The sequence below is a fragment of the Promicromonospora thailandica genome (assembly GCF_024171955.1).
In the GTDB taxonomy this organism is placed as follows: Bacteria; Actinomycetota; Actinomycetes; order Actinomycetales; family Cellulomonadaceae; genus Promicromonospora; species Promicromonospora thailandica.
Genome location: NZ_JAMTCS010000007.1, coordinates 1 through 230686, shown reverse-complemented (window position 1 = coordinate 230686; position 230686 = coordinate 1). Strand labels below are relative to the sequence as shown.

Below are 230686 nucleotides of genomic sequence, written 5' to 3'. Positions count from 1 at the left end.
TCGAGGTCGGCGGACGCGTAGGACCGGAAGTCCAGCAGGGAGAGGTGGGAGACGTACATCAACAGGTGATGGTACGTGTCCCTGTGGCTAGTCCGCCTTCTTCACCGCGTGCCCGCCGAACTGCTGGCGCAGCGCGGCGACCGCCTTCATCGCGGGCGACTGCTCCTGGCGCGACGCGAACCGGGCGAACAGCGCGGCGGAGATCACCGGGAGCGGGACCGCCAGGTCGATGCCCTCGTCGACGGTCCAGCGCCCCTCGCCGGAGTCGTCGACCCAGTCGTCCAGGAGAGCGAGCTTCGGGTCCTCCTCGAGCGCCTTGACCATGAGGTCGAGCAGCCACGACCGCACGACGGTGCCTCGGCTCCATGCCCGCACCGTGCCGTGCACGTCGTCGATCAGGTCCGACTTGGCCGCGAGCAGCTCGTAACCCTCGGCGTAGGCCTGCATGAGGCCGTACTCGATGCCGTTGTGCACCATCTTCGCGTAGTGGCCCGCGCCGACGCCGCCGGCGTGCACGAACCCCTCCTCGCGGGGCCCTTCGGGGCGCAGGGCGTCGAACACCGGCATGACGCTCTCGACGTCGGCCGCTGAGCCGCCGACCATGAGGCCGTAGCCGTTCTCAAGGCCCCACACGCCACCGCTCACACCGACGTCGAGGTAACCGATGCCCTTTGCCGCGAGCTCGGCCGCACGCTCCTGGTCCTCCACGTAGTGCGAGTTCCCGCCCTCGATCACGATGTCGCCCTCGCCGAGGATGTCGCCCAGCTGGTCGAGCACGCTGCGCGTCGCCTCACCCGCGGGAACCATCACCCAGACGACGCGCTTCTCCGCGGGGAGCGCCGCGGCAAGGTCGGCCAGGGTCGGGACGTCCGACACCTCGGGCCGCGGGTCGAAGCCCGTGACCTCGATACCGCCCTTGCGCAGGCGGGACCGCATGTTGTTGCCCATCTTCCCCAGGCCGACCAGGCCGATGTGGGTGACCATGTGCGTTTGCTCCTCAAGGGTCGATCGGACGACATCGCTTGTGGCGGCCGTCCTTGGTGCAGGCTGATAATCCCGTGCAACCCGGGGCTGAGCCCCGGCATTCCAGGGCTCGCAGCCGGTCGAACGAGGGCCGTCAGCCGGTGAAGCGGATGGGGACCAGCAGGTAGCGGTAGGACGAGTCGTCCTCGCCGTCCAGGCTGCCCTGACCGGTGAACTCGACCGGCTTGTTGGGGTGGGTGAAGGAGAGCCGCACGAAGTCGGTGCCCAGGGCACCGAGCCCGTCCAGCAGGAACTGCGGGTTGAAGGCCACGGCGATGTCCTCGCCGACCAGGACCGCCTCCAGCGCCTCCGAGGCCTGCGCGTCGTCCCCGTGCCCGGCGTCGAGGACTACCTGGCCCTCGCTGAACGAGAGCCGGATGGGGGTGTTGCGCTCGGCGACCAGGCTGACGCGCTTCGCGGCCTCGATGAGCGGCGCAGTGGCGACGACGGCATGGATCGGGGTGCTGTCCGGGAACAGCCGGCGCACCGCCGGGTAGTCACCCTCGACGAGCTGCGACGTGGTCTGGCGGCCGCCGGCCTCGAATCCGACCAGGTCCAGGCCTTGGCCTGTGGACAGGCCGACGTTCACGAGACCGCCGCCCGAGCCGAGCGACTTGGCGACATCGTTGAGAGTGCGGGCCCGGACCAGCGCGGCCGCGGAGAACCCCGGAGTGGCGGGGGTCCAGGTGAGCTCACGCAGCGCAAGGCGGTAGCGGTCCGTGGACAGGAGCGTGATGCGCTCGCCCTCGATCTCCACCCGGACGCCGGTGAGCAACGGCAGGGTGTCGTCACGGCTCGCGGCAACGGTCACCTGGGCGACGGCGTGGGTGAACGCGTCGCCGGAGACGGTGCCGCTCACCTCAGGCAGCCCGGGAAGTGCGGGGTACTCGTCCACAGGCATGGTGAGGAGCGTGAACCGGCTCGCGCCACAGGTGACGACGACCTTGCTGCCCTCGAGCGCGACGTCCACAGGCTTGTTGGGCAGCGCCCGGGAGATCTCGGCCAGCAGGCGGCCCGAGACGAGCACCGTGCCGGGCTCGGCTACCTCAGCGGGGATCTCGGACCGCGCCGAGGTCTCGTAGTCGAAGCTCGCGAGGTTGATCACGCCCTGTGCGTCCGCCTCGATGCGGACGCCCGCGAGGACAGGAGCCGGTGGCCGTGTGGGGAGCGTGCGAGCGGTCCATGTCACGGCATCAGCGAGGACGTCGCGCTCGACCCTGAACTTCATGCCGTTGCATCTCCTCTTGTTCCTGGGCTGTCGAAGGAAACCCTACGCGAGTTGAGGACCTGGTGGCACTCGAGAGGAGGTGGCTGTGGATGGACTTCTCCGGGGCTCTCGTACTAATGTTCGAAGGGGTGGAACGAGCGCTCGCTCGGCCTGATGAAGGCGTGCGGATTCCCTCTGAGAGATATCTGTCGTAGTCGTAGTAGGTGTTGTGGAAACTGGGGATATCCGGTCTTGTCGCAGGTCAGAGCCCATTTTCTCCTGTGGAGGAGCTGTGGGTGCAACTGTGCAAGAACTAGTGGCCCCTGTGGAGAGCGAATTTCTACCCACAGGCTGTCCACCGATCAGGGGGTCTCTGCCCACAGAAATCGAGCCTTCGTCCACACCCGTCCACAGGTCTGTCCCCAGGTGTGAATCGGTGGTTGGCGTCTTGGCACCAGTTTCTGCACAGGCACTGTCCACATGCCTGGGGACAGGGTGGGGAGAACTGCGTGGATCCGCGGTTCAGGGTGTGGAAAGTCCTGTGGAGGTGCGTATACGCAACACCCCTGCGCACGAGCGAGGCTGTGCACAGGGGTGGGGATTCGCCAGAAAACCGGGGTTCTGCCCGATCAGTCAGGGCGGAAGAGCGGGGCGGAGGTCAGCCGCGCTGCTGCTGCTTGATCCGGCTCGTGAGCTCGGTGACCTGGTTGTAGGTCGAGCGCCGCTCCGCCATCTGGCCCGCGATCTTCTTGTTCGCGTGCATGACGGTGGTGTGGTCGCGACCGCCGAACTGCTGACCGATCTTGGGGAGCGACAGGTCGGTGAGCTCCCGGCAGAGGTACATGGCGATCTGGCGCGCGGTGACCAGCACCCGCGACCGTGACGAGCCGCACAGGTCGTCTATGGTCAGCCCGAAGTACGCGGCGGTCTGCGCGATGACGACGGCCGGTGTGATCTCGGCGGTGTCGTCGTCATCGGTGATGAGGTCCTTGAGCACTATCTCGGCCAGCGCCAGGTCTACCTGCTGCCGGTTGAGGTTCGCGAACGCGGTGACGCGGATGAGCGCGCCCTCCAGCTCGCGGATGTTCGTCGAGATCCGCGAACCGATGTAGGAGAGGACGTCGGCCGGGACGTCGAGGTGCTCGCTCGCCGCCTTCTTGCGCATGATGGCGATGCGGGTCTCGAGGTCGGGCGGCTGGACGTCGGTGATGAGGCCCCACTCGAAGCGGGACCGCAGCCGGTCCTCGAACCCGTTGAGCTGCTTGGGCGGGACGTCCGACGTGATGACGACCTGCTTGTTGGCGTTGTGCAGTGCGTTGAAGGTGTGGAAGAACTCCTCCATCGTCTGTTCCTTGCCCTGCAGGAACTGGATGTCGTCGATGAGGAGCACGTCCACGTCGCGGTAGCGGCGCTGGAACGCGCCGGCCTTGCCTTCACCGATGCTGTTGATGAAGTCGTTGGTGAACTCCTCGGAGTTCACGTACCGCACCCGGATGTGTGGATAGAGGTTGTGGACGTAGTGCCCGATGGCGTGCAGCAGGTGGGTCTTGCCCAGCCCCGAGTCGCCGTAGATGAAGAGCGGGTTGTACGCCTTGGCCGGCGCCTCGGCGACCGCGACGGCGGCCGCGTGCGCGAAGCGGTTGGACGAGCCGATGACGAACGTCTCGAAGATGTACTTCGGGTTCAGCCGGGTGGGCTCGGCGGAAGGCTTGGGTGCCGGCAGCGGCGCGATGGGCATCTGCGCCTGCTCGGGCTCGGGTGGCTCCTGCTCGAGGGACAGCGTGGCAGGACCGGAGATCTGCGACGGGCCGGCCAACGTGCTGCTGCTGAGCTCAGGGTCTACCGTGATGCCGAAACGGACGTCGCGGCCGAGCACGGAGGACATGGCGGAGACCAGGTCGTCGCGTACCGCCGTCTCGAGATAGGTGCGGGTCTGCTCGTGCGGCACCGCGATGAAGACCATGTCGTCCAGGACGGCCATCGGCTTGGCGAGACGGATGAAGGCGAGCTGCCGGGGGCTCATGTCGGGCCGGGCCTCGAGCGCCGTCAGGGTCTGTGCCCAGACGTCGCCGATGTTCTCGTCCGGGTTGGCCACTGGCTTTCCTTCGTCTCGTGCGTGGGTGGAGCGCGCGCTGGGGGTGTCTTGGAGTCTGCCATGATGAGGCACCGTCCACACAGTTGTCCACAGGTTGTGGATTGCGCGGATCACCCCGGAAACAGTGGTACACAGGCAGGTCGCCCGGGGCCGTCGGTCGACCTTCTGGAGCGCGCGGTGTGGCGCGCGCGACACGCATGATCCCGCCGTTCTGGTTTGACCCGGAGGGGCTCTGCGGCGTAACGTCAGACAGCCGTTCCAGGTACTTCTGCGCGCCCATGCAGGGATGCGGGCCACGTTCAACGACGTCGGCCGCGACCAGTGGGCCGGGCCCCGGGTCGGCGAGGCCGATCGTCATGCCGAGCGGCCACCTTTCACTGCATCGTCGAGGACAGACGGTGTGCCTCCCCCGACGTTCTTGGAGTACCTCGTGAGCAAGCGGACCTTCCAGCCGAACAACCGGCGTCGCGCCAAGACCCACGGCTTCCGGCTGCGTATGCGCACCCGTGCCGGTCGCGCCATCCTCGCGGCCCGCCGTCGCAAGGGTCGCGCCGAGCTCTCTGCCTGAGCCATGTTGCCTGCGGCGCACCGTCTGCGCCGTTCCGTCGACTTCGAGCGGACGGTGCGCCGCGGCACGCGTGCAGGTCGATCGACCGTGGTGGTTCACCTCCTGGTACCGGACGAGAACGTCCCGGATGCAGGCGCGGGAACTCCACAGGTCGGTTTTGTCGTTTCCAAGGCTGTGGGTAACTCCGTGCAGCGCAACCTCGTGAAGCGCCGGCTCCGTGCCGCCGCCGCGGGGCACCTCTCCGTGCTGCCGTCGGCGGCTCGCGCCGTCGTCCGGGCACTTCCGCCGTCGGCGGGCGCCACGTACGCGGACCTGGACCGCGACCTCGACTCGTGCCTGCGGCGTGCCGTGGCACGTGCGACGGGAGACGGGAAGAGATGACCACCATCCCCGCGCCCGAGGGTGAGGCACCGCCGCGCGAGCCCTCCCTGATCGGTCGGCTCCCGGTGACCCTCCTGGTGGGGATGGTCCGGTTCTACCAGGCGTTCATCAGCCCGATGAGCCCCCCGAGCTGTAAGTACTACCCGTCCTGCTCGCAGTACGCCCTGATCGCGCTCCGGCGCCACGGCGCGCTGCGCGGGCTGGGTCTCGCGCTGTGGCGCCTGCTGCGGTGCAACCCGTGGAGTCTCGGCGGCGTCGACGACGTGCCGCCCGCGCGCGGCGCGCACACCCACGCCGAGGGCTGACCTGCCCCGGCGCCGGCCGCCGGCACGACACCCGCACCCGCAGACTTCGCGTCACCGACTCTGGAGCTTCTTGACCGATGGACTTCTTCGCATTCCTCTGGCCGATCGAATGGGTGGTCGCCTGGATCATCTACGGATCGCACTGGCTGTTCACCAACCTGGGCATGGCCTCGGGCCCCGGAACCGCCTGGGTCCTGTCGATCGTCGCCCTGGTGATCGTGATCCGGATCGCCCTGATCCCGCTCTTCTTCAAGCAGATCAAGGCCTCGCGCGGGATGCAGATGATCCAGCCCGAGCTGCAGGCCATCCAGAAGAAGTACAAGGGCAAGACCGATCCGGCCTCCCGCGAGAACATGACACGGGAGACCATGGAGCTCTACCGGAAGCACGGCACGAACCCGTTCGCGTCCTGCATGCCGATCCTGCTCCAGTCGCCGATCTTCTTCGCGCTGTTCCGTGTGCTGAACAGCCTCAAGCAGATCTCCGAGGGCACCGCTGACCCGATCGGCCCCATCACCCGCGATGTCGCGGGTGACATCGAGTCGTCCACCCTGTTCGGTGCGCAGCTCAGCGACGTCTTCCTGCAGACCGACTCGATGGTCTCCCGCATCGTGGTCATCGCGCTGATCGTCGCGATGAGCGTCACGACCTTCACCACGCAGCGGCAGCTCACCATGAAGAACATGCCGCCGTCGGCCCTGGAGGGTCCGATGGCGCAGACGCAGAAGCTGATGCTCTACATGCTGCCGATCGTCTTCGCGATCTCCGGCGTCAACTTCCCGGTGGGCGTGCTGATCTACTGGACCGTGACCAACATCTGGTCCATGGGCCAGCAGTACTACACGATCAAGCGGATGCCGACGCCGGGCTCCCTCGCCGAGAAGCAGCTGAAGGAGCGCCAGGCCGCCAAGGCCGCGAAGCGCGCCGCCAAGCGAGGCGAGATCATCGAGGACGCGACCCCTGTGGTCGAGCAGCCGAAGGCCGGCCAGCGCGTGCAGCCGAAGCGGAAGAACCGGCAGAAGGGTGGGGCCGCGCCGACGCGGCCTGCGATCGCGCAGTCTGCGCCGCAGGACGCACCCGAGACCGCACCGGAGGCCGGGTCGGGTACTTCGGTGGCGAGCAAGCCGGGGGCGAAGCCGAAGTCCTCCGGCACGACGCCCGGCAAGCAGCCTGGCTCCAAGCCCAAGCCGTCCGGTACGACGTCGGGCTCGACCCCGACGTCGTCGGGCAAGAGCAAGCAGAAGAAGTAGAGGAGGACGCGATGAACGCGAGCACAGGTACGGCAGCGCCGGATCCCGCGGCCCCCGTGGCTGACTCGGAGGACCGGATCAAGCGCCTCGAGGAGGAGGGCGAGATCGCGGCCGACTACCTCGAGGAGTTCCTCGACATCGCCGACCTCGACGGCGACATCGACCTCGACATCAAGCACGACCGCGCCGCGGTCGAGGTAGTGGCCGACGACGCCGAATCGCTCGCTCAGCTGATCGGCCGCGACGGCGAGGTGCTCGACGCGATGCAGGAGCTGACCCGCCTCGCCGTGCAGACCCGCACGGGGGAGCGCAGCAGGCTGATGCTCGACATCGGCGGCTTCCGAGCCGCACGCCGGGTCGAGCTGACGCGGCTCGCGACCGAGGCCGTCGAGCGGGTGCGGGCGTCGGGTGACGAGGTCGAGCTCGAGCCGCTGAACGCGTTCGAGCGCAAGGTCGTGCACGACGCCGTGGCGGCCGCGGGGCTGGTCAGCGACTCGCGGGGGGTGGAGCCCGAGAGGTACGTCGTGGTGCAGCCGGCGCCCGCGGCGGTGGCCGCGGACTGATTTCATCGGCCACGGCCTGGGGCCGGTGCACGTCCGAGGACGTGTGCCGGCCCTTCGTACGCATGGCTTTTCTACCGACAGCGAGTGGAGGACCCGACGTGAGCGGATCGGACGTGGCGGGGCAGGGGGAGTTCGGCGCCGAGGCCGAGGTGTTCGACAGCGAGACCCTGGGCAGCAGCGAAGCGGTCCGAAATTTCTTCGGCGCCGCCTACGACGGTGTGACGCGTTACGCGGAACTGCTCCGGGACCAGGGCGAGCTCCGTGGGCTGATCGGACCGCGTGAGGTTCCGCGCATCTGGGAGCGGCACATCCTGAACTCGGCGGCGGTGGCGCAGTATCTACCAGCGACGGGAGCCGTGGCGGACATCGGCTCAGGTGCGGGGCTGCCGGGGATCGTGATCGCGGTCATGAGGCCCGACCTCGAGGTACTTCTCGTCGAGCCGATGGAGCGGCGCACGACGTGGCTGTCCGAGGTCGCAGGAGAGCTGGGGCTCACCAACGTGCAGGTGAAGCGGGGCAGGGCGGAGGAGTATCATGACGCGTTCGAGGTCGACGCCGTCACGTCGCGCGCTGTCGCTCCGCTGTCGAAGCTGGCCCGGATGAGCCTTCCCCTGGTACGTGTGGGTGGTGAGCTGGTCATCCTCAAGGGCCGGAACGTGGCGCAGGAGATCGAGCCGGCTCGAAAGGTGCTCAGGAAGTACGGCGCGGCCGAGCCCGAGATCCTTGAGGGGCTGACCGTCGAGGGCGTGGAGTCGACGACGATCCTGCGCGCGCGTCGGTCGAAGTAGTGCTGAGGATGTTTCACGTGGAACGGAGCGGTCACCGAGGGGGTAATCGCCCCGCTCGACGCCCTTCAGGGCCGAGCGACGCTCGTCAGCAGCCGCCGCAGTTGTAGTAGAGGATGTCCCAGTGGTTGCCCTCGTCGGTGTACAGGTTGCCGGAGCCGGAGCGGTACTGGTGGCCCCAGCCGGAGATGTAGCCGACGTACGTGAACGTGCTGGTGATGTAGCTGTCGACGCAGGCGGAGTGTCGGATATCGAGCTTGTAGCCGTTCCAGTGACTGTAGGTGCCGCTGGAGTGGCCGGTCTCGGTGCCGCCCGTGATCGTGATGGCGCATCCGGTCGCTGACCTCAACGTTCGGATGCCGTCGATGGTGGTCTGGCGAACCTGGTCGAACGAGGTGCAGGTCGCGACGTTGCGGTCGCTGCACCCGCCGCTCGACGTCCACGAGATGCTAGCGGCACTGAGCTGACTGGCAGCCTGGGCGTGGGTGAGGAACGTGGCAGCGGTCGCGGGCGGCGCGACGGCGAGGACGAGAATTCCTGTCAGTGCTGCGATGAGGGATGTCGCTCGGGTAGCAAGTCTGGGCAAGGTGCCTCCTCCGTGGACCGGTTGGCCTGACCCCTTGAGGCTAGGAGGCGCCCTGGCGCTCGAGGGCATACCAGATGCGACATACCGTGCCGAGGCCATGGTCGTTTCACGTGAAACGAGACCCCGAGTCGAAGCAGGCCGATGGCGTGGCCCGAGATCTGCTTCACGTGAAACCGATTCGGCCGTGAGGCAAACCGCCTCGTCGGATCGGTGTCGTGTCGCGTCCCGCGACTCCAGGGAGACGTGGTGCAGACTCGGCCCAACTTGATCGCTGCAGGGTCGGCGTTTCGGCACCCCGGAGAAGGTCCGCGACCGTAGCGTTGCTCGCGTGTGCTTCTTCAGACGAAAGTCCAAGCGAAAGGCGGCGGCCGCAGCCGCGGCGGTGCCGGCTGCCCCGGTAACTGTGCCCGACTCGTCCGCTTCGGGCCCGCCCGCCTCCGCAGGTGAGGCAACGAACGAGACCGAGGCAACGTCGGCAGCGCCTGTGGCTCTGCCCCAGGACGGCGTCGCCGGACCGTCGGCAACGGAACTAGGCACCTCGGCGCGCACTGACGACGGCGCAAGGGCAGCCGTCGAGATCGGGTCGACCGGGGACCCCGGGCCTGCGGCTGGAGGGCCAGCCCATGAGGGAGGGACGAGGGCGGCCGCGGACGCTCCGGCCATCGACGGCGCACGGGGACAACGTGAGGCGAAGGAGGGCGGCCTCGACCTCCCCGCCGTCCGTTCCGGCGGAGCCACCAGCGTCTCGACCCTGGAGGTGCCGGTCGAGACCGAGAGCGGGAGCGTCGAGGACTTGGCCGAGGACGGCGCGGCGGAGAACGAGCACAACGGCGCGCAGGGGAACGGCGCCCAGCACAACGGTGTGACGGACTCGGGCGCCGCCGCTCCCGTCAGCGACGCAGCTGCCGGCGACACCGATGCTGCTCAGGATACGAGCGAGCCGGCTTCGGACCAGGAACCCGACCACGGGCCGCGCACGAGCTCGAACGGCGCCGCCCAGTCGGTGCCGTCATCGGTGGACATGGCGCCACCCCGGCCGGAGCCCGCGCCGGGCGTGCCGAGGGACGAGGTGTGGGGTCAGGATGGTGCAGACACGAGGAGCGCAGCGGTGTTGAGTCAGTTGATCGAGTCCGTGACGATGCCCGCCGCAGAGGAGCCCGACAGCGCGGGCGAAGATGCCTCGACGAGCAGTGCACCGCTTCTCCCTGGCGACGGCACCGGTGCAGGGTTGCCCGGGGACGAGCCAGGAGGCTCTGCCGCAGAGGACCGTGCCGAGGCCGACGAGGTCGAGCCTGAGGCGGGTCCGGCCGCTGAGCTCTCTGGCGGTGCCTCGGCTCAGCTCGCACAGGAGCACGATCCCGATCTGATGGACGAGCTGCCGACAGATCGGCCCGTGCCAGCGGACGCGATCAAGCGAGCCAGCGAGGCACTCGACGCGGCCGTCAATGCGGCGCCGGCTGTGATCGGGCACGCAGTCGTCGACGACGACGAGGAGGTGGCGTACGTGGATGCGGAATTCACACATTCCGACCGAGAAACCGCGTCGGAGGCCGAGCCAGATGCGGTGGCCAGCGATTACAGTGGCGGCGTGACGGATCCGATTCCTGTGCAGAGCCTCTCCGCTCCCGGCGTTTCACGTGAAACGTCCGGGGCAGCGGAGACGGCCCACGGCACGCAGCAGCCCACAGGCGGCCCGCACGGTAGCGATGACGAGCGTCGTTCAGCCCTCATCGCCACCGTCCCTGCCGTTGACGACACGACTCCTGTCGCCGCCGAGCTCGCCATGGACGCTCGTCGACGCATCGAACTTCAGGGGCGCCGCTTCCCGCGCCCGCCGAAGACTCGCATCATCACGGTGGCGAACCAGAAGGGCGGCGTCGGCAAGACGACCACCACGGTGAACATCGCCGCCGGCCTGGCTCAGTCCGGACTCAATGTCCTGGTGATCGACAACGACCCCCAGGGGAACGCGTCCACCGCGCTCGGTATCGAGCACCGGGCGGGGACGCCGTCGGTCTACGAGATCCTCGTCGAAGGGGAGTCCCTCGCGAGCACGGTCCAAGAGTGCCCTGACATCCCGAACCTGTGGGGCGTGCCGGCGACCATCGATCTCTCGGGTTCCGAGATCGAGCTCGTCTCGCTCGTTTCACGTGAAACACGGCTCCGCAAGGCGATCGACAAGTATCTCGCTGACCGCCTGGCGGCGGGCGAGGAGCGGATCGACTATGTGCTCATCGACTGCCCGCCCAGCCTGGGCCTGCTCACGGTGAACGCGTTCGTGGCCGGCCGGGAGGTCTTCATCCCGATCCAGTGCGAGTACTACGCACTCGAGGGCCTCAGCCAGCTGCTCAAGACGATCGACCTGATCCGTTCCCACCTGAATCCGGAACTGCGGGTCTCGTCGATCCTGCTCACCATGTACGACGGACGCACGAACCTGGCGCAGCAGGTGGCGGGGGAGGTGCGGTCACACTTCCCGGCGGAGACGTTCAAGACGACGATCCCGCGATCGGTCCGCATCTCCGAGGCCCCGAGCTACGGGCAGACCGTGATGACCTACGATGCGACGTCGACCGGTGCGCTGGCATACCTTCAGGCGTCCCGCGAGCTCGCTGAGCGCGGCCAGGGGGGTTCGAGCCCTCGCCGTGCGATGAAGCCGGAAGCGGTGGGTGCGCAGGACTGATGGTCCGCGATGACGAACGGCTCGTGCAGCGCGCCGTGCCGATGGAGACACAACCTGTCCGTGCTCGACGCCGGACCGGAACCGACGAGGAGACACGATGAGTGCGAAGCGACGCGGGCTCGGGCGGGGCCTGGGCGCCCTGATCCCCACCGGTCCTGAGCTGGACGAACGGGCGCCCGGCGCAGGACTTGGCGAGTCCGACGACGCGAGCAGCGGGCCGGGGGGCACGGTCGCGACCGTCGTGGCGGAGCGCCCGTCCGCGCCCGACGTGACGGTCGAGCCTGAGGCCGGCGTACCGCCCGTCGAGGCGACGCCGACCGAGGCACCGCAGGAGCGCAAGCCGGCCAAGAGCTCGGGCCCGCGGCCCAGCACGGTGAAGTGGGACTCCGCGATCGCGAGCGGCCGCTTGTCGGTCGCGAACGAGGCTGCCGAGGGTGGCAGCGCGTCGGCTCTCGACAACACCTTCTTCGGCCGGGAGCAGAGCGAGCCCGGTGTCGTTTCACGTGAAACGGCGGACCTGGTTCCTGTCCCGGGGGCTCGGTTCGCCGAGCTACCGGTCACCGCCATCCGACCCAACACGTGGCAGCCACGGACGGTCTTCGACGAGGGTGACCTCGACGAGCTGGTTGACTCCATCAAGGAGATCGGCGTGCTCCAGCCGATCGTCGTCCGCCCGGTCAAGGATGCTCCGGGCGAGTACGAGCTGATCATGGGCGAGCGTCGCTGGCGTGCGACGCAGGCCGCCGAGCTGGACACGATCCCCGCGATCGTCCGCGACACCGAGGACGGTGACATGCTCCGGGACGCACTCCTGGAGAACCTGCACCGCTCCGACCTGAACCCGCTCGAAGAGGCCGCCGCCTACCGGCAGCTGCTCGACGACTTCGGCTGTACCCACGAGGAGCTCGCCACCCGCATCGCCCGCAGCCGCCCGCAGATCTCGAACACCCTGCGGCTGCTGCGCCTGCCGCCACTCGTGCAGCGCAGGGTCGCGGCGGGCGTGCTGTCGGCCGGCCACGCTCGCGCGCTGCTCGGTCTCAGCGACGGCGCCGAGATCGAGCGGCTCGCGCAGCGCATCGTCTCGGAGGGACTCTCGGTGCGTGCGACCGAGGAGATCGTGATGCTCACCGAGTCCGAGGGTGGCGCCGGCAAGACGCGGAAGGCGCCTCGGGCCGGGACGCGGAGCGAGGCGGTGGACGAGCTCGCGACGCGGCTCTCCGACCGCTTCGAGACGCGGGTGAAGGTCGCGCTCGGCAAGACGAAGGGCCGCATGACCGTCGAGTTCGCCTCGGTGGAGGACCTCAACCGGATTCTGCAGGTCATGGCGCCGGAAGAACGCGGTCTGCTGAAGCCGCCGTCGGAGGACTGAGGCGGCGCACGGACAGGAAAAGGGCCGGCACCCCGTCAGGGTGCCGGCCCTTTTCGCACGACGAACGGGCTACCGCGCCGGGAGCAGCGCTCTGTCGACGATCGATCGGTAGAGCTCCGCGAGGTCGCGCCCGCTGGCAGTGGCGGCCTGCGGCAGCAACGACATCTCGGTCATGCCGGGTGCCACGTTCACCTCGAGGACGTGTGCGGTACCGGAGCCGTCGAGGATCAGGTCGGTGCGTGACAGGTGTCGCAGCCGAAGAGCACGGTGCGCACGCACGGCGACGTCGGCGACGTGCGTCGCCTGCTCCCGGGTGAGGCGAGCAGGGGCGAAGAACTCCGTCTCGCCGGCGACGTACCGGGCGGCGTAGTCGTACCCGTCCTCGGCCACGATCTCGACCGCGGGCAGCGCCTCGGCGCCGTCCGGGCCGTCGATCACGCTGACGGCGAGCTCGACCCCGTCGATCGCGCGCTCGATGAGCGCGGTCTCCCCGTAGGCGAAGCACTCGACCATGGCGCGCGGCAGGTCCTCGGCCCGGGACACGATGCTCACGCCGAGTGCGGATCCGCCCTCCGTCGGCTTGACCACCAGCGGCAGCCCGACGTGTCGCACGATCGTGTCGAGCACCGGCTGCGCCCCGAGATCCCGGAAGAGGCTCTGGGGGAGCGTCACGTAGTCCGGGGTGGCAAGCCCGGCCTCGAGCAGCGCGGCCTTGGCGATGGGCTTGTTCCAGACGACCCGGCTGGCACGGGGACCCGTGCCGACGTACGGCACGCGCGCCATCTCGAGCACGTCCCGCACCGAGCCGTCCTCGCCCGAGGCGCCGTGCAGCAGCGGCCAGACGACGTCCGGTCGCGTGTCGCGCAGGAAAGGCAGCAGGTCCGCGTCGACGTCGTGCACCACGACATCGAGCCCGGTGGAGCGCAGCGACTCGGCGACCCGGCGGCCCGAGCGGATCGACACGTCGCGCTCGTGCGACAGGCCGCCGGCGAGGACGACGACCAGGGGACTGCGGTCGGCGTCGTCGGGCGCGGCAGGGGCGGGGGCGGACGACGCCGACGCGTCGGCGGCTGAGGCGGGACTGGTCATCGAGGGCTCACTCGGTCGGGACGGATCATCGGTTCGGCAGCCATCGTGTCAGACGCGCACGTCACCCTGGTGACCTGCACGTCTGACGCGAGGAGAGTCAGGCCAGGTCGGGTGCGGGGCCTTCGACGTCCTCGGCGTCGGGGTCCGGCTGGGCGGACGTGCCGAAGATCTGCACCAGCTCGGACTCGGCGTTCACGACACCGGCCAGGCGGCGCACGCCCTCGCGGATGCGCTCCGGCGTCGGGAAGCAGAACGAGAGGCGCATGTGGTCGGAACCGCTGCCGTCGTAGTAGAAGGCCGTGCCGGGCACGTAGGCGACGCGCGCCGTGACGGCGCGCGGCAGCATCGCCCGCGCGTCGAGGCCCTCGGGGAGGCGCACCCACACGAAGAATCCACCGCGCGGCACGTTCCACGACGCGGTCGGGAGGTACTCGCCGAGCGCGCCGACCAGCGCGTCGCGACGGTCGCGGTACATCTCCCGGTAGTCCTTGATCTGGGCCTTCCAGTCGCAGGTCTCGAGGTATGTCGCGACCGCGAGCTGCGACGCGTTCGACGGCGACAGCACGGCGGACTCGCTCGCCAGCACGAGCTTGTCGCGCACGGCGTGCGGCGCGATCACGAAGCCCACCCGGTATCCGGGGGCGAAGGTCTTCGAGAACGACCCCAGGTACAGCACCCCGTCGGTGTCGTAGGAACGCAGCGCCGGCAGCGGCTCGTCGTCGAACCCGAGCAGACCGTACGGGTTGTCCTCCACGACGAGAACGCCGTGGCGGCGGCAGATCTCGAGGATCTGAGGCCTCCGGGCGGCGGACAGCGTGACCCCGGCCGGGTTCTGGAAGTTCGGCACGGTGTACAGGAACTTCACGCGCCGGCCCTCGGTCGCGAGCCGGGCGAGCGCGGCGTCGAGCTCCTCGGGCACGAGACCGTCGGCGTCGAGGGGCACCTGGACGACGTCGGCCTGGTAGGAACGGAAGACGCCGAGCGCGCCGACGTACGACGGCGCCTCGGTGACGACCACGTCGCCCGGGTCCACGAAGATGCGTGTGACCAGGTCGAGGGCCGACTGCGAGCCGGTGGTGACGACGACGTCGTCCGGGTGGGCCGAGACCCCTTCGAGGGCGACCACCTGCGTGATGTGCTCGCGCAGCGACTCCTCGCCCTGCCCGGACCCGTACTGCAGCGCCGTGGTGCCCTTGGTGGCGATGAGTCGCTGCATCGTGTCGGCGATGACGTCGAGCGGAAGGCCCTCGAGGTACGGCATGCCGCCCGCGAGCGAGACCACCTCAGGGCGGTTCGCCACCGCGAAGAGCGCCCGGATCTCCGACGCGCGCATGCCGTGCGCTCGCGCCGCGTACGAACCGAACCACGGGTCGAGGCGGTTACCGGCAGTCTCGGGAAGCTCGTTCACGCCCGCCAGTCTCGCACGCGGCCGGGTCCAGGCACAGGGCCGTTCGTGGCGAAACGGTGAGGTTACGGGGGGCGCGGAGCAGCCACGACGCAGAGGAGCGCGCGCCCGGTCCAGGGACCGGGCACGCGCTCCAGGTGCGGCGGCGGGCGGTCAGCCCGCGAGGACCTCGTCGATCTCCTGGGTCAGCGCACGCTTCGGCCGCGCCCCGATGATCGACTTCACGACCTCGCCGCCCTTGTAGACGTTGAGCGTCGGGATCGACACGATGCCGTAGTCCATGGCGGTCTGACGGTTCTCGTCGGTGTCGATCTTCACGATCTTGATCTTGCCCTCGTACTCCTCGGACAGCTCCTCGAGGATCGGTGCCACCATGCGACACGGACCACACCAGGTGGCCCAGAAGTCGACGAAGACAGGAATGTCGGAGTCGAGGACCTCGGTCTTGAAGGTGTCGTCGGTGACCTTGATGGTGCTCATCCGTAATCTCCTTGATCAGTCGTTCAGCGAGTCCAGGTACGCCTGGGCGTCGAGCGCCGCGGCGCAGCCGGACCCGGCCGCCGTGATCGCCTGGCGGTAGGTGTGATCCACGGCGTCGCCGCAGGCGAGGACGCCGGGGAGGTTGGTGCGCGTGCTGCGCCCCTCGACGAGGATGTAGCCGTTCTCGTCGAGGTCGACCTGGCCCTTGACCAGGTCGGTGCGGGGCTCGTGGCCGATCGCGACGAACAGGCCGGTCGCGTCCAGCTCGCGGATCTCACCGGTCACGGTGTCGCGCAGGCTCACGCCCGCGACCTTGTCCTCACCGTTGATACCCGCGACCTCGCTGTTCCAGGCGAACTCGATCTTCGGGTCCGCGACGGCGCGCTCCGCCATGATCTTCGAGGCGCGCAGGTCGTCGCGGCGGTGCACGACGGTGACCTTGGAGGCGAACCGCGTGAGGAACGTGGCCTCCTCCATCGCGGAGTCGCCGCCGCCGACCACGGCGATCTCCTGGTCGCGGAAGAAGAAGCCGTCGCACGTGGCGCACCACGACACGCCGCGGCCCGAGAGTCGCTTCTCGTCCGCCAGGCCCAGCTCGCGGTAGGCGGAGCCGGTCGACAGGATCACCGCGCGGGCGCGGTAGGTCTCGCCGCCACCGGTCACGATCGTCTTGATGTCACCGGTCAGCTCGACCTGCTCGGCGTCGTCCCACACCACCTGGGCACCGAACTTCTCCGCCTGCTCGCGCATGGCCTCCATGAGGTCGGGACCCTGGATGCCGGCGGGGAACCCGGGAAAGTTCTCCACCTCGGTGGTGTTCATCAGGGCGCCGCCCGCGGTGACCGAACCGGCGATGACCACGGGCGCGAAGCCGGCACGCGCCGCGTAGATCGCTGCGGTGTATCCCGCGGGGCCGGACCCCACGATGACGACGTCGAGCACGGGCGTCTCGGTCCCGGCTGCCGGTGCGGTGGTCTGTTCGGTCAAGGTTGTCTCCTCGAGTTCCATGGGCACACGCATCAACACGCGGGCGTGTCCCAGTGTTCCAGCCGACGTCGTCCTCGGCGCGGTCGTGGACGTGAGTCGTGCCACACGATATCGACGAATTTCGATGGATAGAAGGGGCCACTCCGTGGTGAGACGGAGAACGGCCCCGGACAGTCTCTCCCGGTGGGGAGATGTCTGCCCGGGGCCGCACCGTGCGCGCCGGTACGCTGCCGGCGACGCCGGACGTCAGCTCAGCACGACCTCGTTGAGCTCCAGCCGGAAGCCGTCGGAGACCTGCGGCAGCTCGGTGATCCAGATGGTGAACGAGTCGCTCACGACCGGTTCGGTGAGCTCGAAGGTCGTGGTGTTCGCGAAAGCACCCTCCGCGACCACCTCGCCGCCCTCGCCGCCACGGAGGATCTGCACCTTGCCACCGGGGGTGTTGGTCAGCAGCTCGATCTTGGTGACCGAGGCGGGCTCGCGCAGCTTGAGCTCCATGCCCAGGTACTTCTTGAAGTTGCCGAACTCGGGGCGTGCATAGGTGGTCGTGTAGTAGAACGACTGCGGATCGGCGTCGTAGGCCCGCTCGACCGCCTCGGGGTGGTCGATGGTCTGGCCCTCCCACTCCAGCTCGCCCAGCAGGGCCGCCGAGTCGATCACCGGACGGGCCTCGGTCTCCGGGGGAGCGGAGGGTTCGGCACTGTTCTCACCCTCCTGCGTGGCCCCGCCGCCTGCCGACGCGGAGACGGAAGGGGACGGGGAGGCATCCGCGATGACGTCGGACGGCGGGATGAGCACCGCGTTGATCGCCCAGATGAGGCCGGCCACGACCGCCACGCCCACGAGGCCGAGCACGATCGGCGTGGGGTTCACGCCGCCGCGCCTGGGTGCGGGCTGGGTCGCGAAACCGCCGTCCGGCTGCTCCTGGTAGCCACCACCGTCCGGGGGGTAACCGCCGGGCGCGAACTGGGGCGGATACTGCTGCGGCGCGCCGGGCGCGTACTGGGCCTGGTCGTACCCCGGCTGTCCTACGGCGACCGGCTGGCCGAACTGGTCGAACGCCTGCGTCGCGCCGTCCGGCGGAGGCGGCGGCACCGGTGCGTGCTGCTGGCCGTAGGCCTGCGGCTCGTAGGTGTAGTCGCTCTGCGGCTCGGGGTAGCCGGCGGGCACGGCACCCGCCCCCGCGGCCAGCGTCTCGTCGGAGCGTGCGATCCGGCCGGACACCGGGCGTCGTACGGGCGGGGCACCCTCACCGCTGAAAGCGTCGGCGATGGACTGGCGTCGCGGACCCTCCGGCTCAGGCTGAACGAATCCAGGCAGCGATGCCACTACGGAAACCTCTCCCCACGGCGCGAGGGCCGTGGTCACGTCGTCGGGGTTCATCGGGCCGCCGGAGCCGCCGGACGCGTCGAACGTCCGGGACACCAGGGCGTCGATGTCGGCGTCCACGTGGGGGACCAGCGTGGACAGGGGCGCCACGGCGCCGGAAGCGTCGAGCTGCGCGGGCAGCGGGATCAGGGTGTCCTTCGCGATCCAGTCGGCCTCGAGGTCGGGGCCGGGCCAGCGAGCCGTCATCGCGTAGTAGAGGAGGGCGACCAGACCTTGTGCGTCGAGCTGCGCGGGCCGGCCGTTGAGCGTGTCACCGGAGGCGAGGCCGCCGTCGAGGCCCAGGCCCGTGACCTTGACCTGGTGGCCGTCGACACGGACCGCCTCGGGCCGCAGCGCGGTGTGATGGACCCCGCGCGCGTGCGCCACGGCGAGCGCGGAGGCCGCCTCGCCCACGATGGCGCGCGCCTGCTGCTCGTCCACCAGCCCGCTCGAGACGATCTCCGTCAGCGTGGTGCCGGTGTGGGGTTCGGTCACCACGTACCGGCGGTCCTGGGCGTCCGCACCGGCGTCGAGCACCCGGACCAGGCGGGGGTCGGTGACGAGCGCGGCCCGCCGCGCGGAGTCGAGGGCGTCGCCCGCGTAGGGCCCGGTCACGAGCGTCACCCGCACCTCGCGGTCCAGGATCAGGTCACGAGCCTCCCAGGCGGTGGTCGCGGCGAGGTCGGTCGAGACCTGCTGGTCGAGCCTGTACCTCTCGACCAGCACGGTGCCTGGTTCGACGGTGCTCACGCGGACCTCCTCGCTCGCTCGGGGGACACTAACAGGTGCGCGACCTCGGCGATCACGCACCGTCGCCATGCTACGCGGAACCGCTGACGGCCCGCGGAAATGTCGCCCGAATGCAACGAAAGCGCAGATCAGCGATCTGCGCTTCCGTGTGCTCCCGGTCGCCGGTCAGCGCCGGAAGCGCGCCAGCACCGGGGCGAGCAGCCCGTCCAGCTCCTTGACCCGCAGCAGCCGGAGCAGCACCACGTAGACGACCACCATCACCAGGCCGCCGAGCGCGCTCACCCAGAGGCCGCTGAGCATCGTGAGCACCCAGCCCCGGCCGAACGAGAGCACGTCGAACCCGCCCACGAGCTGGTAGACGCCCCAGCCGGCCGCGCCGGACACGACGGCGGCCAGCAGCGCCTTCGCGTGCAGGGTCAGGATGCGGCCGCCGTCGAGGCGCCCGTTCAACTTCGTCTTGAGCCCGCGGGTGCGCAGCAGCACGGTGACCCAGTTCGCCAGCGCGTAGCTCGCACCGGCCGCGATCACCCATGTCTCGATCGGCAGCCAGATCTGCGCGGCGACCAGCCCGAGCACGAGCATCGACGTGGACGGCACCGTGATCCAGAAGACCGAGCGGCCGTCCTCGTAGGCGTAGTAGACCCACTTCATGAGGGCCATACCGCCGAGCGGCACCAGACCGAACGACAACGCGACCAGCACGGGGGCGATGAGCGCGGTGCCCTCGCGTCCCGCCGTCGGCACGATGAAGGCCGTGGCGGGAGCCGCCAGGACGGTGAACACGGCCGTGGCGAACACGGTGAAGACGCCGATGGTGCGCAGCCCCAGCGAGAGGTCGCTGCGCACGCGGTCGGTGTCGCCGTCCTGCGCGGCCTTGCTGATACCGGTGAACAGCGCGGTCGCGATGGACACCGTGACGAGCGAGTGGGGGAGCAGGTAGATCAGGAGCGCCTGCGTGTACGAGCCGTTGCCCGCGACGGCCTGGGCGTCCGTGCTGGCCGCACCGGCCGCGGACGCCACCCGGGTCAGGTAGAGGATGCCGGCCTGCTCCAGCACCACGGCGGCGAGCGACCAGACCGCCACCGAGCCCGCGGAGCGCAGCCCGATGCCGCGCAGGCCGAGCCGCAGGTGCCAGCGGAAGCCGGACCGCAGCAGGGGCACGAGCAGCACAAGGGCCTGCGCCACGATGCCGAGCGTCGCCGTGCCGGCCAGCAGCACAGTGCGGGGCGTGGTCCAGGAGTCCAGGTCGTTGATGCCGAGGTCCGGCGCGCCGCCGAACACGAGCAGGAACACGCCGAAACCGATGACCGACACCACGTTGTTGGCCACGGGCGCCCACATGAACGGGCCGAACTGCTCGCGGGCGTTGAGCACCTGGCCGAGCAGCGTGTACAGGCCGTAGAACAAGAGCTGGGGGATGCACCAGTAGGCGAACACGGTGCCAAGCGCCAGCTCCTCCGCGCTGAGGCCGTCGGTGTAGATCATGACCACCCACGCGGACGCGGCGGTGAGCAGCGACGTGATCACGAGGATGCCCAGTGCCGACACCGTGAGCAGCTTGTCGATGCGCTCCTGCGCGTTGTGCGCGCGGAACGCCTTGACGATCTGCGGCACCAGCACGGCGTTGAGCGCACCGCCCGCGAGGATCGCGAACAGCACGTTCGGCAGCTTGTTGGCCACGTCGAACGTGATGGCGACGCTGCCCACCGAACCGATCGCGGCGACCAGCATCATGTTCCGCACCAGGCCGCCCAGGCGGGACGCCGCGGTGCCGGCCGCCATGACGATCGAGTTGCGGCCCAGCCCGCGGGACGGCGGTGCCGCGGCAGGCGTGCCCGCGCCGGGATCGGGTTCCGACGCGGGGTCGGCTGCTGCGGTCACGGTGTTCTCCTGGGTCAAGCGACTACTCCCGTGGTCTGGGCCCTGCCCGGTGGCTGTGCCGACGTGTGCGGCGGCCGAAACACTACTCCCCGCCGAGGCACGCGACGGCCCGTCACGGGGCGCCGGTGGTGGCCGGCGTGCTCTCCTGCGCCTCGACGCCGGAGACGATGGCCTCCTCGACGTCCTCGCGGGTGGCCCGGTTGGGTGAGCGGCCGCGCCGCACGGTGCGCCAGATGCCGGCCAGGAACAGCAGGCCGACCAGGCCCGCCGCGATCCAGGTGCCGACCTCCTCCCAGCCCGCGCGGACGCGCACCTGGAACGTCGAGTCGTCGTTGATCTTCGCGCCCTTGGGTGTCAGCACCTGCGCCGTCACCTCGACGTCGCCCGAGCCGATGGCGCGCACCGGCACCTGGACGTCCAGCTCCTGGCCGGCCGGGACCGTCTCCGTGGTGCGCTCGTCGACCGTGAGCCGCGGGTGGTCCGGGCGCAGCACCACGGTGACCGTCGCGTCGACGTCGAGCGTGTTGCGCACGCGGACGGGGATGTTGCCGACGTCGGTGATGAAGTTGATCTCCCGGCGCGGCACCACCGTGACAGAGCTCCGCGTGATCTCGTTCGTCTCCTGCAGCACCTGCTGCACCACCTGCTCGCGCAGGCCCGGGTCGGTGCGCTGCACGACCGACAGCGGGGCGGCCAGACGCCGCACGCCCGGTCGCCAGATGACCGGGTGCTCCTCGCCCGCCACGGCCGAGAACGTCACGATCGCGTCCCGTGCGTGCTCGAGCGCCTTCACGTCGGCCGCGGGCAGCTCCGCCTTCGCGCGCGCCTGCTTCGGCAGGGCGGTCCGCGGCACGTCCGGCGCGTCCTGGAGGAACAGCGTGTCCAGCGTGGTGGTGGAGACCCAGTCCGCGGCCTCGAGCGTCTCGAGGATCGTCGTCGCGGCGCTCGCGTCGGGCGTCCAGCTCCGGGGGGCGACGATCGACAGCGACGGCGGGTCGAACGGCGCCTGGCTCACGACGGCGGCCGTCTCGGCGAGCAGCCGCTGCGCCCCCTCGACGGCGGTGGACGCCGTCGTCACCGAGGTGGCGCCGGCCGTCTCCTGGGCGGACGCCGCGGACTCCGCGGCCGACAGGTCGGTGGCGGCCAGGAAGGCCTGCGTGAGGGCCTCGTCGGTGACGACCGCGTGCGCGGGGCCCGACGGCGTCCGGACCTCCGCCCGGCCGGTCACCGTGCCCTCGCCCTCGTGGGCGAGCCCGCCGGAACCGACCACCACGTCCGGACGCCCGGCGGCCACCGCGAGGTTGAGCGTCTCGATGTCGGGGACCACACCCTCGGCCGGCAAGGCCAGATCGGTGTGCCACGTGGCCGGGACCTCCCAGACGCCGGCGCGCGGCCCGCGGAGGAAGCTGCGCGGTCCGGTGGACAGCACGCCGGCGTGCGCCAGCGCGGCGATGTCCGGGTCGTGGTCCGGGAGCGTGAAGGTCGCCGTCTTGCCGGCGGCCGCCAGCATCCGCGAGTACCACCCGCGCAGCTCAGGGTCCTCCGACGCCTCTGCCATGCCCATCAGGTTGGGGTCGACGGCGAGCGACACCGCACTCTTCTCCGCGACCTCCAGGACGCCGTCGAGCCGCTGGCCGGACGCCGTCTGCTGGGCCAGCTCGAGCTCGGCTGCGTCGGGGTCCGCGGGGTCGGTCGCCGGACTGGTCACGGCGGCGAGCACGCTGAGCTTGAGCGGCACCCGCTCGGCGCCGTCGGCGTCGTACATGAGGAAGGAACGGGCGATGCCCAGCCGGCCCGTGGCGTCGCCGACGGCGACCGCGAGCCGTCGGGCGCCGAAGCCCTGCGGGGCGTCGATGCCCGGGTCGTACGTGAAGGTGACCGTGGTGGAGTCGCCCGGCTCCAGCCGCGGGACCGGCCGTACGGTCTCCCTGTTGCCGTACACCTGGTCCTGCGGCCCGGCATCGGCCCAGGCGGCGATCTGCGCGCGGGACGTGAGCGCGAGGTGGTCGACCGTGAGCCGGGCCTGGGCACCGTCGAGGACGCGCGTGGTGGTGTTCGTGACCTCGGCGCGGACCGTCACGGTGTCGCCCGGCACGGCGATGGGGTGGGAGATGCCGGTGACGGACACGCCCACCCCGCCGTCGGCTGCTGTCCGGGTCTGGGCGGTGGACGGAAGGTCCGGGCCGGCCGCGGAGGCCGGCAGGATCGCGGACCCGACGAACGCCACGACCGCCAGGAGCGCGGCGCTGACGATGCCGGCACGGCGGGCCGCCCGGCGGTGGGCGGGACTGCTGGGGAAGTCGGGGTGCTGCGTCATGGCAGGTCGGGGCGCTCCGTGGGGAAGGTGTCGGCGCGCAGCGCGTCCCGGAGCTGCCTCGAGGACTCGAGGAGGCCCCGGGCGGCCGCGGCCAGCCGCTGCTCGTTCGGGTACGACAGGCGCTCGGCGAGCTCGTCGATCCTGACCCAGAGGGCGTCCTCGGCTTCGCCGTCCGGATCGTCCTCCACGGTCAGGCGACCGCCCTCCGCGCGCAAGAGGTAATGGTGCACCACCTTGTGCACCCGCCGGTCCTCGCCGGTGAACCAGTAGTCGATGACGCCCAGCTCGGCCTGGATGGAGCCGCGGATGCCGGTCTCCTCGTGGATCTCGCGGATCGCCGCCTCCTGCGGCGTCTCGCGACCCTCGAGGTGCCCCTTCGGCAGGCACCACTCCAGGCGGCCCGTGCGGTTGCGGCGCAGCAGGACGGCCGCGCTGAACTCTCCGTCGCTGCCGGGCTCGGCCCGCAGCACGAGTCCGCCGGCCGAGGTCTCGTCCACGATGGGCAGGTGAGCCGGGGCGGTGGCCGCGGCCCGCCGGGCAGGATTCACCCGCAGCGGCGCCCCGCCGGGCGGCGTGGGCACCTCCGGACGACCGCCGGGACGGCCGCTCGCCGGAACAGGGGTGGACATGCCCCAACACTACCGACTGAGCACCGTTGCTCTGGTCAGGAGACCTTCGTTTCGCGCGGTGAGTGGCGTGGCCCCGGGTCTGGGAGAATCTTGGGCTGTGTCTACCCCTGAGCAGGACCTGTTGCGGCGCGCGCTGGGCGTGCTGACCGAGATGGCGCCCGCCGCGCTCGAGCTGGGCGAGCAGTTCCGCACCGCGGGCCACGAGCTCTCGCTCGTGGGCGGCCCGGTCCGGGACGCCTTCCTCGGCCGCGCCAGCAACGACCTCGACTTCGCCACGTCGGCGACGCCGGACCAGACGCAGCGGCTCCTCGCGCGCTGGGGCGACGCCCACTGGGACATCGGCAAGGAGTTCGGCACGATCGGGGCGCGCCGGGGCGACGTCGTCGTCGAGGTGACGACGTACCGGACGGACAGGTACGACCCCGCGTCCCGCAAGCCGCTCGTGGAGTTCGGCGACACGCTCGACGGCGACCTGTCCCGTCGCGACTTCACCGTGAACGCGATGGCGGTGCGTCTGCCGGACCTGACGTTCGTGGACCCGTTCGACGGGCTGAGCGACCTCGCGGCCGGCGTGCTGCGCACACCGATCGCCCCCGAGCGGTCGTTCGACGACGACCCGCTGCGCATGATGCGGGCCGCGCGGTTCGCCGCGCAGCTCTCGTTTCACGTGGAACCGGGAACGCTCGCCGCGCTCGTCGCGATGGCGGACCGCATCGAGATCGTGTCGGCCGAGCGGGTCCAGGCGGAGCTCACCAAGCTGCTCCTGAGCGACAACCCGCGGGCCGGGCTGGAGGTGCTCGTGGACACCGGTCTCGCGGAGCAGGTGCTGCCCGAGCTGCCCGCCCTGCAGCTCGAGATCGACGAGCACCACCGGCACAAGGACGTCTACCAGCACTCGCTGACCGTGCTGGAGCAGGCCATCGCGCAGGAGACGGGACCCGACGGCGCGGTGCCGGCGCCGGACCTGGTGCTGCGCCTCGCGTCGCTGCTGCACGACATCGGCAAGCCGGCCACCCGCCGCTTCGAGGACGGCGGGGGAGTGAGCTTCCACCACCACGAGGTGGTCGGGGCCAAGCTCGCCGCCAAGCGCCTGCGCGCGCTCAAGTACGAGAAGCAGGTGGTCAAGGACGTCGCGCGGCTCGTCGAGCTGCACCTGCGCTTCCACGGGTACGGCGACGGCGCGTGGACGGACTCGGCCGTGCGGCGGTACGTGACCGACGCCGGCCCCCTGCTCGAGCGCCTGCACCGGCTGACGCGCGCCGACTCGACCACCCGCAACAAGCGCAAGGCCAAGCGCCTGTCCGACGCGTACACCGACCTCGAGAACCGCATCGCCGCGCTGCGCGAGCAGGAGGAGATCGACGCGATCCGGCCCGACCTCGACGGGACGCAGATCATGGCGATCCTCGGGATCGGTCCGTCGCGCGAGGTGGGGGCCGCCTACAAGCACCTGCTGGGTCTGCGGATGGAACGCGGCCCGCTGGGCGAGGAGGCCGCGACCGAGGAGCTGCGGACGTGGTGGGCGGAGCGGCAGGGCTGAGCCATCAGCTCAGACGCTCAGACGTGAGTCGGGTCGAACAGAGCGCTCACCGACTCACCGCTGTGGATGCGCCGCACCGCCTCGGCGAACGCCGGGGCGACGCTGATCACCGTCAGCTTGTCGTGCGAGAGCAGCCCGGCCGTCGGCACCGTGTCGGTGGTGACGATCTCGACCACGTCGGGGTCGGCGGCGATCCGGTGCACGGCGTCGTTCGCGAAGATCCCGTGCGTGCACGCGATCCGCACGCTGCGTGCGCCGTGCTCGCGCAGCAGGTCGAGGACGGCGATGATCGTCGACCCGTTGGCGATCTCGTCGTCCAGAACGATGATGTCGCGGCCGGTGACGTCGCCGATGAGTGACGTGATCTCGACGCGGTCGCCGTCGAAGCGCTCCTTCGCGGCCGCCGCGACGGGCACGCCGAGCATCTTGGCGAACGCCGAGGCGCTCTTCGCGTTGCCGAGGTCGGGGGAGACCACCGTCGCCTTCGACAGGTCGCCGGGCAGGAAGTAGGCCGCGAGCTCGCGCAGCGCGTTGAGCTGGTCGGTCGGCACCCGGAAGAACGCGTGCACCTGCGGCGCGTGCAACGTCATGGTGAGGATGCGGTCGACGCCGGCCGTCTGGAGCAGGTCCGCGACCAGGCGGCCGCCGAGCGAGATGCGCGGCGCGTCCTTCTTGTCCGACCGGGCGTACGCGAAGTGCGGCATGACGGCGGTGATGCGTGCCGCCGAGGCGCCCTTGGCCGCGTCGATCATGAGCAGGAGCTCCATCAGGCTCTCCTGCGCGGGCCGCACCACCGACTGCACCAGGTAGACGTCGCGCTCGCGGCAGTTCTCCAGGAGCTGGACCTGCAGGCAGTCGTTCGCGAACCGCTGGATCGTGATCGGGCTCAACGGGACGTCGAGATCAGCGCACATCGCACGAGCGAAGCGCTGACCTCCGGTACCCGCGAAGACCCGGACCTCGGCCATGGCGCGATTCTACGGAACGCCGGGGCGGCCCGCCTAGGCTGGAGGCGGCATCATGTGGGCCATGACCGTCACCGACTGGCAGACCTGGGCCCCCTTCGCCGACGCGCTGCGCCGGTCGGCGCCGCCCGGAACCCGGACGAGCGAGTTCGTCGGCACCGTGGGCGGGGGCGCGTGGCAGGGCACGTACCTGGACGACGGCGACGCCGCCGCGCGACGCGAGCACCACCGCGCGCTGGCGCTCGAGGCCGCCCGGTCCGGCGGGCCCGGGCCGCGGGCCGAGCTCGAGGACGCGCTGCGGACCGTCGCGGCAGGGCTGCCCGACACGGAGCAGCTCGTCCGCGTGACGGCGACCGCGGACGGCGCGGGCGACGCCGTCGAGCTGATCACCCTCCCGTCCGCCGTCGTGTCCGGTCCGGTCTCGCCGGTGCTGGAGGTGGTGCTGGAGCCGGGCGCGCTCCCGGCGCAGCACCGGGCGACGCTCGCGCCGCGCGCCGACGCCGAGCCCGCACCGTCGTCGGACCCGGAGGCCGTGGCGCGCGTGGTGCGCGAGCGGATGCCGGACGCGGTGGGCGCCACGCCCGACGAGATCGAGGCGGCCCGGGCGCTGCTGCCCGGCGGCGCGAGACTGCCCGACGAGGTGCGCGCCCTCTACTCCGTCGCCGCCTCGGGCGCGCTGAAGCTCGGGGACGACGACCGCTTCGCCGGCTTCGAGATCGTCCCGCTGAGCGGGAGCTCGCTGCGCGAGTCGTTCCTGCCGGCCGCCCGGTTCGGCACCTGGTCGGCGGACGCCGACGTCGTCGCGCCCGAGGACCCGGACGCACGGGTCCAGCAGGCCGTCGGTTCGCCGCTGTGGTTCCCGGTCGGGACCGACGGCGCCGGGAACGTCTACGCCGTGGACCTGGCGCCGGGACCCGCCGGGCACCTGGGGCAGGTCGTCTTCCTCGACCACGAGGAGCGGGCCGGTGCGCGGTACCGGGCGGACAGCCTGGCGGCGCTGCTCGTCGAACGGGTTCCGGCGGGGGCCCCCGCTCGCGCGGCGGAGGCCTCGAGCGCCGCGGACATTGCCGGCCCCACCGGAGACGCGGTCGAGTTCCTCGCCCTCGACCCTGCGGACTGGACGGCGCGTCTCGAGGCCGGCACCGTCCCGGAATCGCTCAAGGCCGCAGGCCTCGTGCCCGACCGGGAGCGTCCGCCGGCGCTGACCGAGGCGATCCGCGCGGCGAACGGGCTGCTGGCGCTCCGCGGCCTGCCGACCATCGAGGTCACCCGCCTGACCCGCCCGGCGGGCGAGGGCCGGCGCGGCGCGCGGCGCAGAGGCATGCTGGCCCGCCTCCTGGGCCGCTAACCGGCGCCCGCCGCTAGCCGGCGCCGTGGAACGACTTCGGTCCCCTGCCCCGAGATCGGTCGTCCGAAGGACCGATCTCGCGACAAGGGACCGAAGTCAGCGGGGCGCGCTGCCCGCGTGCGCCACCAGGTCAGTGGCCGCCGTGGAAGTCACCGTCCGTCTCCGGGCGGCGGATGAGCATCGCCAGGCCGATGGTCAGCGCCATCACGCCCGCCCCGACGCCGAAGGCCAGGCCGGCTCCGCTCGTCATGGCGTCCGCGGCGGACACGCCCGTCTCGACCAGGGCGTCCGAGCGGAGCGTCATGATCGCGATGAACAGTGCGGTGCCCGCCGCGCCGGCGACCTGCTGCACCGTGTTGATCGTGGCCGACCCGTGCGAGTACTGGTGCGGCTTGAGCACGCCGAGCGCCGAGCTGAACAGCGGCGTGAAGACCGCCGAGAGGCCCAGGCTCAGCAGGACGTGCGCACCCAGTACGTAGAACACCGAGGTGCCCGGGTGGAGGAACGCGAGCATGCCGATGCCGACGGTGACCAGCACGGTGCCGGGCACCAGGAGCGGGCGCGGCCCGACCCGGTCGTACCAGCGGCCGACGACCGGGCCCAGCAGACCCATCGCGAGCCCGCCCGGCAGCACGGTCAGCCCGGACTGGAGCGGCGTGAAGCCCATGGCGTCCTGCAGCACCAGCGGCAGCACGATCAGGGTGCCGAACATGGCCAGCATCGAGACGGTCATGATGCCGATGGCCACGCGGAAGTTGCGCTCGAGGAAGGTCCGCAGGTCGAGCAGCGCGGAGTTGGTGCGCTGCCGGGCGATCTGCCGCCAGATGAACAGGCCGAGGAACACCAGCCCCGCGCCCAGCGGCACGAACGGGTTCACGGCGGAGGCACCGGCGTGCGCGCCCTCGCCCAGACCCGAGAGGCCCCACACGAGCCCGCCGAAGGCGACGACCGTGAGCAGCAGCGACAGCGGGTCGAGGTGGTGCGCGTCCTTGTCGGAGACGTCGCGGATCCACAGCACGCCCGCGACCAGCGCGAGCACCGAGATCGGCAGCACGACGCCGAAGACCCCGCGCCAGCCGAGCGGCTCCAGGACGGCGCCCGACAGGGTGGGTCCGAGCGCCGGCGCCGCGGCGATGACCAGGCCCACGTTGCCCATGACCCGGCCGCGCATGTGGGCCGGGACGATCGTCATGATCGTCGTCATGAGCAGCGGCATCATGATCGCCGTGCCGGTGGCCTGCACCACGCGGCCGGTCACGAGGACGCCGAAGCCCGGGGCGATCATGGCGAGCGCCGTGCCCGCGGTGAACAGGGACATCGCCAGCAGGTAGGCACCGCGTGTGCCGAGCCGGTTGATGAGGAACCCCGTGGCGGGGATGACCACGGCCATGGTGAGCATGAAGGCGGTGGTGAGCCACTGCCCGGTGGTCGGGGTGATGCCGAGCTCGTCCATGATGGGCGGCAGGGCCACCGACATGGTGGTCTCGTTGAGGATGACCGTGAACGCGCTCGCCATGAGCAGCGCGATGGCCCGGAAGGCTCCGGGCGGCAGCTTGCCGGCGCGGGGGCGCTCGGCGACCTGCTCCTGCGGAGCGTCGTCGGGGGTGCCCGCGGCCGGGACGGTCGGTGGGTCGCTCAGGTGGTCGGACGTGTCTATGGTGTCGGTGCTCATGGGGTGAATGCCCTCTCGGTACGGTGCGCGCGGGCCGAGATCGAGAGCGACGTTGCACGCGACCTACGTCTGAACGACGCCTGACCATCGTGCGATATTCCCGAGGACGACCGCGAACTGTTTTCTTCGACGTCCGAGGGACGCGGAAATCATCGGTCGCGGTCGGTCAGCGCCCTGCGGCGTCCGCAGGGCCGGCCGGCTCCTCGGCGTCGTCCGGGGCCACCGACTCGGTGACCGGTGCGGCCACGCCGAGCGTCACGCCCTGCTGGGCCATGAACGGTTCCGGGTCCACGGCCTGCCCGTTCATCCGCACCTCGTAGTGCAGGTGGCAGCCCGACGACGTGCCTGCGCCCGCCGGGTCGATGCGGGAGTCACCGCCCATCGAGGCGATCTGCTGCCCGGCCTGCACCACGTCGCCGACCCGGACCAGGTTGGTGCCCGTGAGCAGGTGCCCGTAGGTCGAGTCGAGACCCAGGCCGTGCTCGATGCGGATCGTGTTGCCGGTGCCCCAGCCCGTGGCGCCGGAGATCACGACCCGCCCGGCCGCGGCCGCGAACACCTGGGTGCCGCACGACGCGGCGATGTCCTGGCCCAGGTGGTAGGTCGACGCCCCGGCGATCCCGGTGTTCCGGGGCCCGAACCCGGACGCCTTGGTGCCGACGGCGGGGTTCGCCCAGCCGCCCGCGCTCACGGCGGCCTGGCTGATCGAGCCGGTCATGCACGGTGCCCCGGCCGCGGCGCCCTGGATGGACCGGGACAGCGCCTCGAGGTCCTGCTCGTCGGCGCCGCTGACGAGCTGCATCACCCGCAGCGCCTGGTCCCAGTACTTCTGGTAGTGGTACGGGTCGGCGTTGCGCTGTGCCTTGTGGGCGGCGATGGTCGGTTCCAGCGTCTCCCAGCCCGTGACCGCGAGCAGCCGGTCGTAGAACCGGCCGGACGACTGCACCGGGTCGAGCCGCTCCTCGACCGTGCCGTACCACTTCTGCTCCTGGAACATGCCGATCGACGACGTGAGCGTGCCGTCCGGGTTGCGCACACCGAACCGGTCGTCGCCGTAGGAGAGGTTCCGCAGGCCCGACTCGCCCAGCGCCGTCATGACGGCGATCGCCTGGGCCCGGCCCGGCACGCCACGCTCCTGGCCCACCTGCAGGATCACCGAGGCGTTCCCCAGCTGCTCCGCGGTGAATCCGCCGGCGGACGTGGCCTGGCCCCCGGCCGGCACGACCGACGCCGACATGCTGCAGTCGTTGCCGGAACGGCTCTCGCTCACGGCACCACCCACGAGCACGACCATCGCGACCACCGCCGCCGGCACCGCCAGCACGGCCGCCATCAGCACGGCGAGCACGATCACGGCCCGTCGTGTCGTGGTGTCCCGCCCGGGCCGACCGTCGCGCCGACCACGCCGGGACCCGGCCGCCGTCCGCGCGGCACGCGCCGCCAGCCCCACGGCATCCCGCGTGCTCACGACCCCTCCGGGGGCCTGATCTGCTCGGCGAGCCACGGCGCCGCGCCGTCGGCCCGCGTCAGGAGCACCGTGTACGGGCCGATGTCCGTGGGTACCGCGACCTCAGCCAGCAGCGTCGACGTCTCGTCCGTGACCTCCGGGTCGCCCGTCACCTGCGTGACGGGCACGAGCCGCGGGTCGACGTCCTGGTAGACCGGTCGCGCCTGGGGCGTGAGCAGCGGCTCCAGACCGTCCCACCAGGCGTCCGCGTCCTGGTCGGTGGCCGCGAACGCCGTCATCGTCGCCCGCGCGGCGTCGAGGGCCGCCGTCCGCACCGTGTCGTCCCACGTGGCCTCGACCGGCGTGCTCGGGGCCGTCTCGTCGAACTCCGGCTCGGCCGTGACCTCGACCGCCGGGTCGCCCGCCGCGGGCTCGCCGTCCACCGGCTCGTCCACCGGCCCGGTGACCTGCCCACCCGCGGCGGGCGTGTCGTCCGCCGACGCGTCCGGGCCGCCGAACTCGTCCTGGCCACCCGGCGCGGCCACACCGGCGTCGGGCGCGGAGGGGTCGACCGGACCGCCCTCGCGCGGCCAGCCGATCCAGGTCCCGATCGCGAGCACGACCACGGTGAGCACGACGACGACTGCACGTCTCATGAGCGGCCCAGCCCCCGCATCTGCCGGCGGCCCGGGTTGTGCACGATCGCCGACGGCTGCGGACCGGTCTGCGGCGCGCCACCGGGCTGCCGGGCCGCGTTCAGCGAGGCGGCCAGGCGGGCCGCGCTCTGCGACCGCTCACCCCGCTGCCCGAGGCCACGCACCGCGGCGAGCACCTGCTTGGCCTGACCGGTCCTGCGCACCACCGACAACGCCCGTGACGCACCGACGGCCGCGGCCGACGTACCGCCGCTCGCCACCATCGCGCCCGCCTGGAGCGCCACCGACGTGCCGGCGCGGCCCGCGCTGCCCAACCGGTCGGTGAGGCGCTCACCGGCCGTGGGCGGCAGGTGCGGCGCCGGCTCGTTCGACGGCTTCTCGCCCACGTTCGCGCCCTCGACCGGCTGGTCGGCCCCGCCGGCGGCACGACCGCCGCCGGGCCCGTCCTGCACCGAGCGGGCGGCGGCGGTCCACGCGTTGCCCGGCGCAGCAGCGCCGTCCCGCCCGGTGCCCCCGTCGACCGGGATGGGCTGGGTCGCGTTGTCGTTGCCGGCGCTCGCGGCCTGGCCGGCCGCCGCACCGGCGACCCCGCCCGCGACCGCGCCGCCCGCGACCGACCCGCCGGGCGGTGTCCCGTCCATGGCGGCGGGTCCCGAGTCGACCCGGTCGGTGTCGACGACGCTCTCGTGCGGCTTGACCGGAGCCGGGCCGAGGCCCACGCCGGCCCACTCCTTGGCCTTGGTGTACCGCTCGCGCCACTTCGCCGAGCCGTCCCACGGCATCGCGGCGGGCTCGCCCACCTGCGACGGGACGCCCGCGGCGGCGAGCTTGTCGGCCAGGCCGCGCAGGCCCGCCCGCACGCTCGCGCCCATGAGCACGTAGAACACGGCGCCCGCGATGACCAGCGTGTTGAAGAGGTACAGCCGCACGAGGAACGGCAGGCCGCTCGTGGCGTCGTAGAAGCCGAGCAGCATCTTCATCCACGCGACCAGGAACATCGTCGCCATCGCGACGAGGATGCACCCGAAGCCCACGCTCGCGAACGTGCGGAACAGCTGCGCCCGCGTACCGCTCGAGATGACGCCGACCGGGAGCTGCCACAGCAGCTTGATCGCCGACCACCCCAGCAGCAGGACGGCGAAGATGGTGCCGCCGACAATCACCACGGACAGCAGCAGGAACACGAACCCCGTGGTGAGCAGGCTGAGCGTGGAGACGACGGTGCCGGCGTCGACCGTCGAGGCCGCCTCCTGGTAGGCGTCGTCGCAGCCGCCGATCGCGTCGACCGCGTTCTCGCGGCCCACGGACTCCGTGTAGGTGTCCTCGCAGCCCGTGCCGTCGATGACGGAGCCGTAGTTGATGATCTGGTGGGGTGCGCGCAGCAGGGTGTTCACGAGCTGGCCCTTGAGGCCGTCGCGGATCACCGTGGAGTCGCGCTGGAACGACGCGCCCTCGGTCGCGAATCCGGTGGCGATGTCCATGCCGGCGTTGCGTGACTGCATGATCACGCCCTGGTCGCCGCCGATGGTCGCCATCGGGTTGGCGAGGAAGGTGGTGGCGAGGGCCGCGATCACGCAGCCGATGAGCAGCTCCATGAAACCGCCCGCGTACCGGCCCTTGAGCAGCCAGAACCCCACGACGAACGCCAGGATGATGAGCATCAGGTTGAGCAGGCCGATCTGCGCGATCATGCCCTGGATGATGATGCTCAGACCGGCCAGGGGAGCCAGGATGTAGCCCAGCCAGTCCATGCCGAGCACCCAGTCGAGCACCCAGATCTGGACCGCGACCATGTCCCGGTACCAGACCCAGAACATGCCGGCGAGGGTGGAGAAGATCTCCGAGTCGACGTTCAGCGGGTTCCACGGCGAGCCCGTGTCCCACTGGAGCATGAACCGGTCCACGGCCACGCCGTGCGTGTCCTCCAGGTTCAGCCCGCCCTGCGGATCGGCGGCCTGGAGGGGCGTCAGCCCGATCATGCCCCGATCACCGCGCCCGTGGAGCTCGTCGGCGTCGTCTTGACGGTGACCGCACGCTTCTCGACGAGCGGCGCCATGACCTTGGCCCGGCCGTACCGGGCCTGGAAGTCCCGGATCAGGCACTCGCCGCGTCGCTCCTCGGGCACACCGGACGCGTCGAGCACCGGCGCCGTGCCCTCGGTGACCAGCTTGACCAGGCCCTCGTCGACCGGTGCGTCGACGGGCAGGCCGTGCAGCCAGCGCAGGCCGCGGCGCGCCAGGTTGGCGTCGCGGTGGCGCAGCAGCACCCGGAACGGGATGAGACCGCGCACCACCTCGTTGCCGAAGTCCTCCTCGGCGTCGTGGCTGCCGAGCAGGAGTGCGGCCTTGTGCTTGCGGCCGTCCCGGATGAACGTGCCGATCTCCTCGGCAGCCTCGGGCGACGACATCGTCTTCGACGCCTCGTCGGCGGCAAAGATGTCGAGCCGGGAGCGGTCCGCGAAGCAGCGGTACCGGGCGAGCGCGGCGATGAGCGCGAACGTGGCCCGGCCGAACACCTTCTCGGCCTTGAGCTCGGCGAACAGGTGCCCGTGCTCCATGTCGGCCTTGGAGGGCAGCTGCATCTTGTGCGTGTGCAGCACGATCGCCGGCGAGGTCAGGTCGAGCGGCGGCAGCGAGTCGTCGAACAGCGCCCGGCCGAAGTCGAGCTCGGAGAAGATCCGCATCTCGTCGGCCAGCATCCGGGCGCCCGGGTACTCGCAGTCCTGCTCGAGGTGGCGCGCGAGGGAGCCGAGCGACGTGATCTCGTGCCGCCACATGTACTCCGTCTGGAGCACCTTGGACAGCAGCACGTTCTGCTCCGACTTGGTCTGCACGGAGAGCAGCACGGTGAGGAAGGCGCGGGCCACGCGCGGGGCCTGCGCCGGGGGCAGGATCCGCAGCGGGTCGATCGACACCCGGGCGTCCTCGGAGATCTCGACCACCTGCGATCCCGGGATCTCGGACACGGCGATACCCCACTCACCCATCTCGGTGTGGTCCACCGCCATGAGCGTGGCGCCCATGTCGACGTTGTCCATCGCCACGGTCTTCATGCTGACCGACTTGCCGGAGCCGAGCTCGCCCACGAACCCCATGGCGAGCGCGACGTCGAGCTTGTCGGTGGCTCCCGCGAGGTTCACGAACACGGGGTTGGGCCGGGCCGCCCCGTTCGAGATCTCCAGCGCGAACAGCGAGCCCGACGTGTCGCCCAGCTCGGTGGTCGCGAACGGCACCGCCGCGGAGAACGCCCGTGCCGTCGTGATCTGCGAGTACTCGCGCACGGCACGCGGGGTCGGCATGCCGGGCAGCGTGGCCTCGAAGAGCGTCGGCTGGATCGTGGGGTCGGTGCGCAGCGCGAACTGCATCGCGGCGAAGTACTTGGTCAGGTCGCGGGCGTCGTCCAGCGCCTGCTCCGGGGTGTGGCCCGAGACCGTGAACATCGTGGTGGCGTCGACCTCCACCTCGAGCTCGTCGGCGTCCATGACCGCCTGGTACTCGCCCAGCGCCCGCGCCGTGGTGTCCAGGGACGAGCCGGCGCGCTCCTCCTCTGAGCGCTGGTCGAACTGGTCGTTCAGGGTGCGCACGGCCCGGCGGTTGCGGTTGGTCACCTCGTCGCGGGAGCGCACGGTCATGCGGATCGCCCAGTCGCAGGGCACACCCGACTCGTCGACGCGGCCGATCCACTCGCAGCCCGGGTACACGATGCCGCCCGACGGCGTGTCGCTCACCACGAGCGTCGTCTGGTACGACGCGAGCTCGGGGTTCGCCGGGTCGAGCACCTTCACGTACGGCCGCTTCAGGATCTGCAGCGGGCCCAGCTTCTTCTCCGAGTCGGTCTGCCCGGCGGGGTCCACCAGGGAGGACGGCAGCACCGACGGGCCGGACAGGTGCATCTCGGCGTCGAGCGACCCGTCCACCGGCACGGCGGTGTCGATGCCCAGGCCGCGCTGCATCGCGTGGCCGAACATCCAGGCCATCTCCGCCACGGTCGCCGGCCGCGGGTCGAACGCGCTCGGCATCTCCTTGCGCAGTGCCTCCGCCTGTGCGGCCCGCTCGCCCACGGCGTGCCGGCCCGGCACCGAGCGCGGCATCATCAGCGTGTCCTGCAGCGAGGTCCAGCTCGCGCGCAGCGGCTCCAGGAACGCCTTGGCGCCCGGGTTGGCCAGCGGCGCCGCGATCCAGTGCACGCGCCGGCCGATCGGGATCTGCTCCAGGAAGTCGAGGGTGGCCTCGCACTCCGCGGCCCACGCCTCGCGCTCCGCCAGGTCGACACCCTCGATCATGGCCAGCACCACGGACGCCGGGTCGGTGGCCGCCGTGAGGCCGAGGTGCAGCGACTCGCCGCGCAGCGCGCGGTAGAGCGCGGTGTGGTGCCGCCGGGCGGCGTGCTTCTTGTCGTCCGGCTGGAACGCGTACGGCACGGGGGACACGCGCCAGACCGCCCACACGGTCCCGGTGCGGGTCCACATGAGGCCGTCGGTCAGGGCCGAGATGTGGCTCAGCATGAGGGCTCAGTCCTCTCGCGGGGTCGGCTGGTCGGTGCGGTCGTCGTGCGCGGTGTCCCCGGCGCGGCCGGCGAGGAGCTCGCCCACGCCGGTGAGCTCGGTCCGGCGGCGTTCCGCCGCGGCAGCGGCGGCTGCCGCGGCCCAGTCGGCGGGTGACCGCTGTCCGGGACGCGGGGCGGGTCGGGCCGTCGGCTGCGGGTCGGTTCGGGGGTCGAGCCGCCGGCCCTCGACGGTGGCGTCGGCCGGACCGCGCGCGGTCAGCTCGGGCAGGAGCTCGGTGGGTACGGGAGCGAGAGGGGCCGCGACGGGTGCCGGGGCGGGGCGGACGACGGGCTCGGCGTACCGCGCGGGAGCCGCCCCGGACGTCGGGACGACGACCATGACCCGGTGGGTCATCAGCCGCGGCTTCGGGAGAGCGACCTGCCCACCCACGAGGCGGCCCGGGCTGGAGGTCAGGTTCATGGCGTCCATGACGAACGCGACGGGGTTGCGGCCGGAGCTCGGCAGCTTGCCGGTGGCCCAGACGGTGCCCACCACCAGCCCCACCGCGACCACGATGTTCATGAAACCGCCCAGCCGGGCCCACAGCGGTGCGGTCTGCCACAGGGTGAACGCCACCACGGCGCCCGCCCCCACCTGGGTGATGGTGTACGGCCCACCCCAGATGCGCCCGCCGCTGGGCAGCTTCCCCACCAGCATGGGGATGCGACGGGCCTTCGTGTAGAACTTCGCGGTCTCGGTCACCGGACACCCTCCTCACCACGTGCCGGGCACGCGAACGCGCCCGGCCGAACCCTGTGCCTTGCCCCCAGCGCCATGCCCATGTGTCTGACTGCGTGCTCGTCCGTGCGCCCCCTGGGTCAGAGGACCGTCTGCGTGTTCACGATCGCCGGGGCGGAGTCGAACTCGTCGCGCGCCAGCTCCGAGGTGACGTTGATGCCACCGTTCACGAGCCAGAGGACGATGCCGCCGACGATCGCGGACATGAGGATCGCCGCGATCGACATCTTGGTCTTCACGGCGGTGATGACGACCATGAGGATGACGACCACGAAGGTCACCGACTCGATGGCGCTCTTCACCTCCTCGGACTTGACGGTGATGAGGTCGAGGAAGCCGTCGGCCATAACGATCTCGTTGATCATGGTGCTCTCCTTCGCTTCGTTACTCCCCGGCGGTGCCGGAGCCGTTCGTGCCGGATGGTGTCGTGTCGATACGGACGGCCGGCTCGACGCCGGCAACCTCCCAGCGCCCGTCGCGGGCGACGAGCGTGAGGACGTACTGGGAGGTGGTCTTCTGGCCGTCGAGCCGGGTGAGCTCGACGGTGGTCAGGGCGTGCGTGCCCTCGTTGTCGGCAGGGTCCTCGGCGACCTCGTGCGAACCCTTGATGCCGGTCACGGCCACGGCCGCGTACGGGGCGGGGGTGATCGCCGAGACGGCCGTGCCGGGGCGCAGGTAGCGCGTGATCTCGCCGTCGCCCGCGACCATGGCCGCGAGGAACCCGGCCACGGACTGGCCGGCGGCCGACGTCGGCGAGATGGTCTCGGAGTAGTCCAGGTCCGGCGGCTCGGCGGCCGCGGGCCCCGGGACGGGGGAGGGGAGGGCCAGGGCGGCCACGGCCAGGTCCGGGCCGGAGTACCGGGTCTCGGTGCTCTGGACCAGCACGGGCACCTGGAAGTAGCGGCGCACCCAGACGAGCGGCACCTCCGCCTGCTCGCCCTGGGCCTGATCCGCGGGCGGCGGTGTCGAGCCGGGTGCGGGCTCCGCGACGTCGACCCCGACCGTCACCGACCAGACGTCGTCCTCGGCGGCCTCGCTCTGCGCGACCGACGAGTCGCGGATGGTCAGGCCCTCCTGGGGGAGAGTGCCGACCGGTGCGCTGGTCAGGGAGGCGAGCAGCTGCTGGTCGTCCTTGTCGGCCCGCAGCCAGGTCTCCACGAGCTCGACGGCACGCTCGTTCGCGGCCGCCTGAGCGGCGGTGTCGGCGGGTCCGGCGCTCGCCGCGACGGGCGCCGGCTCGGGGCGCAGCAGGGTCCACGCGAGGGCGGCGGGCCCGGCCAGCAGGGCGAGGGCGAGCAGCGCGCCCCAGGCCTTGGTCACCAGCGCGGGGCCGTTGGACCACTCCACGACCTGAGGGGGAGCGTCGCCGTGGTCCGCCCCGCCGGCCGACGACGAGGGGGGCGTCGCGGGCCGGCCGGATCCGGCGGTGCGGGCCCCGCCCACGCCGGAGGTGCCGTCCGCCGGGGCGGGCAGCTCTGCCGGTGCGGCGGCCTTCTTGCCGCGCCGACGGACGAGGAGCGAGCTCATCGGGTCCGCACCTCGTTCTGCAGGTCCGCCTGGATGCGTGCCCGGGCCTCGCGCGCGCTGCGCACACGGGGGCTCTCGAGCGCCTCGGTGAGGCGGGTCGTCGTGTCCTCGTCGCCGAGCGGGTCCGCGGTGAGGGTCGCGATGATGTCGGCCACCACGGGGGCCAGCTCACCGCGGGCGGCGTGCACCTCCGCGGTGTCCCGCAGGAGGGACCACGTGTGGTCGAAGTCCGGATCAGGGTCCGCACTGCGGACGCCCGCGCTGCCGAGGTCGGTGCTGCCGAGTCCGGCGCCGGGCGCCTGGTCGAGCTCTTCCTTGCTCATCTCGCCTCTCCCGTTTCTCCGTCTCTTGCGTCTGCCGATCACAAATGGCAGGTGACGAGTTCGTGTGACATCGGTGATGGCCGGGTTTTCAAGCACTGTGACGCAGGTCACATACATGCAAAGTCAGCGGGCAACAGTGGCGGGCAACACCCCGGGGATGGACTCGGGGCTGAACGGAGGGGGGAACCGCCATGCCTGCACGCATGCCCGCACCGGCGTCCGGGACGCTGATGCGAGAGCTCGACCACGACTGGGCCGACCTGGTCCGCACGCGGTCGTTCGCCACGGAGATCGAGCGGCTCGTCGCGCGGTTCCCGCAGCTGGCGGGCCTGCGCAGCGGCGACACCGTGCGGCTCGCCCCCGCAGACGCCGACGAGGTGCTCTATGCCCTCATCGTCGAGCACGCGCGCGGCAGCTTCGCGGCGGGGCGGGCGGTGCTGCAGTGCATGCTGCCGGCGGTGCGCGCCATCGTCCGCCGGTCACGCCGGCACTACCCGGACGTGCAGGACCTCGAGCAGGAGGCCGCCGCCGCCATGTGGGACGCGATCACCCACTACGACCTCGAGCGCAGCAGCCGGGTGGCGATGCGGCTGCAGGGGCACACGCTGACGCGCGTCGTCGGCGACCGTGCGCCGCACGCGCAGGGCGGCCGGGTGAGCCGCGGGCCGCGCGTCGCGGAGATCCCCACCGACACGACCACGCTGACCGTCCTGGAGCAGCCGACCCCACCCGAGCCGCGGCCCGATGCCGTCTACTCGCTCGCGAGCTTCTCGCTCGGTACCACGGGCGAGGTGCTCGACGTCATCGCGTGGGGTCTCGACCAGGGCGCACTGACGCCGGAGGAGTCCGCGCTCCTGGCGCGGCTGTACGCGCCGGACCCCGATCTCCCCGAGTACGCCGAGCTGGGCTCGGGTCGCGGGAACTATCAGCGGCGGGTGGCCCAGGAGCTGGGCCTCTCGCACGCAGCCTTGCGCCAGCGGGCGAGTCGCGCAGTGCGACGGCTGGCGGAAGCCGTTCAGTCCGGTGGTCTGTCTGGGGGACAGCCGGGCGAACGGGACGGTGAGGGACGAGGGCGGCCGACGGGCTGAGCACTGGGGGGTGCGTGACGCCCTGAAGCCGACCGAAGTCCGACTCATCGCGAGAGGGCCCCACCGCCAGCGGGGCCCTCTCGTTCTGTACGGGCCGGTCCGCAGGGCGAACGCCGAGGTCAGACGAGTGATTTGTCCGTGAGGCCCGCCGTGCGGGAGGCTTTTCTCACGGCCTGACCTGCGAAGTCAACACCACAGCTGTGGTATCGGCTCGTCAGCGGAAGATCGTTGGAGAGTCACTCAATATTCAAGCCATCTCCACAACTTTGAAGTCTCCTTGACCTGGCGTACGAACCTGACGCTGATTAGCGTTCAACCTGCCGGGTCGGCCTGCGTGGTCGAGGATTACCTGCGGTGTCACATGCGTGGCGCCCGCAGGAGACCCTCGGTCGGCACGGGCAGGAGCACGGTGGAGACAGGCGCACGCAAGGGAACCGCGACGGGACCCGCACCGGGGTCACCCGACGCGGACTCCGCCGACGGGTTCGGAGGAGACGGCACGGTGAGCAGTGGCACGAAGGTCGCGAACCAGGACCAGCAGGCGCGGTCCGCGACGAGACCCCAGCGACCCGCACCCCCCGGGCCGCTCAAGCCCACGCGTGCCCGCCGCCGCCCCGCCCTGATCGCGCTCGGCCTCGCCCTCGTCGCCCTCAGCGTGCTCGCCGCCGTGTACCTGGTCAGCACGCTGGGCCAGACCTACGAGGCGCTCGCGGTCACGAACGACGTCTCCCGCGGCTCCGTGATCACGCCCTCCGACCTGGGCGTCGTCGAGCTGCCCATCACGCCGTCCTCGCTCGAACCGGTCCGCGCCGACCAGATGGACGAGTACGTGGGCAAGGTCGCGACGGCCGACCTCAAGAAGGGTCAGCTCCTGACCAGGTCGGGTACCGCCGACGAGCTCGAGCCACCGGCCGGCCAGTCGGTCGTCGGCATCGCTCTCACGCCGAGCCAGATGCCGCTGCAGGCCCTGCGCGCCGGGGACTCCGTCCGCATCGTCGAGACGCCGGCCGCCGGCGGCGAACCTCCCGCCCAGGCGCCGTTCACCATCGCGGCCACGGTGGTCTCGCCACCCACGGACACGGCCGTCGGCGACCAGAAGGTGGTCGACGTGCGCGTCGCGTCGTCGAACGCCGCGGCGCTCGCGGCCCGTGCCGCGACGGGTCGCGTCGCCCTCGTGCTCGACTCCACCGGGCAGGGCTGAGTCATGGCTCTCGTCGCCCTCGCCAACGCGAAGGGCTCCCCCGGGACGACCACGGCCGCCCTCGTGCTCGCGCTCCAGTGGCCCCGGCCCGTGCTGCTCGTGGAGGCGGACCTCGCCGGGGCGTCGATCCTGGCCGGGTACTTCCGCGGCCAGCTGCCCCACGACCGGGGCCTGCAGCAGCTCGCCATCGCGCACTCGCACGGAGACCTCGAGTCCGCCTTCTGGGAGCAGACCCTGCCCCTGGTGCGTGACGACGCCGACAAGAAGCTGCTGCCCGGGATCGTCAGCCCGCACACCGCTCCGGCGGTCGCGAACCTCTGGGGCCCGCTCGCCAACCAGCTCGTCGCGCTCGAGCGCGGCGGCATCGACGTGCTGGTCGACCTCGGCCGGCTCGGCACGGGCGGCGTCGTCCGGGAGGACCGTGAGCCGATCGTGCGGCTCGCGGACCAGGTGCTCGTCACCACCGGCTCGCGGCTGCCCGACATCGCGGTCACCCGGGAGCTCGTCAAGTCCCGTACCTCGGTGATCGACGCCGCCGCGCGCGACCTCACCAACCTCGCCGTCCTGACCATCGGGCCGGGCCGCCCGTACGACGCCAACGAGATCGCCCGCACGCTCGGGCTCGGCACCGTCGGCTCGCTGGCCTGGGACCCCGTCAACGCGGAGGTGCTGTCGGTGGGCTCGCCGGCCGGCCGCCGGTACCCGGCGTCGCCGCTGGTGCGGTCCGCCGGTCCCGTGATCTCGCGGATCCAGGACCGCATCGAGAAGCGGCGGGCCCGCTTCTCGACCGGCCCGCGCGACGGCGTGGGCCCACGCACCGGGTCCACCGCGGTGCAGGCCGGTCCCTGGCGGGGCAACGGGGGGCGGGACGCATGAGCACACCGGAGTTCCCTGACCTGTCCTCGCTGCCGATCTTCCACGACCCCGAGCAGCCGCCCGTCCTGCCCCGGCGCACGCCGGGCACCGGCGGTGGTGCGGGGCCGGACCGGCGCCCGGCGGCGCCGCAGAACACCTGGACCGCGACGACGGAGCAGGCCGCTGTCCCGCGCCAGGCTCCTCCCGGGGGTGGCCAGGCTCCGCCCGCGGGGCCCGGTGCACCCGGGCGAGGCGGGACGCCGTCTGGCAACGGGGCCTCGCCCTGGGTCGGGGCCGTGGCCCGGGCGGGGCGTGACTATCACGGCCAGCCCGGCAACCCCCGGCTGCGGGACGCCGAGTTCTGGCGTCAGGTCAACAGCCTGCGCGGCGAGGTCTCGTCGCGGCTCACCACGGCACTCTCGACGCGCGAGCTGGACGAGGAGCAGCGGGAGGCGCTGGGTCAGGAGCTGATCCAGCAGGTGGTCCGCGACCACAACGACGCCCTGCTCTCGGGCGGCCAGCGCAACTGGACCACCGAGTACCAGGTCGAGGTCACGCGTGCGCTGTTCGACGCGCTGTTCCGCCTGGGCCGGCTGCAGCCGCTCATCGACACGCCCGACGTGGAGAACATCGAGATCACCGGCACGGCGCCCGTACTGCTGCTGATGGGCGACGGCCGGCGCACGTACGCGGAACCGATCGCGGACTCCGACGCGGAGCTCATCGACTTCCTGCAGTTCCTCGCTGCGCGCGACCCGGCCAACGAGCGGTCGTTCACCCGCGCCAACCCGTTCCTCAACCTCGACCTGCCCGGCCGGGTCCGGCTGGCCGCTGTGGGCTGGGTGGTGCCGTGGCCGCGCGTCACGATCCGCCTCCAGCGCCTGCAGTCGGTGGACCTGGAGCTGCTGCGGCGCAACGACACGGTCGACACGGTGCTGGCCGAGTTCCTCACCGCGGCGGTCCGGGCCCGCAAGTCGATCGTCGTCTCGGGCCAGGGTCAGGGCAGCGGCAAGACGACGCTGCTCCGCGCGCTCTGCGCCGGCCTGGACCCGTGGGAGTCCATCGCCACGATCGAGACCGACTACGAGCTCTACCTGCACCTCGAGCCCGAGAAGCACAAGCGCGTCGTGGCGCTGCGCACGCGCGAGGGCTCGGGCGAGATGAACACGTCCGGGCGTCGCGTGGGCGAGATCAACACCAACGTCAACGTGTACGAGTCGCTGCGGCACAACATCTCCCGCGTCATCGTGGGCGAGGTGCGTGGCCCCGAGATCGTGTCCATGTTCCAGGCGATGCAGATGGGCAACGGCTCGCTGTCGACGGTGCACGCCGACGGCGCGCGCGACGTCGTCGAACGCCTGGTCGGCATGGCCGTGCAGGACTCGACGCTCTCGGAGACCTACGCCTACCGGCAGGTGGCGCAGTCGATCGACCTCATCGTCTTCCTGCGGGTCGACGTGGGGCCGGACGGCCGGCGCACGCGGTACGTCTCCGAGGTGATCGAGGTGACGCGCGGCGAGGCGGGCAACCCGGTGGCGATCACCGACGTGTTCGAGCCCGGGCCGGACGGCCGCGCGGTGCCGAAGGTGACACCGTCGTTCCTGGCGGACCTGGAGGCGGAGGGCTTCGACGCGAGCCTGCTGAACTATCGCGACGGGCTGTGGGAGCACGCATGACCACGCTCATCGCCGTCCTCACCGGGCTCGCGCTGGGCCTGGGCGTGTGGTTCGTCGTGGTGGGCGCGCAGAAGTTCGAGCCGCCGCCGCGACCGGTGCGCACCACGCCACCGTTCCACGGCCTGCTCCGGCTGCTCGGGCTCACGCCGGGTGGACCGCTCCACGCCCAGCGCCAGCTCCTGGCGATCGGCGCGGCCGCCGGGCTCGTGGTCGCCGTCGTGACCGGCTGGTGGTCGCTCGTGCTCATCGTCCCGGTGCTGCTCGTGGGCCTGCCCGCGCTGTTCCGCACCACCACGCAGTCGGACGAGGTGGAGAAGCTCACGGACCTGACCGCGTGGGTGCGGTCGCTCATCGGTGTGCTGTCCGGCGGAGCCGTCGGGTTGGAGCAAGGTATTGCGGCAACCCTGCACAGCGCGGCGCCCTCGGTACGGCCGTCGCTCGCCCGGCTCGTGGCGCGCCTGGAGGCCCGCCAGCCGATCAAGCCCGCGCTGTACCGCTGGGCCGAGGAGATGAACGACTACTCCGCGGACATGATCGCGTCGGCCATGATCCTCGAGTCGGACAACCGCACCGGCGCCGTGGCGCCCGCGCTGCGGCAGCTCGCCGAGTCGCTGTCCGCGCAGGCCAAGGCGCGGCGCGAGATCGAGACGGAGCGCTCCACCGGCCGTGCGACCGTGCGCTGGGTGACCATCGTGACGCTCGTGGTGCTCGTGGGGACGGCGCTGACCGGCTACCTCAACGGCTACGACTCGCCCCTGGGCCAGGTCGTGGCCGTCGTCCTGTTTTCCGCGTACGTGGCGTGCCTGCTGTGGATGCGCAAGATCAGCCTCGGCCGCCCGATCCCGCGGTTCCTGCCCGACGAGCGGGAGGTGTGACATGTGGCCCTGGGCAGTGGCGACCGGCGTGGTCGCCGGACTCGGTCTGTTCCTCGTGGTGCGCGAGCTGCTCCCGTCGACCCCGCGGCTGCAGGCCGCGCTGGACCGGCTGAGCGGCGAGGACCGGATCGAGCCCGTCACCGTGTCGGACACGGGCGACGAGCTCACCGCGACGCAGCGGTACACCCAGATCTTCGGGGCGTGGGCGCAGCGCAGGCTGCCCGCCACGCTGCTCGGACGCTGGGGGCCCACGCGCGCGGACCTCGACCTGATCGGCAAGACCGCCACCGACCACTACGGGGAGAAGGCGCTCGGCACGGTGATCGTGCTGGTGGCCGTCCCGTTCCTCGGCCTGTGCGTCAGCCTGCTCGACCTGGGGCTGCCGCTCGGGCTGCCGTTCGGGGTCTCGCTGCTGTTCGCCCTCGGGGCGTGGTTCCTGCCCGACCTCGACGCGCGGTCCAAGGCGAAGCGGGCCCGGCAGGAGTTCGCGCGCGCGGTCTCCACCTACCTGGAGCTGCTGGCGATCGAGCGCATCTCCGGCGCCGGCGCGACCCAGGCCACCTTCGCGGCCGCGCAGGTGGCCGGGTCGTGGCCGTTCCGGCGGATCGCCGCGGCCCTCGAACGGAGCCGCTGGGAGGGACAGGCGCCCTGGGTCGCGCTGCGCGAGCTGGGCGAGGAGGTCGAGGTGGACGCGCTCGGCGAGGTCGCCGCGATCGTGGAGCTCGCGGGCACGCAGGGCTCGGCGATCCACGACCAGCTGCAGTCCAAGGCGGCGGCCATGCGGGACGCGCAGCTCGACGTCGAGCAGCAGCTCGCGCACGACGCGACGGTGCGGATGACGGTGCCCGGAACCATGACCGTCTTTGTGTACTTTTTGATGCTCATCTTCCCAATCGGCGTCACTATGTTTCAGACTGCACCCTGAGCCGTGTCACACGAGGCGGTTCTTACCCATTTGTTGAAGTCGACAACACCCCAGGAGTCACCATGAACCAGCACCTGAGCCAGGGCCGGTCGGCGGCGTCGCGCGCTGTCGCGCGCGCAGCGCTGCGTGCCGCCGCGGCGCGCGGTCACGTCGACGACCTCAACGCCCGCTTCACGGAGCGCTCGGCCGAGCTCCGCAGGCGGCTCGACGCCGACCGGGCGGGCGAGGACGAGGCGGGCCTCGAGTCCATAGAGGTGGTGGTGCTGTCCGTGGTGGGACTCGGTATCGCCATCGCCCTCGGCGCCGCGATCAAGGGACTCGTCGACCGCTACATGGCGCAGCTCGGCGGCGGGGGGTAGGGATGGACGAGCGGGGCGCCACCTCGATCCAGACCGTCCTCACCTACCCGATCGTGCTGATGCTCATCTTCGGGATGGTGCAGGGCGTGCTGTGGTTCCACGCGCAGAACACGGCCCAGTCCGTGGCGAACGGCGCCGTGCAGGCCGCGCGGGTCGAGGGCGGCACCGTGGACGCCGGGTACGCCGAGGCGACGGCGCGGCTCGCGCGCGGGGGTGACGCATTCGCCTCGGTGACCGTGTCGGTGGTGCGCGGGCAGGAGACGGCGACCGCTCGTGTGGTGGGGCTGGCCCCGTCGATCGTGCCCGGCTTCCGCGGGTTCCGCGTCGAGCAGTCGGCCACCGGCCCCGTGGAGCGGTTCACGTCGGCGGTGGCCCCGTGAGCGCCGGCCGGCATACGGACGGCCGCTCCGCCGGCCGCACCGCCGATCCGGAGCGCGGGAACGTGGCGATCAACACCGCCGTCGTCTTCCCGATGCTCCTGCTCATCGCGCTGCTCCTGGTGATGGCCGGGCGGATCGTGCTCGCCGAGGGCGTGGTGCAGTCGGCAGCGAACGAGGCGGCGCGCGCGGCCTCCATCAGCCGGACGGCGGACGTCGCCGGCGTGCAGGCGACGTCGACCGCCACCTCCACGCTGACGAACTCGGGCGTGCGGTGCGCGCAGACGTCGGTACGACCGACGACCGACGCGTTCGCGCTCCCGCTGGGGACGGTCGGAACCATCACGGTGCGCGTGGAGTGCGTCGTACCGCTGAGCGACCTCGGCCTGCCGGGTGCGCCCGGCACACGGACCATCAGCGCGACGGGCACGTCGGTGCTCGATGCCTACCGGGGGCGGTCATGACCAGGGGGGCCGGGCGGGAGCGGGGCCGACGCGAGCGCGGCGAGATCAACATCCTCGCCGCGGGCATGGTGCCCGCCCTGATCATCGCCATCGGCCTGGTGGTCGACGGCGGTGGTCGGCTGCACGCCGAGGACGAGGCCGAGTACGCGGCCGACCAGGCGGCGCGTGCCGCCGCACAGCAGATCCGGATCGACCGCGCCCAGCTCGGCCTGCCCCCCGAGGTGGATCCGGGCCGCGCGGCGCAGGCCGCCGCGGAGACGCTCGGCGCGCTGGGCGTGCAGGGCGGCGTGACCGGGGTCAACGGTGCCACCGTCACCGTCGGCACCCAGGTCACCTACAAGACCACCTTCCTCACGTTGATCGGAATCAGCTCGCTCACCGTCTCGGCGGACGCCGAGGCGCGGGCGGTCCGCGGGATAGGACAGGAGGAACCCTGATGAGCACCTCGACAGTCCAGGGCCGTGCGGTGACCGGCGAGCCCGGCGGACCGCAGGGAGGCGCGGGCGCACGCGTGGCCAGAGGGCTCGGTGCGGCGTTGCTGCTGCTCGTGCTCGTCGTCGGGATCCCGGTCGGGCTGTGGACGTTCGGCGGACCGGTGTGGACGGGACCCGTCTCGCTCGACCGGGTGGTCTCGCTGCTCACCACCCCGGACGTGACGGGCTCGGTGCTCATCGGCCTGGTGAAGGTCGTCGGGTGGGTGGCGTGGCTGACGTTCGCGGTCGCCGTCGTCATCGAGGTCGTGGCGGCGCTGCGCGGACGCGGGTCCCCGCACGTCCGAGGGCTCGGGGCGCAGCAGCGCGCCGCGGCCGCCCTCGTCGGCGCGGTGATCACGATGCTCGTCGCGGCACCGGCGGTCGCGCCCGCGATGGCGGCGACGACCCCCCTGGAGGCCGGACGGACCGCCACGGTGGCGACCGCGCCGGTGGCGTCCGGCGCCGTCGGGCAGACGGCCGACGCGACCGCCCGGCCCGCCACGGAGGCCACGGCCGAGACCCCGCCCGCCACCTACACGGTGCAGCCGGGCGACTCCCTGTGGCGCATCGCCGAGCAGACCCTGGGCGACGGGGCGAAGTTCAAGCAGATCGCCGACCTCAACTACGGCGTGGTGCAGGCCGACGGCGGCGCCCTCGACGCCGGGAACTGGATCGAGCCCGGCTGGGTGCTCCGGCTGCCGGCCGAGGCGGCGGTGATGCTGACGTCGGCAGGCGGGGACGAGCCCGTCGGGATCGCGCCGTCCAAGAGCACGGAGGCCGCGGGTGCCGCGACCGAGGACGGCGGCGACCCGGAGGGCACGGTCGACGTGCGCAACGAGGCCGGGTCCGAGGACGCCCAGGTCGTGGTCGAGCCCGGCGACACCCTGTGGGGCATCGCCGAGGAGGAGCTCGGTGACGGGACCCGCTACCCGGACGTCTTCGAGGCGTCGCAAGCGACCGAGCAGCCGGACGGGCGACGCCTGACCGACCCCGACCTCATCTACCCGGGCTGGACCGTGACGGTTCCCGGCGCGGGAGAGGCCGCGCACGAGGACGGCGGGGTGGGTGCCGCTCCGGAGGACGAGGCAGCGCCGGAGACCGGTGAGTCCGGGGACGCGGCAGCATCCGACGCGGCGCCGGGATCCGATCCTGAGGCCGGGGCCGAGCCGGGTTCCGAGGTCGACCCGGGTTCCGCGGCAGGCCCGAGCGACGAGGCAGGCCCGAGCGACGAGGCGGAGCAGGGCGGCGCCGAGGCGGCACCCGGTGGGGACGCAGAGCCGTCGGCCGACGGGCCCACGGAGACCGAGAGGTCGGCGCAGGCGTCGGGCCTCGGCAGGTTCTTCGCCGGACCGGACGCGGGCAAGCCGAGCGCCGTCGAGTCGGCGGCCGGCGCGGCCGGCGGCCGTGGTGGCTCCGAGGAGCCGGCGACCGAGGGACGACAGACGGAACCCGAGCAGGCGGAGCCGTCCACCGGGGTGACCCCGGAGGGCGCCGTCGAGGTCGAGCCGGACGACATCGCCGAACCGGGGGGCGCCGGCAACGACGTGGTCGAGCCGGGCGCACCGACGGACGAGCAGCCGGCGGGTGAGCGGCCCGCGGGCGAGGCGCCCACCGAGCAGCCGAACCGTGCGGGGCAGAACGCCGGGGAGCGTGCGCCGCGCGAGGACCCGCCGCAGGACGTCGAGGAACGTCGCGCACCCGACCCGGCCGACGTCGGCACCGGGGGTGCGCGCCTCGACCGACCCGAGCGGGACGAGCCCGCCCCCGAGCAGACGGCGGACGGCAACCTCGTCCCGCAGGCGCCGTCCGCGCCGCGGGAGCCGGAGAAGCCGCAGTACGAGACGGTCACCCCGGAGGACCTCGAGAACGAGCCCGACCTCGGGACCGACCAGTCGTCCCGCCAGGGCGGCGCCGAGGGATCGATCCCCTGGGAGGGGCTCATCGCCGACGACCTCCTGCCGCAGGGACAGCCGGAGGAGCCGGCCCGGGAGACGGCGTCGGGCAACGGCACGACCTGGGGCGGCGGGACCGCCTCGGACGACATCACCGGGAACGGCCCGGCGGGGGACGGCGGCCCCGGTACCGAGAGCCTGACCGAGCTGCCCGCGCCGCTCGTGCCGGAGTCCGCGACGTCGGGCGGGGCGGCCGAGCGGGTGCTGCCGAGCGAGACGACCGGCGACGATCCCGTGGCGGAGGACCACGTCCCGGAGATCGTGGTCGAGTCGGCGGCGCCCGCAGAGAGCGCGCTTGCACCGGACGCCGGCTCCCGTGACGACCTCGAACCGGTCGACGTGGCCGGTGCGACCACGGCCGCGGCCCCCGCGACCGCCGAGGGCGGGGCGTCCCTGCTCGACTCCGCGGCCGGCGTCGTCAGCGACACGGTCGACGACCTCGACGAGGCCGTCGGCGTCCGCACGGCGGCCGGCGTGGGCGGGCTCCTCGCGGCGGGGCTGCTCGCGCTCGTCGCCGTCAAGCGCCGTCGTGCACGCAAGAGCCGGGTGCCCGGCGAGACCGTCGTCGTCCCGGGGCCCGAGACCGCCGCGGGTGCGCTCGAGCTCGAGCTGCGCGGCGTCGAGGACCCCTTCGGTCGGAGCCAGGTGGACCGGGCCCTGCGCGGTCTGGCGCGATGGCACCGCGAGCGCGGGCTGCCGCTTCCGGGCGTGCGCGTCGCGCGGCTCAAGAGCGGCGAGTTCGTCGAGCTCTACCTCGACCGCGCCGCCGACCTGCCGGCGCCCTGGGCGAGCACGACCGACCGGCTCGTCTGGCAGCTCGCCGCGGGCGACGCCACCGAGGCCGTCCAGGTCTCGCCCGCGGAGGCCGGGCCCGAGGCCCAGGCCGGCGAGGCGCCGTACCCGGCGCTCGTGACCGTCGGGCACGACGACGAGGACGCCCACCTCATGGTCGACCTCGAGAACCTCGCGTGCCTCGACATCCGTGGCACGGACGCCGCCGCGCAGGCCACGCTCGCGGCGCTCGCGATCGAGCTCGCGACCAGCCTCTGGGCGGACGACCTGCAGGTGACCGTGGTGGGTGCGCTGGGTGAGCTGCCCGGCGTGGTGGACACGGGCCGGGTGCGGCACGTGCCGAGCCTGGCAGGGATCATCCGGGAGCTCGAGGCGCGCGCCGCCGACGTCGACCGCACGCTCGAGCAGGTCGGAGCGGCGTCCGTCGCGGACGCCCGCGGCCGCGGGCTGGCCACGGATGCGTGGACGCCCGAGATCCTGCTGGTGGGGGAGCGGCTCGGCCTCGTGGAGCGCGCCACGCTCGAGCGCCTGGTCGAGCGAGTGCCCGGGGTCGGGATCGCGGCCGTCACGTCCAGCGCGGAGGTCGGGGAGTGGGCGCTCGACCTCACCGGCGAGCTCACCAACGGCGACACGACGCGCGGCATCCTCGTGCCGGCCTACATCGCAGTGCGGCCCCAGCAGCTCGACGCGGCCACGTACGCGCAGGCCCTGGCTCTGCTGGCCGACCCCCAGACCGCGCCGGGTCCCACGTGGAGCCGGTCGGTCGATCGCACGGAACCCACGCTGGAGGAGATCCCCATGGAGGTTGTCCGCGGCGGTGCGGCGGACTCGGACGTCACGGTCGGTCAGCCGGCAGGACTGACGCCGTCCGCGGGCTACGTGACGGGTCCGGTCAGCGGCGGGGCGACGGCGACGGCGCCCGGCGGCGTCCCGGCGAGGTTCTCGCCGTGGGCCACCGCCGCCGTGAGCGTGGCCACGCCGCCGCTGGGCACGCCGGTGGTCCCGGGAGCGGCGGCCGTGCCCGGTGCGTCGGGACCGGGCACCGGGGCGTCAGGCGCTTCTGCTCCGGTCGATCCTGCCGAGGAGGCCGGACCCCCGATCGTGCGGGTGCTGGGCCGTGTGGAGCTCGCGGGGACCACCGGGGTCGAGCTGCCGACCACGCACCAGCGTCAGGCCACCGAGCTGATCGCCTTCCTGGCGTTCAACCCGGGGTCGCGCGGGTCGGACATCTCGAAGGCCCTGTGGCCCACGCGCGAGCCGAACCTGGCCACCCGGCGCTCGGCCGTCTCTCGCGCGCGCCGCTGGCTGGGCGTGGACGGCGAGGGGTACGAGTACCTGCCCCGCTACTGGTCCGCGGACGACGGCGGCCAGGCCGACCTCGAGTCCGCCGGCTACCGGCTGCGCGGGGTCACGACGGACTGGCACCGGTTCTGCGACCTCGTGGGCCCCGACCTGGCCCAGACGCCGACCGCGGACCTGCTCGCCGCGCTCGACCTCGTGCGGGGACGTCCGTTCGAGGGGGTGCCGCTGCGCAAGTACGCGTGGGCGGAACAGCTCATGCACACGATCTCGTCGGGCGTCGTGGACGTGTCCCACGAGGTCGCTCGGCGTGCCCTCCTGGCCGGCGACGTGGCCATGGCCCGGCACGCCTCCCAGGTGGGCCGGCTGGCCGACCCGGTGGACGAGCGCTCGTGGCGCAACGCGATCCGCGCGGAGCTGGCCTCCGGGCGCCGGGACGCGGTGGGCCGCCTCGTCGACCGGCTGCGCGACCATCTGGAGCAGCTCGCCATGGAGCCCGAGCCCGACACCGAGGAGCTGCTGGCCCAGGTGGACGAGCAGGAACGGCGCCGGGAGGCGGACGCGGGGCGCTGAGACCGGGTTCGGCAGGGCGACGACGGGCAGCAGACGAGGTCTGCTGCCCGTCGGCGTGTCCGGGGTGGTGTGTCGAGTGACGGCTATGGCGGCTGTCGCTGGTCAGTCGAAGCCGCCTGGTCCGGGGACCGGGGCCAGGTCGAACGTGATGCTGTCGGCATCCTCACCGGTGAGCGGCGCGAGCAGGGCGCGGAGACCAGCCTCTGCGTCATCGAGGAACGGGCCGTGCGCGACCGCACCGGGCACACCGACCGCACGCAGCGTCCACTGCTGCTCGCTGCGGTAGGCGATCACGGTGTACGTCGTCATGATGACAAGCCTGTAGAGCAGATGCAGTATCTGTCACCTTGTTAGATCAAGCGCTGCCCCGCAGCAGAGTTGTCCACAGGCACCACCCCGACCACTTTCGGGATCGCCGGGGCATGGTTAGCGTCGTTCCTGGTCGTTGCGGATACGCAACGGCGGGGCCTGAGGGCAGGGGGCGTCGATGCGTGGTGCGTGGAGCAGGTCTGTGGTGGTCGGGCTGATGCTGTCCGTGGCGGCTTTGTCCGGGTGCACGGGGCCAGACGAGGGGCCGACCACGGCTCCGTCGGTGGTCGAGAGCCCGATTGCTTCTCCGTCTCCGTCTCCGGCGGCCTCGGCGCCCGTGAAGCCGGAGCGGCCGGCGGCGATGGAGCGCGACGACGCGGAGGGGGCTGCGGCGGCGGCGAAGTACTTCATCGAGCTCTACCCGTACGTGATGGCTACGGGGGATACCGAGGAGTTCGAGGCGATGTCGCACCGGGCTTGCGGGTTCTGCGAGGACGCATTGGAGCAGGCGGAGCGGGTCGAGACAAACGACTACACGTATGTAGGCGGCGGATCACGACTCGACGTGAAGCAGGCGTACGCTCGCGACCCGGTCACGGGGATTTTCCCGCTTGACGCTGTCATTGCGCAGGATGGATCTCAGATCCTCGGACGTGACGGGGCAGTAGTGTTCACCGCCGAGCACAAGCGGTTTGACCGACGAATAGAAATCGGTCGGCGAGCCGGGGCCTGGGTCGTGGTAACTGTCGCTCCCATACCGGGGGCCGAAAAGTGATCGAGATGGTTGCGATTGTGCTTGCCACCAGTGCCGCACTCGGTGATGGCGGCGGATTCAGTGATATGGAGGGCCAAAGCAGAGCAGACACTGTCCGAGTTAGCGCGGAGCTTGAGCACCATGCGCCAGCGGTAACACGCGCAGCGGACGACGGGCGTAGTGGTTCGCTCCCACAGTCGGTACGGCAGTGGCGGACTACGCCTGCTCTCTGTTTTCTTCGGGATCTGACCGGAGCTACCGTGCTTGCCGAGTCCTGTGACGAGGGGCATCGACTCGCCTATACCGGGATCGAGTGCGAGGACGACGAGCGGGCGGTCGGAGCTCTCTTCGAGCAGCGACGCGAGGCCGGTGGCTGGTCGCGTGCCGCACTCGTCGAGGATGAGTCCTGCCTGGCTGAGCGACGCGAGCAGATCGACATTCCGGCGGCTGCTGCTCGTGCGTTTCAGGAGATGCAGATCGAGCCCTCGCGCCTGAGCGTTCAGCCGCCCGACGGATGGACCTTGGTCAACGTGGACACGATCGCGTACACCGAAGCGGAACACCGAACAGTCAGTACCGAACTGTTCGGCATCCCCGTCGACATCCGAGCCGTTCCCAGCAGTTACTCGTGGGACTTCGGTGACCAGTCGGCGCCACTGCGGACGTCCGACCCAGGGGCGCCGTATCCCGCCCACAGCATCTCGCACGCCTACACGAAGGCGGGGTCGGCCACCATCTCTCTCACCACCACCTGGCACGGTCAGTTCCGTGTCGCAGGAGACCCCACCTGGCGTGACGTGCCGGGAGAGGCAACTACGGCGTCGTCGTCAGGCAGCCTGGACATCCTGGAGGCGCGAGCCCGGCTGGTCGAGGACCTCTACGGCGGCTGACAGGCTCATGAGGGCTGGTCATCCATGCCTGCTTTGCCGATGCAACGAGCGACCAAGGTGGTGAGCTCAAGGCCCGACGGCAGCTCGGACCGTTGCGCGGGATCGACGTCATCGTAGAGAGTGACGACGACGGGCCCAGGAGCCTGGTCGGCCGCGGCGTCAGTGCACAGGAGGATGCCTACGGTTGGAGCGTGTGCCTCGGGGACCCGTAGCAGGTCGTCGACCAGGCGCAGCGTCCGCCGGGATCGCGTGACGAGGGCGGGATCGAACCGCCCTGCTTGCACCTGGACCGTGACGTACCGCATCTGTGTCACGTGGAAGAGCAGCAGGTCGACTGTGTAGTCGCGTTCGTCCTCTGCGATGGGCAGATGGCGATCCACCAGGCACAGGTGCCGCTCCGGGACCGCGAGCACATCCTCCAGGTAGTCGACGACGACGCCGGTGAACGATCGACGTATCGCGTCGACCAGCTCGCCGACCACGTCCTCGAATCCTTCGGGCTGGTAGTCCTCGGTGCGTTGAAAGAGCGTCATGGAGCAATGGTCTAGAGATATCTGCTCATCCGCCACCCGGGGCAGTCGTCTGCGGCGAAGTTGGTGCCCACGCCGAGCTCCGTGAGGAGTTCATGACGGAAACCTGGCTGATCGTTGTGCCTGGTTGGCGGGATGTTGTGAATTATCACGGAAGCACCTTGCCGAGAAGACGAACATGCCGCACCCTTGTTGCGGCCGTGTTCGCTGAGTTCTGCCCGAAGTCGAGGGAGTTGCCTAGATGGTCTCGTCCGCCATCACGCCCACGCGCACTATCGCCGTCCTCATCGGGATTGCGGTCCTTGCGATCGGTGGGTTCGCGGTGGTCCGATCGGGCGTGCTCGACCCGGAGACGGTGCAGGGTGCGATCCCCGGGCCCGGGTCGTCAGCGTCGGAGTCGGCAACGGCGCCGGCCTCGGGGAGCCCCTCGGCACCGCGGTCCCCGTCGGCGTCACCGTCGCCGACGACGCCGGAGCAGATCAAGGCCAAGAATATCGCGGACGCCAAGGCGCGACTCGTGGAGTACTACGAGACCACAGCCCAAGTTGCAAATAACGGGTACAAGGACTGGGAGAAGCGCCTCTCCAAGTTCTGGGGACATCCGGATATTGCTTCCTCCCTCGGATCCGTATACGAAGACAACGCGAATTCTGGTCAGTACACGACTGGCGCCGCACATGTTGAACAGAGTCAGGTCGTCAGGTATGAGCCGGATGACGATAGTTTTGAGCGGGTGACGCTCGACGTGTGCATCAACTTCTCGGACGTGAAGACGTACGAAGCGAGTGGATCGCAGGTCCCGCGAAGCGCGGGAGCACCGACCCGCTACATGTTCACTTATGTGATGCTTCACCAGGGCTTTGATGGTGTGTGGACTGTCAACGGCGAAGAGCGACATGCGGGGCGAGCATGCTAAAAAATCTCGGTACAGCGCGAAGTATCTTCCTCGTTGCGGGGTTTGCTCTGGTTATGGGGTTGCTCGGACCGATGCCCGCAGGTGCCGATGAAAACTGCCGGGAAGTTAGCCTGCCTGACGGGTCAGTCAAGATCATCTGTCAGGATGATGGCGGAGACGAAGGATCCGGTGGGCCTGGTGGTGGCGGTTCCGGCGGCGGCGAGCGGACGTGCGAGTTCAACGAATCCGAGATCGCGTGTTCTAGTGAGTTCGGGGTCTGGGATGGGCGGTGCTACGCACGTGTTGCGTCACCGCAGCCACCGAAGTCAACGCCGGTTTGGGAAGGCAACGATGACGGGGTAATTCTCGAGTGCAATCCTCCGGGTTGCGTCGGAGGACCCGCTCCCTGTCCGGATAGGAGTTTTTACTGGTCTCCGACGGCGCCCGCGGCACCAGGTCCCTCCGCTGAGGAGCTCGCTCAGCGTGCCGTTGCCGCGATGAATCTCACGATGGGCGAGATCGGGTCGACACCGCCCGCATCGACCAGCGACCCCAACGCTGTGGGAACGATCGGGCTACCGATCTGGCTGTGGATCGCGGATCGAGCCGAAAATACCGTCGGCCCCATCACTCGCGAGGAGAGCGACGGCGGCTTGACGGTGGCCGCAACTGGAACGCTCGAACGTACGGAGTGGACGCTGACCTCGGCGAGCGGTGCAACTGTTGGCGCGATCACTTGCGACGGCCCCAATGCCGCGGGGACACCGTACGACGGCCGGAACAGCGCGGAGCCCTCTCCGACCTGCGGTTTCGGCGCCGACCTGAATAGCAGTCCCGGAAGTCTGACGCTTACTGGTACCGCGCACTGGGTTGTGGAGTGGCAGGGCGGTGGGCAGAGCGGTCAGATCACTGTGCCGCCGCAGAGCAACAGCACCCAGGTCCGGATCGGCGAGCTGCAGGCGTTGCTGAGGAACTGATGACGACGCGGGGCCCCGCCGTCACGCCCCGGTCGTGATCAGTCCGAGCTGGCTCACATACTCCACCAGATCGAACGTCGACCGTGTCACCAGGGTCACGCCGGCGGCGCGTGCGTCGTCGGCGTAGGGGCCCGTGTTGCCGTAGAGCACGAACGGCGTGACGGGGTCGAAGGTCCGCACCTGGGTCAGCAGGCGCAGGCCGGCGTCGGGCACCACAGCGCCCGACTCGACCCGGCCCAGATCGGAGATGATCAGGGCGTAGGAGCGCTCGCCGAGCAGGCGCAGGGCGTCGTCGGTCGACAGTGCCGTGTCCACCGGGACGCCGTCGCGCCGCCAGGTCTCCGCGAGCATCGCGTTGTTCTCCGGATGGTCGTCGACCCACAGGATCGAGTGCGACGGCGTGGCGGGCGAGACGCGACGGGCGGGCGGCGGCGCCTGCCAGTCTCCGGATCCCCACGGGGTGTCGTCCGGACCCGGGTCAGGAGTCGCCAGCTCCGCGGCGGGCGTCACCGGCTCCGTGACGGGCGGTGCGGTCGCGTCGAGCCGGCGCTTCAGCGAGGCCACCTCGAGCTGCAGGTCCGAGATCATGTCCGCCTGCTGGTCCGCTGCCTGCCTGATGCTCAGCCGCTGACCGCCGATCTCCAGCGTGACGTCGTCGGAGTGCCGCAGCTTCGCGAGCAGCTGGCCCCCGAAGACGAGCAGCACGACGATCACGAGCAAGGGCCACAGGAGGCTGGCGACGGCCCCGATCAGGGCAGCGATGGCAGACACGGGCCAAACCTACAGAACCTCAGTCGGCCAACAAGCCCCGGATGTCGTCCGCGCCGAGGGAGCCCGCGAACGCTCCGGCGTCGTCGCTGAGCACCGCGTCGAACAACCTCGCCTTGCGCTCCTTGAGCGCCATGACCTTGTCCTCGATGGTGTTCTCCGAGACCATCCGGAACACCATCACGTTCTGCGTCTGCCCGATCCGGTGCGTCCGGTCGATCGCCTGCGCCTCCGTGGCGGGGTTCCACCAGGGATCGAGCAGGTAGACGTAGTCCGCCTCGGTGAGGTTGAGCCCGAACCCGCCGGCCTTGAGGCTGATCAGGAAGACCGGCGCCGTGCCGTCCTTGAACCGGTTGATCACCGCAGCGCGGTGTCGCGTCGACCCGTCGAGGTACTCGTACGGGATGCCGAGCGAGGTGCAGACCTCGGCCGCCTTGGACAGGAACGACGTGAACTGGGAGAAGACCAGGGCGCGATGCCCCTCCGCCGCTACCTCGGAGAGCTGTTCGGCGAGCAGGTCCAGCTTCGCGGACGGCACGCCCTCGTACTCCGGGTCAACCAGGGAGGCGTCCAGGGCCAGCCGCCGCAGGGTCGTCAGGGCGCGGAACACGGCGACCCGGTTCTCGTCGAACGAGTCGAGCAGACCCAGCAGCCGCGACCGTTCGCGCTGCAGGTGCGTGTCGTAGATGCGGCGGTGCTCCGGATCCAGGGGGACGCGCAGCACCTGCTCCTGACGCTCGGGCAGCTCGGGCGCCACCTGCTCCTTGGTGCGCCGGAGCATCAGCGGCCGGATCCGCCGTCGCAGCCGGGCGAGGAGAGGCGCGGAGTCGCCCTCGCCGGCGACCGGCTTGACGTAGTCCTCGCGGAACTTGGTCGCCGAGCCGTAGAGCCCCGGCGCCACGATCGCCAGCATCGCCCACAGCTCCATGAGGTTGTTCTCGAGCGGGGTGCCGGTGATGGCGAGCTTGAACGGGGCCCGCAGCCGCCGGGCCGCCTCGTTGGCGCGCGTCTGGTGGTTCTTCGCGAACTGGGCCTCGTCCAGGATGAGGCCGCTCCACCCCACGTCGGCGAACGCGTCGTGGTCCAGCCGGAAGATCGCGTACGAGGTGACGACGACGTCGGCGCCCGCCGCGAGGTCCGCCACCGAGACGCCGGCCTTGCGGGCTGTCGTGGGCAGCGCGACGACTCGCAGGTCCGGCGTGAAGCGCGCCGCCTCTGCGACCCAGTTGCTCACCACGGATGCGGGGGCGACCACCAGGAACGGTGGCCGGTCGTCGTCGGACGCCGTCTCCTGCCGGGCCTGCGCGACGAAGGCGAGCGTCTGGACGGTCTTGCCGAGCCCCATGTCGTCGGCGAGGATGCCGCCCAGCCCGTGCCGCCAGAGGAACGTCAGCCACTCGTACCCCCGCTGCTGGTACGGCCGGAGCTCGGCCTTCAGGCCGACCGGCGGGGGCAACGGGTCGGGTCCCTCGACGCCCTCGTTCGTCAGCGTGACCAGGTCGCTCACGGACCGCCGCCACCGGTCGGACTGCTCGACGACGTCGGCGACCTCCTCGAGGTCCGCCCACAGGCCCGCGTTGAACCGGCTGATCCGGAGCGTGCCGGGCTGGTCGGACAGCCGCTGCGCCTCCTCGATCAGCGCCTTCAGCCGGGCGAACACCGGCAGGTCGGTGCGCAGCCAGGTGCCGTCGGTGAGCATGAACCGCTTCTTGTTCCGGGCCAGGGCGTCGAACACCGGACCGAACGGGATCTCCCGGCCCTCGACAGTGACCATCACGCCCAGGTCGAACCAGTCCAGGTCACCGCTGTCCGACGCCCGCATGCTCACCACGGGGGTCGCCTCGAGCCCGGCGTACTCCGGCAGCGGCCCGCCCTCGACACGGACGTCCGGCAGCTCGCGGAGCACCGGCAGCACCAGGGTCGCGAAGTCCATCGCGCGCAGGTCGCGGAAGACCTCGGGCGCCACCCGGAAATGGTCGAAGCCCGCGGTGTCCCGCACCGCGGCGACGACGCGACCCAGGGTCGCTGCCTCCGCCTCCAGGTCGCGCAGCTCCGAACCGGGCTCCAGCGCCGTGGTCAGCGGGTACTCCTTGTCCGACGGCGGGTAGGCCCACCGCCAGGTGACGCCGATCTGAGCCGGTGAGACCGCCTCGACCGTCGCCACGAGCTGGGGCCGGGGCAGCTCGGGCAGCTCGACGCCGGCCTCCGCCCGGACCTTCACTTCCCGGCGCAGGAGCGGCAGGTAGTCCGCGAGGAACTCGTCGACGGCGTCGGCCGGGACGGCGACGTCGGCCAGGTGGACCGCCGCGTGCTCCTGGTCGGTGAGCGGCGCCGCCGTCGGCCCGAGCACGATGGTGCGGCCCGACGGCGACTCCTCCACCGCGAACAGGCCGTGCCGGCCGAGCGTGCCGACCGACGTCGCTGCCGTGGCCGCCCCGTCGAAGGTGACCGTCCGCTCGAGCCGCGCCCCGCCGTCGGGCAGCGAGAGATCCAGGGCGACCGCGGCCTCGCCGACCACGCGGACCGCGTCGCGCCGGGACTTGCCGACGAGCTCGATGCCGAGACCCGCGGCGTCGGCGAGATGGCGCCAGAACGGGCGGGGCAGCACGTCGTCCAGGCCGAGCCAGTCGCCCGCGCTGACGTAGCCGTAGCCGCGCGGGCTCGTGGCGCGCAGGGAGTCGAGCGTCGTGAACCACTCCCGGACCTCGGGGTCCACTCCGCGGAGGAACCCGTTGCGGATGTAGTTCCACGACGCGGAACCGCCGACCCACGCACCACGGCGGTTGCGCTCGACCGGTCGTACCGAGAGCGACAGGTTGTCGGCCGACGCCGCGCCGTCGACGCGGAACTGCAGCGCGAGCTGCGGCGCCGTCTCGTCCCCGGTGAGGCTCGCCGGGGGCGCCGCCGGGACGAGGCGCTCCACCGCCGCCTTCCACTCGGGCACCTGCGGCGTCCGCGCCAGCGACGACGCCGTGCGGACCAGCGAGGCCAGTCCGTCCGTACCCGCCTCGAGGAGCGTGGCTGCGACATGCTTGCAGTCGGAGCGGACCGGACAGGTGCAGTCCGTGCCGACGACGACGGCCGAGCCGGCGCCGTCCGCACGGAACTGGATCGAGCACGAGTAGGCGCTGCGCCCGCTGCCCCGGACCCACGAGACGATCAGGAGCTCGGCAGGGAGCCACTCCCACGAGATGACCCGGCCCTGCTGCTGGTAGTCCTCGCCACGCAGGTACGCGCCGCTGCCCACCAGGAGCTTGATCGCCGCCGGGTGGATGCGCGGGACGGGCAGGGGCGTGGACACACCACCATGGTTCCACGCACCACTGACAGCCCATGCGGTTGTCCACAGCGTGCCGCGTTCCGGGCGTTCACCCGTGCTTCGGCCCCCGCGTTGTCAGCGAGGTCTGGGAGAGTGTCCGCATGAAGAGTCTGCCCGACGCCGGACGGCGCCCCGCCGCCCTGAGTGTCCTGCTCCTCGCCGTGGCCGTGTGGATGTCGGTGCCCCTGCGCCTGCTGGCCCCGGGGAGAGAGGTTGATCTCGGCTTCAGCACCACCAACGCCGTCTACGTGATCGAGAACGCGGCGATGGCGGGAACCATCGTGCTCGCGGTCGGGGCCACGGTGCTCCGCGCCCGGCGGGTCCTCACCGCGGTGATCGTCGTGGTGGGTGTGCACCTGCTGGTCCAGGTCGGCACCGCCGTCGTCCAGCTGGTGGAGGGCGCGATGCCCGAGTTCCTGCTCGGCACGCTGCTGGCGATGCTCGAGCTGGTGCTCGTGCTGGCCGGTGCGCTGCTCGCCCGGCTGCTGCACGAGCCGACGTCGGCCCGCCGGACCGGGTTCTGGGTCGTGCTCTCCGGCGCGCTGCTCTACATCCTGTGGGCGAGCGTGCTGCAGCCGGTCATCGTGATGATGCCGTACGGCGGACCGCTGCCCGGGATGGTGGGGTCGTACCTGCTGATCCTGCTGCTCAACCTGCTCGCGGTCGCCGCGGCGGTGCTGTGCGGCTGGGCCTCGCCCCTGACCCGGCGGATCGGTGCGGTCCTGGCCGGCGTCGTCGGCGTGCTCGGGATCGCGGGGGTGGCGGGGATGACCGGCGTCTACAGCGACGCCTACGTCGCCGTGCAGATCGCGCAGGGCGCGCTGCTGCTCGCGGTGGTGCCGTTCGCCGTGGTCGCCGCCCGCCGCGTCGCGGCGTCTCGACGGGCGGCTCGCCTCACCTCGTAGTGCTCGCGCGGATCTCCTCGAGCGCGACGACCTCGAGGATCTGCTTCACGATGACCGGGCCGACCGACTCCCAGGAGAGCATCTCGGCGATGACCATGTAGGAGAGGTCGTCGCCCGTGAAGCAACCGCCCCGGTGCAGGGCGTTGAGCAGGCGGTGCTTGGGCCAGGTGAGCTCGTCGAGCCGCTCCACCCGCCGCACTGCGGGGAAGAGCCGGCCGACCGGAAGCGACTTGAGGCGGGTCACGGCGGCGTCGGCGAGGCGGGCGATGCCGATGTCGGTCTTGCTGTCGACCTGACCGACGTACCAGGCGTCGTCCTCGGCCATGACCTCGCGGAACCATGGGAACACCTCACCCCAGGTGGGCGTGGGGGTGACGGCGGGTGCGTCGGACATGTACAGATGCCTCCAGTCCCTGTGTAGGTAAGTGCATCAATCCTTGCACCGTTCTGCTGGCAAAACAGGCATCTCAGCCTCTAGAGACCGGACCTCATCCACAAATTCACCCGCTTGTCGGTTGCCGCACCAGAGCCGCTGTGCGAGAGCCACGGAGGCCGAACAGGACGGCCGTCGCGACGTATCCGACGGACAGCGCGACGAAGAGTCCGGGTGACCATCCCGCGTCGGGTACGAGGAAGGCGGCGAGGGCCGCGGCGCCGACGAACGCGGCGTTGTAGAGCACGTCGTAGAAGGCGAAGGCGCGGCCCCGGTAGGCGTCCTCGGAGTCGCGCTGGACGATCGTGTCGACGGCGATCTTGGCGCCCTGGGCCGCCAGCCCGAGGAGGGCGGCGGCGGTGACCACGGTGACGAAACCGGGTTCCGGCACGAGGACCAGCTGCGAGACGCCGGCCAGCAGGAGCATCGCGGCGATCCAGGTCTGCGGGGCCATGCGCCGGGCCAGCACCGCCGTCAGCAGGATCGCGAGCCCGCCGCCCACGCCCGTCGCGCCGATCACCGTCGCGAACGTGGCCAGGCCCGCGCTGCGGTCCCCGGGCTCGACCAGCAGGTTGCGCGACATCAGGATCGACGCGATGAACACCACGCCGTAGAGGAACCGGTGCAGCGCCATGACCAGCAGCGCCTGACCCGGGGTGCGCCGGGCGGCCAGGTAGCGGGCGCCGTCGGCCAGACCGCGGGCCACCGCGACGAGCTCGTTGCGGATCGAGCCGACGGCGGGCCGTACCGGCCCCAGCAGCGTGCGGGACATGCGCAGCCCGAGCAGCGAGGCGCAGCCCATGACGACGCACGCGCAGGCCAGCGCGGTCGCGTCCTGGATGCGCCCCGCGGGCATCAGGAGGCCGAGCACGAAGCCGACGCCGCCCCCGAGGAACGCTGCCCCGGCGCCGAGCGTCGGGGTGAGGGCGTTGGCCGTGAGCAGCAGGTCGCCCTGGACCACGCGGGGCAGACCGGCCGAGAGGCCCGCCAGCAGGAACCGGTTGACGCTCAGCGCAGCGAGGCCGAGCACGTAGATCGCCGGGGTGACGCCCTGGGTGAGCATGAGGACGGCCATCGTTCCCGTGATGAGCACGCGGACCGCGTTGCCGAGCACCAGCACCTGGCGTCGCTGCCAGCGGTCCAGGAACACACCCGCGAAGGGGCCCACCACGGTGAACGGGGCCAGCATGATGGCGAACGCGCCGGCGATGGCGGCCGCCGAACCCTGCGACTCCGGGCTGAAGAACAGCAGGTTCGCGAGGCCCACCTGGAACATCCCGTCGCCGGCCTGGGAGACCAGCCGCACCGCGAAGAGCTTGCGGAACCCGGGTAGGCCCAGGAGGGCGCGCAGCTCAGCGAGGATGGTCACCCGCTCACAGTAGTTGGACGGGGTCGCCGGATGGGGAGCGCTATCCATCGCCATGACCATGGGGATTGACTATCGTCCCAGGTCAGGTAGTCACTGTCCGGTCTGCGAAGGGGTGCGCTGATGTCGAGGCCGTCGGATTGGTCGCCGGTGGGTTTGGATGCTGATCCGACGCCGGGTGATCCGGTGCTGGTGCTTGCCGGTGGGCAGGAGTACCGGGAGGTGGCGCGTTCGATCGACAACGCTGCGGGGGCGATGAGTCGGTTGGATGTGGCTGGGACGGTGTCCAAGGCGGTGGATGCGTTGATGGGTGCCAAGGAGGACACCATCAGTGATATCCGTAAGGCGCATTCGCGGTATGTGGCTGCGGGGGACGCGTTGGTGGGGTATGCGGGGGCGTTGGAGCGGGTGCAGGGGGAGACTCTGGCGGCGTTGGATCGTGCGCGGGATGCGCAGGATCAGGCTCATTCGGCGTCGGGGTCGCGGGAGCGGTGGCAGGAGCTGGCTGATTCGGCGAGGGACGAGGCGCAGAAGCAGGAGTATGAGAGCAAGGCGCGTCAGGCTGGTGATGATGCTGATCAGGCGGCGGGTGTGATCGCGGGGGCGAGGTCCACGATCGAGTCTGCGGTGTCGGATCGGGATCGGGCTGCGGGGGCGGCCATGGATCGGATCGAGGAGATTACCTCGTCGGATGATTTGAATGATGGGTGGTGGGATGACTGGGGTTCGAAGCTGGTGGCTGCGATTGCTGATATCGCGGACATGATCTCGACGATCGCGGGGATCTTGGCGATCGTGGTGGCGTTTATCCCGGTGGTGGGGCAGGCGTTGGCGGGTGTGTTGATCGTGATTGCTGCGGTGGCGGCGATCGTGTCGGCGGTTGCGAATATCACTCTTGCTGCGACGGGTGAGCGGTCGTGGGCGGAGGCGGGGATCGCGATCGCGGGTGCGGCGTTGTCTCTGATCGGTCTGGGTGGTGCCGCCAAGGCCGCGATGGGGCTGTCCAAGTCGATCGCGAAGGGCACGTTCAAGCAGGGCATGAAGAAGGGGTGGTGCAAGCTCGGGTTCGGGGCGTGCTTCGTGGCCGGGACCCCGGTGCTGACCGTGGACGGCCCCAGGGCGATCCAGGACATCCGGGTGGGGGACAAGGTCTGGACCCGCAACCTGGTCACCGGCCTGGACGAGCTGCAGCTGGTGGCGGAGACGTTCGCGCACCAGACCCTGGCCCTGTACCACCTGAGCATCGGTGGTCAGGCGGTGAGCACCACGGCCGAGCACCCGTTCATGACGCCGGATCGTGGTTGGCAGATGGCGGGCAACCTGCGTGTCGGGGACGTGCTGGTCACCTCGGAGGGCACCACGACCGTGCAGGCCGTCGAGGTCGAGGAACGCGACCTGGCCGATATCGAGCAGGTCTACAACTTCCACGTCGAGAACACCCACACCTACTACGTCCTGGCCGGCGACATTCCCGTCCTGGTCCACAACAACCACGGCAGCGCCGCCGACGACGCCGTGCGCGGGCAGGTCAACAAGCACATCGATGACTATGTTGAGGGTGCGGTCGACAGCACCGCCCCGGGCGCTCGGATGACGAACGTCAGGACGCCGAGCACCCATGACGACTACATCCGGAAGCTTTCTGACGACGGATGGAGCAGTCGCACGACCGGACGAGACGGGGAGATCACCCTTCTGGAGAAGGACGGGCACAAGGCTGCCGTCCGGGAGAAGGCCGGCAGCTGGGACGGGTGGACATCCGAATACACGACCCCCGGGAACAAGAAGGCAGATCTCAAGATTCGATTTGGGGCGTCCGAGTGACATACACCTTTGCGCATGACCGAGCCGAGTACGACGAGCGTCGGGCCGCCATGGCGCGGCTCGTCGATCCAGGTGCGCGACTGCCCGCCTGGCCTTTTCGTTCGACGGAGGGCCAGGTAGACATCTGCGAGTACAACGAGTTCTCCGACGACGAATTCGCGAGCGCTCTGAAGGTCCTGGCACACGCCCACGGCGACGAACGCATCTCGCTGGTCGTGGTGGACCCGGATCCCGAGGAGTACCACATCCGGGATCACGGGCACTTCCCATGTTTCACCGTGCCGACTGCGGAGATCGAGGCCTCCTACTGGGACGCGGTGTCCTTCGAGCCGAACGACGATCCGGGGGCCGCGATCCTGTACGCGGATGCGTTCGCGATCTTCGGCGACTCCGGCCGCTGGTCCGTCTGGGGCCAGCGGGACTGGGAGGTCGTGGTCGTCCACGCGGACGGCCTGACACGGCCGTGGACGGAGGGCGCGGACCTCTTCGTCTCCCCGGAGGACGCGGTCGCCCGGTTCGTCCAGCCTGCTCTGGCGGGCTCGCGCTGGTCACAGGAGGACGCCGACCGTTTCGTCGCGCGGATGAGCGACCCGCAGGCGCGGTAGCCCAGAACGGAGGTGTTGCTCTGGGTAGACACGGTCTACCCAGCGCAACACCTCCCCGCGAGGGAGTCGTTCCCCGGGCGGGTCAGTCGCGCGCGCCCACGTGGATCGCGAGGGCCCCGTACGCCGGCACCGAGGCGGTGAACCAGCCGTCGCCGTTGACCGTCCGCCTCACCGAGCAGTCCGCGGCCGCGACGACGTCGCAGTACGTGCCCGCCGGGAGCGACGTCTGGAACGAGCGCTGCACGGCCGAGCCCGTGTTGTTCAGCACCACGTACCCGCGCGAGCCACGGCCGTAGGCGACGAGGTTGCCGCCGTCGTCCCACCAGTTCGTGACCTCGGTGCCTGCGACGGTGTTGTGGAAGCCGACCATGCCGCGCACCTCGGTCCACCGCTGGGTGCAGGTCCACCGGCCGGCACCGCAGGTCGCGTCGGGCACGCTCGTCGTCGTCGCGCCGGGCGCCCCGGCGTCGGTGTTCGAGAACTCGTAGCCGGAGTACACCGTGGGCGATCCGTAGGGCCACGACAGCAGGAACGTGTTCGCCAGGACGTACTTGGCGCCCCACTTGTAGTTCATCGACTCGCCGTTGCGCTCGGTGTCGTGGTTGTCGACGAACACCCCGGCGCGGTCCCAGGGCAGCTTGCCGTCACCGATGTACCGCAGGTTCTTGATCTGGCCGTCGAAGTCGTGCTTGAGCTGGCGCGCGTAGTCGAACTCGTGGGAGTCGCCGCTGCCGAGGTACTCCGACGGACGGATCGGCTCGCCCGCGGCGCCGATCACCTCGTGCACCCAGAACACGTTCGGGTTGCGCATCCGCGCCTTGACGGCCTCCAGATCGGACGCCGGGATGTGCTTCGCGGCGTCGATCCGGAAGCCGTCGACACCGAGGGAGACCAGGTCGTCGAAGTACGCCGCGAGCCGGCCACGCACGTAGTCGGAGCCCGTGCGCAGGTCCTGGAGCGAGACCAGGCGGCAGTTCTGCACCTGGTAGCGGTCGGTGTAGTCGCTGATGTCCGTGCGGCAGTCGTTGAAGTCCGGCGCGCTGTAGGTGCCGGCGAAGCTGTCGTCGGAGAACTGCGTGCCCGCGACGCCCGTGCCGGACTGCCCGGCGCCTGCCATGTGGTTGACGACGGCGTCCGCGATCACGCCCACACCGGCGGCGTCACATGCCGCGACCATGGCGGCGAACTCCGCGCGCGTGCCCAGCTTGGACTCGATCTTGTAGCTCACGGGCTGGTAGGAGGTCCACCACTGCGTCCCGCGGATGTGTTCCATGGGCGGGGAGACCTGGACGTAGCCGAAACCGGCGGGTCCGATCACGTCCCGGCACTCGGTGGCGACGGAGTCCCAGGTCCACTGGAAGAGGTTGAGGATGACGTCTCCGTCACCGTGCCGGGGCGTGGCGGCCTCGGCACGCTCGGCGGCCGGGGAGGCGGCGACCAGGCCCAGGGTGAGGGCGGTCGCGAGCGTCGTCAGGGTGGTGAGCAGACGTCGGGGCACGGTCGGATGGCGCGTCATGGCGGCTCCTTGCGGCATGGTCCCGGCCGAGGCGCGTGCGGCGTTGCACGGCCGTTTCCGGATCTTGCTGCAAGCGTTGCAGAACGGCGCGGCGACACGCCAGCCCTGCGGGTGAACTTCCTCGATCTGGTCCGAGGCGGCCGTCGGCGTCTCCTAGTCTTGGGCCGCTCGTTCGATGACCGGAGGCGCTGGTGGTTGCTGTTTCGTCTGTCCTTGTCCCGCTCCGGACAGTGACCGTCCGGGCCACGGGCCTGGTCGCTGTCGGTGCGCTCGCCCTGGCGTCCCTCGTCGCTCCCGCCGCGCCGGCGGCGGCGCAGCCAGTCGGGCATGTCACCCCCATCGCGTCGTCCCAGGCTGCCGACGACGTGTTCGTCGGCGGCTCGGTCACCGTGCGGCCGGTGTGGTCGGAGGGGACGAACAACGACCCGAGCTACTACAGCTACTACCACGCGGCGGTGGAGGGATTCAGGCCGGAACCGGCATCGTACGCGTACCAGTGGCTGCGCGACGGCGCCGCCGTCGCGGGCGCCACGGACGCGTGGTACCTGAGCTCGCCGGCCGACGTGGGTCGCCAGGTGTCCGTCCGGGTCACGGCGTCGCGATCCGGCATCGTGCCCGGCACGGTCACCTCCAGGGCGTTCACGGTCCGGCCGCGCGACACCATCCACGTGGACTACGGCCTGAGCTACGTGGGATCCCGGTGGGAGTCGAACTTCTGCTACTGCGTCTCCTCCGACGGGCAGACCGCCGGCCGGCCGGGAAGCGGCCGGGCTGCGCAGGCGCTGATCGTGCGCCCGATGTCGCAGTCCTATGTGACCGCCCCGGTGCCGAGCCCGGGTGATGAGTTCCCCGCCTCCTTCTGGTTCGAGACGACGGGGTACGTCACCGGGCGCGGCTGGCAGACCATGACGTCCAGATCGGACGTCTACTACGTCGGCAGCATCGGCGAGAACCGCAGGCTGGAGGCGTTCCGGATCAAGCCCGGCGGCCCGGACAAGGCCTTCTACGACGTCTGGTACCGCGCCTACGTGCCGAAGTTCGGCTGGCTCGGCTGGGCGAGGAACGGCGAGACGTCGGCCACCACCTCGATGGGTCAGCGGATCGAGGCGGTGCAGGTCAAGGTGCTGCCGAAGGGCACCAAGGTCTCGGCGTCGGGCACGGGGAACGCGCCGTCGTACGACCGGGGCACCCAGGCGCAGGTGAGCGTGCGCCCGTACTACCGGCCGACCGGCTGGAAGGCTGCCGTCCCGGGCGGGAGCACCGCGGGGGTCACCAGCACGAAGCAGCGGCTGAACGCCCTGCGGGTGCGCGTGGACGGCAAGTACGCGGGCGGCGTGCAGGTGTCGGCGAAGGTGCAGGGCTCCTGGCGCCCGTACGTGGGCAACAACCAGGTGGCCGGCACCTACCACCAGGCGAAGGGCACGTCGGCCTACAAGATCCGCCTGACCGGCGAGATGGCGAAGCGCTACGACGTCTACTACCGGGTGAACGTGGCGGGCAAGGGCTGGCTCGGCTGGGCGCGGAACGGCGCGGCCGCGGGAGCGGCGTCGTACAAGGCCCGGAACACCGCCGTGCAGGTGGTGCTCGTGAAGAAGGGCGAGCGCGCCCTGATGAGCGCGGGCGGCAAGGCCGCGTACGCGTACTGACGGTCAGGCGGTCTGGCGCTCGTTGGGGATGACGGCCCAGGCGATCAGGTAGGCCAGCACCTGCGGGCCCGGGATGAAGATGGAGGCGACGGTGACCACGCGGACCACCGTCGTGCTCCAGCCGAAGCGTCGGGCGATGGCGGCGCAGACGCCGCCGATCATGCGGTCGTCACGGGGGCGGGAGAGTGTTGGTGTGCTCATGCCTCGACGGTAGGCGTCGCGGGGGCTCGGCCACCATCGGGTGATCCCCCGGTCTGTCCCTGATCACGTCCAGCCTCGACTCAGGGGTCATCGCGAAACCGCGCAGGGTGAACTCCCGCCCGATGCGTTGTGGGGGTGACGGGCCGTCCCTAGCCTTGGTCCGCTCGCACGACGACAGGGGTTGCTGTGGTGTCTGTTCCGTTCTCGCGCTCACGACCGCATGCCCGGCGAGCGCGCGCCGCCGCGGTGCTCGTCGGCGCTGCCCTCGTCGCGACCACGCTGGTCCCCGTGCCGGCGGCCGCGGCAGGAGCGGAGCTGCCGCCACCCACCGGGATCGCGCTGAACGGTCAGGCGTGCGGCGCGGAGCCGGTGACGATCATCCTCGACGGTGCGAGGCGCCTCACCGTGCGAGCGACGTTCGACGACCCGGCGGTCACGCGTGCGCGGGTCGAGCTCATGGACGCAGCGGGTGGGCTGGAGGCCGCAGGGGACGTCTCGGTCGTCGACGGCGCCCTCGACATCGAGGCCTCGGTCTACGGCCTGACCGACAACGACGTCAACAGCGTGGTCGTCCGGGCACGGAGCGCGGACGGCGCCCAGACCGGGCCGGCGCTGGGCTGCGCCTTCCTCCTCCGGTACCCCGCGCACCGCGGACCCTCCGTGCTCCCGGTCATCGGGGCGGATGCCGTCTACGCCGCGCCGGACGTCCCACGCGGGGGCCTCGGTGTCCGGGGTGCCTTCCTGATCACGGGACCGGTGAGCGCCGACGCGAAGTCGTTCGCCTACGGCGTCACCACGAGTGCCAGGGGTGAGCCCGCCAGCTGGACGACCGTGCCGGCCGGCGAGAACGTCGTCGTCCCCGTCCTGCCGACGTCCACCGGGGTGCAGCACCTGCAGGTGGTCGAGATCGACGAGACCGGCCTCCGGAGCCCGATGGCCACGCGCAGCTTCGACGTGGCGGCGTCCGGCGGCGCGCAGGCGGCACCGCCTGCCGTGTCGGTCGCGGAGCCCCAGGACCCGCAGCCGGGTGACGGTCTGGTGCCGCTCGACCTCACGCTCACGGCGGACCTGCCGGACTCGTCCTTGTCCTCGGTCCGCGACGAGGTCACGCTGTACGCCGGCACCACCGAGGTCGCGCGCACCCGCTTCGACACGCGCACGAAGTCCGTGCTCGTGAGCTCGAGCCTGCTCGGCACGGGGTTCCGCGACCTCCGGGTCGAGTACACGCAGTACCCCGGTGCGACGCCGGTCTCCCGGACCGCGCGGATCTGCGCGTCGGCGTGCTCGTACTCGGGCGGCACCGCGACGGTGGTCTCGCGGATGTGGAGCGGCGACCGCTCGCACCCGAGCTACAACGCGTACTACGAGGCGCGGGGTTCGCGCTTCTCGCCGACGGCGGCGTCCTACACCTACCAGTGGCTCCGGGACGGCGTGGCGATCAAGGGCGCCACGCGCAAGGAGTACCTGAGCCCGCCCGCCGACGTCGGACGGCGCGTCGCCGTGCGGGTCACGGCGCACGGCCCGCGGATGAAGACCAGGTCGGTGACGTCGACGCCGTTCACGGTGCGCTCGCGCGACGGGATGCACGTCGAGTACGGGGCGCTCGCCGTGGGCGGCCGGTGGGAGAACCGCTTCTGCTACTGCACGACCGAGGACGGTGACGTCCTGGGCAGGCCGGGTAGCGGCCGGGCCATCCAGGCGCTGATGGCCCGTCCCGGGTCGCGCACCTACATCACGTCGGTGCTGCCGCCTGCGGCTGACGGGTCCAGCTCGGACGTGGCCCTGTGGTTCGAGATGAAGGGGTACGTGCAGGGGCGGGGCTGGGAGGGGCTGAAGCGCAAGGACACGGTGCGCTACGTCGGCAGCGTCGGCGAGAACCGCCGGCTGGAGGCCTTCCGGATCGCTCCCGCGGGACCGCTCGCCGCCTCCTACGACGTCTGGTACCGCGCCTACGTGCCGCGATTCGGCTGGCTGGGCTGGGCGAAGAACGGCGAGAGCGCGGGCGCCACGCGGTTCGGCTACCGCATCGAGGCGGTCCAGATCCGGGTGCTGCCCCGGGGCACCCGCGTCACTGCGTCCGGTTCGGGGAACGCGCCGTACTACGACAAGGGGACGCAGAACCAGGTGAGCGTGCGCCCGTACTTCCGGCAGTCCGGGTGGAAGCCCGGTGTCGTGGGCGGGCTGACCTCGGGATACCCGAGCACCACGCAGCGGCTCAACGCCCTGCGGGTGCGCGTCGACGGTACGTACGCCGGCGGCGTGCAGGTGTCCGCCAAGGTGCAGGGGAGCTGGCGGCCGTACGTGGGCAACAACCAGGTGGCCGGCACCTATCACCAGGCCAAGGGCACGTCGGCGTACAAGATGCGGCTCACCGGCGAGATGGCGAAGCGGTACGACCTCTACTACCGGGTGCACGTCGCCGGCGTCGGGTGGCTCGGCTGGGCGCGGAACGGTGCCGCCGCAGGTTCGACGTCGTCGAAACCGCGTGCTACAGCCGTCCAGGTGGTGCTCGTGAAGAAGGGCGGGCGCACGCTCATGAGCGCCGGTGGCCGGGCGGCCTACCGGTACTGACCGCGGAGGCCGGGCGGGCCGGCGTCACCACCCGCCCGGCGTCAGCACCTTCCGGATCCGCTTCTCGCTGACCGGCCCGTCCGTGCCGAGCTGCTGCGCGAACAGCGAGACGCGCAGCTCCTCCAGCATCCAGCGCACGTCGGCGAGCTCGGCCGCGCGGGCGGCGTCCGGCGTCCCGGCCGCGTACGTCGCCTGCGCCTTCTCGTACGCCGCGGACACGTCGCCGATCCGCCAGGCGAGGTCGGCGTCGCGCGCCGGGTTCTCCGCGGCCTTGGTCAGGCGGTGCGAGTCCGCGCGCAGGTACCGGGCGAGGTGCGGGAGCCGCCGTGGGGGCGTCTGCGCGACGAACCCGTCGTGGACCAGGGACGCGCGGTGCTCGCGCAGGTCCTGCAGCGTGTTCAGCAGGGCCAGGCTGCCCGACGCGCGGACCTCCGCCTCGAGCGTCCGGCTCGCCGACAGCGTGGCCACCACGTGCCCGACCACGCGATGCACCTCGTCCTCCAGGTGCCGGCGGACGAACGCGAGCGCGTCGGCGTAGGCCGACGCCGACCGCACCTGCGCCGCGTCGGGTCCGCCCGGCGGTGTGTCGTACCGGGTCTGGTCGGCACCCGAGGTCAGCGACGTGACGGCCGCGAGCTGCAGGTCCGCGACGAGCGCGTCCGTGCTGGGGTACGGCGAGGCCGCCATGGTCAGCGACTGCGTGCCCGTCCAGCGCGACGTGATGCGGCCGGTGCCCAGCGCGGCCTCGGAGAGCAGCAGCCGCCGCACCCCCGCGGCGTGCGCAGCGGCCTGGGCGTGCTCGTCGGCCAGGATCCGGAGCGCCACGCCGACCGTCCGGGCCTGGCCCTTGACCTTGGGTGCCACCTCCTCCACGAGCGCCGGGAAGCCGCGGACCACCATGCCGGCGCCCACGTCGGTGGACACCGAGCCGGGCAGCGACCCGCCGTCGGGCAGACCGGAGGGCCAGGTGGTCAGCCCGGCCTGCTCGCCGACGACGACGCCGTCGGCCGCGGGAGAGCCCGCGCGCTGCTGCGCCACCGCGGAGGGCGTCGCCGTCGCGGGGGCGGCGCCGGCACCCTCGGCCCGGGACCCGGGTGCCGGAGCGGTGGCCCCGGCGGCCGCCCGGGCCTCGGCCAGCGCCGCACCGACGGCGCCGCGCACCGCGGACCGCACAGCGGCCTCGGCGCGCGAGGCCAACGTGCGCTGGAGCAGCAGCAGGTCCTTCGACTCGTCCAGGACCACGGACGTCGCCGACCGCCCCGTGCCGCGCTCCTCGACCACGCGGAACGTGACCCGCAGGTGCGGCGGCATCCGCTCGAGCCGGGCATCGTCCCAGACCTCGGGCGGCACCACCACGTGCCGCACCGCACGCACGGCCCGGGCGAACGCCGCCGTGTACGGCTCCGCCATGTCACCGGCGCGCACGACGTCCTCCCAGGCGGGGGTCTCGGCGCGGATCCAGGCCACGACCTCGCGCGCCACGTCCGGGGCGGGCACCAGCTCGCGCCGCACCGTCTTCGGCAGCGACTTGATGGTGGCGACCGTGAGCTCCTCCAGGAGCCCCGGCACCATCCAGTCGAACCCGTCGGGCACCACGCGCGCGAGCACGGCGACGGGCACGTGCACGGTCACGCCGTCGGCGTCCGAACCCGGCTGGAACTGGTAGGTGAGGGGCAGGGAGAGCTCGCCCTGCGGCCACGCCTCGGGGAACTGTGCGGTGTCGACCGTGGCGTCGCCGACCAGCTGCTCCATGGTGAAGGTGAGCAGGTCCGGTGTCTCCCGCCGGGCCCGCGACCACCAGCGGTCGAAGTGCGCGGCCGACACCACGGAGTCCGGCACCCGCTCGTCGTAGAAGGCGAACAGGTCGTCCTCGTCGGCCACCAGACCACGCTGCCGCGAGCGCGCCTCCAGCTCGCCCGCCTCCTCCAGCAGCGCACGGTTGTCGTGGAAGAAACGGTGGTGGGTGGTCCACTCGCCCTGCACCAGCGCATGGCGCACGAACATCTCGCGTGCCGCCTCCGCATCCACCTTCGCGTACAGCACGCGCCGGTCCGACACGATGGGCACGCCGTACAGCAGCACCTTCTCGGTGCACATCGCGGCACCCTGCTTGCTCGACCAGTGCGGCTCGGAGTAGGTGCGCCTCGCGAGGGGCCCGGCGAGCTCCTCCGCCCACTCCGGCTGGATGCGGGCCACGTCGCGCGCCCACAGGCGGCTGGTCTCCACGAGCTCGCCCGCCATGATCCATCCCGGCGGCTTCTTGGACAGCGGCGATCCGGGGAAGATCGCGAACCGCGCGCCGCGGGCGCCCACGTACTCGTTGCGCGCCTGCTTCTTCGCGCGCTTCAGCGCACGTTCGCGGGCCTCGCCCCGCAGGTGCGCGACGGCGGACGCCTTCACCTCGCCGGTGTCCTGCATCCCGATCTGCGAGAGCAGCCCGGCCAGCAGCGACCGGTGGATCGTGTCCTCGTCCCACCCGTGCCGGTAGGAGACCTGCTGCGGCTCCTGCCCCGGCACGTCCGCCGCAGCGCCGACGGCGCCCACCACCAGCGGCGGCGCCGGTCGCGGCGACATGTCCATGCCGAGCGGCCGCGCCATGTCCCGCAGCTGCGCCACCACGTCCTGCCACTCCCGGATGCGCAGGAAGTTCAGGTACTCCGCCTTGCACAGGCGGCGGAACGCCGAACCCGACAGCAGGCGCTGCTGCTCACGCACGTACTCCCACAGGTTGAGGTAGCTGAGGAAGTCGGAGCGCGGGTCCGCGAACCGGGCGTGGAGCTGGTCGGCCTGCGCGCGCTGCTCGGCGGGGCGCTCGCGGGGGTCCTGGATCGACAGCGCGGCGGCGACGACGGCGACGTCCCGCGCCACCCCGTGCCGCGAACCCTCGATGACCATGCGGGCCAGCCGCGGGTCCATGGGGAGCTGCGCGAGGGTGCGGCCGGTCTCGGTGAGCCGCGTGACGCCGTCCGCCTCCTCGAGCGCGCCGAGCTCGGTGAGGAGCTGGACGCCGTCGCGGATCGCACGGGTGTCGGGCGCCTCGACGAACGGGAAGCGCGCGACGTCGTCGGGCGTGCCGACCACGCCGACCGAGATCATCTGCAGCAGCACCGACGCGAGCGAGGTGCGCAGGATCTCGGGCTCGGTGAACTCGGGCCGCCCCTCGAAGTCCTCCTGCGAGTACAGGCGGATCGCGATGCCGTCGGCGACACGGCCGGAGCGGCCGCTGCGCTGGTTTGCCGACGCCTGCGACACCGGCTCGATCGGCAGCCGCTGCACCTTGGTCTGCTTGGAGTACCGGCTGATGCGCGCCGTACCGGGGTCGACGACGTAGTGGATGCCGGGCACCGTCAGCGACGTCTCGGCGACGTTCGTGGCCAGCACGATGCGCCGCGACGCGTGCTGCTGGAAGACCCGGTGCTGCTCGGCGCTCGACAGCCGCGCGTACAGCGGCATGACCTCGATGTGCTGTGGGTGCTTCGGGTCGCGCACGCGCTCCTTGTAGTGGCCGGCCAGGCCGTCGGCGGTGTCGTGGATCTCGCGCTCGCCGGACAGGAACACGAGGATGTCGCCGTCGCCCTCGAGCAGCAGCTCGTCGCAGGCCTCGATGATGCCGGTGACGAGGTCCTTCTCCTCGGCGCCCCGCGCCCTGCCCTTCTTCCGGGCGGACGGCGCCGCCTCGGTCCCGTCCTCGTTCTCGTCCGGCGACAGCGGCCGGTAGCGGATCTCGACCGGGTACGTGCGCCCCGAGACCTCGACGACGGGCGCCTGGTCGGGCAGCACGTCGGTCACGTACTCGGGGGCACCGCCCCGCTGCGCCAGGGCGGCGGGGGAGAAGTGGGCGGCGAACCGCTCGGAGTCGATGGTGGCCGACGTGATGACGAGCTTGAGGTCGGGCCGCTGCGGCAGCAGCCGCGACAGGTAGCCGAGCAGGAAGTCGATGTTGAGGGACCGCTCGTGCGCCTCGTCGATGATGATCGTGTCGTAGGCCAGCAGCTGCGGGTCGCGCTGGATCTGCGCGAGCAGGATGCCGTCGGTCATCACCTTGACCAGCGTGCGCTCGCTGGACTGGTCGGTGAACCGCACCTGGTAGCCGACGACGTCGCCCAGCTGGGTGCCGAGCTCCTCGGCGATGCGCTCGGCCACGGTGCGGGCCGCGAGCCGGCGGGGCTGGGTGTGCCCGATCTGCCCCTGCCGGCCGCGGCCGAGCTCCAGGGCGATCTTCGGGATCTGGGTGGTCTTGCCGGACCCCGTCTCGCCCGCGACGATCACGACCTGGTGGTCGCGGATCGCCGCCGCGATGTCCTCGCGCCGCGCGGACACGGGAAGCTGCGCGGGGTAGGTGATCGGTGGGACGTCGACGGCGCCGCGGCGCGCGGCGGCGGCCTCGAGCTGGGCCGTGGTCACCCGCTGCGGGCCGCTCCGCTGCTGCCGGCGGCCCTGCGGGCCGGACTGCTCGCCCGTCCGCCGCCGTGACCCGCGCCTGCGGTTCCGGCCCCCGCCCGGGCGGCCGGGGTCGCCGTCGGACACCGGGGTGGAAGAAGGCTCGCTACTCACAACCCCCTATTCTCCCAGGCCCGGCAAGACCATTTGCCCCGGCCCTCGATTTCCCCCTGTTCGCGTGTCAGACGCACAGGTCACCGGGGTGGCCTGTGCGTCTGACACGTCGCCGTGCGGTCAGCTCGCCTCGGCCGCGTTGAACAGGTCGAGCGCGCCGTGCTGGCACCCGTGCCCCGTGGCCGGGCGCACGAGCGGCCCTGCCCAGTGCGGGCCGTACATGCTCAGCGAGTCGCGGGCGTTCGCGTACGCCGCGTCGGACTGCCGGTCGAGGTACGCGCTGTACGGGCGGTCGCCGAGCGCCGCGTTGAGCCTGCCCAGGCCGCGCACGTAGGCGCCCTTGAACGAGGCACCGTCGCTGCTGCAGTCGTCGCCCTCGTTCACCTCGCGCAGGATCCCGCCCGGGTTGAGATAGCCGGACGTGGTCGACGCGTCGGCGAGCCGCCGCGCGGCGTCGAGCACCGCGCCGTCCCCGGTGGCGCGGTGCAGCTCGGCCAGGGCACCCAGGATGACGCCCTGGTTGTAGGTCCAGGTGGGCTGACCGTTGTTCGCGCACGAGTCGTCGAGCCCGTCGTTCACCAGGTTGCCCGAGTTGATCATGCCGCTGCCCCGGAACCAGTCCCAGCCCTCCCGGGCCCGCTGCAGGTAGGTGGTGTCGCCGGGGATGCGGTTGTGCAGCGCCGCGTTGAGCTGGATGTACAGCTCGTTGGTGATGGCGTTCTTGTACGCGATGCCGGTGTTCCACTGCACGCCGCCGCCGCACGTGCCCGTCCAGTACCGGCGCATGTGGTCCGCGTCGGCGCGGGCGGTGCTCAGGTACCGGCTGTCGCCGGTCAGGTCGTAGGCCGCGATCCACGCCAGGCCCCACCAGCCGGTGTCGTCCAGGTACTCGTTGCGGAACTGGCCGTCCCGAGCGTTCACGTTCTTGTCGTACGTGCCCGCGATCGCGTACCGGTAGCTCCCCATGCCGGTGATCCGGGCGTTGTCGACGACGGCGGTGAGCGCGTTGGCCCCCGTCCACCAGCCGTTGGTCTCGAACAGGCCGGTGTTCCGGTCCCACAGCATCATCAGCGAGGTGGCGGCCGCCGTCGACCGGCTCCAGGCGTTGCGGTCGTTGCGCGCCCAGCCGGTGCAGGCGATCTCCGGGTGGTCCACCGCCTTGCTGCACGCTCGCAGGGCGCCGACACCCGCGTTCGCCCAGTCGTCCACGTTGTACATCTGGGTGCGCCAGCCGGTGGCGCCCGTCGGCACGCTCGTGAGGCCGAGCCGGCTGCCCGACGCCCACGTCCGGCCGCCGTCGAACGACCGGTCGAGCCAGACCTCGTCGCCGGCCCGGCCCCCGTCCACGGAGCCCCAGCCCATGACGTCCGGGTCGGAGACGTGCAGGCGCAGCGTGCGGCCGTGCAGCGTCGCGCTCACCGGGACGCGGTCGCCCTGGGCGCTCGCGGGGTCGCGGGCGTCGCAGTAGATGTCGCAGATCTCGGCGGCTGCGGCCGCCGTGGTGGCCGGGCCGGTCGCGGGGGGTGCGTCGTCGGGCTCGGCGACGGCGGCCGAAGGCGCGGCGAGCAGGCAGGCGAGGGCGGCCGCCACAGCGGGGACGACGGCGCGGCCCGCGCGGCGCCGGGTTCGTCCGCGGGTGGCGCGGGTCGGGGTGGTGCCGAGCTCTGACAGCGGTGTCATCGGATCTCCCTGTGCTCGTCCTGGCTGCCGCGGAACGTCCGCGGGCGTACGGGTCGGTAGAGCGGTGGAGCGGTGGGCGCGGCGACGGTGCCGCGGCCCGGACCAGATTCACCCGGAACGGGTGGCGCGTCAAGGGCCGGGCCGGCATGGGTATCGCTCCCCATGTCGTGGCGGCTCGCCCGCGCCTAGGCTGCCGGGAGCCCGGTGGGGTGCACCGCGACGAGGGGGGAACGGGATGGCTGGCAGCACGACGGGTGCCGACGGGCCGACATGACGTACAGCGCTCTCGTCGCCCTGTGCGAGAACCGGATCGACGGGCTGAGCCGCGCCCGCCTGGACCTCGAGCAGACCGTCGACCCGGATCGGGTCGCCCGCCTGGTCCAGGACCTGCGCGCGGCGGCGGCCGGCTGGGACGCCCCGGTCTTCCGCGTGCCGGACGGCGACCCGATCGAGCTCCGTGTCGGCGCCCGCGGCGTCCGGGACGGCGCGCCGGGCTTCGCCGCGGTAGCCGACGTGCTGGACACCTACGCCGCGGCCCTCGAGGAGGGGCAGGCCGTGCACGCTGCCGGGACGGCATACCTCCGGGCGGCCCAGCGGTCCGCCGCGGACCTCCCCGATGCGGGCGTCGTCCCGCCCGCGGCGGTGGAGGTGGTCACCGGCGCCGCGGTCGCGGTGCTCGACGTCGCGTGCGCCGGGTATGCGGCCTGCCAGGACGCCTACCTCGCCGTGCGCGACGCGGAACGCGAGCTCTACGCCGCCCTGCAGCACGTCCGTGTCAGGCCCTCAGGGCGCCGGAACGACTTGAGGGTCTGACACGTCAGTAGGAGCAGGTGTCGAGGAGGGGCTGCAGTGCCGACTTCTCCGCGGCGTCGACCGTGAGGTCCCAGCGGGCCTTGGTGTGGATCCACATCTTCGCGTAGGCGCACCGCTTGCTCGCGAGCGGCGGGACCCACTCCGCGGGGTCCTTGTCGCTCTTGGAGCTGTTCACCTCGGCGGTGACCGCGATGAGCTGCGGGCCGGTCAGGTCGTTGGCGAAGTCCTGCCGCCGGGCCGTCGTCCAGCCGTCGGCCCCCGAGTGCCAGGCCTCGGCCAGCGCCACCACGTGGTCGATCGAGATGTCGGCGGGCGCGGTGCGGGTCTCGCCGTCGTACTCGCTGTACCAGCTGCCCGACGTCGGGTAGCAGTCGCTGCCGACCTCGACGTCGTCCCCGTCCCGCTGGAGCACGGTCTCGCGGGTGGTGCACCCGTCGACGGTGATCCAGTGCGGGAACAGGTCCCGGTCGTAGGGCGCCGAGGCGCCTTCGGCCTGCACGGTGAGCCCGTCGAGCTCGGTCTGGGCGGCGGCCTTGGAAGGCAGGTCCGGGGGGTAGGCGCCGGCGGGATCGGCGGGTACCAGCAGGAGGAGTGCGACGAGCGCGGGCGCCAGGGCGGCCGCGATGACGTGCCGGGTACGCACACCGCGCCGGGCGGCCGGCTGGAGCTGCGACATGGGACAGACCTTCCTCGAGACCGACCGGGCGTGAAACATGGTGGTCTCGGGCGATGGCTCCTGTATGACCACTATGTGACGATAACCGAAATTTCACCCGTTGGGTCCGTTCCACCCCCGCCCCGGCCACGCACGAAGGTCCCCTTCGAGACGATCGGTTCGACACGTGCTCCGTGAGGGAGCCGTGCCGGACCGATGGCCTCGAAGGGGACCTTCGGGCCGGCGTGCGTTCGGGCGTGGTCAGGCGCTCGCCGTGGCGAAGCCCAGCCAGTAGCCGAGGGCCACGAGGGCGAGGGCGCCCACGGTCTCGAGGATGGCGAGCGCGAGACCCCAACGAGCCAGCCACAGGTCGAAGCCCTCCTTGCCCGCACGGGCGACGGCGATCGCGTTCAGCACGACGCCGATGACCGGCAGCGCGGCGAGGAAGAACGTGACGAGGCTGAAGACCGTGGTCTGCGGGTCCTCTTCCTCGTCCTCGGCCGCGAGGGAGGCGACCGCGGTCTCCGTGGCGACGGCGGTGGCGACGGCGGTCCCTGCGGGCGCCTCGGCGGCAGGTGCGGGCGTCGTGGCGGTCTCGGTCGCGAGGGACTGGGTGTCCGCCTGCGCCTCCGACGTCACCTCCGCCGCGGCGGGCTCCACGGTCTCGGCGCCTGCCGTGGTCGTGCTCTCGTCGAGCGGGGCCTCGGAGGGCGGGGTCGCCGGGGTCGTGGTGTCGGGCGTGGTCATGACGGTAGAGCTCCCCTGGTTGCAGGATTGATGGATATGTCACGGCATATTCTGGAGTATCCGAATGGTCCTGGATAGCCCGGTATTAAGCCGTGAACCAGCAGGGGCCGCCGCTCCCGCAGGAGCAGCGGCCCGTCGCCGACGCGGAAGCCGGGCGCGTCAGGCGGTCATGTCAGGCGGTCACGTCAGGCGGTCATCGAGAGCGTCGCCCAGATGCCCAGGCCCACCAGCACCAGGTAGCCCACCGTGATCACGATCGAGATGGTGAGGCCCCACTTGGCGAGCTTGCTGTCGAGGCCGGCCTTGCCCGCCTTCGAGACGGCGATCGCCGAGACGATGATCCCGATCGGTGAGACGAGGAACGCGAGCACGAAGCCCACGATCGCCAGGGTGTTCGCCTGCGGGTCCTGGACCGCGCCCGGGGCGGCGGGTGCGGAGGGAGTCTCGGACATGGTGGGACTTCCTTTCACGGCCACTGTTCCGGCCGTTCGACGGCGGACGCGAGCGCGCCCGTACGGACCGGGACAGTGTGGTGCATCCCGGGTTGTGCTGGAAGAGACCATTGCGCGGTACGCCCGAATCGTTACCCTAGACACCCGAAGGGCGTCACCGGCGACGGCGGCGCGCGTCTTCTCCTCGGGGGCGTGGTTCATCGGGCGGCTGAAAATTACGCCACCTGAGTTCACCTGAACGTGATAGTCCTGTAGCAGTATCCGAACGGCACGTACCGCGCACCGCAGGGTCGCGCGCCGACCGAGGGGATGACGTGTGAGCGACGAGGCGAAGAAGGCCGGTCCGGGCTTCCTCCGTACCTTCTCGCACGCCGTTCCCGGGAGCTACCGCCTCGTCGCCTCGCGCGGCGGGCTCCGTGGTCTGCTCCGCACCGTCGGTACCGGGGCCGTGGCGGCGGGGATCGCCGCCGCAGTGCTGTTCACCGCGTCCGCGAGCGTGCCGGGGTCCGGGCAGCCGGGTGACGGCGGCGCACCGCCGATCCGGCTCTACGGCCTGGTCGAGAACGTCAGCGTGGGGGAGACGGTCACCGCACCGGACGGCGTCACCCTGAGCCAGATCGTCGCCGTCCTGGAGCGGGCCGAGCAGATGGCGCAGGAGCAGGGCGCCGCGTTCAGCCCCGCCGTGGCACAGGCCGCCGCGGAGCTCGGCATGCTCTACACGACGTACCAGATGCAGCAGCTCGCGTTCGGCGAGAACAACGAGGGCCTGCGCATCGAGGACGCGCCCGTCGCGCGCGGTTCCGTGGCGGACGACGACGCGGACACACCTGCGGGCAAGGACGCTGACAAGCACCCGGACACGGACGCCGACAAGGCCCCGGACAAGGATGCTGACAGGGACGCGGACAACGACACGGACGAGGAGTCCGGCGCGAACGACCCGGCCCCCGAGGACTCCGCGCCCGCCGTCGAGGTCTCCCACGAGCTGACGTCGGTGATCGACCCGCACGATGCCGACCCGACCGCCGGCTATGTGACCTACGACCAGGTGGTGATCGCGGCCGTGCGGCTCGCGAACATGCTGGACCCGTCGGTGCCGAACGCGCTCGTGGAGGTCGAGGGCACCGAGCGCGAGGGGTTCTCGCTGCGGGAGAGCCTGCTCGACGTCGTGGACATCTTCGGCGGCTCCACCCTGGGCTACGCGAACGGCCGGATCCCGACCGACGTGCTGTGCCCCCTGGAGTTCGCGCCCGGGCACATGCTGCGCTGCGACGCCGCGGAGCGGCTGACGGCCCTGAGCGCGGAGTTCGAGAAGGAGTTCGGCTACCCGATCCCGATGACCGACTCCTACCGGTCCTACGAGATGCAGGTGACGCTCGCGGGCATCAAGCCGCACCTCGCGGCGGTGCCGGGCACGTCCAACCACGGCTGGGGTCTCGCGGTCGACCTGGGCAACCCGATCGCGGGCGGTCACTCCGCCGAGTACGTGTGGATGCGGCTGCACGGACCGGACTACGGCTGGGACAACCCGTCCTGGGCGCGCCTGGACGGCGCCAAGCCCGAGCCGTGGCACTTCGAGTTCTTCGCGGCCGGGTCCATCCCGAACCGCGCCATCGACCCGTCCGACGTCGGCACCTGGACGCCCGGCGATCCGGACGACTCCGCGACGCCGCACTACAAGCCGCCGGTCAAGCCGAAGCCGGGCGACGGCGGCTCGAAGGACAAGCCGGACACGAAGCCCTCGGACCGGCCGGGCGACAACCCGCCCTCGCAGAAGCCCACCAAGCCCACGCCGAAGCCGACGCCCGACCCGTCGCCGACCAAGCCGGGTGACCCGACCAAGCCGGACGACCCGTCCAAGCCGCCGACGCCGACTCCTACCCCGACGCCGACCCCGTCCGAGCCGTCGCCGAGCCCGTCGCCCAGCGAACCGGAGCCGAGCCCGTCGCCGAGCAACCCGGGCACCGGCACACCGCCCGAGTGCGAGGACGAGGACCCGGACGCCACCGAGAAGACGGCCACGGAGACGGCCACCGACGAGAAGACGGCCACCGACGAGGACGCGTCGGAGGGCGACACCGGGGCGGGCGACGGTTCCGGCGGCGAGGAGACCGACGACCCCTGTACGGATGATTCCGACGAGGATGGGGCAGGGGACGGCGGCGGCACCAGCACGACGTCGACCCCGGCCGCCAAGCAGCCCGACGACGAGGAGCTCGACGTCGTGGACGACGGGACCGCAGGGTGACGGCAGAACCCGCGTCGGCCGAGAAGTCTGCCGGCGACCCACGACGGTTCCTGCGCTCGGGCCTGCTGGACTCGATGCCCCGGCGGTGGCGGGACAAGCTCGCGGTGACGCGCTACCTGGCCGCCCGGGCGATGCCGGTGCTGCTGGAGCCCATGACCGAGCGTGAGCTCACCGACCGGCTCCGGGAGCTGGCGAGGGACCCCGTGGGGCTGCGTCGTGCGATGGTGGACCAGGGCCTGGTCCAGCGCACGCGGGACGGTGCCGAGTACTGGCGTACGGAGCGGACCGAGTACGACGAGTCGTGACCATCGAACCTTGACCATATGGTGAGACATCGCAGACTCGCGATTTCGGGATAGGAAACTGGTATGAGCGAAGAACGAGCGGTGGCCGCACTCGAGGCCGCGGGCATCCCGTTCGAGATCACGCGGCACGGTCAGGTGGGCAGTCTCGCGGAGGCGGCGGCGCTCCGCGGCGTCGACCCGTCGAAGCTGATCAAGACGATCGTCGTGCGCCGCGCGGACGACGACTTCCTGTTCGTCCTCGTGCCCGGGGACCGGCAGATCTCCTGGCCCAGGCTGCGTGCGCTCCTGGGGGTCTCGCGCCTCTCGATGCCGGACAAGGACGTCGCGTTCGAGGTCACGGGCTACGTGCGGGGAACGATCACGCCCTTCGGGGCGTTGCACAGGTGGCCCGTCGTCGCGGACTCCCGGCTCAGCGAGCCGGGGCCCGTGTCGATCGGCGGAGGCGCTCACGGTGTGGGCGTCACGGTCGATGCCGTCGACCTCACGTCGGCGCTCGACGCCACGGTCGCGGACGTGACCGACCCCCTCTGAGCCCGGCTCGGGCGGGGTGCCGGACGGGTTCGCGACGCCGCGGAGGGCGCGAGTTCTCCGCGGTGCAACGTGACCGTAACGCCGGGGGGCTGGACGGAAGCCCAGTGCCGGGTGAACACTCGTCTTAGGCAATTCTTGCCCTTCTGCACCAAGGAGGGGTCAGAGAGAATCAAGAAGTGTCCAAGTGAGCGCCCCCCAAGCAAGTGAGTGCCAGTCAGTGTCCAATTGAAGCCGAGGCCCGACCAATGCAGGACGGAGCGAATGACCCCATGGACCCTCTCCCGTCAGACTCAGCGCAGGACATGGCTCCCGGCCGCGCGGGATCCGGTATCTCCTGCCGCACGACCTACGAGGGCACGGTGCTGACCCTCTGGGGCGACATCGACGCGCTGCTGCGCGAGAACGCGAGCTCGGCCATGGCCACGCTCGCCGCACGACCTGATCCCGATCCCGTCATCGTCGACGCCCGGGACGTCACGTTCATCGACTCGTCCGGCGTCGCCTTCATCCTCCAGGTGTTCGTGCTCGGCGAGGAGACGGGCTCGCCCGTGCTCCTGCGCGAGCCGTCGGCCGTGGTGATGGAGGTCCTGGACATGGTCGGTATCAGTCAGCGGATCCCCGTGGTCCGCAGCGCCGCGGCCAGCGCCTGACGAGGCCTGGCCCGGCGCCGAGGAGTGGCACCCTGGTCCGGTGAAGAACTGGGCCGCGAACCTCACCTACTCCTCCGCACGCGTCGAGCACCCCCGGACGCTCGCGGAGCTCGCCGGCATCGTCGCCGGCGAGCCCCGCGTCCGGGCGCTCGGCTCGCGCCACTCGTTCAACGACGTCGCCGACACGACGGGCGTGCACGTCCAGCTCGACCTGCTCGACGACGGCCGCCCGCCGCTCGATGTCGACCCGGCCACCGGTGTCGCGTCCGTGCGGGCCGGGCTCCGGTACGGCGAGGTCGCCCCCGCGCTCCACGCGCAGGGCCGGGCGCTGACCGCCATGGCGTCGCTCCCGCACATCTCGGTGGCGGGCGCCGTCGCCACCGGTACCCACGGCTCGGGTGACGGCACGCGCTCGCTCGCGGGCGACGTCGTCGGCGTGGAGCTGCTGACCGCCACGGGCGAGGTGCTCACCCTGCGCCGCGGCGACGCCGACTTCCCGGGTTCCGTGGTGGCCCTCGGCGCCCTCGGCGTCGTCACCCGGGTCGAGCTCGCCACCGTGCCCGCCTTCGAGGTGCGGCAGGACGTGTTCACCGGCCTGTCGTGGGACGCGCTGACCGAGAACCTCGACGCCGTGATGGGCAGCGCCTACTCGGTCAGCGTGTTCACGAGCTGGTTCGAGCCGGACGTCCGCATGGTCTGGTGCAAGTCGCGTGTCGACGACGGCGTGGGCGCCGCACCGACCCTGCCCACCGGTCTCGGGGCCGTCCCGGCGACCCGGGCCATGCACCCGCTCCCCGACGTCGCGGCGGTGGCGTGCACCGAGCAGGGCGGTGTCCCCGGTCCGTGGTTCGAGCGGCTCCCGCACTTCCGGCTCGACTTCACGCCGTCGCTCGGCGAGGAGCTGCAGTCGGAGTACCTCCTGCCGCGCTCCGCCGGGCCCGACGCCGTCCGCGCGGTGCGGGCGCTCGGGGAGCGGGTGGGTCCGCTGCTGCTGACGTCGGAGATCCGCACGGTGGCCGGCGACGACCAGTGGCTCAGCACCACGGGGGAGGACAGCCTGGCGCTGCACTTCACCTGGCGGCAGGACTGGGCGGCCGTCCGCGAGGTGCTGCCGGAGCTGGAGGCGGCGCTGCTGCCGCTGGGCGCGCGGCCGCACTGGGGCAAGCTGTTCACCGTCCCGGTGGGCGAGCTGCGGGGCCGGTACCCGCGGTTCGCCGACTTCGCCGACCTGGCCGCCCGGCTTGACCCGGCGGGGGTGTTCCGGGGCGGTTACGTGGGGCAGCTGCTGGCGGGATGAGCCCGGACAGTGGTACGGGCTCGCGTTTTGGGCGGATTTCCCTCAGGATCAGGGCATGAGCGACGCGCGAAGGACGACCGCGGAGCCCGCGAAGCGTGAGGAGTTCAGCGGGCAGCTGGGCTTCATCCTGTCCGCGGTGGGTTCTGCCGTCGGGCTGGGCAACATCTGGCGCTTCCCGGGAGTGGCCTACGAGAACGGCGGGGGCGCGTTCATCGTGCCCTACCTCGTGGCGCTGCTGACGGCGGGCATCCCCATCCTGTTCCTCGACTACGCGGTCGGGCACCGGTTCCGCGGCTCGGCTCCGCTGGCGCTGCGCCGCGTCAAGCGGTGGCTGGAGGGCCTCGGCTGGTTCCAGGTGGCGATCTGCTTCGCCATCGCCGTGTACTACGCGGTGATCATCGCGTGGGCCCTGAGCTACTTCGTGTACTCGTTCGGGCTGCAGTGGGGCGACGACACGGCAGGGTTCTTCACCGGCACCTACCTGCAGCTCGCCGACGTCGGCGGCGCCGACCCGTGGTTCACGCTGGACTTCGTGCCGGCCGTGCTGATCCCGCTGGTGCTCGTGTGGGCGGCCACGATCGTGGTGCTGGCCGCCGGGGTGGCGAAGGGCCTGGAGAAGGTCAACGTCATCTTCATGCCGCTGCTCCTGCTGGCCTTCGGCACGCTCGTGGTCCGGGCGCTGTTCCTGCCGGGCGCTGTCGACGGCCTCGACGCCCTGTTCACGCCCGACTGGGGCGCGATGCTCGACCCCAACGTCTGGATCGCGGCGTACAGCCAGATCTTCTTCTCGCTGTCCATCGCCTTCGGCATCATGATCACGTACGCGTCGTACCGGAAGCGTCGCGCCAACCTGACGTCGCCGGGCTTCGTCGTGGCGTTCGCCAACTCCGGCTTCGAGGTGTTCGCGGGGCTCGGCGTCTTCGCGGCGCTCGGCTTCCTGGCCCACGAGCAGGGGGTCGCCGTCGGGGAGCTCGAGGGCCTCACCGGCCCGATCCTCGCGTTCGTCACGTTCCCGGCGATCGTCTCGCAGATGCCGATCGGCTGGCTGTTCGGCGCACTGTTCTTCGGGTCGCTGGTGATGGCCGGGTACACCTCGCTGCTGTCGATCCTGCAGGTGGTCTCGGCGTCGTTCCAGGAGAAGTTCGGCTGGACGCGCCGGCAGGCCGCGCTCCGCATCGGCGTCGTGGCGGGCATCCTGTCGGTGACGGCGTTCTCCACGACGACGGGCCTCATCGCGCTCGACACCGTGGACCAGTGGGCCAACAACATCGGCATCGTGGCGTCCGCCGTGATCACCACGGTGGTCATCGGCTGGGTGCTGCGGCGCACCGAGGAGATGCGGTTCCACCTGAACGGCGTGTCCACGATCCAGGTGGGCCGCTGGTGGTCCTTCTGCATCGTGGTGCTCGGCCCGGTGGTGCTCACCGCCATGCTGGTCTCGCGCATCGTCACGCTGATCACCGAGGGCTACGAGGGCTACGCGTCCTGGTACCTCAACCTCATGGGCTGGGGCACCGTCGCCCTGTTCGTCGTCGCGGCGCTGGTGCTCAGCCTGATGCGGTGGCGCGTCGTCCCGGACGACTTCGTCGCCTGGCCCACCTACGGAGGTAAGTCATGACCGGAGCGGCCGTCGCCCTCCTGATCGTCTCGCTCGTCGTCGTCTGGGGCGGGCTCGCGGTGAGCATCGTGGCCATCGTCCGGCGGCCCGAGCGCACCAGCTACCCGCACGGCTGGGAGCACGAGGGCGGGCCCGAGGACCGGCCCGACGAGCCGGTCGAGCACGACACCTGATCCGACCCTCGATGGCGTACGGCCGGTGCCCGGCGGGCACCGGCCGTACATCGTCCCAGGTCAGGCTGGGATCGAGGGGGCGAAAACTACGAGAAACATGCCCTTCATCACAATGTGACATAGGTCTCGAAACTGCGGGTTTACGCAAGGGGCCCGTCACGGTTGGGTGAGACTCGAATCGAGGCGCCGTGTGCGCCGTCGGGTCCTCTGCTCCCCTGACGACAGAGATCTGCCGGGTCTGAGGGGCCTCGTGAGACGTTCAGCACCCGACCAGGAGACCCCTGATGCGTAGGCTTCCCGCCCTGACCGCCACGGCAGCACTCGCCGCGGCCACCCTCGTCCTCACCGCGTGCACCGACGCGTCGCAGCAGCCGTCGGGCGGCTCGACCGGCGCCTCGGACGACGCGAGCGCGTCCGCGCCGCGGTTCGACCCGTCGACCGTCGAGGTCGACGAGGACATCGCGGCCCTGCTGCCCGAGGAGATCGCCGAGCAGGGCACGCTGGTGGTCGGCTCGAACACCGAGTACGCGCCCGCCGAGTTCATCGACGCCGACGGCAAGACGCCGGTCGGCTTCGACATCGACACGATCCACGCCGTCGCCGCCGTGCTCGGCCTCGAGGCCGAGATCGAGTCGGCCCAGTTCGACGGGATCATCCCCGCCATCGGCAGCAAGTACGACGTCGGCATCTCGTCCTTCACGATCACGGACGAGCGCACGGCCGAGGCCAACATGATCAGCTATGCCGTGGCCGGCTCGCAGTACGGCGTCGCCGCGGGCAACCCCGAGGACTTCGACCCCGAGAACCTGTGCGGCGCCACGATCGGCGTGCAGACCTCGACCATCCAGGACGAGGAACTCACCGAGGCCACCGAGGAGTGCGAGGCGGACGGCGAGGAGGCCATCGACGTCGTGCGCTACGACTCGCAGGCCGACGTCACGACCAACCTCGTGGGCGGCAAGCTCCAGGCCATGTACGCGGACTCGCCGATCACGGCCTACGCCTCGGAGCAGACCGACGGCGCGGTCGAGAGCGTCGGCGAGATCGTCGACGCGGCGCCCTACGGCATCGTGGTCGCGCAGGACGACGACGAGCTGACCGAGGCCGTGCAGGCCGCCGTCCAGAAGCTGATCGACGACGGCACGCTGGCGGACGTCTTCGCGGCCTGGGGCAGCGCCGACCCGGTCGTCGAGGAGGCGGAGCTCAACCCGGCCGAGTGACCCGGCCCGCCGAGTGCACGGCACCCGTGGTCCGCACGACGTGCGACTACGGGTACCGTGCACTCATCTTTTCGGGTGACACGTTGAGGGACCTTCGAGGAAAGGAATGGGTGACGTGACGACGCAGACGTCGCCGTCGGGCGGCGATCCCGTACCCAACCGCATCCACGCGCGGCCCGTGCCGCGCCCGGGCCGCCTCGTCGCGGCCGCCGTGGTGCTGGTGCTGGCCGCCATGGCGGCCAACGCCCTGGTGACCAACGACAACTTCCGCTGGGACGTGGTCTGGCTCTACCTGCGCGACGTCGTGGTGGTGCGCGGCGTCATGTGGACGCTGATCCTCACCTTCGGCTCCATGGCCATCGCCGTGGTGCTGGCCATCACGCTCGCGATCATGCGCCGCTCGGACAACCCGGTCATGCGCTGGGTGAGCTGGGCGTGGATCTGGTTCTTCCGCGGCACGCCGATCTACACGCAGCTCATCTTCTGGGGCCTGCTGGCGGTGCTGTACCCGCGGCTCTCGCTGGGCATCCCCTTCGGTCCGGAGTTCTTCTCGTTCCGCACCGACGACGTGCTGACGGCGTTCTGGCTGGCGCTGTTCGGCCTGGCGTTCAACGAGTCGGCCTACCTCGCGGAGATCATGCGCGCGGGCCTCACGTCGGTGGACCCCGGCCAGGCCGAGGCAGCCAAGGCGCTCGGCATGAAGGACGGCAAGATCCTGCGCCGCGTGATCCTGCCACAGGCGATGCGCGTGATCGTGCCGCCCACCGGCAACGAGACCATCTCCATGCTCAAGACCACGTCCCTGGTGGTCGCGGTGCCGCTCACGTTCGAGCTGACCTACGCGACGTCCGCCATGGGCAACCGGCAGTTCCTGCCCATCCCGTTCCTGGTCATCGCGGCGCTCTGGTACCTGCTCATCACCTCGATCCTCATGGTGGGGCAGCACTACCTCGAGCAGTACTACGGCCGCGGGTTCGGCACCACCACGGGCCGCAAGGGCCGGGGCAAGGGCCCGGGCGGCCGGCAGGCGGCCATCGCCGCCGCGGGCACCGTGCAGGTCGATCTCGCCAAGGAGGTGACGCCATGAGCGTCGCGGACACCGCACCGGCCGACGCCGGGACCATGGTCTCGGTGCGTGCCGTGCACAAGGTCTTCGGGCACGGCCACGAGGCCGTGCACGTGCTCAAGGGGGTGGACCTCGACGTCGCGCGCGGGTCGGTCACCGTGATCCTCGGGCCCTCCGGGTCGGGCAAGTCGACGCTGCTGCGCTGCGTCAACGAGCTGGAGGAGATCACGGGTGGCTCGGTCGTCGTCGACGGCGAGCGCATGGGGTACCGCGAGGACGCCAAGGGCGTGCTGCACCGGCTGCACCCCAAGGTCGTCGCGCGCCAGCGTTCACGCATCGGCATGGTGTTCCAGCGCTTCCACCTCTTCCCGCACATGACGGCGCTGGAGAACGTCATGGAGGCGCCCGTGCAGGTGAAGGGGCTGTCGAAGCGGGAGGCCCGGCAGCGGGCGGCGGGGCTCCTCGAGCGCGTGGGGCTGTCGGACCGGACCGACCACTACCCCTCGCAGCTCTCCGGCGGCCAGCAGCAGCGCGTGGCGATCGCGCGGGCCCTGGCGATGGACCCGGAGCTCATGCTGTTCGACGAGCCGACGTCGGCCCTGGACCCCGAGCTCGTGGGCGAGGTGCTGGCGGTGATGCGGGACCTCGCGGAGTCCGGCATGACCATGATCGTGGTGACGCACGAGATCGGGTTCGCCCGTGAGGTGGCCGACCACGTCGTGTTCATGGACGACGGCGTCATCGTCGAGTCGGGTCCGCCGGGGGAGGTCCTGGACGACCCGCAGCACGAGCGCACCAAGAACTTCCTCTCGCACGTGCTCTGACGCGCCGGCGCCGGCCGGGCTCAGGTCGGCAGGGTGAGCGTGAAGCGGCACCCGGCGGCGGTGTTGCGCACCGTGGCCGTGCCGCCGTGCGCCTCCGCCACGCCGCGGACGATCGACAGGCCCAGGCCGGCACCGCTGCTGGCCGGGGCCTCGTCGCGTTCCGGCGTGCGCGCGCCCGTGCCGCGCCAGCCGGCCTCGAACACCCGGTCCAGGTCGGCCTCCGGGATGCCGCCGCACTGGTCCTCGACGGCGATGGCCACCGCGTCGTCGGCGCGCGAGACCGTGACGCGTACCGTGCCGCCGGGCCCCGTGTGCCGGATCGCGTTGACCAGCAGGTTCTCGACGGCCCGGCCGACGTCGCGGGCGTCGAGCGCCGTCACCACGGGTTCGGCGACGTCCCACGCGAGGGTGACCGCACCGGCGTCGGCCAGGGGCTGGGCCGCGGCGACGGCGTCGGAGGCGAGGTCGGCCACGGCCACCGGCTCGCGGTGCGGGGCCGTCGTGGGGGACTGGAGGCGGGACAGGGCGAGCAGGTCGTCGACCATCGCGGCCATGCGCCGGTTCTCCGCGAGGATCCGGGGCACGTGCTCGTCGGCCGGGCCGACGCCGTCCTCGAGCGCCTCCGCGAGGGCCCGCACCGCGGCCAGGGGCGTGCGCAGGTCGTGCGACACCCAGGCCACCAGCTCCCGGCGGCGCAGCTCGACCTCGCGGTCCCGCTCGTGGGCGGCCCGCTCCGCGGCGACGGCGGTCGTGACCGAGCGGATCCGGGCCATGACCACGAGGCCGACCGCGAGCGCGACCGGCACCGTGGCGAGGAGCAGCAGCAGGACGATCGTCGAGTCGGTGGCGGACAGGAACATGGCGCGCGCGCTCACGTAGACGCCCGTGGCCACGGCGCCGACCACCACCAGCGGGGCGAGGGTGGCCGCCAGGGCCACCCGGCGCCGGGCCAGGGCGAACAGGGCGACGGCGCCGAGGGCCCCCACCACCGCGGCCACGAGGGCGGACAGGACGATGCCCGCGACGTCGTTCACCGCGCCGCGTCCCAGCGGTAGCCGACGCCGAACACGGTGACCAGGCGGGTCGGGCGGGACGGGTCGGCCTCGACCTTCTCGCGCAGCCGGCGCACGTGCACCGTCACCGTGGACCGGTCGCCGTGCTCCCAGCCCCACACGCCACGCAGCAGGGCCTCCCGGTCGTACACCTCGCCGGGGTGGGCGAGGAACCAGCGCAGCAGGTCGAACTCGCGCGCGGTGAGCTGGAGCTCGGCGCCCGCGCGCGTGACCCGGTGGGCGAGAGGGTCGAGCCGGAGGTCGCCGTCCTCCAGCACGCCGGGCGCCACCGCACGCGCGCGCCGCAGCAGCGACTGCACGCGCAGCACGAGCTCCCGCGGGCTGAACGGCTTGACCACGTAGTCGTCGGCCCCTGTCCGCAGGCCGAGCACGCGGTCCTCCTCCTCGCCGCGCGCGGTCAGCATCAGCACGGGCAGGTCGGGGCGGTCGGCCCGCAGCCGCCGGCAGACCTCGAGGCCGTCCACGCCGGGCAGCATGAGGTCGAGGACGACGACGTCGGGCGGGCGCGCGGCGGCGGCCGCCAGCGCGGCGGGACCGTCTCCGGCGTGCTCCGCGGCCACGCCGGCGCGCTCCAGGTACGCGACGACCACCTGCGCGACGGTGGCGTCGTCGTCGATCACGAGGGCTCGGGCCACGCCTCAGCGTACGGCCGGACGCGCCGTGGACCCCGTGGCGCGCGCGGCCGTCAGCGGTTCGTAAGAAACAGTTCGCGCACGGGCGGAACCCCGCGGGCCCCGTGCTGCGTCTATGGTGCATGACGCAGAGGATGCGGCGCGCGGTGCGCCGCCAGCCGGCGCCGGGGCGGGGTACCGGCCACGGACGAGGGCGGTACCCCGGATGAGCGAGGTCGCGGTGGGTCCCCAGGTACAACCACGGAGCGGGGAGATCGCCGTCATCCGCAGCGGCGTGGACCCGGTGGCCGACTTCACGGCGTTCGCGCAGGCCAGCACCCCCGCCCTGTACCGGATCGCCTACCTGCTGTGCGGCGATCCGCACCGCGCGCAGGACCTGGTGCAGCTCGCCCTGGAGCGCACGTTCAAGGCCTGGCGCAAGGTGGGCGACGGCGACCCGTTCGCGTACGCGCGCCGGGTCCTGGCGACCGCCCGGATCGACACCTGGCGGCGCACGCGCCGCGAGGTGCTGACGGACGACCCGGGCACCGCCCTCGGCGACCGGAGCACGCCCGCGTCGGACGCCGAGGTGGCCGAACGGGACCGGCTGGTCCGGGCACTCATGGCGCTGTCGGTCAAGCAGCGGCGGGTCGTCGTGCTGCGCTACCTCCTGGACCGGTCCGAGTCCGACACCGCCGCCGAGCTCGGCATCTCGGCGGGTACCGTCAAGTCCACGGCCTCGCGAGCCCTCGCGCGCCTCCGCGCGCTGGTGGCCGACGGCGAAGGGAGCCGGTCATGAGCGTCCACGACATCAACGCGAAGAAGGACGCGGCCATGCTCGCCGACCTGCGTGCCGCGAGCACGACCATCGAGCCGCCGCACTCGCTCGACCCGACCACCATGGCGGTGCGGGCGGTGCGGAATGTCCGGCGCCGCCGCGTCGTGGTCGCGGTGACGGCAGGAGCCGCGGCGCTCGCCCTCCTGGGTGCGGGCATCGGCGCCACGGCGACCGTCCTCGGCGAGCGGCAGCCGCTGCCGGGCGACGACCGGTCGGCCGTCCAGTCCGCCCCGGCCGAGTCGCCGTCCGCGGTGCCCAGCCGGTCCGAGGCGCCGTCGGCGGCGCCGTCGTCCGACCGGAGCAAGGAGCCGCGCCGGTACCTGCGCACGGGGGACGGGGAGCTGCCCGTGCTGCCGGACGTCGAGCGCGGCGTCGTCGAGAACGGGGCGCACGCGCCGTACATCCTCGGCGGCCTCTGGTACGAGGTCCCGGCGGGCGGCTGGATCGCGGTCGGCGACGTCAACGCGGGCGGGGTGGCCGGCTGGCTCGACCCGGACCACCCGCGGGCCGGCGGTCTCGGCGAGGACGGGACCATCGACGACATGGACGCCACGATCGAGCTGCGCAACGTCTTCGACGTGGCCGGCTGGACGGTGCCGGCGCGGGACTCGGGTGCCACGACCCTCGACATCGAGGGTGCGGACCTCGTGGTCATCGAGCAGCACGAGCGCGAGGGCGGCGTGCGCCCGGCGACCATCCGGATCCGCAGCGGCGAGGAGGGCTGGGTCATCGACACCCGGTTCCCGGCCGGCGCGACGGGCGAGACGATGCTGCGCGACTTCGTCGGCAACCTCTGGCTCAAGGAGGCGGGCGAACCCGACTGGTACCAGCCCCAGTTCTCGACGCCGGTGCTCGACGCGATCGAGCACGGCGTGCCGGCCGGCTGGGTCGAGACCGAGCACAACGGACTGCGGTTCGCGGTCCCGCCGGGCTGGACGAGCGAGCCGACCGAGGGCGAGTTCTCCCCGGGCGTCGAGTGGACGGGCCCCACGGTCACGCACGTGGAGCCGGGCGTCGACGCCGAGGCGCTGGCGCGGTGGACGGACGCCACTCCCGAGGAGAAGGAGCGTGCCGCCCAGGACGTCGAGTCGCCCGAGCGGGTGTACGTGCAGGGCGGGAAGCCCGGTGGGCTCTGGTGGACCCGCACCATGGACGCGCCCCGGTCCCAGATGATCGACGTGCCCGGTGCCGACTACGCAGAGGTGATCCCCACCGTCTACAACGCGGACGGCGAGCCCGACTACTACTGGGTGGACATCTACATCCACCAGGAGGACCGCGGCGAGAACCTGTTCCTCGTGGTCGAGTTCGACGGCACCGAGCAGGGCCTGCGGGACCTGCACTCCTTCCTGGGGACGCTCGACTTCCGGCGCTGACCCCGGACCCGGTACGCCGCGGCCCGGCCGGGGCGAGGGAGACATCCGAAAATTGGATGGAACCTTCGCCCTGGCCGGGCCGTGTTCCGTTCGTGACAGTCACGAGTCCGCGCCCACTGGCGCCAGAACCACGGGCCCACCGGCCCGTGGTGCTGCGCGTCGTGCGCGCCGACTCCAGCTCTGCGGACGACCTGGAGACCGTGACCACCGAGCAGAACACCCCAGACTCCTCATCCACCACGACTTCCACCCCCACCACCACCGACGTCCCGTCCGCGCCCGCCACCAGGCCACTCACCGTGGTTCGGGGTGGGGCGGACGGCGCCGATGACGTAGCCTCGCTGCCCGTGCGGACAGATCGGCCTCGGGCCACTCACGCGCGCAGGAACGCCACGACCTCGAAGAACGAAGAGTTCACCGCGTTCATGCGAGAGGCCAAGGACCCCCTCCACCGGATGGCCTTCCTCCTCAGCGGTGACGCGCACCGCGCCGAGGAGCTCACCCAGCAGACCTTCGAGCGCTGCTACCGCCACTGGCACAAGGCGCGCGAGGGCGACCCGCTGGTGTACGCCCGGCGCGTGCTGGCCAACCTGCGCATCGACACCTGGCGCCGCACCCGGCGCGAGATCCTGACCGGGCCGGACGAGCTGCCGCAGGACGACGTCGCCGAGCCCCGAGCCGCCCGGACGCCCACCCGCACGGTCGACGACCGCGACGCCGTGGTGCGTGCCCTCCTGCGGCTGCCGCTCAAGCAGCGGCGCGTCGTCGTGCTCCGCCACCTCCTGGACCTGTCGGAGTCGGAGGTCTCCAGCGAGCTCGGCATCCCGCTCGGCACCGTGAAGTCCACGGCCTCGCGCGGCCTCGCCCACCTGCGCGCGATCCTCGACGTCGACGCCCTGGGCGGGATCCGATGACCATGAACCACCACTCCGACGACGACTTCGTCGCCCGGCTGCGCGACTCGGCGCACGCGGCGGTACCCGCGTCGACGCTGGACCTGGACGACGTCCTGCGCACCAGCCGGCGCAAGCACACCGCCCGGCGGGCCTCCGTCACGCTGGCGTCCACGCTGGCGCTCGCGACGGCGGGGGCAGGTGCGGCGGGCGCGCTCCCGGGGATCCCGGGACTGTGGAGCAGCGCACCCGTGGAGGTGTCGCCGAGCGCCGAGCCGCCGTCGATCCTCGAGGAGGGCGTCGACGTCGAGCCGCCCGCACCCTCGCCCACGGACCTGCCCTCGGCGGCGCCGGAGGCGGAGGCCGTCTACCTCGTGCCCGGCGTGCAGTCGGTGGTGCGGCCGGCGACGTACCGCGTCGACGCCGACACCGTGGTGCTGGATCTCGGCCTGCCCGCCGGGGGCGGCACGCGCTACCTGGCGGTCGTGACGCTCGCGAAGATCGACGGTCGCCACAGCGCGACCGACCTGGAGCTGCTCGCGGGCGGCGACACCGCCCTGCAGAACCTGCGCCAGGGCAACCTCGGCGGGACGCTGCTCTGGCGCGGCGTGACGTCCGACGCGATGGTCCTGCCCGCCGACGGCGGGCCGGCCCTCGTGTTCGGCTTCTCCTCCGCAGCGACGGAGGGGGTGCAGCACCTGGTCTTCGACGACCCGCAGGCCGATGGTGCCGCGGGCGCGCAGGGGGCGCCCGCGTCACCGGACGCCGGCGCGGCCCGGCCCGGCTCGTCGCTGCCGGTCACGCCGTTCGACGTGCTCGGCGACGGCAGCGTGTGGATGCGGGTGCTGCAGGTGGACCGCGAGACCGCCGAGCCGCGCGGTTTCGTGTACGCCAAGGAGGGCACCTGGAGCGCCTCCTGGTGCCGTAGCACGTCGCCGGAGTGCGCGGTCATCCACGACGTCGCCGCGCACGAGGTGAGCACACCGAAGCCCGCGAAGCCCGCCCCGATGGTGGCGGAGCTCGCCCCGATGCTGGTCGAGAACGCGGAGGCGAACGAGGTCGCCGCGATGGAGGCCTGCGTCGCGCGGCGCACCGGCACGGGCTGGACGGCGCCGCCGCAGCTCGCCGGGACGTCGTTCTGGCGCGCGCCCGAGGGCGTCGACGCCGCCGTGTGGCGGCTGTGCCTCATCGACCTGAGCGAGGCGCTGCAGCTCGCGTCGACCGGCGAGGTCCAGCCCGACGGCGAGGTCTCGCCGAGGCCGGCGGACCCGACCCCGACGCAGAGCACGTCGCCCGACGAGGACGACAGCGACCCGCTGGGGCTCGGCGCACTCCTGGAGGGTCTCTTCGGGGGATAAGACTTCCCGGCCCACGTCTCGTCTGGGGAGATGGCGTGGGCCGGGAACACCCGAGCGGGCCGAGGCAGAGTCTGGGGATCTGCCTCGGCCCGCTCCTTTTCTTGTGCGGGGCTCGGGTGGCCTACTCGCCGTCCTCGCAGGCCACGCCGTTGTTGTTGCGGTCGAGGTGCGGCAGGTAGCCCGGCTGACCGGCGGCCAGGGGGGCGGCGCCCGCCGCGCGGACCGCGTCGCAGTTCCAGTAGAAGACGGTGCCGGGGTTGTTGCCGCCCCCGTTGCCGCCGTCGTCCCAGTCGTTCTCCTGCTGCTGTTGCTGCTGCTCCTCGAGCTGCTGCTCCTGCTGCTCGAGCGACTTCTCGCGCTCCTCGAGCTGAGCCTCCCGCTCGCCCAGGGCCTGCTCGCGGGCCGCCACCTCGTCGCGCTGCTTCTTGACCTGCGTGGCCTGCGCCTCGATGTCGGCGGCCTGCTCGTCGAAGCCGGCCTGGGCGCTCTGCGCGTCGGCGATCGCCTGGTTCGCGTCGGCCTGCTGGCCCGCGGTGACCACGACGCCGATGATGACGCCCAGCGCCAGTCCGGCCACGGCGATGGCGACCATGAGGCCGGCCCCCGGGCCGCGCGAACCGTTCTTGCGCCCGCCCGCGCCCCGTTCGCCCGGGGGCACGGCCGCGACGGGCACCGGCCCGCGCGGGGCGTGCTGGTTCGCGTCGTCGATGCCGAGCGGGATGCTCAGGGGGCCCGGGCCGGCGGCCGCAGGCGCCGTCGCCGGGTTCTTGCCGCCGAGGTTCTTGAGGGCGGCGAGCACTCCGGACGTCGGGTTCTTGCGGGGCTCCGCCGCGGGCGGAGGCGGCGGTGCCGAACCTGGCTGCGGCGGGTACACCGGCTGCGGCCCGGAGCCCGGCCGGGGCGGACCGGGCGGCGCGCTGACGGGGGCCATCGTGATGGTCGAGCCCATCGCCTCGGCGGGGGGCAGAGCGGCCGGGGGTGGTGCGGCGGCCGGACGGGCGGGCGGCGCGTCGATCACCTGGATCGCCACGGTGCGGGTGTCCGCCCCGGCCTCGGTGCCGGTCAGCGGACCGGCCGCCGGGTCGGCGGCCGCGGGGGGTGCGGGCGGTGCGGGGGGCGCCGCCGCGCGGGGGACGTCGGTCTGGGGAGTGTCGACCCAGTAGTTCCAGCCGGGCGGTGCCGGCGGCCACGAGGGGTCGGGCGCCCAGGCGGAGTCGGGTCGGAATCCCGGGGGCACCTGCCAACCCGGGGGCGGGTTGAAGCGCACGGGCATGGTTGCTCCTTCGATACGGTCGGCCCCACTATCGGCCATCCAGGCGGTTCGGCGCCAGAACGCGAGGTCGAACCGGACATATCTACTGCCTGCGGAGCACGACAGTAGCGTGCTCGTGTCAGAGGTCACTGGTAGACCTGGGGACATGTTCCTCCTGGAGCGTGACGACGCGGGCACCCTGGTGCACTCGGCGAGCGATCTCGTGACCGCCGGCGAGTGCGAGTTCCGCCTGCTCCGGCGCCTCGACGAGCTGCTCGGCCGCAGCCCCCGCCGGCCGCGCGAGGAGGACGCGATGCTCGCGCGCACGGCGGCCCTCGGTGAGGACCACGAACGGCGCGTGCTCGCGGCGCACGTGCGCGCCCACGGTCGAGCCGAGCCGGGCCGGGCCGGCGGTGTGCTCGAGGTGGCACCGGCGCGCCGCATGTCCTGGGCGGACCTGACGGACGCGCACTCCCGCACGCTGGCCGCCCTGGAACAGGGGGCCGACGTCGTCTACCAGGCGTCCTTCTTCGACGGTCGGTTCCACGGCCGGGCCGACTTCCTCGTGCGGGACCCGCTCGCCGGACCGCTCCGGTACGCGGTCCACGACTCGAAGCTGGCGCGCCGCACCAAGGTGCGGGCCCTGCTCCAGCTCGCCGCCTACGCCGACCAGCTGACCGCGGCCCGGGTGGACCCGACCGACCAGGTGCACCTGGTGCTCGGCACCGGGGAGACGACGTCGCACCGCCTCGCCGACCTGATGCCGGTGTTCCGCCGTCGGCGCGCCCGGCTGCTCGACGTGCTCGAGAGCCACGTGGCCGACGACGCCCCGGTGCGCTGGGACGACGAGCGCTACCTCGCGTGCGGCAGGCTCCGCGACTGCCCGGACTGCGCCGAGGCGGCCGCGGCACAGCGGGACGTGCTGCTCGTCGGCGGCGTCTACGGCAGGCAGCGTCTCCGGCTGGCCGCGGCCGGCATCACCACGATCGACGCGCTCGCGACGGCCGACGAGCCGCCCGACGGCATGGCGGCCGGACGCTTCGCCGACCTCCGCGCCCAGGCTCGCCTCCAGCTCGGGCTGGACGACGGCGACGGGTCGGTCGCGCTCGACGGCCTGCCCGACGGCACCGACCCGGACGGGCCCGACGCCCGGCTGCGCTGGCAGCTGATCGGCACGGAGGCGATCGACCGCCTGCCGGCCCCCAGCCCGGGCGACGTCTTCTTCGACTTCGAGGGCGACCCGCTCTGGGAGGCGGGACGGCTGCCCGGGGACGACCAAGCGCCCGCCATGGGTCTCGACTACCTCTTCGGCTGGGTCGAGCGGCCGGGTCCCGGCGACGTCCGCCCGCCGTTCCACGGACTCTGGGCCGACGACCTGGCGGGCGAGCGCGACGCCCTGGTCCGGTTCGTCGACTACCTGACGGAACGCCGGGCGACCTACCCCGACCTGCACGTCTACCACTACGCGGCCTACGAGAAGACGCACCTGCTCTCCATCGCCGCACGGCACGGGGTGTACGAGGACGAGGTGGACCAGCTGCTGCGCGACGGTGTGCTCGTGGACCTCTACGCGGTGGTGCGCTCCTGCCTGCGCATCTCGAACCGGTCGAAGTCGATCAAGAGGCTGGAACCCCTCTACATGCAGGACGATCCCGCACGCGAGGGGGTCACGAGCGCCACGGCGTCGGTCACGGAGTACGCCGAGTACGCGAAGCTGGCGGCCGAGGGGGACGAGCGCGCGGCGGGCCTGCGGCAGCGCATCCTCGACTACAACGAGTACGACTGCCGCTCGACGCTCCGGCTGCTGGAGTGGCTGCGGACCGCCCGGGCGCAGGCGGGGCCCGGGACGGAGGCGCGCGCGTACGCGCTCCCGGACCAGGCTCCGGCTGCGGCGGCGGGAGCCGAACCGGGCGGCCCGGCCGCTGCGCAGTCGCCCGATGACGCCGCGGCCGCGCGGGCCGCGGCACGGCGCGAGAGCCGCGACCGACGGCTCGCGCTGGGCGCGGAGATCGCCGCACGGGTGGGGGAGAACCGGGGGGAGCGGTCGCTCGAGGTGCAGGCGCTGGCCCTGCTGGGTGCCGCGGTCGGCTACTACCAGCGCGAGATGAAGCCGTTCTGGCAGGAGCACTACGCCCGGCTGGAGCTGCCCCTGGACGAGTGGCCCGGCCGCCGGTCGACGTTCCACGTGGAACGAACGACCGTGCTGCGGGACTGGGACGTGGTGGGCCGGGACCGCCGACCGACGCGGGATCTCGAGCTCGTGGGCCGCATGCTGGACGGGTCGCGGGTCGACGGGTCCGACCTCGGCGCGGGCGACGGCGTGCATGTGCTGTACGACCAGCCGGTGCCGCCCGTGGCGCTGCCCCGCGGTGCGGACGAGCTGACCGCGCGCGCCGTGCGCGGGGAGCACCCCGGTGGCCTGATCGTGGAGGTGCGCGACCTGGACGAGGGTGACCAGGACGGCCTGACACGGGGCTTCGACGTGGTGGTGCTGCGGGAGCGGCTGTCCGGCAGCGCAGATCCGCACGACCAGCCCCCGGTGGCGCTCGCGCCGCAGGCAGGGCCGGGGCACGACGCCCAGGAGCAGGCGGCCGAGGACGCGGCTCGCGCGGCCCTCGCCACCTGGGACGCGGACCGCACCCTGCCCGACGGCGCGGCGGTCGACCTCCTGCGTCGTCGCCCGCCGCGGCTCGTCGACGGCGGGCCCCTGCCGGAGCCGGGGGAGGGCGACGGGTTCGACCTGGAGGGTGCGGTGCACGCCGCGGTCGAGCGGCTCGACCGGTCCTACCTGGCGGTGCAGGGCCCGCCGGGGACCGGGAAGACGCACGTCGGCTCGCAGGTGGTGGCCCGCCTGGTGGCCGCCGGCTGGCGCGTGGGCGTCGTGGCCCAGTCGCACGCGGCGGTCGAGAACATGCTGACCGCCCTCGTCCGGAAGGCGGGCGTGCCGGCCGACCGGGTGGCCAAGAAGCGGCGGTCCGCGGCGACCGGAGACGAGGCGCCGCAGCCCTGGCAGGAGCTGGGCGGCGAGAAGCTCGCCGAGTTCGTCGCCCAGAGCACCGGCGGCTGCGTGGCCGGTGGCACCGCCTGGGACTTCGCGCACGCGCGCTGGCCCGCTGAGGGGCTGGACCTGCTGGTCGTCGACGAGGCAGGCCAGTTCTCCCTGGCGGACACGGTCGCCGTGGCCCGGGCCGCGCGGCGGCTGCTCCTGCTCGGCGACCCGCAGCAGCTGCCGCAGGTCAGCCAGGGCAGGCACCCGGAGCCGGTCGACGAGTCCGCGCTCGCGTGGCTCGCCGGGGGCAGCGCGGTGCTGCCTGACGGGCTGGGCTACCTGCTGCCCGAGTCGTGGCGGATGCACCCGGAGGTCTGCGCGGCGGTGTCCCGCCTGGCGTACGCCGACCGCCTCTCGGCCCACCCGGTGACCACCACCCGGTCGCTGGACGGGGTGGCGCCGGGCGTCGTGCACGTGCCCGTGACCCATGAGGGACGGTCGACGTCGTCTCCCGAGGAGGCGGCCGAGGTGGTGCGCCAGGTGCAGCACGTGCTGGGGCGGGCCTGGGTGCCGGGCGCGGACCGCGCGCCGCGTCCGCTCGGCCCGGACGACGTCGTGGTGGTCGCGGCCTACAACGCCCAGGTGCACCTCGTGCGCCAGGCGCTGCGCACGGCCGGGCTCGGGGGCGTTCCCGTGGGCACGGTCGACATGTTCCAGGGCCGGGAGGCGCCGGTGGCGATCCTGACGCTGGCCGCCTCGGCGCCCGAGAACGTCTCCCGGGGGATGGGGTTCCTGCTGTCGCGCAACCGGATCAACGTGGCGGTGTCCCGGGCGCAGTGGCGAGCCGTGGTGATCTCGTCACCACGGCTCACCGACTACCTGCCGGGGGACCTGGACGCGGACGGTGTGCGCCGGCTCCTGGAGCTGGGCGGGTTCCTCCGCCTCATCGGGGGCTGACGCGCCGCCGTCGGGTCAGAACTCCCCGCCGAAGTCGCCCCCGCCGAAGTCGCCGCCCCCGAAGTCCCCGCCGCCGAACATGTCACCGAAGAACCCGCCGCCGGCGTCGCCACCCGCGTCGCCGCCCTCGGCACCCGCGGCCTCGACCGGCTCTGCGCCCGCGTCGCCGGCCTCCGCGCCCGGGTCGCCGCCCTCGGCCCCGGCCTCCTCGGCGCCGCCGGCCTCGCCGCCCTCCTCGCCACCGGCGAAGTCCTGGCTCGGGTCGCCGAACGAGCTGCCGAACATCATGTCGGCCACGGCCGAGCCGATCACCATGCCGCCGATGGTGCCGAGCATGCTCGCGCCGAGCATCGACCCGAAGCCCGGGCCGCGGCTCTGCCCGAAGTTGCGCTCCAGGGTGCCGGGGTTGCGCATCTCGGCGCGGGTCGCCATGCGGGCCAGGTCGCGCGGGTCGTCGGACGTCGCGCGCTCGCCCGGCGGGACGGTCTCGCTGAGCTGGGCCAGCACCTGGCTGCGCTGCTCGGGCGTGAGCTGCGCGAACGCCTCGGCGTGCGCCTCCTCGACCCGGTCCGGCGGGGCGGTGCGGAGCAGGTAGCGGTACCGCTCGATCGCCACCTCGTCCTCGCTGCGTCCGGTGCTCGCGGCGGAGCCGGAGGCCGGGGCGGTGCCGTAGGCGGGCGTCTGCGCCGGCGGGTACTGCTGGCGCGGCGCTCCGCCGCCCTGGTACATGCCGGGGATCTGGTCGCGCGGCTCGCGGCCGAGCAGTCGGTCGAGGAAGCCCATGATCTCGTCCTTCGTAGGAGTGACGCGTGGATGACGGTCCAGACAGGGGAACGCCCAGCGCCGTCCCGTGGTTCCGGGTCGACAGGCCGGAACCCGGACGTGCGAAGGCCCGGCCACCTCAGGGAGGTGGCCGGGCCGTCAGCGTGCGACCGGCGCCGGCTCGGAGAGCTCAGCGCGCTGGCCGCGAAGATTCTGAAGGGATCAGATCGGGCGGATGTTCTCCGCCTGCAGGCCCTTGGGGCCCTGCTTCACGTCGAACTCGACGCGCTGGTTCTCCTCGAGCGAGCGGTAGCCGCTCGACTGGATGGCGCTGAAGTGGGCGAACACGTCCTGCCCACCGTCCTCGGGCGCGATGAACCCGAAGCCCTTCTCGGCGTTGAACCACTTGACGGTTCCGAATGCCATGTACTGCTCCTTGCAAGATGCGACGACCCCGACCGTCGGGATCGCTGTAATCACGGTGTCGTCGTCATCTCTTGGAAGAACGATCGAGGCACTGCAACGCAGACAACTCTACCTGCCCGTCGCGCAAATCGCCCGCGTCGAGTGCGTCACCATTCGCTGTACGCATTCCAGCCCTGCATTTGCGCCGTTTTGGCCGCGCCTCGCGCCCGAATTCACCCGGATTCATGGGCGCTGCATGCCCGGGTAACATCCTCGTAACGATCGAGGTGGTGTGACGGACTAGACACACCAGCGTCACACAAGGTGACTACGTTCATCGCCACGACGAGGCAAGTTGCCGCGTCAGGTTCACTCCCGCTCGAAGGGGACCAGCAGAAATGATTCGACGTTCCACGGCGGCTCGCGGGCTCGCGGTCGCGGCAGTCCTCAGCGTGGGCCTCTCGGCCTGCGCCACCACGTCCGGAGGCGGCGAAGCAGAGGGCGACGCCGATCCGCTGAAGATCGGCACCCTGCTCCCGCTCACCGGAAACCTGGCCTACCTGGGCCCGCCCGAGGTCGCGGGTGTCGGTATGGCCGTCGCCGACATCAACGAGGCCGGTGGCGTGCTCGGCAACGACGTCGAGATCGCCAGCGCCGACTCCGGTGACGGCGACAACCTCGCGGTGTCGACCAACTCGGTCACCGACCTGCTCGGTCAGGACGTCAACGCCATCATCGGCGCGGCGTCGTCGACCGTGACCCTGAACGTCGTCGACTCGGTCACCGAGGCCGGCGTGCTGCAGGTGTCGCCCGCCAACACGTCGACGACCCTGTCCGGGTACTCGCCGCTGTTCGCGCGGACGGCCCCGCCGGACACGGTCCAGGGTTCGGCGCTCGGCTCGCTCATGCTCGAGGACGGCCACCAGAAGGTCGCCTTCCTGACCATGCAGGACGACTACGCGACCGGTCTGCGCGACAACGTGCAGAAGGCCGTCGAGGCCGGCGGCGGTGAGGTCGTCTACGGCGGCACCGGTGACGGCACCGAGTTCGCGCAGGCGGAGACCAACTTCGCCAACGTGGTCTCGGACGCTCTGGCGGCCAAGCCGGACGCCATCGCCATCTTCGCGTTCGAGGAGACCAAGGCGGCCATCGCCGAGCTGGTCACCCAGAACTGGGAGTTCGCGGGCAAGACGTACCTGTGCGACGGCAACACCGCCGACTACTCGAAGGACTTCGACCCGGGCACGCTCGAGGGCGTCAAGGGCACCATCCCCGGCGCCGACGCCCCGGACGACTTCAAGGAGCGGCTGAACGCCTGGTACGAGGAGGACGCCGGCGAGGAGCTGACGGACTACGCGTACGCGGCTGAGTCCTACGACGCCGCCATCCTCGTCGCGCTCGCCGCTGTCCGTGGTGAGGGCACCGACGGCCAGACCCTCGCGGACAACATCCGTGCGGTCTCCGGCTCGGAGGAGGGTGCCACCGAGGTCTCGACGTTCGAGGAGGGCGTCGAGGCGCTCGAGGCGGGCGACGAGATCGCATACAAGGGACAGTCGGGCATCGGCGCGCTGAACGAGGACAACGACCCGTCGTCCGCGTTCATCGGTGTCTACGAGTACGACGACAAGAACGGGATCGTCTGGACCAAGGCGGTCGAGGGCTCGGTCGAGGGCTGACGACCAGCCCTGGAGCACCGCACGACGACCAGGCCCGGCCGCCCTCTGGGGCGGCCGGGCCTGATCGTTGTCGAACCGCGACCATCGCGGGGAGCGAACCGGACACGGGGCCCGCCACCTGGTGTCCGACAGGCGTGCGCCGCCGGATCCGCAACGACGCGGATCGATCCGACGCCTCCCTGTACAGCCTCGGAAACCGTGTGTCACACGACACGTGTAATCCGTGACACATGGTGCGGCTACACTTCCGGCACGCTGATGCCATCAGTTTGATGCAGGCCTGGTTAAGCCGGGCTAAATCGAGGTGGCGTCGTGCGGCACCGAGACCTCGGGGCACCACACACCAGAACCGACGGAGGACCCGGCAGATGACAGCCGACCGACCGAACCTCGCGACGGCCGCGGGCAGGCTCGTGGCCACGCTCGCGGCAGCGGCCTTCCCGGCCCTGCTCGCCGCGGCGCCCGCCATGGCAGCCACGGCGCCCGTCGCGACGGACTGCACATCCGACAGCACCACGGCCTGCGTCGCGGCCGTCGTCATGGACGAGAACCGCGACTTCGTCCCGGACGTCACCGTGACCATCACGGGCAGCGACTTCGAGGCCGAGGTGGTCACCACCGCCGACGGTCCCGTGTCCGTGGCGGTGCCCACGGTCGGCGGCTACACGATCGCGGTCGACGAGGCGTCCGTGCCGGACGGGCTGTTCCCGGACCCGCCCGAGATCGCCGTGACCGCGCAGACCGGGGCCACCGCGCGCGGCGCGATCATCCTCGGCGACCAGCCGGCGGCCGGGCCGTCGTCCGAACCGGACGAGACCGCGACCTCGGGCGGCGGCGCCGAGACGCCCGCCGCGGGTGAGGAGCAGGAGGCGACCTCGGGCGGCTTCTCCTTCGCGAACGCCTGGCAGAAGTTCGGGCTGGGCATCCGCCTCGGCCTGCTGCTCGCGCTGGCCTCGGTGGGTATCAGCCTGATCTACGGCACCACCGGCCTGTCGACCTTCGCGCACGGCGAGCAGTTCACCCTCGGTGCGGTGTTCGCGTTCATCGCGATCAACATGTGGGGCCTGCCCTTCTGGCCGGCCGCGCTCCTCGCGGTGGCCATCTGCACGGCCACCGGCTTCGTGCAGGACGTCGTCCTGTGGAAGCCGCTCCGCCGCCGCGGCACCCCGCTGACGCAGCTCATGATCATCACGATCGGCCTCTCGCTGACCCTGCAGTACACGATCCAGCTCATGATCGGCAACGGCTCGGAGCGCATCCTGAGCACCAACCCGACCTCGATGACGATCGCGGGTATCACGCTCTCGACGTGGTCCTGGGCCTCGATGGGGGTCGCGGTCGTGGCCATCCTGTTCATCGGCTGGTTCCTCACGCGGACCCGGATCGGCCGGGCCACGCGCGCCGTGTCCGACAACCCCGCGCTCGCGTCCGCCACCGGCATCAACCCGGACAAGATCATCCGCATCGTCTGGACCATGTCCACCGGCTTCGCCGGCCTGGCGGGCCTCATGTACGGCCTGTCCGTCGGCACGTTCGGCTGGAACACCGGCATGCAGATGCTGCTGCTGATGTTCGCCGCCGTGACGCTGGGTGGCCTCGGCACCGCCTACGGCGCGCTGGCCGGCTCCATGGTCATCGGCATCGTCGTCGAGATGTCGCCGCTCATCCCCGGCATGCCGAACGACCTCCGCTACGCCACGGCGCTCGCGATCCTGATCCTCGTCCTGCTGCTGCGGCCCCAGGGCCTCCTCGGCCGGCGCGAGCGGATCGGCTGAAAGGACAACTCCCATGGAAGAACTGAGCCGAATCCTCACGCAAGCGGCCGGCGAGCTGATCGCGCCGACCACCGCCGCCTACGTCCTGGCCGCCATCGGCCTCAACCTGCACTTCGGGTACACCGGGCTGCTCAACATGGGCCAGGCGGGCTTCATGCTGCTCGGCGCCTACGGGTTCGCCATCTCGACGATCGCCGGCTCGCCGCTGTGGCTCGCCGTCCTCGTCGCGCTGGTCGCCAGCATCCTGTTCGCGCTGATCCTGGGTATGCCCACGCTGAAGCTGCGCGGTGACTACCTGGCCATCGTCACGATCGCCGCCGCCGAGATCATCCGCATGCTCGGCCGCTCCAGCGGCCTCGCCGAGTGGACCGGCGGCCAGGCCGGCCTGCGCGGCAACGAGTTCAAGGACACGTTCGCCGCGCTGTCGCCCCTGCCGGACGGGCGCACCGCGATCGGACCGTTCGAGTACCTCAACAACGGGTCGGACTCCTGGTGGGTCCGCATCGTCGGCTGGTCGCTGGTCGCACTGGCCCTGCTCGTCGTCTGGCTGCTCACCCGCAGCCCGTGGGGCCGCCTCCTCAAGGGCGTCCGCGAGGACGAGGACGCCGTGCGCGCCCTCGGCAAGAACGTCTACGCCGTCAAGATGCAGGCCCTGGTGCTGGGCGGTGTGCTCGGCTCGCTGGGCGGCATCATCTACGTGCTGCCCCGTGCGGTGCAGCCCGACGGCATGGCCCGCTCGATGACGTTCTTCGTCTGGACCGTGCTGCTGCTCGGCGGCGCCGCCACGCTGTTCGGGCCCGTGCTGGGCGCGATGCTCTTCTGGGCCGTCTTCATGCTGCTGCGCGCCGGCATGCGCGAGGGCATGGCCGGGACGCTCGCACCCGACCAGGTCGAGAACATCGGTGGCCTCGTGGTCGGCCTCGCGCTGATGCTGCTGGTGATCTTCCGGCCGCAAGGAATATTGGGGAACAAGAAGGAGCTCGCCTTCGATGCCCGATGAGACGCTCCCCGAGACGCCCCCTGAGACGCTCCCTGAGACGACGGAGAACGACGTGACTGAGGTGACAGAGCCGGAGAGCACCGTGGAGGCGCTCGAGTCCGTCGAGCGCAGCGACTCCGCGGCCGCCAAGGCGGCGGAGCACGTGCTCGCCACGGTCGAGCCCACGGTCGGCGTCAGCAAGCCGGACACGATCCTGGTCGCCGACGGCGTGCAGCGGCGGTTCGGCGGCATGACGGCCGTCGACGTCGACCACCTCGAGGTCCAGCGGGGTGTCATCACCGCCCTGATCGGCCCCAACGGTGCCGGCAAGACGACCTTCTTCAACCTGCTCACCGGCTTCGACAAGCCCAACCAGGGCTCGTGGTCCTTCGAGGGGAAGTCCCTGGCCGGGATCAGCGCGGCGAAGGTCGCCCGCAACGGCATGGTGCGCACGTTCCAGCTCACCAAGGCGCTGTCCCGGCTGACGGTGCTGCAGAACATGCAGCTCGCCGCGATGGACAACCCGGGCGAGAACCTTTTCGCCTCCCTCGTGAAGCCGCTGTGGTCCGGCACGGAGAAGAGGAACGCCGAGAAGGCGCTCGAGATCCTCTCCCGGTTCAAGCTCGACGCCAAGAAGGACGACTTCGCGGGGTCGCTCTCCGGCGGCCAGCGCAAGCTGCTGGAGATGGCGCGGGCCCTCATGACGGACCCGACCATGATCATGCTCGACGAGCCCATGGCCGGCGTGAACCCGGCCCTGGTCCAGTCGCTGCTGGGGCACATCCAGGCGCTGCGCGACGACGGCATGACCGTGCTGTTCGTCGAGCATGACATGCACGCCGTGCGGCACATCTCGGACTGGGTGGTGGTGATGGCCGAGGGCCGGATCGTCGCCGAGGGTCCGCCCGCCGCCGTCATGCAGGACCAGGCGGTCGTGGACGCCTACCTGGGTGCCCACCACGACACCGACCTCGGGGACGACTCGCTGCTCGACCCCGCGGTGCTGGCCCGGCTCGAGGCCGAGGAGGAGAAGCGATGACCGAGACAGCCGCGCCCGCCGCCGCACCCACCGCCGAGAAGCGCGAGGTGCTGCTGAAGGCCACCGACATCGTGGCCGGGTACCTGCCCGGCGTGAACATCCTGAACGGGTGCAACCTCGAGGTCGCCAAGGGTGAGCTCGTCGGCATCATCGGACCGAACGGCGCCGGCAAGTCGACGCTGCTGAAGTCCCTGTTCGGCCTCGTCACCGTGCGGTCCGGGTCCGTCACGCTCGGCGGCGTGGACATCACGAACCAGAAGGCCAACACCCTCGTGTCGCAGGGCGTCGGGTTCGTGCCGCAGAACAACAACGTGTTCCCCTCGCTCACCGTCGAGGAGAACCTCCGCATGGGCGTCTACCTGCGGCCGCAGGCGTTCGCGGAGCGGTTCGAGTTCATCACCGACCTGTTCCCCACCCTGGGCGAGCGGCGCTCGCAGCGGGCGGGCGCCATGTCCGGCGGTGAGCGGCAGATGGTCGCCATGGCCCGCGCGCTCATGATGAACCCGTCGGTGCTGCTGCTCGACGAGCCGTCGGCCGGCCTGTCGCCGGTGCGGCAGGACGAGACGTTCCTGCGCACCCGGATGATCAACAAGGCAGGCGTGTCCGTGGTCATGGTGGAGCAGAACGCACGGCGCTGCCTGCAGATCTGCGACCGCGGCTACGTGCTCGACCAGGGCAAGGACGCGCACACCGGGACCGGCCGCGAGCTCCAGGCCGACCCGAAGGTGATCTCCCTGTACCTGGGCACCCTGGCGGAGGACGTCGACAAGGCCTCCTGACCCACTCCGCAACGTCTCAGACCCTCAGGTCACCCCGGTGACCTGAGGGTCTGACACGTCGTGGAGAGGAGGAGAATCGGAGGGTGCTGCAGCTCGCCTCCGACAACTACGCCCCCGTCCACCCCGAAGTCATGGCCGCCGTCGTCGCGGCCAACGACGGCGCCGCCGTCTCCTACGGCGACGACCCTGTGTCCGCCCGTCTCCAGGTGCGCGCCGCCGAGGTCTTCGGCGACCGTGCCCGCATCTTCCCCGTGCTCAACGGCACCGGGGCGAACGTCGTGAGCCTCATGGCCGTGACGCCGCGCTGGGGCGGTGTGGTCGCGAGCGACGTCGCGCACGTCCACACCGACGAGAACGGCGCACCCGAGCGGGTGGGCGGCCTCAAGCTCCTCACCGTCCCGGGCACGCACGGCCGCATCGGGCCCGACGCCGTCGACCGCTGGGCCGGCGACCTCGGCGACGTGCACCGCGCCCAGCCCGCCGTGCTCAGCCTCACCCAGGTCACGGAGCTCGGCACGGTCTACTCCGTGGCGGACCTCAAGCTCCTCGCCGACGCCGCCCACGCCGCCGGCCTGCGCGTGCACATGGACGGGTCGCGCCTGGCCAACGCGGCGGCCACGCTCGGCGTCGGCCTCCGGGAGATCACCACCGACGTCGGCGTGGACATCCTGTCCCTCGGCGCGGCCAAGAACGGCGGCATGCTCGGCGAGGCGGTGGTGGCCCTGTCGGACGACGACGGCGCCACCGGGCCGGCCGCCGCCGTCCCGTACCTGCGCAAGGCCACGATGCAGCTGGCGTCGAAGACCCGGTTCGTGTCGGCGCAGCTCCTGGCGCTGCTCGGTGAGCCCGGCACGCCGACGTCGGGCGCCGGGCCGGAGGCGCCGCTGTGGCTGCGCAACGCCGAGCACTCCAACGCGATGGCGGCCCGGCTGCGTGCGGGCCTCGGGTCGGCGGGCCTGACCTCGGCCGAGAGCGCCGTCCGGGTCACGCGGCCCACCGAGGCGAACGTGGTGTTCGCGACGCTCCCGCGGGCCGCGGCCGACCGGGTGCGCGCCGACGTGCGGTTCTACGACTGGGCCCCGGGCGAGACCGCCGACCGCGTCGAGGTGCGCTGGATGTGCGCGTGGGACACGACGGAGGCCGACGTCGACGGCTTCGTGGCGCGCGTCGCGGCGTCGCTCTGACCCCGCCCGTCCGCTGATCCCCTTCGAGACCGAGGTTTCTTCGCTCTGAGCCGCCTCAAAGCGAAGAAACCTCGGTCTCGAAGGGGATGGAGCGGAGCGTCGTCGCGCCGGATTGCACATCCCAGGCCCCGCGGGTCGACACTGGGTGTCATGACTCGTCTTCGCCCGCTCGGCCTCGCCGCCGCAGCGGTCCTCGCGGTGGCGGCCCTGACCGCCGGCTGCGCCGGCCCCGGCACGGAACCCGACCCGACGGCGCTGCCCGGGCCCGCCCAGTCCAGCGGCCAGTCGAGTGCCCGGCCCAGCGGCGGCTCGCCGTCGCCGTCCGACCCGGCGCCGCCGTCACCGTCACCGTCCGCCTCGCCGTCCGTGCGGCCCCCCGAACCCGGTCCGACCACGGAGCCCGGGCCCACGGAGCAGCCCGCCGCGCCGGGCGACCCCGACCTCTCGCTGGTGGCCGGCTGGACCCTGGAGGAGAAGGTCGGGCAGGTGGTCATGGTCGGCCTGCCGGTCAAGGGCCCGTTCCAGCCCACGTTCGACATGATCCGCGACGACCACATCGGCGGCGTCTTCCTGCACGGCCGTACCCAGGCGGGGCGGCAGCCGGTGAAGAACCTGGTCGACGCCGCCGTCGACGCCGCGGCGCAGGAGCGGCAGCCGCTGTTCGTCGCGACCGACCAGGAGGGTGGCGCGGTGCAGGTGCTGCGCGGCCAGGGCTTCAGCGACATCCCGAGCGCGGTCGAGCAGGCCGGGCTCGACCCGGCCGACCTGCGTGCCCGGTCCCGCACCTGGGGGCAGGAGCTCGCCGCCGCGGGGGTGAACCTCAACCTCGCGCCGGTGATGGACCTCGTGCCCCAGGCATCGGCGCAGGCCAACCCGCCCATCGGCGTCTTCGGGCGGAACTACGGCTTCACCGCCGAGTCGGTGGTCGCGCACGGCAACGCGTTCGCCATGGGCCAGCGGGACGCCGGGGTGCAGACCTCGATCAAGCACTTCCCCGGGCTGGGCCGCGTCACCGCCAACACCGACACGACCGCGGGGGTGACGGACACGGTGACCGGTCCGGACGCGCCGTCGGTGGACGTGTTCGACGCCGGCATCGCGGCGGGCTCCGGCCTGGTGATGATGTCGTCGGCGGTCTACACGCGGATCGATCCCGACGCGCCCGCGGTGTTCAGCCCCCGGGCCGTGGGCCTGGTGCGGGACCTCGGGTTCGACGGCGTCATCATCTCCGACGACCTGTCCGCGGCGGTCCAGGTCACGGGCGTGCCGGCCGGGCAGCGTGCGGTCCGCGCCGTGGACGCCGGGGTGGACCTGGTGCTCGCCTCGGCGAAGCCGTCGGTGGCACCCGCCATGGTGGACGCGCTCCTGGCGGCGGCCCGCGAGGACCCGGCGTTCGCCGCGAAGGTGGACGCGGCGGCGGCCCGGGTCGTCGCGGCGAAGGCCGGGCTCTGACGCATGCGTGGGCGGGCGGGCCCGCCCACGCGGTGTGTCAGCGGTCGGCGAGCCCCAGCACGTCCAGCACCCAGGCATGCTCGAACGCGATCTGCTCCCAGGCGGAGTAGCGCCCCGAGACGCCGCCGTGCCCGGCGGACATCTCGATCTTGAGCATCGCGGGCGCGCCGGCGGCCTGCAGCCGGGCGATCCACTTGGCCGGCTCCACGTACAGCACGCGGGTGTCGTTGAAGCTGGTGGTGGCGAGCACGCGGGGGTAGTGCGCGGCGTCGTCGGCCACGTTCTCGTACGGCGTGTACGAGCGCATGTAGGCGTACACCTCGGGGTCGTGCAGCGGATCGCCCCACTCGTCCCACTCGGTCACGGTCAGGGGCAGGGACGGGTCGAGCATCGAGGTCAGCGCGTCCACGAACGGCACGCCCGCCAGCACCCCGGTGAACAGCTCCGGCGCCAGGTTCGTGACGGCGCCCACCAGCAGGCCGCCCGCGCTGCCGCCGTCGGCCACCAGCCGGTCGGACGCCGTCCAGCCCGATCCGACGAGGTGCCGCCCGCAGGCCACGAAGTCCGTGAAGGTGTTCCGCTTGGCGCCGAGCTTCCCGTCGTCGTACCAGGCGCGGCCCATCTCGCCGCCGCCGCGCACGTGCGCGACCGCGAAGACGACGCCCCGGTCCAGCAGGCTCAGCCGGGCCACCGAGAAGTACGGGTCGATCGAGTACTCGTACGCGCCGTACCCGTACAGGAGCAGGGGCGCGGGTTCGGCGGGCGCGTCCGCCCCCTCCGCGAAGCGCACCGCGTCCCGGCGCCAGACCAGCGAGATCGGTACCCGCGTACCGTCCTCGGCCACCGCCCACTCGCGGCGCTGGTCGTAGTCGCCCGGGTCGTAGCCGCCGAGCACCGGCTGCTGCTTGAGCAGCGTGCGCTCGCCGGACGCCACGTCGTAGAGGTAGAGCGACTGGGGCGTGACGAACGAGGTGTAGCCCACCTTGAGGTTGGGCTGCTCCCACACGCCCACGCCCGCGCCGACGGACTCCAGCGGCTGGCCGAACGAGATCTCCTGGAGGTCCCAGGTGACGGGACCGCTCGCGGGGAGCTGCAGCACGGCCGACCGCGAGATGGCCTCGCGGCGGTAGTAGAGCACCAGGTAGCGCTCGCTCGCGCTCACGCCCTCCAGGCGCACCGCGGGGTCGTGCGGCACGACGACGGTGGCCTCCTCCGGCGTGACCTTCCCGCCCGGTGCGGGCACCGGCGAGCTGACGAGCTCGAAGTTCAGCGCGTCCTGGTTGTGCAGGATCAACAGGGTGTCCTCGGGGCCGGCCGCGGTGGGCAGCACCGCGTGCTCCACCGAGTACTCGACGCCCTCGCGGCGCGGCCAGACCACCCGGAACTCGCCGGTCGGGTCGTCCGACTCCAGCAGCCACGACTCGCTCGTCACCTTGGACCCGAGCTCGATCTGCAGGTACTTCTTCGACCGGGACAGGCCGACGCCCACCCAGTAGCGCTCGTCCGGCTCCTCGAACACCACGACGTCGTCCGACCCCGGCGTGCCGAGCCGGTGCCGCCACACGCGCCACGGCCGCCAGGCCTCGTCGACGGTGAGGTAGAAGACGTGCTCGCCGTCGGGCGCGAACAGCGCACCGGGCGCGGTCTCCGTGATCTCGTCCGTCAGGTCCTCGCCCGTGGCGAGGTCGCGGACGCGCAGCGTGTAGCGCTCGTCGCCGCTCGTGTCGGTGGCGTAGAGCAGGCGCGTGCCGTCCTCGGACACGTCGAGCGAGCCCAGCGCGAAGAAGTCGTGGCCGTCCGCCTCGGCGTTCTGGTCGAGCAGCACCTGCTCGCCCGGGACGGGCTCACCCGGCTCGAGCACGCGCGGCGTCCAGTCGTCCGGTCCGGCCGCGGGGTAGCGCGCGTGGATCGGGTACTGCTGGCCCTCGACCGTCCGCGCGTAGTACCACCAGTCGCCGTCCCGCGACGGGACCGAGAGGTCGGTCTCCAGGGTGCGGCCCTTGATCTCGTCGAACACGGCCTGGCGCAGCGGTGCGAGGTGCTCCTGACGCTCCAGGGTCCAGGCGTTCTGCGCCTCCAGGTGGGCGACCACCTCGGGGTCGTCCTTGGCGCGCAGCCACTCGTAGTCGTCGACGAAGGTGTCACCGTGGAAGGTGCGTTCGGCAGGGCGGCGCGGCGTGACGGGCGGCGCGCCGGCCGAGGACTCGGTCCCGAAGGATGTCAGTGCATCAGACACCGCGTCAGCCTATCCGCGCGGCTCTCGCCGGGTGCGGGATTCTCGCCCTGTTCGCGGTGCGCAGAGGGCGAAGATCCCGCACCCAGCGGGTCAGAGGGTGACGTCCGTCCAGGTGAGGCGGTGGTCGCTGCTCGGGAACGGGAAGACGCCGGTGAGGCGGGACAGCGGGTCGGCCGCGACCGGCCAGAACACCCCGGCGCCGCGGACGCGCAGGTCGCGCGAGGGCAGCACGTAGTCGACGCGGAGGTTGCCCGGGGTCGTGTCGGCGAAGTCGGCGGTGTCGAGCGCGGCGTCGCCCCGGTGGGTGAGGTTGGCGCCCGCCTGCAGCGCCGCGGCCTCGGCCGCGCCCGCCGAGGTCGCGCCGGGGTCGGTGATCCGGGGGTGGTCGAGCAGCTGGCCGATCGCGGCGTCCACGGAGTCGCCGTCGAGCGGGTCGGCGTTGTAGTCGCCGGCGACCACGAAGGAGGAGCCCGGGCGCAGCCCGCCGCGCCGGCCAGCGTCGTCGTACAGGTAGCGGGCCTGCCGCCCGCCGCGCACGTAGTCGGCCCAGAACCGGATCTCGTCGTGGTTGCGCAGCCCGTTGCGGTCCTCCGCGCCGTCGAACGACGGCGGGGTGGGGTGGGCGGCCAGCACGTGCACCGTCTCGCGGCCCACGCGGACGGGCACGTCCCAGTGCGACTTGCTCGACAGCGGCAGCACCGCGAGCTCCTCGGCCGAGTACCAGTCGGCCGGAGCGGGGGTTGCCGGGTCGTCCGGCAGCAGCGCGCCCGGCATGTCCTGCCACCGGAAGTGCTGGAAGGTACGCACCGCACGGTGCTGGATCGGGTACTTCGACAGCACGAGCATCCCGTACTGACCGGGGAACAGGCCGAAGCCGAGCGCGTCGTCGCCCCCGCCCACGGTGCCGTCGTTGTTCAGGTCGAACCCGCTGGGTACGCCGGTGTTCACCGGGGCCACGAACGCGTACGGGTACTCGACGGGCTCGCCGGTGCCCTGGGGCACCTCGAGGTAGTTCTGGCGGAACAGGTCGGCGGCGGCGTAGGGGTCGGCGCCGGCGGAGTAGTCGAACTCGTTGAGGAGCACGACGTCAGGGTCCGCGTGCTGGATCACCTCGGCGACCGTGGCGGCCTGGGCGTCGTCGCCCGTGGACAGGTCGGCGACGAGCTCGCCGGCCGTGGCCCGGTTCAGCGACAGGTTGTACGTGGCCACGCGCAGGGCCCGGTGGCGGGGCGCGGGGTGGGCCCGGTGGGCGGACGCCGACGTCAGGCGGACGCCGTCCGCCGCACCGGAGGGGACGCCGGACGCGCTGGCCGGGACCGCGGTGCCGAGGGCGGCGCCGGCCAGCAGGGCCGCCGCCGCGGCGGCGCCGGTCAGGCGCCCGGGGGTACTGCCTCGCATGACTGCTCCTTCGTCGGGGTGTCGTGCCGCGGACGTCGTGCTCCGCGTGAGCCACCGTAGATCCCGGCGGGCCCGCCGGGGTGAACGCCACGTGAACACCCTGGTCGGCGCGGTCGTGATCGAATCGTTGCGCCCTGGGGGCCGGCGTGTCGGTGGCTGGCGGTACCTTCACGGGGCGGCCGCTGGTGCCGCCCCGGTGCCCGCCGCCGGGCCCGTCCTGAGGAAGAGTCGATGAACCGTACCGCCCGACCCGCCCGCCTGCTGGCGGCCGCGGCTGCCGCCGCCGTATCGCTGACCCTGCTGAGCGGCTGCGGCGTGCTCGACGAGATCATGTCGGGCGGCGAAGCGCCGCGCGACGAGCCCGGCGGCGAGATCACCGCCTCGGCCGAGGCGAACGCCTTCCAGATCCTGAAGGGCGACTGCATCGACCTGGAGGCGCTCGACGGGTACGGCGAGGCCACGGAGGGTGAGGAGTACGAGGTCGAGACGGTCCCCGTGGTGCCGTGCTCCGACCCGCACACCGGCGAGGTGTTCGCCGAGCTGGTCATGGACACCGACGAGTACCCGGGCGACGAGGGCATGGCGAAGAAGTTCGACGAGTGGTGCTACGAGCAGTTCGGCACGTTCGTCGGCGTCTCCTACGACGAGTCGCAGTACGGCTACACCGGCTTCTACCCGACCCGGGACACGTGGGAGCAGCGGGACGACCGCACCCTGCAGTGCGTCATCAGCTCCGAGGAGCCCGTGACCGGCACCCTCAAGGGCGCCGCGAAGTAGTCCTCCGCGCCGCGGTGCGCGTCGTCGTCCACAGGTCGGTGACGAGCACCGCGAGCGCGGCCAGCACGAACGCCGCGCCCACCAGCGGCACGGTGCCGATGCCCGTCGTGGCGACCACGAGCGCCCCGAGCGCAGCCCCGCCGCCGATCCCGATGTTGAACACGGAGCTCGATATCGCGGTCGCCGACTCGGTGGCGCCCGGGGCCACGCGGAGCGACAGGAACGACAGCGCCGGCGGCACGGCGCTGAACGCCAGCCCGAACAGGGCGAGGCCCGCCAGGGCGACGGCCGGGACGTGGCCGAGCGTGCCCAGCAGCACGAGCGCTCCGGTGAGGGCGGCGAGCGCGACGACGATGGTGTGCCACGGCCGCTTGTCGAGCACCTGGCCGATAAGCAGCGTGCCCGCCAGGCCGGCGGACCCCTGCACCAGGAGCAGCGCGCTGAGGTAGCGGTCGGCGAAGCCCGCCGTCTCCAGCAGGAACTGCGTGACGAACGTGATCATCGTGAAGCCGCCGGTCACGAGCAGCACGGTGACGACGAGGAGCAGCACGAACCGGCGCAGGTTCGGGTGGGTGCCGCGCGCGGTGCCGCTCTGCTCGGCGTCGACGTGCGGCATGGCGACCGCCATCGTGACGCACGCCAGCAGGCTGACCACGGAGAACAGCAGGAACGCCGTGCGCCAGCCCGTCTGCTGGCCCACCCAGGTGCCGAGCGGCACGCCGAGCAGCGGCGCCAGCGAGTTGCCCACGGCGAGCCGGGCGATCATCCGGCCCCGGACGGCCGGGGCGAACAGGCTGGCCGCGGCGGGCGTGACGATGGACCAGAACAGCGCCTGCCCCAGTGCGGTGAGCATGCGGGCGGCCATGAGGTCCGCGTAGCCGACGGCGAGGGCCGACCAGAGCGAGCCGACGGCGCAGACCGCGGTGGTCGCGGCCAGCACCCAGCGGCGGGGGAAGCGGCGCGTGAGCCGGGTGAGCGGCAGGGAGGCCACCACGACGACGACGGCGTACGCCGTGACCAGCAGCCCGATCTCGGAGGTGCTGCGCCCCAGGTCCGGGGCGATGAGCGTGAGCAGGCCGCCCGGCAGGTTCTCGGCCGTGACGAAGGTGAAGGCGCTCACCGAGAGCGCGACGAGCGCGACCAGCGCACGGCGCTGGTCCACCGGGGCCGCGGCGAACTCCGTCGCCGCGGTGGGCCGGTTCGAGGTCATGCACTCTCCAGATGTCCGGGATCGGGGGCCGGGCGAAGACGGCCGGTCGCGCTCACGCGCGGCACGGCCACGGTACGTCGGATCGAACCGATTCGGTGCACACATTTCCGGACACCGCGGGTGACCCCATCTGTGTCCTAGGCAACATTGTCGTAATATTTCCCTGGTTTCCTCCTGCGTGGACAAAGGTGTCCAGCAGGTCCGGCGACCCGTACACGCATCACCTCCTCGTCCCGGACGCGGCTCTCTCCACGGAGGAAGAAATGAACCCACGCATCTGTGCAGTCGGCGCGGGAGCAGCCCTGTTGCTCTCCGCCGCCGTCGTACCGATCACCGCTTCCGCAGCACCGCCCGCCGAGGAGGTGCCGCAGCAGGCAGCGCCGGCCAAGGAGGACAACCGGCCGGACGCCCTGGCCGAGAAGCAGAACGAGAAGCGGCAGCGGGCCGTGAACATGGTCGCCACCGGTGAGGCCAAGGTCGAGACCCGTGGCAAGGGCAAGCACAAGTCCAAGGTCGTGAAGATCTCGCCGCGCGAGTACGTCGAGTACGGCGTCGAGGAGACGGCACAGCTGTTCAGCATCCTCGTGGACTTCGGTGACGAGGTCGACGAGCGCTACCCGGACGCCTCCGCGGGCCCCGTGCACAACCAGATCCCGGAGCCGCCGCGCAGCGACAACTCCACCTACTGGGAGCCGGACTTCTCGCGCGAGCACTTCCAGGAGATGTTCTTCACCGGCCTGGAGGACCAGGACGGCGAGTCGTTCGCCGGCATCTACGACGAGATGTCGTCCGGCCGGTTCGACCTGCAGGGCGACGTGTCCGACTGGGTCACCGTGCCGTACAACACGGCGTCCTACGGCACCACGGAGTCCGGCGAGGACATGACGCGGTTCATCCAGGACACCGCGAACGCCTGGTACGAGCAGCAGGTCGCGGCGGGCAAGACCGCCGAGGAGATCGACGCCTACCTGCAGTCGTTCGACGTCTGGGACCGCTACGACATGGACGGCGACGGCATCACGGCCGAGCCCGACGGCTACATCGACCACTTCCAGGCGATCCACGCCGGCGAGGGCGAGGAGGCCGGCGCGCCGGAGGAGGCCATCTGGTCGCACCGCTGGGCGGTGAACCAGGGCGGCCTGGGCTCGGACGGCCCGGCCGACTTCGAGAAGCTCGGCGGCATCAAGATCGGTGACTCCGACATCTGGATCCGCGACTACACCACCGAGCCGGAGAACGGCGGCCTCGGCGTCTTCGCGCACGAGTTCGGCCACGACCTCGGTCTGCCGGACTACTACGACACCGCGGGCGGCGAGAACGGCACCGGCTTCTGGAACCTCATGAGCTCCGGCTCGTGGATGGGCCACGGCACGGGCACCATCGGCACCACGCCGAACCACATGGGCGCCACGGAGAAGCTCTTCCTGGGCTGGCTCGACTACGAGGCCGTGGCGCCGGGCGAGCGGGACCGCATCAAGCTCGGCCCGTCGTTCCACGCCACCACGCGCGCGCAGGCCGCGATCGTGGACCTGCCGGACGGTGTGACGCAGGTCGACATCGGCGAGGAGTACGGCGTCGAGCCCCTCGACGGCGAGTTCGTGTACTCGGGCACGGGCAACAACCTGAACACGACGATCACGTCGCCGTCGTTCACGGTGCCGGACGGCGCCTCGCTGACCGCGAAGGTGCAGTACGCCATCGAGGACGACTTCGACTACGCGTTCGCCGAGATCTCGACGGACGGCGGCTCCACCTGGACCGCGCTGCCGAACAACCTGTCGACCGACGAGGACCCGAACGGCACCAACCCGGGCGGCGGCATCACCGGTGACTCGGCGGGCGCCTGGGTCGACCTGACGGCCGACCTCGGTGACTACGCCGGCCAGACGGCCTCGGTCCGCTTCCGCTACGCGAGCGACGGCGGCGCCAACGAGACCGGCATCGCGGTCGACGACGTCACGGTCGGCGACGCGCTGTCCGAGGACTTCACGGACTCCGACTGGACGGCCGACGGCTTCGTGACGGTCGGTGCCGACGGCACCTACGAGGTCACCTACCAGCACTACTACGTGGCCGAGAACCGCGTGTACGGCGGCTACGACCAGACGCTGCGCACCGGCCCGTACAACTTCGGCTGGACCTTCTCCAACAGCAACAAGGTGGAGCACTACCCGTACCAGGACGGCCTGCTGGTCTGGTACGTGAACAGCCTGTACGGCGACAACAACACCTCGCAGCACCCCGGTGGCGGCCAGGCACTGCCGGTCGACGCTCGCGCGAAGGCCCTGAAGTGGTCGGGCGGCACCATCGCCCGCAACCGCATCCAGTCCTTCGACGCGACGTTCGGCCTGCAGAAGACGGACCCGATCTCGCTGCACCGTGAGGTGGCCGCGAACTCGCTCACCACGCTGAAGCTGGGCAAGCAGAAGGCCGTGTCGACGTTCGACGACACGAACCCGAACGCCTACTACGACCCGGCCAACCCCGGCCACTCGGTCAAGGTCGGCGGCACCGGCACCACGATCAAGGTGCTCACGGAGGACACCAAGAAGGGCCACATGACCATCCAGGTCAACTGACCCACCTCATCCCGCCGAAGTAGAACTGTGGCGAGATAGAACCGTGGCGAAGTAGAACCTCAGCGCGAAGCTGCCGTTCTACTTCGCCACCGTTCTATCTCGCCACGGTTCTACTTCGGCGGGGCACTACGCTCGAACGCATGACACACCTGCGTTGGGGCATCCTCGCGGCCGGCGGGATCGCCGCCAGCTTCACCTCTGATCTGAACGACAACGGCTTCACCGTGCAGGCCGTCGGCTCCCGGTCCCTCCAGAAGGCGCGCGCCTTCGCCGACCGGTTCGGCATCCCGACCGCCCACGGCTCGTACGAGAACCTGGTGAACGACCCCGAGGTCGACATCGTCTACGTCGCGACGCCGCACCCCATGCACGCCGAGGCCGCGAAGCTGGTGCTGGAGGCCGGCAAGCACGTGCTGGTCGAGAAGCCGTTCACGCTCAACGCCGCCGAGGCGCGCGAGATCACGGAGCTCGCCGAGGCCAAGGGGCTCGTGGCGCTCGAGGCCATGTGGACCCGGTTCCTGCCCCACATGGCGCGCGTGCGCGAGATCATCGCCTCGGGCGTGCTCGGCGAGGTGCGGACCCTCCTGGTGGACCACACCCAGGACCTGCCCGACGACCCCGCCCACCGCATCAACGACCTCGCCCTGGGCGGCGGCTCGCTGCTCGACCTCGGCATCTACCCGGTCTCGTTCGCCTGGGACCTGTTCGGCGAGCCGCTCACCATCCAGTCGCACGCGACGTTCAAGGAGACGGGTGCGGACGCGACCGTCGCCACGATCTTCGGGTACGACGGCGCCCGGGTCGCCACGACCGTGTCGGCGTCCGACACCCGGGGGCCCAACCGGGCCTCGATCCTCGGGACCGAGGGGCGCATCGAGATCGACGCGACCTGGTACAACCCGTCGACGGTGCACGTCTACGACGCGTCGGGCACCGAGACCGAGACGTTCACGGCCGAGGTGACGGGCCGGGGCATGCACTTCCAGGCCGCGGAGGCCGAGCGGCTGGTCGCGGCCGGTGAGCTCGACAGCCCGCTGCTCCCGCGCGCGGAGACGGTGGCGATCATGGCCACGCTGGACGAGATCCGGAACCAGATCGACCTGAAGTACCCGGGGGAGTAGGCCACCCCGTCCCCGCCGAGATCTGCACCAGATCTCGGCGCGGACGGCGCGGCTACTTCTCGCGCAGGACCGCCTCGATGAGGCCCGGGAACTTCTCGTCCAGCTCGTCGCGCCGCAGCTGGATGTCGTGTGTGCGGCCGTGCACGATCGTGCGGGTGAGCCCGGACTCGCGCAGCGTGCGGAAGTGGTACGACGCCGTCGACTTCGTCAGGTCGAGCCCCATCGTGCAGTCGCCCTTGGGGTAGGGCTTGCCGTCGGCCAGCATGCCGACGATCTGCAGGCGCACGGGGTCGGCGAGGGCCCGCAGCACGTCGACGAGCTCGACCTGCGCCATGTCGGCGGACGGGAACTCGGTCACGACCCATCTCCTGACGCAATAGTTCGACAACCGTCGAACCATTCGGTTACGCTCAACGGTATGACGTTCATCGAACAATCATACTCGCTGCGCGGTGCCTACCTCCGGATCGCCCTGATCGCCGCAGCGCTGTTCGTGGTCGGTACGAACGCCTTCGTCATCGCCGGCGTGCTCCCGCAGATCGCGGTGGACATCGGCGCCTCGCCCAGCGCGGTCAGCTACTCCATCTCCTGGTACGCCGTCGTGGTCGCGGTGCTCGCCCCCGCGGTGTCGGTCCTGTTCGCCCGTGCCTCGCGCGCCGCCCTCATGGGCACCGGCCTGTGGATCATCGCCGCGGGCATCGCACTCTCGGCCCTGGCGGGCGACCTCGCGCTCTTCACCGCGGGGCGTGTGCTGGCCGCGCTCGGCGGCGCCGCGCTCATGCCGGCCGCCATGGCGGCGGCGCCCACGCTCGTCCCCCCGGAGCAGCGCGGGCGGGCGCTCGGCGTCGTCGGGTTCGGCTTCATCCTCGCCACCGCCGTCGGCTCGCCCCTGGGCACGGCGCTCGCGGCCCTCGGCGGCTGGCGGCTCGCGCTCGGCGTCCTCGCCGGGCTGGCCGCGGGGCTCGCCGTCGCCGTCGGCCTCGCCACGCGCGCCGTGCCCACCGGTGCCGTGCCCGGCCTCCTGGCCCGGTTCGCCGTGCTGCGCGACGTCCGGATCGGCCTCGCCCTCATGACGACGCTGCTGTTCACGGCCGCGTTCAACCTGGTCTACATCTTCAGCTCCGCCGTGACCGAGAGCGTGACGGGCGGCAGCGGCCTTGCGCTCGCGTCGCTCCTGCTGGTCTTCGGCCTCGCGGGCATCGTCGGCAACTGGCTGGGCGGGTCCTTCACCGACCGGTTCGGGGCCCGGCCGACGGCGCTCGCCGCGCTCGCCGCCGTCGTCGTCTCGCTCGCCGCGCTGTACACGGCCGGCGGCTCGTACGCGGGGACCGCCGTCCTGTTCGGGGTCTGGGGGCTGGGCACCGCCGCGGCCCTGGTGCCCATCCAGCACCGGCTGGTGGACGTCGACCCCGCCGTCGCCGGCGTGTCCCTGTCCTGGTACTCGACGGCCATGTACCTGGGGATCGCCCTCGCGCCCGTGGTCGGGGCCTCGGTGCTGCCCTACGGCGCGGCCTGGATCGACCTGCTCGGGGCGGGCGCGGCCGCCGCCGCACTGGGCGTGTTCGCCCTGGGCTACGCGGTGCGCCGCCGAGCAGCCCTGGCCTGACCCGGGTCAGACGTACAGGTCACCGGGGTGACCTGTACGTCTGACACGTCAGTCGAGGGGGTGGAGGATCCGGTCGAGGAACCGGCGGGTGCGCTCCTCGGCCGGGGCGGTGAAGATCTGCTCCGGCGTGCCGTGCTCGACCACCACGCCACCGTCCAGGAACAGCACCTGGTTGGCCACCTGCCGGGCGAAGGACAGCTCATGGGTCACCACGACCATGGTCCAGCCCTCGTCGGCGAGCTCCTTCATGACGGTCAGCACCTCGCCGACCAGCTCGGGGTCGAGGGCCGACGTCGGCTCGTCGAACAGCAGCAGGTCCGGCTGCAGCGCGAGCGCCCGCACGATGCCGACGCGCTGCTGCTGCCCGCCCGACAGCTGGTGGGGGTACGCGTCCCGCTTCTCCGTGAGCCCGACGCGCGCCAGCAGCTCCTCGGCACGGCCGGTCGCCGTCGCGCGCGGCACCCCCTGGACCTGGCACGGCCCCTCGATCACGTTCTCCAGCACCGTGCGGTGCGGGAACAGGTTGTGGTGCTGGAACACCATGGCGGACCGGTCGCGCAGTGCGGCCCGGTTCGCCTTGGCGGCGGCGCGCGCGGTGCGGTTGCCGAACCAGCCGGGGCCGGCCGCCGCCGCCTGGGCACCGAAGTCGACGACGGGGCCGCCGGCGAGCTCCAGCACGCCTGCGTCCGGGGTCTCCAGGCCGTTGAGCGAGCGCAGCACCGTCGTCTTGCCGCTGCCGGACGCACCGATCAGCGCGACGACGTCGCCCCTCCGCACGTCCAGGTCGACGCCCCGCAGCACGTGGTTGGCGCCGAAGGACTTCTCGATGCCGCGGGCGGTCAGCAGCGGTGTGCGGTCAGTGGGCGACATAGCGGTCCAGCCTCTTCTCGAGGACGTTCTGGCCGGTGGAGAGCACGGTGCAGAACATCCAGTAGATCAGCGCCGCCTCGGTGTAGATGAGCAGGAACTCGTTCGAGAACGCGGCGATCTGCTGCGCGATGCGGAACATCTCCGTGACCAGGATGAGCGTGGCCAGCGACGTGTCCTTCACGAGCGAGATGAACGTGTTGGACAGCGGCGGCACCGAGACGCGTGCCGCCTGCGGCAGGATGATCCGGCCCAGGGTGCGCGCCGGAGACATGCCCACGGTCCAGCCCGCCTCCCACTGGCCCTTGGGCACGGACAGGATCGCGGCCCGGACCACCTCGGCCGCATAGCCGCCCACGTTCATCGAGAACGCGATGATCGCGCTGGGCCACGGGTCGATCCGGATACCCAGCTGCGGCAGGCCGTAGAAGATGATGAACAGCTGCACCAGGAGCGGCGTGCCGCGGATCAGCGAGATGTAGGCGCGGCCCACCCACGACAGCACCGGGTTCGGCGAGAGCCGCAGCAGGGCCACCAGGAGGGCGACCACCAGCCCGATCGCGAACGACGCGAGCGCGAGCGGCATGGTGCCGATGAGTCCGCCCCGCAGGAGCGGCCAGAAGGATTCGGCGACGAGCTGCCAGTCCATGGACTACTCGGAGACGTCCTCGCCGAAGTACTTCTCGCCCAGCTCGGCGAGCGTACCGTCGGCGCGCAGGTCGTCCAGGGCACCGTCGATCGCCTGGGCGAGGGCCTCGCGCTCAGGGGTGACGACGAAGGCGGCCTCCGACTGCTCCTCGGTCTCCGCGGCCACCTTGATGCCGGAGGCGTCCTCGGTGTTGGCGTAGTCGAGATAGGTCAGGCTGTCGTTGATCGTGGCGTCGACACGGCCCTGCTCCAGGAGCGCGACGGCCTGCGCCCAGCCCTCGACGGCCTCCACGGTGGCACCGCTCTCGGTCGCCAGGTCGTTCCAGTTGCTCGTGAGCGACTGGGCGCTGGTCTTGCCGTCGAGGTCGGCGAAGCTGCGGATGTCCTCGTTGTCCGCGGCCACCACGAGCACACCCGTCGAGACGGTGTACGGCGCCGAGAACACGTAGTCGGCCTCACGCTCCGGCGTGATCGTCACCTGGTTCGCGATGGTGTCGAAGCGACCCGCGTCCAGGCCCGCGAAGATCGCGTCCCACTGGGTCTCCTGGAACTCGATCTCCAGACCCAGGTTCTCCGCGACGGCCTCGGCGATCTCGACGTCGTACCCGACGAGCTCACCCGACTCGTCGTGGAAGCTGAACGGGCGGTAGGTGCCCTCGGTGGCCACGACCAGCGTGTCACCCGAGAGGCCGAGGTCGTCGCCCGCGTCACCGGACTCGCCGGAGCTGCCGCAGCCGGTCAGGGCCAGGAGGGCAGCGGAGGCTGCGGCGGCCGAGAGGAGGGCGCGGTTGCGAGACATGAGTGCTCCGTTCGATGGTCGTGACATATCGGTCGTGCCGATGCGTGCCCCAAAAGTAGCCGATGACAGGGGTCAACTCACCCCTGCCCCCTCAGGTTCTCTCACTCCGGCGCCAACGGTCGGGTGTGATGCCGTAGCGATCCTTGAAACGCCGGACCAGGTACGTCGCGTCCCGCAGCCCCGTCCGCGCCGCCACGACGCCGAGCGGCAGGTCCGTGTCGCGCAGCAGCCTGCGCACCTCGGTCATCCGGCGCTCGGTGATCCAGTCCAGGAGCGTGCGGCCGGTGCGCTCGCGGACCACCGTGGTCAGGTGACCCGCGGTGTAGCCCAGCGCGCGGGCGACGTCGGCCGCCGAGACCGGTTCGTGGAACGTCGCCTCGATCTCCTCGAAGACGCGCGTGACCAGCGGGTCCAGCGGCACGGGGGCGGACGGCGCGAGCCGTGCCGCACCCACGAGCAACCGTGTCAGCACCGCCGACGCCGCCTCGCGTGCCCCGACCCGGTCCGGCTCGGCCACCTCGTCGGCCAGCTCGCCCAGCCACGCCGACCAGAGCGGCCGTCCGGCCTCCGGCACCGTGGCGCTCGGACCGCCCGGGACCGGCTCCACCGCGAAGAGGGCGAGCAGCGGGTGGTGCGCCCAGGCCAGCGGTGACACGGACGCGAGGGTCGGCACGGCGTCGGGCGTGAACGACACGCTCCAGGATCGGCCACGGTCGAGCGACTCGGGGCCGACGTCGATCGTGCGGCCGGGCGGGACGGCGTGCACGTCGCCGGCGCGCAACGGCGTGGGCGTGCCACCCATGCCCACCGAGCCGCCACCGCGCTCCACGTAGACCAGCACGAGGAAGTCGTGCGCGTGCGGGTGTCCCGGCGGCTGGTGCGGCAGGTCCGCCTCGTGGTCGCTCCGGGTGACGCAGACCGGCGGCCGACCCGGGCCGGCGGCGTGCCGGTAGACCGGTGTGCCGTCCGGGCGGACGGTGCGCAGACGGGTGCGGAACCCGGTGGGGGCCGGCGTCTGCGTGGTCATCGCGTGTCTCCCGCGTCGGTGGGTGCGGCCGGGGTGAGCACGGCGCGCCCCGTTCCTCTCGCGGTACGACGCTACCGCCGCCACCCGGCACCCGCCCGGTGCGTGCCGGTGACGAGCCGAGGATCGTCTGATCCGCACCGACTTCTGTGCTGTCGAGGGACCGAAGGATGTCCGATGCTGGAACCGAGGCGCCCCGGCGCACCACCACCGGAAAGGGACCCCCGATGGACCACGACATCCTCGACCAGCGCACGTCCGAGGAGCGCGACCGCGACTTCCTGCCCGGCATGGGCAGGCCCTGGCTGCTGCCGCTCTACGACGTGTTCTCCCGCCTCTCCGGCGTGCGCCCCGTGCACGAGCGCGCGGCGGCGCTCGCGGACGTCGCCCCCGGCGAGTCCGTGCTCGACGTCGGCTGCGGCACCGCCAACCTGTCCCTCGCCGTGCTCCGGGCGCAGCCCGCCGCGCGTGTCACGGGCCTGGACCCCGACGGCGCCGCGCTGCGCGTCGCGTCCCGCAAGGCGGGCCGCCGCAGGCTCGCGCTCACGCTCGTCCAGGGGTTCGCCGACCGGCTGCCGGGGGCGGACGGGTCGTTCGACCACGTGGTGTCCGCGCTGGCCCTGCACCACGTGCCCGACGGTGCGCGGGAGCAGTTCGGGCGCGAGGCGCTCCGCGTCCTGCGCCCGGGCGGCCGGGTCACGATCGCCGACTTCGGCAGCACCGGCGGCGACCACGGGCACGGCGACCACGGGCACGGGCACGGGCAGCGGCGCGGCCGGTCCGCCGTCGCCGCCAACCCGCACACCGCGCGCAACCTGGAGGGCGGCCTGCTGCGCCTCCTCGCGGACGCCGGCTTCACCGACGCCCGCGAGGTGGCGCACCTCGACCACCGCTACGGGCCACTCACCTTCGTGCAGGCGACGCGCTCCTGACGGCGGTCACGCGCGCCGTCGGACGCGCGGCGCGGGCAGCGCCGGGGGCGTGGCGGCGGGGCGCTCGCCGAGCCGGCGGAACGCCTCGGCGATCCCCGCGTCGAGCTGCGGGTCGACGTCCGAGAAGTAGTCGGCCGGGGTGTGCCGCACCTCGATGTCGGGGTCCACGCCGTGGTTCTCCACGCCGAAGCCCTTGCCGTCGAGCCAGAACGAGTAGCGGGGCTGGGTGATGCCCGTGCCGTCCACGAGGCTGAACCGGCCGTCGATGCCGATCACACCGCCCCAGGTGCGCACCCCGACCACCGGCCCGACGCCGAGCGCCTGCGCCGCGGCGTTCACGATGTCGCCGTCCGACCCCGCGTACTCGTTGGTGACCAGCACGACCGGCCCCCGAGGCGCCTGGTTCGGGTAGGTCGCCGGACGGTCGTAGTACCGGTTCAGCTCCCAGCCGGCCACCCGCGCCGCCAGGCGGGCGATCACGAGCTGTGAGGTGTGCCCGCCGCCGTTGAAGCGCACGTCCACCACGACGCCCTCGCGGTCCGTGGCGAGCCGCAGGTCGCGGTGGAGCTGCGCCCAGCCCGTGCTGACCATGTCGGGCACGTGCACGTACCCGAGCCGGCCGCCGGACTTCTCGGCGACGTACTCCCGGCGCGACCGCACCCAGTCCTGGTAGCGCAGCGCGGACTCGTCGGCGAGCGGTACGACGACGACCCGGCGGTCGGCGCTCGTCCCGTCCTCCGCGGCGTCCGGACGGCGCAGGGTGAGCTCGACCGGCGTCTCGGCCGCGCCGACCAGGCTCGCCGCCGGCCCGGCCACCGGGTCGACGGGCCGCCCGTCGACGGCCACGACCAGGTCTCCCGGCCGCGCGTCGACGCCCGCCGCGCGCAGCGGGGACCGGGCGCCGGGGTCGGACGACTCGCTCGGCAGCACCCGGTCGATGCGCCAGCCGTCGGCCGTGCGGGACAGGTCGGCGCCGAGCAGGCCGAGCCTGCGCGACGCGTCGCCCCGCTCGCCCGGGCCGTGCACGTACGCGTGCGACGTGTTGAGCTCGGCCACCGTCTCCCAGAGCACGTCCTCGAGGTCGTCGTGCGTCGCCACCCGGTCCACGAGCGGCCGCCAGCGCTCCGTCACGGCCTCCCAGTCCACCCCGTCCATGTCGGCGCGCCAGTAGTGGTCGCGCATGATCCGGGCGTTCTCGTCGAACATCTGGTGCCACTGCGCGCGCGGGTCCACCTCGTAGCGCACGCGGGACAGGTCGATGTCGAAGGCACCCGGGTCGTCGTCGCCGGGCTTGCTCGTGGCCGGCTGCGTGGCGAGACCTGAGCCCGACCGGACGACGATGCGCTCGCCGTCGCCCGAGACGGCGTACCCGTTCACCTTCTCGGCCACGTCCGTGGCCTTGCGGGCATCGAACGACCAGAACTGGAGCACGTTCGGCGCCGGGTCCTCGTCCGTCCCGGCGTGCCGTGCGCCGAGCACCCCGGCGTCGTCGGTCTCGCGCACCCAGAGCACGCCGCCCTTGGCGGCGAGCAGGTCGCGGTACCGGCCGGACGTCACGGGGAACGGCACGAGGCGCTCCTCGGCGCCGTCGAAGTCGATGTCGGGGGACGGGTCGGGGGAGCTGTCCGCGGGTGCGGTGTCGTCGTCCGGCTTCGCCTCGGGAGCGTCGTCGTCCTTGGCGGCCTGAGGCTTCCCGTCCGGCTTGGCCAGGCGCCAGCCGTCGGCGCTCGGGCCGAAGGGCGCGGGCTCGGTGGCCGAGAGCGGGATGAGCCACGGCCGTGTGGCCGCGCTGAACGACAGCGCGAACTCGTGCGAGTCGTAGGACGGGTCGAACGTGCGGTCCGAGAGGAGCACCAGGTACTTGCCGTCGTCGCTGAACGACGGCGAGAAGTCGTGAAACCGGCCCGAGGTCAGCGGCGTGGCCGTGGGCTGGTCGGCGTGCAGGTCGGCCACCAGGATCTGGTGGTGGTCGGCCAGGGTGCCCGTAGGGCTCGACCAGGCGAGGTACCGCCCGTCGGGCGAGAACGTGAGCGACTCCGCCTCGCCGTTCGCCGACCGGTCGATCGTGGTGACCGTGCCGGGTGCGGGGCCGTCACCGGGGTCACCGTCGGGCACCGCGACGACGCTGATCCGGCCGTCGTGCGAGATGGCGGCGACCCGGTCGCCCGCAGGGCTCGCGGCCAGGTGGAGCACACGGCCGAGCTCGCCGGCCGCGAGGGTCTGCGGCGGCGTGCCGGGCACACCGGCGGACTCGCCGGGCAGGGCGTGGACCTCGAGCGCGTCCTCGCGGCTCACCCCGTCCGGGGTGGTGCGCGGGGCGTCCGTCACGACGACGGCGCGCCGGGTGTCGCCGAGGAGCACCGGCTCGCGGACGCGGACGGACGGGTCGGCGACCAGGGCGCGGGCCGGGCCGGCGCGGTGGGTCACCCAGTACGCGGTGCCGAACCAGCCGATGACGCTCGCGTCGCCCGTGCCGTCCACGGCCACGCCGTCGATCGGCACCGGACCCGAGGCCGGATCGGTCGAGTACGGCTGCGGCAGGGCTCCCGTGAGCGTGATGTCGAGCCGGCGCGGCGTGCCGTCCAGCGCGTCGAGCAGCCAGAGGTCGCCGCGGCTGTGCCACACGATCCGCGAGCCGTCGGACGCCGCGTCGCGGACGTAGCCCTCGGCCTCGGTCTGGAAGGTGAGCTGCCGCGGTTCGGGCGTGCCGCCCGCGGTCGCCAGACCGTCCAGGACCCAGAGGTTGGCCTGCTCGTCGGCGTGGTCCGGGAACGTCGCGGCGCGGTCGGACGTGAACACCAGCGAGTCGCCGATCCAGGTCGGGTCGTAGACGCCGGCCTCCTCGTCCGGCAGGGGGCGCTGCCAGTCGCCGGTGCCGCGGTCGAGCCACAGGACCGACGCCGTGCCGCCCCGGTACCGCTTCCAGAGGGCGGGCGTGCGGTAGCCGGCGGAGACCAGCGCCGTCGTCCGGGCGCCGTCCGCCCCGACGTGCTCGGCGACGCCCCAGGCCGGGCCGTACCGCGGCGTCTCGACGGCGCCGTCGAGCCCGACCGCGCGCACCACGGTGAGCGAGCGCTCGTGGGTGCCGGCGTTGGACGAGACGAGCACGCGGCCCGCGTCGTCCCAGCCGAGCACCGTCATGGCGTTGCCGCCGAACCAGGTGAGGCGCCGTGTGGCGCCGTCGGACAGGTCGACCACGTACGCCTCGGGGTGGCCGTCCCTGTGGGAGACGTACGCGACCCGGGTGCCGTCGGGCGCGAACCGCGGCGTCGCGGCAGGGGCGTGGTCGGTGGTCAGACGCCAGGCACGGCCGCCCGAGACCGGGGCGAGCCAGACGTCGTCGTCGGCGACGAAGGCGACCTGGTCGCCGTGGACGTGGGGGTACCGGAGATAGGGCTGGGTCACCGGATCAACGTACTTGCGGGGTCTGACACGCGTCATGGAAAGTGCCGTGCGCTGCGGGTGGACTTCGTCCACATCGTGGTCTCACATCATGGAACGTCCTGGTGCGGCCAACCCATAGTCCGGTTCTATGACGTCCATCGACAGTGCCTGACAACGAACGTCTGCCGCACGGACCGACCGCGAGGGATGACATCGATGGTTCTGCCCACGGCACCGCCCACGACACCCGCGACCCCCGCCGCCCCGGCCGACGGCGCCACCGCCCTCCCCGTACGGCTCGCCGGCGTCGGGCGGGCGTTCACGGCCGCAGGCGCCCGGACCGCGTCGCGCACGGTGCTCCGCGGTGTCGACCTGGAGGTCGCGCCCGGCGAGATCGTCGCCGTCCTGGGGCCGTCGGGCTGCGGCAAGTCGACCCTGCTGCGTCAGGTCAGCGGCCTGGACGCGCCGACGTCCGGCACCGTGACGATCGACGGCGCGCCCGTCGCCGGGGCCGACCCGCGCACCGCCGTCGCCTTCCAGGAACCACGCCTGCTGCCGTGGCGCACCCTCACGCAGAACGTCGCGCTGGGCCTGCCGCCGGGGACGGCGAAGGGCGCGGGGCGCGACCAGGTCGCGCGGCTCCTCGACCTGGTCGGGCTGGCGGCGTCGGCCGGGCTGCGGCCGCGGCAGGTGTCGGGCGGCATGGCGCAGCGTGCGTCCCTCGCCCGGGCCCTGGCGCGCGACCCCGGCGTGCTGCTGCTCGACGAGCCGTTCGGCGCGCTCGACGCGCTGACCCGGCTGCGCATGCAGGACCTGCTGCTCGACGTGCACGCGGCACGCCCGGCCACGGTCCTCCTGGTCACCCACGACGTCGAGGAGGCGCTCTACCTCGCCGACCGCGTGGTGCTGCTGCGCACGCTGCCGGACGGGACCCCGTCCGAGCCGGCGGACGCCGCGCGCAGCATCGCCCGCGTCGTCGACGTGCCCGGCGACCGCCCGCGTGACCGCGCGGCCCGCGACCTCGCCGAGCTCCGTGCCGAGCTGCTCGACGGCCTCGGCGTACCGACCCACCACCCGCGCGCAGCCCGCGGCGCCTGACCCCCGGGCCGCACCGCACGACAGACCCAGCCCGGCGACCGCCGCCGGGCAGCGAGAGGAAGAACCATGAGCGACCACCGTAGGTACACCGTCCCGGCGACCGGCCTGGCCCTCGCCGCGGCGATGACGCTGAGCGGCTGCGTGGCGGGCGAGGGCTCGGCCGCCACGGACGGCGGCGACTCCGGGTGGAGCACCGACGCGGTCGCCGTCGACTTCGCGACGTACAACCCGCTCAGCCTGGTGATCCGCGAGCAGGGCTGGCTGGAGGAGGAGCTCGACGGCGTCGAGGTGACCTGGGTGCAGTCCGACGGGTCCAACACCGCGAACGAGAACCTGCGGGCCGAGGCGATCGACTTCGGCTCGACGGCGGGCTCGGCCGCGCTCCTCGCTCGCGCGAACGGCTCGCCGATCCGCACCGTCGACATCTACAGCCAGCCCGAGTGGTCGGCGATCGTCGTGGCCGGCGACTCGGAGATCACGGACGTCGCGGACCTCGAGGGCGCATCGATCGCCGCCACGAAGGGCACCGACCCGTACTTCTTCCTGTTGCAGACGCTGGACGAGGCGGGCATCGCGCTGGACGACGTCGAGGTGCAGAACCTCCAGCACGCCGACGGCCGCGCCGCGCTCGACAACGGGTCGGTGGACGCCTGGGCGGGCCTGGACCCGATCATGGCCGCCGCGGAGGCCGAGTCCGGCGACACGCTGATCTACCGCAACATCGACTTCAACACCTACGGCTTCCTCAACGCCCGCGAGGAGTTCGTGGACGAGCACCCCGACGTGACCCAGGTGGTGGTCGACGCGTACGAGCGGGCCCGCGCCTGGGCGCTGGAGCACCCCGAGGAGCTGTCGGCCCTGCTGGCCGACGTCGCCGCGATCGACCCGGAGGTCGCCGCCACCGTGATCGAGGAGCGCACCGTGCTCGACCTGGACCCCGTGCCCGGTGCCGAGCAGCGCGCGGTGCTGGAGGTCGTGGGCCCGATCTTCGTGGACTCGAACGACGTGGCCTCGCAGGACGCCGTCGACATCGCGCTGGACGAGCTGTTCGCGCCCGAGTTCGCGCAGGAGGCGGTGGCCTCGGATGAGTGACGCCGCCACGGCGCGGCAGGACGCCCGCCCGGCGGCCCCCGCCCGCGGCCGGGGCGGCCGGGTCGTGCTCGGCCTCCTCCTGCCGGCCGTCCTCCTCGCGGCCTGGTGGGGTACGACGGCGGCCGGGCTGGTGCCGCCGTACCAGCTGCCCGGACCCGTGGCCGTGTGGGACGCCGCGGTGAACCTCGTCGAGCGCGGCCAGCTCGGGCACCACGTGGCCATCTCGACGCAGCGCGTGCTCATCGGGTTCGCCGCCGGCGCCGCGGCCGGCCTCGCGGTCGGCTCCCTGGTGGGGCTGTCGAAGCTCGGCGACCTGGTGCTCGCGCCCACGCTCGGCGCGATCCGCGCCGTGCCGTCGCTGGCCTGGGTACCGCTGCTGATCCTGTGGCTCAAGATCGGCGAGGAGTCCAAGATCACCCTCATCGCGATCGGCGCCTTCTTCCCCGTGTACACGACCGTCGCGGCGGCCCTGCGGCACGTGGACCCCCACCTGGTCGAGGCCGGGCGCGCCTTCGGGCTGCGCGGCCTGCGCCTGCTGTCGGCGGTGCAGCTGCCCGCCGTGCTGCCGTCCCTCGTGGCAGGCCTGCGGCTCGCGCTCGCGCAGTCGTGGCTGTTCCTCGTCGCGGCCGAGCTCATCGCGTCGTCGATGGGCCTCGGGTTCCTGCTCAACGACTCGCAGCAGAACGGCCGGGTGGACCGCATCCTCCTGGCGATCGTGCTGCTCGCGGTGCTGGGCAAGCTGACCGACGCGCTCATCGGCCTGGCGGAGCGGCGCCTGCTGCGCAGGTGGGCATGATGACCCTCGCACCCGTCGACCGGAAGAGAGCAGGACGATGACCGAGCACACCTTCGGGTTCCGCACCCGGGCCCTCCACGCCGGGGGCATCCCCGACGCGGCGACGGGTGCCCGGGCGGTGCCGATCTACCAGACCACGTCGTTCGTCTTCCAGGACACCGACGACGCCGCGAACCTCTTCGCGCTGCAGAAGTACGGCAACATCTACTCGCGCATCGGCAACCCCACCGTGGCCGCGCTCGAGGAGCGCATCGCATCGCTGGAGGGCGGCATCGGGGCGGTGGCGACGGCGTCCGGCATGTCGGCGGAGTTCATCACCTTCGCCGCGCTGGTCGGCGCGGGCGACCACGTGGTCGCCTCCGCGCAGCTCTACGGCGGCACCGTGACGCAGCTCGACGTGACGCTCCGGCGGTTCGGCGTCGAGACCACGTTCGTGCCGGGCACCGACCCGGCCGACTACGCGGCGGCGATCACCCCCGCGACCAAGGTGCTCTACACCGAGGTGGTGGCGAACCCGTCGGGCGAGGTCGCCGATCTCGAGGCGCTCGCCGAGGTCGCCCACGCGGCCGGCATCCCGCTGGTCGTCGACGCGACCCTCGCGACGCCGTACCTCGTGCGACCCATCGAGCACGGTGCCGACATCGTGATCCACTCCGCGACCAAGTTCCTCGGCGGGCACGGCACCACGCTGGGCGGCATCGTCGTGGAGTCCGGGCGGTTCGACTGGGGCAACGGCAAGTTCCCCCAGATGACCGAGCCGGTCGCCTCCTACGGCGGGGTGAGCTGGTGGGCGAACTTCGGCGAGTACGGGTTCCTCACCAAGCTGCGTTCGGAGCAGCTGCGCGACATCGGTCCCGCCCTCTCGCCGCAGTCGGCCTTCCAGCTGCTGCAGGGCGTCGAGACCCTCCCGCACCGCCTGGACGCGCACCTGGCCAACGCGCGTGCGGTGGCCGAGTGGCTCGACGCCGACCCGCGCGTGTCCTACGTGCTCTGGGCCGGGCTGCCGTCCCACCCGCACCACGACCGGGCGCAGAAGTACCTGCCGCTCGGGCCGGGATCGGTCTTCGCGTTCGGTCTCCAGGTCACGTCGGCCGCCGACGTGCCCGACGGCCGCGAGGCCGGCCGGCTGTTCATCGAGTCGCTGCAGCTCGCCTCGCACCTCGCGAACGTCGGCGACGCGCGCACGCTGGTGATCCACCCGGCGTCCACGACGCACCAGCAGCTGTCCGCGGAACAGCTCGAGGCGGCGGGCGTCCCCGAGGACCTCGTCCGCATCTCCGTGGGCCTGGAGGACGTCGAGGACATCCTCTGGGACCTCGACCAGGCCCTGACCACGGCGACGGGGGTGGCCCGATGAGCACGGAGGCGACGGCACGGACCTGGCAGGGGCCGAGCGCCCAGGACCGGCTGCGGATCCTGCGCACCACCCGGACGGTGGCGATCGTCGGGGCGTCGACCAACCCGGCGCGGGCGAGCTACTTCGTGGCCACCTACCTGCTGTCGTCCTCGCCGTACGACGTGTACTTCGTGAACCCGCGGGCCACCGAGATCCTGGGGCACCCCGTGTACCCGAGCCTGGCCGACCTGCCCGTGGTGCCCGACCTCGTGGACGTCTTCCGGCGGCACGAGGACCTGCCGAGCGTGCTCGACGACACGCTGGCGGTCGGTGCCCGGACGCTCTGGCTGCAGCTCGGGTCGTGGCACGAGGACGTGGCCCGGACAGCGCAGGCGGCGGGCCTCGACGTCGTGATGGACCGCTGCCTCAAGATCGAGCACGCACGCTTCCACGGCGGCCTGCACCTGGCCGGCTTCGACACGGGCGTCATCAGCTCGCGGCGGGCCGACCGCTAGGGGCGGGTACCGCGGCGACATAGAGTCGTTCCTCGATGAGCAAACGGGTGGAACCGATCAGCGCCGCGCTCCTCGTCGAGCGGGTGGTGGGCCTCGTCCTCGACCACGCGGCCGGCCGGGGCGGCGGACCAGCGACGTCCGGCGCCCCGGTGCGGCTCCTCGTCGACGGTCACGCGTCCGCCGACCCGGCCGGGCTCGCCGACACGCTGGTCGCGCCGCTCGAGGCGGCGGGGCGACCGGTGGTGCGCGTCAGCGTGCGCGACTTCCTGCGCCCGCGGTCGCTCCGGCTCGAGCGCGGCCGCGAGGACCCGGACGGCCTGCTCGACGACCGGATCGACGTCGGCGCCCTGAACCGCGAGGTGCTGACCCGCGTGGCCGACCGCCGGGAGTACCTGCCCAGCCTGCGCGACCCCGACACCGACCGCGCCACGCGCGCGGCCTACGCCGACGCCGCGCCGGGCACCGTCGTCGTGCTCGACGGCGAGCTCGCCGCCGGGCGTGGCCTCGACGTCGACCTCACCGTGCACCTGGCGCTCAAGCCCGCCACGCTGCGCCGCCGCACCCCGCCCGAGGAGGCGTGGGCGCTCGCCGCCTGGGACCGCTACGCCCAGGAGATCGACGGCCTGCCGGACCTCGTGGTCCGGTTCGACCACCCGGACCACCCGGCGCTCGTGCACCCCTGAGCGTCAGCGCGCAGCCGGGCCTCAGCGCCCCCGGTCTCAGCGCCCCCGGTCTCAGTGCACCCGGTCTCAGTGCACCCGGTTTCAGCGCACCAGGCAGAACGGGTGCCCCGCCGGGTCCGCGAACACCCGGAAGCCGCTGCCCTCGCCCGGCAGCCGGGTGGCGCCCAGGGCGAGCACCGCGGCCTCGCCGGCGTCGAGGTCCGGCACCTCGATGTCGAGGTGGAGCTGCTGCGGGTACGCAGGATCGGGCCAGCGGGGGGCGTTGTACCCCTCGACCGACTGGAACAGCAGCGGCCGGGACCCGCCGAGCATCGCCACGCCGTCGGCGTCGTAGGTGACGGGCACCCCCAGCACCTGCGCCCAGAACCCGGCCAGGCCCGACGCGTCCGGGCAGTCGAACGTGGCCCCCATGACGGTGACGCCCTCGGTGCCCTCCTTGAGGCACACGTCGAACGGATGCCCCGCCGGGTCGGCGAGCGTGACCCACTGCTCGTTCTCCCGCAGGACCGACGCCCCCAGCTCGACCGCGCGGGCGCTCGCGGCGGCCAGGTCGGGCACGTAGAGGTCGAGGTGGACCTGCTGCGGATGCTCCTGCCCCGGCCACTGCGGGGCCACGAGGTCGGGCGCGAGCTGGAAGCCGATACCCCACCGGTCGGGGGTCACGACGGTGATCCAGTCGTCGGACTCCGACGACACGGTGCCGCTCGTCAGGGCCTTCCAGAAGTCCGCCTCGGCCGTGAGGTCGGGGACGTCCAGCACCACGGTGTCGAGGGTGCCCACGCCACCCGTCGGGGGCTGTTCCGCCGAGGGCTCGGCGGAGGTCGGTTCGGTCATGGCTCAGTCCTCCCGGAGGTCGTCGCACGAAGATCTCTTCGCACCACCACCATGCACCGAGCCACTGACACTCCCCACCCGGACGGAGTTGTCCACAGGCTTTGTCCACAGCCCTGTGAATACTCTCGCCGGGCCGGCAGGGCTGCCCGGCTACCGCGCCTTCCGCTGACCGGAGGCGTCGCAGGTGGTGCGGGGGCCGGCCCAGGGGCGACGGGTCAGCCGAGCCAGCCAGCCGGGCCGGGCCCACAGCGGGAGCACGGCCGGGCCGGCGTCCGGAGCCGCATCCGGCGGGACGCCGACCGACCCGTCCGCGGTGTCGATCTCCGCCAGCAGCGCCCGCACGCGGTCGGTGATGTCGTCGACCATCCGCTCCACCTCCTCGAGCGGGCGGCCCGCGGGGTCGGCGAGCGGCCAGTCGAGGTAGCGCCGCCCCGGGAACACCGGGCAGGCGTCGCCGCAGCCCATGGTCACGATGATGCCGGACGCGCGGACCACGTCGTCCGTCAGCAGCCGGGGGAACTCCACGAGCCCGTCGAGCCCACGGCGGGCCAGCACGGTCTCGGTCATCGCGTCCTCCCGGGCCGCCGGCCGGATGCCTGCGGTGCGCACCCGGACCCGGTCGCCCGCGAGGCGCCGGGTCACGGCGGCCGCGATCTGGGACCGGCCCGTGTTGTCCACGCAGACGAAGAGCACGTCGCGGGGCGACCCGTAGGTCACCTCCGCCATCGCGGCGAGCCGGTCGGTCGCGAGCCACGCGGTGAGGGCGGGGAGCTGTCCGCGTGACCCGATCTGCCCGCCCAGCGACGTGTAGCACTCCCGCACCAGGCGCTCCACGGTGCCGGCGCCCGCCGTCGCGGCGAAGTCGGCGGAGAGGGTGTCGGTCAGGCGGGCGAGCAGGGCCTCGTGGTCGTGCTCGTCGAGCGTCGCGTCACCAGGCCGGCGCGGCGCCGCGAGCGCCGCCGAACCGAACCGGGCGATGCCGCGGGACGACACCCGGTACAGCGACGTGTCCGGGGCATCGGGCGCCGCGGGCTGACCGACGACGGCGACGAGGCCCACCGAGACGAGCGCCGCGAGATCGTCCCGCACGTCGGCCACGCGACTCCCCGGGGAAGGGACGAGGTCCGCGGCCGACGACCGGCCGGCGGGGTGCGTGAGCATGCGGGCCAGCAGGTGCAGCCGCTCGGGGTTCGCCATGGCCAGGTCCTGCGCGGTGCGCAGCTCGTCCGGGGTCATCGTCGTCCGCTGCCTAGCCCTTTCGGGCCGGGGCCTTGGGCGGGCGCACCGTGGGCACGTCGCCCACGATCGGTACGGGGCGCCGGTGGAACGGGAAGCCGTACCGCGTGACCAGGCCCGCGAGGGTCGTCACCCGGTTGCGGGGACCCACCAGCGACATGATGTGGACGAACAGCCAGACCAGCCACGCCATACCCTTGGTGAGCCGGATCGCCCGGCCGCCCGGCAGGTTGATCTCCGCGACGGCGGCGCGGCGGCCGATCACCGCCATCGTGCCCTTGTCGACGTAGCGCAGGTTCTGCAGGGGCTGCCCGTCGACCAGCGCCCGGATGTTGCGGCCCACGATCGTGCCGCCCTGGATCGCGGGCTGCGCGAGCTGGGGCAGGTCGGCGGGCGAGACGGCGATGTCGCCCGCGGCGAAGACCCCCGGCAGGCCCTCGACCTGCATGTCCTCGCCGACCTTGATGCGGCCGTAGTCGTCCTGCGGCAGGTGCCAGCCCGCGACCTCCTCGTGCGGGTGCACCCCGGCGGACCAGACGGTGAGGTCGGCGTGGATGCGGGTGCCGTCGGTCAGTACGACGGCGTCGCGCTCGACCGCGGCCACCCCCGCGCCCAGGTGCAGGGAGACACCGCGCCGGGCCAGCTCCTGGGTGGCGTACCTCCGCAGCTTCGGCGCGAACGACTTGAGGATCTCGCCGCCCCGCTGCACCACCTTGACCTCGAACGCGTCGCCGTGGATCTCGGGGTAGGCGGGTGCCAGTCCGGCGGTGCGCAGCTCCGCGAGCGCCCCCGCGACCTCCACCCCGGTGGCGCCACCGCCCACGACGACGACGCGCAGGCCGTCGTCGGCCCGCTTGGACTTGGCCGCGCGCTCCAGGCGGATGAAGAGGTTGTCGCGGATCCGCATCGCCTGGGAGCGCGAGTACATGGGGAACGCGAACTCCTTGGCTCCCGGCGTGCCGAAGAAGTTGGTGGTCACACCTGCGGTGACCACCAGGTAGTCGTAGCTGATCCAGTGGTCGTTGAGGAGGCGGATCTTCTTCGCCTCGTGGTCGGCCTCCACCAGGTGCTCGTGCACCACGTGCACGTTCTTCTGCTTCAGCCGCATACCGCGCAGGAAGTAGGTGACGTCGCCCGGGTTCAGGCCTCCGGTCGCCACCTGGTAGAGCAGCGGCTGGAACGTGTTGTAGACCCGGCGGTCGATCAGCGTGATCCGCACGGGCGCGTCCCGCAGCGCCTTCACGGCCGCCATCCCGGCGAAACCTCCACCCACCACGACCACGTGCGGCAGGGGCTCGGGGTGCCCGGCCAGGGGCGTCTCGAGCCCGTAGTCGGGCTCCTGGTCGAGGTCGGCATGCGCGGGATCGGTCACCTTCGCAGTCTCTCACCGGACGGGAGCGACTCACATCCGCTGCGGGGTCCATGGCGCTCCCGGGTTACCGTGGTCGGTCGTGAGCACCTCTGACGACACCCGGCAGCAGCTGGCGCACGGCCTGCGCACCCGCCACCTGACCATGATGGGCCTGGGCTCGGCGATCGGCGCCGGGCTGTTCCTGGGCTCGGGACTGGGGGTGGCGGCCGCCGGGCCGGCCGTGCTGCTCAGCTACGCCATCGCCGGCGCCATCGTGGTGCTCGTCATGCGGATGCTCGCCGAGATGGCCTCCGCGCTCCCGTCCAGCGGCTCGTTCTCCGTCTACGCCGAGGCGGCGCTCGGACGGTGGGCCGGGTTCCTCCTGGGCTGGCTCTACTGGTTCACCATCGTCATGGTGCTCGGCGTCGAGGTGACCGGTGTGGCCGGCATCGTGCACGGCTGGTGGCCCGCCGTACCGCAATGGGTGGTCGCCGCCGTCGTCGTCGCGGTGTTCGGCGCGATCAACCTGGTCGGCGTGCGGCAGTTCGGCGAGGCCGAGTTCTGGTTCGCGACCGTGAAGGTCGCGGCCATCGTGGGCTTCCTGGTGCTGGGCGTGCTCATCGTGACCGGGGTCGTGCCGGTGACGGGCAGCGTGCTGGGGGACTGGGCGGCGAACGGCGGTTTCGCGCCCGCCGGGCTGCCCGGCATCGCGGCGGGCCTGCTCACCGTCGTGTTCGCGTTCGGCGGCATCGAGATCGTCACCATCGCGGCGGCCGAGGCCCGTGACCCGCAGACCGCGGTCGCCGGCGCCACGCGCACCATCCTGTGGCGCATCCTCTTCTTCTACGTGGGCTCCGTGGCGGTCATGGTCGCGCTCATCCCGTGGACCGACGCCGCCCGCCTCGAGTCGCCGTTCGTGTCCGTGCTGGAGATGGCCGGGTTCGACGGCGCCGCGCGGCTCATGGAGGTCGTCGTCGTGCTCGCGCTGCTGAGCGCCTTCAACGCCAACGTCTACGCGACGTCGCGCATGCTGTTCTCGCTGGGCGGCCGCGGTGACGCCCCGGCGCTCGCGACCAGAGTGTCCCGCCGGGACGTGCCGTGGGTGGCGGTGCTGGTCTCGGTGTTCTTCGGCGTGGTCGCGGTGCTCCTGAACTACCTGCTGCCGGAGTCGCTGCTCGGCGTGCTCCTCAACGCCGTCGGCTCGGCGCTCCTGGTGGTGTGGCTCCTGGTGGTCGTGTCCCAGCTGCGGCTGCGACCGCGCCTGGAGGCCGAGGCGGCGGAACGCGGCGAGGCCTTGCGTCTGCGCGCCTGGGGCTACCCGTGGCTCTCGTGGGCCACGCTCGTGGCCCTCGTGGCGGTGGTCGCGCTCATGCTGTCGGACGACGGCGCCCGGCCGCAGATCGCCGCGACCACCGGCCTGGTCGTGGTGATCCTGCTGGTCTACGTCGTCGCACGCGCCGTGCGGCGGAACCGCGTCCAGCGGTGACGCCCGGGCCGGCGAGGCGTTCAGCAGACCGTCACCCAGGGTCCACCTGGCGGTAGGCCGTACGCCCGCGGGGACCCCGATCGTCGTCCCTATGAGCGAGAACAGCCTGGACGCGTCGATCCCGGACGGCGTCGACCGCCGCACCTTCCTGTCCCTGAGCGGCCTCGGTGCGGCGGGCGTCGCGACCGCGGGCGCCGGCCCCGCCACGCTCGACCGGCACCCGCGGCGCGGCCTGCGGTTCGGCCGGGACGGGCGGTTCCGCATCGTCCAGTTCAACGACACGCAGGACGACGAGAAGATCGACCGCCGCACGCTCGAGCTGATGCGCGCGGTGCTCGACGACGAGCGCCCCGACCTGGTGGTCCTCAACGGCGACAACATCACCGGCGGCTGCGACACCCCGCTGGAGATGCGCCAGGCGATGAACAACGTGGTGCAGCCCATGGAGGAGCGCGGCGTGCCGTGGGCGGTCACCTTCGGCAACCACGACGAGGACTCGACGCCGGACAGCGGGGTGGACGAGGCCGACATGCTCGCCTTCTACCGGTCCTACCGCCACAACGTGAACGGGCCGACGGCGCCCGGCATCACCGGGCAGGGCAACTCCCACCTGCTGATCGACGGCCGCGGTGGAAAGCCCGCGTTCAACGTGTGGCTGCTCGACTCCGGGCGGTACGCCCCCGAGACGCTGGGCGGCCAGGACTTCGAGGGCTACCCGACGTGGGACTGGCTGCGGATGGACCAGGTGAAGTGGTATCACGACACGTCCGTGGCGCTCGAGCGCCGGTACGGGCGGCCGATCCCGTCCCTCATGTTCATCCACATCCCGCTGTGGGAGTACCGGTTCATGTGGTTCGGCTCGGTGGACGGCCGCACCGACGCCGACCACGAGCGCGGCCGCGTGCGGCACCGCATCGAGGGGGAGCGCAACGAGGACGAGTGCCCCGGACCGTTCAACTCCGGGATGTTCTCGGCGATCCGGCACCGCGGTGACGTCCGCGGCGTGTTCTGCGGGCACGACCACGTGAACACCTACTCGGGCGACTACTACGGCGTGCTCCTCGGCTACGCCGGCAACACCGGCTTCGGCACCTACGGCCTGTCGGGGCCGGAGCGGAACCGGCTGCGCGGCGCCCGCGTCTACGACCTCGACGAGTCGGTGGACGGGGTGCTGGCCGGCACGCGCATGCGCTTCGCGTCGGAGTTCGGCATCGACCTGACCGCGAACGACCAGTGGATGGAGCCGCTGCCGCTGCCGCGCGGGAAGTGAGCTCGCGGGGTGCGGGGCGGGGAAGAGGCTGTGCCGGGAATGAGAGGATCGGCGCATGGCTGAGCTCCTCGCGGTCTGCCGCGTCCACGTCCTGCTCCCCGACGCCGGCGCCGTAGGGATCACGGCCATCGACAAGCGCCCGGTCGAGGGGCGCGTCAAGGTGCGGCCCCTCGGCCTGTACGCGGACCTGCAGGCCAACCGCGCCGACCACGGCGGCGTGGACCAGGCGGTCTACGCCTACGCGCAGGAGGACGCCGACCACTGGGCCGCCGAGCTCGGTCGTGAGATCACGCCCGGTCTCTTCGGGGAGAACCTGCGCACCCGCGGCATCGACGTCAACCGTGCGGTGATCGGCGAGCGGTGGCAGGTCGGCACGGCGCTGCTGGAGGTCACGCAGCCGCGGACGCCCTGCCAGACCTTTGCCCGCCGGCTCGGCGAGGAACGCTGGGTACGGCGGTTCGCGGAGGCCAACCGCTCGGGCGCCTACCTGCGGGTGATCGAGAACGGCGACCTCGGCGCGGGCGACACCGTCGACGTCGTGCAGCGCCCCGAGCACGGCGTGACGATCGCCGACTGGTTCGGCGTCCGGTACGGCCAGACCTCCGACGGCGCGGCGGTCGCGGCTCGGCTGCTGGCGGCGCACGCCGCCGACGAGGTCCGGCTCGCCGACGACCTGCTGCGCCGCGCGGAACAGACGGCCTCCCGGACGCTGACCAGCTGACCCGGGGCCGGCCGGACCCTGGCCGGGTGCCCGGGCGGCCGCCGAGATCTGACGCCTCCCCGGCTGGTGGGCGGCTGTCGGCCCCGAGATCTGGTGCCTCCCCGGCGAGATCTGGTGTCAGCGCCGAGATCTGGCAGTGCGCCACCAGATTTCGGCGCTGACACCAGATATCAGGGTTGGGCCACCAGATCTCGGCCGCGTCCAGCACCGGCCGGCCCGTGGCGGGTGCGGCTCGTGGCGACAGGTCACCGCACCACCAGATCTCGGCCGCGCCAGAGCCCCGGGTGTCAGCCGCGCCGGCGCTCCGCGCGGGCGCGGGCGGCCTCGTGGGCCTCGCGCAGGAGCCGCAGCACCGTGTCGGACGTCGCCGCCCCCGGGTTGATCACACAGACCCAGCCGGCCGAGCCGTACACCGGGTGGGGGAGCACCACGTCGACGGCCGCCGGGTCCGCCGGGGCGGTGTCGGCCCCCGTCAGCTCGCGCAGGGCCGTCCGGCCCACATGGATGTTCACGCGCCAGCGGCCGGGCTCGTCGAGGTCGGAGGTCGTGTCCTCCGGGTAGTTCTTCGTGACGACGGTGCCGTACGGCTGCACGTTCCGCGGCATCTGGCCGTCGGGCGCGTAGTAGAAGAAGGCGTCACCCCAGGCCAGCTCCGGGAACACCGGGTCGCCGGCCGCCGGTGCCACCACGAGCGCCCCGTCGAGGCCGCGCACCGTCTCGATGATCCGCCCGATGGTCGTGCCGGTACTTTGCGAAAGGTCCATGCTTCAAGCATCACCTTCACGTGCTTCTGTGGAGTTCGGCGCATGACACGATCGACAGCCGGTGCCGGCGGCGGGCTCCGCACGGCCGACGTCGTCCGCGAGACCGGGTACTCCGCGCAGCAGGTGCGCGACCTGGAACGGCTCGGTGTCGTGCCGCCCGCCGTGCGCGAGCCGAACGGGTACCGGGTCTACACCGCGGTGCACGTGCGGGCGCTCCGGGCCTACCGGGGCGTGGCAGCCGCCGCCGGCCCGGTCGAGGCGCGCCGTCTGCTCACGGACCTGTTCGCCGCGCCCGACCCCACCGCCGCCGTGGCCGCGGTGAACGCCGTGCACGCGCGCCTCGCGCACGAGCGCGACGAGGTGCTCCGGGCCCTGGCGGCGCTCGACGCCGTCCGGGACGAGCCGCCCGGCGTCGACGCCCCCGTGCCCGACGTCCTGACGATCACCGAGCTCGCCGGCGCCCTCGGCGTACGGACGTCGACGCTGCGGTTCTGGGAGCAGGAGGGTCTGGTGCACCCGGACCGGGTGACGAGCCTGCGTGCGCGGCAGTACGGCGCGGCGGCGATCAGGGAGGCGCGCGTCGTCGGCGCCCTGCGGACCGGCGGGTACGGGATCCCGGCGGTGCGGGAGGTGATCCGCTCGCTCGACACCCGCGCAGGCGTGGCGGCGTCCCGCGAGATCCTGGGCCGCCGGCTCGACCAGATCGCCGCCCGCACCCTGGCCCTGCTGCGCGCGGGTGCCGACCTCGCGGCGGTCCTCGACCCGCTGTGACGGACGAGACCGAGGTTGCTCGGCTCTGGGGGGCCCGGAGCGAAGCAACCTCGGTCTCGAAGGGGGTGGGCGCGGGACGACGCCCCGCACTCAGTCGTCGCTGAGCTGCTTGCCCTGCCGCACCAGGTCCTGCAGGGTCCGCTGCACGTGCTCGACGTTCGGCACGTCGTCCAGGACCATGCCCGGCTGGTCCGTGCCGTCCGAGATCACGAGCGTGCCGCAGCCGAAGAACCGGTCGCTGAGCTGCTTCTCGAAGGTGACGTTGTTGATCCGGTACAGCGGGATGTCGCGGCCGGTCTGCGTGACGATGCCGGTGCGCAGCGCCACGCGCTGGTTCGTGACGATGTACCGCGTGGTGCGCCAGCGCAGGAACGGCCCCGCCGCCGCGACCAGGCCGAGCAGCACGAGCACGGCCGTCGCGAACCACAGCACGATCTGGTCCACCGGCAGCGGCACCGCCCAGAGCGCCACCAGCACCACGACCAGCACCACGAGCAGCAGGACCGGCTTGACGATCTTCTTGGGGTGGGTGCGGAGCTGCAGAACGATGGTCTCGCCTTCGGCGAGGTGCTCTTCCCTCATGCCGCGAATACTGCCCTACTGCGTCACGCGGATCTACTACGTCATCGGGATCTACTGCGCCGCCAGGTTCCAGCCCTCCACGGTCCGCAGGCTGTGCCCGTAGCCCAGCAGGCAGACGGCGGCGGTGCCCAGCTCGAACCGTGCGCCGAGCCGCGGGTCCACGCCGAGCCAGACCGTGGCCAGCACCCGGAGCAGGTGGCCGTGCGCCACGAGCAGCACGTCCCCGCCGTCGGTGAGGGTCTCCTCCGCCCGCGCGACCACGCGAGCGGCCCGCGCGGCGACGTCCTCCAGCGTCTCGCCGGGCCGCCCGTCACCGTGCTCGGCCGACGGCGGCAGCACCCGTACGCCGTCGTCGAAGATCTGGAACTCGCGCCCGAGCTCCGCAGACACGTCGCGCGACGTGCGCCCGTCCACCGGCCCGTAGTCCCACTCGGCGAGGTCGTCGTCGACGACGGCGTCGGGGTACCCGGCCAGCTCCGCCGTACGCCGCGCCCGGGTCAGCGGCGAGGTGCGCACGGCCGCGAACTCGTACCGGGCGAGCGTGGCCCCGGCGAACCGGGCCTGTTCCTCGCCGGCCGCCGTGAGCGGGAGGTCGGTGCGGCCGGTGTGCTGCCCGCTCCTGCTCCACTCGGTCTCGCCGTGCCGCAGCAGCACGAGCTGCGGGTCGCGCGGGGGCGTCAGGGGCTGGGGCTCGTGGGACATGGCACGAGCATCCCGGTTCCGACGGCGGAACGCACCCCTACCGGCCCACCGTTGGCCGATTGAGGCAAATTACTGGTTTGCCCTTTTCTGTGACGGGGTCCCACGCCATCCTGGGCTCATGCCTGAGTTCGACGACGGTCAGACCACGACCGCACTGCCCAGCTCCCCCGCCCGCAGCACCGGGACCGGCACACCGGCCTCCGACGTCGTCGTCGAGACGGGCGTCCTGGTGGTCGGCTCGGGACCGGCGGGCGCGTCCGCCGCCCTGTTCCTGGCGAGCCTGGGGATCGACACGATCATGATCACCAAGTACCGCTGGACGGCCAACACGCCCCGAGCGCACATCACCAACCAGCGCACCATGGAGATCTTCCGCGACCTGGGCATCGAGGACCAGGTGCTCGCGGACGCGACCCCGCACGAGCTCGTCGGCGACACGGTCTTCTGCACGGCGATCGACGGCGAGGAGATCGGCCGCATCCTGACCTGGGAGACCCACCCCGCCCGCGAGGCGGACGCGCGCCTCGCCTCCCCGTCGCTCACGGTCGACATCCCGCAGACCTACCTCGAGCCGATCCTCGTCAAGAACGCCTCCCGGCGCGGCGCCCAGTCGCGGTTCTCCACCGAGTACCTCGGCCATACCCAGGACGACGGCGGCGTCAGCACCCGCGTGCTCGACCGCGTCACCGGGACCGAGTACACGATCCGCTCGAAGTACCTGATCGGTGGCGACGGTGCCCGCTCGCAGGTGGCCGCCGACCTCGGCCTGCCCATGGAGGGCGCGATGGACATCGCGGGCTCCATGAACATCACCTTCAAGGCAGACCTCAGCCACCTCGTGGGCCACCGCCCGTCGGTCCTGTACTGGGTGCTGCAGCCCGGCTCCGACGTCGGCGGCATCGGTGCCGGCCTGGTCCGCATGGTCCGGCCGTGGAACGAGTGGCTCGTCGTCTGGGGCTACGACATCTCGGGCGAGCCGCCGCAGCTCGACGACGACGCCGCGACCGAGATCGTGCGCCAGCTCGTCGGCGTCGAGGACCTCGACGTCGAGATCACGGGCTACTCGCTGTGGGGCAACAACCAGATGTACGCGACCCACCTCCAGCAGGGCCGCGTCTTCTGTGCCGGCGACGCCGTGCACCGCCACCCGCCGAGCAACGGCCTCGGCTCCAACACCTCGGTCCAGGACTCCTACAACCTCGCCTGGAAGATCGCCGCCGTGCTCCGGGGCTACGCCGCGCCCTCGCTCCTGGAGACCTACTCGGCCGAACGGGCACCGGTCGCCGAGCAGATCGTGCTGCGCGCCAACAAGTCGGGCGGCGAGTTCCGGTTCCTGGAGGTGCTCGGGGTGCTCGACGCCGGCACGCCCGAGGAGATGCAGGCCGCGATCGACGAGCGCAAGGCCAACACCCCGGCCGGCGCCGCCAAGCGGGCCGCCCTCGTGGACGCGATGGACCTCAAGCACTACGAGTTCAACGCGCACGGCGTGGAGATGGGCCAGTTCTACGAGTCGGCCGCCGTCGTCCCGGACGGGTCGCCGAAGCCGGAGGACGAGCGCGACCCCGAGCTCTACTACAAGCAGTCCACCGTGCCGGGCGCGCGGTTCCCGCACGTGTGGGTGGCCGACGTCGACGGGCACAAGCGCTCGACCCACGACCTGGTCCCGTACGGGAGGTTCACGCTGGTCACCGGCATCGCGGGCGAGGCGTGGGCCGACGCCGCCGGCAAGGTCGCCGCCGGGCTCGGCGTGCCGCTGGAGGCCGTGGTCATCGGACCGGGGCGTGACGTCATCGACACCTACTACGACTGGGCCCGGATGCGCGGCGTCGAGGAGTCGGGCGCGATCCTGGTGCGGCCCGACACGCACGTGGCGTGGCGCGCGCAGACCCTCGCGGACGACCCGGAGCGGGCGCTCGCCGACGCCCTGCTCGCGGTGCTCGGCCGGAGCGAGCGGGATGCCTGAGGCGCCCGGTCCGGCGGACGCCGTCACGCCCGAGCAGGCCGCCCGTGAGCAGGAGCTGGTCGAGCGGGTCGTCGCCTCGTTCGAGGGCGCGCAGGACGCGCGGCTGCGGACCGTGCTCCAGTCGCTGACCCGGCACCTGCACGCCTTCCTGCGCGAGGTGCGGCTCACGGAGGACGAGTGGAACCGGGCCATCGGGTTCCTCACCGCGACCGGGCACCTGACCGACGACAAGCGGCAGGAGTTCATCCTGCTGTCCGACGTGCTGGGCGCCTCGATGCAGACCATCGCCATGAACAACGTCGCCTCGGGGAACGCGACGGAGGCCACCGTGTTCGGCCCGTTCTTCGTGGACGACGCGCCACGCATCGAGAACGGCGGCGACATCGCGGGCGGGGCGACGGGGCAGCCGTGCTGGGTCGAGGGCACCGTCACCGACACGTCGGGCAGGCCGGTCCCGGGCGCGCGCATCGAGGTGTGGGAGGCGGACGAGGACGGTTTCTACGACGTCCAGTACGGCGACGACCGCACCGCGGGCCGCGCCCACCTCTTCACGGACGACGACGGCGGCTACCGCTTCTGGGCCGTCACGCCCACGCCGTACCCGATCCCCCACGACGGGCCGGTCGGGGCCCTGCTGGCGGCGTCCGGGCGGTCGCCGATGCGCGCGGCGCACCTGCACTTCATGGTGTCCGCGCCAGGCCTGCGCACCCTGGTGACCCACATCTTCGTGCGGGGCGACGAGCTGCTCGCGTCCGACTCGGTGTTCGGGGTCAAGGACTCGCTCGTCATGGACTTCGAGGAGCAGGCGGCGGGCACGCCGACGCCGGACGGGCGCGCGGTCGCCGGCACGTGGTCGCGCACCCGGTTCGACGTCGTGCTGGCGCCGGGCACTGTCCGGTGAGGCGAGTGCGGTGAGGCCGAGATCACAGCTCCTTCGGTCGACGGGGGAATCGGTTACCACGGAAGATGGTTGATCCGCACACCAGCGGTGAACCACGTGCAGTGCCACCGCACACCTGCACCGGAGGAGGACCATGACGGACGCCGACGACGCCCAGTACCACTCCATCGCCAACCCGCGCCGGACCACGCTCCTGCATCGGAGCGCGCTCGACGCCTTCGCGCCGCACCGCGACGAACGCGACGCCCAGGAGGAGCCGAACGCGGCCTGACCGCGGGCGCAGCACCGACCACGGCCGGTGGGCCGGGACCTGTCGATCGACCGATCGACGGGCCCCGGGCCACCGGCCGCTGTTGTCCGGCATACGAGACGATCGGACGCGCCGGGCAAGTTCACCCGCTTCGGGGCGGACCGTCCGCGCCGCGCACGAACGGCCAGGTGACGGCCCCTGCGAGACCTCGGCGGGTGTGACGGGCGTCACCTCTGTTACATTCCGGAAACATTTCCGCTAGGCTTGATGCCGCTTCATCTTCCACAATTCGGTACGAGGCATCGCCGGGACGCACGGAGACGCGCCCGGCGGCGAAAACTGAGCGGGGAACCCAGGGATGATCAACGAATCGATTCGACACTTCACGGACGGACGCGTTCCCGATGCCGGGATCGCGCACCTCTTCAGCGTCGAGAACCGATTCCAGGCACGCCTCGACGTCGAGGCGGCGCTCGCACTGGCCGAGGCCGAGGTCGGCCTGATCCCCGAGCCGGCGGGCGAGGCGATCGCGCAGCACGCCCAGGTCGACAAGCTGGACCTGGACCGCGTGGCCGCCGAGACGGCGTCCGCGAGCCACCCCCTGATGCCGCTCATCGAGGAGTTCGCCCGCGTGGTCGGCCGCGAGCACGGCGGCTGGGTGCACTGGGGCGCGACCACGCAGAACATCACGCAGACCGCCGACGTCCTGGTGCTGCGCGACGCGCACCGGGCGCTCAAGGACCTCACCGCCAAGGTGCTGCGCGGCATGTCCAAGCAGGCGGAGGCGTCGGCGGCCGTGCCGATGGCCGGCCGCACCCACAGCCAGCACGCCGTTCCCGTCACGTTCGGCTTCAAGGTCGCCGTCTGGATCGACGAGCTGACCGCGCACACCGACCGGCTGGAACGCCTGGAGGACCGGCTGTTCCGGGTGCTCATGGGCGGCGCCGTCGGTACGTTCGCGTCGTTCGGCCCGGCCGGGCGCGAGGTCGAGCGCCGCGTCGCGAACCACCTGGGGCTGGGCACCATGCCGGTCCCGTCGCGCGCGATCAACGACGGCATCGTCGAGTTCGTGCTGACGCTCGCCCAGGTCGCGGGCACCGCCGGCAAGATCGGCAAGGACATCTACTCGATGATGCAGCCGGAGTTCGGCGAGGCGTTCGAGCCCATCCCGGACGGCACGGTCGGCAGCTCGACCATGCCGCACAAGCGCAACCCCCAGCTCGCGCTCGACCTGCTGTCGATGAGCGCGCAGCTGCGCGCGCTCGCCGCACCCGCGCTGGAGTCCATGCAGCACGACCACGAGGCGAACGGCGGCATGACCGACCTCCTGGAAGAGACGGTCGCCCGGGCCACGGTGCTCGCGGGCGACATCCTGACCCGCCTCGACGTGATCCTCGACGGCCTCGAGCTGGACGAGCAGCGCATGCGCGCCAACCTGGCGCTGAGCGAGGGTCTGATCGGCTCGGAGTCGCTCATGATGGAGCTCGGCGAGCGGATCGGCCGGCAGAAGGCGCACGAGGTCGTGTACGAGGTGGCGCAGGAGTCGGCGGTCGGCGACACGCCGTTCCTGGACCTGCTGGTGCGGAACGCCACCGTCAGCGCGTACTTCGGCCGCGACGAGATCTGCCGCCTCATCGACCCGCGCGCCTACCTGGGCGAGAGCATCACGATCGCGCACGAGATGGCGCAGCACGCGCGCGCCGTCGCGGACCGGCTGGAGTTCAGCGCCCGCACGGCCAAGCCCGTGCCGCTCTTCGTGCGGGAGCCGGCCGCCGAGGAGCCTGTCGTGACCGAGCCGGACCGGGTGCTGGTCGGCCTCTAGGCCGCACCGCTCATCGTCCGTGCGACCAGGGCCAGGTCGGCACCCGGGTCAGAAGAGTGTGACCGACTCCCAGGTGCGGCCCACGGGTGCGGGTGCCGGCGTCGCGGGCACCTCGGCCGGCTCGGCGGGCAGCGTGGCGCCGCGCAGCTCGGCGTCGGGGATCATGCCGCCGTCGGGCACGAGCATCTCGCCGACGCCGCCCCGTCCCGCTGCCCACTCCTCGGCGGCGAAGCCGGCGAGCTGGTCGACGCGCTCGTTGTACGGGTTACCGACGTGACCCCGCACCCAGTGGAACCGGACGGGTCCGGTGCGCTCCGTGACGGCACGGTCGATCTCCCGCACGAGCTCGAGGTTGGGCACCGGGTCGCCGGACGGGGAGCGCCAGTCGTTGCGCTTCCACCCCTCGGACCACTCGGACACCGATCGGATGGCGTACTGCGAGCTCGATTCGACGAGCAGCGGCTCGTCGCCGGGGTGCGCCTCGATCGCGCGCAGCAGGGCCGAGAGCGCCGCGACCTGGTCGTTGCCCCGGGCAGCGCCGCCCGAGTCGAACTGACCACCCGCGTGGTTGATCCAGGCCCACCCGATCGCGCCGCTGGGCGCGGCCGATCCGTGCGTGCTGACGATGATCACGGCGTCCATTGTGCCTCCTTCCGCCCGGAACCCGTACGGCCGCCCAGGGCGTGGCGGCGCCGGGCGTCCCCGCACGAGAGTTCGGCCGGGCGAACCCCGTGCCCAGGGGCCACGAAACCCACTGCCGCGCTTTCCTGGGCATGATGACGAGGTGCCCCATCTCTCGTCCGAACCGTCCCGCCGCCCGCCCGGCGGCTCGCCCACGCCCGCCCAGCGGGCGCAGGAGCAGCACCCGTCCCGACGTCGGACTGCCGCCGACGTCCGGCGCTGGCGCCGTCTGCTCGCGGACGAGCGGGCCGAGGCCGCGGTCTACCGGGACCTCGCCGGCCGCCGTACCGGCGAGGAGCGGGAGATCCTGCTCGCGCTCGCACGCGCGGAGAAGCGGCACGAGACGCACTGGCTCGACCTGCTGGGGCCCGACGTCGGCGCACCCGTGCGCGGCGACCTGCGCACGCGCGCGCTCGGCTTCCTGGCCCGCCGGTTCGGCGGCGTCTTCGTGCTGGCGCTCGCGCAGCGGGCCGAGGCCCGGTCGTCCTACGCGCACGACGCCGACGCGACCGTGACGATGGCCGCCGACGAGCAGATCCACGAGGAGGTCGTGCGGGCCCTGGCCACGCGCGGCCGCAACCGGCTGTCGGGCACGTTCCGCGCCGCGGTGTTCGGCGCCAACGACGGTCTGGTCTCCAACCTCGCCCTCGTGCTCGGTATCGGCGCGTCCGGGGTGGCGACGAACACCGTGCTGCTCTCGGGCCTCGCCGGCCTGCTGGCGGGTGCCCTGTCGATGGGTGCGGGCGAGTTCGTGTCGGTGCGGTCGCAGCGGGAGCTGCTGGAGGCGTCGTCGCCCTCGCCCGACGCCGCCGCCGCGCTGCCCCACCTCGACGTCGACGCCAACGAGCTCGCGCTCGTCTACCGGGCCCGGGGGATGACCGTGGAGGACGCGACGGCGCACGCCGACGCCGTCCTGGCGCGGCTCACGGCCGCGCCCGCGGAGCACCCGCTGGCGCACCCGGGTGGCGTCGCCGAGCCGTCGGCGGACGAGGGCGACGACCTGGAGACGCACGGCACGGCGTGGGGAGCAGCGCTGTCCTCCTTCTGCTTCTTCGCGTCCGGTGCCGTGGTGCCGGTGCTGCCGTACCTGTTCGGGCTCGACGGCCTCGCGGCCGTGGTGGTCGCCGCTGGTCTGGTCGGGCTGGCGCTCCTCGTGACGGGAGCCGTCGTCGGTCTGCTCTCGGGGACGTCGCCGCTCACGCGGGCGCTGCGGCAGCTCGCCATCGGCCTCGGCGCCGCGGGCGTCACCTACGTGCTGGGGCTGATCTTCGGGGCGACCGTCGGCTGACCTGACCGCGGATCCGGACAAGATCACCCCTACCTCGTGCAGCGGGCCGGAGATACGGCGTAATGGCCGGAGATGCCCGAGATTCCGCGCCTCTCCTGACATGTCGCAGTTCCTAAGCACATAATCGCTGATGCGCAAACCGCAGGCATGCGGTTGCCGAACTCGCGGTCTGCCAGCAGATTGAATGCAGATACATATCTGCGGGCAGCCCGGCAGGGCTGGAGAGCGGGAGACCGGATGTCGAGGGACGCGCTGACGGGCACGGGGGAGCACCTCCGCCGCCTCGTCGCGCGCGCCGCCGGGACCGTCGCGCTCGGCGCCGCGGGCGTCGCGCTCGGTGTCGCCCTCGCGGCACCGTCGATGGCGGCCGACGACGGACCCGTCGCCCCGGCGGTCCAGGCGTCCGCCGACCCTGCCGCCCGGGGCTCGGCGCTCGGCGACACGCTGGACGCCACCGCGCGACTCGTCACGGCCACCACCGACCTGCTGGGCCTCACCTCGACGGGCAAGGCCGCACAGACGCCGCCGCCCGCACAGACGCCGCCGGCCGCGCCCGAGGCTCCGGTCGCGCCCGAGGCGCCCTCCGGGGCGGACGCGCCCGTGGTCCCGGCGCCGCCGGCCGCTCCCGAGCCCGTGGTTCCCGAGCCCGTGGTTCCCGAGCCCGTCGTTCCCGACACCGTGGACGCGCCGCCCGTGCCCGAGCCGGCACCCGGCGCCGTCGACGAGGGCCCTGGGGGCGCCTCGCCCGAGCCGGGCGCACCGCGGGACCCGGTCGAGCAGCCCGCGTCCGAGGAGCCCGTCGAGGCCGGGACGCCCGCCGCGCCCCGGCCCGCCGACGCCGTCACCGAGACGGTCACCGCGATCACCGACGGCCTGCTGAAGCCGGTCACGGAGCCGGTGCGCGCCGTCGTGACCGAGCCGCTGGGCACGGTCGTCTCGACGGTCACCGAGAAGCCCGTCACGCACACGGCGGACCTCGTCGAGCACGTCACGACCCCGGTGCTGGAGCCCGTCACGGAGCAGGTCGGTGCGATCCTGACCCCGGTGACCGAGCCCCTCGGCGAGCAGCTCGCCCCGGTGACCGGCGCCGTCGGCCAGATCCTCTCGCCGCTGGCGCCCGTGCTCGGTGCGGTCACCGCGCCGCTCGCGCCGGTCACGGGCAGCCTGCTGACGCCCGTGGTCGAGCTCGTCTCCCCCGTGACCGACGTCGTCTCCGGTATCACCTCCCCGCTCCTGCAGGCGCTGAACCCCGTCACCGCACCGCTCACCGGCGCCCTCTCGCCGGTGCTGGCCCCGGTCGGTCAGGTCGTCGCCCCGGTGGGGGCGGTGCTCCAGCCCGTCCTCGAGCCCCTGAGCCCGGTCGTGACACCGCTGGTGCCGGTCACCGAGGTGCTGCTGCCGGGTGTGCTCGTGCCGGGCGTCCTGCTGCCCGAGGCCCCGGTGACAGAGCTTCCCGCCCCGCCGACGGCGCCGGGCGGGCCCGTCGTCCTGGTCCCCGGCGTGCAGCCCGTGGACCGTACGAAGCCGGCGTACCCGGGGACGCTGCAGGCCTCCGGTGACGCTGCGGGCGTCGTGACCTGGACCTCGAACGGGGTCCGGCACGCGATGCTCGACCTGGTGCGGGCGAGCACGCCGGGCGCGGCCCCCGCGGTGGACACCGCGGACGGGCTGGGCCTCGCCGCCGCCGGCGTCATCGACGCCAGCGGTCCCGGCACCCTCGGCGCGGGCTTCCCGCTCGCCGCCGGGGGTGCCGGGGCGGCCGTCGTCGGTTCCGCGGGCGGTCTCACGAACGGCGGCGCGCCGCAGGTGAAGCTGCTGGGCGGCGAGCCCCTGGCAGTGCTCTCCGCCCTCCTGGGCTTCCGCGCGCGGGCCTGGCGAACCGCGGCCGACGAGTCGCGCGCCAAGCTGTCGAGCAGCTACACGGACATCCCCGTCTCTCCTGCCTGACCTGGGTGGACCGCGCTCCCACGCGCGGTACCAGCCGGTGGCGACTCCGCCGCCGGTCCCCCCAGGCCCAGGTAGGAGAGACCTTTGGACAGATACATCCGACGCGCCCTGTGCACGGTGCTCGTCGCGGGCGGCCTCGCCGTCGCGGGCGCTTCCGCGGCGTACGCCGCGGACCCGGCGGTCACCGGCACCGCGACGACGGCGGTCGCCCCCGGCGTGGGAGCCGCCGCGCAGGACGCCGACGCCGGCCCGTCCGGTCGACACGTCGGCCGCGAGGTGCTCGGAGCCCTTGCCGACGGCGACGTCGCCGCGGTGGTCGCGGCGGCACTGGGCGAGGACGGCCTGGTCGCCGACCTGCTGCCGGACGCCCCGCCGGAGTCGCCGGAGTCGCCGGAGTCGCCGGGCGTGGACGAGCCTGACACGGACCTGCCCGGCTCGGACGAGCCCGGCGTGGACGAGCCCGGTACTGATGAGCCCGGTACTGATGAGCCCGGTACTGATGAGCCCGGTACTGATGAGCCTGGAGTGGACGAGCCGGGCACGGACCTGCCCGGTACGGATGAGCCGGGTACGGATGAGCCGGGTACGGACCTGCCCGGTACGGACCAGCCCGGCACGGACCAGCCCGGCACGGACCAGCCCGGTACCGACCAGCCCGGCACCGACCAGCCCGGTACCGACCAGCCCGGTACCGACCACCCTGGGATCGACCTCCCGGGAACCGACCAGCCGGGTAATGACGCCCCCGGCGTCGGCCGGCCCGGCAAGGGTGACGGCGAGGATGCTCCCGGCACCGGGACGGCACCGCCCGTGGACGACGTCGAGACGCCCCGTCCCGCGGCGGAGAACCCTGGCGAGGTGGAGCTCACCGCCGGCCCCGGTCATGACCTGACCAGCCCGAGCGCCCCGGTGATCTCCCATGAGCTCCTGGCGGGCACCGAGGATCTCGCCACCCCGCCGGCCGTCGAGCCGGAGCTGCCGGAAGGCGGCGTCGACCTGCGCTGGCGGGACCGGAAGCCCGGGCCCGAACCGCTGACCTACGAGGGGACCAGCATCCTGCCGGGGGGTCTGACCAACGGCTACCTGGGCACGGCCGTCGAGCCGGTGCCCGAGCCGGAACCCGAGGACGAGACGGGGCCGGGCCGCGCGCCCGGCGACCAGACGGTCCGCACGGGACACATGTTCACGGGGCAGCTCTCGCTGATCTCGGTCCTGCTGGGACTGGGGATCGCGGTGCTCCGCACTCGTCGCCGGTAGCGCGTGGCCTGACCACGCCGAACGGGCGACAGCGATCCGGGCCACGGTGTTCGGTCGCGAGGCACCACGGTGACTCGTGATCGAGGACCGATCCGCACCCGGGTCGGCAGGTTCGCGGATCGGGGCGCCGCTGGGGGGCGCCCCGGTCCGCGGACCGGGAACTGAACGGAGCGGGGGCTCCAGGTCATCGGGGGGTGGCCGGGGGCTCCCGCTCTGCTGTGCGAGGGCGACGCGCCCGGCGCGGAGGCGAGGTGCACGTCACACGGACGCCGCCGTCCGGCCGTCGGACCGAGGCCTACGATCGAAAACTATGCGCCAGCTGCTCGCCGACACCACGCCGCTGAAGGTGTCGCCGGACTACCGGCGCCTCTGGGTGGGCCTGTCGATCTCGAACATCGGCACGCAGGTGACCATCGTCGCGGTGGGCCTGCAGATCTACGCGTTGACCGATTCCACCCTGGCCGTCGGCGTGCTGGGGTTGTTCTCCCTGGTCCCGCTCGTGGCGCTCGGGCTGTACGGCGGCGCTCTCGTCGACCACTACGACCGCCGCAAGGTGTCTCTCCTGTCCTCGCTCGTGCTCTGGGTGGTGGTCGCGGCCATCGCGGCCCAGGCCTGGCTCCGGCTGGAGTCGGTGCACCTGCTGTACGGGCTGGTCGCGGTGCAGAGCGCGGCCTTCGCGATCAACAACCCGGCCCGGTCCGCGATCATCCCGCGCCTGCTGCCCAAGGAGCTCATGCCGGCCGCGAACGCGCTGGCGACCCTCTCCATGAACGTCGCGCTCACCGGCGGCCCGCTGATCGGCGCCGTGCTGGTGGCCAGGCTCGGCTACGCCTGGGCGTACACCCTGGACATGGTGCTGTTCCTCGCGGCCCTCTGGGCGGTGTTCCGGCTCCCGCCTGTGCTTCCGGAACGCGCGGGGGACGGCGCCGGACGGACGCGGGTGGGCACGGTCGGCCTGCGCTCCGTGCTGGACGGCCTGCGCTACCTCGCCACCCAGCCCAACGTGCGCACCACGTTCCTCGTCGACATCTGTGCCATGGTGCTCGCCTTCCCGCGGGTGCTGTGGCCGGCGGCGGGCGTCATCTACCTGGGCGGGGGCGAGGCGACGACGGGCGTGCTCGCCGCGGCGTTCGCCGTCGGCGGGGTGCTCGCGAGCGTCTTCTCCGGCGGGCTCACGCGCATGCGCAGGCAGGGCCAGGTGATCGTCTGGGCGATCACCGCATGGGGCTTCTCGATCGCGGCGTTCGGTCTGGTCCTGGTCCTCGTCGGCCGCGGCTCACCGGACGGCGCGGTGGTCTGGGCGGTGGTCGCGGCGGGCGTCGCCCTCGCGTTCGCGGGCGGCTCGGACAGCATCTCGGCGGTGTTCCGGCAGAGCATCCTGCAGACCGCCACGCCCGACCACATGCGCGGTCGGCTCCAGGGCGTGTTCATCGTGGTGGTGGCCGGCGGACCACGCCTCGGGGAGATGGTGCTCGGCGCCGAGGCGACGTGGTTCGGCGAGGGCTGGGCGGCCGTCGTCGGCGGGCTGACGTGCGTGGTGCTGCTCTGGGTGATCGTGCGCCTCACGCCGCGCTTCTGGCACTACGACGCCCGGCACCCGGAGCCCTGAGCGCGGACGCGCGAACGCCCAGGCCGTCGGAGCGGCCTGGGCGTTCGCGCGTCGGTCAGCGAGCGGGCGTGCCGTTCTCCTCCGGCTTGCCGGCCAGCGTCGAGATGAGCTGGTTGATGTCCACGCCCGTGAGCTGCTTGATGACACCCTGTCCCTCACCCAGCACCGACGTGACGTTCTTCGTGACGGCCGACGCGCCGTCGGTCGAGATCACGGTCATGCCCTGGATCGAGGCGATCGGCTCGGCGGCGGCACGCACGATGTCGGGCAGGCGCTCGATCAGCTCCTGCACCAGCGCCGCCTCGCCGTACTTGCGCAGCGCCTCGGCCTTGGCGTCGGTCGCGGCGGCCTCGGCCAGACCCTCGGCCTCGACGGCGGCGGCGCGAGCACGGCCCTCGGCCTCGACACCGGCGGCCAGGGCGACCTGCCGGTCGCGCTCGGCCTCACCGGCGCGGCGCACGGCCTCGGCGGCAGCCTCGGCGTCCTGCAGGGCCGCGGTCTTGTTCGCCTGGGCGATGGTGGTGCGCTTGAAGGCCTCCGCCTCGGTGGCCGCGTTGTTGGCGTCACGACGGGCGTTGGCGCTCTGCACCTCGGCGTAGGCCTGGGCCTCGGCGGGCTTGCGCACCTCGATGTCGAGCCGCTCCTGCTCGACGCGGGCCTTCTCGGCCATCGCCTCGCGCTCCTCCTGGGCCACGAGGCGGTCCTGGGCGGCGCGGGCGAGCTGGCCGGCGGCCTCCGCCTCGGCGTTCGCGCGGTCCGTCTCGGCCTTGATGGCGGCCCGCTTGAGGTCGAGGGCCTTCTGCCGCTCGGCGATCTGCTCGGCGGCGTCGATCACGGCGAACTCCGAGGCCCGCTTCGCCTCCGCCTCGGACACCTCGGCGAGCTGCCGGGCGTTGGCGGCCTCCGCGCGGCCGAGGTTCGCGAGGTAGTCCGAGCCCGGCGTCGAGATGTCGGAGATGTTGAGCAGGTCGACCTGCAGGCCCTGCTCCGAGAGGTCCGTCTTGGTGGACTGCACCACGCGGTCCGACAGGCCCTTGCGGTCGGAGATGATCTGCTCGATCGTCATGTCGCCCACGATCGAGCGCAGCGAGCCCTCGAGGGACTCCTTGATGATCTCCGTCAGCAGGTGCTGCTGGGACAGGAAGCGCTGCGCGGCGCGCCGCACGCCCTCCTCGTCACCGCGGACCTTGAAGTTGATGGACGCCTTGATCGCGATCTTGATGCGGTTCTTGTCCACACCCTCGACGGTGATGCCGATCTGGCGCTGCTCCAGCGAGATCGCGAAGCCCTGCTGCAGCACGGGCCACACGAACGCCCGGCCGCCGACGACGACGCGCTGGCTCGCGGTCTGCGCCTCGGACTTGCCGGCGCCGCGACCGACGACGATGAGCGCCTCGTTCGGCGGGACGCGCCGGATGCGGCTCGCGACGAACGCGAGGACGAGGAAGATCGCGAGGACGCCCGCCGCGACGGCGATGACTCCGATGAGTTGACCTGGCATGTCGGCTCCTGGGGTGGGGTGGACCGGCCAGACCGACGAAGCGCTCCCGACCGATGGTGGACAGAGGTGAGGGGCCGCGCCGTGCGACGCGGTGGGGTACGGCGGGGGATCAGCGCGGTACGGGCTCGACCTTGACGCGCGCGCCGTGCTGCTCGACCACGACGACGCGGGTGCCCTGTGGGATGGGCTCGTCGGCGAACGCGAGGCGGGTCTCCAGCTCGGTCGCGGCGTCCAGGGAGACCTCGCCGTGCGCGGTGTCGACGTCGGACGTCACGCTGCCCTGCGCCCCGACCAGGGAGACGGGCCCGCCGTCCTCGCCGGCCTTGAGCCGGCTGATCAGCACGTTCACCAGCACGATGACGAGGACGGCGACCACGGCGCCCGCCGGGTACGCGACCCAGAGATCGAGCCCTGAGGACAGGACCACCGTGCCGGTCGCCCCGAACAACAGCGCGCCCGCGCCGAGCGACGTGCCGGAGACGGCTCCGTCGGCCAGCTCGAAGAAGTCGCCGAGGAGCAGCGACGTGACGGCGAGGGCGAGCCCGAGGAGGCCGATGACGATGAAGACGAGCATGGGCGTCCGTTCGACGAGTCTGGAAGTGTTCTGAAAGTTATCAGGAACGGGTGTGTCGCTGCTGGTGAACCCGGGTGAACTTCCGGTCCCGACGGGCCCGACGATCCGCTATTCCGGTGCGGCGGCCTGCCGACGCAGGGTTCCGCTCGCGACCAGCGTGAGCAGCGCGGCGAACCAGGCCGCCGCGACAGGCACCAGGAAGCCCGCGTCCGCCCCGGCCTGGTCCACGCGCAGCCCGGCCAGCGAGGCCCCGAGCGAGGCGCCGATGCCGATGGACGTGCCCACCCAGGTGAGGGCCTCGGTGAGCTGGTGTCTGGCGACCATGTCCTGGACCAGCCCGTTACCCGTGATGACGGTGGGGGCGATGGCGAGCCCGGCCACGAACATCACGCCGGCCAGCGTCCAGAGCGAGTGCGCCAGGAGGAAGAGGGACACGCCGGGTGCGAGGGCCACCATGCCGATCACGAACCGCCGTACCGCCGGGCTGGTGAAGTGCCGGGCCCCGTAGACCAGGCCGGCGACCATCGAGCCCAGCGCGAACACCGCGAGCACGAGGCCCGAGGCCCCCTTGTCACCCAGCTCCTCGGCGAACGCCACGGTGACGACCTCCATGGAGCCGAAGATGACGCCCATCGCCACGAAGACCAGCACCAGCACCGGCATGCCGGGCACGAGCACGACGGGCCGGCGCCGCACCTCCGTGTCGGGCACCACCACGTCAGGTTCGGTGGCGCGCTGCACGACGAACAGCAGCCCGCCCGCGACGGCCGCGACCCCGGCGACCACGAGGGCTGACGGCGCCGCGACCGCGGTGGCGAGCGTCGTGGCCAGCACCGGACCGACGATGTAGACCAGCTCGTCGATCGACGACTCCAGCGAGTACGCGGTGTGCAGGCGGCGCGCGTCGTCCAGCGCGTTGTTCCAGCGGGCCCGCACCATGGAGCCGTAGGAGCCCTGGCTGCCGCCGGCGACCGCCGCGAAGGGCCAGAGCACCCACTCCGGCGCGCCGAGCACCGCGGCCGTCACGAGGCCCCCGAGGCCGACGGCGGTGACCAGCAGCGCCGGCAGGAGGACCCTGCGCTGGCCGTGCCGGTCCACCCAGCGGGCGATCTGCGGGGCGAGGAAGGCCTGCGCCAAGCCGAGCACGGCCGCCACGCGGCCCGCCATGGCATAGCTGTCGTAGAGGCCCTGCACCATGAGGACGGCGCCGATCCCGACCATCGACATCGGGAGGCGGGCGAGAGCGCCGGCGGCGGAGAACTTGAGCGCGCCAGGGGTGCGGAGCAGCTCCACGTAGGGGTTGGAGCGGGGCGGGACGTGGGTCGCTGGCACGGATCGAGTCTCGCACCCGCCACTGACATCGCCTCCGTGCTCCGAGGCGTCCGGCCCGCTGGCCCGACGTGCCCTCGAGGCCGCACGATGGTCCGCATGACCGACGAACCACAGGTGACCGTGACCGACAACCCTCAGGAGTCGCGCTTCGAGGTGACCGTCGACGGCACGCTGGCCGGCTTTGCCGTCTACGAGACGGAGCCCGGCACCGTCATCTTCCTGCACACCGAGGTGTTCGAGGCGTACGAGGGCCGCGGCCTGGCCGGGCAGCTCGCGAAGGCGGCGCTCGGCGCCGTGCGCGAGGCGGGCAGCAAGATCGTCCCGCTCTGTCCGTATATCCGTGCCTACGTCCTCAAGCACGCCCCGGAGTACGACGACCTCCTCCGGGCGCCGCTCTCGTCCTGATCGCGGCTCTCACCAGGGGGTTCACTCTCGCCCTCGCCAGAGCGTGAAAATTGGTTCCACAACTTGAATTGCTCTGCAACTTCACATCCGGAGCGGGATGTGCGAGAGTTTCCCCACGGCGTCGCCCGGTGGCATTGTTCGTCACCTCAATCTGCCGATCGACGCCGGCCAACTTGCACCGTCGGCCCGCGCCCCTACGGGCGCGGGCCGACGGCATCCCGACGACGACAGCACCACGGCACCAACCCCCAGCAGCCAGTACCGGAGGTCGAGCACGTGAGGCACCCCGCCCGCCCTGAGGCGACACCGATGCCCGCCTGGGCACGCACGAGGTCGCTCTCGCCGGACCGGACCGGAGGTGGGGTGCGGGGAGCGATGGCCGGGCTCGGCCGCCGGGAGTTCCTCACGATGGCGGCGGCCGGCACGGCTGCCGCGGCGATCAGCGTCACGATCGCCGCGCTCGACCCGGCCACGGCGCTCGGGGCGACGGCGATGACGGGCAACGCGTCGCCGCGGCCGTCGTCGGACCTGAACCTCAAGCGCGAGCTGCGCGCCATGTGGATCGCCTCGGTCGCCAACATCGACTGGCCGTCGGCCAGCGGCCTGGACGCGGAGGCGCAGAAGGCCGAGTTCGTGCGGCACCTGGAGGTGGCGCGCGAGAACGGGCTCAACGCCGTCTTCGTCCAGGTGCGTCCGACCGCCGACGCGTTCTGGGACAGCCCGTACGAGCCGTGGTCGCAGTACCTGACCGGCACGCAGGGGCAGGATCCCGGCTACGACCCGCTGGCCTTCATGGTCGCCGAGGCGCACGCGCGCAACATCGAGCTGCACGCGTGGTTCAACCCGTACCGCGTCTCGATGCAGCCCGACCCAGCCCTGCTCGTGGCCGACCACCCGGCGCGACAGCACCCCGACTGGGTGTGGGCGTACGGTGGCCGCCTCTACTTCGACCCGGGCATCCCCGAGGCACGGGAGCACATCCAGCGGGCGATCCTGCACGCGGTCGAGAGCTACGACATCGACGGTGTGCACTTCGACGACTACTTCTACCCGTACCCCGTGCCGGGCGAGACGGTCCCCGACACCGCGACCTACGAGCGGTACGGGGCGGGGTTCGACGCGATCGAGGACTGGCGCCGCGACAACGTGGACCGCTTCGTCGAGACGATGAGCTCCCGCATCAAGGCGGTCAAGCCCTGGGTCAAGTTCGGGATCAGCCCGTTCGGCATCTGGCGCAACTCCTCGACGGACCCCCTGGGCTCGGACACCGCCGGCTCCCAGTCGTACGACGACCAGTACGCCGACACCCGCAAGTGGGTGCTGGAGGGCTGGCTCGACTACGTCAACCCGCAGATCTACTGGCAGATCGGCCTCGCCGTGGCCGACTACGCGGCGCTCGTGCCGTGGTGGGCCGAGGTCGCGGCGCAGTCGGGCACCCAGCTCTACGTGGGGGAGGCCCTCTACAAGATGACGAGCGGGGTCTTCACCGACCCCGAGGAGCTCACGAACCACGTGGACCTGTGCCGGGAGGTCAGCCGCGACGTCGGCCCCGTGCACGGCAACGTCTACTACTCGGCGGTGCACGTGCCCGCCGACCCGCAGGGCGGCATGTCGCGGGTCGTCGCGGACCACTACCGGCACCCCGCCCTGATCCCGCCTATGCCGCACCTGCCGGCCGATCCCGTCGCCGCCCCGGTGCTCGCGAACGCCCGGCGGGTCGACGACGGGGTCCGGCTGCACGTCACCGACATCGGGTCCCGGATCGCGCGGGCGACGTCGTTCGCGGTCTACCGCGTGCGGGGCGCCGTCGACGCCGTGGACATCGACGACCCGGCGAACCTCGTCGGCACGTTCCGCTCGGCGAGCGGGCGCGTCCACTCGTGGCTGGACACGACGGCGGCGCCAGGCGTGCGGTACACCTACGTGGTCACCGCGCTGGACCGGGTGTGGAACGAGTCCGGTCCGAGCCGCCCGCGCGTCGCCCGGTAACCGTCAGCGCACGACCTCAGCGCTCGACCGGCAGGCCCGCGCCCGCCCAGGCGACGATGCCGCCGTCGATGTTGGTCGCCTCGAGACCGACCGCCTCGTTGAGCCACTGCGTAGCCCGCGCGGAGCGTCCGCCGGAGTGGCACAGGACCAGGACCGGGGACTCCGCGTCGAGCTCACCGAACCGGGCGGGCAGGTCGCCCAGCGGGATGTGCACGGCCCCGGGTGCGTGGCCGGCGTCCCACTCGTCCTGCTCGCGGACGTCGAGCAGGGTCGTCCCGTCCGGGACGGGCGAGGCGGGGTCGAGCTCGCTGGGGTGGACCGTGGGGACCTCGGGCTGCATCGGCGGGAACATACGGTCAGCCTACGACGGCGCCGCGCGTGGCGGAGGTGAGACCGGCGACGTCCGTGGCCGGTACCTGGCAGTATCGACCGCATGGATGCGCGCGCCGGAACTCCTGCCCAGCCCAGTGACCTGATCGACGTCGACCGGGTGGTCGGCGCCTACTACGACCTCGTGCCCGACCCGGACGACCCGGGGCAGCAGGTCGTCTTCGGCACCTCGGGCCATCGTGGTTCGAGCCTCGACCACGCCTTCAACGAGGCGCACATCGTGGCGATCACCGCGGCGATCGTGGAGTACCGGCGCGGCCAGGGCACCGACGGCCCCCTGTTCATCGGACGCGACACGCACGCCCTCTCCCAGCCGGCCTGGCAGACGGCGCTGGAGGTGCTGGCCGCCGCCGAGGTCGACGTCATGGTCGACGCGCGCGACTCCTGGACGCCGACTCCCGCCGTCAGCCAGTCGATCCTGCTGCACAACCAGACGCGGTTCGCGGAGGGGACGCCGGGCCTCGCCGCGCCCGGGTCGGGCCTGGCGGACGGGATCGTCGTGACGCCGTCGCACAACCCGCCGCGCGACGGCGGCTTCAAGTACAACCCGCCGCACGGCGGGCCCGCCGACTCCGACGCGACGGGCTGGATCGCGGACCGCGCGAACGAGATCCTGCGCACCGGGGTCGGCCAGGTGAGGCGGGTGTCGCTGGACGACGCGCTCGCGTCGGACCGGACCCACCGGCACGACTACCTCTCGACCTACGTGGACGACCTGGCGAACGTGCTCGACCTCGAGGCGATCCGGACGTCCGGTGTGCGGATCGGCGCCGACCCCCTGGGCGGGGCGTCCGTCGAGTACTGGGGCGCGATCGCCGAGCGGTACGACCTCGACCTGACCGTCGTGAACCCTCAGGTCGACCCGCGCTGGGCGTTCATGACGCTCGACTGGGACGGCAAGATCCGCATGGACTGCAGCTCGCCCTACGCCATGGCCTCGCTGGTCGAGAAGATGACGGGACCAGACGGCGGCGCGCCGTTCGACGTCGCGACCGGCAACGATGCCGACTCCGACCGGCACGGCATCGTCACGGCCGACGGTCTGATGAACCCGAACCACTTCCTCGCGGTGGCCGTCGAGTACCTGTTCGGCGGGGCGCGCCCCAGCTGGCCGACGGGGGCGGCGATCGGCAAGACGCTCGTGTCGTCCGCCCTGATCGACCGCGTGGCCGCGGGCCTGGACCGGCGCCTGGTCGAGGTGCCGGTCGGGTTCAAGTGGTTCGTGCCGGGCCTGCTCTCGGGCGAGGTCGGGTTCGGCGGCGAGGAGTCGGCGGGGGCCTCGTTCCTGCGCAAGGACGGCCGCGTCTGGTCCACCGACAAGGACGGGATCCTGCTCGCGCTGCTCGCCTCGGAGATCCTGGCGACCACGGGACGGTCGCCGTCCGAGCACCACACGGCGCAGGTCGAGCGCCACGGGCAGAGCTGGTACGCCCGCGTCGACGCCGCCGCCACCCGTGAGCAGAAGGCGCGCCTGGCCGCGCTGTCGCCGTCCGACGTCACGTCCACCACGCTCGCGGGTCAGGACATCACGGCCACGCTCACCGAGGCGCCGGGCAACGGCGCCGCGATCGGCGGTCTCAAGGTCAGCACCGCGGACGCGTGGTTCGCCGCGCGCCCGAGCGGCACGGAGGACGTCTACAAGATCTACGCGGAGTCGTTCGTCTCCGCGGACCACCTCGCCGAGGTGCAGGACGCGGCGCGGACCCTGGTCGACGAGGCGCTGGCCTGAGCCCCACCGGCTGAGCCGGTGGGGCCGGCTCAGTCCGCTGTCGTGACCAGGAGGTTGACGAGCTGGCTCAGGACGGCGGTGCCGGGCACGGCATCGCCGTCCTCCTCCTGGACCTGGCTCGCCGTGACCGCGACCCGCGCCGAGGACTCGTAGGCGCCGAGCAGCAGGTCGACCGCGGTGCGCTGGTCGATGGTGAAGCGCAGGCCGAAGTCGTCGAGGATCCCCTCGATCGCTGACCCGAGCTCGGTGCGGATCATCTGCTCCTGCGCGAGGAACGGGCGCCCGACCTCGGGGTCCCGCATCGCGAGCAGCTCGAGCTCGGCGCGCATCAGCGTCCACTGCCGGGCGTCCCCGGCGTCCGGGGTCATCACCGACAGGATCGTGCTGATCGCGTCCGGATTGACGGCGCCGCAGCGCACGACCTCGGGCTCGAGGTTCTTCGTGATGGACTCCAGCGCGACGAGCTGCCGGCGCATCGCCCGCTCGGCGAGGGCGAGGAAGAGCTCCTCCTTGCTGCTGAAGTTCGAGTAGAAGGCCCCGCGCGTGAACCCGGCGGCCTCGCACACGGCCTCGATGGACGCGCCGCGGATGCCGTGCTGTGCGAAGACCGTGTATGCGGCGTCGAGCAGGCGCTCGCGCGTCCGTTCGCGCCGGGGGGTCAGGGCCGTGGCGAACGCGCGCTCGACGGACGACCCCGAGCCGACGTCACTGGCGGGTCCGGTGGTCACAGCAGCTCCTCAGGTATCGGGGTGACCAGTCTACCAATACACCCGTGTATCCGATGCACTCGTGCATCGGATACAGTGGTGCATCGAAAGCCTTCCCCTCGGTCCCCGCCTCGTCCCAGGAGTGTGCGTGTCCTCCGTCCTCTACTCGCTCGGCCGCTGGGCCGTACACGCCCGGAGGCTCGTCGTAGCCCTCTGGGTCGTGGCGCTCGTCCTCGTGGGCGGCGCGGCCGGCCTGCTGCAGCAAGGCCTCGACAACCAGGTGTCCATCCCCGGCACGGAGTCACAGGCGGCCCTCGACCGCCTCGCGGCGACGTTCCCGCAGGTCAGCGGCGCCTCCGCGCAGGTGATCGTCGTCGCACCCGAGGGCGGGACGATCAACGACGGTGCCATGCGCTCCGCGATCGAGGACGGCGTCGAGAACCTCGGCGACGTCTCCCAGGTCGAGGTCGTCACGTCGCCGTTCGACGACCAGATGCCGGCCTCGGTGTCCGACGACGAGCGTGCGACGCTCCTCACGATCCAGCTCGACGGCGACCAGGGCTCCATCACGGACGAGACCAAGGACGCGCTGGGCGTCGAGGCGGACGCGCTCGCGCAGGCCCTGCCCGACGGCGCCGAGGCGCACCTGGGCGGCCAGCTCTTCTCCTCGAAGTTCCCCGAGATGACCCTGACGGAGGGCATCGGCCTGCTGGTCGCGCTCGTGGTGCTCGTGCTGACGCTCGGGTCGCTCGTCGCCGCCGGCCTGCCGCTGCTCAACGCGCTGCTGGGCGTCGGGGCGTCGATGGGCCTGCTGTTCGCGGCCACGGTCCTCGGGCCCATCAACTCGACCACACCGATGTTGGCGGTGATGCTCGGTCTCGCCGTCGGCATCGACTACGCCCTGTTCATCGTGTCGCGGCACCGGGAGCAGCTCGGGACCGGGCTGCCGGTGCAGGAGTCGATCGCCCGGGCGACCGCCACGGCCGGCTCGGCCGTCGTGTTCGCGGGTCTCACCGTGATGATCGCGCTGGTCGGGCTCGGCGTGGCCGGCATCCCCTTCCTGACGATCATGGGTGTCGCGGCCGCGGTGACGGTCGGCATCACGGTGCTCGTGTCGCTGACCCTGCTGCCCGCCCTCCTCGGGTTCGCGGGCGAGCGACTGCGGCCCCGGCCGTCCCGTAGGGCGCGGCGTGCCGCGGCACGGGAGGCCGCGGCCGAGGCGGCCGAGTCCGACGCCGAGGTGGACACCGAGGTGACCCGGCGCCGCGCCCAGGCCGTGCCCGCGGCCGCGGAGGCCCGGCCGAACCGGTTCTTCAGCGGCTGGGTGCGTGCCGTGACCAAGATCCCGGCGCTGACGGTCGTGCTGGTGATCGCGGCGATGGGTGCGCTCAGCTACCCCGCGCTGGACCTGCGGCTGGCCCTGCCGGACGCGGGCGTCATGGAGGAGGACGACCCGGCCCGCGTCACGTACGACCTCGTCTCGGAGCACTTCGGCGACGGCTTCAACGGCCCGCTGATCGTCACCGGCTCGATCGTGACCAGCACGGACCCCCTGGCCCTCATGGACCAGATCGCCGGCGAGATCGAGGACCTGCCGGGCGTGGCCGACGTGCCGCTCGCGACCCCGAACATGACGGCCGACACCGGCATCATCCAGGTGGTTCCCGAGGGGGGGCCGACGTCGGCCGAGACGGAGGACCTGGTCCGCGAGATCCGCGGCCTGCACGACCGCTTCCTCGACGAGTACGGCGTGGACCTGGCCGTCACCGGCTTCACGGCCGTCGGCATCGACGTGTCGGACAAGCTCGGCGACGCGCTGCTGCCGTTCGCCCTCGTCGTGGTCGGCCTGTCGCTGATCCTGCTGACCATGGTGTTCCGCTCGATCGCCGTGCCGATCAAGGCGACGGTCGGCTACCTGTTCTCCGTGGGCGCGGCGTTCGGCGTGGTCTCGCTCGTGTTCGAGCACGGCGTCTTCGCCGAGGCGCTCAACGTGACGCGCACCGGACCGGTCATCAGCTTCATGCCGATCGTCCTCATGGGCATCCTGTTCGGCCTGGCCATGGACTACGAGGTGTTCCTCGTCTCCCGCATGCGCGAGGACTACGTGCACGGCGGCAGCGCGCGGCACGCGGTCACGACCGGGTTCCAGGGCTCGGCCAAGGTCGTCACGGCCGCGGCGGTCATCATGATCGCGGTCTTCGTCGCGTTCGTGCCGCACGGCGACATGAACCTCAAGCCGATCGCGCTCGGCCTCGCGGTGGGCGTGGCCGTGGACGCCTTCGTGGTGCGCATGGTCTTCGTGCCCGCGGTGCTGGCGCTGCTCGGTGAGAAGGCCTGGTACATGCCCCGGTGGCTCGACCATGCGCTGCCGTCGTTCGACGTCGAGGGGGAGGGCCTGGCGCGCGAGCTGTCGCTCGCCGACTGGCCCGAGCCGGGCGCGGACGACGCCGTGGCGGCCCAGGACCTGGAGGTGGGCGGCCGCTCTGGCCGGGTCGTCGGCCCCGTCAGCGTGCGGGTGCCCGACGGCGGCGCGCTGCTGGTCCGCGGCGACGCCACCGCCCCCGTGAGCGCGTTCCTGCTGGCCGTGTCCGGCCGGCTCGCCCTCACCGGCGGCGTGGCCAAGACGGCCGGGCTGGTGCTGCCCGAACGGGCGTCCTCGGTGCGGCGCCGGGCGGCGGTCGTCGACTCCGCCGCTGAGGGCGGGCACCCCGCCGAGGCGGTCCGCCGCGCGCTGCGCGACAAGCCCGCGGTGCTCGTCGTGGACGGTACCGAGACGGTCGGCGACCTCGCGGCACGCGCGGAGCTGGCCCAGGCGCTCGCGGGGGCGCAGCGCGACGGCGTCGCGGTGCTGCTCGGCTCGACGGGCGTCGCGGCCACCGACCTCGCACCGGCAGGCACCCCGATGCTGGACGTCAGTCCCGGTGCCGATACCCCGACAGAACGTGACCAGGAGTCCGCCGTGACGGAGCAGGAGGTGCGGGCATGAGCACCGCGACGAGATGGCTGCGGCCCGAGCCCTTCCGCAACCCCTGGCGGGCGGTGGCCGTGGCGCTCCTCCCGCTGATGATCCTGGGGCTGCTGATCTCTGCCCTGTGGAACCCGCAGGAGCGCCTCGACACGGTCAAGGCGGCGATCGTGAACCTCGACGAGCCCGTCGAGGTGGACGGTCAGACGGTGCCGCTCGGGCGGCAGCTCGCCGCGGGACTGGTGAGCGGAGGCGAGACGGCGGACGTCGAGGCCGGCGAGGCCGCGGCGGTGCCCGCCTCCGACGCCAGCTACGACTGGGAGATCACCGACGAGCAGGGCGCGGCCGACGGCCTGGCCGACGGCACGTACGCCGCCGTCGTGACCATCCCGGAGGACTTCTCCGCCGCGGCGACCTCCTTCGGCAGCGACGACCCGTCCGACGCTCGCCAGGCGACCATCGACGTCGCGACGCCGACCAACGGCCGCGTGCTCGACGACGCCCTCGCGCAGGTGGTGGCCCAGACCGCCACCGGCGTGCTCGGCAGCACCCTCACCGAGACGTACGTGGACAACGTGCTCGTCGGGTTCTCCACGCTGTCGGAGGAGCTCGGCAAAGCCGCGGACGGCGCCGGGCAGCTCGCCGACGGCGCGACCGAGGCGGGCGAGGGCGCGCAGCAGCTCGCCGACGGAGCCCGCCAGACCTCCGAGGGCGTCGCCGGCCTGGGCGACGGCGTGTCCGGCCTGGCCGGCGGCGCCGGCCAGTGGGCCACGGGCGCGAACCAGTGGGCGGCGGGCGCCGACCAGGCTGCGGCGGGCGTGAGCCAGCTGGCCACGGGCGCCGGGCAGTCCGCGGACGGCGCCGCAGAGCTCACCGCCGGCGCCAACGAGCTGGCGGCGGGTGCTGGCCTGACCGCCGAAGGGGCGAAGCGGCTGGCCGGCGGCCTGTCGGCGACGGCGGCGAAGCTGCAGGGCACCGCGGACCAGCCAGGACCGGCGGACGCCGCAGCACAGCTCGCGGTGGGCGCGGACGACGTGTCGGACGGCGTCGCCGGACTGGTCGACGGGATCGCGGAGGCGTGCGACAACCCGCTCGCGGCTCCGTTCTACGCGGACTTCTGCGCAAAGCTTCCCCAGCTCGAAGGGCTCAAGGCGGGTGCTGCCCAGGTTGCCGGCGGTGTGAGTGGTCTCGCAGGCACACCTGGCAAGGAGCCGACCGGTCTCTACGAGCTCCAGGCAGGCATCAGCGGCCTCGCGCAGGGTGCGAACGAGCTCGCAGGCGGGACCGAGCAGGTCGCGGGCGGGGCGTCGGCCCTTGCCGACGGCGCACACCAGCTCTCGGGTGGGCTCGCCGAGCTGGCTTCCGGCGCCGACCAGGCCGCTGGCGGCGTGGGTGCGCTCGCCTCCGGCGCCCGCGAGCTCTCCGGCGGCGCGGGCGGCATCGCCTCGGGGGCCACGCAGCTCGCCGACGGGGTGGGCCAGCTCGAGACGGGCACCAGCCAGCTCGCGACCGGCGTCGGCGGTCTCGCGGACGGTGTCGGCGAGCTGGCCGGCGGCGCGCAGGACCTCTCCGACGGCCTGGACCAGGCCACCGAGGAGATCCCTTCGTACACCGAGAACGAGCGCAGGTCGCTCGCGTCCGTCGTGGCCGACCCGGTGGCCACGGACGGTGAGGTCACCGACCTCGACACGGGGGCGACCGGCCCGATGTTCGCGGTCCTGGCGCTCTGGCTGGGTGCTCTGGCGCTCATGGTCGTGTTCACGCCGGTGCCGCTGCACGCTCGCGGTTCGACGCGCGGCGCCCTGCGGCTCGCCCTGGAGACCCTGGCCGTCCCGGCGGTCGTCGGCCTGGTCACCGGCCTGGCGACAGGAGCGGTGCTCGCGGGCATCGAGAGCCTCGACGTCGGCGGCTGGATCGCGACGATGGGCTTCGGCGCGCTCGTCTCGGTCGCCTTCGTCGCGGCCAACCAGGCGCTCGCGGCCGCGCTCGGTCACGTGGGACGCGGCGTGAGCCTGCTCGTCGCGGTCCTGGTCATCGCGACCGGCGTCGTGTCGACGGTTCCCGCCGTCCTGGAGGGGCTCACGGCGTTCCTGCCGGTCGGCCCCGCGACCGTCGGGCTCGGCCGGCTCGTGGAGCCGGGCACGGGCGGGGTCGGGATGGTGATCGCGTCGGTGGTGCTGTGGACCGCGGCGTCCCTGGCGGTGACGACCCTGATGGTCGCCCGCCGCCGCACGGTGCGTATCGGCGACCTCCGCACCGCCTGACCGGCCGTACCGAGTGCGGGATCCTCGCCCCTGACGACCGTCAGGAAGGGCGGGGATCCCGCACTCAGTCGCCGGCGGGGCGCAGCCGGCGTGAGACGTCCGGCCAGGCGACGTGGACCGCTTCCGAGCGGACCAGGGCCTTGGACAGGAGGGCGTCACGCAGCACGATCCCGTCCGGCGACAGCTCGCTGATCGCCAGCTCGGGACCCTCGCCGTCGACCTGCCAGTGCTGCGCGAGCTCACGCAGACCCCGGTCCAGCACGAGCTCCTCGGCCGCGTGGTAGTCGCCCGCAGCGCCGACGGCGTGACCGAGCCGGTTGCGCGGGATCACGTCGGAGTAGTCGGCGGTCAGGGGTTCGAGATAGCCGACGGTCTCGCCGTCCTCGCGGGTGACGGCCAGCCAGGTGTCGACGGGAGCGGTCTCGGGCGTGGTCATGACCCCGACCCTAGGCGAGCGGGTCAGTCCAGATAGTCCTTGACCAGCTGCTCCGCCAGGCCCGTGTACGTGGCCGGGGTGAGGTCGGTCAGGCGCGCCGTGACGTCGTCGGGCAGACCGAGCCCGGCCACGAACTCGCGCATGCGCGCACCGTCCACGCGCTGGCCGCGGGTCAGGTCCTTGAGACGCTCGTACGGGTTCTCCATGCCGGGCACGCCCGCGACCGAGGCCGCGCGCATCGCGGACTGGACGGGCTCGCCCAGCACCTCCCAGTTGGCGTCGAGGTCCTCACGCAGCAGCGTCTCGTTCACGGCGAGCCGGTCCAGACCGCGCGACACGTTGTCGATGGCCAGGAGGCTGTGCCCGAACGCAGGCCCGATGTTGCGCTGGGTCGTGGAGTCGGTGAGGTCGCGCTGCAGACGGCTCGTCACCAGCGTCGCCGAGAGGGTGTCCAGCAGGGAGCACGAGATCTCGAGGTTGGCCTCGGCGTTCTCGAACCGGATCGGGTTCACCTTGTGCGGCATCGTGGACGAGCCGGTGGCCCCGGCGACCGGGATCTGCGTGAAGAACCCCAGCGAGATGTAGGTCCACACGTCCGTCGCGAGGTTGTGCAGAATCCGGTTGAACCGCGCGACGTCGGCGTACACCTCGGCCTGCCAGTCGTGTGACTCGATCTGGGTGGTCAGCGGGTTCCAGTCCAGGCCGAGACCCTCGACGAACGCCTTGGACACCGCGGGCCAGTCGGCCCCGGGCACGGCGACGGTGTGCGCGCCGTAGGTGCCGGTCGCGCCGTTCAGCTTGCCCAGGAACTCGGCGCCCTCGACGCGGCGGAGCTGCCGCCGCAGGCGGTGCGCCAGGACGGCCAGCTCCTTGCCCAGGGTGGACGGCGTGGCGGGCTGGCCGTGCGTCCGCGACAGCAGGGGAGCGGCGGCGTGCTCGCGCGCCATGCCCGCGAGCTGGTCGACGACGGCGGTCGCCGCCGGCAGCCACACCTGCCGGACCGCGCCCCGGACCATCAGCGCGTACGACAGGTTGTTGATGTCCTCGCTGGTGCACGCGAAGTGCACCAGCTCGCTCGCTGCCGGCAGGCTGGTCTCGCCGAGCACCTCGGGCGCCGCGGCGATCCGGCGCTTGATGAAGTACTCGACCGCCTTGACGTCGTGCACCGTCTCGCGCTCGATCTCGGCCAGCTCGGCGATCTCGTCCGCGCCGAACGTCGCCGGGATCGCGCGCAGGTAGTCGATCTCCTGCGACGTCAGCGTGGGCGCCCCGGGCACCACCGGCGCCGCGGAGCCGGGAGTGCCGTTGCACAGCGTGATCAGCCACTCCACCTCGACGTGGAGGCGCTCGCGGTTCAGCGCGGCCTCGCTCAGGTGGTCCACGAGCGGGGCGACAGCCTTGCGGTACCGGCCGTCCAGCGGGCCGAGCGCGATGGCCGGGCTCACCTCCGCGAGGGTGACGCGGGCGGGCTGGGCGGTCTGCGGCGAGGTGTCGTTCACGGCGCCCATTCTCCCATGCGACCTAGCCGACGCCGGGCGGCGGTGTCCGGCGCACGTGCCACGCGTCGAGGTCCGGGGCCACCCACCCGCCGGCGTCCCGCCCCACCGGGAGCACCGCGGGCACCGTGACGCCATCCATCTGCAGCGTGCCCTCGATGCGTGGCGCCGCGGAGCCGTCCGGTCCCGCGCCGGCCTCCCAGCGCACCGTGATGCCCTGGTCGGCGAGGGCGGCCTCGTCGATCACGGCGAGCACGAGGGGTTCGGACGCGTCGCCGTAGACCTCGCGCAGCACCGCCGGCAGACCCTCCGCGGTGGTGGCATGGAGGTACCCGGTGTCATCGAACAGCGTGCTGCGCGTCGCGACGTCGTACTCCCCGAAGCGCTCGCAGGCCTCCCAGTCGTCGCTGAAGGCCACGTGCAGCAGTCGTTCCCCGGCCATCGGTCCTCCTCCGATCAATGAAACGACAACGTATCATTACGAGTGTGGAGCACGAGAGCAGAGAGACCGACGCCACAGGCGGACGGCGGCGTGGTCCGGGTCGCCCGCGCCGCGAGGACGTCGATGCCCGGCGGGAGGAGATCCTGGCGGCCGCTGTGCGCCTGTTCGCCGAGCGCGGGTTCACCGGCACGACGATCGAGGCGGTGGCGCTGGCGGTGGGGGCGACCAAGCGCACCGTCTACCGGCACTTCACCGACAAGACCGGCCTCTTCTTCGCCGCCGTGGAGCGACTGCACGTCCACGAGCGGCCGGTGGTCCACGACGGCGCGGACCTGGAGGAGCTCGCCACGCGGATGGTGCACATCCTGCACGGGGACGACGCCGTCACGCTCCACCGCCTGGTCGTCGCCGAGTCTCGCCAGCTGCCGCGGCTCGCGGCGACGTTCTACGAACGCGGACCGGCCCGCTCGATCGAGGTGCTCGCCGCAAGCCTCGGCCCCGACCACGGATCGGCAGAGCCGCTCTACACGCTGCTGCTCGGCGAGGCGCACCGACGGCGCCTGCTCGGGCTCACGCCCGCACCGACGCGGGACGAGGCGCGGGCTCACGCCCGCCACGCCCTGCGGCTCGTGCTCGGGCCCAGGGTCTGAGGGACTTCGGCGCGCGGCCCGACGGTCCCTCCCGACGCCGTGCCGCGGCACGTGGCTCGACCACATCCCGCCTCGTCCACCCCTTGTGCACAGGCTCCCTCGGAGACGGAGGCCACCGTCCGGCCCGGCGCCTACTGTCGTGCGGGACGAGGACGGGACGGCAGACGACGTCAGGGGGATGCCGGTGGACGGAACGACACGACCGGACGGAACGACACGACCGGGTGGAACGACACGACCGGGTGGAACGACACGGTGAGCGAGGGCGCACCGGGCCACGACACGGTCTCGGCGCTGGCGGAGGCAGGCCGGATGACCGAGCTGGCCATCGACGGTCTGCGGGCCGCCCGCGAGGTGGAGTGGGCGGCCCGCGCCGCGGACCTCTTCCGCGGCGGGATCGACGAGGTGCTCCACGGGCTCGTCGGGGACCGGCTGCTCCTGGACGACGCCACGCGGCGGGCGGCCGCCGTCCAGGCGGCGACAGCGGCCGGCCGGCCGTGGTGAGCTCGCCGAGCGGTCCGCTCGCTCCCGCCGACACCGTCACCGTGTACGGCGGTTCCGGCACCTCGGCCGTCGAGTCGGACTCGGTACGCCGCGCGGCCGCGCGGCTGCACGGCGCCGCCGCAGACCTGCGGACCGCGGTCACCTGCTGCGCGGTGGCCACGGGGGACGTGCTCCGCCCCGGTGCGGGGACCCGTGTGACCGGTGCGGAGCCCGTTGCGCTCGCCGCGCAGACGCTCGCGCTGGACGCGGCGGTCCGGGAGGCGGCGCGGAGCATCATGGTCCGCGCCGAGCTGTGCGAGCTGCTCGCCTGGCGCCTGCTGCGGGCCGCGGGGCTGTACGAGGAGGCCGAGTCGACCGCGGAACGCCTGCTGGGCGCGCTGGTCACGGCGGGCGCCTTCGGCGCCGGTGCCGCGCTCGGCACGCTGGGCGGACCGGGCGTGGCAGGGCTGGCCGCGCTGGGCGGAGCAGGGCTCGCCGGCCTGCGTGGCGGCGACGTGCTCACGGGCGGCGCGTCCACGACGGTCGTCGGCTGGGCGGGCGTCGCCGCAGCACGCGCCGGGGCCCCGTACACGGACGAGGCGTTCGCGGGCGCGGGCGCGGGCGTCGCGCTCTCGCAGCCCGCCCTGGCCCAGGGCCGGCCCGGCGTCGCGGGCGGCGCGGGCGTGCTGGCGCACCTCTCCCGGGAGGCACCACTGATCGGGAAGACCGCGGGCGGCGTCGACGTGGTCCGGCTGGGCGCGGGCGACTTCGCGAGCGGGACGTTCCCCGGCTGGGCCACCACCCGGGCGGCGTCGGTCCAGGAGGCGCTCGCCCGCGTCGACGACCTCTACCCGGGCACGGGCGGGGCACCCGACGCGACGATCGCGGTCCAGCGTGCCGCAGGGGCCGACGGCGCCGTGTCGTGGACGGTGCTGGTCCCCGGCACCCAGTCGGCGCTGCCGGCCGACCACCCCTGGGACGGGCGGACCGACCTGGAGCTCATGGCCGGACAGCCCGACGGCGCGACGGCCGCGATCGAGCAGGCGCTCGCGGACTCCGGTGTCGGGGCGGACGAGCCCGTCACGTTCGTCGGGCACAGCCTGGGCGGTCTGGCGGCCGCGGCGCTGGTGTCCCGCCCGGGGTTCACGGACCGCTACCGCGTCGGTGGCCTGGTCACCGCAGGTGCACCGACCGGTCTGCTGACGCCGCCGCCGGGCGTCCCGGTGCTGCACCTCGAGACCCCGGAGGAGCTGGTCTCGAACACCGACGGCCGGTCCGGCGCGGAGAACCCGCGCACCCCGGACCGGGTCACCGTGGTCCGGTCGCTGCGGGACTCGACGGGCCCGGCCGACCGGGCGGCGTCGGGCAGCGTGCCCGCGGCGCACGCGGTCGCCACGCACGTCCGCACCCTGGACCTGGCCCTCGGGACGGGTGACCCGCGCGTGGCCGGGGTGACCGAGCGGATCGTCCCAGGAGCAGGAGCAGGAGCAGGAGCAGGAGCAGGAGCAGGAGCAGGAGCAGGAGCAGGAGCAGCGGGCACCACCGTGACCACGTCGTACTACCGCGTCGAACGGACGGTTCGATGACCGCCGCTCGACGCGGCCGGCTCAGTCCGTGACCCGGTTGGGCAGCACGGCCAGCAGGATCGTCTGCACCACCGAGATCACGAGCGCGGCCAGCACGTACCACCAGAACCCGCCGTTGACCTCCAGCCCCCAGTTGGGCTGGTCCGAGAACCACGACTGGTTGGTGATGAGCGTCGTGATCCACAGCATGAGCGTGTTCACCAGCAGCGACACCAGGCCGAGCGTCAGGATGTAGAGGGGCAGCGAGATGAGCTGGACGATCGGCTTCACGATCATGTGGACCAGGCCGTAGACCACGGCCACCACCACGAGGGCGAGGATCGTGCCGAGCGTGGTGCCGTCGCTCACCACGTCCATGTGCGAGCCGAGGATCAGGGCGGACAGCCCGATCGCGAGTGCGGTGATGAGAATGCGCGCCACGAGCTTCATCCGGCCATCGTGGCATGCTGACCTCCGTGGAAGAAGCATCCGTACCGCTCCGCGCCGCCGTGTCGGCCCTGCCCGCCTACGTGCCCGGTGCCCGCGTCGCCGCCGGGTCCCGGGCCTGGAAGCTCTCGTCGAACGAGAACCCGTACCCGCCGCTGCCCTCCGTGCTGGACGCGATCGCCCGCGGCGCGACGGAGGTGAACCGGTACCCGGACATGTACGCCGGCGAGCTCGTCGAGGCGCTCGCGGCACACACGGGCGTGGCACCGGAGAACGTCGTGGTCGGCAACGGCTCGGTCGCGGTGCTCGCCCACGTGCTGCAGGCGGTCGTCGAGCACGGCGACGAGGTCGTGTTCCCCTGGCGGTCGTTCGAGGCGTACCCCATCGCGGTGGCCGTCGCGGGCGGTCGGGCCGTCATGGTCCCGGTGCAGGAGGGCACGGGCCGGCTGGACCTGCCCGCCATGGCGGCCGCCGTCACGCCCGCCACGCGGGTGGTGCTGGTCTGCACGCCCAACAACCCGACGGGCCCCGCGGTGCACTCCGACGAGCTGGAGACGTTCCTGGCCGCGGTGCCCCGGAACGTGCTCGTCGTCGTCGACGAGGCCTACCTCGAGTTCGTCCGTGATCCCCAGGTGCCCGACGGCGTGGACCTGCTGCGCCGGCACCCCAACGTCGTGCTGCTGCGCACGCTGTCCAAGGCGTACGGCCTGGCGGGTCTGCGGGTCGGCTACGCCGTCGCCGCGCCTGGCCTCGCCGCGGGCATCCGGGCGGTGTCGACGCCCTTCGGCGTCTCGCACCTGGCCCAGGTCGCGGCGCTCGCGTCGCTCGCGCCCGAGGCGCAGGGTGAGCTGATGCAGCGCGTCGACGCCCTCGTCGCGGAGCGCACCCGGGTCACGGACGCCCTGCGCGACCAGGGGTGGGACCTGCCCGAGACGCAGGCGAACTTCGTCTGGTTCGGGCTGGGTGAGCGGACCGTCGAACGCGCGGGCCAGGCCCGCGAGTCCGGCGTGCTCGTGCGCCCGTTCGCGGGCGATGGCCTCCGCGTCACGATCGGCGAGCCCGAGGCCAACGACGCGTTCCTGTCGATCGCGTCCACCTGGCTCTGAGGGAGGCCCGCACCACGGGCCGCGGCGACGCCGTCAGCCGGTGAGGGCCTCCACCACCCCGTCGCGCGCGGTCCAGGCCGGTGCCGCGCCGACGAGGGAGTCGAGCTGCTCCAGGCGACGGGCCGACGCGGCGTCGGCGGGCAGCAGCACGACGATGCGCTCGCCGCGACCCCGGTCGAGCCAGAGGCTCTGGAGGATGACGTCGACCCGCCCCACCCGGGGCGAGCGGTAGCGGCGCAGCTGTCCCGGACGGTCGCCCCGCACCTCGTGCTCGGCCCAGTAGCGCACGAACTCGGGCGACTGCTCCCGCAGGCTGTCGAGCAGCCCGCCCCACCGCGGGTTGCCGCGGAACTCGGCCTCCCGGGCGCGGAGCCGCCCGGCGAGGTCGCGCAGCACCACCTCGGGCTCCACGAGGCCGGCGCGCCACGTGTCGTCGGTGAACAGGAGCCACGCACAGTTCCGGTCGGCCGGGTCGACGGCGTCGAGGTCACCGAAGAGATAGCGGTAGCTGCGGTTGGTCGCGACGAGGTCGTACGCGGCGGTCTGGATCGCCGCGGGGTACGGGAGCATCCGCTCCAGGAGCATCACGTGCTCCGGCAGCACCCGCATGAGCGGGTCGGGTGCGCCCGACCCCGTGTCGGCAGCGCGGCCCGCGAGGATCATCAGGTACCGCCGCTCCTCGTGGCACAGCCGCAGAGCGCGCGCGACCGCGCCGAGCACCTGGTCGGACGGGTTGGCCGCACGCCCCTGCTCGAGCCACGTGTACCAGGTGACGCCGACCCCGGCGAGCTGCGCCACCTCCTCGCGACGGAGCCCCGGGGTACGCCTCCGGCCGACCTCCGGCAGCCCGACGTCGGCAGGATCGACCCGGCCCCGGCGCTCGCGGAGGAAGGCGCCGAGCGCCTTCGGGTCGGGCGCGGTCGTGGTCACCGAACCAGTGTCACCCCCGGGCCACCGGTTAACCAGGTGGTGGCAGTACCGGTATGAACACGCATCTGGTACCGGGATGCGGGGCGGGCCACCGTGGAACCATGACGACATCCCCCTCGCTGACCGCCGCGGCGGCGCCGGCCCAGGACGTGCGCGTCCCGGCGCGTGCGCTGACCACGGCGGGCCTGGCCGTGCTGCTGCTCGGCTTCCTCCCGGTCAACTTCACGTTCGGAGCCGTGAACCTCCTGGTCCCGGCCATCGCCGCGGACCTGGGCACGAGCACGGCGTCCGGCGGGCTCGTGCTGTCCGCCTACACGACGACGTTCGCGGCCGGCCTGGTCGTCTCCGGCCGGCTCGGCGACCGGTACGGCCGGCGCCGGCTCCTCGCGACGGGGCTCACGTCCTTCGCCGTGCTCGCGGTGCTCACCGCCCTGGCCCAGGGCCTGACCGACCTCGTCGTGCTGCGTGCGGCACTCGGCCTGGCGGCAGGGCTGTTCACGCCGCAGGTGCTCTCCACCATCCAGGTCACGGCGCCGGAGAACCTGCGCACCAGGGGGATCATCCTGTTCACCGCGGCCGGGGCCGTCGCCACCATCGGCGGCCAGGTCGTGGCGGGCGCGGTCGCCGTCCTGCTGCCCGGGCACCTCGGCTGGCGTGCCGTCCAGCTCGTCACCGCCGCGATCGCGGTCGGCGCGGTGGCCGGGCTGCGCAAGGTTCCCGAGTCCCGGTCGGAGGCCCCGCTCGCGCTCGACCTGCCGGGAGCGGTGCTGCTGGGCGGCGGCCTGGTGGCGCTCGTCGTGCCGCTGACGACCGGCCCGGGCGCGGGCTGGCCGGTCTGGTCGCTGGTGCTCCTGGCCGTCTCGGCCGTGTTCCTCACCGTGTTCGTGGTGGCCCAGCTGCGGGCCGAGCGCCGCGGGCTGCTGCCCGTCGTGCCGCCGAGCGTGCTGCGCGTCCCGGCCGTCCGGCTCGGCCTGCTGATGACGATGCTCTTCTTCGTCACCTACGGCGCCTTCCTCTACGAGATCTCGGAGTACTCGCAGACCGTGTGGGGTGCCGACGTCTGGGACGCCGCGGTGCACCTGCTCGGGTTCGGGTTCGGTTTCCTCGTCACGGCGCTGCTGCTGCCCCGGATCCTGCGCCGGGTCGGGCCGCGGGTCATGGCGTACGCCGCCCTGGGGCAGGCCGGCACGCTGCTCGGGATCGCCCTGGTCGTGGGGCTCGACGACGGCGGGTCCGCACCCGTGGCGCTGCAGCCGCTCCTGGTCGTGCTCGGCGCGGCCCAGGCGATGATGTACGGGCCCGTGCTGCAGACGGTGCTCTCGCGCACGCCGACGTGGGCCGCGGGCACCGCGGGCGGACTGTTCACCACGCTGCAGCAGCTCGGTCTGGGCCTGGGCGTGGCGCTCCTCGGCGGGCTCTTCCACGCGGTGGCGAGCGCGGCGGACGGCACGGCCTCGGCGGAGGCCACGGGGTCCGACGCCGGTCTCGCCGTCGGCCTGGTGGTGGCGCTGGCCGTGCAGGCGGGGTGCGCCGTCGTCTTCGCGGTGCTGGCCGTGCACGCCACGAAGCGACCGTGACCTGCCCCCGCCCGGGTATCGCCGGGCGGGCGGCGAGACGCAGGAGCCCTGTCGGGCGCCGCACCGAGACTGCGTCGCGGCAGTTGGCGGAAGTCCACAAACGCCTCCCCGAGAGATTGGGCGACATCGCGGCAGACCGACCTACGGAGCCGTAGCCTACGCTTGCGTAGGCTACGAGAGCGTAGGTTGCGGATCGGCCATATTTCCGGCTGGACCCGTGCCAGGATGGAAAGGTCCCCGGAACGGGCCGGGCGTCTCCGCAACTGCGGGCGCTCGCGTCCGCAGTCGAAGGAGGAAGTGTGACTACGACCAACGGCTCCAACGAGGCGATCCCGACGTTGCAGCTACTCGACCCCGAAGGTCGCCGCGTCACCACGCGCGGCACCAAGGGGTACCGCGACCGCGCAGCGGACCTGACCCCGGAGAACCTCCGTGGCATGTACCGCGACATGGTCCTGACCCGCCGATTCGACGAAGAGGCGACGTCGCTCCAGCGGCAGGGCGAGCTCGCCCTGTACGCACCCTCTCGTGGCCAGGAGGCCGCGCAGGTCGGCAGCGCCTACGCACTGCGGCCGCAGGACTTCGTGTTCCCGTCCTACCGGGAGCACGGCGTGCTGCAGGTCCGTGGCGTGGACACCGTCGACCGGCTGCGGTTCTTCCGCGGGTCCGACCACGGTGGCTGGGACCCGAACGAGCACAACGCGCACGTCTACACGGTGGTCATCGGTGCGCACGCGCTGCACGCCACCGGCTACGCCATGGGCGTCCAGCGCGACGGCACCCCGCTCGACAAGCACGACGGCACGGCCGTGATCACCTACTTCGGCGACGGCGCCACCTCGCAGGGCGACGTCAACGAGGCCATGGTGTACGCCACGGTGAACCAGGCGCCCGTCGTGTTCTTCCTGCAGAACAACCAGTGGGCCATCTCCGAGCCGACCAGCCGCCAGACCCGCACCCCGCTCTACCGGCGCGGCGAGGCGTTCGGCATGCCGAGCCTGCGGGTCGACGGCAACGACGTGCTCGCCGTCTACGCGGCGACGCAGGAGGCCCTCGAGCGGGCCCGCCTGGGCCAGGGCCCCAGCTTCATCGAGGCGTTCACGTACCGCATGGGCGCCCACACGACGTCGGACGACCCGACGCGGTACCGCACCACCGACCAGGAGGAGGTGTGGCGGCGTCGCGACCCGATCGACCGCCTCGCCGCGCTCCTGCGGGCCGAGGGCGAGCTCGACGACGAGTTCGTGGCCCAGGTCCAGGCGTCCGCCGACGAGCTCGGCGTGGGGCTCCGTTCCGGCGTCCGCGCCCTCGACGGCGGAGCACCCGTCTCGACGTTCGACGACGTCTACGCCACTCCGCACGGCATCGTCGCCTCGGAGCGGGCCTGGTACGAGGCATACGAGGCCGGCGACCCGCCGGCCGAGCAGTACGCGATCGCGGAGACGGCCCAGGGAGGCGCACGATGACAACCATGGCGGAACGCACGCAGACCACGTCCGGCGCCCGCGCCGAGGGCACGAAGACCCTGACGCTCGGCAAGGCCGTCAACGAGGGCCTGCGCGCCGCGATGCGGCGCGACGACAAGGTGCTGCTCATGGGCGAGGACATCGGCCCGCTGGGCGGCGTCTTCCGGGTCACCGACGGCCTGCAGGCGGAGTTCGGCGAGGAGCGCGTGGTGGACACGCCGCTGGCGGAGTCCGGCATCGTCGGCACCGCCATCGGCCTCGCCATGCGCGGCTACCGGCCGGTCTGCGAGATCCAGTTCGACGGGTTCGTCTTCCCGGCGTTCAACCAGATCACCACGCAGCTCGCCAAGATCCACAACCGCACGCGCGGCGCGATCGACATGCCCGTGGTCATCCGCATCCCCTACGGCGGTGGCATCGGCGCCGTCGAGCACCACAGCGAGAGCCCGGAGGCGCTGTTCGCGCACACCGCCGGTCTGCGCGTGGTCTCCCCGAGCAGCCCGCAGGACGCGTACACGATGATCCAGGAGGCCATCGCCTCGCCGGATCCCGTCGTGTTCTTCGAGCCCAAGGGCCGCTACTGGGCCAAGGGCGAGGTGGATCTCGACGTGCCGGTCGGGTCGGCGACCCTCAACGCCGCCCAGGTGGTCCGGACCGGCACCGACGTGACCCTGGTGGCCTACGGGCCGTCGGTCGAGACGGCGCTCAAGACCGCCGCCGCGCTCGCGGAGGAGGGGCGCTCGGCCGAGGTCGTCGACCTGCGCGCGATCTCGCCGCTCGACACCGGAGCCGTCGTGGCCAGCGTGCGCAAGACGGGGCGGTGCGTCGTGATCCACGAGGCGCCCGTGTTCTTCGGGGCGGGCGCGGAGATCGCGGCCCGCGTCACGGAGGAGTGCTTCTACGCGCTGGAGTCGCCGGTGCTCCGGGTGGGTGGATTCCACACGCCGTACCCCGTGGCCAAGCACGAGCACGAGTACCTGCCGAGCGTGGACCGTGTGCTCGACGCCGTCGACCGTGCCTTCGCGCACTGAGCAAGGAGCCAGCAGCCAGTGAGCTCGAACAACCAGAGGTTCCCGCTCCCCGACGTCGGTGAGGGTCTCACCGAGGCGGAGATCGTCGAGTGGCGGGTCGCCGTGGGCGACACCGTCGAGGTGAACCAGACGATCGTCGAGATCGAGACGGCGAAGTCGCTCGTCGACCTGCCGTCGCCCTGGGCCGGGACCGTCTCCGCCCTGCTCGTCGAGCCGGGCACCACCGTGGACGTCGGCACCGCGATCATCGAGATCGCGGTGTCCGGCGGCGGTGCGCCCGCGGGGCCGTCGTCGAACGGTGCCGCGACGTCGGCCCCGGCCGAGGGCGCCCAGGACGAGGGGTCCGGGTCGGTGCTGGTGGGGTACGGGACCGCCGAGGCGAAGGCCAGCGGCCGCCGCCGCCGGTTCCAGTCGACGGCGGCGCCGGCACCGGCCGCCGCGGTCGCCGTCGCGCCGGCACCGGCTCCCGCACCGGCACCCGTCCCTGCGCCAGCGGCACCGCCCGCGCCCAGGCCGGCCACCCCGCCGTCCGACAACGGGACCACCACGGCCGCGCGCGCCCGCGTGCTCGCCAAGCCGCCGGTCCGCAAGCTCGCCAAGGACCTGGGGGTGGACCTGGCGGGGGTGCACGCGTCGGGTCCGGGGGGCATCGTCACGCGCGAGGACGTGGTCGCCCACGCCGAGCGCTCCTCGGTGCGGACCCTGACGCACTACCCGGACGACGAGCCGTGGCTCGCCTCCGGCGTGGTGTCCCCGGACGGGCGGCAGACGCGCGTCCCGGTGCGGTCGGTGCGCAAGCGCACGGCCGAGGCGATGGTCGCGAGCGCCTTCACGGCACCGCACGTGACCGTGCTGCACACCGTGGACGTCACCAGGACGATGAAGCTCGTGGCCGCCCTCAAGGAGGACCGCGACTTCGCCGAGGTCAAGGTGACGCCGCTGCTGGTGGCCGCGAAGGCGGTGCTGCTGGCCGTCAAGCGGCACCCGCAGATCAACGCATCCTGGGACGACGCGGCCCAGGAGATCGTTTACAAGCACTACGTGAACCTGGGCATCGCCGCGGCGACGCCCCGGGGTCTCGTGGTGCCGAACATCAAGGACGCCCACACGCTCGACCTGCTCGGCATCGCGAAGGCGCTGGCCGGGCTGACCGCGACGGCGCGGGCCGGGCGTACCTCGGTGACCGACATGTCCGACGGCACCATCACCATCACCAACCTCGGCGTCTTCGGTATCGACACCGGTACGCCGATCCTGAACCCGGGGGAGTCGGGGATACTGGCTTTCGGTGCGATCCGGCAGCAGCCCTGGGTGCACAAGGGCAAGGTGAAGCCGCGCTGGGTGACGACGCTCAGCTTCAGCTTCGACCACCGGCTGGCCGACGGCGAGCTCGGTGCCCGGTTCCTGTCCGACGTCGCGCGCGTCCTGGAGGACCCGGCCCGCGGCCTCGTCTGGGGCTGACCCCGAACGCGTCAGACCCTCAGGTCACCCTGGTGACCTGAGGGTCTGACGTGTCACGGCGGCTGGGCTCGGCCGCCGTGCCCCGGGCAGGTTCCGGTGTCGGACGGCGCGAAGCCGTCCGGACCGCGTGGCCTCACGCCACGCGCATGCCGCCGATCGACCGCGGCCGGCCGCGGCGGCGCTTGCGGCTCCGCACGGTGCCGTCGACGACGATCTCGCCGCCCCAGACACCCCACGGCTCGCGGCGGGCCAGCGCACCCGCGAGGCACTGGGCCTTCAGCGGGCAGTCGCCGCACGCACGCTTCGCCGCCTCGAGGTCAGCCGGATGCTCCGCGAACCAGAGCTCAGGCTGGTCCGAGCACGGCACGGAGTCGTCGGTCTCGGTGATGATGTTCGCGAGGTCCACACTGGTCACAACGCAGAAGAGGGCTAAAGGGTTGGGTTTGGTGCATAATCCAGCCGAACTTTTCCTGGACTTCGTCGGAATGTCCGGTTCGCCCTGGCTCACGGCGTGGTCAACCGGACACCCGGGGACGGTCAGAGCAGGGGCCCGGCACGCCTAGGCTGGACCGCGTGACCCCGACCGACGCCCGGAACAGGACCGGTAGACCAGCACGGACCGCCGCAGCGAGCGGCCCGGCGAGCCCGTCGTGGCTCGTCGCCGCGCTGCCTGCCGCCGTCCTCGTCGCGTTCGCGGCCCTGGTCGCGGCCGGCGCCTTCTCCGGGGCCTTCACCGCGTTCGCCAGCTTCACCGACCCGGGCGCCGTCGTGCGCTGGGGCGCTCCCGTGGCGACGGTGGTCACCGAGCTGTCGGTCGCCGTCACCGTGGGCGCGCTCGCGCTGGCCGCGTTCGTGCTGCCGCAGGGCCCGCTGGTCGACCGGGCGCTCGGGGTCGCGGGTGTGGCCGCGGGTCTGTGGACGCTCGCCGCGCTGGTCCAGCTCGTCCTGCGCTTCTCGTGGTCCACGTACCTGCCCCTGGACGCGGAGGGGTTCGGGCCCACGCTCATGGAGTACGTCTCGACCATCACGGTCGGGCGCACGTACCTGGGCATCGTCGTCGTCGCCGCGGTGACGGCTGCCCTCGCCCTGCTCGTGCGCGGACCCGTGGGCGCCCTGACCACGCTGGCGCTGCCCCTCGTCGCGCTCGGCATGCAGTCCTCGACCGGGCACGCCGCGGGGGCGGCCAGCCACGACCTCGCCGTCTCGGCCCTGTTCCTGCACCTCGGCGGCGCGGCCCTCTGGATCGGTGGCCTGGCGGTCATCGCCCTGATCGGCGTGCGGCACGCGGCGACGCCGGACGTCATCAGCCGCTACTCCGGGATCGCCCTCTGGTGCTTCCTCGCCGTTGCGGTCTCCGGGCTGGTCAGCGCCTGGGTCCGGATCGGATCGCTCGACAAGCTGAACACCGACTACGGGGTCCTGCTCATCGTGAAGGTCGCGCTCCTGGTGGTGCTGGGCGGGCTGGGCTGGCTGCACCGGACCACCGTCGTCGCCCGGCTGGCGTCCCCCACGACCACCCGCAACGCGGCGATCGGCCTGTTCTGGCGGCTCGCGGCCGTCGAGGTCGGGGTGATGGGTGCCGTGTCCGGCGTCGCGGTGGCCCTCGGCTCGACCGCCCCGCCCGTGTCCGAGGAGGTCGCCGACAGCACCCCCGCCGAGATCGTCACGGGTCACCCCCTGCCGCCCGAGCCCACGCTCGCGCGCTGGTTCACCGAGTTCCAGTGGGACGTCATCCTCGCGTTCGCGTGCGCCGCCGCACTCGTCGTGTACGTGGGCTGGACGGTGCGCCTGCGGCGACGCGGCGACGCGTGGCCCGTGGGGCGCACCATCGCGTGGTGCCTGGGCATCGTGGTCCTGTTCTGGGCCACGAACGGCGGTGCCGCCACCTACGGGCACGTGCTGTTCAGCGCCCACATGGTGCAGCACATGGTCCTGGCGATGGTGGTGCCCCTCTTCCTCGTGCTCGCCGCACCCGTGACGCTGCTGGTCCGAGCGGTCCCGGCCCGCAAGGACGGCTCGCGGGGACCCCGGGAGTGGGTGCTCACGCTCGTGCACTCGGCCTGGGGCCGGTTCATGGCGCACCCCGTGGTCGCGGCCGTCCTGTTCGCGGGCGGGATGATCGTCTTCTACTTCACGCCCCTGTTCGAGCTCGCCCTGGACACCTACGCCGGCCACCTGTGGATGGTCGCCCACTTCACGCTCGTCGGGTACCTCTTCGCGAACGCGCTCATCGGCGTCGACCCCGGCCCCTCGCGGCCCGGGTACCCGCTGCGCCTCGTGCTCCTGTTCGCCACCATGGCGTTCCACGCGTTCTTCGGCGTGGCGCTCACGTCCGGCACCGCGCTGCTCGTCCCCGAGTGGTTCGGCCTCCTCGGCCGGCCGTGGGGACCCAGCGCCATCGAGGACCAGCAGAAGGGCGGCGCCGTGGCCTGGGGCATCGGTGAACTGCCGACCCTGCTCCTCGCCGTCGGCGTCGCGATCTCGTGGACCCGGTCCGACGCGCGCGAGGCCCGGCGCACCGACCGCAAGGCGGAACGCGACGGCGACGCCGAGCTCGAGGCGTACAACGCCATGCTGGCCGAGAAGGCGGAGCAGACCCGGCGCACCGAGGGGTAGCACGGTAATTCACGACCACCCGGCGTCCCGTGCGTGGTAGACGTGGGCGGTGAGCGAAACCGCGCAGACCCCGTTCCACGACCTCGACCACTACGTCGCCGTCCCCCGCCTCACCGGTCTCACGGCCGGTCCGGACGGCTCCCGGCTCGTCGTCACCGTCCAGACGCTCGACGGCGAGCGCACCGCCTACCGCACGGCCCTGTGGGAGGTGGACCCCGCCGGCGAGGCGCCCGCCCGGCGCCTGACCCGCTCGGCCAAGGGAGAGTCCTCGGCCACCTTCACGCGGTCGGGCGACCTCCTGTTCACGTCGGCCCGCCCCGACCCGGACGGCAAGGACGGCGACGACCCCGTGCCCGCCCTCTGGCTCCTGCCCGCCCGGGGCGGCGAGGCCCACGTCGTCGCCACGGCGCCCGGTGGCGTCTCCGGCCCGCTCGCCGCGCGTGCCGCCGACGTGGTGAGCGTCGCGGCGCAGGTCCTGCCCTCCGCCAAGGACCTGACGCAGGACGCCACGCTGCGCACGGCCCGCAAGGACCAGAAGGTGTCCGCCGTCCTGCACGCCGGCTACCCCGTCCGGTACTGGGACCAGGACCTGGGCCCGGACCAGGTGCGGCGCCTCACCGGAGACCTCACGGCGCTCGCCGACCAGCCGGCGTCGCCGCTGCCGGCCCCTGCGGACGGGGAGCGGCCCGGCGCGACGCCCGATCCCCGGCTCCTGGACCTGCGCGACCTCACGGGCCCGGGACGCCAGCTCGACGAGCACACCGCGGACCTGTCCGCCGACGGCGCCACGCTCGTGACGACCTGGGCCGTGCCCGACGCTGGAGCGGCCCGCCGCGGCACCGTCGTCGCCGTCGACACCGCCACGGGCGACCGCCGGATCCTCGTCGACGACCCGGACGCCGACGCCGGGGCGCCCCGCATCTCGCCCGACGGCGCCTGGGTCGCGTACCTGACCGAGTCGATCTCCACGCCCGAGCAGGCGCCGGTGACCCGCCTCGGGCTCGTGCCCACCGACGGGTCCGCCGACCCGGTCGTGCTCGCCGACGACTGGGACCGCTGGCCCGGCCGCCCCACCTGGCTCCCGGACGGCAGCGGCCTGCTGGTCCAGGCCGACGACGACGGGCGCGGCCCGGTCTTCCTGCTCACGTTCGCCGGGGAGCTGCCGGGCAGCGACGTGGTCGTGGAGCGGGTGACCTCCGACGACGCCGTCTTCTCCGACCTGTCCGTCACGCCGGACGGCGCCACCGTCTTCGCGCTGCGCTCGTCCTACGCCGCCCCGGCCGAGCCCGTGCGGATCGACCTGGGCGCCTTCGTCGCCTCGGGTGCGGCCGGGGAGCGGACGCCGGTCGCCGCGACCCTGCTCCGCTCGCCGGTGCCCGCGCCCGCCCTGCCGGGCACCCTCACCGAGGTCGAGACCACCGCCGCCGACGGCGCGCGGGTGCGCGCCTGGCTCGCGCTGCCCCCGGACGCCGGCCCGGACGCCCCGGCCCCGCTCCTGCTGTGGATCCACGGCGGCCCGCTGGGCTCCTGGAACGCGTGGAGCTGGCGCTGGAACCCGTGGCTGATGGTGGCGCAGGGGTACGCGGTGCTGCTGCCGGACCCGGCGCTGTCGACGGGTTACGGCCAGGAGTTCGTCCAGCGGGGCTGGGGTGCCTGGGGCAGGGCGCCGTTCACCGACCTCATGGCCATCACGGACGCGGCGGAGGCGCTGCCCGAGATCGACGGGACCCGCACGGCGGCCATGGGCGGCTCGTTCGGCGGCTACATGGCGAACTGGGTGGCGGGCCACACCGACCGCTTCCAGGCGGTCGTGACCCACGCGAGCCTGTGGGCGCTGGACCAGTTCGGCCCGACCACCGACGCGGGCTACTACTGGGCCCGCGAGATGACGCCCGAGAGGGCGCTGGAGAACAGCCCGCACCTGTCCGTGGGCGAGATCCGCACGCCGATGCTCGTGATCCACGGCGACAAGGACTACCGCGTCCCGGTCGGGGAGGGGCTGCGCCTCTGGTTCGAGCTGCTGACGAAGTCGGGCCTGCCCGCGTCCGACGACGGCGAGACGGCGCACCGGTTCCTGTACTTCCCGGACGAGAACCACTGGGTGCTCTCGCCGCAGAACGCCAAGGTCTGGTACCAGGTGGTCTCGGCGTTCCTCGCGGAGCGGGTGCTGGGCGAGACGCCAGAGCTGCCGGCCACGCTGGGCTGACCTGCGTACGCCGAGGTGGAGCGCGTGCGCCTCACCTCGGCGGCGGGCGTCAGCCCGCCCGGACGGCCCCGACGACGCGCACGCGCACCGCCACGTCGTCGATCTCCTCCGGGATCTTGTCCACCAGACGCGGGTCGGTCACGTTGACCTGCAGCACCCAGCTTCCGCCGGGCCCGGTCACCTGCTCCACCGAGACCTCCTCGGCGAGCACCTCGACCTGTGAGCCGCGGGAGCCACCGGGTTCCCCCTGCGCCCGGGCGCGGTACTCGCGCGGGGGCTGCTCGAGGGAGGTCGTGAACTCAGGGGCGACGCCGACGCCGATCACACCGTCCAGCCCGGCCACGGTGTCGCGCAGTGCGGCCTTGGCGGAACGGGCCTCGTCGAGTGTTGCCATCCCGATCACCTCCTGGTCATCCATTGTGTCCCCCGTGTCTACCCCCTTCCACCGGGCGTGGAAGGGCTCCCAGGGCTCGTCGCGGCGGTCGGGCGGCGCCGCAGGTCAGCGGGACTCTCGACCGCGACGCGCCGCGCGGACACGCCCGGCGCCGACAGAGCCCCGCGCGACACGCCCGAGGGGTGAAACGCTGGTGCGCACACCGAACATCCCGGGCCCGCCCTCATCCGAACGGGTGCGGTGCCTCCCGCGCCAGCTCCACGCCGAGGATCTCCAGCACGCGGTCGATCGGGTTGGCGTAGGTCAGCCCCTTGCCGCTGCGCCCGCCCGACTCGGACCCGGCGAACAGCAGCCCCAGCGCCACGCCGTCCTCCCGGTAGACCAGCGCCCCCGAGTCGCCGCCGCGCGAGAACGGGCCGTCGTGGAGGCTCTCGATCTCGATCTGGTCGTCGAACCCGAGCGCGCCGAGGTCCTCGTAGCCCACGATGACGTCGTCCAGCTCGATGGCGGTCACCCGCCCGCGCGTGACCGCCGTCGTCCGGCCCACCTTGCCGACGATCTCCCCGCCGAGGGCGCGCGCGGTCTTCACCACGCGGCCCACCGGGTACTCGAAGTCGACCGGGACCCGGTCCAGGCGCGCGATGGCGGCGTCCGTGACCGCGGGCTCGAGCGGGTCCAGGTCCACCACCTGGGCCAGCTCGCCGATCCGGTCGCCCGGCGCCAGGCCGCCGTCCGCCGGGCCCGGCTGCAGCACGATGTCGCCGGGCCGCGCGTCCGGCGACCCGGCCAGCACGTGGTAGTTCGACAGGGCGTACAGCGCGCCGTCGTCGTCCCCGCCCGGACGGGTCACGAACGCCCCCAGGGTGCCGGCCGTGACGCCCACGTGGCCGATCGAGACGCCGGGCCGCAGCGGACGACGGCGGTCCGTGTCGCCGTCCGCCAGCGACGTCGGCGCGGGCGGGCGTGGCCCCAGCTCGCTCACCGGGCGGATGCGGCCCGTGCGCCGCACGTCGACCTCGGGTCCCACCTCCGCCAAGACCTTGCGCACGATCGACCGGGCACGCGGTACGCCCAGGCGGTAGCGGACGGCGATGCCGAAGCCGCCCTCTCCCTGCGGCACCAGCCCGAGCGCGAGAGTCGGGGCGCGTACGACGTCGGCCGCCTCCGACACCCGCTCCTGCGCCGACTGCGCCCCCAGCGACCGCGGTGTGGCCACCACCCCCTGGCGCTCGGCGAGGTCCCGGGCGAACGCCGCAAGCTGCTCCTTCAACTTCCTGGCCTGGTCGCGGTCCATGACCCTGATCCTCTCCTCACCCACTGACACGACACGCACACGCCGTCACGACACGCCGTTCTGACCCACGAAGTCATCCGAAAGGTGGATATCGCCGCGCCGGGTTTGCGCGATACGTTCCTCTGCTACACCCAACCATGGCCGGGTGAAAGCCAGGAAGGCCAGGGATGTCACAAACCTCCCCGGAACTGCCTCCTGAAACGTTGGCGGCGCCCGACCTGGGCGCCGGCGAACTACGGAACGGCGAGAATGATCGGGACGATGGACGAGACGCGGAGCACGCGGGTGACCCGCGCGGACGTGCGCGCCGCCCTCATGTGGGCGCTCGAGCGAGACCGGGACGCCCTGCTCGCGCACCGGGCGGCCGTGCACGCCGGCAAGAGCGACCTCACCCGTCGCCGCGCCGACAAGGCGCTGGTCGAGCAGTGGCGTGCCCGCAGGCCGGACACCGACCAGGACACCACGCCGACCGAGTGACAATGGGCGGGTGAGCACTGGAGTCCTTCCCCGCGTCCGCGCCTCGGAGCTCGTCGGGCGCGGCTGGCTGAACACCGGCGGCCGCGACGTCACCCTCGCCGACCTGCGCGGCAAGGTGGTCGTCCTCGACTTCTGGACCTTCTGCTGCATCAACTGCCTGCACGTGCTCGACGAGCTGCGCGAGGTCGAGGAGCAGCACCGCGACGAGCTCGTCATCATCGGCGTGCACTCGCCCAAGTTCGAGCACGAGGCCGACCCAGCCGCGCTCGCGGCCGCGGTCGAGCGGTACGAGGTGCGGCACGCCGTGCTCGACGACCCCGAGCTGGTCACCTGGGGCGCGTACACCGCGCGGGCGTGGCCCACGCTGGTCGTGATCGACCCCGAGGGCTACGTCGTGGCGCAGATGGCGGGGGAGGGGCACGGCACCGCCATCGCGGCCCTGGTCACCGAGCTGATCGCGGAGCACTCGGCGAAGGGCACGCTGCACCGCGGCGACGGCCCGTACGTGCCGCCCGCACCGGCGTCCGGCACCCTGCGGTTCCCCGCCAAGGCGATCGCGCTGCCCGGCGGCAACCTCCTGGTCGCCGACGCGGGGCACCACTCGCTCGCCGAGCTCGCTCCCGACGGCGAGACCCTCGTGCGGCGCATCGGCTCCGGCGAGCGCGGGCTGGCCGACGGCAGGCCCGGCGAGGCGCGCTTCTCCGAGCCGAACGGGCTGTGCCTGGTGCCGGAGGAGCTGCGCGCCGGGCTCGGCTACGACGTCGTGGTCGCCGACACGGTGAACCACGCCCTGCGCGGCGTGCGGCTGTCCGACGGGCGCGTCACCACCGTGGCGGGCACGGGCGAGCAGTTCATGGTCGGCGGGCAGGAGAACGTCGGCGGCCGCGCCGGGGAGCCGGCGCAGCCGTACGAGCCGGGGACCTCCGTGGCGCCGCTCGACGTGCGGCTCAGCTCGCCGTGGGACGTCGCGTGGTCGCCCGTGCGCGCCGCGTTCGTCGTGGCCATGGCCGGCAACCACACCCTCTGGGAGGTCGACCTCGTGCAGGGTTCGGCGGGCCTGCTCGCGGGGACCATGAACGAGGGGCTCGAGGACGGTCCCGGCGACGGGGCCTGGTTCGCGCAGACCTCCGGCGTGGTGCCGTCCGTCGACGCCTCCGGCCGGCCCGACGGCCACCTGTGGATCGCGGACTCCGAGACCTCGTCGCTGCGCCGCGTCGAGCTGTCGGACGGCGCCGACGGCGTCCCGGCCGCGACCGTCACCACCGCCGTGGGCCAGGGGCTGTTCGACTTCGGTCACCGCGACGGTGCCGCCGACCAGGCGCTGCTGCAGCACCCGCTCGGTGTCGCGGTGCTGCCGGACGGCAGCGTCGTCGTCGCCGACACCTACAACGGCGCGCTGCGCCGGTACGACCCCGCCTCCGGAGAGGTGACGACCCTGGCACGCGACCTCGCGGAGCCGTCGGGCGTGCTCGTCGAGGTGGCCGACGACGCGGTGCACCTGCTGGTCGTCGAGTCGGCCGCCCACCGTGTCACGCGTGTCGCGCTGCCCGCCACGCTCGCGGGCGAGGTGCTCGACGGCGGTGCCCACCGCGTCGCTCGGCCCGCGACCGACGTCGCCGCCGGAACGCTGCGCCTGGACGTCCCGTTCGCTCCCGCGCCGGGCCAGAAGCTCGACGACCGCTGGGGACCGTCGACGTCGCTCCAGGTCAGCGCGACGCCGCCCGAGCTGCTGCTCTCGGGTGCGGGCACGGGGACCGACCTGTTCCGCGACCTGGTGATCAACCCCGAGGTGCCCGAGGGCGTGCTGCACGTGACCGCGAAGGCGGCGTCGTGCGACGAGGTGCCGCTGCTGCCGGACGGCGAGCCCGACCCGGACGTGTTCCCCGCATGCCACCTGGCGCAGCAGGACTGGGGCGTGCCGGTGCGCGTGGTGCCGACCGGCGACCCGGTGCTGACGCTCCCGCTCCGCGGCTGACACGTCCGCGGGCGTCCGGCAGTCAGCGCGCCAGCACCGCGGGCAGCTCGGTCAGCGAGTCGATCACCGTGGTGCGCGCCGCCTCCGGGCGTTCCGCGTGCAGGTACCCCCACGGGCCACGCCGCAGCAGGACGGGCCGCATGCCGGCGTCGGCGGCGGGGAGCACGTCGTTGTCCAGCCGGTCGCCCACGTACGCGATGTCCTCGGGCGCGACGCCCGACAGCTCCGCGACCTTCGCGAAGAACCCCGGCTCGGGCTTCTGCACGCCCCACTCGTCCGAGGTGCGCACGGCGCTCACCGGCAGGTCCATCGCCTCGAGCGCGGCCCGCGCCTCGGGCGGCTGGTTCCCCGCGACGACGACGTCGAACCCCGCCCCACGCAGCGCGTCCAGCGCCGGGCGCACGTCGGGGTACAGGTCGTCGGCGTCGAAGCCGTTGCGCAGGCCGGCGGGCTCGTCCTGCGCCCAGCGCGCGATCTCCGCGTCGATGTCCACGCCGGGCCGCACCAGCTCGAACGCGTCCCGGTGCGGCCGGTCGAGCGCGGCGCAGCCGCCGAGCACGCCGAGGAACGTCAGCGCGGGCACCCCGAGCCGTTCAGCCCATCGCAGCCAGATCCGGGACTCGTCGATCAGCGTCTCCCCGACGTCGAACACCACGCAACGCACCATGCCCCGACCCTAGGTGCTGTCAGACGCACAGGTCGCCCGAGACCACGTGCGTCAGGGGAGGCGGAACAGGGGGTCTCCCGCGCTCACGACGGCTCCCGGCCGGGCCGGCTCCTCCAGGCCGCCCGGCCCCAGGTCCAGCGCGACGACTGGCACCAGGGGCGAGCGGCCGCCGTCCGCCACCGCCGACGGCGACCACCGCACGAGCTCCTGACCCGCCTCCACCGCGTCGCCCTCGGCGACCAGCAGCGTGAAGCCCTCGCCCTGCAGCTGCACGGTGTCGATGCCCAGGTGCACCAGGACCCCGCGGCCGGCGGCGGGCTCGGAGGCTCCGGCGGCCGGCGGTGCCAGCAGCACGAACGCGTGGGCGTGCAGCTTGACCACGGTCCCGGCGCACGGCGCCACCACGCGCCCGCCCGGCTCCGTGCCCGGAGTGGCACCCGGGCCCGTGTCCGGATCGACCGCGAGCCCCGGTCCGACGATGCTCTGGGCGAAGACGGGGTCCGGCACGTCGTGCATCGCGACCACCCGTCCCGCGACGGGCGACCCGACGATCAGAGCCTCGGCCATCGAGCCGTCCTGCATGGTGTATGCCTGCCTGGTGCCTGCCTGCCTGGAGCCTGCATGGAGCCATCCTGTCAGAGACCCGGCCGCCGGGCGGGGTGATCCCCGGCGCGATCCGGGGCCCTCGGAGACCGCCCGGAGTCTCGCTCGTGGCGGCGCTCGCGTGTAACGTTCCGAGCGCACTCGACGACGAGCCGGTGGGGAGCGTACGGATGACGAGCGAGAGGCTCACGGGGGTCCCGGCGAGCCCGGGGCGCGCCGCGGGAGTCGTGGTGCGGATGCCGGCCCGCGTGCCGGAACCGCGGACCAGCCGCCTGACCGGGGAGGCCGACGCCGCCGTCCGCGCGGTCGAGGAGGCCGCCGCGCAGGTGGAGGCCGACCTGGCCGAGCGCGCCCGGCGGGCGTCCGGGACGGCCGCCGACGTGCTCGCGGTGACGGCCGCCATGGCCGCCGACCCGACGCTCGCCGCCGGCGCCGCCCGCCGGGTGCGGGAGGACCGCCTCACGCCGGAACGCGCCGTCTGGGACGCCGCCGGCTCCGTCGCCTCCCAGCTCGAGTCCCTCGGACCGCCGATGTCGGAGCGCGCCCGCGACGTGCGCGACGTGCGCGACCGCATCGTCGCGGCGCTCACGGGCGCCGCGCCGCCCGGGGTGCCCGATCCTGGCCACCCGTTCGTCCTCGTGGCGAGCGACCTCGCCCCGGCGGACACCGCCATGCTCGATCCGGCCGTGGTCACCGCGATCGTGACGGCGCGCGGCGGCCCGACGTCGCACATGGCGATCCTGGCGCGCGCCCTCGGCATCCCCGCCGTGGTGGCCCTGCCGGAGGCGAACGACCTCGTCGACGGCGAGGAGATCGTCGTGGACGGCACGGTGGGCACGGTGCTGCGCGCGCCGTCCGCCGCGGACGTGGAGCAGGCGCGCCGCCGCGTCGTCGCCGCCACCTTCGACGGCCGGGGCGTCACGCGCGACGGGTCGGAGGTCGAGCTCGTGGCGAACGTCGCCGACCCCGCGGAGGCCCGGGCCGCAGCCGCTGCCGGAGCGCGCGGGGTGGGGCTGTTCCGCACCGAGTTCTGCTTCCTGGGCCGGGGCGAGGAGCCCAGCGTCGAGGAGCAGGTGACCGCCTACCGGGCCGTGCTGTCCCAGTTCCCGGGCCGCCGCGTGGTGGTCCGCACGCTCGACGCCGGAGCGGACAAGCCGCTGCGGTTCCTCACGCCGGACCACGAGGACAACCCGGCGCTCGGCGTACGGGGGCTGCGCACCGCCGTCGCGCACCCGGACGTGCTGGACCGCCAGCTCGACGCGATCGCCCGGGCCGCCGCGGCCGAGACGGCTGAGGTGTGGGTGATGGCTCCGATGGTCGCGACGGTGGACGAGGCCCGCGACTTCGCGGCCGCGTGCGCCGCCCACGGCCTGGAGCGGCCCGGCGTCATGATCGAGACGCCCGCGGCGGCCCTGCAGGCCCGGCACGTGCTGGCCGAGGTGGCGTTCGCGAGCCTCGGCACCAACGACCTCACGCAGTACACGATGGCGGCGGACCGCGACCTCGCGGGCGTCGCGGCCCTCTCCACCCCCTGGCAGCCCGCCGTCCTGGAGCTGGTCCGGGTGGCGTGCGAGGGTGGTGCGGTGCATGGTGCCCCGGTGGGCGTGTGCGGTGAGGCGGCGGCCGACCCGCTCCTCGCCCCCGTCCTGGTGGGACTCGGCGTATCGTCGCTGTCCATGACCCCCCGTGCGCTGGCCGAGGTCGCGGACACCCTCGCCCGGGTGTCGCGCGACGAGTGCGTGGAGCTGGCGCGGGTGGTCCTCGACCGTCCGACGGCGCAGGCCGCACGCGACGCCGTACGGGAGAGCCTTCTTCCCTGAACGTCATCTGAACCCACCGGTCACATCCCAGTCACGTCCGCGCCCTAAGGTGGCCCGCATGCCCGAATCGTTCCGGACCGAACCGCAGGAACCCGCAGCTCCCGAGGTGCGGGTCACGCTGTCGACGGCGTCGGTCTTCCCGCGCCGAGTGCCGCTCGCCTTCGAGTCGGCGGCCGAGCTCGGCTACGACGGCGTGGAGGTCATGGTCTGGTCCGAGGAGGTCACCCAGAACCCGCGCTCGCTCGCGAAGCTGTCCGCCGACACCGGCATGCCGGTGTGCTCGGTGCACGCGCCGACGCTGCTGGTCAGCCAGCGCGTCTGGGGCCGGTCGCCGGACGCGAAGCTGGAGCGGACGGCGGACATGGCGCTCGAGCTCGGCGCCGACACCGTCGTGGTGCACCCGCCCTTCCGCTGGCAGTACAAGTACGCGCGGCAGTTCCAGGACCAGGTGCGGACGCTGAGCGAGTCCACGGGCATCACCATCGCGGTCGAGAACATGTACCCGTGGCGCGGCGGCAAGCGGGAGTTCCAGGCCTACCTGCCCGGCTGGGACCCCGCCGAGCACGACTACGACGCGGTCACCCTCGACCTGTCGCACGCCAGCGTGGCGCAGCAGGACGCGCTGGTGCTGCTGCACACGTTCGGCGACCGGCTGCGGCACGTGCACCTGGCCGACGGCAACCACGGCGCGCGGGACGAGCACCTCGTGCCCGGACGCGGCAGCATGCAGGCCGAGAAGGTGCTCCAGGAGCTGGTGGCCCGGCGCTGGAGCGGCGACGTCTGCGTCGAGATCTCGACACGCGCGGCGCGCACGGCCGCCGAGCGGCACGACGACCTGGCGGCCTCGCTGGAGTTCGCGAGGGCGTACCTGTCCTCGGCCCCGCACGACTTCCGCCCGCCGCCGGGCGTCCACCACCGGCCGCACGACGCGTGGTGAGCACGGACCGGGCGGGCGCCCGGCGACCGGTGTGATCCTGGTCTCGAACTGTTTCGACCGGCCCGGGTCACGGGTCTAGACTGGGTGCCGTCGAGACACGGCCGCGGCGACCCGCCGCACGGACGAAGGAGGTGGCGCGCATGACCCGCAGCGAGCCTCCGAGTAGTCCGAACCGCAGCTGAGCTGACGGTTCCCCACCCCGCGGTCCCGCGGGTTCTCGCGCACCGGTGCGCTCCGCCCCTCTCGTGGGCGTGACCTCCACCGGTCGGTCGGCCGTCCCTGCTGCGGTGTCCGTTCGCAGTCCTTTCCCTGCGCTCGACCCCAGGAGCTCCACATGGCTACCTTTCTTCCCGCGCGCCCGGCGCGCCCCGCTCGTCCGCTGCTCGGCGCCCTGCGCCCGCGTCGCACCCCTGGCACGCCGCCCGACACCGCCCCGCGTCCCGCCGCCCCCGAGCCGCGCTCGGCGGTGGTCGCCGCCGCGATCTACGACGACGGCGTGCGCACCGCCCGCTACGACAACCTCGCGGAGACGTTCAGCGCGCTCCGGTCCCGGCCCGGCGGCATGGCGTGGATCGGCCTGGAGCGCCCCGAGGAGGCGGAGCTGACGTCGCTCGCCCGCGAGTTCGACCTGCACCCCCTGGCGATCGAGGACGCGATCCAGGCGCACCAGCGCCCCAAGATCGAACGGTACGGCGACACCCTGTTCGTGGTGCTGCGCGCCGCGCGCTACCTGGACGCGACCGAGGAGGTCGAGTTCGGCGAGCTGCACGTGTTCGTCGGCCCCGACTTCGTGGTCACGGTGCGGCACGGCGCCTCGCCCGACCTGGCCGCCGTGCGCGCGCGCCTGGAGGCCGACCGCGCGATGCTCGCTCGCGGCCCGGAGGCCGTCCTGTACGCGATCCTGGACAGCGTGGTGGACGGGTACGCGCCCGTCGTGGCCGGCCTGGACCACGACATCGACGAGATCGAGTCGGACGTCTGGGGTGGCGCGCCCGACGTGTCGCGCCGCATCTACGAGCTGTCCCGTGAGGTCATCGACTTCCAGCGGGCGGTGCGGCCGGAGCAGAAGGTCTGTGCCTCGCTCGCCAAGGGCGCGGACAAGTACGACGTGGACCCGGAGCTGCAGGCCTACCTGCGCGACGTGGCCGACCACCTCACCGAGGTCGCCGACCGCATCGAGGTCTTCCGCGCCGCGCTGCGCGACATCCTGACCGTGGCGGCGACGCTCGTCGCGCAGCGGCAGAACGAGGAGATGAAGCACCTGTCGGAGGTCAGCATCCGGCAGGGCGAGGAGGTCAAGAAGATCTCGGGCTGGGCGGCGATCCTGTTCGCCCCGACGCTCGTCGGCACGGTCTACGGCATGAACTTCGACGTCATGCCGGAGCTCGGCTGGGCCTACGGCTACCCGGCGGCGCTGGTCGGCATGCTCGCCGTCAGCGTCGGGCTGTTCGGCGTCTTCCGCTGGAAGCGCTGGATCTGACCCGGCCGGCTCAGGCGGGCCTGCCGGCCTCGGGGTCGAGCTCCTCGGGATCCGGCAGTCCGGCGACGTACCGGTGGCCGACGACGGCGACGGCGAGGCCCGCCGTCGCGCCGACGAGGAGCGGCGTGCTGTAGCCGGCCCGCGCGAGCAGGCCGCCCGCCAGGGAGCCCAGCGGCATGGCGCCCCACAGCGCGGTGCGCCAGGTGCCGTGCACGCGGCCGAGCAGCTCGTTCGGCACCGCGGCCTGGCGCAGCGACATGACCAGCACGTTCCAGGTCGTCGTGCAGCCGAACGACACGAAGATCGCCACCGCGCCCACCCCGGCCAGGGGGAACGCTCCGGCGAGGAACCACGCCCCCAGGCCGACGGCGTTCACGGCCGCCATCACGGGACCCGTCCGGAACCGGGCCCGGAGGCGGTTCGTGACGGCGGCGGCCGTGAGCGCACCCGCGGCACCCGCCAGCATGAAGGTGCCGTACCAGGCCTCGGGCACGTCGAGCCGCTCCAGGACGAACAGCACCAGCGTGGACGTGATGGCGGCGTGGCAGATGCCGATGAGCACGCTCACGATCCACAGCGGCCGGAGCATCGCGTCGGCCCAGATGAAGCGGAAGCCGGCGGCGAGCTCGGCGCGCCGGCCCGGCCGCGGGTGCGCGTCACGCACGGGCTGCGCCGGCCCGCCCCGCCGTCGGGCCGCGACCCCCGAGGCGACGGCGGGCAGGGCCAGCGCGAGGCCGCCCGCCACGGCGTAGGCCGCCGCGTTCAGCCCGAGCGCCCAGGCCGCGGAGAAGGCGAGCAGCCAGGAGGTCACCGGCTGCGAGAGGAACTGCTGCACCACGATCTCGGCGGCCTCGATGCGCGAGTTCGCCCGCGGCAGGTCGCCCTTGGCGACGACGGACGGGACCACCGCGCGGACGGCGCCGTCGTACACCGTCTCCAGCATCCCGTACAGGAGCACGACCAGCAGGAGCCACCAGATCGTCAGCGCCCCCGTGAGGTGGAGCGCGAGGAGGCCGGCCGCGACGAGGGCGCGGACCCCGCCCGCCAGCCCGAGCGCGAGACGGCGGTCGACCCGGTCGACCAGCACGCCGGCCGGGATGGCGAACAGGAGCCAGGGCAGCAGCGCGGCGACCGCGACGAGCGAGACGAGCAGCGGGTCGTCGGTGAGCTGCACGGCGAGCAGCGGTGCCGCCACGCGCGCGATGCCGTCGCCGAGGCTCGAGCTGAGGTTGGCGGAGACCACCCGGGCGAACGCACCCCCGAGCGGCGCGGGTCGCGCCGCGGGGGCGGGGCCCGGGCTCACGGAGGTGGAGGACACGTGCCCGAGGCTATCGTCCGCGGGCGGCGCCCCTACGCCGGCACCGGCACCCGGGCGCCGACCGCGCGCAGGACGAACGCCTCCGCCGCGCGGATCGTGCGTTCGCGGGCGACCGGCTCGTCCGGGATGAGGCGGCCGGACAGGCACGCGTTGACCAGGTGCACGGTCGGGTCGATGTCCTGGGGCGGGAAGGTGCCCGCCTCGATCCCTGCCGCCAGGATGCGACGCAGGATCGCCTCGACGATGTCGGCGTGCTCCCGCAGCCGCTGCTGCGTGGCGCGGGAGAGGACCGTGCGCAGGTCGGGGCCGGGGGCGAGGTGGAAGACGCGCGTGAGCTGGGCCTGCTGCCGGATGTAGGTACGCAGCTGTTCCACGGGGTCCTGCACGCCGTCGAGCGCCCGCTCCAACGTGTGGGCGTACTGCTCCGTCTCGTGGGTGATGAAGCCCAGGAGCAGCGCCTCCTTGTCGTGGAAGTGGTTGTAGACGGCGGTGCGGCCGACGTTCGCCGCCGCGGCGATGTCGGCCAGGGTGATGGTGTCGAACCCGCGCTCCGCCATGAGGGTGGACAGGGCGGTGAACAGCTTGTGCCTCGTCATCTGGCGGTGCTCGTGCAGGCTCTTGCCGATGATCTTGGGCATGCTGACATCATAGGCATGCGTCGTCAGGTAACTGGAACGCGGGATCGGCCGCCGGTGAGACGCGGTCGCGGCGTGATCCGCAGTGAATATCCGAAGTCATGCATTTGTGCGGCACAAGAAAAAGGCGCCAAGAACGTGTGCGCGCTCTGTCACCTGCGTGTTTCCTCTCTGTAACATGCTCGCATCATCGTGGAAAGTGCCTGGCAGTAAAGTTTCCGCATGACTTTTCTGGCAGGCGTGATCCCCGCGGAACACGCCTCGGGTCACATTCTTGTCCTGCCCAGCACCCATGGTCCGGTGGCCGTCAGCGAGCTCGCCGCGGCCTGGTTCTCCGAGGTGGAGTGGCTCCGGGAGCCGTCGCGCACGGTCGGGAGCCGCAGGATGGCGGGGGCCCGGTTCCGGGGCATGGCACAGCCGGACGCGCTGGTGCCCGGCGTGCTGCGTCTGGGGGAGGGCTACGTCGCCACGGGCCCGTTCGAGGTGGGCGAGGCGTCCCTCGCCGAGCTGGAGATCCGCGCCACCGCGGCGGAGGCGTACTCGGTGGCACGCGGGGACGGCCTGCGTGACGTGCGGGGCGCGGCCCCGACGTCCTACGACGACCGTGACGGCATCGCCCGGGCGTTCCCGCACGCGCTCCCGCAGGGCGAGGAGCTGCGTCTCGTGCAGTGGATGGTCGCCGCGGCCCGCAAGACCGGCGGCGGCGTGCTCGCCGACGGCAGGCAGCCCCTGGTCCCGGACCCCGCCGGGTCGGTCGACCTGGGCCTCTACTCCGCGCACCCGCTCCAGCCCGCGGACGTGCTGCCCATGCTGCGCTCGCTCATCGCGACCGCCGACGTCACGGTCGACCGGCCCACGCCCGACGGCTCCCCGCACTACCAGCTCGTGGGCAGCACCGCCTACGACGGCTCGATCGTGGTCGACGTCGAGCGGGTCGACCGGGTGCCGCGGGCGCTCGGGTCGCTCGACTGGCGCAGCTACGGCCCCTTCGCCTACCGCATGAGCTGGATGCCGGCGGACCCGTACGAGCTCGAGCTGGAGCACCCGTCCGGGCTGCACGTCATCGCCCGGGCGCGCATGCGCGCCTCGCTCGCCCGTCTCGCGGTGAGCCTGCAGAGCCGCATCGCAGGCATCCTCGTGGACGACGGCGGGTTCATCGCCGACGCGCAGGAGCTGGAGGGGCGCAACGACCCGACGACGGGCAGCGCACCCGGCGCCCGCGCCTGGGTCTGATCCCCGGTGTTATCCACAGATTTTGTCCACAGACCTGTGTATGACGCGGGAATCTGGCCGCTCTTCCTGTGGACAGAACTGTGGGCAAGAAGAGGGTGAAAATTACAACGGTGGAGCGGTTGCCGCGGGTACGACACGCGGATAGAAACGTGGCAATGGTTCGACGATCCGGGACGACGCGGTGCGCTGCAGCAGTACCGACCGGCCCGGGTATCGGACACATATGGTCGACCGGAGAACGACAGGACGTCCCGTACCGCGGTGCGGGCTGTGGATGACGCCACAGGTGCCTGTACGGGGCCGGAAGACCGCCCGCGTCCGAAGTGCTCACCCAGAAGCAGGCCCGGCGGCCCGGGTCTGACGGGCACCTCGGGGTCGTGACGTCGACACGACGCCCGTCGCTCGCTCCGGCGGACCACGGGTGCGCGGTGATACCAGGGCCCCCGGCCTGCCCCGGGGGCCCTGGCCCGTGTCGGGAGCCGTTCTCCGGCGCGGGCGGTCGGCCTAGGCTCAGCCCATGAGCAACCTCGAGACCCGACCGGCCGAGCAGGTCTGCACCGCCGGCGCGCAGGGTGACGGCATCGAGCTCCTCACGCCGCGCGACGTGCCCCTCGGCGGGCCCCGTGCGATGAACGTGCGGCGCACCATCCCGCAGCGCGCGCGATCTCTGGTGGGCGCCTGGTGCTTCAGCGACCACTACGGCCCCGACGAGGTCTCCGGCACCGAGGGCATGCAGGTGCCGCCGCACCCGCACACCGGCCTGCAGACCGTGAGCTGGCTCTTCGAGGGCGAGATCCTGCACCGCGACTCGGTCGGTTCGCTCCAGACCGTCCGGCCCGGCGAGCTCAACCTCATGACGGCCGGGGTCGGCATCTCGCACTCCGAGGAGTCGCCGGCCGACGACCGCCCGCCCCGCCTGCACGGCGTGCAGCTCTGGACGGCGCTGCCCGGCTCCGCCCTCGGCATCGACCCCCACTTCGAGCACCACGCCGACCTACCGGTCGCCCGGTACGACGGCGCCGTCGTGCAGGTGTTCGTCGGGCGCCTCGCCGTGGCCGGCCAGGACCTCGCGTCACCCGCCACCACGTACACGCCCCTCGTCGGTGCGCAGGTCGACCTCGAGCCGGGCGCCGATGTGCACCTCGACGTCGACCCCGGGCACGAGCACGCCCTGCTCGTCGACACGGGCGAGGTCACCTTCGAGGGCAGCGCGGTGCCGCCGTCCGCCCTCGGCTACGTGGCCCCCGGCCGCGGCCGGCTCGCGGTGCGGGCCGGGGGCACGGGTGCCCGCGCCGTGCTGATCGGCGGCCTGCCCTTCGCCGAGGACGTCATCATGTGGTGGAACTTCATGGGCCGCACGCACGAGGACGTCGCGCGGGCGCGGGACGACTGGATGGCGCTGGTCGCCGAGCTCGACGGCGGGACGACCGGCTACGTCGACGACGCCGCCGGTCGCCGGTTCGGCCAGGTGCACGGCTACGCGGGCGGCCCGTTGCGGGCCCCGGTGCTCCCGGACCTGCGGCTCACGCCGCGTACGCGGCCGGGCCAGGGCTGACGCCGGCCCCGGCCGGCACCTCAGTCGATGTCGTAGCGGAGCATGAACTCGCCCGCGTCCAGCACCACGTAGCTGACCTCGACGGGTGTGTCGTCCTGGGTGTACGCGGTCCGCGTGACGGACAGCACCGGTGTGCCGGGCTCGATCCGCAGCTCCTCGATCTCCTCGATGGAGGGCATGCGGGCCACCACGTCCTCACGGAAGCGGACCGGCGCGTGCCCGGCCTCGGCCAGGCGCGCGTGGGTGCCGCCAGGCCCGACCTCCTCGTCCGCGATGGGCGTGCCCGCGGCGATCGCGGACGGCACGTAGGAGGTGGCGAACAGGACCGGCTTCCGCTCGCGCAGGTGCAGGCGCTCCCGGACGGTCACCGAGGCGCCGTCGGAGAGCCCCAGGGCGGTGCGGACCTTCTCGGAGGGCTCGGCCTCCGCGGTGACGCCGAGCGTGCGGACGGTGAGGCCCGCCCCCGTCTCGTCGATCTCCGCCGTGACGGTGGACGCGTCGACCGGGCCGCCCGTGGTGTCCCGGACGATGGGCTCGAAGGCGCGCACGAAGACGCCGGAGCCGTGCCGGGTGACGGTGAGGCCCTCGTCCTTGAGCATCGACAGCCCGTGGCGCGCCGTCATGCGCGCCACTCCGTAGGTCGACATGAGCGCAGCCTCGCTCGGCAGGCGATCACCTGGACCGTAGGTCCCGGAGCGGATCGCGGCACGAAGATCCTTGGCGATGCTTGCGGCAGTCACACGTCCCTCTCTAGGCACGGAACCCACCTAACCCGCAGCCAGTGCGTATACGCAACTTTTCGGCCTCCCGGTTGCGGCCCTGCCCCGACGACCCGCAGGCTGTCTATGCAACTAGAGGTGGCCGTCGAGGTCACCGCGAGAGCGGTACGGAGAGGTGGGACAGATGGGGGCGATGACACTCTGCCTGGCGACGTCGGCGGCGGGCATGAGCGAGCTGCTGGCGCAGATCGGGGACGAACGGGTCAAGTGGGTGGAGGTCTTCCGCGACCGCCTGGTGGTGCACCCGGAACGGATGAGCGACGGGGCGGACATCGCCGCGCAGCTGGGGATCACCACCGCGACGGACTACCCGGCCACGCGGCCCGGCTTCACGGTCTGGACCGGGCGCTGGCAGGAGCTGGACATGTTCGTCTACTCCGAGCTCCGCGGGGCGGCCCGCACGGTCCGGGCGTGGCCCTCGTGACCGCGGGACAGGGCGCGCACCTCGCCGAGCTGGTGGGGGTGACGGCGCTGATCGCGCACGTCTTCGACATCCGCACGCTGGACGTCAGGGCGGGGGTGGACCACCTCGACCTGGAGGACGTCATGCTGGGCGTGCTGACGGTCGACGTCGTGGCCGCGCAGGTGCCCGACGCCGCACGGCTCGCCGGGCTGCTCCACCTGACCGAACGCCTGGGCCACCACGACGACGACCGGTCTGCGTGGCGCTGCTGGAGCGGCTGGGTCGCCGCGGCGGACCGCGGCCTCCCGGTCTCCCTTCACGTGACGGCGCGGCAGCCGGCCTGACGAGATCGGTCTGTCGTCTGGCCGGCTCCGTGCTGTTCGGTCCGATGTCACGAGATCGGTCGTCCGTCGGGCCGATCTCGTGACATCGGACCGAACACAGCCCGTGGTGCCCGACACGGGACCGAACAGGGGAACGACAACGCCCCAGGTCCGGATCTGCATCCTGACCTGGGGCGGAGCCTGTGGAGCGGGTGACGGGAATCGAACCCGCGCTGTCAGCTTGGGAAGCTGAAGTTCTACCATTGAACTACACCCGCATCGTCCGGTTCTGCCCGGGTATGTGCTGCTCGCGGATCCCGCTAGGGTTCCCCAGCAGCGCCCGTCGAACCTGGCGCGCGACCTGATCATACCCAACCTCGCCCGGATGCCCGAACCGGGTTCCGGGCGAGTGTCGCCGAGCAGCCGGAGCAGCAGTGAGCGAGCATCCCAGCGAGAAGCCGACCGAGCCGATCTACCAGGAGACCAAGCCGCTTCCCCCGCGGCCGCAGGATCCCCCGAAGCCGCCCGCACCGCCGGCCCGCGAGACGCGGGCCCTGCGGACGCCCAAGGTTCCGGCCAACTACCAGCAGCAGTACGACTACGACCGGCCCACGCCGCCCGTGGAGCACGTCCCCGGGCGCAAGTCGCGCCTGACGGCGGGCCTCCTCGGGATCCTGCTCGGCGTGGTCGGCGCGCACCGGTTCTACCTCGGCTACAAGGGCCTGGGCTGGGTCATGCTGCTGATCACCGCCGTGTCCCTGGGCAACGCGTGGTTCGTCCCGGCGATCTGGGGCGCGGTCGAGGGCGTGCTCTACCTGGTGATGCGCAAGGGGTACTGGTCGGTCGACGCCAAGCTCCGCCCGCTGCAGTGGTGACGGCGTCCCGCTGACGGCCGCCGGCGCCGCCCCCGGGACGGGGCGGGCGCCGGCCCGCGGCGCCCAGTACCGTAGCCGCGTGCTCCTCTCCGACCGCGACATCCGTGCCGAGCTCGAGGCCGGCCGCGTCGTCCTCGACCCGTACGAGACGTCCATGCTGCAGCCGTCGAGCATAGACGTGCGCCTCGACAAGTTCTTCCGGCTGTTCGACAACCACAAGTACCCGTTCATCGACCCGGCCGCGGACCAGCCCGAGCTGACCCGCCTCGTGGAGGCGGACAACGGCGAGGCGTTCGTGCTGCACCCGGGCGAGTTCGTGCTCGGCAGCACGTACGAGACCGTCACGCTGCCCGACGACGTCGCCGCCCGCCTCGAGGGCAAGTCCTCGCTGGGCCGCCTCGGCCTCCTCACGCACTCCACCGCGGGGTTCATCGACCCCGGCTTCAGCGGGCACGTGACGCTCGAGCTGAGCAACGTGGCGACCCTGCCGATCAAGCTCTGGCCCGGTATGAAGATCGGCCAGCTCTGCTTCTTCAGGCTCTCGTCCGCCTCGGAGCACCCCTACGGTTCCGACCTGTACGGGTCCCGCTACCAGGGCCAGCGCGGCCCGACGGCGTCCCGCTCCGCGCAGAACTTCCACCGCACCCCGGTGTGACGGCCGGGGGCCGGGCGGCGCGTCCCGGGGCGGTCGGCGGGCGGTAGGCTCCGGGTGCCCGGGGCGGACCGGGCGATCCGGACGTCAGAAAGGACCCCGATGGCCTCTCCCCAGCTCCCGCTCCTGCCTCGCACGGCCGCGCAGGCACACCAGGCCCGGCACATCCTCACCGTGCCGGGCGACGTGGAGCTGGACGAGATCGAGGTCCTCGCGCTCTCCCGGTTCTCCGCCACCCGCTGGGACGTGGTGCCCGCCGGGATCCTCCCGGGCAACGTGGCCGGTGCCCCGCAGGGCCGCCGCGCGCAGGGCAAGGAGGTCGGCGTGCTGCGCATCTCGCGGCACGCGGTGATCAACGGCCCGTACCAGCCCGCGGGCGACGGCTTCGACCTGGGCGTCCCGCCGGGCGCGGCGATGGCCTTCGACATCGTCTGCCACCGGGAGCGCGGCGAGGTGCCGTTCCCGGGCGGCGGCGACCGGGACGGCATCGGCCGGGCCTTTGCCGGGGGCATGCCCGAACGTGAGGAGCGCCGCCTCGTCGAGTGGCTCGTCGCGGTCGCCCGGCGGCTGGGCGGATCCCTCCGGCTCGACGTCGGCGGGCTGTGGGACCCCTCGGGTCCGACGGCGCCGCCCGGCGCCGGCGTGGTCCTCACCCCGGACGCCGGCGCCGCCATCGACATGACCGTGTACTCGGACGTCTGGCTGGACCCGCAGGCCGCCTACACGATCCTGCACCAGGTGCACCCGCGCACCCGTCTCCACATGGAGGGCAAGGAGTGGGGTGGCCCGCCGAAGGGCATCGCCGACAAGCCGCTCTACCCGGGCGACCCGCTGGACCCCGACCTGCGCAAGCGCATCCACGCCGCCGCCGACGACTACGACATCAAGGCCCTGACCGGTCCGCGCGTGCTCGACGGCTACGGCCTCGTGGTCGAGCTCGACGTCGACGGCATCGTCTCGATCGAGATCAGCGGCGAGGAGAAGCTGCCGCGCCTGCTGCGCGGGTTGCCGTGGGCGGAGCAGGGCGCCGTGCGCTACTGGGTGCACTGGGCACCGCACGACCTGGCGGAGTCGCAGCAGGAGTTCCCCGCCATGGAGCTGCGTGTCGCACGCAAGCGCGCGGCCGAGCTCGTGACGCGCCTCGCCGGTGCCATCCACGGCGCGGCCGGCGGAGAGATCGCCGACGAGGACGGCTTCCTGGTCGATCCGACCGACCTCTGACCTCCGCCGCCCGGGCGGACACCGTCGTCCGCCCGGGCCGGTGCAGGTCAGAGGTACTGGCCCGGGGTCCTGCGCTCGCCGCCCTCGTCCGGGCCGCCCGGCATGGTGGGGCCGCCCGGCCCACCCGGGCCCGCCGGGCCGAAGCCGGCGCTGCCCGGCGGCAGCGCCCGCCGCATCTGCGAGAGCTGCGCCTGGGCAGCCATCTGCTGGGCCACGAGCGCCGTCTGGATGCCGTGGAACAGCCCCTCCAGCCAGCCCACGAGCTGCGCCTGGGCCACCCGGAGCTCGGCGTCCGAGGGGGCGGAGTCGTCGGTGAACGGCAGCGTGATGCGGTGCAGCTCGTCGACCAGGTCGGGGGAGAGGCCGTCCTCGAGCTCGTGGATCGAGCGCTCGTGGATCTCTGCCAGGCGGGAGCGGGCCGCCTCGTCCAGCGGGGCGTCGCGCACCTCGTCGAGCAGCCGCTTGATCATGCCGCCGATGCGCATGACCTTGGCCGGCTCCTCGACCTGGCCCACCACGGCCTCGGCCTCGTCCACCTTCTCCTCCTCGCCCTCCTCGGGTTCGCGCTCCGGTGGGACGGCCGCGCCGTCGGGGGTCACGACCTGGGGGTGGACAGTGGGCTGCCCGGCGCCCGGACGGTCGGGTCGCTCGTCGGGCCGGGGGTTCGCTCGCTCGTCGCTCATGAACCCAGTCTTGCCCCAATCGGCTGACGCCCGCACGGCTTTCCGGGCCCCGGAACGAAATTACCGGCCATGCCTATATATAGGCACGCGTTGATCACGGGACCAGGAGCACTTTGCCGAACGCCTCGCCCGACTCCAGCAGGTCGTGCGCGCTCTGCGCCTCGTCGAACGGGATGCGTGCGTGCACGACCGGGCGCACGCGACCGGCGGCGACCAGCGGCCACACGTGCTGCTCGGTGTCCGCGACGATGCGCGCCTTCTCGTCCGCCGGACGGGACCGCAGCAGCGTGCCCGTGACGGTGCCGCGCCGCGCGAGCAGCGCGCCCAGGTCGAGCTCCCCGCGCCGGCCCTGCTGCATCCCGATCACGACGAGGCGGCCGCCGCGGGCCAGCGCACGGACGTTGTCGTTCAGCGCCCGCCCGCCGAGCAGGTCGAGCACGACGTCGACCCCGCGGCCGTCCGTCGCCCGCAGCACCTCGTCGGCGAAGTCCTGCGTCCGGTGGTCGACCACGACCTCCGCACCGAGCCCGGCGCAGCGCGCCGTGCGCTCCGCGCCGCCCGCCGTGGCGACCACGTGCGCGCCCAGCGCCCTGGCCACCTGGATCGCGAGCGTGCCGATGCCGCCGGAGCCGCCGTGGACGAGCACCCACTCGCCGGCACGGAGCCGGCCCACGTCCACGAGGTTGTTCCAGACGGTGCAGGCCGCCTCGGGCAGCGCCGCGGCGTCGACCAGGTCGACCCCGTCCGGGACGGGGAGAACCTGGGTCTCGCGGACCACGGCCTGCTCCGCGTAACCGCCGCCTTCGAGCAGGGCGACCACCCGGTCACCGGCCCGCCAGCGCGACACGCCGGGTCCGACACGCTTGACTGTTCCGGATATCTCCAGCCCTGGCCAGTCCGGGGCACCCGGTGGAGGGGGGTAGTATCCGGCCCGTTGAAGCAGGTCAGCGCGGTTCACTCCGGCGGCTGCGACGTCGATCAGAACGTCGCTTTGGCCAGCATTCGGGTGATTCAGGGTTGAAAGGGAGAGTTTCCCTGAGGGGCCCGGTCCGGATATCGTGACGGCTCGCACATCGATGAAGCCTACTTCCGTGTGGCCTCACGAGGGTCGTCAGCGGGAACCGGGTGCCGGTAACTTGTACGCAGCACCGAGGGATGCGCGCGGGCACCACGCACGCCACACCCTTCCGGATCAGTGATGGAGAGAGGTACGCATGTTCCGCAGGTTGGGAGTGCGCGGGAAAGTTCTTGCGACTCTGGTCACGCCTGCCGTCGTCCTGGTCATCGCAGCGGCGTACATCATCGGCCTCTCGGTGGCCGACGCGATGCGCGCGCAGCAGACAGCTGATCTCGTCGCCGCGCTCGAGTACCAGGACCAGGCAGGCACCGCATTCGCGCAGGAGCGGGCGTACAACATCGTCGCGATGATCGACGACTCGGAGTCCGGGACGGGCGCCCGGCTGGCCCTGCTGCAGGGCACGCCGGAGCTCGACGAGAACGGCCAGCCGGTCACGAAGGACGGCCAGCCCGTGTGGGCGGCCCCCGCGGCCCAGGCACAGACCATCACGGCTCTCGACGCCCGCGACGAAGAGCTGCTGAACATCGACATCTCGATGCTGGACCAGCGCGTCAAGGACGCCGTCGCGCAGACCATCGAGGACCGTGCCGCCATCACGGACGTGCAGAAGAAGGTCTCCGAGGGGCGCCTCACCGAACGGGTCGCGACCGACGCGTACGGCACCTACATCGACGGCGCGCTCGAGGTGATGGACGCCATCGCGGACACCTCCGAGGACCGCGACCTGGGTACCCGCCTCGAGGCGTACTTCGCCATCGACCAGCTCATGCTGACCAACACCTACGAGCGTCCGGTCGTCGGCCTGGCCCTGGGCATCTTCAACGGCTACCCGGCGGAGATCAGGGAGGCCGCCTCGCGGTCCCTCGCGCTGCGCGGTGCCGACCTGGTGAACCTCGGTGACCGCCAGTGGGACAGCACGCAGGACCTGTTCGACCGCATCCCCGGTGACTACCAGGTGCCGGGCATGGACGGCGTCTACGGCACGGTGCGCGGCTACGTGGCCCGCGGCGACCTCGCCGCCATCCAGCCCGCCCAGGTCGACGCCTTCCAGGGCGAGTCCGCCAAGTGGGTCGAGGAGAGCCGCATCGTCCGCGACGCCGTCCGCGAGGACACCGCCGCGTTCGCCCAGGAGCGCGCCGACGTCGCGGCCAACCGCGCCTACCTCACCGGTGGCGTCGCGATCGCGGCCCTCGGCTTCTCGGTCATCATGGCCCTCGTCATCGCCCGTCGCCTGGTCTCCCCGCTGCGCCGCCTCACGCAGGCCGCCGGCGTGGTCCGCGACCGCCTCCCCACCCTGGTGGAGCAGGTGTCGGTGCCGGGCCAGGGCCCGAGCATCGACCTCGACCCGATCAGCATCGAGTCGTCCGACGAGATCGGACAGCTCGCCGCGGCGTTCAACGACGTCAACCGCACGACCATCGACGTGGCCCGCGAGCAGGCGGCCCTCCGCGGGTCCATCGCCGAGATGTTCGTCAACGTGGCCCGCCGCGACCAGGTGCTCCTCAACCGGCAGCTCGCGTTCCTCGACGACCTCGAGCGTTCCGAGGAAGACCCGTCGACCCTGTCGAACCTCTTCCGCCTGGACCACCTCGCGACCCGTATGCGCCGCAACGCGGAGTCCCTCCTCGTTCTCGCGGGCATCGACTCCGGACGTCGCGTGCGCCAGCCCATGCCGGTCTCCGACGTGATCCGTACGGCGTCGTCCGAGATCGAGCTGTACGACCGGGTGCGCCTGAACCTCGTCGTCGACCCGATGATGCTGGGCCACAACGCGCTGAACGCGGCGCACCTGCTGGCCGAGCTCCTCGAGAACGCGACGATGTTCTCCGAGCCGCACACGCCGGTGGAGGTCACCACGGCACGCGACGAGCAGTTCGTGACTGTCGTGGTCCGCGACCACGGCCTTGGCATGAACCCCGAGGAGATCGCCGAGGCGAACCGCAAGGTGCACAGCCACGCGGCGTCCGACGCCGTCGGTGCGCAGCGCCTCGGCCTCTACGTGGTCGGCCGCCTGTCCGACCGGCTCGGCGCCCAGGTGGCGTTCGGCGTCGGCGAGGGCGGCACCGGTACCGAGGTGACGGTCCGCTTCCCGGCGGTGCTGTTCATGCCGGACAACGCGATGCCGCTGCCGATGCCGACGGACCCGCTGGAGGCCAACACCCAGCAGGCCGCGTCGCAGTTCAACGGTGGCGTGGCCACCGGCCCCGGCACCGGTGCGATGCGCGGTGCGGCCGCCAACGCCTTCGGCTCGTCCGGCGTGACGGCGGCCTCGCCCGCCACGACGTCGGTGCCGCAGCAGGGCGGCATGCCGGTCCCGACCGGCACGTCGCAGATCGCGGCCGCCGCCTTCGCGGCACAGCCCGCCCCGGTCGCCCAGCCGGTGGACATCGAGTCCCTCACGGACGGCACGACGGCGCTCGGCCTGGCCCGGCGTCGCAGCTCGACGGCCGCCCAGCCGACCGCCGAGACCACGCCGACCGGCTCGATCGTGCTCCCCGAGATCCAGACGCCGTCGCTCCCGCAGGAGTACCAGGGCGACGACAACGCCTGGGCCCCGCCGTCGAACGTGTCCGAGGGCAGCTCGCTCCCGAGCCGGCAGCGGGCGCCGCAGCCGGCGGAGCCGGTCACCCCGGTCTTCGAGGACACCACGCCCGCCGCGGTGGACGTGGACCAGCGCAGCGCGCTCTTCTCGAGCTTCCGCTCGCTGAGCACCATCGACCCGGCGGACGCCGGTGGCACCCAGTCGCTGCAGCTCGACCCCGTGACCCAGGACCCGGCCGCGCTGCCGGGGATGTCGGACACGGACGTCATGCGGTTCCCGGCCGCGGGCGGCGGGCAGAGCCCGGCTCCGGCCCAGAGCTTCGGCCGGTCGTACCCGGGCGACGGCGGCCAGTCGCAGGGCTTCGGAGCGGAGGCCCCCGAGGGGCCCGACTCGTCCTTCGAGGCGCTGCCCGCGTTCGAGGAGCTCATGGCGGACCTCCCGAGCCGCCGCTCGACGCCGTCCCAGCAGGGTGCCAAGCCGGCCCCGAAGCGGGGTCTCTTCGGTCGCCGTCCGGGCCAGCCCGCCACGGGCGAGCTGCGTGCCTACCAGCCGCAGGAGCGTCCGGCGTCGCGTCCGATCCAGACGGTGAGCGGTCCCGTCTCGGGGGTGCCGAGCTACGGCGCACCGGTCGTGCCCGCGCCGAGCGTCGAGACGCAGAGCTTCCAGGCGGCGGCGAGCCAGCCGCAGGACTTCTACGTGCCGAACCAGCCGCAGAACTTCGAGGCGCTGAGCCGGCCGCAGGCTGTCCGTACCCCCGCTGCTCCGCCCACCGGCGCGTTCCCGGCCCAGGCCCCGGCGGCTCCTGCCCCGGCGCCCTCGGTCGAGGACCCGACCTACCAGCGGGGCTACCAGGAGGGGTACCAGCGGGCGGTCCAGGAGGCCATGACCTCCGCGGTGTCGACCGTGCCCAGCGCGCCTGCCGGTGGCACCGTGCCGGTGCCCGCGCAGTCGGCGCCCCCGGCGCAGGCCTCCAACCCGTTCGTGGACGCCGCGCCCCGCGCGGCCGCCCCGGCGCCGGCGCCCGCTCCGCAGCGGCAGGCGCCCACCTCGTTCGCGTCGGCCCCGGCCACCCAGGCCGTGCCGATGGCGACCGCGCAGCAGTCGGCCCCGGCTCCGGCCCGCGAGTTCAGCGAGCCGTACCCGACCGGCGCTGTGTACGACCCGACGTACGGCTCGCCTGCGCCGCTGGCCAAGCGTGCCGCCGGTACCGACGGCGACGGCAAGGACCCACTGGACCCGGAGTACGTGCGGGACTCGGTGGAGGCTCGGTCGGAGTGGACGGCCTCGGCGGTTCTCTACGAGGAGATGACGAGCCTGCTTCGGCGGGGGGCATTCCAGGAAGATGATGTGAAGGAGGACGACTCGTACCGCCCGGCATCCGTCAGCACCGAGGGCGTCAGCGGCGGACTGACCCGCCGCACGCGTGGTGCCTCCGGCACCGGTGCGGACCCCACTGTCGAGCGCCTCTCAGCTCGCATCGATCGTGACCCCGAGCAGCTTCGCTCGCGTCTCTCGGCGTTCCAGTCGGCCACCGCGCGTGGCCGGTCGGAGTCGATCGACGAGGGCAAGTCGGAGCACGAGAACGGCAAGAAGGGCGATGGGGACTCGACGTGGGCACCCTCGACCGTGAATCATGTCCCTGACTCAGCGCCGCAGTCGCGGTGACCAAAACGCGTCTGTGGATTCTGACTAGGAGGAACAGAGAGTGACCCTCAGCACCGAAGCAACGAATTTCGGGTGGCTGCTCGACAACTTCGTGCGTACCGTTCCCGGCAGCCGGCACACGCTCGTCGTATCGGCAGACGGCCTGCTCATGGCGATGTCCGACCAGCTCGACCGCACCAGCGGCGACCAGCTGGCGGCGATCGTCTCGGGTATGTCAAGTCTTACGCGTGGAGCCTCTCGGCAGCTCAACGGCGGTAATGTCCGTCAGGCGATCATCGAGATGGACAACGGGTTCCTTTTCCTGATGAACGTCTCGAACGGGTCCGTGCTCGGCGTGGTCGCGGAGGCCACCTGCGACATCGGCCTGATCGGCTACGAGATGGCCCTCCTGGTGTCCCGCACCGAGGCCACGCTCACGCCGCAGCTGATCTCGGAGATGCGGGGCAGCCTCCCGGTCGATGGGCAGACCCGAGCCGCCAGCGTGGGATGAGGACTCGACCATGACGTACGCACCTTTCGGTTCCCAGGGGCAGGGGGACGTCCGCGAGACGTCCACCGTGCGCCCCTACGCGGTCACCGGAGGCCGGGTGCGGTCGGAGCTGTCCGACCTGCCGCTCGAGGCCCTCGTGGAGGTTCTTCCCGGCGCGGTCAGCAGCTACGGCCTGCCGCCCGAGAAGCGCGCGATCCTCCAGCACGCCGCGCACACGTACGTGTCGATCGCCGAGCTCTCGGCCCTCTTGCGGCTGCCCCTGGGTGTCGTCCGGATCCTTGTGGCGGACATGCAGGAGGAAGGGCACGTCACCGTGCACACCTCGACACCGGTTAACGTCCACACAGGCCACGGCAGCTCGAACTCGGGCCTGTCGCTGAGCGTCTTGGAGAGTGTTCTGAATGGCATTTCCGCCCTCTGACGGCGGGGCCCGCAGCGGCCCCAACTGGGCCCCGGTCTCGGGTAACGCCGGCACCGCGACGGCCTCCTCGAACGCGCCTGCGCGCCAGAGCGTGCTCGGTGGTGGCGGTGGCGCTCCTGCGCCCACCGCGCAGGCGTCCCGGCCGGCGCAGACCCAGCCCGCGCCGCCGGTGATGCAGCAGGCGCCCACCGGCAACGCCGGTGCACAGGCCGCTCCGGGCGCGCAGCCCGCCTCCGAGCGCACCGCGCCCACGGTCGTCAAGATCGTCGTCGCGGGTGGCTTCGCCGTCGGCAAGACGACGTTCATCGGCTCGATCTCCGACGTCGAGCCGCTGAACACCGAGGCGGCCATGACCGAGCACTCGGTCGGCGTGGACGACGCCGGTGGCGTCACCGACCGCAAGACCACCACCACGGTGGCCATGGACTTCGGCCGTGTCGAGCTGCCGGGCAACCTGTGGCTGTACCTGTTCGGCACGCCCGGCCAGGACCGCTTCCTCTTCATGTGGGACGACCTGGTGCGCGGCGCGATCGGCGCCGTCGTCCTGGTCGACACGGACCGCTTGGAGCAGTGCTTCCCGGCGATCGACTACTTCGAGTCCCGCAACATCCCGTTCGTCGTGGGCGTGAACTGCTTCGACGGTGTGGCCAAGCACCGGCTCGAGGACGTTCGCGAGGCGCTGCAGATCCCGTCCCACGTGCCGATGCTCTACACGGACGCACGGTCCCGCGCGGCGACCAAGCAGACCCTCATCGCGCTGGTCCAGCTCGCGATGCGCCAGCTCCGGTCGGGCGCACAGGCGCAGGGCTGAGTCACTCTCCAGCACTTCGCGGACGGCGGGCCACCTCGAGGGCGGCCCGCCGTCGCTGTATGAGCCGGGGCTAGACTGTATGGCCGCGCCGTCCTGCCGCACCCGGCGGGTGCCCGGCGCGAGGAGGGCTGACAGAGCGGCCTAATGTGACGGTCTTGAAAACCGTTGTGCGGCAACGCACCGGGGGTTCGAATCCCTCGCCCTCCGCACGTCCGACGACGCGGGACATCCACGATGTCCCGCGTCGTCGTCGTTCCCGGCCAGGTCCCCCGGGTCAGGGGGTGGCCGGCCGGGTGGCCTCGGGGAACCGCGTACCCGTCAGGCGCTCCGAGAGGGCCCACAGCTGCGCGGCGACCGCGGCGTCGTCGGCGAGGGGCGCGGCGTCGGCCACCGTGGCCGGGCCGCGCACGCCGAAGCGGCTCGGGCCGGCGAGGCTGCCGCCCGGGACGTCGCCCACCGCGGCGAGCAGGGTGGGCAGCGAGCCACCCTCCGGGCCGTGTGCGACCAGCGGCGCGCTCACCGCCATGAACCGGTCGAAGAGCCGGTTCCCGCTGGTGATCCGGAACCCTGTCGCGGCCCAGCCCGGGTGCGCGGCGGTCGCCAGCACGGACGAACCCGCCGCCGACAGCCTGCGTTGCAGCTCCACGGTGAACAGCAGGTTGGCCAGCTTGGACTGCCCGTACGCGGGGAACGGGCGGTAGGGTCGCCGCTCCCAGTGCGGGTCGTCGACGTCGAGGTACGTCGACCGGTACGCGGTGGACGTCACCGTCACGACCCGGCCCACGACGCGGTCCAGGAGCAGGTTCGTCAGCGCGAAGTGCCCGAGGTGGTTCGTCCCGAGCTGGAGCTCGAAGCCGTCCTCGGTGTGCCGGAGCGTGCCGCTCATGATCCCGGCGTTGTTGACGAGGAGGTCCACCGGGCCGTCCAGGTCCCGGGCGAACGCACGGACCGAGGAGAGCGAGGCGAGATCCAGCGGACGCACCTCGACCCGGCCGGCCATGCCGGCGGCGGCGGCACGGCCCTTGTCCTGGTCGCGGACGGCGAGGACGACGCGCGCCCCCTTGGCCGCGAGGGCGGCGGCCGTGGCCCGGCCGATGCCGCTGCCGCCACCGGTGACGATCGCGGTCCGGCCGGTCTGGTCAGGGATGTGCGCGGGGGAGGGGAGGACAGCCATGCCAGGCAATGTATCCAGTGACAACTATGTTGTCAACGGATACTTCCGTATGCTGACGGGATGACGTCGGCGCGCCCCTATCACCACGGCAACCTGCGCCAGGCCGTGCTGGACCGGGCCGCCGAGGTGCTGCGCGAGCGCGGTGCGGCGAGCCTCTCGCTCCGGGAGGTCACGGCCGACATCGGTGTCTCCCACGCCGCGCCCCGCCGCTACTTCGCCGACCGGCAGGCGCTGCTCGACGCTCTCGCCGCCGACGGGTTCGCCCGTCTCGGCCTGCGCCTGCGGGAGGCCGTGGAGTCGGCGCCGACGTTCGGCGACCAGGTACGCGCCATCGCCGACGTGTACGTCGCCTTCGCCGTCAGCGAGGCGAACCTGCTGGAGCTGATGTACGCGCACGGGCGAGGCGGCGACGGACCGCTCGTCGAGGCGCGCGCCACCGAGGCCTTCACGCCCCTGCTGGACGTCTTCCGGCGCGACCAGGCCCGGGCACGGCGCGCGCCGGGGGAGGCAGAACGCACCGGAACGCTCTTCCTCGCGACGCTGCAGGGCATCGCGGGCCTGGCCAGCTGCGGCGTGGTCGCCGCCGACCAGCTCGACGGCCTGGTCGACGAGGCCGTGGCCCGCTACGGGACCGGGTCCGCCGCCGCTAGCTGATCCCGACGATGGGCAGGCGGAGTGCGGCCGGCGCCGCCTCGGGCACCACGGGCGCGACGGGGCGCACCGGCCGGACCGGCGCGTAGCCGCCGCCGAGCGCCGGACGGGCGTCGGGCTCGCCGGCGTTGGGCCACAGCGCGCACGCGCGCTCCGCCTGCGCGGTGATGGTGAGCGACGGGTTCACGCCGAGGTTCGCCGTCACGGCCGATCCGTCCATGACGTGCAGGCCCTCGTGGCCGAACACGCGCAGGTAGGCGTCGACGACACCGTCCTGAGCGTCCGACCCGATCGCGCAGCCCCCGAGGATGTGCGCCGTGAGCGGGATGTTGAACGGGTCGCCGATGGTCCCGCCGGGGATGCCCTCGACGCCGTCGTCCCCGAGCTTGTCGGCCATGCGGCGCACCGCCTCGTGGCCCTCGGGGATCCAGCTCGGGTTGGGCGATCCGGTCCCTTGCCGAGAGGTCATGTAGCGGCCGAACGGCGAGCGGCGGGTCAGCGTGACGAGCGAGTTGTCCTGGGCCTGCATGACCAGCGCGATGACGGTTCGCTCGGACCAGCGCCGCCAGTCCATCAGCACGGGCAGCCACCGTACGTTCCTGCCCATCTCGCCGAACCACCGCAGGAACCGGAACGGCCCGCCGTCGACCAGGATGTGCTGGAGGGCGGCCATGACGTTGGAGCCGTGCCCGTAGCGCACCGGCTCGATGTGGGTGCTCTCGTTCGGGTAGAACGACGACGTGATGGCCACCCCGCGGGAGTAGTCGGTCGACCCGACCCGCCGTGTCATCGCGCCCAGCAACGCCTCCGAGTTGGTGCGGGTGAGGTGCCCGAGCCGCGCGGACAGCCGCGGCAGCGTCCCGGAGTCCTTCATCGCGTGCAGCAGCCGCTGCGTCCCGAGCGTGCCGGCGCCGAACACGACCTGCCGCGCGGTGAAGGTGCGCCGGCCCGACCATCTGCGGCCCGTGCGGTGCGCGCGGACCTCGTACCCGCCGTCCGGCAGCGGCCGCACGACGTCGGCGGTGGTCAGCGGGTGCACCGCGGCGCCTGCGCGCTCCGCGAGGTAGAGGTAGTTCTTGACCAGGGTGTTCTTGGCCCCGTGGCGGCAGCCCGTCATGCACTCGCCGCACTCGGTGCACCCGGAGCGCTCGGGGCCGACCCCGCCGAAGAAGGGGTCCGCCGACCGGCAGCCCGGGGACGGTGACTCCGCGCCGCCCGGACCGAACCAGACGCCGACGCGGGTGGGCCGGAACGTGTCGCCCACGCCCATGTCCTCCGCGACCTCCCGGACGACTTCGTCGGCCGGCGAGCGGCCGTGGTACCGGACCACGCCGAGCATGCGCTCCGCCTGGTCGTAGTACGGCGCGAGCTCGGTCTTCCAGTCGGTGATGTGCGCCCACGCCGGGTCCGCGTAGAACGGGTCCAGGGGGCGGTACAGGGTGTTCGCGTAGACCAGCGACCCGCCGCCGACCCCTGCGCCGGTGAGGCACAGGACGTTGCGCAGCAGACGCACCCGCTGGATCCCGTAGCAGCCGAGCGCGGGGGCCCACAGGAACTGGCGGAGGTGCCAGGAGTTCTTCGCGAACTCGTGGTCCTCGAACCTGCGGCCTGCCTCGAGCACACCGACGCGGTAGCCCTTCTCGGTGAGGCGCAGGGCGGCGACGCTGCCGCCGAAGCCGGAGCCGATGACCAAGACGTCGTAGTCCATGGCGCGAATGTACCCGCTATTGACGCCAGGTGAAATATCGCGGCCGAACCGCAGGATGGCGGGGATCCTGACCGGGCCGGACGGGCGATCGACCTTCCGCTTTGCTCAGTCCGGCGTGGGGCAGGTAGCCTGGGCCGCGCGGCACCGCCCTGCCTGGGTCAGGACGCCGCGAGGAGACGTCGCATAGTCAGGTCTAGTGCGCCACCCTGCTAAGGTGGTAACGGGGCAACCCGTTCGAGGGTTCAAATCCCTCCGTCTCCGCCAGGAAGGTCCCGGCCGCGCGTGACGCCCGGGGCCTTTTCTGTCGGAGCAGCACGTCGGAGCCGGTGGCTGTGACGGAGTTCTCCCCGGGAAGCGCGGTTTTGAGTTTGGGTCCGCGCCGAACAAGCGGTAGTGTTCTCGTCGGTCGCCCGCACGAACGGCGGCACGGAAGTTCGCAGTACAGCACGCGCCCGTAGCTCAACGGATAGAGCATCTGACTACGGATCAGAAGGTTGGGGGTTCGAATCCCTCCGGGCGCACAGTGGCTCCTCATCAGGCGAAAAGCCGGGTGAGGAGCCTTTCTGCTTCCCGGGGTAGAAAGGCCGTTCCCCGTCAGGTTCCCCGTCACAGTAGCCATCACGCCCGCCCCGAGTAGGCACTCAGCGCAGCAGCAGCCAGGCTCAGCGCGTCATCGTGGGCCCGTGCGTAGAGGTTGGTGACCTTGATGTCCTCGTGCCCGAGGATGTCCCGCACGACGTGCGGAGGAACCCCAGCGCTCAGGTAGTTCGTCGCCGCCGTCGCCCGCAGATCGTGCACCCGCATCCCGTCGAAGCCCAGGCTTGCCACGAACGGCCCCCAGCCGTGCACCATCTTCGCGCCCTCCGTGGTCATCGTCTCCGTAGCCATCTTGGTCTTGAGCACGTTGCCCCGGATGACGTACCCGGTGCGCTCAGACCGGAAAACCTGAGCCGTACGGCGCTGACCCAGTGTCAGGTCACGCAGTGGCTCTACGAGGTGCTTGGGGACCGGCACGACTCGGTTCTTGCCGCCCTTGGGCGGACCCCACACCAGGTTGCCCTCACGCCAGTACCCCGGCGCCAGGTCGCCCGCGTCGTCCTTGGTCATCTCCGAGACGCTGCGCTGCACCGTCATCACACCCCGGGCCAGATCGAGGTCACCCACCTGGAGTGCAGCCGCCTCCCCATACCGGAGACCGGCCGAACCCATCAGATCGACCATGACCGCGTACCGGCCACCCTGCGGCAGGTCCCGGATGGCGTCGACCAGCGTCGAGAGCTGCGCCGGGGTGAGCGTCATTCCAACCTTGCGCTCCTGCCGCTTACGCTTCTCCGCCTTGGACGACTCCGCCGACCGAGCAGGGTTCGCCGGGAGCAGGCCATCCCGGACCGCGATCCGCAGCACCGCCGACAAGGCGTAGCGAGCCTGCCGAGCCACATGCACGCTGCCTGTCCGTGCCCACTCAGCCTGTGCCCGCTCGACGTCGCCCACGGAGATAGCGCCCACCTTCATGTTGCCGAAGGTCTTGAGCACCCGGTCGTTCCAGCCCTCGCGGTAGTAGCCGAACGTGCGCGGAGCCAGCCGACGACGCAGGACCGGCTCAGCCCGCTCCCACAGACCCGAAGCCGCAAGGGTCGTGCGCTCCAGGTCGACGTTCCGCCCGCGAGCCTTGGCGCGCTGTTCCCCCTCCCACTTCTTGGCCTCCTTCCAGGTCGTGAACTCATCCTCGATCTCCCTACGCGGACCGTGGGGCGGGTACGTCCAGACCCGAGCCCGCCAGACCTCACGGGTTCGCATCACGCCGTCCTTGTCGGTGTACTCATAGACACGCTTCGTGACGCTCATGCCGCCACCTGCTGACCGCGCGAGGCAATGAAGGCGTCCACGTCGGAGGCGAGCCAGCGCCAGGCACGACCGACCTTCCATGCCTTCGGGATCGATCGGTGCCCACGCCGGGCGAGGTCTTGCAGGGTGCTCTCCGGCACACGGAGAATCGCGGCCACCTCGGCCTGCGTCAGGATCTTGTCGTTCTGGCTCATCAGTGCTTCCCCTTCCACATCCACCAAGTTGTTGTCAGGCCGCGCGGGCCGGATTCTTCTGTCCTGCCTTCCACTGCGCGTACTCACGGGCACGAGCTGCAGCAGCCTCAGCAAGCTCCTTCTCGCCGTTGCTGGCCCACCCGGTCCCCGAGTAGGTCCAGGAGCCCTCGACGACGAGCGTGGTTTCCTCGTCGTCGGCCAGGAGCCGGCGTTCCAGGTCGGCCACGTCCAGCGGCTCCCCAGCCCGCTCCGCCTCAGCAGCCAGCCGCGCGAACCGAGCACGAGCAGTGCGCAGGCGGCCGAGAGTGACGGAGTAGCGGCGGGACTTGGACGAGAAGTGGCCCCGGAAGCCGAGCATGTGCGCCCACTTCGCCAGCAGCCGGTACGGCGAGTTGATGCACTCCCCACACACGCACCCGTCCTCGTCCTCCTCCGGCTCGTACCCGGGCAGGCGGCAGGCGGTGGCGGCGCGGTCGGCCAGGCGACGGCACTGCCGGATCAGGCGCGAGAGGTGAGCTCGAGGTGCGGCCGGGTCCACGTCGGTGGACTTGGTCGCGTACTTCGCCAGATACCCCGCGACCTGCTCAGGGCTCAGGGTGTCGGTGGAGTGTGCTTCGTCGGCGACGCTGCCCGGCAGGCCAGTGCTCACGGTCCGCGTATCAACCTGGACCCCGAAGGCCAGTTTGCGCGGCACGTCGGCACCATCGACCGGAACAGCTACGTACTCCACCCCGAGGGCGGCGGACTCGATCAGGCCTTTCAGGGTGTCCCCGTCCACGGGAGCCATCGACCCCGGACCGTCGGGACCGTCCAGGCGGATCAGGGCGTGGAAGTGGACGGACCCGCGCGCCTGGTACTCCGCGACCTTGGCGTACTGCACGGAGAGCGCGTGCTTGAGTTCGGTGTCCTTGAGGCCCAGGTGCACGGCCAGAGCGCGGCGCAGAGCGATGGTGAACCGGCGCCAGAGCTCCGGGGCGTGCCACTGCCAGACGATGGCGGTGTCCCAGTCGTAGCAGTCCCAGCACAGCGGAGCCCCAACGATGGGTTCGTTTTCGGTGTGGACGCGCATGCAGGACTTGGACCGGCCGTGCTCGCAGACCTTGGCCCGGTCGAAGGGGCGGCAGGTCCCGCCGGTCTTGTGTCCATCCCTCTTGCGGATGCCGTGCACGTGCCCGAACGAGGGAGCGGTCAGGGTCGCGAACACGAGCGGGGCGTCTGCCACGGTCTCGGGGACGGTCTTGCCGCCGAGGAGGCCGGATCGGATCATCGCGAAGGTGTCGCGGGCGTAGACGCGCGAGCAGGCCGGGCAGATGTCGGCACGCCGGTTGCCGCATGGCCGGTAGAGCTGCCCCATGGGGGCGTCGGCCGAGTGGTACTCGCTGACGACTTCACCGGTCGTGGTGTCCACGGTCATGGAGGACCCGTTGAGGCGGATCGGGTGGGAGCAGTAGCCGACAGCCGCGGCGGTGTCCGCGAACGCGTCCAGGGCCGAGCGGAAGGTGCGGCCACGGGCGGACTGGGTAGCGAACCCCAGAGCGCCCGGGCCGACCTCCAACGGTGCGTGCTCCCCGAAGCCGGAGAACGTCAGTGCGCTGTTCATGCGGCGTTCCGGACCTTGGCCAGCAGGCCACCCACGCGGGTCGTGCCGTCGAGCTCGGGGTACTCCCGGGGGTCGACCAGGACCCACCCGTCACCGAGGTCCGCGACCTCACCGGCAGGTACCTCGCGGCGACCCTTCTCGCCCAGGTCGAGGTCCAGGACGCCCTGGACGGGGTAGTCGCGGGCGGTGTGGTCCTGCCCGGCCCAGAACCCGGCCGTGGTGGGCGTCGTAGCGGCCTCAGCGGCGCAGGTAGCCAGGACGGGGCAGGAGGCGCAGACACGGGCCATGGCGGCACGCTGGGCGGGCGAGGTGGTCTCACTGATCCACGGCAGGCCGCGGTACTCGTCACGGGCGCAGAGCGCGTCGCGGATCTGGTCGGCGGTGGCGATCATGCTTCGGCCCTCGCCATGTTCAGGCCGGGCAGGTCCAGGGCATCCTGAGTGATCGGACGGACCCGCCCCAGACGAGGACGACGGGCAGCCGGCGCAGGAGCAGCCGCCGGGGTGGGCGATTCGGCCGGCGCAGGCTCAGGGACCGGCGCGGGCTCCGGCTCGACGACGGGAGCAGGCTCGATCACGGCCACCGGCTCCGGGGCGACCTCGGCCACCTCAGGGACCGGCGCGGGCTCGGGCTTTGTCTCGGCGGCGGGCCGGTCTGCGACCACGAGGGAGGCGAGCGCGTGGGTCGAGGTGAGCACGGACAGGGGTGCGAGGGCGACCAGGACGACGCCGACGATGGTGCGCAGTTCGGGGCCGACGTCGTAGGCGTGGGCGGCGTTGGCGCCGATGGACACGACGGTGAATCCGAACATCAGGGTCCAGGCCCACGCGCTGGAGCGTCCGCGAGCACGGAGCACCAGGGCCACGAGGCCGTAGACGAGCACCGAGGCATCGATGACGACGGGCACGAGGAACGCGAGGGCCTCGGGCACCCGGCCCCACAATGCAGCGTCCCGCAGCGAGGCGAAGGACAGCGCGAACGAGGCGAGGGCGACGGCGAGGGTTAGGACGACGGTGAAGACGAGCACGGGCCGGGAGTCGGCCGCGATCCGGGCCACAGGCCCAGCGGTGCGGGTGGTGCGGTTCATGATCAGACCTCCTCAGAGTCAGCAGCCGCAGGAGCGGCCGGGCGGGGCGCACGAGGTGCGCGGGGCTTGCGCGGTGCGCGGGGCTTGCGGGTGCGAGGCGCGGGGGCGTCCTCGTTGGTGGGCTTGCCCGCGTTGTCGTTCGTGGTGCGTCGAGCCGCAGCAGCCCAGGCATTGGCGGCGTCGGCACCATCCCGAGGCTCCGGGGCGGAGTGGGAGGCCGGCGCGGCGTACCGGATGGCGACCTCTCGGATGAGTTCGTCGGGCCAGTACGCGAACCGGACCATCACCGGTGCGCCGTCCTCCCGAACCAGGTACCCGGTGCCCGGGTCCGAGCGGGAGATCTCGTGGGCCGGAGCCTGGAGTGCGGCCGGGCCCAGCACCATGTCTGACTCCACATCGGAGTCGAGGCGGAGGGCGATCTTCTGGGGGTAGAGGTTGCGCTGCCCGACAGCCTCCTGCCTGGGGTTTTGTACGCAGGCCACGACCACGACACCGAGGGCGCGACCCTGGGTCAGGATCTTGGACATCAGCCGATCAGCCTCGCGGCGTACGTCGAACTCGCTGTAGGCCATCAGGTCGGCCAGTTCGTCGATCATCAGGACGTGCAGCGGATCCGCCGACGTCGGCACGTGCAGACGGGAGACGCCGCGCATGGACTCCTTGCGCCGGTCGATCACCCGCATCAGGGCCCGCAGGACCTCGATGGCGTCGTCGGCGGTGTAGGCGACGCGGCCGAACAGGGCGCGGCCCATCTCCAGCTCGACGCCGCCCTTGAGGTCCAGACCCCACGCAGACACGGTGCCGTCGTGGATCGCGGGGGCGAGACCACCGATGACCGACCACAACACCGACCCCTTACCCGCCCCCGTGGCACCCACGACGAGGGTGTGACGGCCGCGCACGACCATCTCCGCGACATGACCCGTCCGAGCCAGGCCCACCGGCAGGGCGTCCGGGTTGGCACCCTCCGGCACCGGCATCCGGGCCATCACGGGGGCGATGCGGTACGTCGTGAACAGGGCCAGGTCCAGGACACCGGGCTTGACCGGCATGACTTCGAACCCGTGCGCCCGGTACGCCGACGCGACGGCGGGGGCGGCGCGGTGCAGGGTGTCCGGGGTCTGGCCGGGGAACGTCTCGACCCGCAGCACGACCGCGCCGGGCTGGTGCGAGACGTGCCGCAGCCGGGACACGGTCACGGTGCCGTCCGGCTCGGTGCGGTAGAGGGAGCAGGAGCGGGCGACCTCGGGCCAGTACGCGGCCATCTTGTGCGCGTGGACCCGACGCCGGTACCGGGCCGGGGCGATCATCGCGAACAGGGCGACCGCCAGGCCCGGAGACCAGAACACCAGCAGCGCCAACAGCGGCCAGGTGATCCGGTCCCCGGGGACCTCGGCCAGGGTGAGAACACCCCACCAGCCGACCGAGACGACGACGCCGAGCACGGTCGGCACCCAGTGCCGGGCAGCCCACACGGTCAGGGCCCGGGTGAACATCCAGTCCCGGTAGGCGATCTGGGCGGCGACCCGCCATGCCTTACCGGACCACCCAGGACGCCCCACGGTGGAGGCGCGGACCGTGGCGCGGGCCGAGGCGACTCGGGCGTCCAGGCGGGCACGCAGGCTGGTGTTCGGCGCCGTCGTGGCGTTCATCGGTCCCGTCCCTCCTTCTCGATCTCGTCGCTGACCCGGCGCCAGGCGTGATGGGCGGCGTCGTGCGCGTCCTTGACCGCCGCAGCGGCACTACCGAGGGCCTGAGCGAGGTCCTGATCCAGACCGGTATCGGTGACCCAGTCCTGCATCCGCGTGACCATGACCTGGGTGTGCTCCAGGTCGTTACCCATCTCGTTGAGAAGGTCGGGGTAGTCCTTCTTCGTGATCCGTCGGTTGAACATCACTGGTCCTCGCTCTCAGCAGTCAGGCGACGCGACACGTCCTCACGCGCGGCACCGATCCGGGCAGACACGGCCCGCAGCTCTTCCAGGGCCGCGTCATGGGCGTTGGTGTACCGGCTCAGGTCCTGCAGCGGCTGGACCGCCCCGAGGACGTTGAAGTTCGCCTCGTTCAGGCGGTACTCGGCTTCCTCGAGCGCATCGACCGCGCGCTTGTTGACCTGCCGTGTGGTCTCGTCCAGTGGCATCAGTTCTTTCCCTTCCCGTAGGGGCCGACGAAGCGGCCGGACTCGTCGTAGAACTCGGGGCGCTCGGCCCGGTGCGCGGCCCAGGCCGCGGAACTGATTTCCTGGGACAGGGCCTCGACCGGTCGCTGCACGGACCGGACCACGTCGACCGCGTCGTCCAGGTCCAGGCGGGCCAACGTCACGACAGCACCCGCCAGGGCAGCCGCGGCCTCCGAGAGGTAGACCGCCGCAGCGGCCATCGACTCCGCCCGGGTCATCACGCGGCCCTTCGCGCAGCCGGCGGAGCCTCGGCCCAGTCGTTCGAGTGGCGGTGCGGCAGCCCGCCCAGGGCCAGCGGTGCGGACAGGAAGACCGGCACGTTGCCGGACGTGCCCGACCACGACGAGAAGCCCTCCCGGGAGATGCGACTGCCGTTCGCATGCGGCTCCAGGTCGTGCCGCTGGCCGAGGCCGAGCAGGTGCGCGACCGTTTCACCGTGCGTGGTGTCGGTGACCGTCACGTACAGCTCCTTGCGCGACGGCCGCACCGAGTCAGTGATCCAGTTGACCGCCACGATCCGGTCATCCCCGACCAGTTCCGCGACGTACGCCGCGAACCGCAAAGCCTCCCCCGTCGAGGGGGCGGAAACCGAAGCCCCCGCCACCCCCGAAGACACGTTGTTGGTGCTCATGGGTCAGGCCGCCTTGCCGGCGTCGGGGCGGGCCGAGGTCGGCACGTCGGCCTTGCCGGGCTCGCACACGTCGTCGGCCTTGTACGACCACGCCAGGCGCGGCCGGGTGCCGTTGTCGTCCACGTACGGCAGGGCCGTCAGGCCCACGAACTCGATCGGCGTCCAGGGGAACGGCGTCTTGTTCTCCGGCGGGACCGGCTGGTGCGGGGCCGCGATCTTCACCGTGACGGCGGTGTCCTTCTTGCCCGCCTCCTCGTCCGCGTCCAGGACCACCACCTGCCACAGCAGAAGGCCGGTGTCCTTGTCCCGCTGCTGAGGCCGCGACCCGTCCGGGCGCTTGTCGGCCTGGAAGTCCTGCACCGCCTCGACCTCGCCCTTCAGGAACGCGCCCTTGGGGAACACGTCCTCGTGAGCCACTGCAAACCGTCGCTGCATCGCCATGGTTGTCTCCTGGTGTTGAGGGGCCTAAACAACGACCCGTCGCGTGAACCCGTCGAAGTTGAGGGGCCTAAACATGAAGATAGGCCTCGCGGACCCTCCCGTCAAGGGGTCTAAACTTGGGAACCATGAACGTCGACGAGTTCGAGCAGACCAGGGCGGAGAAAGACCCTCTCCGTCAGGCGCAGCGCGCCACCGAACTCATCGACGTCTACAAGAACCGGAGCGCCGAGCTCGCTCGCCTCCGCAAGGCCGCCATCGACCGCGCGTACGCTGAGGGTCGCTCATACACAGATATCGCGAAGGCGAGCGGGATCACCAAGGGCCGGATCACACAGATCCGAAAGAGCGCCCCTCCGGTCGCCCGAGCGTTCTTCGGCGTCGGCCCGGTCACGGTGGCAATTCCTCGGCGTGCACTCGATGAACGGCCGCTCGGCGTCATCGCCGCCGAAGACCAGGCAGCAGCGGATGCAATGGCAGAACTGCTTGTGCTCCTCGGACACCAGCCGCGCTCCTTTGAGATCCCGCCCAGCGGCGAATGGGAGCCGCCCGCCGATGCGGTGGCGATCTGCGGCCCGAAGTCTTCTCACGTCACGGCCGAGGCGATCCAGTCCGATCCTTATCTGTCGTTCGAGCCGAACAGCGAGGGCCGATGGGTCATCACCGATCGGCAGACCGGTGAAGTGTTCGTCTCGCCGTGGGATGACATCGGTGACAAGACGCGGGACATCGCCTACGTGGCGCGCCTTACCCGCAACAACCGGCAGGTGCTCGTCGTTGCAGGCGTACACGCGCTCGGGTCGATCGGTGCCGTGGAGTACCTCCGACGCAACCTCGATGACCTGTTCGACGCCGTGAACGAACGGCCGTTCTCGCTCGTCGTTGCGAGCACCTTCGACGACCTGACTGTGACCGAAACCGAAGCGCTATGGGGGCCGAAGGTTCACTCGTGAAGACACTCGCCGCAACACTTGCCGGTGCATCCCGCAACCAAGACCGCTACGTCATTGGAGAGAGGTTCGCCGCAGTGCTCGACGGGGCGACCTCCGTAGCCGGAGACCGGTCCCACGACCCAGGTTGGTACGCGGAACAGCTCGCGGACGCCATCGAGAAGACGGTGCCGCAAGGCGGCTCCCTCGCGGGTGCCGTGGAGGAGGCGATACGCGCAGTCCGCGACGCCCACGGGCTAACCGCCGAGACCACACCCACCAGCACGGTCGCTCTGGCCCGCTGGTCGAACGACACGGTCGAGACGTACATGCTGGGCGACAGCTACGGCGTCATCTTCTACGCGGACGGCACCGAGGCCGTTCACACCGATGACCGCCTGGACGCCGTCGCCGTCAACGAGCGGGCCGCCTATAGAAAGCGCCTGGCCGAGGGGCACGGATACGACAAAGGTCACCGTGCCCTAATGCTCGACCTACAAGCCGAGCAGGCCCGACGATGCAACCGGCCCGAAGGCTACTGGATCGCCGGAGCCCACCCGGAAGCCGCACGCCACGGGATAACGAGCGTCGAGGGCCGAGCTGGAGTTTCAGCGCTCGTGCTCGCAAGCGACGGCGTCGACCCTGCACGCCACCCCGAAGCTACGACTTGGCATGACCTCTACGACGAGGCCCGCCAGCACGGCCCTGCCCACGTTCTCCAGCGCATCCACGAAGCCGAGTCCACCGACCCCGGCGGGCAACGCTGGCCCCGTGCGAAGCTCCACGACGACAAGACCCTCGTGTGCGTCCCGCTCGCGTGACCCATGCACACCTCTCCTCCACCGACTTCGACGCTGAACAAGGACGGGGCATGGCCAAGTTCTACTGCGTGTGTGGCTACATCATCCGAACGAGCGGCGAGATTCCACACCCGTATCAATGGAGCATGGTTTCCGACGGGGACTTCGACCGGCTCTTCGATAGCGCAGACGCGGACGAGGTTTACCAGGTGTCTCCGTTGATGTTCCGCTGTCCTGAGAGCGGGCACCTCTGGGTCTACTGGAACGGCATGGACCAGAGTCCGTCTCTGTACTCGCCCACGGCGCCCGATGTCGCAGCCTCGTGAGGACTTTCTTTACTGGCTCAAGGCGCCGCTGCGCGGCGCTGGGCCGTCCGGCCGGCGGGGGCCCGCGATGGGGCCCCGCGCTCCGGGCGCTTCGCGCCCTGCGCGCACCCCACCGCACCCCGACGGCCTACCGGCCCGGAACATGACGAAGACGGTCCCGACTCCAGTAGTCGAGACCGTCTATCGGCCACGGATGTGGGACCGTGTGCCAATGGACGCGCGCTTCCCGCAACGCGAGGACGGACAGGTGGACATCGATCTCGGCCCGGAGTGGACGCTTTTCACCGAGGCCCTGAACGACTGCGTCTCGTCCCGGCCACCCCGGGGCGCCGTGGGAAACGGTCCGTCGACCTACTGGGTCGACGTCGCGCTGGGAACGCTGGACTCCGCCCTCGCGTCGGGCAGCGATCGCCCTTTCACCTGGGGCAATGCCACCCTGATGCGTCTGAAGGCTGGTCGAGTCGAGGCGCGCAACGAGTATGACGGCGATGACATCGAAGGGCAGTTCCTCGAAGTTGAGACCCTCCGAGACCTCCTTGCTCGGTGGCGTCGCGAGATCGTCCGGTCTGCCGCCGGGGCGACCTCCGCTCTTTCTGAGACCTATCGACGCAACCCAATGCCTGACTACAAGGTGTGACGCCACCGCCGCCGCGCACGCTTTGCAGCTCTTCCGAAGTGCCTCCGGCGGGCACCCGGGAATCAAGAGGATCAGGGGAGCCGCGGTGCCCCTGTCCCTCCGTCATCCATTGGCTTGACCGGGACCCTGACACCGAACCCGCCGCCAGCGCAACAGGTCCCGCCGACCCCCAGCACCAACGCACCGGACCTGATGAGCGGGACCTGTTGCGCTACCGGCAGAACCGACGTCCGAGACGTGCCCCGCGCCAACGGATGACGGAGGAACAGGGACCCCGAAGCAGGAGCATGTTGGGTCACAGACCCGCCCGGCCGAGTGACCGAGTCCCCGTCAGGTTCCCCGCCAAATTCCGCCGAACCCTCGCGCGAGCACCAATTTCCCGGGCGTTCCGGGTCAACGGACCCGCAGAAGCATGCGGATCGCACCTCCTGCGAGTCCCTACGGATCAGAAGGTTGGGGGTTCGAATCCCTTCGGGCGCACAGCAGCCCCTCACCAGGCAGACGCCAGGTGAGGGGCTTTCTTGTTGCCCGGGTTCGGGCAGCCGGCCCCCAGCGACCGGTGCGGTCACCAGTCGGAGACCAGCCGCCCGACGGCGCGGACGAGCCATACGAGGCCGCGGACGATCCTGACGACGAGCCCGATGAGGTCCAGGACCTCCAGCACGTGCCCGATGCCGCGCCCGAGGGCGCGGAACGGTCTGCCCACCTGATACCAGAAGCCCCGTCGCGGGCTGTCGGTCGTCCTCACCGCCGCACGGTCGCACCCCACGCTCTCCGGGCGCAACGGTGACACGGGTGATCGAGTGTGCCGGCGCGGCCCTCGGCGCACGCCCACCCGACGCGCCGGCGGCCCGGGGGCGCAGCCGGCCGGGCGCCGGACCCGCGACGCCGCCGCCGCACGACCCACGACGTCGGTTGGCGAAATCTGAATCAAAGATTACGAAGACATGCCCCCGCGGGAGAGTTCTTGGTCTGTATGCGGCCAACCGGCCGCCTGCTGACCGTTCACGCGCTGCCGAGAAGGCCTCGGGACCTCCCCGACCTGATGCCTCCTTGGAAAAACTGCTGGTGAACAGGCCCTCTGTGGCCGCCGTCACGGCTCCCGGCTTTGACGCACCCCGTCGCCTGACGTAATGTTCTGGATGTCAGCCCGACGGGCCGACGGACACGAGGGGCCGGAAACGGACCGAGTGGCCGCGCCGGGGCTGGATCCCATCTCTGATGCAGAGCGATTGACCTTGCTCTGCGGGAATCGGATGAGGATCCCTCGCAGCACCTTGTTCATCACGAACAGCGAGTTTGCGGGACGGATTCGAGTCTGGTAAGTTGAAGAGGTTGCCCCGGATGGGGTCAGCATCCAGAGGATGATGACTGCAACGGTGTGCGTCGGTTGTTTGAGAACTCAACAGTGTGCTTGATAGTCAATGCCAAATTTTATGGCTCTCGTTGGCTTCGTGGCGTGCCCGGTCGGGTGCGTGCGGGTTGGACGGGGGTCTTGTTTTTGGATCGGATCATGCCAGTTTGGTTGTGGTCTGGCCAGTATCATTGTTCGCACGCATGTTGTGTGTGTGGATGTTTCTCTTTTACGGAGAGTTTGATCCTGGCTCAGGACGAACGCTGGCGGCGTGCTTAACACATGCAAGTCGAACGGTGAAGCCCAGCTTGCTGGGTGGATCAGTGGCGAACGGGTGAGTAACACGTGAGCAACCTGCCCCTCACTT

202 protein-coding genes, 4 tRNA genes, 1 rRNA gene and 1 pseudogene (1 of these 208 cut by a window edge) are annotated in these 230686 nt (G+C 72.3%); 116 read left to right on the top strand and 92 right to left on the bottom strand.

Annotated features, from left to right (window positions below):
* From recF to dnaA, 4 genes and pseudogenes are all read right to left on the bottom strand, one after another.
* Positions 1–59, bottom strand: the start of a protein-coding gene (gene recF / locus APR03_RS12955; RefSeq protein ID WP_253836348.1) for a DNA replication/repair protein RecF. Its footprint begins 1177 nt before the window's first position; the window shows 59 of its 1236 coding nt (coding positions 1–59); its start codon is at positions 57–59; its stop codon lies off the left edge, out of view.
* Positions 60–87: 28 nt separating this feature from the next.
* Positions 88–1011, bottom strand: a pseudogene (gnd, locus tag APR03_RS12950) (phosphogluconate dehydrogenase (NAD(+)-dependent, decarboxylating)); the annotation flags it as partial.
* A 106-nt stretch (positions 1012–1117) separates the two neighbouring features.
* Positions 1118–2251 (bottom strand): DNA polymerase III subunit beta, encoded by a 1134-nt coding sequence (dnaN, locus tag APR03_RS12945; RefSeq protein ID WP_253836197.1) that lies wholly within the window; start codon positions 2249–2251, stop codon positions 1118–1120.
* 637 nt (positions 2252–2888) lie between these two features.
* Positions 2889–4325 carry a chromosomal replication initiator protein DnaA gene (gene dnaA / locus APR03_RS12940; RefSeq protein WP_308216494.1) on the bottom strand — a complete coding sequence of 479 codons (1437 nt, stop codon included), beginning with the start codon at positions 4323–4325 and terminating at the stop codon, positions 2889–2891.
* Between the two features lie 430 nt (positions 4326–4755).
* On the opposite strand from dnaA, the gene rpmH reads away from it, so the two are divergent.
* From rpmH to rsmG, 6 genes are all read left to right on the top strand, one after another.
* On the top strand, positions 4756–4893 hold the full coding sequence (gene rpmH, locus APR03_RS12935) for a 50S ribosomal protein L34 (protein ID WP_010849920.1): 138 nt from the start codon (positions 4756–4758) through the stop codon (positions 4891–4893).
* 3 nt (positions 4894–4896) lie between these two features.
* Entirely contained in the window at positions 4897–5274 is a 378-nt protein-coding gene (gene rnpA, locus APR03_RS12930; RefSeq protein ID WP_253836196.1) for a ribonuclease P protein component, read from the top strand.
* Positions 5271–5579 carry a membrane protein insertion efficiency factor YidD gene (gene yidD / locus APR03_RS12925; protein WP_253836195.1) on the top strand — a complete coding sequence of 103 codons (309 nt, stop codon included), beginning with the start codon at positions 5271–5273 and terminating at the stop codon, positions 5577–5579. The genes rnpA and yidD overlap by 4 nt, the downstream gene beginning before the upstream one ends.
* Before the next feature lie 77 nt (positions 5580–5656).
* Positions 5657–6829: a membrane protein insertase YidC gene (yidC, locus tag APR03_RS12920; RefSeq protein ID WP_253836194.1), complete on the top strand. Its 1173-nt coding sequence runs from the start codon at positions 5657–5659 to the stop codon at positions 6827–6829.
* A gap of 11 nt (positions 6830–6840) precedes the next feature.
* Complete coding sequence (locus APR03_RS12915; protein ID WP_253836193.1) at positions 6841–7392, top strand: Jag family protein; 552 nt, start codon at positions 6841–6843, stop codon at positions 7390–7392.
* A gap of 98 nt (positions 7393–7490) precedes the next feature.
* Positions 7491–8180 carry a 16S rRNA (guanine(527)-N(7))-methyltransferase RsmG gene (gene rsmG, locus APR03_RS12910; protein WP_308216493.1) on the top strand — a complete coding sequence of 230 codons (690 nt, stop codon included), beginning with the start codon at positions 7491–7493 and terminating at the stop codon, positions 8178–8180.
* Positions 8181–8265: 85 nt separating this feature from the next.
* Here rsmG and APR03_RS12905 read toward each other — a convergent pair whose 3' ends face one another.
* Positions 8266–8526: a hypothetical protein gene (locus APR03_RS12905; protein WP_253836192.1), complete on the bottom strand. Its 261-nt coding sequence runs from the start codon at positions 8524–8526 to the stop codon at positions 8266–8268.
* Between the two features lie 1030 nt (positions 8527–9556).
* Here APR03_RS12905 and APR03_RS24890 point away from each other — a divergent pair.
* Complete coding sequence (locus APR03_RS24890; RefSeq protein WP_275977478.1) at positions 9557–11446, top strand: ParA family protein; 1890 nt, start codon at positions 9557–9559, stop codon at positions 11444–11446.
* 97 nt (positions 11447–11543) lie between these two features.
* Entirely contained in the window at positions 11544–12815 is a 1272-nt protein-coding gene (locus APR03_RS12895; RefSeq protein WP_253836191.1) for a ParB/RepB/Spo0J family partition protein, read from the top strand.
* A 69-nt stretch (positions 12816–12884) separates the two neighbouring features.
* Here APR03_RS12895 and APR03_RS12890 read toward each other — a convergent pair whose 3' ends face one another.
* The 8 genes from APR03_RS12890 to APR03_RS12855 form a co-directional block, all read right to left on the bottom strand.
* Positions 12885–13904, bottom strand: coding sequence for a D-alanine--D-alanine ligase family protein (locus tag APR03_RS12890; RefSeq protein ID WP_253836190.1), 1020 nt, complete (start codon positions 13902–13904; stop codon positions 12885–12887).
* Positions 13905–14001: 97 nt separating this feature from the next.
* Positions 14002–15312: an aminotransferase-like domain-containing protein gene (locus tag APR03_RS12885; RefSeq protein ID WP_443703135.1), complete on the bottom strand. Its 1311-nt coding sequence runs from the start codon at positions 15310–15312 to the stop codon at positions 14002–14004.
* Positions 15313–15462: 150 nt separating this feature from the next.
* Entirely contained in the window at positions 15463–15789 is a 327-nt protein-coding gene (gene trxA / locus APR03_RS12880; RefSeq protein WP_253836188.1) for a thioredoxin, read from the bottom strand.
* A gap of 15 nt (positions 15790–15804) precedes the next feature.
* Entirely contained in the window at positions 15805–16776 is a 972-nt protein-coding gene (gene trxB / locus APR03_RS12875) for a thioredoxin-disulfide reductase (RefSeq protein ID WP_372494863.1), read from the bottom strand.
* A gap of 246 nt (positions 16777–17022) precedes the next feature.
* Positions 17023–18894, bottom strand: coding sequence for a protein kinase family protein (locus APR03_RS12870; RefSeq protein ID WP_253836185.1), 1872 nt, complete (start codon positions 18892–18894; stop codon positions 17023–17025).
* Positions 18895–19059: 165 nt separating this feature from the next.
* Positions 19060–20775, bottom strand: a complete 1716-nt coding sequence (murJ, locus tag APR03_RS12865; protein WP_253836184.1) for a murein biosynthesis integral membrane protein MurJ — start codon at positions 20773–20775, stop codon at positions 19060–19062.
* A gap of 112 nt (positions 20776–20887) precedes the next feature.
* Positions 20888–23092, bottom strand: coding sequence for a DUF6049 family protein (locus APR03_RS12860; protein ID WP_253836183.1), 2205 nt, complete (start codon positions 23090–23092; stop codon positions 20888–20890).
* On the bottom strand, positions 23089–23721 hold the full coding sequence (locus APR03_RS12855; RefSeq protein WP_253836182.1) for an NUDIX hydrolase: 633 nt from the start codon (positions 23719–23721) through the stop codon (positions 23089–23091). The genes APR03_RS12860 and APR03_RS12855 overlap by 4 nt, the downstream gene beginning before the upstream one ends.
* 97 nt (positions 23722–23818) lie before the next feature.
* Here APR03_RS12855 and APR03_RS12850 point away from each other — a divergent pair, with 97 nt between their 5' ends.
* On the top strand, positions 23819–25261 hold the full coding sequence (locus tag APR03_RS12850; RefSeq protein WP_308216492.1) for a CCA tRNA nucleotidyltransferase: 1443 nt from the start codon (positions 23819–23821) through the stop codon (positions 25259–25261).
* Positions 25262–25278: 17 nt separating this feature from the next.
* On the opposite strand, the gene APR03_RS12845 is transcribed toward APR03_RS12850, so the two are convergent.
* Positions 25279–26229, bottom strand: coding sequence for a ribose-phosphate diphosphokinase (locus APR03_RS12845; protein ID WP_253836181.1), 951 nt, complete (start codon positions 26227–26229; stop codon positions 25279–25281).
* A 61-nt stretch (positions 26230–26290) separates the two neighbouring features.
* On the opposite strand from APR03_RS12845, the gene APR03_RS12840 reads away from it, so the two are divergent.
* Positions 26291–27574 carry an SMI1/KNR4 family protein gene (locus APR03_RS12840; protein WP_253836180.1) on the top strand — a complete coding sequence of 428 codons (1284 nt, stop codon included), beginning with the start codon at positions 26291–26293 and terminating at the stop codon, positions 27572–27574.
* Between the two features lie 130 nt (positions 27575–27704).
* Here the strand turns inward: APR03_RS12840 and APR03_RS12835 are convergent, their stop codons facing one another.
* From APR03_RS12835 to APR03_RS12795, 9 genes are all read right to left on the bottom strand, one after another.
* Positions 27705–29246 carry an MDR family MFS transporter gene (locus APR03_RS12835; protein WP_253836179.1) on the bottom strand — a complete coding sequence of 514 codons (1542 nt, stop codon included), beginning with the start codon at positions 29244–29246 and terminating at the stop codon, positions 27705–27707.
* Positions 29247–29412: 166 nt separating this feature from the next.
* Positions 29413–30714 carry a M23 family metallopeptidase gene (locus APR03_RS25260; protein WP_253836177.1) on the bottom strand — a complete coding sequence of 434 codons (1302 nt, stop codon included), beginning with the start codon at positions 30712–30714 and terminating at the stop codon, positions 29413–29415.
* Positions 30711–31349 carry a hypothetical protein gene (locus APR03_RS12825; RefSeq protein ID WP_253836175.1) on the bottom strand — a complete coding sequence of 213 codons (639 nt, stop codon included), beginning with the start codon at positions 31347–31349 and terminating at the stop codon, positions 30711–30713. Before APR03_RS12825 ends, APR03_RS25260 begins: the two co-directional genes overlap by 4 nt.
* The gene (locus APR03_RS12820) at positions 31346–33328 is read right to left on the bottom strand and encodes a hypothetical protein (protein WP_253836173.1); all 1983 of its coding nucleotides are present in this window, start codon (positions 33326–33328) and stop codon (positions 31346–31348) included. The genes APR03_RS12825 and APR03_RS12820 overlap by 4 nt, the downstream gene beginning before the upstream one ends.
* A complete protein-coding gene (locus APR03_RS12815; RefSeq protein WP_253836171.1) occupies positions 33325–35853 on the bottom strand; it encodes an ATP-binding protein in 2529 nt (842 codons plus the stop codon). Before APR03_RS12815 ends, APR03_RS12820 begins: the two co-directional genes overlap by 4 nt.
* 6 nt (positions 35854–35859) lie before the next feature.
* Positions 35860–36597: a hypothetical protein gene (locus APR03_RS12810; RefSeq protein WP_253836169.1), complete on the bottom strand. Its 738-nt coding sequence runs from the start codon at positions 36595–36597 to the stop codon at positions 35860–35862.
* Positions 36598–36713: 116 nt separating this feature from the next.
* Positions 36714–36998, bottom strand: coding sequence for a hypothetical protein (locus APR03_RS12805; RefSeq protein WP_253836168.1), 285 nt, complete (start codon positions 36996–36998; stop codon positions 36714–36716).
* 19 nt (positions 36999–37017) lie between these two features.
* On the bottom strand, positions 37018–38160 hold the full coding sequence (locus APR03_RS12800; protein ID WP_253836166.1) for a conjugal transfer protein: 1143 nt from the start codon (positions 38158–38160) through the stop codon (positions 37018–37020).
* Positions 38157–38483 carry a hypothetical protein gene (locus APR03_RS12795; RefSeq protein WP_253836164.1) on the bottom strand — a complete coding sequence of 109 codons (327 nt, stop codon included), beginning with the start codon at positions 38481–38483 and terminating at the stop codon, positions 38157–38159. The genes APR03_RS12800 and APR03_RS12795 overlap by 4 nt, the downstream gene beginning before the upstream one ends.
* Before the next feature lie 191 nt (positions 38484–38674).
* Between APR03_RS12795 and APR03_RS12790 the strand changes: the two genes are divergently transcribed.
* From APR03_RS12790 to APR03_RS12740, 11 genes are all read left to right on the top strand, one after another.
* Complete coding sequence (locus APR03_RS12790; protein WP_253836163.1) at positions 38675–39571, top strand: sigma factor; 897 nt, start codon at positions 38675–38677, stop codon at positions 39569–39571.
* 502 nt (positions 39572–40073) lie between these two features.
* Complete coding sequence (locus tag APR03_RS12785) at positions 40074–40772, top strand: SAF domain-containing protein (protein ID WP_253836161.1); 699 nt, start codon at positions 40074–40076, stop codon at positions 40770–40772.
* Between the two features lie 3 nt (positions 40773–40775).
* Positions 40776–41648 (top strand): CpaE/TadZ family protein, encoded by an 873-nt coding sequence (locus APR03_RS12780; protein ID WP_253836158.1) that lies wholly within the window; start codon positions 40776–40778, stop codon positions 41646–41648.
* Positions 41645–43303, top strand: coding sequence for a TadA family conjugal transfer-associated ATPase (locus tag APR03_RS12775; protein ID WP_253836156.1), 1659 nt, complete (start codon positions 41645–41647; stop codon positions 43301–43303). Before APR03_RS12780 ends, APR03_RS12775 begins: the two co-directional genes overlap by 4 nt.
* A complete protein-coding gene (locus APR03_RS12770; protein ID WP_253836154.1) occupies positions 43300–44178 on the top strand; it encodes a type II secretion system F family protein in 879 nt (292 codons plus the stop codon). Before APR03_RS12775 ends, APR03_RS12770 begins: the two co-directional genes overlap by 4 nt.
* Before the next feature lies 1 nt (position 44179).
* Positions 44180–45103 carry a type II secretion system F family protein gene (locus tag APR03_RS12765; RefSeq protein WP_253836152.1) on the top strand — a complete coding sequence of 308 codons (924 nt, stop codon included), beginning with the start codon at positions 44180–44182 and terminating at the stop codon, positions 45101–45103.
* A gap of 62 nt (positions 45104–45165) precedes the next feature.
* Positions 45166–45462 carry a hypothetical protein gene (locus APR03_RS12760; RefSeq protein ID WP_253836150.1) on the top strand — a complete coding sequence of 99 codons (297 nt, stop codon included), beginning with the start codon at positions 45166–45168 and terminating at the stop codon, positions 45460–45462.
* A gap of 2 nt (positions 45463–45464) precedes the next feature.
* Complete coding sequence (locus tag APR03_RS12755) at positions 45465–45842, top strand: TadE family protein (RefSeq protein ID WP_253836148.1); 378 nt, start codon at positions 45465–45467, stop codon at positions 45840–45842.
* 62 nt (positions 45843–45904) lie between these two features.
* A complete protein-coding gene (locus APR03_RS12750) occupies positions 45905–46303 on the top strand; it encodes a TadE/TadG family type IV pilus assembly protein (RefSeq protein WP_253836146.1) in 399 nt (132 codons plus the stop codon).
* The gene (locus tag APR03_RS12745) at positions 46300–46740 is read left to right on the top strand and encodes a pilus assembly protein TadG-related protein (protein WP_253836144.1); all 441 of its coding nucleotides are present in this window, start codon (positions 46300–46302) and stop codon (positions 46738–46740) included. Before APR03_RS12750 ends, APR03_RS12745 begins: the two co-directional genes overlap by 4 nt.
* Positions 46740–51392: a LysM peptidoglycan-binding domain-containing protein gene (locus APR03_RS12740; RefSeq protein WP_253836142.1), complete on the top strand. Its 4653-nt coding sequence runs from the start codon at positions 46740–46742 to the stop codon at positions 51390–51392. The genes APR03_RS12745 and APR03_RS12740 overlap by 1 nt, the downstream gene beginning before the upstream one ends.
* Before the next feature lie 102 nt (positions 51393–51494).
* On the opposite strand, the gene APR03_RS12735 is transcribed toward APR03_RS12740, so the two are convergent.
* A complete protein-coding gene (locus APR03_RS12735; protein ID WP_253836140.1) occupies positions 51495–51701 on the bottom strand; it encodes a hypothetical protein in 207 nt (68 codons plus the stop codon).
* Positions 51702–51879: 178 nt separating this feature from the next.
* Here APR03_RS12735 and APR03_RS12730 point away from each other — a divergent pair, with 178 nt between their 5' ends.
* Positions 51880–52476, top strand: a complete 597-nt coding sequence (locus APR03_RS12730; protein WP_308216491.1) for a DUF6318 family protein — start codon at positions 51880–51882, stop codon at positions 52474–52476.
* Positions 52477–52715: 239 nt separating this feature from the next.
* Entirely contained in the window at positions 52716–53345 is a 630-nt protein-coding gene (locus APR03_RS12725; protein WP_253836136.1) for a PKD domain-containing protein, read from the top strand.
* A 5-nt stretch (positions 53346–53350) separates the two neighbouring features.
* On the opposite strand, the gene APR03_RS12720 is transcribed toward APR03_RS12725, so the two are convergent.
* On the bottom strand, positions 53351–53878 hold the full coding sequence (locus APR03_RS12720) for a PDDEXK nuclease domain-containing protein (protein WP_253836135.1): 528 nt from the start codon (positions 53876–53878) through the stop codon (positions 53351–53353).
* A gap of 238 nt (positions 53879–54116) precedes the next feature.
* Here APR03_RS12720 and APR03_RS12715 point away from each other — a divergent pair, with 238 nt between their 5' ends.
* Positions 54117–54791: a hypothetical protein gene (locus APR03_RS12715; RefSeq protein ID WP_253836134.1), complete on the top strand. Its 675-nt coding sequence runs from the start codon at positions 54117–54119 to the stop codon at positions 54789–54791.
* A gap of 476 nt (positions 54792–55267) precedes the next feature.
* A complete protein-coding gene (locus APR03_RS12710; protein WP_253836133.1) occupies positions 55268–55747 on the top strand; it encodes a hypothetical protein in 480 nt (159 codons plus the stop codon).
* Positions 55748–55768: 21 nt separating this feature from the next.
* Here the strand turns inward: APR03_RS12710 and APR03_RS12705 are convergent, their stop codons facing one another.
* Both APR03_RS12705 and APR03_RS12700 read right to left on the bottom strand, forming a co-directional pair.
* Complete coding sequence (locus APR03_RS12705) at positions 55769–56518, bottom strand: DNA-binding transcriptional response regulator (protein ID WP_253836132.1); 750 nt, start codon at positions 56516–56518, stop codon at positions 55769–55771.
* 19 nt (positions 56519–56537) lie between these two features.
* Entirely contained in the window at positions 56538–59816 is a 3279-nt protein-coding gene (locus tag APR03_RS12700; protein WP_253836131.1) for a DEAD/DEAH box helicase, read from the bottom strand.
* A 119-nt stretch (positions 59817–59935) separates the two neighbouring features.
* Between APR03_RS12700 and APR03_RS12695 the strand changes: the two genes are divergently transcribed.
* Positions 59936–60739, top strand: a complete 804-nt coding sequence (locus tag APR03_RS12695) for a hypothetical protein (protein ID WP_253836130.1) — start codon at positions 59936–59938, stop codon at positions 60737–60739.
* Here APR03_RS12695 and APR03_RS12690 read toward each other — a convergent pair.
* Entirely contained in the window at positions 60729–61133 is a 405-nt protein-coding gene (locus tag APR03_RS12690; protein ID WP_253836129.1) for a hypothetical protein, read from the bottom strand. The genes APR03_RS12695 and APR03_RS12690 overlap by 11 nt on opposite strands.
* A 106-nt stretch (positions 61134–61239) precedes the next feature.
* Complete coding sequence (locus APR03_RS12685) at positions 61240–62541, bottom strand: MFS transporter (RefSeq protein ID WP_253836128.1); 1302 nt, start codon at positions 62539–62541, stop codon at positions 61240–61242.
* Positions 62542–62661: 120 nt separating this feature from the next.
* Here APR03_RS12685 and APR03_RS12680 point away from each other — a divergent pair, with 120 nt between their 5' ends.
* Positions 62662–64362 (top strand): polymorphic toxin-type HINT domain-containing protein, encoded by a 1701-nt coding sequence (locus APR03_RS12680; protein WP_253836127.1) that lies wholly within the window; start codon positions 62662–62664, stop codon positions 64360–64362.
* 50 nt (positions 64363–64412) lie between these two features.
* Entirely contained in the window at positions 64413–64967 is a 555-nt protein-coding gene (locus APR03_RS12675) for a hypothetical protein (protein WP_253836125.1), read from the top strand.
* A gap of 82 nt (positions 64968–65049) precedes the next feature.
* Here APR03_RS12675 and APR03_RS12670 read toward each other — a convergent pair whose 3' ends face one another.
* On the bottom strand, positions 65050–66483 hold the full coding sequence (locus APR03_RS12670; protein WP_253836123.1) for an alpha-amylase: 1434 nt from the start codon (positions 66481–66483) through the stop codon (positions 65050–65052).
* 230 nt (positions 66484–66713) lie between these two features.
* Here APR03_RS12670 and APR03_RS25255 point away from each other — a divergent pair, with 230 nt between their 5' ends.
* Positions 66714–68129: a hypothetical protein gene (locus APR03_RS25255; RefSeq protein ID WP_253836121.1), complete on the top strand. Its 1416-nt coding sequence runs from the start codon at positions 66714–66716 to the stop codon at positions 68127–68129.
* A 3-nt stretch (positions 68130–68132) separates the two neighbouring features.
* Here APR03_RS25255 and APR03_RS12660 read toward each other — a convergent pair whose 3' ends face one another.
* Positions 68133–68330 (bottom strand): PspC domain-containing protein, encoded by a 198-nt coding sequence (locus tag APR03_RS12660; RefSeq protein ID WP_253836119.1) that lies wholly within the window; start codon positions 68328–68330, stop codon positions 68133–68135.
* A gap of 189 nt (positions 68331–68519) precedes the next feature.
* Here APR03_RS12660 and APR03_RS12655 point away from each other — a divergent pair, with 189 nt between their 5' ends.
* Positions 68520–70901: a hypothetical protein gene (locus APR03_RS12655; RefSeq protein WP_253836117.1), complete on the top strand. Its 2382-nt coding sequence runs from the start codon at positions 68520–68522 to the stop codon at positions 70899–70901.
* A 24-nt stretch (positions 70902–70925) separates the two neighbouring features.
* On the opposite strand, the gene hrpA is transcribed toward APR03_RS12655, so the two are convergent.
* Positions 70926–75455: an ATP-dependent RNA helicase HrpA gene (gene hrpA, locus APR03_RS12650; protein ID WP_372494859.1), complete on the bottom strand. Its 4530-nt coding sequence runs from the start codon at positions 75453–75455 to the stop codon at positions 70926–70928.
* 120 nt (positions 75456–75575) lie between these two features.
* Positions 75576–77135 carry a glycoside hydrolase family 76 protein gene (locus APR03_RS12645; RefSeq protein WP_253836115.1) on the bottom strand — a complete coding sequence of 520 codons (1560 nt, stop codon included), beginning with the start codon at positions 77133–77135 and terminating at the stop codon, positions 75576–75578.
* 270 nt (positions 77136–77405) lie between these two features.
* Here APR03_RS12645 and APR03_RS12640 point away from each other — a divergent pair, with 270 nt between their 5' ends.
* Positions 77406–77948, top strand: a complete 543-nt coding sequence (locus APR03_RS12640) for a hypothetical protein (protein ID WP_253836113.1) — start codon at positions 77406–77408, stop codon at positions 77946–77948.
* A gap of 4 nt (positions 77949–77952) precedes the next feature.
* Here the strand turns inward: APR03_RS12640 and APR03_RS12635 are convergent, their stop codons facing one another.
* From APR03_RS12635 to APR03_RS12625, 3 genes are all read right to left on the bottom strand, one after another.
* Complete coding sequence (locus APR03_RS12635; RefSeq protein WP_253836112.1) at positions 77953–78624, bottom strand: HNH endonuclease family protein; 672 nt, start codon at positions 78622–78624, stop codon at positions 77953–77955.
* Between the two features lie 240 nt (positions 78625–78864).
* Entirely contained in the window at positions 78865–79350 is a 486-nt protein-coding gene (locus APR03_RS12630; protein ID WP_253836111.1) for a hypothetical protein, read from the bottom strand.
* 185 nt (positions 79351–79535) lie between these two features.
* Positions 79536–79802 carry a hypothetical protein gene (locus APR03_RS12625; RefSeq protein WP_253836110.1) on the bottom strand — a complete coding sequence of 89 codons (267 nt, stop codon included), beginning with the start codon at positions 79800–79802 and terminating at the stop codon, positions 79536–79538.
* 316 nt (positions 79803–80118) lie between these two features.
* Between APR03_RS12625 and APR03_RS25250 the strand changes: the two genes are divergently transcribed.
* The 10 genes from APR03_RS25250 to APR03_RS12575 all read left to right on the top strand — a co-directional run bounded on the left by APR03_RS25250 (position 80119) and on the right by APR03_RS12575 (position 89734).
* Complete coding sequence (locus APR03_RS25250) at positions 80119–82050, top strand: M15 family metallopeptidase (RefSeq protein ID WP_253836109.1); 1932 nt, start codon at positions 80119–80121, stop codon at positions 82048–82050.
* Positions 82047–82355: a DUF2087 domain-containing protein gene (locus tag APR03_RS12615; RefSeq protein ID WP_253836108.1), complete on the top strand. Its 309-nt coding sequence runs from the start codon at positions 82047–82049 to the stop codon at positions 82353–82355. The genes APR03_RS25250 and APR03_RS12615 overlap by 4 nt, the downstream gene beginning before the upstream one ends.
* 63 nt (positions 82356–82418) lie before the next feature.
* Positions 82419–82886: an aminoacyl-tRNA deacylase gene (locus tag APR03_RS12610; protein WP_253836107.1), complete on the top strand. Its 468-nt coding sequence runs from the start codon at positions 82419–82421 to the stop codon at positions 82884–82886.
* 302 nt (positions 82887–83188) lie between these two features.
* On the top strand, positions 83189–83536 hold the full coding sequence (locus tag APR03_RS12605; RefSeq protein WP_253836106.1) for an STAS domain-containing protein: 348 nt from the start codon (positions 83189–83191) through the stop codon (positions 83534–83536).
* Between the two features lie 40 nt (positions 83537–83576).
* Complete coding sequence (locus APR03_RS12600; RefSeq protein ID WP_253836105.1) at positions 83577–84833, top strand: D-arabinono-1,4-lactone oxidase; 1257 nt, start codon at positions 83577–83579, stop codon at positions 84831–84833.
* Between the two features lie 55 nt (positions 84834–84888).
* Positions 84889–86451, top strand: a complete 1563-nt coding sequence (locus APR03_RS12595; RefSeq protein ID WP_253836104.1) for a sodium-dependent transporter — start codon at positions 84889–84891, stop codon at positions 86449–86451.
* Positions 86448–86624: a methionine/alanine import family NSS transporter small subunit gene (locus tag APR03_RS12590; RefSeq protein WP_253836103.1), complete on the top strand. Its 177-nt coding sequence runs from the start codon at positions 86448–86450 to the stop codon at positions 86622–86624. Before APR03_RS12595 ends, APR03_RS12590 begins: the two co-directional genes overlap by 4 nt.
* A 284-nt stretch (positions 86625–86908) precedes the next feature.
* Complete coding sequence (locus APR03_RS12585; protein WP_253836102.1) at positions 86909–87844, top strand: ABC transporter substrate-binding protein; 936 nt, start codon at positions 86909–86911, stop codon at positions 87842–87844.
* Positions 87845–87959: 115 nt separating this feature from the next.
* Positions 87960–88931 carry an amino acid ABC transporter permease gene (locus APR03_RS12580; protein WP_253836101.1) on the top strand — a complete coding sequence of 324 codons (972 nt, stop codon included), beginning with the start codon at positions 87960–87962 and terminating at the stop codon, positions 88929–88931.
* Positions 88928–89734, top strand: coding sequence for an amino acid ABC transporter ATP-binding protein (locus APR03_RS12575; RefSeq protein ID WP_372494855.1), 807 nt, complete (start codon positions 88928–88930; stop codon positions 89732–89734). Before APR03_RS12580 ends, APR03_RS12575 begins: the two co-directional genes overlap by 4 nt.
* A 20-nt stretch (positions 89735–89754) precedes the next feature.
* On the opposite strand, the gene APR03_RS12570 is transcribed toward APR03_RS12575, so the two are convergent.
* Together APR03_RS12570 and APR03_RS12565 are read right to left on the bottom strand one after the other, a co-directional pair.
* Positions 89755–90768 (bottom strand): sensor histidine kinase, encoded by a 1014-nt coding sequence (locus APR03_RS12570; RefSeq protein WP_253836100.1) that lies wholly within the window; start codon positions 90766–90768, stop codon positions 89755–89757.
* On the bottom strand, positions 90765–91442 hold the full coding sequence (locus APR03_RS12565; protein WP_253836099.1) for a response regulator transcription factor: 678 nt from the start codon (positions 91440–91442) through the stop codon (positions 90765–90767). Before APR03_RS12565 ends, APR03_RS12570 begins: the two co-directional genes overlap by 4 nt.
* A 202-nt stretch (positions 91443–91644) precedes the next feature.
* Here APR03_RS12565 and APR03_RS12560 point away from each other — a divergent pair, with 202 nt between their 5' ends.
* The 4 genes from APR03_RS12560 (at position 91645) to APR03_RS12545 (ending at position 95883) form a co-directional block, all read left to right on the top strand.
* Positions 91645–92217, top strand: coding sequence for a SigE family RNA polymerase sigma factor (locus APR03_RS12560; RefSeq protein ID WP_253836098.1), 573 nt, complete (start codon positions 91645–91647; stop codon positions 92215–92217).
* Positions 92214–93632 carry a hypothetical protein gene (locus APR03_RS12555; RefSeq protein WP_253836097.1) on the top strand — a complete coding sequence of 473 codons (1419 nt, stop codon included), beginning with the start codon at positions 92214–92216 and terminating at the stop codon, positions 93630–93632. The genes APR03_RS12560 and APR03_RS12555 overlap by 4 nt, the downstream gene beginning before the upstream one ends.
* A 299-nt stretch (positions 93633–93931) precedes the next feature.
* Positions 93932–94546 carry a SigE family RNA polymerase sigma factor gene (locus tag APR03_RS12550; protein WP_372494869.1) on the top strand — a complete coding sequence of 205 codons (615 nt, stop codon included), beginning with the start codon at positions 93932–93934 and terminating at the stop codon, positions 94544–94546.
* Positions 94547–94548: 2 nt separating this feature from the next.
* Positions 94549–95883: a hypothetical protein gene (locus APR03_RS12545; RefSeq protein WP_253836095.1), complete on the top strand. Its 1335-nt coding sequence runs from the start codon at positions 94549–94551 to the stop codon at positions 95881–95883.
* Between the two features lie 121 nt (positions 95884–96004).
* On the opposite strand, the gene APR03_RS12540 is transcribed toward APR03_RS12545, so the two are convergent.
* Complete coding sequence (locus APR03_RS12540) at positions 96005–97156, bottom strand: excalibur calcium-binding domain-containing protein (RefSeq protein WP_253836094.1); 1152 nt, start codon at positions 97154–97156, stop codon at positions 96005–96007.
* 145 nt (positions 97157–97301) lie between these two features.
* Between APR03_RS12540 and APR03_RS12535 the strand changes: the two genes are divergently transcribed.
* Positions 97302–101081: a TM0106 family RecB-like putative nuclease gene (locus APR03_RS12535; protein ID WP_253836093.1), complete on the top strand. Its 3780-nt coding sequence runs from the start codon at positions 97302–97304 to the stop codon at positions 101079–101081.
* Positions 101082–101096: 15 nt separating this feature from the next.
* Here the strand turns inward: APR03_RS12535 and APR03_RS12530 are convergent, their stop codons facing one another.
* Together APR03_RS12530 and APR03_RS12525 are read right to left on the bottom strand one after the other, a co-directional pair.
* Complete coding sequence (locus APR03_RS12530; protein ID WP_253836092.1) at positions 101097–101864, bottom strand: hypothetical protein; 768 nt, start codon at positions 101862–101864, stop codon at positions 101097–101099.
* A 201-nt stretch (positions 101865–102065) separates the two neighbouring features.
* Entirely contained in the window at positions 102066–102269 is a 204-nt protein-coding gene (locus APR03_RS12525) for a cold-shock protein (RefSeq protein ID WP_036971009.1), read from the bottom strand.
* A gap of 377 nt (positions 102270–102646) precedes the next feature.
* Between APR03_RS12525 and APR03_RS12520 the strand changes: the two genes are divergently transcribed.
* The 7 genes from APR03_RS12520 (at position 102647) to APR03_RS12490 (ending at position 111132) form a co-directional block, all read left to right on the top strand.
* Positions 102647–103924, top strand: coding sequence for an ABC transporter substrate-binding protein (locus APR03_RS12520; protein ID WP_253836091.1), 1278 nt, complete (start codon positions 102647–102649; stop codon positions 103922–103924).
* A gap of 368 nt (positions 103925–104292) precedes the next feature.
* Positions 104293–105699 carry a branched-chain amino acid ABC transporter permease gene (locus APR03_RS12515; protein ID WP_253836090.1) on the top strand — a complete coding sequence of 469 codons (1407 nt, stop codon included), beginning with the start codon at positions 104293–104295 and terminating at the stop codon, positions 105697–105699.
* A gap of 13 nt (positions 105700–105712) precedes the next feature.
* On the top strand, positions 105713–106699 hold the full coding sequence (locus APR03_RS12510) for a branched-chain amino acid ABC transporter permease (protein WP_253836089.1): 987 nt from the start codon (positions 105713–105715) through the stop codon (positions 106697–106699).
* A 52-nt stretch (positions 106700–106751) separates the two neighbouring features.
* A complete protein-coding gene (locus APR03_RS12505) occupies positions 106752–107717 on the top strand; it encodes an ABC transporter ATP-binding protein (RefSeq protein ID WP_372494852.1) in 966 nt (321 codons plus the stop codon).
* A complete protein-coding gene (locus APR03_RS12500) occupies positions 107714–108496 on the top strand; it encodes an ABC transporter ATP-binding protein (RefSeq protein ID WP_253836088.1) in 783 nt (260 codons plus the stop codon). Before APR03_RS12505 ends, APR03_RS12500 begins: the two co-directional genes overlap by 4 nt.
* An 83-nt stretch (positions 108497–108579) precedes the next feature.
* A complete protein-coding gene (locus tag APR03_RS12495) occupies positions 108580–109680 on the top strand; it encodes a threonine aldolase family protein (RefSeq protein ID WP_253836087.1) in 1101 nt (366 codons plus the stop codon).
* Between the two features lie 150 nt (positions 109681–109830).
* Positions 109831–111132 (top strand): glycoside hydrolase family 3 N-terminal domain-containing protein, encoded by a 1302-nt coding sequence (locus tag APR03_RS12490; RefSeq protein WP_275977473.1) that lies wholly within the window; start codon positions 109831–109833, stop codon positions 111130–111132.
* 37 nt (positions 111133–111169) lie between these two features.
* Here the strand turns inward: APR03_RS12490 and APR03_RS12485 are convergent, their stop codons facing one another.
* The gene (locus APR03_RS12485; RefSeq protein ID WP_253836086.1) at positions 111170–113368 is read right to left on the bottom strand and encodes a S9 family peptidase; all 2199 of its coding nucleotides are present in this window, start codon (positions 113366–113368) and stop codon (positions 111170–111172) included.
* 90 nt (positions 113369–113458) lie between these two features.
* Positions 113459–114766 carry an endonuclease/exonuclease/phosphatase family protein gene (locus tag APR03_RS12480; RefSeq protein ID WP_253836085.1) on the bottom strand — a complete coding sequence of 436 codons (1308 nt, stop codon included), beginning with the start codon at positions 114764–114766 and terminating at the stop codon, positions 113459–113461.
* A 231-nt stretch (positions 114767–114997) separates the two neighbouring features.
* Between APR03_RS12480 and APR03_RS12475 the strand changes: the two genes are divergently transcribed.
* A complete protein-coding gene (locus APR03_RS12475) occupies positions 114998–115543 on the top strand; it encodes a septum formation family protein (RefSeq protein ID WP_253836084.1) in 546 nt (181 codons plus the stop codon).
* On the opposite strand, the gene APR03_RS12470 is transcribed toward APR03_RS12475, so the two are convergent.
* Positions 115524–116753 (bottom strand): MFS transporter, encoded by a 1230-nt coding sequence (locus tag APR03_RS12470; RefSeq protein WP_253836083.1) that lies wholly within the window; start codon positions 116751–116753, stop codon positions 115524–115526. The two genes, APR03_RS12475 and APR03_RS12470, sit on opposite strands and share 20 nt — an antisense overlap.
* 263 nt (positions 116754–117016) lie before the next feature.
* Here APR03_RS12470 and APR03_RS12465 point away from each other — a divergent pair, with 263 nt between their 5' ends.
* Together APR03_RS12465 and APR03_RS12460 are read left to right on the top strand one after the other, a co-directional pair.
* Positions 117017–119332: an immune inhibitor A domain-containing protein gene (locus APR03_RS12465; RefSeq protein WP_253836082.1), complete on the top strand. Its 2316-nt coding sequence runs from the start codon at positions 117017–117019 to the stop codon at positions 119330–119332.
* A 140-nt stretch (positions 119333–119472) separates the two neighbouring features.
* Positions 119473–120453 carry a Gfo/Idh/MocA family protein gene (locus APR03_RS12460; RefSeq protein WP_253836081.1) on the top strand — a complete coding sequence of 327 codons (981 nt, stop codon included), beginning with the start codon at positions 119473–119475 and terminating at the stop codon, positions 120451–120453.
* 52 nt (positions 120454–120505) lie between these two features.
* Here the strand turns inward: APR03_RS12460 and APR03_RS12455 are convergent, their stop codons facing one another.
* On the bottom strand, positions 120506–120811 hold the full coding sequence (locus APR03_RS12455) for an ArsR/SmtB family transcription factor (protein WP_253836080.1): 306 nt from the start codon (positions 120809–120811) through the stop codon (positions 120506–120508).
* Between the two features lie 60 nt (positions 120812–120871).
* Between APR03_RS12455 and APR03_RS12450 the strand changes: the two genes are divergently transcribed.
* Entirely contained in the window at positions 120872–122059 is a 1188-nt protein-coding gene (locus tag APR03_RS12450) for an MFS transporter (protein WP_253836079.1), read from the top strand.
* A gap of 48 nt (positions 122060–122107) precedes the next feature.
* On the opposite strand, the gene APR03_RS12445 is transcribed toward APR03_RS12450, so the two are convergent.
* The 4 genes from APR03_RS12445 to APR03_RS12430 form a co-directional block, all read right to left on the bottom strand.
* On the bottom strand, positions 122108–122929 hold the full coding sequence (locus APR03_RS12445; RefSeq protein WP_253836078.1) for an amino acid ABC transporter ATP-binding protein: 822 nt from the start codon (positions 122927–122929) through the stop codon (positions 122108–122110).
* Complete coding sequence (locus APR03_RS12440) at positions 122916–123575, bottom strand: amino acid ABC transporter permease (RefSeq protein ID WP_253836077.1); 660 nt, start codon at positions 123573–123575, stop codon at positions 122916–122918. Before APR03_RS12440 ends, APR03_RS12445 begins: the two co-directional genes overlap by 14 nt.
* A gap of 3 nt (positions 123576–123578) precedes the next feature.
* Positions 123579–124373, bottom strand: coding sequence for an amino acid ABC transporter substrate-binding protein (locus APR03_RS12435; RefSeq protein WP_253836076.1), 795 nt, complete (start codon positions 124371–124373; stop codon positions 123579–123581).
* A 91-nt stretch (positions 124374–124464) separates the two neighbouring features.
* On the bottom strand, positions 124465–125400 hold the full coding sequence (locus tag APR03_RS12430; RefSeq protein ID WP_253836075.1) for a helix-turn-helix transcriptional regulator: 936 nt from the start codon (positions 125398–125400) through the stop codon (positions 124465–124467).
* A gap of 224 nt (positions 125401–125624) precedes the next feature.
* On the opposite strand from APR03_RS12430, the gene APR03_RS12425 reads away from it, so the two are divergent.
* Positions 125625–126329 carry a class I SAM-dependent methyltransferase gene (locus APR03_RS12425; RefSeq protein WP_253836074.1) on the top strand — a complete coding sequence of 235 codons (705 nt, stop codon included), beginning with the start codon at positions 125625–125627 and terminating at the stop codon, positions 126327–126329.
* Positions 126330–126335: 6 nt separating this feature from the next.
* Here APR03_RS12425 and APR03_RS12420 read toward each other — a convergent pair whose 3' ends face one another.
* Positions 126336–129734, bottom strand: a complete 3399-nt coding sequence (locus tag APR03_RS12420) for a S41 family peptidase (protein WP_253836073.1) — start codon at positions 129732–129734, stop codon at positions 126336–126338.
* Positions 129735–129929: 195 nt separating this feature from the next.
* Here APR03_RS12420 and APR03_RS12415 point away from each other — a divergent pair, with 195 nt between their 5' ends.
* From APR03_RS12415 to APR03_RS12390, 6 genes are all read left to right on the top strand, one after another.
* Positions 129930–130811 (top strand): ABC transporter ATP-binding protein, encoded by an 882-nt coding sequence (locus tag APR03_RS12415; protein WP_253836072.1) that lies wholly within the window; start codon positions 129930–129932, stop codon positions 130809–130811.
* A 66-nt stretch (positions 130812–130877) separates the two neighbouring features.
* Entirely contained in the window at positions 130878–131903 is a 1026-nt protein-coding gene (locus APR03_RS12410; RefSeq protein ID WP_253836071.1) for an aliphatic sulfonate ABC transporter substrate-binding protein, read from the top strand.
* The gene (locus tag APR03_RS12405; protein ID WP_253836070.1) at positions 131896–132699 is read left to right on the top strand and encodes an ABC transporter permease; all 804 of its coding nucleotides are present in this window, start codon (positions 131896–131898) and stop codon (positions 132697–132699) included. Before APR03_RS12410 ends, APR03_RS12405 begins: the two co-directional genes overlap by 8 nt.
* A gap of 37 nt (positions 132700–132736) precedes the next feature.
* Complete coding sequence (locus tag APR03_RS12400; RefSeq protein WP_253836068.1) at positions 132737–134056, top strand: O-acetylhomoserine aminocarboxypropyltransferase/cysteine synthase family protein; 1320 nt, start codon at positions 132737–132739, stop codon at positions 134054–134056.
* Positions 134053–134550: a CoA-binding protein gene (locus tag APR03_RS12395; protein WP_253836066.1), complete on the top strand. Its 498-nt coding sequence runs from the start codon at positions 134053–134055 to the stop codon at positions 134548–134550. The genes APR03_RS12400 and APR03_RS12395 overlap by 4 nt, the downstream gene beginning before the upstream one ends.
* A gap of 35 nt (positions 134551–134585) precedes the next feature.
* The gene (locus tag APR03_RS12390; RefSeq protein WP_253836064.1) at positions 134586–135233 is read left to right on the top strand and encodes a nucleoside/nucleotide kinase family protein; all 648 of its coding nucleotides are present in this window, start codon (positions 134586–134588) and stop codon (positions 135231–135233) included.
* A gap of 81 nt (positions 135234–135314) precedes the next feature.
* Here APR03_RS12390 and APR03_RS12385 read toward each other — a convergent pair whose 3' ends face one another.
* The 3 genes from APR03_RS12385 to APR03_RS12375 all read right to left on the bottom strand — a co-directional run bounded on the left by APR03_RS12385 (position 135315) and on the right by APR03_RS12375 (position 138585).
* Positions 135315–136067 carry a VOC family protein gene (locus APR03_RS12385; protein ID WP_253836062.1) on the bottom strand — a complete coding sequence of 251 codons (753 nt, stop codon included), beginning with the start codon at positions 136065–136067 and terminating at the stop codon, positions 135315–135317.
* Positions 136068–136217: 150 nt separating this feature from the next.
* Positions 136218–137303: an arsenate-mycothiol transferase ArsC gene (locus tag APR03_RS12380; protein ID WP_253836060.1), complete on the bottom strand. Its 1086-nt coding sequence runs from the start codon at positions 137301–137303 to the stop codon at positions 136218–136220.
* A gap of 13 nt (positions 137304–137316) precedes the next feature.
* Positions 137317–138585 carry an NAD(P)/FAD-dependent oxidoreductase gene (locus APR03_RS12375; protein WP_372494868.1) on the bottom strand — a complete coding sequence of 423 codons (1269 nt, stop codon included), beginning with the start codon at positions 138583–138585 and terminating at the stop codon, positions 137317–137319.
* A gap of 169 nt (positions 138586–138754) precedes the next feature.
* Here APR03_RS12375 and APR03_RS12370 point away from each other — a divergent pair, with 169 nt between their 5' ends.
* From APR03_RS12370 to APR03_RS12360, 3 genes are all read left to right on the top strand, one after another.
* On the top strand, positions 138755–140140 hold the full coding sequence (locus tag APR03_RS12370) for an amino acid permease (RefSeq protein WP_253836058.1): 1386 nt from the start codon (positions 138755–138757) through the stop codon (positions 140138–140140).
* Between the two features lie 91 nt (positions 140141–140231).
* Positions 140232–141410: a metallophosphoesterase family protein gene (locus APR03_RS12365; RefSeq protein ID WP_253836056.1), complete on the top strand. Its 1179-nt coding sequence runs from the start codon at positions 140232–140234 to the stop codon at positions 141408–141410.
* A gap of 55 nt (positions 141411–141465) precedes the next feature.
* Entirely contained in the window at positions 141466–142131 is a 666-nt protein-coding gene (locus APR03_RS12360) for an MOSC domain-containing protein (protein ID WP_253836054.1), read from the top strand.
* Between the two features lie 287 nt (positions 142132–142418).
* On the opposite strand, the gene APR03_RS12355 is transcribed toward APR03_RS12360, so the two are convergent.
* Positions 142419–142895, bottom strand: a complete 477-nt coding sequence (locus tag APR03_RS12355; protein WP_253836052.1) for a DUF6194 family protein — start codon at positions 142893–142895, stop codon at positions 142419–142421.
* Positions 142896–142937: 42 nt separating this feature from the next.
* On the opposite strand from APR03_RS12355, the gene APR03_RS12350 reads away from it, so the two are divergent.
* Positions 142938–143666, top strand: coding sequence for a MerR family transcriptional regulator (locus APR03_RS12350; RefSeq protein WP_253836051.1), 729 nt, complete (start codon positions 142938–142940; stop codon positions 143664–143666).
* 90 nt (positions 143667–143756) lie between these two features.
* Here APR03_RS12350 and APR03_RS12345 read toward each other — a convergent pair whose 3' ends face one another.
* Positions 143757–144248: a PH domain-containing protein gene (locus APR03_RS12345; protein WP_253836049.1), complete on the bottom strand. Its 492-nt coding sequence runs from the start codon at positions 144246–144248 to the stop codon at positions 143757–143759.
* 51 nt (positions 144249–144299) lie between these two features.
* Positions 144300–144950, bottom strand: coding sequence for a histidine phosphatase family protein (locus tag APR03_RS12340; protein WP_253836047.1), 651 nt, complete (start codon positions 144948–144950; stop codon positions 144300–144302).
* 118 nt (positions 144951–145068) lie between these two features.
* Between APR03_RS12340 and APR03_RS12335 the strand changes: the two genes are divergently transcribed.
* The 4 genes from APR03_RS12335 (at position 145069) to APR03_RS12320 (ending at position 149886) form a co-directional block, all read left to right on the top strand.
* Positions 145069–146913 (top strand): FAD-dependent oxidoreductase, encoded by a 1845-nt coding sequence (locus APR03_RS12335; protein WP_253836045.1) that lies wholly within the window; start codon positions 145069–145071, stop codon positions 146911–146913.
* The gene (locus tag APR03_RS12330; RefSeq protein WP_253836043.1) at positions 146906–147814 is read left to right on the top strand and encodes a hydroxyquinol 1,2-dioxygenase; all 909 of its coding nucleotides are present in this window, start codon (positions 146906–146908) and stop codon (positions 147812–147814) included. Before APR03_RS12335 ends, APR03_RS12330 begins: the two co-directional genes overlap by 8 nt.
* Before the next feature lie 133 nt (positions 147815–147947).
* A complete protein-coding gene (locus APR03_RS12325; protein WP_253836041.1) occupies positions 147948–148085 on the top strand; it encodes a hypothetical protein in 138 nt (45 codons plus the stop codon).
* Positions 148086–148422: 337 nt separating this feature from the next.
* On the top strand, positions 148423–149886 hold the full coding sequence (locus APR03_RS12320; RefSeq protein ID WP_253836040.1) for a class-II fumarase/aspartase family protein: 1464 nt from the start codon (positions 148423–148425) through the stop codon (positions 149884–149886).
* Positions 149887–149934: 48 nt separating this feature from the next.
* Here APR03_RS12320 and APR03_RS12315 read toward each other — a convergent pair whose 3' ends face one another.
* Entirely contained in the window at positions 149935–150528 is a 594-nt protein-coding gene (locus tag APR03_RS12315) for a ribonuclease H family protein (RefSeq protein WP_253836039.1), read from the bottom strand.
* Positions 150529–150670: 142 nt separating this feature from the next.
* On the opposite strand from APR03_RS12315, the gene APR03_RS12310 reads away from it, so the two are divergent.
* From APR03_RS12310 to APR03_RS12295, 4 genes are all read left to right on the top strand, one after another.
* The gene (locus tag APR03_RS12310; protein WP_372494848.1) at positions 150671–151855 is read left to right on the top strand and encodes a VIT1/CCC1 transporter family protein; all 1185 of its coding nucleotides are present in this window, start codon (positions 150671–150673) and stop codon (positions 151853–151855) included.
* Positions 151856–152092: 237 nt separating this feature from the next.
* Positions 152093–153802 carry a hypothetical protein gene (locus APR03_RS12305; protein ID WP_253836038.1) on the top strand — a complete coding sequence of 570 codons (1710 nt, stop codon included), beginning with the start codon at positions 152093–152095 and terminating at the stop codon, positions 153800–153802.
* 84 nt (positions 153803–153886) lie between these two features.
* Positions 153887–155059, top strand: coding sequence for a hypothetical protein (locus tag APR03_RS12300; RefSeq protein ID WP_253836037.1), 1173 nt, complete (start codon positions 153887–153889; stop codon positions 155057–155059).
* A gap of 310 nt (positions 155060–155369) precedes the next feature.
* Positions 155370–156668 (top strand): MFS transporter, encoded by a 1299-nt coding sequence (locus APR03_RS12295; RefSeq protein WP_253836036.1) that lies wholly within the window; start codon positions 155370–155372, stop codon positions 156666–156668.
* A 55-nt stretch (positions 156669–156723) separates the two neighbouring features.
* Here the strand turns inward: APR03_RS12295 and APR03_RS12290 are convergent, their stop codons facing one another.
* The 3 genes from APR03_RS12290 to APR03_RS12280 form a co-directional block, all read right to left on the bottom strand.
* A complete protein-coding gene (locus APR03_RS12290) occupies positions 156724–158169 on the bottom strand; it encodes a flotillin family protein (protein ID WP_253836035.1) in 1446 nt (481 codons plus the stop codon).
* 109 nt (positions 158170–158278) lie between these two features.
* Complete coding sequence (locus APR03_RS12285; protein ID WP_253836034.1) at positions 158279–158743, bottom strand: NfeD C-terminal domain-containing protein; 465 nt, start codon at positions 158741–158743, stop codon at positions 158279–158281.
* Between the two features lie 108 nt (positions 158744–158851).
* Entirely contained in the window at positions 158852–160075 is a 1224-nt protein-coding gene (locus APR03_RS12280) for an MFS transporter (RefSeq protein ID WP_253836032.1), read from the bottom strand.
* 96 nt (positions 160076–160171) lie between these two features.
* Between APR03_RS12280 and APR03_RS12275 the strand changes: the two genes are divergently transcribed.
* On the top strand, positions 160172–160480 hold the full coding sequence (locus APR03_RS12275) for a GNAT family N-acetyltransferase (protein ID WP_253836030.1): 309 nt from the start codon (positions 160172–160174) through the stop codon (positions 160478–160480).
* Positions 160481–160789: 309 nt separating this feature from the next.
* Positions 160790–162469 carry a glycoside hydrolase family 10-like protein gene (locus APR03_RS12270; RefSeq protein WP_253836028.1) on the top strand — a complete coding sequence of 560 codons (1680 nt, stop codon included), beginning with the start codon at positions 160790–160792 and terminating at the stop codon, positions 162467–162469.
* A gap of 16 nt (positions 162470–162485) precedes the next feature.
* On the opposite strand, the gene APR03_RS12265 is transcribed toward APR03_RS12270, so the two are convergent.
* The gene (locus APR03_RS12265) at positions 162486–162821 is read right to left on the bottom strand and encodes a rhodanese-like domain-containing protein (RefSeq protein ID WP_253836026.1); all 336 of its coding nucleotides are present in this window, start codon (positions 162819–162821) and stop codon (positions 162486–162488) included.
* 81 nt (positions 162822–162902) lie between these two features.
* On the opposite strand from APR03_RS12265, the gene pgm reads away from it, so the two are divergent.
* Positions 162903–164588, top strand: a complete 1686-nt coding sequence (pgm, locus tag APR03_RS12260) for a phosphoglucomutase (alpha-D-glucose-1,6-bisphosphate-dependent) (RefSeq protein ID WP_253836024.1) — start codon at positions 162903–162905, stop codon at positions 164586–164588.
* A gap of 29 nt (positions 164589–164617) precedes the next feature.
* Here the strand turns inward: pgm and APR03_RS12255 are convergent, their stop codons facing one another.
* Complete coding sequence (locus APR03_RS12255; protein WP_253836023.1) at positions 164618–165316, bottom strand: TetR/AcrR family transcriptional regulator; 699 nt, start codon at positions 165314–165316, stop codon at positions 164618–164620.
* 127 nt (positions 165317–165443) lie between these two features.
* Here APR03_RS12255 and APR03_RS12250 point away from each other — a divergent pair, with 127 nt between their 5' ends.
* Positions 165444–168281, top strand: coding sequence for an MMPL family transporter (locus tag APR03_RS12250; protein WP_253836022.1), 2838 nt, complete (start codon positions 165444–165446; stop codon positions 168279–168281).
* Positions 168278–170524, top strand: coding sequence for a YhgE/Pip domain-containing protein (locus tag APR03_RS12245; RefSeq protein WP_253836021.1), 2247 nt, complete (start codon positions 168278–168280; stop codon positions 170522–170524). Before APR03_RS12250 ends, APR03_RS12245 begins: the two co-directional genes overlap by 4 nt.
* 64 nt (positions 170525–170588) lie before the next feature.
* Here APR03_RS12245 and APR03_RS12240 read toward each other — a convergent pair whose 3' ends face one another.
* Genes APR03_RS12240 through APR03_RS12230 form a run of 3 tightly spaced genes read right to left on the bottom strand, consistent with a single transcriptional unit; the run spans position 170589 to position 172898 of the window.
* Positions 170589–170960: a hypothetical protein gene (locus APR03_RS12240; protein WP_253836020.1), complete on the bottom strand. Its 372-nt coding sequence runs from the start codon at positions 170958–170960 to the stop codon at positions 170589–170591.
* A gap of 23 nt (positions 170961–170983) precedes the next feature.
* Positions 170984–172459, bottom strand: coding sequence for an adenylosuccinate lyase (gene purB / locus APR03_RS12235; RefSeq protein WP_253836019.1), 1476 nt, complete (start codon positions 172457–172459; stop codon positions 170984–170986).
* Positions 172460–172481: 22 nt separating this feature from the next.
* Positions 172482–172898 (bottom strand): DUF952 domain-containing protein, encoded by a 417-nt coding sequence (locus APR03_RS12230; protein WP_253836018.1) that lies wholly within the window; start codon positions 172896–172898, stop codon positions 172482–172484.
* A gap of 44 nt (positions 172899–172942) precedes the next feature.
* Between APR03_RS12230 and APR03_RS12225 the strand changes: the two genes are divergently transcribed.
* The 3 genes from APR03_RS12225 (at position 172943) to APR03_RS12215 (ending at position 175617) form a co-directional block, all read left to right on the top strand.
* A complete protein-coding gene (locus APR03_RS12225; protein ID WP_253836016.1) occupies positions 172943–173548 on the top strand; it encodes a TetR/AcrR family transcriptional regulator in 606 nt (201 codons plus the stop codon).
* Positions 173549–173803: 255 nt separating this feature from the next.
* Complete coding sequence (locus APR03_RS12220; protein ID WP_253836014.1) at positions 173804–174052, top strand: hypothetical protein; 249 nt, start codon at positions 173804–173806, stop codon at positions 174050–174052.
* Positions 174049–175617: an alpha/beta hydrolase family protein gene (locus tag APR03_RS12215; protein ID WP_253836012.1), complete on the top strand. Its 1569-nt coding sequence runs from the start codon at positions 174049–174051 to the stop codon at positions 175615–175617. Before APR03_RS12220 ends, APR03_RS12215 begins: the two co-directional genes overlap by 4 nt.
* Before the next feature lie 21 nt (positions 175618–175638).
* On the opposite strand, the gene APR03_RS12210 is transcribed toward APR03_RS12215, so the two are convergent.
* Positions 175639–176046 (bottom strand): phage holin family protein, encoded by a 408-nt coding sequence (locus APR03_RS12210; RefSeq protein WP_253836010.1) that lies wholly within the window; start codon positions 176044–176046, stop codon positions 175639–175641.
* 14 nt (positions 176047–176060) lie between these two features.
* Between APR03_RS12210 and hisC the strand changes: the two genes are divergently transcribed.
* Complete coding sequence (hisC, locus tag APR03_RS12205) at positions 176061–177149, top strand: histidinol-phosphate transaminase (RefSeq protein WP_253836008.1); 1089 nt, start codon at positions 176061–176063, stop codon at positions 177147–177149.
* 33 nt (positions 177150–177182) lie between these two features.
* Here the strand turns inward: hisC and APR03_RS12200 are convergent, their stop codons facing one another.
* Positions 177183–178079, bottom strand: a complete 897-nt coding sequence (locus APR03_RS12200) for a helix-turn-helix transcriptional regulator (RefSeq protein ID WP_253836006.1) — start codon at positions 178077–178079, stop codon at positions 177183–177185.
* 101 nt (positions 178080–178180) lie between these two features.
* On the opposite strand from APR03_RS12200, the gene APR03_RS12195 reads away from it, so the two are divergent.
* The 4 genes from APR03_RS12195 to APR03_RS12180 all read left to right on the top strand — a co-directional run bounded on the left by APR03_RS12195 (position 178181) and on the right by APR03_RS12180 (position 183614).
* Positions 178181–179656, top strand: a complete 1476-nt coding sequence (locus APR03_RS12195; RefSeq protein WP_253836004.1) for an MFS transporter — start codon at positions 178181–178183, stop codon at positions 179654–179656.
* Between the two features lie 299 nt (positions 179657–179955).
* The gene (gene pdhA, locus APR03_RS12190) at positions 179956–181122 is read left to right on the top strand and encodes a pyruvate dehydrogenase (acetyl-transferring) E1 component subunit alpha (RefSeq protein ID WP_253836003.1); all 1167 of its coding nucleotides are present in this window, start codon (positions 179956–179958) and stop codon (positions 181120–181122) included.
* 5 nt (positions 181123–181127) lie between these two features.
* Positions 181128–182153: an alpha-ketoacid dehydrogenase subunit beta gene (locus APR03_RS12185; protein WP_275977470.1), complete on the top strand. Its 1026-nt coding sequence runs from the start codon at positions 181128–181130 to the stop codon at positions 182151–182153.
* Positions 182154–182171: 18 nt separating this feature from the next.
* On the top strand, positions 182172–183614 hold the full coding sequence (locus APR03_RS12180; protein ID WP_253835999.1) for a dihydrolipoamide acetyltransferase family protein: 1443 nt from the start codon (positions 182172–182174) through the stop codon (positions 183612–183614).
* A 133-nt stretch (positions 183615–183747) separates the two neighbouring features.
* On the opposite strand, the gene APR03_RS12175 is transcribed toward APR03_RS12180, so the two are convergent.
* Positions 183748–184020, bottom strand: a complete 273-nt coding sequence (locus APR03_RS12175; RefSeq protein WP_253836325.1) for a WhiB family transcriptional regulator — start codon at positions 184018–184020, stop codon at positions 183748–183750.
* A gap of 167 nt (positions 184021–184187) precedes the next feature.
* Between APR03_RS12175 and APR03_RS12170 the strand changes: the two genes are divergently transcribed.
* Positions 184188–186230 (top strand): bifunctional copper resistance protein CopD/cytochrome c oxidase assembly protein, encoded by a 2043-nt coding sequence (locus tag APR03_RS12170; protein WP_253835997.1) that lies wholly within the window; start codon positions 184188–184190, stop codon positions 186228–186230.
* A gap of 49 nt (positions 186231–186279) precedes the next feature.
* Positions 186280–188436: a S9 family peptidase gene (locus APR03_RS12165; protein ID WP_253835995.1), complete on the top strand. Its 2157-nt coding sequence runs from the start codon at positions 186280–186282 to the stop codon at positions 188434–188436.
* Between the two features lie 49 nt (positions 188437–188485).
* Here the strand turns inward: APR03_RS12165 and APR03_RS12160 are convergent, their stop codons facing one another.
* Both APR03_RS12160 and APR03_RS12155 read right to left on the bottom strand, forming a co-directional pair.
* Complete coding sequence (locus APR03_RS12160; protein ID WP_253835993.1) at positions 188486–188830, bottom strand: hypothetical protein; 345 nt, start codon at positions 188828–188830, stop codon at positions 188486–188488.
* A gap of 223 nt (positions 188831–189053) precedes the next feature.
* The gene (locus tag APR03_RS12155) at positions 189054–190124 is read right to left on the bottom strand and encodes a chymotrypsin family serine protease (protein WP_253835991.1); all 1071 of its coding nucleotides are present in this window, start codon (positions 190122–190124) and stop codon (positions 189054–189056) included.
* Between the two features lie 261 nt (positions 190125–190385).
* On the opposite strand from APR03_RS12155, the gene APR03_RS12150 reads away from it, so the two are divergent.
* Positions 190386–190601, top strand: coding sequence for a hypothetical protein (locus tag APR03_RS12150; RefSeq protein ID WP_253835989.1), 216 nt, complete (start codon positions 190386–190388; stop codon positions 190599–190601).
* Positions 190602–190611: 10 nt separating this feature from the next.
* Positions 190612–192576 carry an NHL domain-containing thioredoxin family protein gene (locus APR03_RS12145; RefSeq protein ID WP_253835987.1) on the top strand — a complete coding sequence of 655 codons (1965 nt, stop codon included), beginning with the start codon at positions 190612–190614 and terminating at the stop codon, positions 192574–192576.
* 22 nt (positions 192577–192598) lie between these two features.
* On the opposite strand, the gene APR03_RS12140 is transcribed toward APR03_RS12145, so the two are convergent.
* On the bottom strand, positions 192599–193243 hold the full coding sequence (locus tag APR03_RS12140; RefSeq protein ID WP_253835985.1) for an HAD family hydrolase: 645 nt from the start codon (positions 193241–193243) through the stop codon (positions 192599–192601).
* 51 nt (positions 193244–193294) lie between these two features.
* On the bottom strand, positions 193295–193810 hold the full coding sequence (locus APR03_RS12135) for a PTS sugar transporter subunit IIA (protein WP_253835983.1): 516 nt from the start codon (positions 193808–193810) through the stop codon (positions 193295–193297).
* Between the two features lie 206 nt (positions 193811–194016).
* On the opposite strand from APR03_RS12135, the gene ptsP reads away from it, so the two are divergent.
* The 3 genes from ptsP to APR03_RS12120 all read left to right on the top strand — a co-directional run bounded on the left by ptsP (position 194017) and on the right by APR03_RS12120 (position 198083).
* Positions 194017–195666, top strand: coding sequence for a phosphoenolpyruvate--protein phosphotransferase (gene ptsP / locus APR03_RS12130; protein ID WP_253835981.1), 1650 nt, complete (start codon positions 194017–194019; stop codon positions 195664–195666).
* A 58-nt stretch (positions 195667–195724) separates the two neighbouring features.
* Entirely contained in the window at positions 195725–196603 is an 879-nt protein-coding gene (locus APR03_RS12125; RefSeq protein WP_253835979.1) for a sugar phosphate isomerase/epimerase family protein, read from the top strand.
* Between the two features lie 334 nt (positions 196604–196937).
* Entirely contained in the window at positions 196938–198083 is a 1146-nt protein-coding gene (locus APR03_RS12120; protein WP_253835977.1) for a magnesium and cobalt transport protein CorA, read from the top strand.
* A 10-nt stretch (positions 198084–198093) separates the two neighbouring features.
* Here APR03_RS12120 and APR03_RS12115 read toward each other — a convergent pair whose 3' ends face one another.
* A complete protein-coding gene (locus tag APR03_RS12115) occupies positions 198094–199401 on the bottom strand; it encodes an MFS transporter (protein ID WP_253835975.1) in 1308 nt (435 codons plus the stop codon).
* A gap of 32 nt (positions 199402–199433) precedes the next feature.
* Complete coding sequence (locus APR03_RS12110; RefSeq protein WP_253835973.1) at positions 199434–200039, bottom strand: TetR/AcrR family transcriptional regulator; 606 nt, start codon at positions 200037–200039, stop codon at positions 199434–199436.
* 219 nt (positions 200040–200258) lie between these two features.
* On the opposite strand from APR03_RS12110, the gene APR03_RS12105 reads away from it, so the two are divergent.
* Entirely contained in the window at positions 200259–201269 is a 1011-nt protein-coding gene (locus APR03_RS12105; protein ID WP_253835971.1) for a hypothetical protein, read from the top strand.
* Positions 201270–201786: 517 nt separating this feature from the next.
* Positions 201787–202824: a pirin family protein gene (locus APR03_RS12100; RefSeq protein ID WP_253835970.1), complete on the top strand. Its 1038-nt coding sequence runs from the start codon at positions 201787–201789 to the stop codon at positions 202822–202824.
* A 20-nt stretch (positions 202825–202844) separates the two neighbouring features.
* Here APR03_RS12100 and APR03_RS12095 read toward each other — a convergent pair whose 3' ends face one another.
* Positions 202845–203564: a GntR family transcriptional regulator gene (locus tag APR03_RS12095; protein WP_253835968.1), complete on the bottom strand. Its 720-nt coding sequence runs from the start codon at positions 203562–203564 to the stop codon at positions 202845–202847.
* 163 nt (positions 203565–203727) lie between these two features.
* Between APR03_RS12095 and APR03_RS12090 the strand changes: the two genes are divergently transcribed.
* Together APR03_RS12090 and APR03_RS12085 are read left to right on the top strand one after the other, a co-directional pair.
* Positions 203728–204027: a hypothetical protein gene (locus APR03_RS12090; RefSeq protein WP_253835966.1), complete on the top strand. Its 300-nt coding sequence runs from the start codon at positions 203728–203730 to the stop codon at positions 204025–204027.
* Complete coding sequence (locus APR03_RS12085; protein WP_253835964.1) at positions 204015–204350, top strand: hypothetical protein; 336 nt, start codon at positions 204015–204017, stop codon at positions 204348–204350. Before APR03_RS12090 ends, APR03_RS12085 begins: the two co-directional genes overlap by 13 nt.
* A gap of 183 nt (positions 204351–204533) precedes the next feature.
* On the opposite strand, the gene APR03_RS12080 is transcribed toward APR03_RS12085, so the two are convergent.
* Positions 204534–204607, bottom strand: a tRNA-Gly gene (locus APR03_RS12080).
* Positions 204608–204763: 156 nt separating this feature from the next.
* Between APR03_RS12080 and APR03_RS25245 the strand changes: the two genes are divergently transcribed.
* The 3 genes from APR03_RS25245 (at position 204764) to APR03_RS12065 (ending at position 207077) form a co-directional block, all read left to right on the top strand.
* The gene (locus APR03_RS25245) at positions 204764–205204 is read left to right on the top strand and encodes a TM2 domain-containing protein (protein WP_253835962.1); all 441 of its coding nucleotides are present in this window, start codon (positions 204764–204766) and stop codon (positions 205202–205204) included.
* A 79-nt stretch (positions 205205–205283) separates the two neighbouring features.
* Positions 205284–205859 (top strand): dCTP deaminase, encoded by a 576-nt coding sequence (gene dcd, locus APR03_RS12070; protein ID WP_253835961.1) that lies wholly within the window; start codon positions 205284–205286, stop codon positions 205857–205859.
* A gap of 99 nt (positions 205860–205958) precedes the next feature.
* Positions 205959–207077, top strand: a complete 1119-nt coding sequence (locus APR03_RS12065) for a hypothetical protein (protein ID WP_253835960.1) — start codon at positions 205959–205961, stop codon at positions 207075–207077.
* A gap of 47 nt (positions 207078–207124) precedes the next feature.
* Here the strand turns inward: APR03_RS12065 and APR03_RS12060 are convergent, their stop codons facing one another.
* Together APR03_RS12060 and APR03_RS12055 are read right to left on the bottom strand one after the other, a co-directional pair.
* The gene (locus APR03_RS12060; RefSeq protein ID WP_253835959.1) at positions 207125–207760 is read right to left on the bottom strand and encodes a bacterial proteasome activator family protein; all 636 of its coding nucleotides are present in this window, start codon (positions 207758–207760) and stop codon (positions 207125–207127) included.
* 94 nt (positions 207761–207854) lie between these two features.
* A complete protein-coding gene (locus APR03_RS12055; RefSeq protein WP_253835958.1) occupies positions 207855–208832 on the bottom strand; it encodes an NAD(P)H-quinone oxidoreductase in 978 nt (325 codons plus the stop codon).
* Between the two features lie 142 nt (positions 208833–208974).
* Here APR03_RS12055 and APR03_RS12050 point away from each other — a divergent pair, with 142 nt between their 5' ends.
* From APR03_RS12050 to APR03_RS12030, 5 genes are all read left to right on the top strand, one after another.
* Positions 208975–213045, top strand: coding sequence for a HAMP domain-containing sensor histidine kinase (locus tag APR03_RS12050; protein ID WP_253835957.1), 4071 nt, complete (start codon positions 208975–208977; stop codon positions 213043–213045).
* 40 nt (positions 213046–213085) lie between these two features.
* Positions 213086–213535: a roadblock/LC7 domain-containing protein gene (locus tag APR03_RS12045; protein ID WP_020017525.1), complete on the top strand. Its 450-nt coding sequence runs from the start codon at positions 213086–213088 to the stop codon at positions 213533–213535.
* 10 nt (positions 213536–213545) lie between these two features.
* Positions 213546–213956: a DUF742 domain-containing protein gene (locus APR03_RS12040; RefSeq protein ID WP_119141442.1), complete on the top strand. Its 411-nt coding sequence runs from the start codon at positions 213546–213548 to the stop codon at positions 213954–213956.
* Between the two features lie 91 nt (positions 213957–214047).
* Positions 214048–214767, top strand: a complete 720-nt coding sequence (locus APR03_RS12035; RefSeq protein ID WP_253836323.1) for a GTP-binding protein — start codon at positions 214048–214050, stop codon at positions 214765–214767.
* A gap of 122 nt (positions 214768–214889) precedes the next feature.
* Positions 214890–214974 (top strand) — tRNA-Ser (locus APR03_RS12030).
* Positions 214975–215041: 67 nt separating this feature from the next.
* On the opposite strand, the gene APR03_RS12025 is transcribed toward APR03_RS12030, so the two are convergent.
* Entirely contained in the window at positions 215042–215941 is a 900-nt protein-coding gene (locus APR03_RS12025; RefSeq protein WP_253835956.1) for an oxidoreductase, read from the bottom strand.
* 60 nt (positions 215942–216001) lie between these two features.
* Here APR03_RS12025 and APR03_RS12020 point away from each other — a divergent pair, with 60 nt between their 5' ends.
* On the top strand, positions 216002–216595 hold the full coding sequence (locus APR03_RS12020) for a TetR/AcrR family transcriptional regulator (RefSeq protein WP_253835955.1): 594 nt from the start codon (positions 216002–216004) through the stop codon (positions 216593–216595).
* Here the strand turns inward: APR03_RS12020 and APR03_RS12015 are convergent.
* The gene (locus APR03_RS12015; RefSeq protein WP_253835953.1) at positions 216588–218300 is read right to left on the bottom strand and encodes a GMC oxidoreductase; all 1713 of its coding nucleotides are present in this window, start codon (positions 218298–218300) and stop codon (positions 216588–216590) included. The two genes, APR03_RS12020 and APR03_RS12015, sit on opposite strands and share 8 nt — an antisense overlap.
* Positions 218301–218472: 172 nt before the next feature.
* On the opposite strand from APR03_RS12015, the gene APR03_RS12010 reads away from it, so the two are divergent.
* Together APR03_RS12010 and APR03_RS12005 are read left to right on the top strand one after the other, a co-directional pair.
* Positions 218473–218564, top strand: a tRNA-Ser gene (locus APR03_RS12010).
* Positions 218565–218748: 184 nt separating this feature from the next.
* Positions 218749–218821, top strand: a tRNA-Arg gene (locus tag APR03_RS12005).
* A 97-nt stretch (positions 218822–218918) separates the two neighbouring features.
* Here APR03_RS12005 and APR03_RS12000 read toward each other — a convergent pair.
* From APR03_RS12000 to APR03_RS11950, 11 genes are read right to left on the bottom strand one after another with little or no spacing between them, the layout of a single operon-like run.
* Positions 218919–220145 carry a tyrosine-type recombinase/integrase gene (locus tag APR03_RS12000; RefSeq protein ID WP_253835951.1) on the bottom strand — a complete coding sequence of 409 codons (1227 nt, stop codon included), beginning with the start codon at positions 220143–220145 and terminating at the stop codon, positions 218919–218921.
* A complete protein-coding gene (locus APR03_RS11995) occupies positions 220142–220339 on the bottom strand; it encodes a helix-turn-helix transcriptional regulator (protein WP_253835950.1) in 198 nt (65 codons plus the stop codon). The genes APR03_RS12000 and APR03_RS11995 overlap by 4 nt, the downstream gene beginning before the upstream one ends.
* A gap of 34 nt (positions 220340–220373) precedes the next feature.
* A complete protein-coding gene (locus APR03_RS11990) occupies positions 220374–221939 on the bottom strand; it encodes a replication initiator (protein ID WP_253835949.1) in 1566 nt (521 codons plus the stop codon).
* Entirely contained in the window at positions 221936–222331 is a 396-nt protein-coding gene (locus APR03_RS11985; RefSeq protein WP_253835948.1) for a WhiB family transcriptional regulator, read from the bottom strand. The genes APR03_RS11990 and APR03_RS11985 overlap by 4 nt, the downstream gene beginning before the upstream one ends.
* A complete protein-coding gene (locus APR03_RS11980) occupies positions 222328–223026 on the bottom strand; it encodes a DUF2637 domain-containing protein (protein ID WP_253835947.1) in 699 nt (232 codons plus the stop codon). Before APR03_RS11980 ends, APR03_RS11985 begins: the two co-directional genes overlap by 4 nt.
* 2 nt (positions 223027–223028) lie before the next feature.
* Positions 223029–224678, bottom strand: coding sequence for an FtsK/SpoIIIE domain-containing protein (locus APR03_RS11975; protein ID WP_253835946.1), 1650 nt, complete (start codon positions 224676–224678; stop codon positions 223029–223031).
* Positions 224675–224920, bottom strand: coding sequence for a hypothetical protein (locus APR03_RS11970; protein ID WP_253835945.1), 246 nt, complete (start codon positions 224918–224920; stop codon positions 224675–224677). The genes APR03_RS11975 and APR03_RS11970 overlap by 4 nt, the downstream gene beginning before the upstream one ends.
* Positions 224920–225165, bottom strand: coding sequence for a hypothetical protein (locus APR03_RS11965; protein ID WP_253835943.1), 246 nt, complete (start codon positions 225163–225165; stop codon positions 224920–224922). The genes APR03_RS11970 and APR03_RS11965 overlap by 1 nt, the downstream gene beginning before the upstream one ends.
* On the bottom strand, positions 225165–225422 hold the full coding sequence (locus APR03_RS11960) for a hypothetical protein (protein WP_253835941.1): 258 nt from the start codon (positions 225420–225422) through the stop codon (positions 225165–225167). The genes APR03_RS11965 and APR03_RS11960 overlap by 1 nt, the downstream gene beginning before the upstream one ends.
* On the bottom strand, positions 225422–225835 hold the full coding sequence (locus APR03_RS11955; RefSeq protein WP_253835939.1) for a hypothetical protein: 414 nt from the start codon (positions 225833–225835) through the stop codon (positions 225422–225424). The genes APR03_RS11960 and APR03_RS11955 overlap by 1 nt, the downstream gene beginning before the upstream one ends.
* A gap of 3 nt (positions 225836–225838) precedes the next feature.
* The gene (locus APR03_RS11950; RefSeq protein ID WP_253835937.1) at positions 225839–226276 is read right to left on the bottom strand and encodes a plasmid replication, integration and excision activator; all 438 of its coding nucleotides are present in this window, start codon (positions 226274–226276) and stop codon (positions 225839–225841) included.
* Between the two features lie 125 nt (positions 226277–226401).
* Between APR03_RS11950 and APR03_RS11945 the strand changes: the two genes are divergently transcribed.
* The 4 genes from APR03_RS11945 (at position 226402) to APR03_RS11930 (ending at position 228965) form a co-directional block, all read left to right on the top strand.
* Positions 226402–227226, top strand: coding sequence for a hypothetical protein (locus APR03_RS11945; RefSeq protein WP_253835936.1), 825 nt, complete (start codon positions 226402–226404; stop codon positions 227224–227226).
* Positions 227223–228023, top strand: coding sequence for a hypothetical protein (locus APR03_RS11940; protein WP_253835935.1), 801 nt, complete (start codon positions 227223–227225; stop codon positions 228021–228023). Before APR03_RS11945 ends, APR03_RS11940 begins: the two co-directional genes overlap by 4 nt.
* A 50-nt stretch (positions 228024–228073) precedes the next feature.
* Positions 228074–228328 carry a DUF8617 domain-containing protein gene (locus APR03_RS11935; RefSeq protein ID WP_253835934.1) on the top strand — a complete coding sequence of 85 codons (255 nt, stop codon included), beginning with the start codon at positions 228074–228076 and terminating at the stop codon, positions 228326–228328.
* A 211-nt stretch (positions 228329–228539) separates the two neighbouring features.
* The gene (locus tag APR03_RS11930) at positions 228540–228965 is read left to right on the top strand and encodes a hypothetical protein (RefSeq protein ID WP_253835933.1); all 426 of its coding nucleotides are present in this window, start codon (positions 228540–228542) and stop codon (positions 228963–228965) included.
* 565 nt (positions 228966–229530) lie between these two features.
* Here APR03_RS11930 and APR03_RS11925 read toward each other — a convergent pair.
* On the bottom strand, positions 229531–229713 hold the full coding sequence (locus APR03_RS11925; RefSeq protein WP_253835932.1) for a hypothetical protein: 183 nt from the start codon (positions 229711–229713) through the stop codon (positions 229531–229533).
* An 834-nt stretch (positions 229714–230547) separates the two neighbouring features.
* Between APR03_RS11925 and APR03_RS11920 the strand changes: the two genes are divergently transcribed.
* Positions 230548–230686 (top strand): 16S ribosomal RNA (locus APR03_RS11920); the annotation flags it as partial.

Bases quoted from the DNA above. Each gene is read 5' to 3' on its own strand.
- dnaN (WP_253836197.1), bottom strand. From the start codon at position 2,251: ATGAAGTTCAGGGTCGAGCGCGACGTCCTCGCTGATGCCGTGACATGG.
- rnpA (WP_253836196.1), top strand. From the start codon at position 4,897: ATGTTGCCTGCGGCGCACCGTCTGCGCCGTTCCGTCGACTTCGAGCGG.
- yidD (WP_253836195.1), top strand. From the start codon at position 5,271: ATGACCACCATCCCCGCGCCCGAGGGTGAGGCACCGCCGCGCGAGCCC.
- yidC (WP_253836194.1), top strand. From the start codon at position 5,657: ATGGACTTCTTCGCATTCCTCTGGCCGATCGAATGGGTGGTCGCCTGG.
- APR03_RS12915 (WP_253836193.1), top strand. From the start codon at position 6,841: ATGAACGCGAGCACAGGTACGGCAGCGCCGGATCCCGCGGCCCCCGTG.
- APR03_RS12895 (WP_253836191.1), top strand. From the start codon at position 11,544: ATGAGTGCGAAGCGACGCGGGCTCGGGCGGGGCCTGGGCGCCCTGATC.
- APR03_RS12890 (WP_253836190.1), bottom strand. From the start codon at position 13,904: ATGACCAGTCCCGCCTCAGCCGCCGACGCGTCGGCGTCGTCCGCCCCC.
- trxA (WP_253836188.1), bottom strand. From the start codon at position 15,789: ATGAGCACCATCAAGGTCACCGACGACACCTTCAAGACCGAGGTCCTC.
- APR03_RS12860 (WP_253836183.1), bottom strand. From the start codon at position 23,092: ATGACGCAGCACCCCGACTTCCCCAGCAGTCCCGCCCACCGCCGGGCG.
- APR03_RS12855 (WP_253836182.1), bottom strand. From the start codon at position 23,721: ATGTCCACCCCTGTTCCGGCGAGCGGCCGTCCCGGCGGTCGTCCGGAG.
- APR03_RS12845 (WP_253836181.1), bottom strand. From the start codon at position 26,229: ATGGCCGAGGTCCGGGTCTTCGCGGGTACCGGAGGTCAGCGCTTCGCT.
- APR03_RS12840 (WP_253836180.1), top strand. From the start codon at position 26,291: ATGACCGTCACCGACTGGCAGACCTGGGCCCCCTTCGCCGACGCGCTG.
- APR03_RS12835 (WP_253836179.1), bottom strand. From the start codon at position 29,246: ATGAGCACCGACACCATAGACACGTCCGACCACCTGAGCGACCCACCG.
- APR03_RS12825 (WP_253836175.1), bottom strand. From the start codon at position 31,349: ATGAGACGTGCAGTCGTCGTCGTGCTCACCGTGGTCGTGCTCGCGATC.
- APR03_RS12820 (WP_253836173.1), bottom strand. From the start codon at position 33,328: ATGATCGGGCTGACGCCCCTCCAGGCCGCCGATCCGCAGGGCGGGCTG.
- APR03_RS12815 (WP_253836171.1), bottom strand. From the start codon at position 35,853: ATGCTGAGCCACATCTCGGCCCTGACCGACGGCCTCATGTGGACCCGC.
- APR03_RS12805 (WP_253836168.1), bottom strand. From the start codon at position 36,998: ATGATCAACGAGATCGTTATGGCCGACGGCTTCCTCGACCTCATCACC.
- APR03_RS12800 (WP_253836166.1), bottom strand. From the start codon at position 38,160: ATGAGCTCGCTCCTCGTCCGTCGGCGCGGCAAGAAGGCCGCCGCACCG.
- APR03_RS12795 (WP_253836164.1), bottom strand. From the start codon at position 38,483: ATGAGCAAGGAAGAGCTCGACCAGGCGCCCGGCGCCGGACTCGGCAGC.
- APR03_RS12790 (WP_253836163.1), top strand. From the start codon at position 38,675: ATGCCTGCACGCATGCCCGCACCGGCGTCCGGGACGCTGATGCGAGAG.
- APR03_RS12780 (WP_253836158.1), top strand. From the start codon at position 40,776: ATGGCTCTCGTCGCCCTCGCCAACGCGAAGGGCTCCCCCGGGACGACC.
- APR03_RS12775 (WP_253836156.1), top strand. From the start codon at position 41,645: ATGAGCACACCGGAGTTCCCTGACCTGTCCTCGCTGCCGATCTTCCAC.
- APR03_RS12770 (WP_253836154.1), top strand. From the start codon at position 43,300: ATGACCACGCTCATCGCCGTCCTCACCGGGCTCGCGCTGGGCCTGGGC.
- APR03_RS12765 (WP_253836152.1), top strand. From the start codon at position 44,180: ATGTGGCCCTGGGCAGTGGCGACCGGCGTGGTCGCCGGACTCGGTCTG.
- APR03_RS12760 (WP_253836150.1), top strand. From the start codon at position 45,166: ATGAACCAGCACCTGAGCCAGGGCCGGTCGGCGGCGTCGCGCGCTGTC.
- APR03_RS12755 (WP_253836148.1), top strand. From the start codon at position 45,465: ATGGACGAGCGGGGCGCCACCTCGATCCAGACCGTCCTCACCTACCCG.
- APR03_RS12745 (WP_253836144.1), top strand. From the start codon at position 46,300: ATGACCAGGGGGGCCGGGCGGGAGCGGGGCCGACGCGAGCGCGGCGAG.
- APR03_RS12740 (WP_253836142.1), top strand. From the start codon at position 46,740: ATGAGCACCTCGACAGTCCAGGGCCGTGCGGTGACCGGCGAGCCCGGC.
- APR03_RS12735 (WP_253836140.1), bottom strand. From the start codon at position 51,701: ATGACGACGTACACCGTGATCGCCTACCGCAGCGAGCAGCAGTGGACG.
- APR03_RS12730 (WP_308216491.1), top strand. From the start codon at position 51,880: ATGCGTGGTGCGTGGAGCAGGTCTGTGGTGGTCGGGCTGATGCTGTCC.
- APR03_RS12720 (WP_253836135.1), bottom strand. From the start codon at position 53,878: ATGACGCTCTTTCAACGCACCGAGGACTACCAGCCCGAAGGATTCGAG.
- APR03_RS12715 (WP_253836134.1), top strand. From the start codon at position 54,117: ATGGTCTCGTCCGCCATCACGCCCACGCGCACTATCGCCGTCCTCATC.
- APR03_RS12710 (WP_253836133.1), top strand. From the start codon at position 55,268: ATGAATCTCACGATGGGCGAGATCGGGTCGACACCGCCCGCATCGACC.
- APR03_RS12695 (WP_253836130.1), top strand. From the start codon at position 59,936: ATGAAGAGTCTGCCCGACGCCGGACGGCGCCCCGCCGCCCTGAGTGTC.
- APR03_RS12690 (WP_253836129.1), bottom strand. From the start codon at position 61,133: ATGTCCGACGCACCCGCCGTCACCCCCACGCCCACCTGGGGTGAGGTG.
- APR03_RS12680 (WP_253836127.1), top strand. From the start codon at position 62,662: ATGTCGAGGCCGTCGGATTGGTCGCCGGTGGGTTTGGATGCTGATCCG.
- APR03_RS12675 (WP_253836125.1), top strand. From the start codon at position 64,413: ATGGCGCGGCTCGTCGATCCAGGTGCGCGACTGCCCGCCTGGCCTTTT.
- APR03_RS12670 (WP_253836123.1), bottom strand. From the start codon at position 66,483: ATGACGCGCCATCCGACCGTGCCCCGACGTCTGCTCACCACCCTGACG.
- APR03_RS12660 (WP_253836119.1), bottom strand. From the start codon at position 68,330: ATGAGCACACCAACACTCTCCCGCCCCCGTGACGACCGCATGATCGGC.
- APR03_RS12645 (WP_253836115.1), bottom strand. From the start codon at position 77,135: ATGACACCGCTGTCAGAGCTCGGCACCACCCCGACCCGCGCCACCCGC.
- APR03_RS12640 (WP_253836113.1), top strand. From the start codon at position 77,406: ATGACGTACAGCGCTCTCGTCGCCCTGTGCGAGAACCGGATCGACGGG.
- APR03_RS12635 (WP_253836112.1), bottom strand. From the start codon at position 78,624: ATGTCGCAGCTCCAGCCGGCCGCCCGGCGCGGTGTGCGTACCCGGCAC.
- APR03_RS12630 (WP_253836111.1), bottom strand. From the start codon at position 79,350: ATGACCACGCCCGACACCACGACCCCGGCGACCCCGCCCTCCGAGGCC.
- APR03_RS12625 (WP_253836110.1), bottom strand. From the start codon at position 79,802: ATGTCCGAGACTCCCTCCGCACCCGCCGCCCCGGGCGCGGTCCAGGAC.
- APR03_RS12610 (WP_253836107.1), top strand. From the start codon at position 82,419: ATGAGCGAAGAACGAGCGGTGGCCGCACTCGAGGCCGCGGGCATCCCG.
- APR03_RS12605 (WP_253836106.1), top strand. From the start codon at position 83,189: ATGGCTCCCGGCCGCGCGGGATCCGGTATCTCCTGCCGCACGACCTAC.
- APR03_RS12595 (WP_253836104.1), top strand. From the start codon at position 84,889: ATGAGCGACGCGCGAAGGACGACCGCGGAGCCCGCGAAGCGTGAGGAG.
- APR03_RS12590 (WP_253836103.1), top strand. From the start codon at position 86,448: ATGACCGGAGCGGCCGTCGCCCTCCTGATCGTCTCGCTCGTCGTCGTC.
- APR03_RS12585 (WP_253836102.1), top strand. From the start codon at position 86,909: ATGCGTAGGCTTCCCGCCCTGACCGCCACGGCAGCACTCGCCGCGGCC.
- APR03_RS12575 (WP_372494855.1), top strand. From the start codon at position 88,928: ATGAGCGTCGCGGACACCGCACCGGCCGACGCCGGGACCATGGTCTCG.
- APR03_RS12560 (WP_253836098.1), top strand. From the start codon at position 91,645: ATGAGCGAGGTCGCGGTGGGTCCCCAGGTACAACCACGGAGCGGGGAG.
- APR03_RS12555 (WP_253836097.1), top strand. From the start codon at position 92,214: ATGAGCGTCCACGACATCAACGCGAAGAAGGACGCGGCCATGCTCGCC.
- APR03_RS12545 (WP_253836095.1), top strand. From the start codon at position 94,549: ATGAACCACCACTCCGACGACGACTTCGTCGCCCGGCTGCGCGACTCG.
- APR03_RS12540 (WP_253836094.1), bottom strand. From the start codon at position 97,156: ATGCCCGTGCGCTTCAACCCGCCCCCGGGTTGGCAGGTGCCCCCGGGA.
- APR03_RS12535 (WP_253836093.1), top strand. From the start codon at position 97,302: ATGTTCCTCCTGGAGCGTGACGACGCGGGCACCCTGGTGCACTCGGCG.
- APR03_RS12530 (WP_253836092.1), bottom strand. From the start codon at position 101,864: ATGGGCTTCCTCGACCGACTGCTCGGCCGCGAGCCGCGCGACCAGATC.
- APR03_RS12525 (WP_036971009.1), bottom strand. From the start codon at position 102,269: ATGGCATTCGGAACCGTCAAGTGGTTCAACGCCGAGAAGGGCTTCGGG.
- APR03_RS12520 (WP_253836091.1), top strand. From the start codon at position 102,647: ATGATTCGACGTTCCACGGCGGCTCGCGGGCTCGCGGTCGCGGCAGTC.
- APR03_RS12515 (WP_253836090.1), top strand. From the start codon at position 104,293: ATGACAGCCGACCGACCGAACCTCGCGACGGCCGCGGGCAGGCTCGTG.
- APR03_RS12510 (WP_253836089.1), top strand. From the start codon at position 105,713: ATGGAAGAACTGAGCCGAATCCTCACGCAAGCGGCCGGCGAGCTGATC.
- APR03_RS12500 (WP_253836088.1), top strand. From the start codon at position 107,714: ATGACCGAGACAGCCGCGCCCGCCGCCGCACCCACCGCCGAGAAGCGC.
- APR03_RS12490 (WP_275977473.1), top strand. From the start codon at position 109,831: ATGACTCGTCTTCGCCCGCTCGGCCTCGCCGCCGCAGCGGTCCTCGCG.
- APR03_RS12480 (WP_253836085.1), bottom strand. From the start codon at position 114,766: ATGCGAGGCAGTACCCCCGGGCGCCTGACCGGCGCCGCCGCGGCGGCG.
- APR03_RS12475 (WP_253836084.1), top strand. From the start codon at position 114,998: ATGAACCGTACCGCCCGACCCGCCCGCCTGCTGGCGGCCGCGGCTGCC.
- APR03_RS12470 (WP_253836083.1), bottom strand. From the start codon at position 116,753: ATGACCTCGAACCGGCCCACCGCGGCGACGGAGTTCGCCGCGGCCCCG.
- APR03_RS12465 (WP_253836082.1), top strand. From the start codon at position 117,017: ATGAACCCACGCATCTGTGCAGTCGGCGCGGGAGCAGCCCTGTTGCTC.
- APR03_RS12460 (WP_253836081.1), top strand. From the start codon at position 119,473: ATGACACACCTGCGTTGGGGCATCCTCGCGGCCGGCGGGATCGCCGCC.
- APR03_RS12450 (WP_253836079.1), top strand. From the start codon at position 120,872: ATGACGTTCATCGAACAATCATACTCGCTGCGCGGTGCCTACCTCCGG.
- APR03_RS12445 (WP_253836078.1), bottom strand. From the start codon at position 122,929: ATGTCGCCCACTGACCGCACACCGCTGCTGACCGCCCGCGGCATCGAG.
- APR03_RS12440 (WP_253836077.1), bottom strand. From the start codon at position 123,575: ATGGACTGGCAGCTCGTCGCCGAATCCTTCTGGCCGCTCCTGCGGGGC.
- APR03_RS12435 (WP_253836076.1), bottom strand. From the start codon at position 124,373: ATGTCTCGCAACCGCGCCCTCCTCTCGGCCGCCGCAGCCTCCGCTGCC.
- APR03_RS12430 (WP_253836075.1), bottom strand. From the start codon at position 125,400: ATGACCACGCAGACGCCGGCCCCCACCGGGTTCCGCACCCGTCTGCGC.
- APR03_RS12425 (WP_253836074.1), top strand. From the start codon at position 125,625: ATGGACCACGACATCCTCGACCAGCGCACGTCCGAGGAGCGCGACCGC.
- APR03_RS12415 (WP_253836072.1), top strand. From the start codon at position 129,930: ATGGTTCTGCCCACGGCACCGCCCACGACACCCGCGACCCCCGCCGCC.
- APR03_RS12410 (WP_253836071.1), top strand. From the start codon at position 130,878: ATGAGCGACCACCGTAGGTACACCGTCCCGGCGACCGGCCTGGCCCTC.
- APR03_RS12405 (WP_253836070.1), top strand. From the start codon at position 131,896: ATGAGTGACGCCGCCACGGCGCGGCAGGACGCCCGCCCGGCGGCCCCC.
- APR03_RS12400 (WP_253836068.1), top strand. From the start codon at position 132,737: ATGACCGAGCACACCTTCGGGTTCCGCACCCGGGCCCTCCACGCCGGG.
- APR03_RS12395 (WP_253836066.1), top strand. From the start codon at position 134,053: ATGAGCACGGAGGCGACGGCACGGACCTGGCAGGGGCCGAGCGCCCAG.
- APR03_RS12390 (WP_253836064.1), top strand. From the start codon at position 134,586: ATGAGCAAACGGGTGGAACCGATCAGCGCCGCGCTCCTCGTCGAGCGG.
- APR03_RS12385 (WP_253836062.1), bottom strand. From the start codon at position 136,067: ATGACCGAACCGACCTCCGCCGAGCCCTCGGCGGAACAGCCCCCGACG.
- APR03_RS12380 (WP_253836060.1), bottom strand. From the start codon at position 137,303: ATGACCCCGGACGAGCTGCGCACCGCGCAGGACCTGGCCATGGCGAAC.
- APR03_RS12365 (WP_253836056.1), top strand. From the start codon at position 140,232: ATGAGCGAGAACAGCCTGGACGCGTCGATCCCGGACGGCGTCGACCGC.
- APR03_RS12360 (WP_253836054.1), top strand. From the start codon at position 141,466: ATGGCTGAGCTCCTCGCGGTCTGCCGCGTCCACGTCCTGCTCCCCGAC.
- APR03_RS12355 (WP_253836052.1), bottom strand. From the start codon at position 142,895: ATGGACCTTTCGCAAAGTACCGGCACGACCATCGGGCGGATCATCGAG.
- APR03_RS12350 (WP_253836051.1), top strand. From the start codon at position 142,938: ATGACACGATCGACAGCCGGTGCCGGCGGCGGGCTCCGCACGGCCGAC.
- APR03_RS12345 (WP_253836049.1), bottom strand. From the start codon at position 144,248: ATGAGGGAAGAGCACCTCGCCGAAGGCGAGACCATCGTTCTGCAGCTC.
- APR03_RS12340 (WP_253836047.1), bottom strand. From the start codon at position 144,950: ATGTCCCACGAGCCCCAGCCCCTGACGCCCCCGCGCGACCCGCAGCTC.
- APR03_RS12335 (WP_253836045.1), top strand. From the start codon at position 145,069: ATGCCTGAGTTCGACGACGGTCAGACCACGACCGCACTGCCCAGCTCC.
- APR03_RS12330 (WP_253836043.1), top strand. From the start codon at position 146,906: ATGCCTGAGGCGCCCGGTCCGGCGGACGCCGTCACGCCCGAGCAGGCC.
- APR03_RS12325 (WP_253836041.1), top strand. From the start codon at position 147,948: ATGACGGACGCCGACGACGCCCAGTACCACTCCATCGCCAACCCGCGC.
- APR03_RS12320 (WP_253836040.1), top strand. From the start codon at position 148,423: ATGATCAACGAATCGATTCGACACTTCACGGACGGACGCGTTCCCGAT.
- APR03_RS12315 (WP_253836039.1), bottom strand. From the start codon at position 150,528: ATGGACGCCGTGATCATCGTCAGCACGCACGGATCGGCCGCGCCCAGC.
- APR03_RS12305 (WP_253836038.1), top strand. From the start codon at position 152,093: ATGTCGAGGGACGCGCTGACGGGCACGGGGGAGCACCTCCGCCGCCTC.
- APR03_RS12295 (WP_253836036.1), top strand. From the start codon at position 155,370: ATGCGCCAGCTGCTCGCCGACACCACGCCGCTGAAGGTGTCGCCGGAC.
- APR03_RS12290 (WP_253836035.1), bottom strand. From the start codon at position 158,169: ATGCCAGGTCAACTCATCGGAGTCATCGCCGTCGCGGCGGGCGTCCTC.
- APR03_RS12285 (WP_253836034.1), bottom strand. From the start codon at position 158,743: ATGCTCGTCTTCATCGTCATCGGCCTCCTCGGGCTCGCCCTCGCCGTC.
- APR03_RS12275 (WP_253836030.1), top strand. From the start codon at position 160,172: ATGACCGACGAACCACAGGTGACCGTGACCGACAACCCTCAGGAGTCG.
- APR03_RS12270 (WP_253836028.1), top strand. From the start codon at position 160,790: ATGCCCGCCTGGGCACGCACGAGGTCGCTCTCGCCGGACCGGACCGGA.
- APR03_RS12265 (WP_253836026.1), bottom strand. From the start codon at position 162,821: ATGTTCCCGCCGATGCAGCCCGAGGTCCCCACGGTCCACCCCAGCGAG.
- pgm (WP_253836024.1), top strand. From the start codon at position 162,903: ATGGATGCGCGCGCCGGAACTCCTGCCCAGCCCAGTGACCTGATCGAC.
- APR03_RS12245 (WP_253836021.1), top strand. From the start codon at position 168,278: ATGAGCACCGCGACGAGATGGCTGCGGCCCGAGCCCTTCCGCAACCCC.
- APR03_RS12240 (WP_253836020.1), bottom strand. From the start codon at position 170,960: ATGACCACGCCCGAGACCGCTCCCGTCGACACCTGGCTGGCCGTCACC.
- APR03_RS12230 (WP_253836018.1), bottom strand. From the start codon at position 172,898: ATGGCCGGGGAACGACTGCTGCACGTGGCCTTCAGCGACGACTGGGAG.
- APR03_RS12210 (WP_253836010.1), bottom strand. From the start codon at position 176,046: ATGAAGCTCGTGGCGCGCATTCTCATCACCGCACTCGCGATCGGGCTG.
- hisC (WP_253836008.1), top strand. From the start codon at position 176,061: ATGCTGACCTCCGTGGAAGAAGCATCCGTACCGCTCCGCGCCGCCGTG.
- APR03_RS12195 (WP_253836004.1), top strand. From the start codon at position 178,181: ATGACGACATCCCCCTCGCTGACCGCCGCGGCGGCGCCGGCCCAGGAC.
- APR03_RS12185 (WP_275977470.1), top strand. From the start codon at position 181,128: ATGGCGGAACGCACGCAGACCACGTCCGGCGCCCGCGCCGAGGGCACG.
- APR03_RS12160 (WP_253835993.1), bottom strand. From the start codon at position 188,830: ATGGCAACACTCGACGAGGCCCGTTCCGCCAAGGCCGCACTGCGCGAC.
- APR03_RS12155 (WP_253835991.1), bottom strand. From the start codon at position 190,124: ATGGACCGCGACCAGGCCAGGAAGTTGAAGGAGCAGCTTGCGGCGTTC.
- APR03_RS12150 (WP_253835989.1), top strand. From the start codon at position 190,386: ATGGACGAGACGCGGAGCACGCGGGTGACCCGCGCGGACGTGCGCGCC.
- APR03_RS12140 (WP_253835985.1), bottom strand. From the start codon at position 193,243: ATGGTGCGTTGCGTGGTGTTCGACGTCGGGGAGACGCTGATCGACGAG.
- APR03_RS12135 (WP_253835983.1), bottom strand. From the start codon at position 193,810: ATGGCCGAGGCTCTGATCGTCGGGTCGCCCGTCGCGGGACGGGTGGTC.
- ptsP (WP_253835981.1), top strand. From the start codon at position 194,017: ATGACGAGCGAGAGGCTCACGGGGGTCCCGGCGAGCCCGGGGCGCGCC.
- APR03_RS12125 (WP_253835979.1), top strand. From the start codon at position 195,725: ATGCCCGAATCGTTCCGGACCGAACCGCAGGAACCCGCAGCTCCCGAG.
- APR03_RS12120 (WP_253835977.1), top strand. From the start codon at position 196,938: ATGGCTACCTTTCTTCCCGCGCGCCCGGCGCGCCCCGCTCGTCCGCTG.
- APR03_RS12110 (WP_253835973.1), bottom strand. From the start codon at position 200,039: ATGCCCAAGATCATCGGCAAGAGCCTGCACGAGCACCGCCAGATGACG.
- APR03_RS12105 (WP_253835971.1), top strand. From the start codon at position 200,259: ATGACTTTTCTGGCAGGCGTGATCCCCGCGGAACACGCCTCGGGTCAC.
- APR03_RS12100 (WP_253835970.1), top strand. From the start codon at position 201,787: ATGAGCAACCTCGAGACCCGACCGGCCGAGCAGGTCTGCACCGCCGGC.
- APR03_RS12090 (WP_253835966.1), top strand. From the start codon at position 203,728: ATGGGGGCGATGACACTCTGCCTGGCGACGTCGGCGGCGGGCATGAGC.
- APR03_RS12065 (WP_253835960.1), top strand. From the start codon at position 205,959: ATGGCCTCTCCCCAGCTCCCGCTCCTGCCTCGCACGGCCGCGCAGGCA.
- APR03_RS12060 (WP_253835959.1), bottom strand. From the start codon at position 207,760: ATGAGCGACGAGCGAGCGAACCCCCGGCCCGACGAGCGACCCGACCGT.
- APR03_RS12050 (WP_253835957.1), top strand. From the start codon at position 208,975: ATGTTCCGCAGGTTGGGAGTGCGCGGGAAAGTTCTTGCGACTCTGGTC.
- APR03_RS12040 (WP_119141442.1), top strand. From the start codon at position 213,546: ATGACGTACGCACCTTTCGGTTCCCAGGGGCAGGGGGACGTCCGCGAG.
- APR03_RS12025 (WP_253835956.1), bottom strand. From the start codon at position 215,941: ATGGCTGTCCTCCCCTCCCCCGCGCACATCCCTGACCAGACCGGCCGG.
- APR03_RS12020 (WP_253835955.1), top strand. From the start codon at position 216,002: ATGACGTCGGCGCGCCCCTATCACCACGGCAACCTGCGCCAGGCCGTG.
- APR03_RS12015 (WP_253835953.1), bottom strand. From the start codon at position 218,300: ATGGACTACGACGTCTTGGTCATCGGCTCCGGCTTCGGCGGCAGCGTC.
- APR03_RS12000 (WP_253835951.1), bottom strand. From the start codon at position 220,145: ATGAGCGTCACGAAGCGTGTCTATGAGTACACCGACAAGGACGGCGTG.
- APR03_RS11995 (WP_253835950.1), bottom strand. From the start codon at position 220,339: ATGAGCCAGAACGACAAGATCCTGACGCAGGCCGAGGTGGCCGCGATT.
- APR03_RS11990 (WP_253835949.1), bottom strand. From the start codon at position 221,939: ATGAACAGCGCACTGACGTTCTCCGGCTTCGGGGAGCACGCACCGTTG.
- APR03_RS11985 (WP_253835948.1), bottom strand. From the start codon at position 222,331: ATGATCGCCACCGCCGACCAGATCCGCGACGCGCTCTGCGCCCGTGAC.
- APR03_RS11980 (WP_253835947.1), bottom strand. From the start codon at position 223,026: ATGAACCGCACCACCCGCACCGCTGGGCCTGTGGCCCGGATCGCGGCC.
- APR03_RS11975 (WP_253835946.1), bottom strand. From the start codon at position 224,678: ATGAACGCCACGACGGCGCCGAACACCAGCCTGCGTGCCCGCCTGGAC.
- APR03_RS11970 (WP_253835945.1), bottom strand. From the start codon at position 224,920: ATGTTCAACCGACGGATCACGAAGAAGGACTACCCCGACCTTCTCAAC.
- APR03_RS11965 (WP_253835943.1), bottom strand. From the start codon at position 225,165: ATGCCACTGGACGAGACCACACGGCAGGTCAACAAGCGCGCGGTCGAT.
- APR03_RS11960 (WP_253835941.1), bottom strand. From the start codon at position 225,422: ATGACCCGGGCGGAGTCGATGGCCGCTGCGGCGGTCTACCTCTCGGAG.
- APR03_RS11955 (WP_253835939.1), bottom strand. From the start codon at position 225,835: ATGAGCACCAACAACGTGTCTTCGGGGGTGGCGGGGGCTTCGGTTTCC.
- APR03_RS11950 (WP_253835937.1), bottom strand. From the start codon at position 226,276: ATGGCGATGCAGCGACGGTTTGCAGTGGCTCACGAGGACGTGTTCCCC.
- APR03_RS11945 (WP_253835936.1), top strand. From the start codon at position 226,402: ATGAACGTCGACGAGTTCGAGCAGACCAGGGCGGAGAAAGACCCTCTC.
- APR03_RS11935 (WP_253835934.1), top strand. From the start codon at position 228,074: ATGGCCAAGTTCTACTGCGTGTGTGGCTACATCATCCGAACGAGCGGC.
- APR03_RS11930 (WP_253835933.1), top strand. From the start codon at position 228,540: ATGGACGCGCGCTTCCCGCAACGCGAGGACGGACAGGTGGACATCGAT.